The organism is Akkermansia massiliensis, from assembly GCF_023516715.1.
Lineage (GTDB): Bacteria > Verrucomicrobiota > Verrucomicrobiia > Verrucomicrobiales > Akkermansiaceae > Akkermansia > Akkermansia massiliensis.
Genome location: NZ_JAMGSI010000001.1, coordinates 1,257,532 through 1,486,768, shown reverse-complemented (window position 1 = coordinate 1,486,768; position 229,237 = coordinate 1,257,532). Strand labels below are relative to the sequence as shown.

The 229,237-nt window shown below is 58.7% G+C and carries 198 protein-coding genes, 2 tRNA genes, 1 CRISPR repeat array and 1 riboswitch (2 of these 202 running past the window's edge); of the genes, 83 read left to right on the top strand and 117 right to left on the bottom strand.

Annotated features, from left to right (window positions below; genetic code table 11):
• Both uvrA and M8N44_RS06385 read left to right on the top strand, forming a co-directional pair.
• Nucleotides 1-441, top strand: partial view of an excinuclease ABC subunit UvrA gene (uvrA, locus tag M8N44_RS06390; protein WP_102728050.1) — the end only. It extends 5,085 nt beyond the left edge of the window; the window shows 441 of its 5,526 coding nt (coding positions 5,086-5,526); the start codon falls outside the window, past its left edge; the stop codon is at nt 439-441.
• A gap of 336 nt (nt 442-777) precedes the next feature.
• The gene (locus M8N44_RS06385) at nt 778-1,287 is read left to right on the top strand and encodes a GNAT family N-acetyltransferase (RefSeq protein WP_205597338.1); all 510 of its coding nucleotides are present in this window, start codon (nt 778-780) and stop codon (nt 1,285-1,287) included.
• Nucleotides 1,288-1,717: 430 nt separating this feature from the next.
• On the opposite strand, the gene M8N44_RS06380 is transcribed toward M8N44_RS06385, so the two are convergent.
• The 9 genes from M8N44_RS06380 to M8N44_RS06340 form a co-directional block, all read right to left on the bottom strand.
• On the bottom strand, nt 1,718-2,746 hold the full coding sequence (locus M8N44_RS06380; RefSeq protein WP_102728051.1) for a formylglycine-generating enzyme family protein: 1,029 nt from the start codon (nt 2,744-2,746) through the stop codon (nt 1,718-1,720).
• A 20-nt stretch (nt 2,747-2,766) separates the two neighbouring features.
• A complete protein-coding gene (locus tag M8N44_RS06375) occupies nt 2,767-3,291 on the bottom strand; it encodes an ankyrin repeat domain-containing protein (RefSeq protein WP_022397102.1) in 525 nt (174 codons plus the stop codon).
• Between the two features lie 160 nt (nt 3,292-3,451).
• On the bottom strand, nt 3,452-4,090 hold the full coding sequence (locus tag M8N44_RS06370) for a hypothetical protein (RefSeq protein WP_102728052.1): 639 nt from the start codon (nt 4,088-4,090) through the stop codon (nt 3,452-3,454).
• 60 nt (nt 4,091-4,150) lie between these two features.
• Complete coding sequence (locus M8N44_RS06365; RefSeq protein WP_180975138.1) at nt 4,151-4,831, bottom strand: alpha/beta hydrolase; 681 nt, start codon at nt 4,829-4,831, stop codon at nt 4,151-4,153.
• Nucleotides 4,832-4,909: 78 nt separating this feature from the next.
• Nucleotides 4,910-5,500, bottom strand: a complete 591-nt coding sequence (locus tag M8N44_RS06360) for an RHS repeat domain-containing protein (RefSeq protein WP_215833339.1) — start codon at nt 5,498-5,500, stop codon at nt 4,910-4,912.
• Nucleotides 5,418-5,894 carry a hypothetical protein gene (locus tag M8N44_RS06355; protein WP_146020073.1) on the bottom strand — a complete coding sequence of 159 codons (477 nt, stop codon included), beginning with the start codon at nt 5,892-5,894 and terminating at the stop codon, nt 5,418-5,420. The genes M8N44_RS06360 and M8N44_RS06355 overlap by 83 nt, the downstream gene beginning before the upstream one ends.
• Nucleotides 5,875-6,939, bottom strand: a complete 1,065-nt coding sequence (locus tag M8N44_RS06350; RefSeq protein WP_215709519.1) for a hypothetical protein — start codon at nt 6,937-6,939, stop codon at nt 5,875-5,877. Before M8N44_RS06350 ends, M8N44_RS06355 begins: the two co-directional genes overlap by 20 nt.
• Nucleotides 6,936-7,202, bottom strand: coding sequence for a hypothetical protein (locus M8N44_RS06345; protein ID WP_180975140.1), 267 nt, complete (start codon nt 7,200-7,202; stop codon nt 6,936-6,938). Before M8N44_RS06345 ends, M8N44_RS06350 begins: the two co-directional genes overlap by 4 nt.
• A 242-nt stretch (nt 7,203-7,444) precedes the next feature.
• The gene (locus M8N44_RS06340; RefSeq protein WP_022397449.1) at nt 7,445-7,603 is read right to left on the bottom strand and encodes a hypothetical protein; all 159 of its coding nucleotides are present in this window, start codon (nt 7,601-7,603) and stop codon (nt 7,445-7,447) included.
• Between the two features lie 250 nt (nt 7,604-7,853).
• Between M8N44_RS06340 and M8N44_RS06335 the strand changes: the two genes are divergently transcribed.
• The 4 genes from M8N44_RS06335 (at nt 7,854) to M8N44_RS06320 (ending at nt 16,752) form a co-directional block, all read left to right on the top strand.
• Entirely contained in the window at nt 7,854-8,900 is a 1,047-nt protein-coding gene (locus M8N44_RS06335; protein ID WP_022397448.1) for a glycosyltransferase, read from the top strand.
• Nucleotides 8,901-8,902: 2 nt separating this feature from the next.
• Nucleotides 8,903-11,173, top strand: coding sequence for an alpha-1,2-fucosyltransferase (locus M8N44_RS06330; RefSeq protein ID WP_102728055.1), 2,271 nt, complete (start codon nt 8,903-8,905; stop codon nt 11,171-11,173).
• Nucleotides 11,174-11,596: 423 nt separating this feature from the next.
• Complete coding sequence (locus M8N44_RS06325; protein ID WP_215833338.1) at nt 11,597-13,546, top strand: glycosyltransferase family protein; 1,950 nt, start codon at nt 11,597-11,599, stop codon at nt 13,544-13,546.
• Complete coding sequence (locus tag M8N44_RS06320; protein WP_102728057.1) at nt 13,525-16,752, top strand: glycosyltransferase family 10 domain-containing protein; 3,228 nt, start codon at nt 13,525-13,527, stop codon at nt 16,750-16,752. Before M8N44_RS06325 ends, M8N44_RS06320 begins: the two co-directional genes overlap by 22 nt.
• 58 nt (nt 16,753-16,810) lie before the next feature.
• On the opposite strand, the gene M8N44_RS06315 is transcribed toward M8N44_RS06320, so the two are convergent.
• Nucleotides 16,811-17,221: a hypothetical protein gene (locus tag M8N44_RS06315; protein ID WP_146021079.1), complete on the bottom strand. Its 411-nt coding sequence runs from the start codon at nt 17,219-17,221 to the stop codon at nt 16,811-16,813.
• 124 nt (nt 17,222-17,345) lie between these two features.
• Between M8N44_RS06315 and M8N44_RS06310 the strand changes: the two genes are divergently transcribed.
• Together M8N44_RS06310 and M8N44_RS06305 are read left to right on the top strand one after the other, a co-directional pair.
• Nucleotides 17,346-17,606 carry a hypothetical protein gene (locus M8N44_RS06310; RefSeq protein ID WP_102749440.1) on the top strand — a complete coding sequence of 87 codons (261 nt, stop codon included), beginning with the start codon at nt 17,346-17,348 and terminating at the stop codon, nt 17,604-17,606.
• 70 nt (nt 17,607-17,676) lie between these two features.
• Nucleotides 17,677-20,556, top strand: a complete 2,880-nt coding sequence (locus tag M8N44_RS06305; protein ID WP_102728060.1) for a glycosyltransferase family 10 domain-containing protein — start codon at nt 17,677-17,679, stop codon at nt 20,554-20,556.
• 147 nt (nt 20,557-20,703) lie between these two features.
• Here M8N44_RS06305 and M8N44_RS06300 read toward each other — a convergent pair.
• Nucleotides 20,704-20,791: transfer RNA gene (locus M8N44_RS06300), tRNA-Ser, on the bottom strand.
• A gap of 241 nt (nt 20,792-21,032) precedes the next feature.
• Here M8N44_RS06300 and cobO point away from each other — a divergent pair.
• A complete protein-coding gene (gene cobO, locus M8N44_RS06295; protein ID WP_180971792.1) occupies nt 21,033-21,560 on the top strand; it encodes a cob(I)yrinic acid a,c-diamide adenosyltransferase in 528 nt (175 codons plus the stop codon).
• Nucleotides 21,561-21,620: 60 nt separating this feature from the next.
• On the opposite strand, the gene M8N44_RS06290 is transcribed toward cobO, so the two are convergent.
• From M8N44_RS06290 to M8N44_RS06255, 8 genes are read right to left on the bottom strand one after another with little or no spacing between them, the layout of a single operon-like run.
• A complete protein-coding gene (locus M8N44_RS06290) occupies nt 21,621-23,504 on the bottom strand; it encodes a cobyrinic acid a,c-diamide synthase CobB (RefSeq protein WP_102721484.1) in 1,884 nt (627 codons plus the stop codon).
• Nucleotides 23,505-23,547: 43 nt separating this feature from the next.
• Entirely contained in the window at nt 23,548-26,166 is a 2,619-nt protein-coding gene (gene cobM, locus M8N44_RS06285) for a precorrin-4 C(11)-methyltransferase (protein WP_102728061.1), read from the bottom strand.
• Nucleotides 26,163-27,380 carry a precorrin-6Y C5,15-methyltransferase (decarboxylating) subunit CbiT gene (gene cbiT, locus M8N44_RS06280; protein WP_102728062.1) on the bottom strand — a complete coding sequence of 406 codons (1,218 nt, stop codon included), beginning with the start codon at nt 27,378-27,380 and terminating at the stop codon, nt 26,163-26,165. Before cbiT ends, cobM begins: the two co-directional genes overlap by 4 nt.
• On the bottom strand, nt 27,368-28,486 hold the full coding sequence (cbiD, locus tag M8N44_RS06275; RefSeq protein WP_102728063.1) for a cobalt-precorrin-5B (C(1))-methyltransferase CbiD: 1,119 nt from the start codon (nt 28,484-28,486) through the stop codon (nt 27,368-27,370). Before cbiD ends, cbiT begins: the two co-directional genes overlap by 13 nt.
• A gap of 33 nt (nt 28,487-28,519) precedes the next feature.
• Entirely contained in the window at nt 28,520-29,182 is a 663-nt protein-coding gene (locus M8N44_RS06270) for a precorrin-8X methylmutase (protein WP_102728064.1), read from the bottom strand.
• 6 nt (nt 29,183-29,188) lie between these two features.
• On the bottom strand, nt 29,189-30,427 hold the full coding sequence (locus tag M8N44_RS06265) for a hypothetical protein (protein ID WP_102728065.1): 1,239 nt from the start codon (nt 30,425-30,427) through the stop codon (nt 29,189-29,191).
• Nucleotides 30,424-31,131 carry a precorrin-2 C(20)-methyltransferase gene (gene cobI, locus M8N44_RS06260; protein WP_102721490.1) on the bottom strand — a complete coding sequence of 236 codons (708 nt, stop codon included), beginning with the start codon at nt 31,129-31,131 and terminating at the stop codon, nt 30,424-30,426. Before cobI ends, M8N44_RS06265 begins: the two co-directional genes overlap by 4 nt.
• Before the next feature lies 1 nt (nt 31,132).
• Nucleotides 31,133-32,098, bottom strand: a complete 966-nt coding sequence (locus M8N44_RS06255) for a sirohydrochlorin cobaltochelatase (RefSeq protein ID WP_102727080.1) — start codon at nt 32,096-32,098, stop codon at nt 31,133-31,135.
• Between the two features lie 12 nt (nt 32,099-32,110).
• Nucleotides 32,111-32,337, bottom strand: a riboswitch (cobalamin riboswitch).
• A 253-nt stretch (nt 32,338-32,590) separates the two neighbouring features.
• Between M8N44_RS06255 and M8N44_RS06250 the strand changes: the two genes are divergently transcribed.
• Nucleotides 32,591-32,965 (top strand): TfoX/Sxy family protein, encoded by a 375-nt coding sequence (locus tag M8N44_RS06250; RefSeq protein ID WP_102728067.1) that lies wholly within the window; start codon nt 32,591-32,593, stop codon nt 32,963-32,965.
• 42 nt (nt 32,966-33,007) lie between these two features.
• Here M8N44_RS06250 and M8N44_RS06245 read toward each other — a convergent pair whose 3' ends face one another.
• Both M8N44_RS06245 and M8N44_RS06240 read right to left on the bottom strand, forming a co-directional pair.
• Nucleotides 33,008-34,021 (bottom strand): TlpA disulfide reductase family protein, encoded by a 1,014-nt coding sequence (locus M8N44_RS06245; protein WP_102728068.1) that lies wholly within the window; start codon nt 34,019-34,021, stop codon nt 33,008-33,010.
• 164 nt (nt 34,022-34,185) lie between these two features.
• Nucleotides 34,186-34,686, bottom strand: coding sequence for a GNAT family N-acetyltransferase (locus M8N44_RS06240; RefSeq protein ID WP_102721495.1), 501 nt, complete (start codon nt 34,684-34,686; stop codon nt 34,186-34,188).
• A 193-nt stretch (nt 34,687-34,879) separates the two neighbouring features.
• Here M8N44_RS06240 and M8N44_RS06235 point away from each other — a divergent pair, with 193 nt between their 5' ends.
• From M8N44_RS06235 to M8N44_RS06190, 10 genes are all read left to right on the top strand, one after another.
• Nucleotides 34,880-35,734, top strand: coding sequence for a hypothetical protein (locus tag M8N44_RS06235; protein WP_102728069.1), 855 nt, complete (start codon nt 34,880-34,882; stop codon nt 35,732-35,734).
• Nucleotides 35,735-35,844: 110 nt separating this feature from the next.
• Nucleotides 35,845-36,369: a hypothetical protein gene (locus M8N44_RS06230; RefSeq protein WP_102728070.1), complete on the top strand. Its 525-nt coding sequence runs from the start codon at nt 35,845-35,847 to the stop codon at nt 36,367-36,369.
• A gap of 602 nt (nt 36,370-36,971) precedes the next feature.
• Nucleotides 36,972-37,424, top strand: coding sequence for a four helix bundle suffix domain-containing protein (locus M8N44_RS06225; protein ID WP_215451215.1), 453 nt, complete (start codon nt 36,972-36,974; stop codon nt 37,422-37,424).
• Nucleotides 37,425-37,563: 139 nt separating this feature from the next.
• A complete protein-coding gene (argS, locus tag M8N44_RS06220) occupies nt 37,564-39,321 on the top strand; it encodes an arginine--tRNA ligase (RefSeq protein ID WP_102728238.1) in 1,758 nt (585 codons plus the stop codon).
• A gap of 13 nt (nt 39,322-39,334) precedes the next feature.
• Nucleotides 39,335-40,948, top strand: coding sequence for a tetratricopeptide repeat protein (locus tag M8N44_RS06215; protein ID WP_146021080.1), 1,614 nt, complete (start codon nt 39,335-39,337; stop codon nt 40,946-40,948).
• Between the two features lie 64 nt (nt 40,949-41,012).
• Nucleotides 41,013-41,588 (top strand): DapH/DapD/GlmU-related protein, encoded by a 576-nt coding sequence (locus tag M8N44_RS06210; RefSeq protein ID WP_102728072.1) that lies wholly within the window; start codon nt 41,013-41,015, stop codon nt 41,586-41,588.
• A gap of 148 nt (nt 41,589-41,736) precedes the next feature.
• The gene (locus tag M8N44_RS06205) at nt 41,737-43,839 is read left to right on the top strand and encodes a M3 family metallopeptidase (protein ID WP_102728073.1); all 2,103 of its coding nucleotides are present in this window, start codon (nt 41,737-41,739) and stop codon (nt 43,837-43,839) included.
• A gap of 22 nt (nt 43,840-43,861) precedes the next feature.
• The gene (locus M8N44_RS06200) at nt 43,862-45,184 is read left to right on the top strand and encodes a Gfo/Idh/MocA family protein (RefSeq protein WP_102721498.1); all 1,323 of its coding nucleotides are present in this window, start codon (nt 43,862-43,864) and stop codon (nt 45,182-45,184) included.
• A 545-nt stretch (nt 45,185-45,729) separates the two neighbouring features.
• Complete coding sequence (locus tag M8N44_RS06195) at nt 45,730-46,539, top strand: PEP-CTERM sorting domain-containing protein (RefSeq protein WP_022397394.1); 810 nt, start codon at nt 45,730-45,732, stop codon at nt 46,537-46,539.
• Between the two features lie 132 nt (nt 46,540-46,671).
• Nucleotides 46,672-47,529, top strand: a complete 858-nt coding sequence (locus tag M8N44_RS06190; protein ID WP_102728075.1) for a hypothetical protein — start codon at nt 46,672-46,674, stop codon at nt 47,527-47,529.
• Between the two features lie 222 nt (nt 47,530-47,751).
• Here M8N44_RS06190 and M8N44_RS06185 read toward each other — a convergent pair whose 3' ends face one another.
• The 13 genes from M8N44_RS06185 to M8N44_RS06125 form a co-directional block, all read right to left on the bottom strand.
• Nucleotides 47,752-48,471: a DNA-methyltransferase gene (locus tag M8N44_RS06185; RefSeq protein ID WP_102726918.1), complete on the bottom strand. Its 720-nt coding sequence runs from the start codon at nt 48,469-48,471 to the stop codon at nt 47,752-47,754.
• 66 nt (nt 48,472-48,537) lie between these two features.
• Nucleotides 48,538-48,903 (bottom strand): hypothetical protein, encoded by a 366-nt coding sequence (locus tag M8N44_RS06180; RefSeq protein ID WP_102726917.1) that lies wholly within the window; start codon nt 48,901-48,903, stop codon nt 48,538-48,540.
• Nucleotide 48,904: 1 nt separating this feature from the next.
• Nucleotides 48,905-49,204 (bottom strand): hypothetical protein, encoded by a 300-nt coding sequence (locus M8N44_RS06175; RefSeq protein WP_102728076.1) that lies wholly within the window; start codon nt 49,202-49,204, stop codon nt 48,905-48,907.
• Nucleotides 49,201-51,090: a hypothetical protein gene (locus M8N44_RS06170; protein ID WP_102726915.1), complete on the bottom strand. Its 1,890-nt coding sequence runs from the start codon at nt 51,088-51,090 to the stop codon at nt 49,201-49,203. The genes M8N44_RS06175 and M8N44_RS06170 overlap by 4 nt, the downstream gene beginning before the upstream one ends.
• A 1-nt stretch (nt 51,091) precedes the next feature.
• Nucleotides 51,092-51,322: a hypothetical protein gene (locus M8N44_RS06165; RefSeq protein ID WP_102726914.1), complete on the bottom strand. Its 231-nt coding sequence runs from the start codon at nt 51,320-51,322 to the stop codon at nt 51,092-51,094.
• Nucleotides 51,315-51,575, bottom strand: a complete 261-nt coding sequence (locus tag M8N44_RS06160) for a hypothetical protein (protein WP_102726913.1) — start codon at nt 51,573-51,575, stop codon at nt 51,315-51,317. Before M8N44_RS06160 ends, M8N44_RS06165 begins: the two co-directional genes overlap by 8 nt.
• A gap of 1 nt (nt 51,576) precedes the next feature.
• On the bottom strand, nt 51,577-52,524 hold the full coding sequence (locus M8N44_RS06155; RefSeq protein WP_102726912.1) for an AAA family ATPase: 948 nt from the start codon (nt 52,522-52,524) through the stop codon (nt 51,577-51,579).
• 6 nt (nt 52,525-52,530) lie between these two features.
• Nucleotides 52,531-54,168: a hypothetical protein gene (locus M8N44_RS06150; protein ID WP_249853049.1), complete on the bottom strand. Its 1,638-nt coding sequence runs from the start codon at nt 54,166-54,168 to the stop codon at nt 52,531-52,533.
• A gap of 18 nt (nt 54,169-54,186) precedes the next feature.
• Nucleotides 54,187-54,480 carry a hypothetical protein gene (locus tag M8N44_RS06145; RefSeq protein ID WP_102726910.1) on the bottom strand — a complete coding sequence of 98 codons (294 nt, stop codon included), beginning with the start codon at nt 54,478-54,480 and terminating at the stop codon, nt 54,187-54,189.
• On the bottom strand, nt 54,473-55,144 hold the full coding sequence (locus M8N44_RS06140; protein WP_102726909.1) for a DUF2786 domain-containing protein: 672 nt from the start codon (nt 55,142-55,144) through the stop codon (nt 54,473-54,475). Before M8N44_RS06140 ends, M8N44_RS06145 begins: the two co-directional genes overlap by 8 nt.
• A gap of 12 nt (nt 55,145-55,156) precedes the next feature.
• Nucleotides 55,157-55,879, bottom strand: coding sequence for a hypothetical protein (locus M8N44_RS06135; protein ID WP_102726908.1), 723 nt, complete (start codon nt 55,877-55,879; stop codon nt 55,157-55,159).
• A 5-nt stretch (nt 55,880-55,884) separates the two neighbouring features.
• Nucleotides 55,885-56,163, bottom strand: a complete 279-nt coding sequence (locus M8N44_RS06130; protein ID WP_102726907.1) for a helix-turn-helix domain-containing protein — start codon at nt 56,161-56,163, stop codon at nt 55,885-55,887.
• Between the two features lie 5 nt (nt 56,164-56,168).
• Nucleotides 56,169-56,366, bottom strand: coding sequence for a hypothetical protein (locus M8N44_RS06125; RefSeq protein ID WP_102726906.1), 198 nt, complete (start codon nt 56,364-56,366; stop codon nt 56,169-56,171).
• A 268-nt stretch (nt 56,367-56,634) separates the two neighbouring features.
• Between M8N44_RS06125 and M8N44_RS06120 the strand changes: the two genes are divergently transcribed.
• From M8N44_RS06120 to M8N44_RS05990, 27 genes are all read left to right on the top strand, one after another.
• The gene (locus tag M8N44_RS06120; protein ID WP_102726904.1) at nt 56,635-56,928 is read left to right on the top strand and encodes a helix-turn-helix domain-containing protein; all 294 of its coding nucleotides are present in this window, start codon (nt 56,635-56,637) and stop codon (nt 56,926-56,928) included.
• Nucleotides 56,929-57,074: 146 nt separating this feature from the next.
• Nucleotides 57,075-57,356, top strand: coding sequence for a helix-turn-helix domain-containing protein (locus tag M8N44_RS06115; RefSeq protein ID WP_102726903.1), 282 nt, complete (start codon nt 57,075-57,077; stop codon nt 57,354-57,356).
• Nucleotides 57,357-57,393: 37 nt separating this feature from the next.
• Nucleotides 57,394-57,786: a hypothetical protein gene (locus M8N44_RS06110; protein ID WP_146019236.1), complete on the top strand. Its 393-nt coding sequence runs from the start codon at nt 57,394-57,396 to the stop codon at nt 57,784-57,786.
• A gap of 106 nt (nt 57,787-57,892) precedes the next feature.
• Nucleotides 57,893-58,216, top strand: coding sequence for a hypothetical protein (locus tag M8N44_RS06105; RefSeq protein WP_102726901.1), 324 nt, complete (start codon nt 57,893-57,895; stop codon nt 58,214-58,216).
• Nucleotides 58,217-58,276: 60 nt separating this feature from the next.
• Nucleotides 58,277-58,816 carry an N-acetylmuramoyl-L-alanine amidase gene (locus M8N44_RS06100; protein ID WP_102726900.1) on the top strand — a complete coding sequence of 180 codons (540 nt, stop codon included), beginning with the start codon at nt 58,277-58,279 and terminating at the stop codon, nt 58,814-58,816.
• 7 nt (nt 58,817-58,823) lie between these two features.
• Nucleotides 58,824-59,180, top strand: a complete 357-nt coding sequence (locus M8N44_RS06095; protein ID WP_102726899.1) for a hypothetical protein — start codon at nt 58,824-58,826, stop codon at nt 59,178-59,180.
• 59 nt (nt 59,181-59,239) lie between these two features.
• Nucleotides 59,240-59,479 (top strand): hypothetical protein, encoded by a 240-nt coding sequence (locus M8N44_RS06090; protein WP_102726898.1) that lies wholly within the window; start codon nt 59,240-59,242, stop codon nt 59,477-59,479.
• A gap of 35 nt (nt 59,480-59,514) precedes the next feature.
• Entirely contained in the window at nt 59,515-60,030 is a 516-nt protein-coding gene (locus tag M8N44_RS06085; RefSeq protein WP_215709520.1) for a hypothetical protein, read from the top strand.
• A 4-nt stretch (nt 60,031-60,034) separates the two neighbouring features.
• Nucleotides 60,035-61,447: a phage terminase large subunit family protein gene (locus M8N44_RS06080; RefSeq protein ID WP_102726896.1), complete on the top strand. Its 1,413-nt coding sequence runs from the start codon at nt 60,035-60,037 to the stop codon at nt 61,445-61,447.
• Between the two features lie 2 nt (nt 61,448-61,449).
• Complete coding sequence (locus M8N44_RS06075; protein ID WP_102726895.1) at nt 61,450-63,054, top strand: phage portal protein family protein; 1,605 nt, start codon at nt 61,450-61,452, stop codon at nt 63,052-63,054.
• On the top strand, nt 63,051-63,335 hold the full coding sequence (locus M8N44_RS06070; protein ID WP_102726894.1) for a hypothetical protein: 285 nt from the start codon (nt 63,051-63,053) through the stop codon (nt 63,333-63,335). The genes M8N44_RS06075 and M8N44_RS06070 overlap by 4 nt, the downstream gene beginning before the upstream one ends.
• Nucleotides 63,332-63,877, top strand: coding sequence for a hypothetical protein (locus tag M8N44_RS06065; protein ID WP_102726893.1), 546 nt, complete (start codon nt 63,332-63,334; stop codon nt 63,875-63,877). The genes M8N44_RS06070 and M8N44_RS06065 overlap by 4 nt, the downstream gene beginning before the upstream one ends.
• A gap of 17 nt (nt 63,878-63,894) precedes the next feature.
• The gene (locus M8N44_RS06060; protein WP_102726892.1) at nt 63,895-64,863 is read left to right on the top strand and encodes a hypothetical protein; all 969 of its coding nucleotides are present in this window, start codon (nt 63,895-63,897) and stop codon (nt 64,861-64,863) included.
• A gap of 39 nt (nt 64,864-64,902) precedes the next feature.
• Entirely contained in the window at nt 64,903-65,808 is a 906-nt protein-coding gene (locus M8N44_RS06055) for a hypothetical protein (RefSeq protein ID WP_102726891.1), read from the top strand.
• 70 nt (nt 65,809-65,878) lie between these two features.
• A complete protein-coding gene (locus M8N44_RS06050; protein ID WP_102726890.1) occupies nt 65,879-66,247 on the top strand; it encodes a phage protein Gp36 family protein in 369 nt (122 codons plus the stop codon).
• Nucleotides 66,244-66,702 carry a hypothetical protein gene (locus M8N44_RS06045; RefSeq protein ID WP_102726889.1) on the top strand — a complete coding sequence of 153 codons (459 nt, stop codon included), beginning with the start codon at nt 66,244-66,246 and terminating at the stop codon, nt 66,700-66,702. The genes M8N44_RS06050 and M8N44_RS06045 overlap by 4 nt, the downstream gene beginning before the upstream one ends.
• A 20-nt stretch (nt 66,703-66,722) precedes the next feature.
• Complete coding sequence (locus tag M8N44_RS06040) at nt 66,723-67,148, top strand: hypothetical protein (RefSeq protein WP_102726888.1); 426 nt, start codon at nt 66,723-66,725, stop codon at nt 67,146-67,148.
• Nucleotides 67,149-67,156: 8 nt separating this feature from the next.
• Nucleotides 67,157-68,782, top strand: coding sequence for a collagen-like protein (locus M8N44_RS13920; protein ID WP_102728081.1), 1,626 nt, complete (start codon nt 67,157-67,159; stop codon nt 68,780-68,782).
• A 17-nt stretch (nt 68,783-68,799) separates the two neighbouring features.
• A complete protein-coding gene (locus M8N44_RS06030; RefSeq protein ID WP_102726886.1) occupies nt 68,800-69,174 on the top strand; it encodes a hypothetical protein in 375 nt (124 codons plus the stop codon).
• A 57-nt stretch (nt 69,175-69,231) separates the two neighbouring features.
• Nucleotides 69,232-69,615 carry a hypothetical protein gene (locus M8N44_RS06025; RefSeq protein WP_102726885.1) on the top strand — a complete coding sequence of 128 codons (384 nt, stop codon included), beginning with the start codon at nt 69,232-69,234 and terminating at the stop codon, nt 69,613-69,615.
• Nucleotides 69,612-69,809: a hypothetical protein gene (locus M8N44_RS06020; RefSeq protein ID WP_102728082.1), complete on the top strand. Its 198-nt coding sequence runs from the start codon at nt 69,612-69,614 to the stop codon at nt 69,807-69,809. The genes M8N44_RS06025 and M8N44_RS06020 overlap by 4 nt, the downstream gene beginning before the upstream one ends.
• Complete coding sequence (locus tag M8N44_RS06015) at nt 69,806-71,476, top strand: hypothetical protein (protein ID WP_102726883.1); 1,671 nt, start codon at nt 69,806-69,808, stop codon at nt 71,474-71,476. The genes M8N44_RS06020 and M8N44_RS06015 overlap by 4 nt, the downstream gene beginning before the upstream one ends.
• Before the next feature lies 1 nt (nt 71,477).
• On the top strand, nt 71,478-72,218 hold the full coding sequence (locus M8N44_RS06010) for a hypothetical protein (RefSeq protein ID WP_102726882.1): 741 nt from the start codon (nt 71,478-71,480) through the stop codon (nt 72,216-72,218).
• 4 nt (nt 72,219-72,222) lie between these two features.
• Entirely contained in the window at nt 72,223-73,620 is a 1,398-nt protein-coding gene (locus M8N44_RS06005) for a hypothetical protein (RefSeq protein ID WP_102726881.1), read from the top strand.
• Between the two features lie 5 nt (nt 73,621-73,625).
• Nucleotides 73,626-74,363 (top strand): glycosyltransferase family 2 protein, encoded by a 738-nt coding sequence (locus M8N44_RS06000; protein WP_146019235.1) that lies wholly within the window; start codon nt 73,626-73,628, stop codon nt 74,361-74,363.
• A 3-nt stretch (nt 74,364-74,366) separates the two neighbouring features.
• The gene (gene dnaB / locus M8N44_RS05995) at nt 74,367-75,779 is read left to right on the top strand and encodes a replicative DNA helicase (RefSeq protein ID WP_102726879.1); all 1,413 of its coding nucleotides are present in this window, start codon (nt 74,367-74,369) and stop codon (nt 75,777-75,779) included.
• Nucleotides 75,780-75,864: 85 nt separating this feature from the next.
• On the top strand, nt 75,865-78,903 hold the full coding sequence (locus tag M8N44_RS05990) for a LamG-like jellyroll fold domain-containing protein (protein ID WP_102728083.1): 3,039 nt from the start codon (nt 75,865-75,867) through the stop codon (nt 78,901-78,903).
• 148 nt (nt 78,904-79,051) lie between these two features.
• Here M8N44_RS05990 and M8N44_RS05985 read toward each other — a convergent pair whose 3' ends face one another.
• The 9 genes from M8N44_RS05985 to nadA all read right to left on the bottom strand — a co-directional run bounded on the left by M8N44_RS05985 (nt 79,052) and on the right by nadA (nt 88,850).
• Nucleotides 79,052-81,844: a tetratricopeptide repeat protein gene (locus M8N44_RS05985; RefSeq protein WP_102728084.1), complete on the bottom strand. Its 2,793-nt coding sequence runs from the start codon at nt 81,842-81,844 to the stop codon at nt 79,052-79,054.
• A gap of 301 nt (nt 81,845-82,145) precedes the next feature.
• On the bottom strand, nt 82,146-83,273 hold the full coding sequence (locus M8N44_RS05980; protein ID WP_102728085.1) for an AMP-binding protein: 1,128 nt from the start codon (nt 83,271-83,273) through the stop codon (nt 82,146-82,148).
• A 12-nt stretch (nt 83,274-83,285) separates the two neighbouring features.
• Nucleotides 83,286-83,585 (bottom strand): ribonuclease III domain-containing protein, encoded by a 300-nt coding sequence (locus M8N44_RS05975; protein WP_102727091.1) that lies wholly within the window; start codon nt 83,583-83,585, stop codon nt 83,286-83,288.
• Nucleotides 83,586-83,593: 8 nt separating this feature from the next.
• The gene (locus tag M8N44_RS05970) at nt 83,594-84,403 is read right to left on the bottom strand and encodes a hypothetical protein (protein WP_022397388.1); all 810 of its coding nucleotides are present in this window, start codon (nt 84,401-84,403) and stop codon (nt 83,594-83,596) included.
• A 35-nt stretch (nt 84,404-84,438) separates the two neighbouring features.
• On the bottom strand, nt 84,439-85,023 hold the full coding sequence (locus M8N44_RS05965) for an NADH-quinone oxidoreductase subunit C (protein ID WP_022397387.1): 585 nt from the start codon (nt 85,021-85,023) through the stop codon (nt 84,439-84,441).
• A 49-nt stretch (nt 85,024-85,072) separates the two neighbouring features.
• A complete protein-coding gene (nuoB, locus tag M8N44_RS05960) occupies nt 85,073-85,654 on the bottom strand; it encodes an NADH-quinone oxidoreductase subunit NuoB (RefSeq protein ID WP_022397386.1) in 582 nt (193 codons plus the stop codon).
• 447 nt (nt 85,655-86,101) lie between these two features.
• Complete coding sequence (locus M8N44_RS05955; RefSeq protein WP_102721505.1) at nt 86,102-86,356, bottom strand: hypothetical protein; 255 nt, start codon at nt 86,354-86,356, stop codon at nt 86,102-86,104.
• A 543-nt stretch (nt 86,357-86,899) separates the two neighbouring features.
• Nucleotides 86,900-87,898, bottom strand: coding sequence for an SAM-dependent methyltransferase (locus M8N44_RS05950; protein ID WP_102728086.1), 999 nt, complete (start codon nt 87,896-87,898; stop codon nt 86,900-86,902).
• A 16-nt stretch (nt 87,899-87,914) separates the two neighbouring features.
• Nucleotides 87,915-88,850, bottom strand: a complete 936-nt coding sequence (gene nadA / locus M8N44_RS05945) for a quinolinate synthase NadA (RefSeq protein WP_102721530.1) — start codon at nt 88,848-88,850, stop codon at nt 87,915-87,917.
• Nucleotides 88,851-88,961: 111 nt separating this feature from the next.
• On the opposite strand from nadA, the gene ffh reads away from it, so the two are divergent.
• The 3 genes from ffh to M8N44_RS05930 all read left to right on the top strand — a co-directional run bounded on the left by ffh (nt 88,962) and on the right by M8N44_RS05930 (nt 93,426).
• Nucleotides 88,962-90,401 carry a signal recognition particle protein gene (ffh, locus tag M8N44_RS05940; RefSeq protein ID WP_102728087.1) on the top strand — a complete coding sequence of 480 codons (1,440 nt, stop codon included), beginning with the start codon at nt 88,962-88,964 and terminating at the stop codon, nt 90,399-90,401.
• A gap of 232 nt (nt 90,402-90,633) precedes the next feature.
• A complete protein-coding gene (locus M8N44_RS05935; protein ID WP_102728088.1) occupies nt 90,634-92,283 on the top strand; it encodes a beta-N-acetylhexosaminidase in 1,650 nt (549 codons plus the stop codon).
• Between the two features lie 384 nt (nt 92,284-92,667).
• On the top strand, nt 92,668-93,426 hold the full coding sequence (locus tag M8N44_RS05930; RefSeq protein ID WP_180971737.1) for a DUF3313 domain-containing protein: 759 nt from the start codon (nt 92,668-92,670) through the stop codon (nt 93,424-93,426).
• Between the two features lie 133 nt (nt 93,427-93,559).
• Here M8N44_RS05930 and M8N44_RS05925 read toward each other — a convergent pair whose 3' ends face one another.
• Nucleotides 93,560-94,012 (bottom strand): 6-pyruvoyl trahydropterin synthase family protein, encoded by a 453-nt coding sequence (locus tag M8N44_RS05925; RefSeq protein WP_022397378.1) that lies wholly within the window; start codon nt 94,010-94,012, stop codon nt 93,560-93,562.
• Between the two features lie 173 nt (nt 94,013-94,185).
• On the opposite strand from M8N44_RS05925, the gene M8N44_RS05920 reads away from it, so the two are divergent.
• Complete coding sequence (locus M8N44_RS05920; RefSeq protein WP_102728089.1) at nt 94,186-94,722, top strand: hypothetical protein; 537 nt, start codon at nt 94,186-94,188, stop codon at nt 94,720-94,722.
• 772 nt (nt 94,723-95,494) lie between these two features.
• On the opposite strand, the gene M8N44_RS05915 is transcribed toward M8N44_RS05920, so the two are convergent.
• The 3 genes from M8N44_RS05915 to M8N44_RS05905 all read right to left on the bottom strand — a co-directional run bounded on the left by M8N44_RS05915 (nt 95,495) and on the right by M8N44_RS05905 (nt 99,569).
• On the bottom strand, nt 95,495-97,141 hold the full coding sequence (locus tag M8N44_RS05915; RefSeq protein WP_022397376.1) for a fumarate hydratase: 1,647 nt from the start codon (nt 97,139-97,141) through the stop codon (nt 95,495-95,497).
• Between the two features lie 48 nt (nt 97,142-97,189).
• Entirely contained in the window at nt 97,190-98,776 is a 1,587-nt protein-coding gene (locus M8N44_RS05910; protein ID WP_102727099.1) for a SecDF P1 head subdomain-containing protein, read from the bottom strand.
• Nucleotides 98,777-99,068: 292 nt separating this feature from the next.
• The gene (locus M8N44_RS05905) at nt 99,069-99,569 is read right to left on the bottom strand and encodes a helix-turn-helix domain-containing protein (protein ID WP_102721513.1); all 501 of its coding nucleotides are present in this window, start codon (nt 99,567-99,569) and stop codon (nt 99,069-99,071) included.
• A gap of 210 nt (nt 99,570-99,779) precedes the next feature.
• On the opposite strand from M8N44_RS05905, the gene M8N44_RS05900 reads away from it, so the two are divergent.
• From M8N44_RS05900 to M8N44_RS05870, 7 genes are all read left to right on the top strand, one after another.
• Complete coding sequence (locus M8N44_RS05900; protein ID WP_156340781.1) at nt 99,780-99,938, top strand: hypothetical protein; 159 nt, start codon at nt 99,780-99,782, stop codon at nt 99,936-99,938.
• Nucleotides 99,935-100,072 (top strand): hypothetical protein, encoded by a 138-nt coding sequence (locus tag M8N44_RS05895; protein ID WP_022397372.1) that lies wholly within the window; start codon nt 99,935-99,937, stop codon nt 100,070-100,072. The genes M8N44_RS05900 and M8N44_RS05895 overlap by 4 nt, the downstream gene beginning before the upstream one ends.
• Before the next feature lie 93 nt (nt 100,073-100,165).
• On the top strand, nt 100,166-100,765 hold the full coding sequence (locus tag M8N44_RS05890; RefSeq protein WP_102728091.1) for a GrpB family protein: 600 nt from the start codon (nt 100,166-100,168) through the stop codon (nt 100,763-100,765).
• A gap of 172 nt (nt 100,766-100,937) precedes the next feature.
• Nucleotides 100,938-101,234, top strand: a complete 297-nt coding sequence (locus tag M8N44_RS05885) for a hypothetical protein (protein WP_102749444.1) — start codon at nt 100,938-100,940, stop codon at nt 101,232-101,234.
• Nucleotides 101,231-102,322, top strand: a complete 1,092-nt coding sequence (gene hisC, locus M8N44_RS05880) for a histidinol-phosphate transaminase (RefSeq protein WP_102728093.1) — start codon at nt 101,231-101,233, stop codon at nt 102,320-102,322. Before M8N44_RS05885 ends, hisC begins: the two co-directional genes overlap by 4 nt.
• Before the next feature lie 32 nt (nt 102,323-102,354).
• Nucleotides 102,355-102,999 (top strand): NAD(P)H-dependent oxidoreductase, encoded by a 645-nt coding sequence (locus M8N44_RS05875; protein WP_102727101.1) that lies wholly within the window; start codon nt 102,355-102,357, stop codon nt 102,997-102,999.
• Nucleotides 103,000-103,372: 373 nt separating this feature from the next.
• Nucleotides 103,373-105,628: a beta-hexosaminidase gene (locus M8N44_RS05870; protein WP_102727102.1), complete on the top strand. Its 2,256-nt coding sequence runs from the start codon at nt 103,373-103,375 to the stop codon at nt 105,626-105,628.
• Between the two features lie 173 nt (nt 105,629-105,801).
• Here M8N44_RS05870 and M8N44_RS05865 read toward each other — a convergent pair whose 3' ends face one another.
• Nucleotides 105,802-106,533, bottom strand: a complete 732-nt coding sequence (locus M8N44_RS05865) for a hypothetical protein (RefSeq protein WP_146019270.1) — start codon at nt 106,531-106,533, stop codon at nt 105,802-105,804.
• Between the two features lie 190 nt (nt 106,534-106,723).
• Between M8N44_RS05865 and M8N44_RS05860 the strand changes: the two genes are divergently transcribed.
• Nucleotides 106,724-107,125, top strand: a complete 402-nt coding sequence (locus M8N44_RS05860) for a DUF4870 domain-containing protein (protein ID WP_022397366.1) — start codon at nt 106,724-106,726, stop codon at nt 107,123-107,125.
• A 90-nt stretch (nt 107,126-107,215) separates the two neighbouring features.
• Here M8N44_RS05860 and M8N44_RS05855 read toward each other — a convergent pair whose 3' ends face one another.
• From M8N44_RS05855 to M8N44_RS05790, 14 genes are all read right to left on the bottom strand, one after another.
• Nucleotides 107,216-108,106 carry a hypothetical protein gene (locus tag M8N44_RS05855; RefSeq protein WP_102749215.1) on the bottom strand — a complete coding sequence of 297 codons (891 nt, stop codon included), beginning with the start codon at nt 108,104-108,106 and terminating at the stop codon, nt 107,216-107,218.
• 186 nt (nt 108,107-108,292) lie between these two features.
• Nucleotides 108,293-108,634, bottom strand: coding sequence for a hydrogenase maturation nickel metallochaperone HypA/HybF (locus M8N44_RS05850; RefSeq protein ID WP_102728094.1), 342 nt, complete (start codon nt 108,632-108,634; stop codon nt 108,293-108,295).
• On the bottom strand, nt 108,627-109,172 hold the full coding sequence (locus M8N44_RS05845) for a HyaD/HybD family hydrogenase maturation endopeptidase (protein ID WP_180975143.1): 546 nt from the start codon (nt 109,170-109,172) through the stop codon (nt 108,627-108,629). The genes M8N44_RS05850 and M8N44_RS05845 overlap by 8 nt, the downstream gene beginning before the upstream one ends.
• A gap of 19 nt (nt 109,173-109,191) precedes the next feature.
• Entirely contained in the window at nt 109,192-110,364 is a 1,173-nt protein-coding gene (locus M8N44_RS14045) for a cytochrome b/b6 domain-containing protein (RefSeq protein WP_102721521.1), read from the bottom strand.
• On the bottom strand, nt 110,361-112,118 hold the full coding sequence (locus tag M8N44_RS05835; RefSeq protein ID WP_102728096.1) for a nickel-dependent hydrogenase large subunit: 1,758 nt from the start codon (nt 112,116-112,118) through the stop codon (nt 110,361-110,363). The genes M8N44_RS14045 and M8N44_RS05835 overlap by 4 nt, the downstream gene beginning before the upstream one ends.
• A gap of 27 nt (nt 112,119-112,145) precedes the next feature.
• Nucleotides 112,146-113,366 (bottom strand): hydrogenase small subunit, encoded by a 1,221-nt coding sequence (locus tag M8N44_RS05830; RefSeq protein WP_249853048.1) that lies wholly within the window; start codon nt 113,364-113,366, stop codon nt 112,146-112,148.
• An 85-nt stretch (nt 113,367-113,451) separates the two neighbouring features.
• Entirely contained in the window at nt 113,452-114,924 is a 1,473-nt protein-coding gene (locus M8N44_RS05825) for a carbohydrate porin (RefSeq protein ID WP_022397359.1), read from the bottom strand.
• A 620-nt stretch (nt 114,925-115,544) separates the two neighbouring features.
• A complete protein-coding gene (locus M8N44_RS05820; protein WP_022397358.1) occupies nt 115,545-116,816 on the bottom strand; it encodes an adenylosuccinate synthase in 1,272 nt (423 codons plus the stop codon).
• Nucleotides 116,817-117,410: 594 nt separating this feature from the next.
• Nucleotides 117,411-118,799: a P-loop NTPase family protein gene (locus M8N44_RS05815; RefSeq protein ID WP_022397357.1), complete on the bottom strand. Its 1,389-nt coding sequence runs from the start codon at nt 118,797-118,799 to the stop codon at nt 117,411-117,413.
• Nucleotides 118,800-118,825: 26 nt separating this feature from the next.
• On the bottom strand, nt 118,826-120,400 hold the full coding sequence (locus tag M8N44_RS05810) for a hypothetical protein (protein ID WP_102728098.1): 1,575 nt from the start codon (nt 120,398-120,400) through the stop codon (nt 118,826-118,828).
• Between the two features lie 14 nt (nt 120,401-120,414).
• Complete coding sequence (locus M8N44_RS05805; protein ID WP_180971473.1) at nt 120,415-122,940, bottom strand: transglycosylase domain-containing protein; 2,526 nt, start codon at nt 122,938-122,940, stop codon at nt 120,415-120,417.
• 252 nt (nt 122,941-123,192) lie between these two features.
• The gene (pth, locus tag M8N44_RS05800; protein ID WP_102722498.1) at nt 123,193-123,768 is read right to left on the bottom strand and encodes an aminoacyl-tRNA hydrolase; all 576 of its coding nucleotides are present in this window, start codon (nt 123,766-123,768) and stop codon (nt 123,193-123,195) included.
• Between the two features lie 117 nt (nt 123,769-123,885).
• Nucleotides 123,886-124,788 carry a DUF58 domain-containing protein gene (locus M8N44_RS05795; RefSeq protein ID WP_102722491.1) on the bottom strand — a complete coding sequence of 301 codons (903 nt, stop codon included), beginning with the start codon at nt 124,786-124,788 and terminating at the stop codon, nt 123,886-123,888.
• A 38-nt stretch (nt 124,789-124,826) separates the two neighbouring features.
• A complete protein-coding gene (locus M8N44_RS05790; RefSeq protein WP_022397351.1) occupies nt 124,827-125,831 on the bottom strand; it encodes an AAA family ATPase in 1,005 nt (334 codons plus the stop codon).
• Between the two features lie 103 nt (nt 125,832-125,934).
• On the opposite strand from M8N44_RS05790, the gene M8N44_RS05785 reads away from it, so the two are divergent.
• Together M8N44_RS05785 and M8N44_RS05780 are read left to right on the top strand one after the other, a co-directional pair.
• The gene (locus M8N44_RS05785; RefSeq protein ID WP_102722490.1) at nt 125,935-126,792 is read left to right on the top strand and encodes a carbon-nitrogen hydrolase; all 858 of its coding nucleotides are present in this window, start codon (nt 125,935-125,937) and stop codon (nt 126,790-126,792) included.
• A 38-nt stretch (nt 126,793-126,830) separates the two neighbouring features.
• A complete protein-coding gene (locus M8N44_RS05780; RefSeq protein WP_102749256.1) occupies nt 126,831-127,349 on the top strand; it encodes a hypothetical protein in 519 nt (172 codons plus the stop codon).
• 63 nt (nt 127,350-127,412) lie between these two features.
• Here M8N44_RS05780 and M8N44_RS05775 read toward each other — a convergent pair whose 3' ends face one another.
• A complete protein-coding gene (locus M8N44_RS05775) occupies nt 127,413-128,519 on the bottom strand; it encodes a zinc-dependent alcohol dehydrogenase (protein ID WP_102722488.1) in 1,107 nt (368 codons plus the stop codon).
• Between the two features lie 365 nt (nt 128,520-128,884).
• Between M8N44_RS05775 and serS the strand changes: the two genes are divergently transcribed.
• Both serS and M8N44_RS05765 read left to right on the top strand, forming a co-directional pair.
• Nucleotides 128,885-130,165 carry a serine--tRNA ligase gene (gene serS / locus M8N44_RS05770; protein WP_102728100.1) on the top strand — a complete coding sequence of 427 codons (1,281 nt, stop codon included), beginning with the start codon at nt 128,885-128,887 and terminating at the stop codon, nt 130,163-130,165.
• A 36-nt stretch (nt 130,166-130,201) separates the two neighbouring features.
• The gene (locus M8N44_RS05765; protein WP_022397344.1) at nt 130,202-130,981 is read left to right on the top strand and encodes a hypothetical protein; all 780 of its coding nucleotides are present in this window, start codon (nt 130,202-130,204) and stop codon (nt 130,979-130,981) included.
• Nucleotides 130,982-131,224: 243 nt separating this feature from the next.
• Here M8N44_RS05765 and M8N44_RS05760 read toward each other — a convergent pair whose 3' ends face one another.
• The 4 genes from M8N44_RS05760 to M8N44_RS05745 form a co-directional block, all read right to left on the bottom strand.
• Nucleotides 131,225-131,563, bottom strand: coding sequence for an RNA recognition motif domain-containing protein (locus tag M8N44_RS05760; RefSeq protein WP_102722486.1), 339 nt, complete (start codon nt 131,561-131,563; stop codon nt 131,225-131,227).
• Nucleotides 131,564-131,782: 219 nt separating this feature from the next.
• On the bottom strand, nt 131,783-132,892 hold the full coding sequence (gene hemW / locus M8N44_RS05755) for a radical SAM family heme chaperone HemW (protein ID WP_102728101.1): 1,110 nt from the start codon (nt 132,890-132,892) through the stop codon (nt 131,783-131,785).
• 15 nt (nt 132,893-132,907) lie between these two features.
• A complete protein-coding gene (locus tag M8N44_RS05750; protein ID WP_102728102.1) occupies nt 132,908-135,835 on the bottom strand; it encodes a hypothetical protein in 2,928 nt (975 codons plus the stop codon).
• A gap of 190 nt (nt 135,836-136,025) precedes the next feature.
• A complete protein-coding gene (locus M8N44_RS05745) occupies nt 136,026-136,673 on the bottom strand; it encodes a L,D-transpeptidase (RefSeq protein ID WP_022397340.1) in 648 nt (215 codons plus the stop codon).
• A 132-nt stretch (nt 136,674-136,805) separates the two neighbouring features.
• Between M8N44_RS05745 and pyrE the strand changes: the two genes are divergently transcribed.
• Entirely contained in the window at nt 136,806-137,375 is a 570-nt protein-coding gene (gene pyrE / locus M8N44_RS05740) for an orotate phosphoribosyltransferase (protein ID WP_022397339.1), read from the top strand.
• Nucleotides 137,376-137,388: 13 nt separating this feature from the next.
• Complete coding sequence (nagZ, locus tag M8N44_RS05735) at nt 137,389-138,453, top strand: beta-N-acetylhexosaminidase (RefSeq protein ID WP_102722483.1); 1,065 nt, start codon at nt 137,389-137,391, stop codon at nt 138,451-138,453.
• An 89-nt stretch (nt 138,454-138,542) separates the two neighbouring features.
• Here the strand turns inward: nagZ and M8N44_RS05730 are convergent, their stop codons facing one another.
• Entirely contained in the window at nt 138,543-139,508 is a 966-nt protein-coding gene (locus M8N44_RS05730) for a family 16 glycosylhydrolase (protein ID WP_102722482.1), read from the bottom strand.
• Nucleotides 139,509-139,705: 197 nt separating this feature from the next.
• The gene (locus tag M8N44_RS05725) at nt 139,706-144,088 is read right to left on the bottom strand and encodes a DUF6288 domain-containing protein (RefSeq protein ID WP_102728103.1); all 4,383 of its coding nucleotides are present in this window, start codon (nt 144,086-144,088) and stop codon (nt 139,706-139,708) included.
• Nucleotides 144,089-144,263: 175 nt separating this feature from the next.
• Between M8N44_RS05725 and M8N44_RS05720 the strand changes: the two genes are divergently transcribed.
• The gene (locus M8N44_RS05720; protein WP_102722480.1) at nt 144,264-145,574 is read left to right on the top strand and encodes a malic enzyme-like NAD(P)-binding protein; all 1,311 of its coding nucleotides are present in this window, start codon (nt 144,264-144,266) and stop codon (nt 145,572-145,574) included.
• A 314-nt stretch (nt 145,575-145,888) separates the two neighbouring features.
• Here M8N44_RS05720 and menD read toward each other — a convergent pair whose 3' ends face one another.
• The 32 genes from menD to M8N44_RS05560 form a co-directional block, all read right to left on the bottom strand.
• Complete coding sequence (menD, locus tag M8N44_RS05715) at nt 145,889-147,484, bottom strand: 2-succinyl-5-enolpyruvyl-6-hydroxy-3-cyclohexene-1-carboxylic-acid synthase (protein WP_180975145.1); 1,596 nt, start codon at nt 147,482-147,484, stop codon at nt 145,889-145,891.
• Between the two features lie 5 nt (nt 147,485-147,489).
• On the bottom strand, nt 147,490-149,097 hold the full coding sequence (locus tag M8N44_RS05710) for a class I tRNA ligase family protein (protein WP_249853047.1): 1,608 nt from the start codon (nt 149,095-149,097) through the stop codon (nt 147,490-147,492).
• A gap of 391 nt (nt 149,098-149,488) precedes the next feature.
• Entirely contained in the window at nt 149,489-150,613 is a 1,125-nt protein-coding gene (locus tag M8N44_RS05705; protein ID WP_146021084.1) for a hypothetical protein, read from the bottom strand.
• A gap of 479 nt (nt 150,614-151,092) precedes the next feature.
• On the bottom strand, nt 151,093-152,289 hold the full coding sequence (locus tag M8N44_RS05700; RefSeq protein ID WP_102728241.1) for a MalY/PatB family protein: 1,197 nt from the start codon (nt 152,287-152,289) through the stop codon (nt 151,093-151,095).
• 27 nt (nt 152,290-152,316) lie between these two features.
• Nucleotides 152,317-152,736, bottom strand: coding sequence for an L-fucose mutarotase (gene fucU, locus M8N44_RS05695; RefSeq protein WP_022397329.1), 420 nt, complete (start codon nt 152,734-152,736; stop codon nt 152,317-152,319).
• A gap of 71 nt (nt 152,737-152,807) precedes the next feature.
• Nucleotides 152,808-153,956, bottom strand: a complete 1,149-nt coding sequence (locus tag M8N44_RS05690) for a phosphotransferase enzyme family protein (RefSeq protein ID WP_102727219.1) — start codon at nt 153,954-153,956, stop codon at nt 152,808-152,810.
• 72 nt (nt 153,957-154,028) lie between these two features.
• Nucleotides 154,029-154,949: a hypothetical protein gene (locus tag M8N44_RS05685; RefSeq protein ID WP_022397327.1), complete on the bottom strand. Its 921-nt coding sequence runs from the start codon at nt 154,947-154,949 to the stop codon at nt 154,029-154,031.
• An 89-nt stretch (nt 154,950-155,038) separates the two neighbouring features.
• Nucleotides 155,039-156,145, bottom strand: a complete 1,107-nt coding sequence (locus M8N44_RS05680) for an acyltransferase (RefSeq protein ID WP_022397326.1) — start codon at nt 156,143-156,145, stop codon at nt 155,039-155,041.
• A 79-nt stretch (nt 156,146-156,224) separates the two neighbouring features.
• Nucleotides 156,225-156,590 carry a hypothetical protein gene (locus tag M8N44_RS05675; protein WP_022397325.1) on the bottom strand — a complete coding sequence of 122 codons (366 nt, stop codon included), beginning with the start codon at nt 156,588-156,590 and terminating at the stop codon, nt 156,225-156,227.
• A 605-nt stretch (nt 156,591-157,195) separates the two neighbouring features.
• Nucleotides 157,196-158,221 carry an acyltransferase family protein gene (locus tag M8N44_RS05670; protein WP_180976208.1) on the bottom strand — a complete coding sequence of 342 codons (1,026 nt, stop codon included), beginning with the start codon at nt 158,219-158,221 and terminating at the stop codon, nt 157,196-157,198.
• A 68-nt stretch (nt 158,222-158,289) separates the two neighbouring features.
• The gene (locus M8N44_RS05665) at nt 158,290-160,599 is read right to left on the bottom strand and encodes a polysaccharide pyruvyl transferase family protein (protein WP_102728109.1); all 2,310 of its coding nucleotides are present in this window, start codon (nt 160,597-160,599) and stop codon (nt 158,290-158,292) included.
• Nucleotides 160,586-162,121, bottom strand: coding sequence for an oligosaccharide flippase family protein (locus M8N44_RS05660; RefSeq protein ID WP_102727125.1), 1,536 nt, complete (start codon nt 162,119-162,121; stop codon nt 160,586-160,588). The genes M8N44_RS05665 and M8N44_RS05660 overlap by 14 nt, the downstream gene beginning before the upstream one ends.
• A 7-nt stretch (nt 162,122-162,128) precedes the next feature.
• Entirely contained in the window at nt 162,129-163,151 is a 1,023-nt protein-coding gene (locus M8N44_RS05655; protein ID WP_102728110.1) for a glycosyltransferase family 2 protein, read from the bottom strand.
• Nucleotides 163,148-164,185, bottom strand: a complete 1,038-nt coding sequence (locus M8N44_RS05650; RefSeq protein ID WP_102728111.1) for an acyltransferase family protein — start codon at nt 164,183-164,185, stop codon at nt 163,148-163,150. Before M8N44_RS05650 ends, M8N44_RS05655 begins: the two co-directional genes overlap by 4 nt.
• Before the next feature lie 49 nt (nt 164,186-164,234).
• Complete coding sequence (locus M8N44_RS05645; RefSeq protein ID WP_102727128.1) at nt 164,235-165,239, bottom strand: glycosyltransferase family 2 protein; 1,005 nt, start codon at nt 165,237-165,239, stop codon at nt 164,235-164,237.
• A gap of 23 nt (nt 165,240-165,262) precedes the next feature.
• On the bottom strand, nt 165,263-166,111 hold the full coding sequence (locus M8N44_RS05640; RefSeq protein ID WP_102728112.1) for a glycosyltransferase family 2 protein: 849 nt from the start codon (nt 166,109-166,111) through the stop codon (nt 165,263-165,265).
• Nucleotides 166,112-166,114: 3 nt separating this feature from the next.
• Complete coding sequence (locus tag M8N44_RS05635; protein WP_102728113.1) at nt 166,115-166,654, bottom strand: LbetaH domain-containing protein; 540 nt, start codon at nt 166,652-166,654, stop codon at nt 166,115-166,117.
• A 34-nt stretch (nt 166,655-166,688) separates the two neighbouring features.
• Entirely contained in the window at nt 166,689-168,269 is a 1,581-nt protein-coding gene (locus tag M8N44_RS05630; RefSeq protein WP_102728114.1) for a hypothetical protein, read from the bottom strand.
• A 22-nt stretch (nt 168,270-168,291) separates the two neighbouring features.
• Nucleotides 168,292-169,473 carry a glycosyltransferase gene (locus M8N44_RS05625; protein ID WP_102728115.1) on the bottom strand — a complete coding sequence of 394 codons (1,182 nt, stop codon included), beginning with the start codon at nt 169,471-169,473 and terminating at the stop codon, nt 168,292-168,294.
• Entirely contained in the window at nt 169,470-170,606 is a 1,137-nt protein-coding gene (locus M8N44_RS05620; protein WP_102728116.1) for a glycosyltransferase, read from the bottom strand. Before M8N44_RS05620 ends, M8N44_RS05625 begins: the two co-directional genes overlap by 4 nt.
• Entirely contained in the window at nt 170,603-171,754 is a 1,152-nt protein-coding gene (locus M8N44_RS05615; RefSeq protein WP_102749446.1) for a glycosyltransferase family 4 protein, read from the bottom strand. The genes M8N44_RS05620 and M8N44_RS05615 overlap by 4 nt, the downstream gene beginning before the upstream one ends.
• On the bottom strand, nt 171,741-172,952 hold the full coding sequence (locus M8N44_RS05610; protein ID WP_022397311.1) for an O-antigen ligase family protein: 1,212 nt from the start codon (nt 172,950-172,952) through the stop codon (nt 171,741-171,743). The genes M8N44_RS05615 and M8N44_RS05610 overlap by 14 nt, the downstream gene beginning before the upstream one ends.
• Before the next feature lie 16 nt (nt 172,953-172,968).
• The gene (locus M8N44_RS05605; RefSeq protein WP_102727135.1) at nt 172,969-173,952 is read right to left on the bottom strand and encodes a hypothetical protein; all 984 of its coding nucleotides are present in this window, start codon (nt 173,950-173,952) and stop codon (nt 172,969-172,971) included.
• A complete protein-coding gene (locus M8N44_RS05600; protein ID WP_102727136.1) occupies nt 173,949-175,121 on the bottom strand; it encodes a glycosyltransferase in 1,173 nt (390 codons plus the stop codon). The genes M8N44_RS05605 and M8N44_RS05600 overlap by 4 nt, the downstream gene beginning before the upstream one ends.
• Before the next feature lie 22 nt (nt 175,122-175,143).
• A complete protein-coding gene (locus M8N44_RS05595) occupies nt 175,144-176,283 on the bottom strand; it encodes a glycosyltransferase (RefSeq protein ID WP_022397308.1) in 1,140 nt (379 codons plus the stop codon).
• Nucleotides 176,284-176,297: 14 nt separating this feature from the next.
• Nucleotides 176,298-177,503 (bottom strand): glycosyltransferase, encoded by a 1,206-nt coding sequence (locus tag M8N44_RS05590; protein ID WP_102727137.1) that lies wholly within the window; start codon nt 177,501-177,503, stop codon nt 176,298-176,300.
• Complete coding sequence (locus M8N44_RS05585; RefSeq protein WP_146019277.1) at nt 177,482-178,636, bottom strand: glycosyltransferase; 1,155 nt, start codon at nt 178,634-178,636, stop codon at nt 177,482-177,484. The genes M8N44_RS05590 and M8N44_RS05585 overlap by 22 nt, the downstream gene beginning before the upstream one ends.
• 30 nt (nt 178,637-178,666) lie before the next feature.
• Nucleotides 178,667-179,443 (bottom strand): glycosyltransferase family 2 protein, encoded by a 777-nt coding sequence (locus M8N44_RS05580; RefSeq protein WP_102722459.1) that lies wholly within the window; start codon nt 179,441-179,443, stop codon nt 178,667-178,669.
• Nucleotides 179,444-179,497: 54 nt separating this feature from the next.
• Complete coding sequence (locus M8N44_RS05575) at nt 179,498-180,103, bottom strand: tyrosine-protein phosphatase (RefSeq protein WP_022397304.1); 606 nt, start codon at nt 180,101-180,103, stop codon at nt 179,498-179,500.
• A 66-nt stretch (nt 180,104-180,169) separates the two neighbouring features.
• Nucleotides 180,170-182,539 (bottom strand): GumC family protein, encoded by a 2,370-nt coding sequence (locus tag M8N44_RS05570; protein ID WP_022397303.1) that lies wholly within the window; start codon nt 182,537-182,539, stop codon nt 180,170-180,172.
• Between the two features lie 71 nt (nt 182,540-182,610).
• Nucleotides 182,611-183,393: a polysaccharide biosynthesis/export family protein gene (locus tag M8N44_RS05565; RefSeq protein ID WP_022397302.1), complete on the bottom strand. Its 783-nt coding sequence runs from the start codon at nt 183,391-183,393 to the stop codon at nt 182,611-182,613.
• A complete protein-coding gene (locus M8N44_RS05560) occupies nt 183,390-184,082 on the bottom strand; it encodes a sugar transferase (RefSeq protein ID WP_102727139.1) in 693 nt (230 codons plus the stop codon). Before M8N44_RS05560 ends, M8N44_RS05565 begins: the two co-directional genes overlap by 4 nt.
• A 537-nt stretch (nt 184,083-184,619) precedes the next feature.
• On the opposite strand from M8N44_RS05560, the gene M8N44_RS05555 reads away from it, so the two are divergent.
• From M8N44_RS05555 to M8N44_RS05535, 5 genes are all read left to right on the top strand, one after another.
• A complete protein-coding gene (locus tag M8N44_RS05555; RefSeq protein ID WP_102722446.1) occupies nt 184,620-187,145 on the top strand; it encodes an FtsK/SpoIIIE family DNA translocase in 2,526 nt (841 codons plus the stop codon).
• Nucleotides 187,146-187,168: 23 nt separating this feature from the next.
• A complete protein-coding gene (locus M8N44_RS05550) occupies nt 187,169-187,795 on the top strand; it encodes a hypothetical protein (protein WP_102722445.1) in 627 nt (208 codons plus the stop codon).
• A gap of 84 nt (nt 187,796-187,879) precedes the next feature.
• Complete coding sequence (rbr, locus tag M8N44_RS05545) at nt 187,880-188,455, top strand: rubrerythrin (RefSeq protein WP_022397298.1); 576 nt, start codon at nt 187,880-187,882, stop codon at nt 188,453-188,455.
• Nucleotides 188,456-188,505: 50 nt separating this feature from the next.
• Entirely contained in the window at nt 188,506-191,196 is a 2,691-nt protein-coding gene (locus M8N44_RS05540) for a cytochrome c biogenesis protein CcsA (RefSeq protein ID WP_102728118.1), read from the top strand.
• Between the two features lie 74 nt (nt 191,197-191,270).
• Nucleotides 191,271-191,345: transfer RNA gene (locus M8N44_RS05535), tRNA-Val, on the top strand.
• Nucleotides 191,346-191,438: 93 nt separating this feature from the next.
• Here M8N44_RS05535 and M8N44_RS05530 read toward each other — a convergent pair.
• From M8N44_RS05530 to katE, 4 genes are all read right to left on the bottom strand, one after another.
• Entirely contained in the window at nt 191,439-191,627 is a 189-nt protein-coding gene (locus tag M8N44_RS05530) for a hypothetical protein (RefSeq protein WP_022397296.1), read from the bottom strand.
• Nucleotides 191,628-191,897: 270 nt separating this feature from the next.
• Nucleotides 191,898-192,245, bottom strand: a complete 348-nt coding sequence (locus M8N44_RS05525) for a hypothetical protein (RefSeq protein WP_146021085.1) — start codon at nt 192,243-192,245, stop codon at nt 191,898-191,900.
• Between the two features lie 56 nt (nt 192,246-192,301).
• Nucleotides 192,302-193,444: a hypothetical protein gene (locus tag M8N44_RS05520; protein ID WP_102722441.1), complete on the bottom strand. Its 1,143-nt coding sequence runs from the start codon at nt 193,442-193,444 to the stop codon at nt 192,302-192,304.
• A gap of 450 nt (nt 193,445-193,894) precedes the next feature.
• Entirely contained in the window at nt 193,895-196,150 is a 2,256-nt protein-coding gene (gene katE / locus M8N44_RS05515; RefSeq protein WP_102727220.1) for a catalase HPII, read from the bottom strand.
• Between the two features lie 191 nt (nt 196,151-196,341).
• On the opposite strand from katE, the gene M8N44_RS05510 reads away from it, so the two are divergent.
• The 5 genes from M8N44_RS05510 (at nt 196,342) to M8N44_RS05490 (ending at nt 204,078) form a co-directional block, all read left to right on the top strand.
• Complete coding sequence (locus M8N44_RS05510) at nt 196,342-196,977, top strand: hypothetical protein (protein ID WP_102727145.1); 636 nt, start codon at nt 196,342-196,344, stop codon at nt 196,975-196,977.
• A gap of 240 nt (nt 196,978-197,217) precedes the next feature.
• Entirely contained in the window at nt 197,218-197,667 is a 450-nt protein-coding gene (locus M8N44_RS05505) for a Jag family protein (protein ID WP_022395960.1), read from the top strand.
• 14 nt (nt 197,668-197,681) lie between these two features.
• Nucleotides 197,682-198,671 (top strand): hypothetical protein, encoded by a 990-nt coding sequence (locus M8N44_RS05500; protein ID WP_102728121.1) that lies wholly within the window; start codon nt 197,682-197,684, stop codon nt 198,669-198,671.
• 159 nt (nt 198,672-198,830) lie between these two features.
• Complete coding sequence (locus M8N44_RS05495) at nt 198,831-202,412, top strand: bifunctional proline dehydrogenase/L-glutamate gamma-semialdehyde dehydrogenase (RefSeq protein ID WP_022395958.1); 3,582 nt, start codon at nt 198,831-198,833, stop codon at nt 202,410-202,412.
• Between the two features lie 511 nt (nt 202,413-202,923).
• Nucleotides 202,924-204,078 (top strand): acyltransferase, encoded by a 1,155-nt coding sequence (locus tag M8N44_RS05490; RefSeq protein WP_022395957.1) that lies wholly within the window; start codon nt 202,924-202,926, stop codon nt 204,076-204,078.
• 398 nt (nt 204,079-204,476) lie between these two features.
• A CRISPR array of direct repeats spans nt 204,477-207,688; the repeat unit is 31 nt; unit sequence GTCGCACTCTCACGAGTGCGTGGATTGAAAC.
• Between the two features lie 178 nt (nt 207,689-207,866).
• On the opposite strand, the gene M8N44_RS05485 is transcribed toward M8N44_RS05490, so the two are convergent.
• On the bottom strand, nt 207,867-208,817 hold the full coding sequence (locus M8N44_RS05485) for an AraC family transcriptional regulator (RefSeq protein ID WP_215451330.1): 951 nt from the start codon (nt 208,815-208,817) through the stop codon (nt 207,867-207,869).
• 170 nt (nt 208,818-208,987) lie between these two features.
• Between M8N44_RS05485 and M8N44_RS05480 the strand changes: the two genes are divergently transcribed.
• From M8N44_RS05480 to M8N44_RS05470, 3 genes are all read left to right on the top strand, one after another.
• On the top strand, nt 208,988-210,052 hold the full coding sequence (locus tag M8N44_RS05480; protein ID WP_022397216.1) for an alpha/beta hydrolase: 1,065 nt from the start codon (nt 208,988-208,990) through the stop codon (nt 210,050-210,052).
• 278 nt (nt 210,053-210,330) lie between these two features.
• Nucleotides 210,331-210,891 carry a sugar O-acetyltransferase gene (locus tag M8N44_RS05475; RefSeq protein WP_102727150.1) on the top strand — a complete coding sequence of 187 codons (561 nt, stop codon included), beginning with the start codon at nt 210,331-210,333 and terminating at the stop codon, nt 210,889-210,891.
• 707 nt (nt 210,892-211,598) lie between these two features.
• Entirely contained in the window at nt 211,599-212,429 is an 831-nt protein-coding gene (locus M8N44_RS05470; protein WP_022397218.1) for an aldo/keto reductase, read from the top strand.
• Between the two features lie 450 nt (nt 212,430-212,879).
• On the opposite strand, the gene M8N44_RS05465 is transcribed toward M8N44_RS05470, so the two are convergent.
• The 10 genes from M8N44_RS05465 to M8N44_RS05420 all read right to left on the bottom strand — a co-directional run bounded on the left by M8N44_RS05465 (nt 212,880) and on the right by M8N44_RS05420 (nt 223,909).
• Nucleotides 212,880-215,297, bottom strand: a complete 2,418-nt coding sequence (locus M8N44_RS05465; RefSeq protein WP_102728122.1) for a tetratricopeptide repeat protein — start codon at nt 215,295-215,297, stop codon at nt 212,880-212,882.
• Nucleotides 215,298-215,347: 50 nt separating this feature from the next.
• The gene (locus M8N44_RS05460) at nt 215,348-217,489 is read right to left on the bottom strand and encodes a vWA domain-containing protein (protein WP_249853044.1); all 2,142 of its coding nucleotides are present in this window, start codon (nt 217,487-217,489) and stop codon (nt 215,348-215,350) included.
• Nucleotides 217,490-217,507: 18 nt separating this feature from the next.
• On the bottom strand, nt 217,508-218,494 hold the full coding sequence (locus M8N44_RS05455) for a VWA domain-containing protein (RefSeq protein ID WP_022397163.1): 987 nt from the start codon (nt 218,492-218,494) through the stop codon (nt 217,508-217,510).
• Nucleotides 218,495-218,500: 6 nt separating this feature from the next.
• Complete coding sequence (locus M8N44_RS05450; RefSeq protein ID WP_022397162.1) at nt 218,501-219,115, bottom strand: MMPL family transporter; 615 nt, start codon at nt 219,113-219,115, stop codon at nt 218,501-218,503.
• A gap of 17 nt (nt 219,116-219,132) precedes the next feature.
• On the bottom strand, nt 219,133-220,023 hold the full coding sequence (locus M8N44_RS05445; RefSeq protein ID WP_022397161.1) for a DUF58 domain-containing protein: 891 nt from the start codon (nt 220,021-220,023) through the stop codon (nt 219,133-219,135).
• Between the two features lie 95 nt (nt 220,024-220,118).
• On the bottom strand, nt 220,119-221,102 hold the full coding sequence (locus M8N44_RS05440; RefSeq protein WP_012420813.1) for an AAA family ATPase: 984 nt from the start codon (nt 221,100-221,102) through the stop codon (nt 220,119-220,121).
• 55 nt (nt 221,103-221,157) lie between these two features.
• Nucleotides 221,158-222,570, bottom strand: a complete 1,413-nt coding sequence (gene gatA / locus M8N44_RS05435) for an Asp-tRNA(Asn)/Glu-tRNA(Gln) amidotransferase subunit GatA (protein ID WP_102728124.1) — start codon at nt 222,568-222,570, stop codon at nt 221,158-221,160.
• A 55-nt stretch (nt 222,571-222,625) separates the two neighbouring features.
• Nucleotides 222,626-222,919, bottom strand: a complete 294-nt coding sequence (gene gatC, locus M8N44_RS05430; RefSeq protein ID WP_022397159.1) for an Asp-tRNA(Asn)/Glu-tRNA(Gln) amidotransferase subunit GatC — start codon at nt 222,917-222,919, stop codon at nt 222,626-222,628.
• Between the two features lie 43 nt (nt 222,920-222,962).
• Nucleotides 222,963-223,295, bottom strand: coding sequence for a hypothetical protein (locus M8N44_RS05425; protein WP_022397158.1), 333 nt, complete (start codon nt 223,293-223,295; stop codon nt 222,963-222,965).
• Nucleotides 223,292-223,909, bottom strand: a complete 618-nt coding sequence (locus M8N44_RS05420) for a hypothetical protein (protein WP_102733284.1) — start codon at nt 223,907-223,909, stop codon at nt 223,292-223,294. The genes M8N44_RS05425 and M8N44_RS05420 overlap by 4 nt, the downstream gene beginning before the upstream one ends.
• Before the next feature lie 359 nt (nt 223,910-224,268).
• Here M8N44_RS05420 and M8N44_RS05415 point away from each other — a divergent pair, with 359 nt between their 5' ends.
• Genes M8N44_RS05415 through M8N44_RS05400 form a run of 4 tightly spaced genes read left to right on the top strand, consistent with a single transcriptional unit; the run spans nt 224,269 to nt 228,669 of the window.
• Nucleotides 224,269-225,042, top strand: a complete 774-nt coding sequence (locus tag M8N44_RS05415) for a hypothetical protein (protein ID WP_146021086.1) — start codon at nt 224,269-224,271, stop codon at nt 225,040-225,042.
• On the top strand, nt 225,039-226,253 hold the full coding sequence (locus M8N44_RS05410) for a tetratricopeptide repeat protein (protein ID WP_102728127.1): 1,215 nt from the start codon (nt 225,039-225,041) through the stop codon (nt 226,251-226,253). The genes M8N44_RS05415 and M8N44_RS05410 overlap by 4 nt, the downstream gene beginning before the upstream one ends.
• Before the next feature lie 14 nt (nt 226,254-226,267).
• Complete coding sequence (locus tag M8N44_RS05405) at nt 226,268-227,788, top strand: SUMF1/EgtB/PvdO family nonheme iron enzyme (protein WP_180975148.1); 1,521 nt, start codon at nt 226,268-226,270, stop codon at nt 227,786-227,788.
• A 35-nt stretch (nt 227,789-227,823) separates the two neighbouring features.
• The gene (locus tag M8N44_RS05400; RefSeq protein WP_022397153.1) at nt 227,824-228,669 is read left to right on the top strand and encodes a hypothetical protein; all 846 of its coding nucleotides are present in this window, start codon (nt 227,824-227,826) and stop codon (nt 228,667-228,669) included.
• 92 nt (nt 228,670-228,761) lie between these two features.
• On the opposite strand, the gene M8N44_RS05395 is transcribed toward M8N44_RS05400, so the two are convergent.
• Nucleotides 228,762-229,237 carry the 3' end of a S1C family serine protease gene (locus tag M8N44_RS05395; RefSeq protein ID WP_022397152.1) on the bottom strand. 568 nt of this gene lie beyond the right edge of the window, so the window shows 476 of its 1,044 coding nt (coding positions 569-1,044); the start codon falls outside the window, past its right edge; its stop codon occupies nt 228,762-228,764.

The window sequence follows — 229,237 nt, the reverse complement described above, 5'->3', positions numbered from 1 at the left end:
AAACTGCTGGCGGAAACCGGCCTGGGCTACCTGACCTTGGGGCAGGCTTCCAATACGCTCTCCGGCGGGGAAGCCCAGCGGCTCAAGCTGGTGACGGAGCTCATCAAGGGGCGGCGCGTCAGCCGGAACGCCCTGATGAAGGGCAAGGAACTGCCTGGCGACCTGTACCTCATTGAAGAACCTTCCATCGGCCTGCATCCGCGAGACGTGCGGCTGCTCATCGATGTGCTGCACCGTCTGGCGGACCAGGGAAACACGGTCATCGTCATCGAACACAACACGGAAATCATGGCGGAGGCGGACTACATCATCGACATGGGCCCCGGCCCCGGTGAAGCCGGAGGAACCATCGTGGCGGAAGGAACCCCGGAGCAGATAGCCAAAAAGAACTCCCCCACGGCGGAATACATCCGCCGGGAGCTGGAACCGGACAGCGTGTAACCCGTTAAAACAAAAACCTTGTCTTTCAGGACCGTTCCGGAATTACTGGAACGGTCCTTTTATATGGAGAAAAGGACCGGATGGAGGCTGACGGCGGGCGTTGGCCTGGTCACAGGGCGCCGAAATGCTTTTAAAGGAAAAATCAGCTATTCTGAAAATGGCGGAACGGAATTACTGCTGGAAATGTCTTAAAGGAAGTGCAAGGCTGTGTTCCGCATAAGCCCTTTTATTCCTGCGGCAGTGGTTGGCAAATACCGGAGAGGCAGGCGGGAACGGATGTAAAGGCATGAAAGCCATTCTTTAGAAAATCTTTGCACTGCGGTGAAACAATAAGCAATGAATATGGTGGAAAAAATAGTATTTGAACCGTTGGCAGACTCCCACCGGGAGGCCGTCATCCGTATCTTCAACCATTACGTGATGAACGGAACGGCTGCTTTCTCGGATGCGGAACTGCCGGAATCCTTTTATCCCCATATTCTGGAACGCGTGAAAGGTTATCCGGCGTATGCCGTGGTGGACTGCCGGACCGGGGAAGTAGTGGGCTTCTGCTTCCTGAGTGCGTATAAGCCTGTACCCACATTCCGGGAAACGGCCACCGTCACTTACTTCATTGCTCCCTCCCATCTTGGCCGGGGCATTGGCCGGATGTGCCTGGGCCGTCTGGAAGAGGATGCCGTGAAGCAGGGCATCCGCCACATCATTGCGGAAATATCCTCTGAAAACGAACAAAGCATGTCCTTTCACGCTAGCCAGGGCTTTATCCATGCCGGGCGCCTGAAAAACATCGGCTTTAAACTGGGCCGCACCTTTGACATTGTTTACATGCAGAAGGAAATCAAGTGATCAGCGCCGGTAATGCAGCGTGCAATAAGATGATGGGAATTTCCGAAAATCCTCTTCCTCACGCTATTCTGATGAGTCCTCTCTGAAAAGACAGGATGGCAGCGCCCTTCTCGTAGGCATCGTAAAGATTTCTCTAGTTTTGTAGGCGTCTTACCGCCCCAGATGACCGCAGGCTAACTTCCTTCCAGAGTGCTGCTGCTGTGAAAGACTGCGAGAAATTCGTTAACCAGTGCATTCACAGAGCGCAAGGGAAACAGATTTGCCGGAAATAGGAGCCGGCTCGTTCGCTGCTGTCAAACCGAACACTATCCGTGTTACAATGTACTGGCATTTCCTGCGTCTGAAAACGACAATCGCCAAGCTTGGCTGTTAAACTGGTACGGCATTTGGGAAATAGTCCAAAACAAAAACAGGAATATTTTTCAAATGATCATAAATTCGTTAAAGTCTTCCAATATGTTTTCATATACATGTAGATTAGTTCAAATGAGTACCTAATGTCCATCAACCAATCCGGAACAGGGTGTAAGTGTTTTAACCTTTTTTTCAGTAATTGATGTTGCTGAACCGGGACTAACGCTACTCTCAATCCGGTACTGGCTCTTCTTGAATCAGCATGATATCTTTCACGAGGTATCTCTTTCTCATTATCAGGTATGAAAGAAAACACTCCTCCCCCGAGGGAGGTGACTGATAAACCAGTATCGGTTGATAAATTGCCGGTATCCGTTTTCCAGTTGACGGGATTGCGGCCATGCAAACGATGAGAATGATAAAAATCCGCACATAACTCCCATACATTGCCCAACATGTCATGAAACCCCCATGCATTGGGTTCTTTTTGTCCCACAGGATAGGCCCCTGTATTGGCATCGTGAAAATCCATCCATGCTACTTTCTCAAGATTATCGGGAAGAACGATTTCCTTGCCGCAGGAATAGGCTAATTCCCACTGTGCCTCCGTAGGCAGGGAAAAGCAATATCCTTCCGGAAGAATCCCCTGTTGTCGTGCAATCTCGGTTAATCGATCACAAAAATCCAGGCATTCATCATAGGATACCTGGCACATGGGGTACCGTGCGCCCGTTGTGATGGTCCATCTGTCTTCCAATTCCGGAATCGGGATCCATCCCATCATCTTTTCCCATTCCTCCTGTGTGATTTCGTACTTCCCCAGCCAGTAGGGATAAGTAATTTCCGTACGATGGCCAGATTTTGTAATTGGGTAACTTCCTTTTGGAATGAAAATCAAGGTGAGCTTGTGTTCCGAATGGGGAATATCCATTTTTAACACATCTCCGGCCTGGGCAGATTGAACATTGGCTGTCGCAGGGGGTACTATGTCCAGGCATGTAATATCATTGCCAGGATAAAGGACAAAGATGAGCAAAGCCAATAATGCTATAATAGAGAAACTGATTTTCTTATTATTTTTTATCCATTTTATTATAAATTTCATTCCGAAGAGACAGGATAATTTTAATTATTTTTTAATTTAGCCTCCAGTAATTGCTTGGCTGTTTTTCTGTCAGTATTTTTCAAATTCTGGTTAGCTCCTTGTTTAATCAGAAAATTGTAGGCACTTATTTGTCCTGTACGAGCAGCATAATGTAAGGCAGTTTCTTTGTAGGGAAAGGTCATAGAGGGTAGCTTCATTTCATTTGAAGCAACATTAATATCAGCCCCTAATTCGAGTAATTTCTTCATGGTATCAATATCCCCGATAGCTGCCGCTAACATAAGGGCTGCTTCGCTTCCATTCCATTTTTTATCATACGGATTAAGATTTGGTTGTGGAGTCATGTTTGACGACAAATCCCAGTATGATTGTAATGAATTTCTAATCATATCTTTTCCTACAATGTAGGCAGGAGTATTGTAATGTAGATAATAAGGTGGAATATAGGGATTTCTTGTTTCTTCTTTTTTGGGGGTTATGGATGTACAAGATCCTAATAAGTTTAATGCTAAAAAAATCGAAAGGAATATAATATTAGTTTTCATGTTAAATAATTTATGATATACTTGTAGTTTTTAAAGTTCATGTGGATGATTTTTATGAAAAAAACAAGAATCATGCATAGATTTTTTGTTATATTTAAAATAGGTAAATAATATTTTATGATTTGTAAACAGCTTTTACAGAATGATATTTCTTTAATTTTCATTTAACACAACAAGCAAATTTGGATAACTCTTCTGCCTTCAATAAAGAATCATTGGGATTAAAAATATGTATCGGAATCATATAACTTGGATGCACTTTATAAATATCAGGCGTGGCTCTTCCCTCAAGATATTGGGAACCTAATATCATACATCCTATACTCCATCCTAGAATTTTCAATTCATCATCAAGAAAAAAGTAACCAACTGCATCATAATTACCCATTCCCTCTGCTTGAGACCATGTTGAGAAGAGGGGGATGTCGTATATATATTTTACTTTTTCTTTATCTTTTTCACTAAAAAACCAATTAATTTTATCAAATTTAACCTTATTCATTAGGTATGGCATTCCTTTCTTTAAGTCATCGCGGATTTCATCAATATTTTTCATTTTAGAAAGATATTGATTCATGGATGTGCTTTTCTTACGAAAAATGCTTAACAAGCTATGTAAATCTTTTGGTTTCTTATCAACTGTTTTTTCAAAAACTTCTGGGGTTATGTCGGATGGATTTACGCTATATTTGATATAAAGACAGGTATAAACCAACGGAAGAGGAAAAAATATGAATAATGTAATTATAAATATACTAACTCCAACCAGAAATTTTACTATTCCCAATTTATTGTTCATTTTTTTTATTTTCATAGAAAACTAGCATAATTAAATTATGAGAAATGCGTAATTTATTCATCATTTAAATAATCCGCTGGCTATATTCCAAAAATTCGAATTATTAGAAGGGATATAAACAGCGCCATGGTTGTCGCCAAAGTCATTCGTAAAATCATGAGTTATTACATTTGCTGGCACATTTTCGGGATGATCTGGGCCATTCTCTCCCAGAGCCACATTGAATTCAGAAAGTGGATAAACGAATTCTAAAATATCATCTTCTTTGCTGATTGCTAAATGAATAGAATCAGCATTAGCAGGAGCTTTTTCAAATTCTTCTCCTGGTTCCAGAGACTCATTGTCAACTGCAGGATTGGCCAAGAAAACATTGCCTATATTGCCGATATCTTCCCCATGAGCCAATGCTTCAAGAGCTACTCCAGCTCCTAAGCTATGAGTTCCGATATGTACTTTTATGTTAGGACATTTGGCTTTTAAATCTCTAAGAAAATGAGAAAATGCACCTGATCCTGTAAATCTAGAACCTTTTACCGCGTCTTTAAAGTTTGAAGCACCAGGATTCCCGTTCCACGCAAACCCATAAACATCGCATTTTCCTTCCGAACTCTTATAAGCTTTTTCAACCACTTCAAATCTTGTCATCGCTTCTGCTAGAGTAGTATTATAACCATGGATCCATACTAACACACATCCGCATTTTGGACAATGACCTATTGTTCCTTCATAGGCATCTGACAAATTTGAAGGAAAAACCAGTCCATCATGATATATGTATTTTACAGATTCAGTAGCATTAATTAATATATATAGACCAAGTTAATCAAGTTGTTTAAAAATTCTATTTTTGATAAATCCATATAAGTTTCGTCCTCCGTATTCCCGAATAAGATCCCTGTTAATCCACCTGCCATCTGTAGGATTCAGGTAGCGGTAATTGTAGTAGATCAGGCCAAGCTCGTCGTCCATGAACTCGCAGGAAAACCTGAACTTGTTTTCCTGAGCCCTGTCGCCCTGCGCCGTGATTAGGGCTCCAAGGGAGGCATATTCATAGCGCGCCCTTCGCGTCTGCTTACAGTCGAAGATGGAAGTGACGTTTTTGAGCATATCATGCATGAAGTAAAGATGCTCGTTGACACTTGTTCCATCCTCCTTCCAGTTGGTCATCATCAGGATGCGCGTAGCAGTCGATTCTGTAGGATCCCACAGATAGGTCTTCACAAGTCTGTAAGAAGGACGCATCAAATCCAGTTCAGCTATTTGCAAATAGCCCTGGTATAGATACCATGCATGGCTGACAGTTGAACCATTAACTGCTACTTTTTTCTCAAAGCGGCGTCCCTGGTAATCGTAGGAGCAAGTAATCACGGTTCTTCCGTCTTCTTGAGTAAAATAACACAGGGCGGTCATTGGCATCATAGCTCACTTTCCAAATGCCTGTCGAGGTCTTGATCCTGGTCTGATTACCGTCTGCATCGTAAGTGGGAATGAATGGTTCCGTATTTCTGGTAATGTCCGTGTACTGGTTGAGCCGGTTGGCATTGTAGGATACTTCTTCCTCCAGTTCCCGTGCAGTCTTGCGGTTGCCGATGTTGTCGTACCGGTAGCTGTAGCTGCCTCTCTCCCTGAGTTGATCTCCAGTCAATTCACTGCGGCTATTGTAGGTAAAATCTCTTAGCGTGGCAGGAGTGGTTCCATCCCAGGAGTCCCGGCGTTGAACTGGACGCGTCAGGGCATCATACTGGTATTCATGGCCGGCGGCCATGCCTCCATTTCCCTGCTTCTCATAGCCAATGGAAGCCACGAGGTTGAGCTTGGGATGGTAGATAGATGTTGCTGCGAACCATGCCGTTGGGGTAGGTGAGCCGGTTGAGGAAGCCGCTGGTTTCATCGTATTCCCAAGTGAAGGAAGAGGCCAAACCATCCAGATTCATCCCAATCATGCCACCTTTCCGATCGTAGTCAAGATGGGAGTGCTGCACCGTGCGGGTTCCGGTCATGAGGCGGTAGCCGGTGGAACGTCCGAACGTGTCGAAGTCTTCCTGAAGGCTGCTTTCTACCGTTCCAAAGGAAGTGTCCCGAACCATTCTGCCGTAACTGTCATGGGAAAGTTCCCGGAGGCCGGAGGCGTCCCGGATAAAAGTCATCTGCCCGAGATGATTGCAGGAGAACTCCCATCCCGGAGTATCGTCGCTGTGGGAGACGGAGACAAGTTCTCCTGTCAATGGAGCATAGGCGTACGTCGTGACAATGCCTCTGGCCTTGGTGACGGTTTCCGGACGGTTGAACTGGTCGTAGGTTCTGAGAACGCAGGAGCCGTCGGCATAGGTTTTCTTCAGTTCCATTCCCGTGGCCTCGTCGTAGAGCCAGGTGGTAGTGTCCCCGTCGGCGCGGCCGGAAGGATCAGTGATGATGTCCCCTTCGTCCACCCTGAAAGTAGTCAGTGAGACCATACGATCGGCTTCATCGTAGGCGAAACTGGCCGGCTGGAGGGACGTGCCGTATTCGGCTATCTTTCTTCCCTGGATGTCGTAGGAATAGCAAGTAGTACCTCCCATGGAATCGGTGATGGAAGCCACAGCATCGCAGCAGGGCAGGTAGCTGGTGGTGGTTACGTTGCCGGCTGCATCCGTGGATTTGACTGGTCGTCCGTCTAAGTCAGTTTCAATCGTTGTGGCATTGCCCCGGGCATCCGTCTGATGCAGAATCATGCCTGTAGAGGTATAGGAGCGTTCCTGCGAGGAATGAATGCCCGCATGGTTCGTCTGGCTCACTGTAAAACCATCAATGACCAGGGCCACCTTGGATTCCTCCGGCTTTTCCAGGTTAATCACGCCGGATTCTATCATTTCATTGTACAAGTCGTTCCCTGCACGGGTGCGTTCCCCCCCCCCCGCGCCGCCGAAGGCGCCGATTTTGCGAAAGGGCAGATGAGGTCGATTACTTTGATGCCCGTTTCCAGCACTTCCGTGCTGGTGGATTGCTCGTCCAGCGGCGGAGCGCTGCGGTGAATGCTTTTCATGCCGGAGCAGGAGAGCGCGCCGCGTTCGTCCACGGCTTCACCCAGCACATTGAAGATGCTATAATCATGAAAATAAGAGAAAGAGTGCAAGCTATAATATTTACTCAAATTTTGATTTTCTTCATCATATAATAAAATACTTATAAAAAATATAATATATTTAAAATAAATAATAAAATTAATATAAGCAATGATGTTCGGTTATACCATGCGTCTGAACCCGGCTCCGTGGAGAGTTCCAGATCCTTGGTGGGGATGGAAAGGGAGATGGAGGAGTGGGCGTGAAGGTGGAGAAAACAGGTGGCGGGAGCCATGACCTTGAGGTATCCGGACTATTCGTGCCGGGTGTTGTTGGAAGCAGTTCGTTTGGGGATAAGGACGGGAGCGGAGAGTCCGTTGACCAGGAAGTTGCCCTGGGGCTGTCCGTTGGGGTACATGGGAATGAAGGGATAGACGGTGTCCATGGCGCCGATATTGAAAGTGTTGTTCATGGTAATGAAATGATGTTTGTTCAATGGTTGCGACTACCATGAATCAAAAACCAGCAACGTAAACACGTCGGGAACGTTATGATATTTGGTGAGTTTTTGAGGCGGATGGCAACGTGGGAAAAGGGAGGGGATTCTTCTCCGGTGGCACGTATTTCTTTGCCATATTTTCAAAATTTACCCATTGCCAGCTTAAAAGGCAGCGTGCTAGCGTCCATCAATGAATTCGTTCAACATCTAACTCCATTATTTCATGAGCACCACATTGAAAAAGATCTATGTCAACGGGTTCCCCAGTCTCTACGGGGGCGCGGGAACCGAACTCCACCACCAGATTCTGGTCTGGCTCCACATGGGTATTGACGTGCATATCATCCCCACCAACGGCGGATTTGAAAATGAAGCCCTTTATTTGGAAATGATCCGTCTGGGCGTCCATATCCACGCTCCCAATGACTGGACAGTCCTGCAGGAAGGGGATGCCATCATCGGATTTTGCAACGGAGAATTTCTGGAAAACATGCCCGCCATTCGCCAGCGCACCAAACGCACCATCTTTGTCAACTGCATGACCTGGCTTTTCAACAAGGAAAAGGAACTCATGAAGCAGGGGCTCATTGCCATGTTCCTTTACCAGAACGAGGAAGTCAGGCAGAAGAACATGCCCCTGCTCAAGCGCTGCAACGACGACCCTACCATTGCTTTCATGACGTTCAAGCCTTACTTCCACAACGAATCCTTCCCTTTCATTGAGGAGAGGACGCAGGAATACTTCGGCTGCGGGCGCATCTCGCGCCAGGACGCGGACAAATTTGCGGCCAATACGCTCCATATTTATGAATATTTCGTGGCGCCTGTCTTCAAGCGTGGCCTTTTTCTGGGGTTTGACCAGAGGAGCCGGGAGAAAATCGGAGAGCCTTACAGTTGGATACGCACGGCCCGCGACCAGAGGGAGGTGAGCCAGCAGGACTTTTACAAGCACTGCCAAATCGTGCTCCAGCCGACGGACACGACGGAGAACTGGCCGCGTGTCGGTTTTGAATCCATGGCAAGCGGAAGCGTGCTTGTGGTGGACAACCGTGGAGGCTGGAGGCAGATGGTGGAGCATGGCAAGACCGGATGGCTGTGCGACCATGAAAGGGATTTTATCTACTACGCCAGCAAGATGGCCTACGAGCCCAACCTGAGGTCCGACATGGCCCACGCGGCGCGGGAGCGTGGACTGGAGCTTGGAGGGCTGGAAGCGTCTGTAGCCAGCTGGGAGGAAGTCTTTGACGCGGTGGAAAAACTGCCGGCTTAGAAATGGGAGGAAAAACCATGAAAAAGAAAACAAATATTGTCGTAGGCATTTGTTCATGCCATGGAACGGGAGATAAACGGAAAGCGGTAAGGTCTACCTGGCTGGCCCATCCCGCGCAGAACGTTGAATGCATGTTCTTTGTAGGAGGAAACCGGGTTCCGGAGGGGGAAGAAGAAGATACGGTGGGGCTTGATGCGCCCGATGGCTACAATGAGCTCCCCGCAAAAGTGAAATCCTTCTTTCGTTACGCGCTGGAGAATTACGAATTTGAATGGCTCTTTAAATGTGATGACGATACGTATTTGGAATTGAGCCGGTTGACCTCCTTGATAGATGAAGATTATGATCTGATTGGGGATGCGATGGTTGCGCTTCGCAATTCACCGAGCGGAGGGGCGGGCTACCTGCTGAAGCGCAGCATGGTGGAAAAGCTGGTGAATGCGCCGGGTTTTGCGGAATGCGGGGCAGAGGATGTGATCGTAGGTGAACTGGCAGGCAGGCTCGGAGGCCGCTTGAAATCCACGAAACGGCTTTACATGTCCAATGTTTATTACCCGGAACGGGATAATGACATGGTAACGGCCCACTGGTGTTCTCCCGACATCATGCAGGCCCTGTATTCGTTTAATTACAAAATTCCCTCCGCTGTGTGCGATGTTGTTCATCTTCATTGGAAAGGGGAAATGCTGTTTTATTCCAACGGGGCGTTCAGGAGGCGGGATACTTCCTGCTATGGCTGGTGGAGCATTGGCTCCAAGGGTGAACTGAAGCTGAAATGGCAGATGTGGCCTATGGAGCAGCTCCTTTTGGAGGGAGAACGGTTTATCGGGTCTGAAACGGAGATATTCCAGCGGTCGGACATGCCGTCCCTGGCCCGGTTATGGGCTGAACGCCGTCTTTCTTTCGGCAACGTGGAAATCATGGACCAATCTCCTCTGCTGTATATCCATTTGGGGTGCGGCACCCGGAGGTTGAATGGCTGGTTGAATCTGGACGCTCCCAATTATGATATTACCAGGCCACTCCCGTGGAAGGACGATTCCGTAGACGCTTTTTATCTGGAGCATGTCATTGGAACAGTAACGTCTGCAGAGGCCTGCCGATTTTTCACGGAAGCCTTCCGTGCTCTAAAACCCGGAGGAATCTTACGATTAAGTTTCCGGGACGTGCGCCTGATGCGCGGGGTGATGACGCCTGCGTTCAGGCAATACATGAAGAAACAGGGGAAAGGAAATCACACTCCGGAGAATGATTTGTGTGCATTTATGGAAGTCTACAAGCAACAATCCCTGTGGTCTGCCGATTTCCTGAGTTATGTTTTGGAAGAGCTGGGGTTCCAGGTTTCCCAGCATGCTCCGGGTAATTCCCGCCATTTGCACCTTCAGTGTCTTGAAAGGCGATCCGACAGGGATGAACATCCTTTTGACCTGCTGGGCACGGTTTGCCTGGATGCCCGGAAACCGCAGAAGACTGTTACCGGTAAATTTTTATCCTTGCGTCCCGCTTCTGTTCCGGCATCTCCCGGTTACGTCACGACGCAGTTTATGCCCGGCTCGCGTACGTGCAATCATCTGTTCCAGATAGCTGCTGCCTATGCGCATGCTCTCCGGCTGGGTGTGGGATGCCGTATTCCCTGGAGATACAGTTCCGAGACCTGGGAGCTGATGACTTATCTGGGTGAGGCCTGTTCGCTGTGCCCGGACGGCGGATATAACGATCCCGTGACATACAGGGAGCCCGGATTTTCCTACCATCCCATTCCTGAAACGGTTCGCTACGGCGCCTTGAGAGGGTATTTCCAGAGTGAGCGGTATTTCAAGGATGTTGCGGAAGAAATCCGTTCCCTGTTTGCTCCTCTTATTGCTCCCGTCCAGGAGGGCGTGGCCGGCGTTCATATAAGGATGGGGGACTATCTTGACCGTACAGACATGTACCATACGCCGGATGTTCCCTTTCTTAATGAAGCTTTACGGAGGCTTTCCGGCAACATCAGTAAGCTGGTCGTCTTTTCCGATTCTCCGGAATTGGCCCGGAAATTGATGGAGGGCGTTCCGGAAGCAACGCGTTTTGAAATAGTCATGGATGAGCATGAGACGCTGGACGCCCTCCGGGAATTGACGTCCATGCAGGAACTCGTCCTTTCCTGTTCCTCCTTTTCCTGGTGGGGGGCATGGCTTGGAGACCAGCAGAGGGTTTTTATTCAAAAACAGTGGTTTACCGGAAAGATTGAGGACGAGCAGGACATTTTCTGCCCGCAATGGATTAAACTTTAACAGGTACATTTTATGAAATGTGTTTTGATTGTGTCTCCTGGGGAAAAGTCGGAGGGAGCTTCGGAATTGCACCGGATGGGTTACGAGCTGGAGCTCTATCCCTCTACCGCGGATCTTTCCCCCCTCAGGGATGCGCGGGAAGAGGAAAGTGCATCCTACCTGGGACGGTCCCCGGCGTCTGCGGAACGTTCGCACGTCCGTTCTCTGAGGGCATCTTTCATACGTCTTCTGGAGGACAGAAATTATGCTGGGAGTGACCTGATTATTTTCGGAGAAAGCGATGCCGTGCCGATGGTGGCTTCTTCCCGCTTGGAAACGGCTCTCAGGAAGGAAATGAAGGAGCATCCGGAGACGGATATTTTCCGGCTGTTCCATCATGCAGTATGGTCTCCGCAAGGGGCTCCGGGGGAATCTGATGAAATCTTGTTTGAAGATTTCAAAACGGGAAAGACGGATGCCAATACCTCCTACGTATGGGGAACGCATGCTCTCGTCATCCCTGCTGCCCGACGCCCCAGGGTGGCCCGGGTTTTTGCCGATTACCGGTTGCCGACTGATATTGCCCTGGAGGCTGCCAACAGCCATGGAGACCTCAAGATCCGTGTGGCCCGCCACAATCTGTTTTACCAGCACGAACGGACTAAGCAGAGACCCGATTGCAAAATTGCTGTTTGTCTCTCATCCTATAAGCGTCTGACGGATTTGCAGAGGCAGATTTGGTGCATGATGGATCAGAGCTATCCGAATCTTCATGTGTTCGCAGCTGTCAAGGGGATACCGGAAGGCACGTACCGCAGAACAGTGCTCCCTCTCTTTGAACATTTTATTCACGAAGGCCGTTTGACGATGCGGCTTTTCCCCAACAAGAACCAGCTATCCAATTTCTTGGACACGATAAGGGATTTGAACGTTTCCGATTACGATCTTTTCGCCAAAATTGACGACGATGATTTGTACGGAAGGGATTATTTCAAGTCAGTCAATAAATTCCATCTGCATCTTCCGCCGGAATTCAGCAGCTTTTATTGCGGGCCGGGCGAATATCTAAGCGTGCGTGGAGGGTATCCCTTCTCCGGAAACGGATTTTTCGGCTGCTTTGGCCCCACCTTGGTATTGAGCCGGGATGTGCTGGAAAAATTAATAATTTGTGAGACCAATCCTCACATGATATCCCAGATCTCGCCCAGGCTCCGTCATGCCGGGTATGGATTTACGGAAGACAACTTCATGCACATGATGATGCTGGATACCGGAAGCAGCAACCGCACCCGGTATGTACAGGAAATGGCCCTGCCAATGCATCTGGCGATTCAGACCGGCAATGCTTCCGTGATGCGCGGAGGGCTGGTTCCGGGAGATTTCCGGGGCAGAAACTGGAACATTTCTACGAATCAGGTTAATGAGGAGCGTCTCATGGAAGTGCATCATCCGCAATGGCATGATATTGTCCGTGTCTTTGGGAACAGGGCGCGCCGTTTTGAACGGGACGACGAAGCGGACGTCCTCTCCGTCACTGATGAGAAAATAACTCTCAAGTGGGATTGCTGGGGCGTGGAGGCGTTTAAAAAGATGGAGGATGGAACCTTCTATTTGTCGAGCGGCGGCAGACAGGAGGAACCTTTTTCTCCCCGGAAAAAAGTGGCTGTCCTGTTTATAGCCACAGGGCGTTATATGACGTTCTGGGAGGAGTTTTATGCGGCCTCCAAACAATATTTCCTGACAGGGCATGATGTGCATTATTTTCTGTTCACGGATCATCCGGAAGTGGAAACCGGCGATGACGTGACTCTTGTCCGCAAGCCGTTTTATCCGTGGCCCATGGAAACCTTGAGAAGGTTTGAGACTTTTTTAACCGTTCGGGAGGAATTGCAGCAATATGACTACATTTATTTCATGAATGGAACTTTGCTTCCCGTAGGGCCTGTCGGTCAGGAAATTTTCCCGATGAACCGGCAGGGTCTCATGGTGACGCTTCATCCGGGGTACTACCAACGCCCCCGTTCCACTTACCCCTACGAAAAAAATGGAATGTCCCGGGCGCGGGTGCTCCATTCCGAAGGAGAATATTATGTCGCCGGAGGCTTTAACGGGGGAAGGGCTGAAGACTATCTCCGCATGTGCCGGGAGTTGGCGGATGCCGTCAGGCGGGATCTTGAGGACGGTGTCATTGCCGTTTGGCACGATGAAAGCCACCTCAATAAATATGTGATTGGCCGGCATCCCCTTGTTTTATCTCCTGAATATTTATTCCCTGAAACATTGGACTTTAATCAAAAAAATCTCATGGCGATCAAACCGAAAGTAAAAATGATCGTAAAGGATAAATCTCTTCAAAAACACGGGGGTCACGCATGGTTGAGGCAACAGATATAAATTCCCGGCAGGTCAAACGTGCCGCTTTTGCGGACTTCTGGCCGGGATTTGATCCACATGATAATATTCTGTCCGCGGTTTTGACGGAAAGACTGGGCATGACCGTTGTGGATGACCAGGATCAGGCGGATTTTTTAATCTACTCCGTTTTTGGAGAAAAACATCAGAACTTTAAGGGGATTCGAGTTTTTTATACGGGGGAATCCGTCAAACCGCGTTGGGATGAGTGCGATTATGCCATTTCATTCATGAAGGGAGATATTCCTTATCCCGAATGTCATTTGAGGATGCCCTGCTGGATGAACAATGGCCCTGTCAGAAGAACGGGAAAAATAGAACAATACTCCAAAGACAGAAAATCCCTTCTGTCCAGGCATACCCGATTTTGCAGCTTTGTGTATTCCAATGGGAATGCTCCGGAAAGAATTCATTTCCTGCGCCTGCTTTCCCGGTACAAGCATGTAGATTGCGGCGGGATGGTCATGAACAACATGGGCTCCTGCGTTCGGGATAAAATAGCTTTCTGCTCCTCCTGCAAATTCACGATTGCCTTTGAAAACTATCCGGCTGCTGGTTACGTGACTGAAAAACTGTTTGATTCTCTTGCCGCTCTTTCCCTTCCCATTTATTGGGGAGCCCCCGATGCAGGGATGGAGGCCAATCCATCCCGGTTCGTCAATGCCGCGGACTTTTCCACCCCGGAGGCCCTGGCTGAATATGTGATTCGTCTTGATCAGGATGAAGACCTTTACCTCAGTTATATGGACGGTCCCGTTTTTGTACCGGGCCAGCCGGACATCGGAGAATATATGAACCGTCTGGCAGAATTCTTTTCCATGATTTCATGCAGCGGGAATATATGCCGGACTGGCAGGCCGCGTACGGAGGCTTGCCGTCTGCATCACGGCTATCCCGTCATGTCCCGTCATGATGACGGAAAACAATGGACGGGAAAGGCGGAACTTCTGCTGCCCCAATCGCTGGCGGCAACTCCGTTTCCCGTGTTCTGTCCGGAAGGGAAGGACACGGCTTCCCAATTCATCCGCAAGCTGGCCATTATTCCGGCTAAAAAACATTCGGAGCGCTGTCCGGATAAAAACAGGCGCTTGTTGAATGGAAGGCCCCTGTTCCTGTATTCCGTTTCCTATGCCCTCCAGGAAGGATTTGTTCCGGTTGTCAGTACGGACAGTGAAGAAGTTCTGGAACGCTGCCGTCGGGAAGGCATCCGGTGCTTCCGGGAGACGGTGGACGACCGCCGAATGGAAAATTGCGTACGCCAGGTATTGACCCGTTTCTCCTGTGACATATTCGCCGTACTTCAGCCGACTTCTCCCTTCCGTCGTCGGGGCCTGTTGCGCCAAATGGCGGAAGACATGGAAAAAGGGAAAATTCAATCCGCCTACACGGCCCGCAAAACCAAAATGATTGGTCACATGGAGGGACATTTCCATCTGGCGCATCGGGAACAGGACGCCAAGAAATTTTTCTATTTTTTTGACGGAAATATTAATGTTGTTACCCGGAAAAAATTTCTGGAATCGGGTACGATGTTTGATGACGGCTCCTGCCCTTACCCGAATGATTTTCCCTGTTGTCTGCAAATTGATACGGAAGAAGAGTGGAAAGCCTTGTCACGGTTAGGTGAATTTAAAGACTGGCAATGTTTTCTGGCTTCAGAAGGGCATAAAAAACGCATTTGCATCGTCTCAAATAAACGTGATTTGAAACGCAACTATTCCTCTTTTGTCGACTCTTGCGACAAAGTAATGAGAATCAGCAAAATGGATAACTTGAATTCCGGTCTGGCGGGAAAAAGGACGGATATTGTTCTTGTTTCCTGCTTCGCCGGATACCTGGCTTTTTCCCCTGAGGAAAGGCATATGGAAATTTTACGCGGAGTCCCGGAAATTTACTTCAACAATGAAGAATTGGGCTATTCCAATGAATTTGCTTGTAGGGAAGGGCTGGAAAACTGGAAATTCATGCCGGGGGAAGTTCACCGCAGCACGGGCAATTTTACCACGTTGAGCAAGGCGCTTTGTCTGGCGGACTATTTATTCCCTGAAGCCCAGCTTTACTATTTGGGAGATACGGATATGAACCTGAGGGCTGCGGGTTCTTCAAAGCATCATGCGCCAACGGAAAATGCCTACATGCAGTCCCTCATTGACAGCGGAAGAGTCATTCCCATTCTGGAAGATGCCGCCGGTGAATTTCATTACTCCGCCCCGGCGCCGCCGGTTTCTTCCCAGGGGAATGTTCCCGCACCGGACTTGCTTCCCGTGGACACCATTCTCATCAGCCATCCTCAGTGGACAGACCAATTTCAGATGAATGAAAAACGGGGACGCCGGCTTCACCGCAATGACCACGCAACCATACTTCAACATGATGAAAACAAACTCGTTCTTAAATGGGATAACTGGGGGACTGAAGAATTTCTGAGGATGGAAGAGGGTAAATATCAGTACCTTGACTATCATTATTCTTCTACCATCAATGAAGTGAACAAATACGCGCGGGAATTGCTCATCAACCCGTATGACGGCTATAACTCCGTGTTCCGGCATTCCAGCCGTCCTTTTATCGGCATGAGGTATCATCAATGGGAGGGGTTGCTGCTGCTGGAACGCATGTATCGTGATGTTGAAAAAGGAATACGAAAGATGCCCCGGCTTCAATCCGTCCTGCTGATGGGGATTTGCAAGGATGCGTTTGCAGCCCTTATTCTGGCGCAGCGATTGAAAAAGGATTTCCCGCATCTTCATATTGGCGTGTGGGGATGCCCATGGCCGGTGGATTTAAGTGGACAGTCTCCTGTATACCGGGGAATAAAAGTTTCCCCATCTCATGAACAGATAAGGAAAAAAAGACCGTTTAAAAATCTTTTGGAGCGTTATGGAGATCCACTCAAACTGCTTCAGCAGCCGGAATCCTCCGGACTTTGTTTGTTTGCCTTTTACAGTACCAGTCAACATTGGACTCTTGATGAAGAAGCGACGAACAGATTGGCTCCTTACCTTCTGAAAACATATGCCTATCAGGCTGGCAGCAAGGAACATCATACTGTTGTTCACGGAAAAATCGTACATCTGGTAAAGGAAAAGCCGGCATTGGTTCAATCCTGGATTGAAGAAATGTTCCGGATGATGGAAACGGAAAGCGGGAACCATGGGGAGGTGAGAAATCTGCGTATATCCGCCTAGGCGTTTCGCAAAATCCCTCAATAATTAAAAATCCCTAATCAAAAAAATGGAATGCCAATCACAAAAAACAAAATTGGCCGAAAACATGAAACGGATAGGTTTTCTCCGTGTTCTCAATGAAGAAAACGCAGTTATCCCATGTTTGTTGAGCGTAGCTCCCGTTCTGGACCACGTTGTGGTGCTCTGGGCGGATATGGATGACCGCAGCATTGATCTGGTCAAGGAATGGGAACATCACCTTTGCCACGCTTGTCAATGCCGGGTCAGCTTTCTTCATTATCCGCATCATGTCGTTCCTCCTCATTCCGTGGATGACTTGAGGAGCCTTCCCCGGGAAAACAGAATTGACACCTACTTGAATTTCGGCATGGAATTCATTCGCCGTCTTTATGAAGGGCAGCTGTTTTGCGTTTCTAAAATAGACGCTGACCAAATTTATTTTACCCGGGAACTGGAAGCGGCCTTTCAAATGATATCCGGTCCGGAGGATTGCGTCTCCATCCGGGGGGCACAATACCCTGGTTCATCAGCAAAGATTGATGATTTATGGTCCTCGGCCGGTAAATGGCGGTGGCGACTCCCTCATCTGCGGCATGAACAACTTGCCCCGCTTTGGAATTGCGGCGCTTTACGAAGTGGATATAACCGCTCATCCGCAGGTGACCCCTTATCCTGATGCCTGCTGGATGCACTTCATGAAAGCGGCTAAATACAAAAATGTCATCCGGGAATTTCATGACGATGAAGTCATCCCTCTTTCTCAAAATCCGGCTCTGCAGGAGTGCTTTCTCTCTCGTATTCTGCCGTTATTGCAGGAGGCAAAAAGCCCGTATGCGCATCTCCGCCTGGACTAGTTCCGTTTGATGCCGGTTGGACAGGAAATCGCATGTTTTCTCGGAAAAACTCTTATCTCACGCCACTCGGATGGACTCTCCCGTTTGCGTAGCTTTTACCGACTTTGAATCCGGGTTCAAACCGCAAAACCACATTCTGGGCCTGATCTTGAAAGAACGTTTGGGCGCTGTTTTTGTGGATGACCTGGCCCGTGCCGACTTGCTGATTTATTCAATCTTTGGAAATGCCGCACGTTCCTTTAAAGGTCCTCGTCTGTTTTATACGGAAGAACCTGTTTTGCCGCGCTGGAAGGAAGGATGCTATTCCCTGACAAGCCTGAGAGATGGAACGCTTTCCGGGGACCGTCATTTTCGTTTTCCTGCGTGGTTAAACGCCGACTATATCCGCAGGACGGGTCACATTGAACAATACTCCTCCGTTCCAGGGGATATTCTCAATCGGCATGAAAAATTCTGTAATTTCGTCTATTCCGGGGGAGAATTCCGGGAGGCCGTCCGTTTTTTGGAAACTCTTTCCCAATACAAATACGTAGACAGTTCCGGCCAGCTTCTGAACAACACGGGCATGATCGTTAAAGACAAAGTCGAATTCTGCTCCCGGTACAAATTCACCATAGCGTTTGAAAACTATGCTTCCCCCGGTTACATAACGCAAAAACTGACGGATGCTTTTGCTGCCGGAAGCCTGCCCGTCTACTGGGGAGCACCGGATGCCTGCCGCGAATTCAACCCCGGGCGGTTCATCAATGCTCGTGATTTTCGCAATCATGCGGAACTGGTCCGGTATGTGGAGCACCTGGACAGGAATGTTGACGAATACCTCTCCTACTTCAAGGGCCCCTTGTTTGACGAGGGACAGATCGGCGTGGATGGCCTGCTGGATGAAGCTGCCTTGTTTTTCAAGAAAATTTTCAGGGAGGGAAAAGCCGGGCGGCAGCCTGCCTCCATGGAGGGAAAGGACGAACCGTTGCTTCACGGGGGAGTTTTTATGCCGCGGTATGACGATGGGAAACCATGGACGGTTTCGGAAACAGTTTCTCCTTCTCAAAAACGGCCACTTGGACGGCCATTCAATATGGCGGCATGCATTGCATCATACAAGCGGGTGGAAGACCTCCTTCGCCAGATTCTCTGCATGATGAACCAGAGCTATCCACATCTGCATGTATTTGCAGCAGTTAAGGGAGTTTCGGCTGAAACGGCCCGCAGGATTCTGCTTCCCCATGTGCAGCCGTTCATCGATGCCGGAAGAGTGACGCTGCGCCTCTGCCCTAACAGAAACCAGCTTACCAACTTTATGGATACCGTCCGTGGCCTGGATATTTCATCCTATGACCTTTTTGCCAAGATTGACGATGATGACTTCTATGACCCGGACTACTTCCGGCATGTTGCCGATTTTCATGCCCTGTTGCCCGATGGTTATTCAAGCTGCCACCGTGGGGAGGGCCTGTGGCTGAAACGGCATGAAGGATACCCTTATCTGGAAAAATCCTTCCTGCTGGCCCTGGGGCCGGCTCAAGTCATGTCGCGGCGGGTCATGGAGGATCTGCTGGCTTGGGAAACCGACCGCGCGGCTATGAAGGAAGCCATGTACCGTTGTTTAAGGCAAACGGGATTCTATCAATTTGGCTTTGCGGAAGATCAGCTATTCCAGACCGTCATGCTGGAACACGGGTGTGCTGACATAGCTCCCTATCTGAAAAAGCGGGGAATTCACAGCCATCTGATTATGCAAAAAAGCAATGCTTCCATCATGCGGGGAGGTACTGTTTCCGAGGAATTCCGGAAAATGCAGAACGGTGCTTCTACAGATGCCGGAAATGATGAACACCTCGTGGACATCATCCATTCTGACTGGAAAGGATGCATGAAAATCAGCAATGGACGGGCCATGCGCCTGGACGGCCCTCGGGATGAAGCCGACGTGCTGTCTCTGACCGGAGTGGAAATCACATTGAAATGGGATAAATGGGGCGTGGAAACCTTTACGAAAATGGAAGAAGGCGCCTACCGTTTACGGAAGAAGGAAGAAGCCGCCTTCCTTCAATCTCCTCCCCATGCCTCCTCCCTTATTCATTTGCGCCAGCAGGATTGGACGGATGGCTTGTGCATCACGGGAAACAGGGGAAAGCGTTTAAATTGCAACGATGGAGGCGAAATCCTTGAATACTCGGACAAAAAACTCGTCATAGGCTGGGATTACTGGGGAAAGGAAACCTTTCTTCGCAGAGAAGACGGTAATTACTGGTTCTCTTCCTATTCATTCATGGCGCCGGACTCTTCTATTGCGGATGAATATGTCATTGCTCTCTGCGGCGCCCCGGAAAAACCGTGGCTGCATTCAACGGGGCGTCCCGTCGTTCGTATCCGTTATTCTTCCTGGAACCTGGAAGACCATTTGGACAACATGAAACGGGATATCCTTGAATTTCTCGCCGCCACCCCGCATGCGAAGCGCATTCTCCTGGCAGGGAGGGCGGAAGAAGCCGTTGCCTGCCTTCTTCTCGCTTCATGCATTAAAAAACGCTATCCTTCCGTCCGGACGGGAATTCTTGGAATGCCGTGGAACGTCGGCCGGGAAAGCCGGCATACAGAGGAAAACTGTCCTCAAGAAAAACGTCTCCGGGTCAATCCGTCGTTGCTGCTTAAGGAAAACCGGGCGCAAGGAATCGATACTTGTGCGTACGCTTTCCATGTAAGCAACAGTAACCCGGAACAAGTGGAAAACAATCTCCGGAATCTCCTTGATTCTCTCCAGATCATTTACAATTTCTCGCCCCCCTGCGGTTGGGGGGAAAAAGATGAATGCAAGAGTGCAAAAAACTTCATTCAGCAATATCCGGAAATATTCAAGCGCATGGCGGATTGCTGTTTTGACGACTTGAAAGGAAAATCCGCCCCACCGGAATATATCGATCTGAACGCATGGATCATGGAAGATAGATAAAAATTAGAGTTATTTACTTGTTACTAAGTATATAGGTCCCTTTTGAAAAGATATACAGGAGATTCATGCCACAGCACAGAACACTACAGCCTGGAAACGAAAAACCTTGAGAAACCAAGGGTTTTACTCATCTTAAAATCTGAAAACTGGCGGAGAGAGTGGGATTCGAACCCACGGTGGGTTGCCCCACGGCGGTTTTCAAGACCGCTGCATTAAACCGCTCTGCCATCTCTCCATGCAACAAGCGCGGGCATAAGCTACCGTGAGGAGGGCGGTTCTGTAAAGTCCTATTCACGTCTGCCCGCAGGTTTGCGGAGATGGCATGAGTGCCTGTGCTTCATGAAATTTTGTGCTGCCGGTGGAGATGCTTTCTCCCTGACCAGCAGGGGAATGCGGAGCCCGGTAGTGCATTTTACGCCGGGAATCAAGGGGAATTTGGGTTGGGTATTACTCTCAGGGGCTGTATAATGCCGGGCATGAAAGGCTCCCGCATTCTTGTCCTGACCGGGCCCGGCAAGGGAAAGACGACTTCCGCCTTCGGCATGGCCCTGCGCGCGTTGGGGCATGGTGGGAAAGTGGCCGTAATTCAGTTTATCAAGCACGACGGTTCCTATGGGGAGGTGGTGGCTCTCCGGCAGTTTCCGAATGCGGAGGTGGTGTGTTCCGGGGCCGGATTTACGGGCCGCGCCAGGGATGAAGAGTCCCGTGAACGCCACGCTTCCGCCGCTCGGGACGGGTGGAGGGTGGCCCGGGAGAAGCTGGCGGATGAGTCCGTGGGAACCGTGATTCTGGACGAGATTTTTTACCCCCTGAATTACGGCTTCATTTCCGTTGCGGAAGTCGTGGATGCTTTGAAAAAAATTACCCCCGGAAAGGTCGTTGTCCTGACAGGCCGGGATGCTCCGGAGGAAATGATCGCCGTGGCCGATACCGTGAGCCGGATTGAATGCGTCAGGCATGCCTTTCAGCAGGGAATCAAGGCTCAGAGGAATGTTGAGTTTTAAGATATTCTCTTCTGAAAACTCTCAGGTAAACCTGTTCTCCGCCGTCGGCCATTCCTCTCTTCATTCCTGCGTCGCCCTGAATTCCGGTGGAAGTTGTTCCATGAGTTTCTGGGCGCATTCCCGGGGCGTCGCTTCCGATGTGTCTATGGAGAAGTCATGCGGGAAATTCTGGTGAATGCATCCGTATTGGCGCTCCGCATGGGCCGGGTCCGGAGTCCGGTCGGTACGGTTCCGCTCGCGTTCCAGCAGGATGTCCTCCCGGCAGTCCACTTTGATGAGGGCGCGGGGAATGCCGCTCAGGCGGTTCAGGAGGTCTTGAACCCAGGCGCGGGATTCGCCGATGACGTGGTCCACGATGACCAGGGCGCCTTTCCGCGCGGCCTCTGCAATGGCGGCGTGGAAGGACTCGATGAAGGGGAGCCCGGTTTCCCGGACGGCGTCCAGGGCGTTTTCATGCCTTCCCCGGCTCATGGCCAGATAATCGTCCATGGAAAAAATCATGGAGTCCTCCTCCATGAGGCGGTGCAGGGTCCGGGCCAGCGTGCTTTTCCCCGCGCTGGAGGCTCCGTTGAGCAGGATGACGCGCCCCAGCCCCGGCTGAGGCTCCTGCGGGTGGTCCGGGGTTTCCGTTCCCCAGTACAGGTGGATGTAGCCGGCCTTCACGTTCCCATCCGCCACTCCTTCCCGGCTCTTGTTTCCATTCTTGTCCGTCACTGTGTAAAGGGGCGGGTAGGGCCGGTTCAGTTCAATTCGGGACCAATGGAATTCATGGCCGCGGATGCGGGTGAAAGGCAGCCCGAACGGGGCTCCCGTTTCCATCACGGCTTCCCGGTATCCCAGGGAACGGAGCTTTTCCCCCATCCGGGCCGTTCCGTCAATGACTCCGCACATGTTCCTGCTTGTCCCGTCCGGAAGCGCCAGTTCCTTGCAAAGGTACATGTATCCCCCGCATTCGGCAAAGATTTCTCCGCCGTTCTTGGCAAATTCCAGGATGGCGTTCCGCATGGCCTCATTGCTTTCCAGACGGCCCGCGAAGGTTTCCGGATAGCCGCCCCCCAGGTAGAGGGCCTGGGTTCCTTCCGGAAGGGCGGTGTCTTCCAGCGGAGAAAAGCAGGTGATGTCCCAGCCCGTTTGCTTCAGCCGTTCCAGGTTGTCCCCGTAGTAAAAACAGAAGGCATTATCCCGGGCTACGGCCAGAATCCCGCGGGGAGGGGCGGGCGGCAGGGGAACTTTCAGCGGTTCCGGACGTCTGCGTTCCGTGATGTTCATCAGCAGTTCCCAGTTGACGCGCTTTTCTGCCTCTGCCGCCAGCCGGAGGAACCAGGATTGCTGCCGGGCTTCCTCTTCCGCGGGAACCAGGCCCAGCTGCCGTTCCGGGAGCGTCCATTCCGCGTTTTTGGGGAACGCCGCCACCAGCGGCGGCATCCTGTGGTGGTCCAGCGCCCGGCGCAGAAGGTCCGCGTGCGCGGCGCTTCCCACGCCGTTGGCAATAACTCCCGCTATGTTCAGGCCGGGATGGTGCTGGGAGAAGCCGCGGACGACGGCGGCAATGGACCCCGCCATGCCGCGCGCCTGAACCACCAGCAGGACGGGCAGGCCGAGCGTGAGGGCGCAGTCCGCCGTGCTTCCTTCCAGGCTTTCAGGCGTTCTGGCGTCAAAGAGGCCCATGACTCCCTCGCAGATGGCGATGTCCGCGCAGGAGGCGTGCCGTGCCCATTGGGAACGGACTCCGTTTTTCCCCATCATCCACGTATCCAGATTGAAGGAAGGCAATCCCGTCGCCTGCCGGTGGAAGGAGGGGTCAATGTAGTCCGGGCCGCACTTGAAGGCCTGCACGCGTAATCCCCGGGCGGAGAGCGCCGCCATCAGGGCGAGGGATACCGTGGTTTTGCCTCCCCCGGACTGGGTGGAGGCGATGCAGAAGGCGTGAAAAGGCTTATTCATGGGAAACAGGCAAATTCTGCGGATGCTGTCTTTCCGGATCAGGTCAGGATATTCCGTACTTGTCGGCGTAGCCTCTCCGTTCAAAAAGGACGTCTCCGTCCCTGATGGTCCGGGGGCCTCCCAGAAGCACCAGCGTGGACATGTCCACGTCCTCCAGCGGGAATTCGTCCAGCGTCCCCACCCATTTCCGTTGGGCCGGGCGCCCCGCGTGCTTCACGTAGGCGCAGAGGGTTTTCCCCCCGCGTTGGTTCCGGAAGATGCGCAGGGCCTCCTCCAGCAGATGGCGGCGTTTGCGTCCGGCGGGGTTGTAAAGGACCACGGGCAGCGCCGTTCCGGCGCTTTGCTCCAGGTTGGCACGGATTTCCTCCGCAGGGACCAGCAGGTCGGACAGGCTGAGCAGGCAGAAGCCGTTCTGGAGGGGCGCCCCCAGCGCGGAGGCGGAAATGCTGGCCGCCGTAATTCCCGGGAGCACTTCAATGCGGACCGGGGAAAAGCGTTCGTTTTCCTTCCTCATTTCGTAGAGCAGCCCGGCCATGGCCAGGATGCCCGGGTCACCGGAGCAGACCATGCAGACATTTTCCCCGTTCAGAGCCGCTTCCAGCGCGGCCGTGCACCGCGGCACTTCCCCCATCATCCCGGTCTGGATCATCTTTTTTCCGTGGATGCGTTCCCGGATGAAATCCAGGTATTTGGTGTAGCCGGCTATGCAGGTGCATTGCTCCATGGCTGCCGCCGCTTCCGGCGTAAGCTGGCCCGGAGACCCGGACCCCAGCCCGATGACGATGACATTTCCGGCTCCTTGACGGGCCTTGTTCCGGCTGCCGTGAGGGCACGTTGCCAGGGCCAGCGTGACGTTCCCGCCGCAAACGGTTTTAGGAGTGCTGATTTTACCCCCGGAGGCCAGAATGGCGGAAGCCTCGGAAACGGAATGAGTCCCCGTTTTTTCAAAGACGGCGTCTGACGGCGTGGGAATTTCCACCGCGTCCAGCTCGGCTGGCTCAAAGACATGGAAAGGCACATTCCATGTTGCGGCCAGGGCCAGGATGGCCGGTTCCTGCTCCTTGAGCGTGCAGGAGGCAAGGGCTTTGATACGGGACCGGGAGATTCCCTGCCGGGCAAGAAAGCCTTCCGCGTATTGCTGCAGCAGCCCGGGTTCCGTTCCTTTTTTGCAGCCTATTCCAAGCACGAAGGAGGATGACTGAATAAGCAGGGCGGCAGCTCCCCCCGCAGATTCCGGGGGCTCTTCATCCCAATAGACGGCGGGAACGTACGGTTTTTCCGCGGCTTCCGCTCCATCCGCCCGCGCCGGAATGACCTGGGGACAGTCCCGCCAGTACCGTTCGTGGATTTCCTGCGGACCGTGAAAAGATACGGTGTCTCCGGCAAGCAGGGCCGCATTCAGGGTTTTGATGGCGTCCGGGTTGAGAACGCAGGCCTTTTCCCTGGCTGCCGCTTCGTCAAAGGCGGTGATTCCCCGCGTGTCCGTGGCGGTGGTGATGACGGCCTCCCCGCCGCTGATGCGGGCCAGCCTGCGCGCCAGGCGGTTGCCGCCGCCCAGGTGGCCGGAAAGCAGGGGAATGAGGTGGGAGCCGGACTCCGAACAGCAAACTACCGCCGGGTCCGTGGCCTTGTCCCGGAGCAGGGGAGCCGTTTTCCTGACGGCAATTCCCGTGGCCCCGATGAAAACGTGCGCGTCAAACAGGTTCCACTGCCGGGCAAGCAACGGGTCGAAGTCCTCCGGGGGAACCCGCTTGACACCTTCCGTTTCCCCGGCCCTGCCTACGGAATGGATAACGGTTTTCCCCAGGGACTGGGAAATCTCCTGCGCCTTGCGGACTCCTTTTTCCGTGAAAGCGTAAAACGCGCAGCTTCCGTCGAACCGTTCGTCTTCCTTCTCATTCCGGTAGCCGTGGCTGAATTGGCCGTGATAGAGCAGGGACTGCCCGCAGTCGTGCGCGCCGATGGCGTCACCCACCAGGATGAGGGCCTGCCTGCCGATGCCCGCCCGCGCCGTTTCCGCCGCAATGGTGGACAGCGTGCCGCGGATGATTTTTTCATCCGGCCAGGTGGCGCGGTACACCACCGCCGCCGCCGTATCGGGGGATTTCCCGGCGGAGACCAGCCGTGCGGCCAGTTCGTCCAGCTTGCCCGCGCTGAGGAAGAACGCCAGCGTGGCGCCCGTCTTGGCAAAGGCCTCGCAGGCCTCCCCGGAGGGCATGGGCGTTCTTCCCGGGGTGCGCGTCAGCACCAGGCTCTGGGCGAGTCCCGGATAGGTCAGTTCCGTGCGCAGGGCCGCCGCCGCCGCAAAAACGCTGCTGACTCCCGGCACCACGATGGATTCAATGCCCTTCTTGTCAAGCAGGTCGAATTGCTCCGCGACGGCTCCGTACATGGAGGGGTCCCCCGTGTGGAGGCGCACCACTTTTTTCCCTTCCAGCACGCCCCGGGCCATCACTTCCACCTGTTCCTTCAGGTTCATTCTGGCGCTGTCATGAAGTTCCGCCTCCGGGCGGCAGCGCTTGAGGTGCGCCGGGTTGACCAGGGACCCGGCATACACGACTACGTCGGCCTCCTTCAGGAGGGCGGCGCCTCGTTCGGTAATCAGGTCTTCGGCTCCGGGGCCGGCTCCTATGAAATGGATGGGAAAACGGGCGGTATTCATGCGCGGGAATAGGTGAAAAGGGTGATGCGGTTGCCGTGCCGCAGATGGTGGTAGGTTCCGGCAATGGGAGATTCGGAGGCGATGTCCAGGGAGAACATCCCCGTGCGTGCGGCGGCGTTCCAGCCGTAAAGCAGGTGCTCGCTTTCCGTGGTTACGGCGGAGGCTACCAGAAGGCCGCCGGGGTTCAGGGCGTCAAAACAGGCCTGCATGATGGATTCCAGCCCGGCGCCCCCTCCTCCCGTGAAAATGCGGTCGGGCTTGGGCAACGCGTCCAGGGCCTCCGGCGCTTCTCCCTGCATGCAGGTGTAATTCACGCAGCCCAGGCGCCGGCAATTCCGGCGCATCAGTTCCAGGCGGCCAGCCTGCCGTTCCAGCCCGTACACGGAAAGTCCGGGGCGCAGGGCGGCGGCTTCCAGGCCGATGGAGCCGCTCCCGGCTCCCACGTCCCACAGCACCCCCCAGGCCGGAAGGCGCAGCTTGGACAGGATGACCGCCCTCACTTCCTCCGCCGTAATCAGGTTGTTCTCCTTTTCATAAAAATCCGCGGGCAGTCCCAGAGGCAGGACGGGCGCGGCTCCGGGGCGGTTGTCCGGCAGCAGCAGGAGCATGGAAGTAGGGGAGCATTCCTCCCTGGCCAGCTCCGCCAGGGTTCCTTGCAGAATGCGCTCGTCAGCCATTCCCAGGCATTGGGCCGCCACGGCGGAACGCCCCGCCGCTGACGGATGGAACTCCATGGCCGCCGCGGCCAGGCGGCAGGCGGTGAAGGGATGGCCTCCGTAGATGACGGCGAGCGGCTGGGCCAGAATTTCCCCCCACGGAATATATTCCGTGCTGTGCGCGCTGAAGCAGCGTGCGCGGTCCCACGCCATGCCCAGGCGGTGGAACAGGGCCTGGAAGGACGTGGGGGCGGGGATGAATTCCAGCCGGTCTCCGTCACAAGCCAGGGATTGGAGCGTGCCGCCCATGCCGTGGAACAGGGCGTCTCCGGAGGCCAGCACCACTACGTTGTTGCCGTGCCGTGCTTCTTCCAGGGCTTCCCGCGCCTGTTCCCGCGCGTTTTTGCCGATGGGGATGCGCCGGGCGTCGGAAGGGGGACAGGCTTCCAGCAGGGCGGAGGAGGCGTAAATGCTCTGTGCCTCTGCCAGTTTGCCAAGCAGGGCCGGGGACGGTTGAAGCGGGCCTGTGCCGCAGGAAAAAACAGTCAGGGGTGGCATGGAGGTATGTCGAGAAGGAGGTTGCCGGAAAAGCCGGAAATCAGGAAACGGACGGGAAGGCCGGGCACGTGGCGCTGGAACTGGCGCTGCGCTTCCGCGGCGAGGTCGCGGTAAATGGAAAGGTGGGCCTCTTCCGGCGTCAGGGAGAGCGCCTGGCGGACGGAAGAACAGGCCAGGATGCCCCGGCGCGCTTCCCCGGAAAGCGGCGCATGGCGTTCCGCCGTGCGGAGAAAGAGCGGCATGTCCTGGGCCACCTTGTGGGCGTGGGTGTTGGCAAATCCGGCGGCGTACTTGCAGAGCTTGCCCGGCATGCAGGCCACTACGGCTTCCGTCATGCCCTGTTCACCTGCGCTCTGGAGGCTTTCCGCAATGAAATCCCCAATGCAGATGAAGGAAATGGAGGGGTATTCCGGCAGGAGGGTCTTCGCCAGCGCGGCGGTGCGGCCCCCGGTGCAGAACACGGCCTTCCTGAAGCCGGAAAGCCGGGTAGAGCGCACGCAGATGCGGATGGTGGCGATGTAGGCTTCATGGCTGTACGGGCGAACGATGCCGCTGGTGCCCAGAATGGAGATGCCCCCCACCACGCCAAGCAGGGGATTGAGCGTTTTCCCGGCGAGCTTTTCCCCGTCCCGCACGGAAATTTCCGCCAGCCAGCACCCTTCCCGCATGCCGGCGCGTGCCAGATTGTCCGTAATCATGCGCCGCGGTCCGTGGTTGATGGCCCATTTGTGCTGCTCGCAGTCCAGGCCCGGCAGCGTGCACAGGCCTATGCCTCCGCCGGAGCGCAGGATGAGGAGGGCCCGGCCAATGGGCAGGAGATAATCTTCCCGGGCGGCCTGCTCCGGCACGGCTGCGCTTACGCGCGCTTCCAGCACGGCTCCATGGGTGCAGTCCGGGTCGTCCCCTCCGTCCTTGACGATGCGGGCGAACCCCGGCGCGCAGTCTGCCAGCGGAAGCGTTCTCGTCTCCCCGTCCGGGAAAAGCAGGGGAAGCGGTCCGTTGATTTCTTCCCCGTTCAGCGTTTTCCATGCGGCCGTGATGGCGGCGGCGGCATTGGCTCCTGTGGAAAATCCTTTCCGGAGCGGCTGGCGGAGGGGGGCGGACATGGATGGGGGACGGCTTTTTGGAATGCGGAAAACTTAGGAGGCGGGCAGGTTTTCCAGAATGGCGTGCAGGGTGGTCACGGCCAGGGCGCTCCCGCCGCGCCGCCCGTCCAGGACAATCTGCGGGACGGGGCACGTCCCGGTCAGCAGCTTGGATTCCACGACGTTGACGAAGCCCACCGGCATGCCTACGATCAGGGCGGGCCTGATGCCTTCCTCCAGCGCGTACCGGGCGATGCGGGCCAGGGAAAGGGGAGCGTTCCCGATGAGGACGATGGCTCCGTCCAGGATGGGGCGCGCTTTTTCCGCGGCGCAGATGGCGCGCGTCCTGCCTGTGGATTTGGCCTGTTCCGCAATGTCGGCATCGGAAATATGGCAGTGGATGTCCTCCCGTGCGTAGCCGGGATGGGCGCGCCTCAGCCGTTCCACGGAAAGTCCGGCGCGGATCATGTTGGAATCGCAAAAGATGGGGCAGTGCCTGCGGAGCGCCTCCAGGGCGGAGGGAATGGGATCATGGCGGAACGCCAGCCCCTCGCCGATGGAAAGGTCCGCCGTGGTGTGGATGAGCCGCCGCATGACCTTCCATTCGGCAGGCGGCAGCTCTTCCCAGCCGTGGAACTCTCGTTCAATGGCGGCAAAGCTTTCCGCCTCAATGGCGGCGGGGGGCATGTCCCAGCGGATGTTAAATTCAGAGGTCATGAGAAGTCAGTGGGTATAGTGGATGAAAAGTCCCGTCAGGGCAATAAGAAGGATGGCCCCGATCATGCGGGAAAGCTGCATGACCACCACGATGGTCAGGGCATCCCGCGTGGGGAAGATGCCCATGGCGGAGGGAAGGTTGCGCCGCAGGGCGCGGATGGGGTTGCCGATGGCGCTGGCTACCAGCATGGCCAGCAGAATCTGGGAGGAGGTGACCATGCCGTGGCTGCGGAGGTTGGCGGCCACCCCTGCGGCCTGGACCAGGCCGCCCATCTGCGCGGCGACGATGCTCATGAGCTCCGCGGGAAAAATGCGGTTCACCCAGTCTGGCACATGTTCCTCCCACCAGGAAAACAGGCCGTTTTTCATCAGCCATTCCACGCCGATCATCAGGGGGACCGTCAGGCAGAGCATCCGGAAAACAAGCGCCAGCACCCGCAGGCACGTCTGGCGCAGGGATGTGCGCCATTCCGGGGAGGCGTGCTCCGCGGCGGCCACGGCGCCGGCATTCCCGGAATCCGGCACGGCGGCGGGGCTCTTCCTGCGGTGGAGGAACAGCACGGCCGCTATGAACAGGAAGCCGAAGCCCATCTGCCACCCGAAGTAGCAGATGGCGGGCAGCCCCACCGCGCCGATGACCGGATACGCCACCCGCAGGGAGTGGGAGACGTAGGAAAGGTAGCTGTTCACCATGCCGCCCGCAATCAGGTTGGAATGAGTAATTTTGCCTTTTGCGTGGCTGCTCACCAGCATGCCGTTGGCGGCGGCATTGGAATAAAGCGCCGTGGGGATGGACAGGCTGATGATTTCCGGCAGGTGGGCCCAGCGGGCCAGTCCGCCGAACAGCTTGCCCAGGGCAAGATGCCAGCGGAAGATTTCAGCAATGCCGCCGATGAAGGCCGCCACGGCCACCAGGCCGATCAGGCTGCCAATCTGGGGAAGGCGCGCCAGAATTTTTCCCGCGCCTGTCTCCGGAACCTGGGTGTTCCGGGAATGATGGCTCTTTTTGGGCGGCGGGGCAGGGCTGGAAGCGGCGGCTTCCGTCTTTTCCCCTCCCGCCTGCGTTTCCCGGGTGGATTCCCCGGCAGGCTTCATGGCTGTGCGGGCTTTTCCCGATCCCCCGGCGCCCATGCCGGCGGGCATGTGGACCACCATGACTCCGGAGGCTGCCAGGGCCAGCGCCAGCCAGAGCCAGCGGAGGGGCCGGCGCCAGGGATAGGTGCGGGAGTGCCTGGTGCGGTTCATGCCTTCTTGACGAACATCAGGGAAAGGTATTCTTCCGGCCTTGCGTCAATGACGTCGATGTCGTCCGTAATAAACTCGTCGGGCATGCCGAGCCTTTCCCCGTAAATGACGCGGATGTCCTTTTCCCGCCGGATGCGCTCCATCAGGCGCGCGCGGCTGCGGTAGGTCTTCATGAGAACGGTGGTGGTTCCGGGCGGGAACTCCAGGGAATCCGCCATCTCCGGCTTGAAGGCGGGAATGACCCGGAGCCGTTCCCCGTTTTCCACCAGTATTTGGCGGCTGCGGGCCGCCAGGGTGCAGAAGGAGGTGACGCCCGGCACCACTTCCGCGTGCAGGCCGGGATTCCGGCTGAGCAGGAGGCTCAGAATATAGCCGAAGGTGCTGTAGGTCATGGCGTCTCCCAGCGTGGCAAAGGCGCAGTCCAGGCCGCGGGAAAGAACTCCCTCAATAATGGCCGTATTCTTTTCAATCTGCTCCTGCCTGGTTCTCGCGTCGCGGGACATGCTGAAAACCAGCTTGCGGAACTCCGCCTTCACGCCGCCCACGGAACGCACCACCGCTTCGGAAATGCTGAAATCGCTGTTGGGTCCGGTCACCGTAAACACCACGTCCACGGAGCGGAAGACGTTGACGGCCTTGAGCGTGAGGTATTCCGGATTTCCGGGGCCGATGCCCACCCCGTAGAACTTTCCAGGGCTGGCCATGTCAATGCGCTTGTTTGGGGGTCATGAGGTCGTCCTCCGTGGTCCGGGCATGGCGGGAGAAAACGGCGCGGATGCCCGGGTTTTCCCCCAGCCCACGCAGGTGGGTCTTGACGGTGAAGCCCTCCTTCCTGAGCATGGAAGCCCAGGAATCCTCCTCATCCCCGCCCAGGTCGTTCTTGGCGTGGTCTCCGGCCACCAGCATGAAGGGGGCCAGCCAGACGGTCTTGGCGCCGGACTTTTTAAGCTGTTCCAGAATGGGGGCCACCCCCCGCGTTCCTTCCACGGTGGCGAAAAACGCCAGGCTGTCGCGGTCGTTCAGCTCGCGGGCGAAGTCGGAAAGCACCATGTCGCAGCGTCCTTCCTGCTGGCCGTGCCCCATGAGCAGGATGGCTTCATCCTTCTTCCGTTCCGCGGGGAAATGCTCCAGAAGGGCCGTGATGGCCTCGTTCCTGTCCCGTTCGCTTTCCAGCAGGGGGCGGCCGATGAACACGTGGTCAAAGCTGTCCGGATGGCGCGCCAGGAAACTGACGATCTGCCTCTCCATCCGGGAAAACTCCTCGCCGGGGGCGATGTGAAGGGACTGGACGCGCAATGTGCGTATGCCTTTGCGGGCCATCTGTTCCAGATTTTCCTCCACGGAGGGAACGGGGGTTCCGCGTCCGGCAAGCTTCCTGCGGATAATGCTTGAAGTATAGCTCCACTTCAGGCGGTCCGGGGCATAATGGGCCAGCATGTCCTTCTCCAGCTCCTTGTAGGAGACGGTAGCGTCCTGGTGGCTGGTCCCGAAGGCCACGAGAAGAAGCCCTTCCTGCCGTGACGGCGCCGCCTGTTCCGCCGGGGCGGGGGACGCTTCCGCCCTGCATGGGGCGGCGGAAAGCACAGGCAGGGAAAACAGGGTGAGTCCTGCAAGAAAAACGGAGGAAAGGGGCAGGAATGCCCCCGGTACGTAAGAGGATGCTTCAATCATGCGTTGATAAGGTATGGTGAACCGGAGCAAGGATATTCGGACTCCGGGTCTCCAACCTCCCCCTCGCCTTCACCCTCCGGAATGGGAGGACTGGCTGACCGGAACGCTGGCGGAAAAGCGTTCCTTGAGGGTTTGTAACCCGATACCGCAGCGCGACTGTTTCCGGTTCTCACGGAATTCCCCGTTGCTTCGGCGTGTTTAATGGCGTTTTTAGCCGTCACTGTCAATGTTTATTAGAACGCCGCCGAATTTCCGGAGACTGGGAAAAAATGTGCGTGGACGGGTAAAAACCGCCTTTTGGCCGTTCCTGCGCCTGCTCTTGGAAAAAATGCAGGTTCCGGATGCGGAAGCGGTGGAAGACGGGGCATTCCGGGGTGCAGAAATCCCGGCGGAAAAGAGAGGGAGGAAGCGCCCCATTCCGTACCGTGCCGGGGCTTTCCAATCCGGTAGGCCGCAGGCCGGAGTTTGCTGCTTGCAGAAGGCGGGGCAGGTATGAGAACATGGAGCATGGCTTCTTCCCCGGATGTTGTAGAATATATCTGTTTCCAGCTCCGGCATGCCGGGGACATTTCCTTCAAAAAAATGTTTGGGGAATACGGCCTGTACTGTGACCGGAAATATTTCGGCCTGGTATGTGACAACCAATTATTTGTCAAAATCACGGAGCCGGGCCTGAAGCTGCTTCCGCAGCAGGAGCAGGGCAGTCCCTATCCCGGCGCCAGGCCGCATTTCCTGATGACGGAACTGGATGATGACCGGGCTCTCTCCTCCTTTGTCCGGGCAACCTGTTCCGTTCTCTCCGCTCCGGATGTCTTATCCGGGAAGAAGAAAAAAGCTTCCGGAGAAAAAAGAAACAGGCGTCCGTAAACGCCTGTTTGTTCCGGATGAAATGCCGTTCGGCTGAAAGGCTTATTTATCTTCCGGAGCCTCTGGCACAGCCAGGGAAGAAAGGCTCTTTTTCAGATTGCCCGCAACGGTCTGCGTGGCTTCATTATCGGACTCCGCGAATTTGTCCACGGCCTGCGTCAGGGATTTGAGGTCGGATTCAGAAACCTTTCTCCCTTTCGCCTTGCGCTGTTCCAGGGCGGAAATCTTCTTGTTGAGGTCGGCCAGCTTCGGCAGGTCCTTGTTCGCCTTCAGAGTCGCCAGCGGTTCGTCGAACTCCTTGACGGAGGGGACCGCCGTCTTGAGGCGCGTGATGGCCGTCACCGCTTCCAGCGGGTTGGACTGGATCTGGGCCTGCACCATGTCCTTGGCGTCTCCCAGCCATTCGTCAAAAGCGGCGCAGACGGCCTGGGCCTCCTCGTCGTCCGTTTTCTTCCGCAGGGGCGTGATCTTGGACTCGATGTTGCTGCCGTTGGAAACGACCGTCTTGGCCAGGGATTTGTACTTGTCCAGCTCCACGCCTTCCAGGATGGGAAGGCCGCGTTCCACCTTCATCACCTCCTTTTTCACCAGGTCGTAAAGCTGGGTGGGATGCCCCTTGGCCACCACCTTTCCGTTGGCCCCGATCAGCACCGCATGCGGCAGGCCGCCCGGGCAGGAGGCCGCCGGAATATCCAGCCCCTGATAGACGGGGAAGGTAATCTTCTTTTCCTCCAGGAACTGCTTCACCCTGGGGGTCAGCCCCTGGCGGTGACTGCCAACCACGGTGAAACCCTTGGATTGGAATTTGTCCTGTAATTCCTGCAAATGCGGCATGCTGGCGATGCAGGGAGGGCAGTTGATGCCCCAGTATTCAAAAAACACCACCTTCCCCTTCAGGTCGGAAGCCTTGATTCTCGGCCCGTGGAGGTGGCTGCCTTCGTCAAAGGATGGGTAGGTGACTTTGGCGCCGTTCCCGTTGTCCGCCGCGTGGAGGAAAGCCGGGGCCGTCATGGCGGCAATGGAGCCGGACAGAATGAGGGCAGTAAAGGTTTTCATAGGATGAATGATGCAGAATCCCGCATTGAGTGTCAAGAAGGAAGCTCGCGCCCCGCGCTGCCTTCTCCGGTTGTTTCCTCGGCTGTCCCGCCTGTTCTGTTTCGACGGGCTGCGCACTTCCGGTCCGGGGAAGCCCGGCGGCCCGTTCCCATGGGAAAAACGCTTCAGGCAATATCCAGCCCCATGATGTAATCCGTCATGTAATAACCGTGGCCGATGTGGAAATCCCCGCGTTCCAGTTCCCGCATCCCCATGCGCCGGTAAAACTCCACCGCCCGGGTATTATAGCGGTTCACGTTCAGGCGCATCAGGCACGGTTCCGGGTGGATGCTCCTGATGTAGCTGACGGCCTGGCGGAACAGGTAGCTGCCGATGTGCAGCCCCTGGAAGCCGGGCAGAACATAAATTTTCTGCAAGTGGAAGACGCCGGGGCCTTCCGGCTGGACGGACAGGTAGCCGCAGTCCTCCCCCTGATGGGAGGCGATGAAATACACGTGCCCTTCCTCCATCTGCTTCTCCAGATTGGCGGGGGAATACATCCAGTCCATCATGAAATCCATCTGCTCCTGGGAAAGGAGGTCCCGGTAAGTGGCCGGAAAAGCCTGGAGGGCCAGTTCATGAATCAGCATGATGTCGTCCTTGGCGGCTTGGCGGAGTGTTGGCATGGCGGGAATATTACACGGAAAAGCCCCGGATGAAAAGGGCCTCTTCCACGTTCCCGGCGGAATTTTCCGTCCATGGCCCACTTTCCCCTCCCTATTCCGCCGGGGACGCCGTATGCTGGATGACACAGGCTTTTTTGACGGAAACCGGGGGGAAATCCTGTCTGTATTGTGAACCCTGCATGCATGCCAAATCATGAGAGAACCCATTCCCATACAACAATGGCTCCCCGCGGGGCCGCTGAGGGACATGGGTGAAAAATACGTGAGCGGCCTTCCGGACGTGGCGCAGAACCCCATCGGCCCGGAATCCCTCATGCACCAGTCCGACCACTCCTGGACGGAATACCTGGTGGCCTACTCCCTGCTGTATCCGTGGGTGGTGATCGCGCTGGGCCTCCTGGGCGGGCTGGCCCTGGGGGCCTACTACCTTTTTTGCCGCCGCCGGGAATACGACCACCGCATTTTCTGCTCCAAATGCGGCACCATGATGTACCCGTGCGGCCTGCACTGCCCCAAGTGCGGCACGTCCAATCCCAAACCCCGCGCCCTGAACTGGATTGGTTATTCCAGGCTGCGCACCGTGATTCCGTCCACCGGATGGAAAAGGCATGAGGAAGTCCTCCGCAGCTACCGGCGGTGCTTCTACTGCGGCCAGCCGCTCCATGAGCCTACGCTGAACCAGCGCTGCCCCGCCTGCGGAAAGGCGGTGCTCCAGGGGGAACAATCCGTGGACCAGTATGATGCGTATGTTGGGCGCCGCAGGGGCTGGACCTTTGCGGCCGTGGTCGTGCTGGGCATCATTCCCATCCTGGGGCCGCTGCTGGCCTCCTCCCTGTACAAGAGGACGCTCATCAACCCGTATTCCCTGTACATGACCGTATTCAGGGAAAGCTTCCTGATGGTGGTGCTCTTCCTGTGCCGCCATCTGTTCCGCCTGCTGCCGTTCATCGGAATCATCGGCATGCCCGTCCTCTGCGTGACGGAATACCACCTGTACCGGCGCATGTTCCTGTGGAAGACGGAGAAATATGACTTCGGCGAGAAGTAGGGGGGGGCCTCCGGGCGGGAGCTTCTTCCCGGGGCGGCCTTTCCGGTGCATCCACGGGAAATGATGGGCTGCGGGATTGACTTGGAATCCGGGCCACGTACCTTTCCTCCATGCAGATGCGTTATGTCCTCTTGCCCTTCCTGGGAGCCCTTTGCCTGGCCCTGGCCGCCTGTTCCGTCACATACGGCAACAAATCCGTGGCGTCCCCGGAAGTATACGGCAGGCTGGCGCCGGGAAAATCCTCCAAGGCGGACGTTTACGACGCTCTGGGCCAGCCCTCCGACGTGGTGACCATGAAAAACGGCGTCTTGTGGACCTACCGCTACCACAAGGCTAAAAACGACTTCCTGGGCAATATTCCCCTCTTTGGCGTCGGCCTGATTGCCGGAGGGAAAAACGGGGACGTTTATACGGTGCTGGCCCTGTTTGACCGGCGGGGCGTGCTGGCCTCCCGTTCGGCGGCGCGGCAGAAGCTTTACACGTCCAACCTGGCTTCCCTGAAACGCTCCCTGGACGTCATGATGGAGGGCGAATCGTCACACCAGCGTGTGGAAATGGAGATGAAAAAGATAGGCCGCCCCTTTGACCCCTCTGCGGCCAAGGATGCGGACCTGCTGGAAAAGTCTCTTGATTAACGGCCTGCGGGCTTTCTCTTCCTTATTGTATCAAGTATGACAAGGAATCGTTTTTTTTCTAATGGACTAAACTTCCTGCATACAGTAAGTAGGCGGTGTTCCCCGAAGGGATACGGCAGGGATTCTTCCTGAATTCCTCCGCTCCCGGTGGAGCAAACCCTATAGAAAAATAGAATGAAAATGAAAAGAAAACTGGCATTGGTTCTGGCGAAGGCTTTCTCCGGAAAGTCCGTGCCGGAAAAGAAACGGGAAAAAGAGGTAAAGGCCTCCAGGAAACTGGAAGCATGGCTGAAGGCTTCCAGAATGCGGTCCTTCTAGAAAAGGCCTGCTGACGGAAAAGGCGGATTCGGGCGCTGGCCGCCCGGTTCGCGGGGAGGGACGGGGAGAAAAAAATTGAGTCTCCCTTTTTTTCATCGTACCATAAAACGATGAAGCGCGTGAATGGGACGATGGGGACGGCTGGGTCCTTTGGGACGGAGAGGGAAGGGAGGACAGATGGATGACGGGCGTTTACTGCCTAAGGGAGGCGGCTACAGACGGCTTCTTTCATTCCGCAACGCCCAAATCATTTACGATTTGACGGTAGCTTTCTGCGACGCTACTTGAGTCGTGATGCGCGTACTACTGACCAGATGGTGCAGGCGGCGCGTTCCGGCAAGCAGAATATTGCGGAGGGGAGCATGGCTTCCGCCACTTCCCGTGAAACGGAAATCAAGCTGACCAATGTAGCCCGGGCCAGCTTGGAAGAGCTTCTGCTGGACTATGAAGATTATTTGCGTATGCGCGGGTTGAGGCTATGGGATAAGGATTCTCCCGAATCTCTGTTGATGCGGAAGGCCTCCCTGCGGCATGACCATTCGGAATGGTTTTTAAATCTGGCTCATTCCAGAAACGATGAAGTGTTCGCGAATATGGCGGTTTGTCTGATTTATCAGGCCGCTTTTCTCTTGAAAAAACAATTGAATGTACTGGAAGAACGGTTTTTGCAGGAGGGAGGCTTAAGGGAGAGAATGACCCGGCTGCGGAAGCAGAGGAGAAAGTCGGGAAGCTCGTAAAAGCAATTGTCTCACCGGTCTCATTCGTCCCAATGGTCCTCCCGGGCAATTTCCGGGCTGGGTTGCAGGTCAAAAGATATGTCTTCATGACAGTTGCGCCTTGACTACGGCGTTGGAATGTCCGTTCATCTGGGCAGACATGACCATACCCGGAATTCTTGAAGAAAAGTTGTCCGCCGCATTGAAAGCGGTGTTGGGGGAGGAGCTTCCCGCTGATTTTTGCGCTTCGGTGACGCCCTCCGCGGATTTGCGGTTCGGGGACTACCAGAGCAACGCCGCCATGGTGCTTGCCAAGCGGTGCCGCACGAATCCCCGCGCTCTGGCCCAGCAGGTGGTGGACCGGATGGGGCAGGACGGCGTCTGTTCCCTGGAAATCGCCGGACCCGGGTTCATCAACTTCCGCATCAAGCCGGAATTTTACGCCGCGCGCCTGCTGGCCATGCTGGCGGACGACCGTCTGGGGGTGGAGAAGGTGCAGGACCCCAAAACCATCGTCATTGACTTTTCCGCGCCCAACGTCGCCAAGCCCATGCATGTGGGCCACATCCGTTCCACCATCATCGGGGACGCCCTCTCCCGCGTGGCCCGCTTTGTGGGGCACAACGTGATTACGGACAACCACATCGGGGACTGGGGCACCCAGTTCGGCATGATCCTGTGGGGCTGGAAGAACATTCTGGACGAGCAGGCCCTGGCCGCCAACCCCATTGACGAACTGCTGCGGGTGTACAAGGACGTGAACCTGATGTGCAAGGAAAAGCCGGAACTGCTGGACACCTGCAAGGCGGAGCTGGTGAAGCTCCAGGCCGGGGACGGGGAAAACCTGGCGATCTGGAAGCGCTGCGTGGAAGTCTCCAAATCCGGCCTTTCCAAAATCTACGACCAGCTTGACATCCACTTTGACTACTGGCTGGGGGAAAGCTTTTACAACGACGCCCTGGCTCCGCTGGTGGACGGCATGATCGCCGCCGGAATGGCCCGGGAGAGCGACGGCGCCATCTGCGTGTTTTCCGACGGCTCCGTGCCGCCCAATGAAGACCCCTTCCTCGTGCAGGACAAGGGGGAATGGCGCGCCAACCCCTGCATCATCCGGAAGGCGGACGGCGGCTTCCTGTACGCCACGACGGACCTCGCGACGCTGGACCACCGCATCAGGACGTGGGGGGCGGATTCCATCTGGTACGTGGTGGGCGCACCGCAGGCCCTGCATTTCCGCCAGATATTCTCCGCCCAGCGCCGCCGCGGCATGGATGGGGATTACCGCCACATCGCGTTCGGCTCCATCCTGGGAGACGACCGCAAGCCGTTCAAGACGCGTTCCGGGGACACCGTTTCCCTCCAGGACGTGCTGGATGAAGCCATTGAACGCGCCGCCCGCGTAGTGGAGGAAAAAAGCCCGGACATGCCGGAGGAGGAAAAAAAGCGCGTGGCGGAAGTCGTGGGCATAGGAGCCGTAAAATTTGCGGAGCTCTCCCAGAACCGAATGACGGATTACGTCTTCAACTGGGACAAAATGCTGGCCCTCCAGGGGGACACGGCCCCGTACCTCCAGAACTCCTATGTGCGCGTCCGTTCCATCTTCCGCAAGCTGGACGGCAGCCCGCTGGACTGGTCCGCCCCCATTCAGCTTTCAGAAGATGCGGAAATCCACCTGGCCCGCCTCCTGGCCCGCTACGGGGAAGTGGTGCCCCAGGTGCTGGACGACTGCCGCCCGAACGTGCTGGCCGCCTACCTGTTTGACCTGGCCCGCGCCTTCCACTCCTTCTATGAGGCGTGCCCGGTCCTGAAATCGGAAGGGGCGGTGCGGCACTCCCGCCTGGCCCTGTGCGAGCTGACGGCCCGCACCCTCAAGCACGGGCTGGGCCTGCTGGGCATCCAGCTTCCGGACAGAATGTAACCGTTTCTTCCTTATGAACACCTCTTTCCGCCATGTCCTGCTGGCCGCCGCCATGGCGGGATTCTGTTCCGCTGCTGGAGGCGGGGAACACGGGTACTGGATGAGCAGCCCGTCCCTGAACGGCTGGCGGGAGGCCGTCTTCCGCGCCGGCGTTCCGGCACAGCCTGCCGTGCTGCCGCCCGGCGTGGAGCCGATGATGGTGGGCTCCTCCTCTCCTGCCGCGCAAATGCTGGTGCTGGAAGGAATGACGCATCTGCTCACCTTCGGGGACATGCGTGCTTTCCGGAAATTTGACGCCGCGCTCCGGCTGGACCCGGACTGCCTCATGGCCCACTGGGGCAGGTGCATGAGCCTGATGGGCGCCGGACCCGCTTTTCAGGACCAGCGCGTCCATTCCATGAAGCGCATGAAGGAGCTGGCGCTGCGTCCGGACTGTCCGGAACAGGAACGCGCCTATGCGGACGCCCTGGCCGTGCTGCTGATGAACGGGCCCGTGAAGGCGCAGGAAGCGTGGAAAACCATCTGCTCCACCTGGAAGCGCGACCCTTACGCACCCCTCTTTTACGCCATGCTCCTGCGGGACGGCTTTGACGGGCAGGGCAACCCCGGAGAGGGGCAGAAAGAGGCCGTCCGCGTGGTGGACGCCGTCCTGAAAGAACGCCCTGGCTCCCAGGCCGCCCTGTTCATGCGCGCCCTGCTGGAGGAAGTGGCTCCCGTCATTTCCCCGGAAACGGTGGAAACCGCCCGCAAGGCCGTGGCCGCCAACCCCTTCTCCGCGTCCGCCCATCATCTGCTGGGCCATTGCCTGTTCCGCACGGGGGACTATGAAGGGGCATGCGCCGCCTTCAAGGACTCTGAAAACCTGTGCCTGGCCTGGGAAAAGGCGGAAAACGTTCCCCCCGCGCTGGATGACGCCTGGTTCCGCTCCATCCTTTACCGGGCCGTTTCCGAATTCTGCGCCGGACATTACAGGCAGGCGAACGCCGTCGCCGCCCGCGCCGCTTCCGTTCCCCTGGACAAAAAGCATCCGCTGGCCCCCGGCACCCTCCTGCAAATATGGGAGGCCAGGACACTGCCCGCGCGCCTGATGCTGGCCCGGCCTGACCTGCCCGCGCAGGCTCTTGTGCTCAAGGCTTCTCCGGGACCGCTGCCCAAGGGATTTCCGGACTTGAGCAACGGCATGGCGGCAGTGGTCACCCAATACATGGGCGCCTGTTATTCTGCCAGGCAGGGCAGGCCGGGCGCCGTGGCGTCCGCCTTTGACAAACTGTCCGGCGTTCTGCGCCTGCTCATGGACGGCGCGGACGCCGCCCGGCGGCAGATGAGCGTCTCCTACTGGGCTCGCTGCCTCCAGATGGGAAGCCTGTATTCCTCTGAAATCCGCTCCCTCATGTTCCCGGACTCCGCCAGCGTCTGGATGTCCGAGGCCATCGGGAGCCAGCGCTTCTCCTCCCTGCTGCTGCCCCCCGTGGTGCCGTACCCCGTGGAATGGAAGCTGGCCCGCGCCTATCTGAAGGCCGGGAAATACCGGGAATGCGCGGACATGTGCGAACAGGCGCTCAAACGCTTCCCGAACCATGCCGGAGTGCTGGACACGCTGAAACAAGCCCGCGCCGCCGGAAAATAATCCATCCTGCCATCCTGCCGTTTCTCATGGAACGGACTGGAGACTAGACGGGAAAGGGACTGGGATGAATAAAAACTTTGGAAAGGCGAACAACATGGATATTTACGAAAGACTGAAAAACGGAGAACCGATCAACACCAGGGAATTCAAGGAAATACTGTGGCCGGAAACGGTGAGAAGCCGCACGCTTTGCCAGAAAATCAATTCGCTCCCACCGTTTGACGGGGAAGTGCGGGCGCTCGTGAATGAACTCTTTGAGGGCAGGTTCCCCGAATCCTCCAACATCTCTCCCCCCTTCCAGATTGACCGCGGACACTGCGTCTCGGTGGGCGAGCGCGTATTCATCAATGAAGGCCTGGACGTGATGGCCGCGGGAAGCGTCACGATAGAAGATGACGTGCTGATCGGGCCGCAGGTCTCCATACTGACGTCCAATCATGATGCCGGCAACTTGTTCATCTTGAAAAATAAGCCTGTAGTGATAAAAAAAGGGGCGTGGATCTGTTCCAGGGCGGTTCTCTGTCCCGGCGTCACGGTGGGTGAAGGGGCTATCGTAGGCGCCGGCTCCGTCGTAACGAAGGATGTCGGTCCGCATACCCTGGTAGGCGGGAACCCCGCAGCATTCATTAAAAATATTTAACAGGCAAACGCCGCTCCTCCGGATTCTCCTAAAACATGGTAAACTTCATCTTTTCATGGCCGCCGCAGGGAAGGCCGGAGCTCCCATGAACTCCTGTATTCCCGGAATAAGGCCATCTTCATTTTCAATAACAAATACATCAAGCAACATGAACCATCCCTATCTGGACCCCTCCTTCCTCGTTTCCTGGTCACGGCTCACGCCGGACGCCATCAAGCCGGACGTTATGGAAGCCATCGCCCGCGCCAGGGCGAACATCCAGGCCATCTGCGACCAGCCGCTGGACTCCCTGACCTATGAAAGCACCTTCGGCGCTCTGGAAAAAGCCTCTGAGGAACTGCACCTCGGCTGGGGCCGCATCATGCATCTGGACTCCGTCAATGACGAACCTGCCCAGCGGGAAGCCATCGGGGAAATGCTGCCGGAAGTGGTCGCCTTCTCCTCCTCCGTTCCGCTGAACCCGTGCCTGTGGACGGTCCTGAAAGCAGCCGCGGCCTGTGACTGGGTGAAAAACCTCTCCCCCGTCAGGCAGCGCTTCATTCAGGAAACGCTGGCGGACTTCCGTGAAAGCGGGGCGGACCTGCCGGACGAGGTAAAGCCGGAATATGCGGAAATAGAAGCCCGGCTCTCCCTGAAGACCAAGAAATTCGCGGAAAACGTGCTGGACTCCACCAACGCCTGGGAACTCATCGTGGAAAATGAAGCGGAACTCTCCGGCCTGCCGGACTCCGCGAAGGAAGCCGCCCGGCTGGACGCCCTGGCCAACGGCCACGGCACGGAAGAAGCCCCCCGCTGGCGTTTCACGCAGAAATTTACCTCCCTCCAGCCCGTCATGCAATTTGCGGACTCGGACGGACTGCGCCGTAAAATGTGGGAAGGCTCCTGCTCCATAGGGAAGGACGGGGAATATGACAACGAGGCCCTCATTGCGGAAATCCTGGAACTGCGGGATAAAAAGGCCCATCTGCTGGGGTATGGCTGCTTTGCGGACTACGCCACCTCCCGCCGCATGGCCGGGAGCGGAGCCAACGCCTTGAATTTTATTAATGACCTCCATGACAAGGTGAAGCCCTCCTTCCTGAAAGACATGGAAGCCGTACGGCGGTACAAGGAGGAAAAAACCGGAAAACCCGTGGAAAAGCTCTCCCCGTGGGAAACCGCCTACTGGTCTGAAAAACGCCGCCGCGAGCTCTACTCCTTTGACGAGGAAGATTTGCGCCCGTACTACTCTGTGGAAAAGGTGATGGACGGCCTCTTCTCCATCTACTCCGGCCTGTACGGCATCACGGTAACGCCGCGCCCCACGGTGGCGTTCAAGCCCGGTGAATCCGGGGAAGTGCCGGAAGGCGCGGTGGAAGTATGGCACCCGGACGTCCTGTTCTATGAACTGCATGATGCGGAAAGCGGGGAACATCTCGGTTCCTTTTATGCGGACTGGCATCCGCGGGACTCCAAGCGCGCCGGAGCGTGGATGAACTACCTCAGCGTGGGGGAACCCCCGCGCGGCGGCAAGCCCCGCGTGCCCCATCTGGGCCTCATGGTCGGCAACATGACCAAGCCCGTTGGGGACAAGCCCGCGCTGCTGTCCCACCGGGAGGTGGAAACCATCTTCCATGAATTCGGCCACCTGCTGCACCAGCTCCTCTCTGATGTGGAGGTGAAATCCCTGGCTGGCACCAACGTGGCCTGGGACTTTGTGGAACTGCCCTCCCAGATCAATGAAAACTGGTGCTGGGAGCGGGAATCCGTGGACCTCTTCGCCGCGCACTATGAAACGGGTGCAACAATCCCGGACGAACTGTTCTCCAAAATGCGCGCCGCCCGCAACTACATGAGCGGCACGGACTTCATGCGCCAGCTCTGCTTCGGCAAGCTGGACCTGGAGCTTCACGTGAACTGGCCGCAGTACAAGGGCGCTCCGCTGGAGGAAACGGATGAACGCATCCTGGCGGACTACCGGGTGCCCATGACCCACCGCGGTCCCTCCGTGGCGCGCCGCCTGACCCACATCTTCGCGGACCCCACGGGTTATGCCTCCGGCTACTACTCCTACAAATGGGCGGAAGTGCTGGAAGCGGACGCCTTCAGCCGCTTCCTGAAGGAAGGGGTGCTCAACCCGCAGACCGGGCGCGACTTCCGCCGCTGCATCCTCAGCAAGGGCAACAGCAAGCCTGCCGCGGAACTCTACCGCGACTTCATGGGCCGTGATCCGGACGCGGAAGCTCTGCTTGTCAAATCCGGCGTCCTTTAAATCAATCTCTAATATAACCCTCATGCCTGAACAAAAAAGACTCTCTCTCGCCGGCATCGGGTGCGGCTCCCGCACGCGCACCTACATGAAGCTGGCCATGGAACAAAAAGACCGCTACCGCATCGCCGCCGCGGCGGACCCCGTGAAGCAGCGCACGGAAGCCGTGCGTGACTTTGCCCCGGAGGAGGAGCGGGACTCCATCCGCCTGTTCAAGGACGCCGCCTCCCTGCTGGAGGAACCGCGCCTGGCGGACGTAGCCATCATCGGCACGCAGGACGACTACCACTACGCCCCGTGCAAAAAGGCCATGGAGCTGGGCTACCACGTCCTGCTGGAAAAACCCATCGCCAAGACGCTGAAGGAAGCGCTGGAACTGCGCGACCTGGCGCGCCAGCTGAAACGCCGCGTGGCCGTGTGCCACGTGCTGCGCTACACCCAGTTCTACCGCACCCTGAAAAAAATCATCGCCAGCGGGGAAATAGGGGACGTCATCACCTTCAACGCCAATGAAGGCGTGGGGGCGTGGCACTTCGCCCACTCCTTCGTGCGCGGCCACTGGGGCAACAGCAAAACCTCCACCCCCATGATCGTGGCCAAATGCTGCCATGACATGGACATCCTCTACTGGCTCATGGGGCGGCGCAAGTGCCTCTCCGTAGCCAGCTTCGGGGAGCTCACCTTCTTCACGAAAAAAACGCTCTCCTCCCCCCGGCCGGAACGCTGCACGGACTGGACCACCCCGGTGGGGGAAGACCCCTGGGACGCCCGCAAATACGCCACGGACGACGAATGCAAGCGCTGGCTGGGCATGGTTTACGACCGCGCGCAGGAAGCCACCGCAGAGGAAATCTGCGAATGGCTTGAAACCTCCCCGTGGGGCAGGGACTACCTCCAGTGCGACAACGACCAGCCGGACCACCAGGTTTCCATCATGCGCTTTGAAGGCGGCCTGACCGGCACCTTCACGATGACGGCCTTTGAACAGGGCCGCCATATTGAAGTATACGGCACCAAAGGCAAAATCCGCGCCGGAGCCTTCTACAAGGAAAACGGCCCCGGTGAAATCACCGTCACGCCCCACTTTGGCGGAAAAACCCGCGTGGTGGAGCTGGAGGAACTGGCTGGCGGCTACCAGGGCCACGGCGGCGGTGACTGGGGGCTGGTGGAAGCCCTTTACGATGACATGCTGACGGTTCCCTCTCCGGCGGACATGACCACCTCCATTGAAGAATCCGCCCACTCCCATGTCATGGCCTTTGCCACGGAACACGCCCGGCTGACCGGCCAGGTGGTGGACGTGGCCGAATTCGAGCGCCGGGTCATGAGAGGTGAACTGGACTACTGATCCGGTAGTTCAACACTTCAATTTCCAGAAAACGGACGGGAAACCGTCCGTTTTTTATTGCTGGTTCCGGATGTGGAACCGTAGATGGCTGCAACCATCTTCCTCCATGAAAAACGGAATAATTAATGGAATTCGTGGAAATGCAGAAAAAGAATATTTGGTCAAGTCTGGAAATCATAAATATTCCGGTTTTAAATGATAAAAAATAACTTATTGGTCAGGACAGGGTTATAAAACGGACGGATTTGGAATCCGGAGTCAAGCCTACAAAATTGAAAGAAAAACGTTTTAAGGAAATTTGGCTTGGCAATATCCTGGAAATTGCCGTAGGGATTTCCTGATATAACAGGCTTTCTTTTTGTTCCGGCGATCATTACTGACCGTCTCTGCATGTTGGCGGCGGTAGCCGTCAGGGCCGGCGGTATAAGGCTGTGAAAAGGGGGATGGGGAAATGTTGCAGAGCATCAGGAAGAACAATTTTTCACGGCTGTAACATCCATACCGGATTCCAAATCCGGCATATATCTTGTGAATTGGCTAAAACCATGAAGAAATCATTCATTCTGCTATTATTGGCAGGTGCCGTCTCCGCGGCTTCTGCGGCTTCCCTGAAAATTAATCTGGGTTCTTCCTCTGCGGGGGATCCGGATTGGATCAGTGTGGCTACCCAGGCTTCCTCCATCACGGGAGGAAAAGCCGCCTCCTACGCCTCCATTGCTTCCTTGAGCAAAAACGGGGGAAATGTTTCCCCGTCCGTGGTTCTCGGCAATCTGGGCGGTCAGGACGTCACGCTCACCATGGCGTACAAAAGCACCGCCGCCATGAATGCGGGTTACCTGGACGCGACAGGCACGTCCCCCTCCATCAACTCCCTCTTCCCGGACAGCATGGCGCAATCTTCCATTTCCGGCAAGTGCAACGGGGTGAAGGGGCAGACCGTCGGCCTGCAATTCACGTTGAGCGGCCTGGCGGCCAATACCACCTATTATCTGTACGTTCTGGGCAACAACGGTTTCTCAACCAATAAAACCAGCATGGCCCTCTCGGGCGGTGTCAGCAATGTCACAGGCAGCCTGATGGACGGCTATGAAGGAGCGGGAACGGTGACCGGTTCAACCTTCCAGGGGACGACGGATTCTTCCGGCGTGGGGATGGAATGGGCATTCACCACAAACAATTCGGGCCAGGTGACGCTCACTTATGAACGCTCCGCCGGAGCGGCCGCGGATGTGGTAAATGCAGATGTCAGCTTGAACGGATTCATGCTGGCAACCGAACCCATTCCCGAACCGGCCACGGCATCCCTGGGGTTGCTCGGACTGGCGGCGCTGCTGTTGCGGCGGCGCAAAAACTAAGGAGCATTCAGCATTATCTTTGACGAGATGTCCGGAAAGAAGGGATGGACCGCCCATGTTGTTCATCCCTCCTTTCCGGCATTTTTTATTTGCAGAAGTCTATCTGTTAGATTATTTAATAACCTTATATCTATGAAAAAGAAATCTCTCTTCGGCGTCCTTGTGGCGGTGGCTCTCTCCGCTCTGGGGAATCCGGGGCAGGGTGCGGGAACGGTGGAATCCTTTGGCGTGGACTTCGGCAATGCGGCTTCTGCGGCACAGCCGGGCTGGACGAATATGGGGGTGGTGACCACCACGCCATCCTCCACGCTGAAAAGCGTGCCCCTGCGGAGGAATAACCTGGAAGCCTCTTCCTCCCCCGTGCTGGCTGGAACGCTGTTTGGCCGCTCCGTTTATCTGGCGGTAACGGCCAAATCGGAAGCGAGCGTGGGAAACATGTGCTATAACAACGCCAATTCAACGTGGCGGGAAAAGGGGGAAACCCGCGGAGGGCAGCCGGGCGGCGTGCTGCAGGCGGAAAGCGCCTTCTCCTTTCCGAATCATGGGGAAGCCCTGAATACGAGTCTGCAATTGTTTACCAACGGCATGGCGGTCCGGGCCGGGACGGTGCGCGTCTCCCTCTCCGGACTGGCGCCGGGCAAGGAATATGCCGTTTCTTTTTTCCTGGGCAACGGAAAGCCGGCGTACCAGTCCGTTTCCCTGGTGTCCGGAGAGCATGTGGACGTGAAGGCGCTTCAGACCTCCACCGGTTCCCGCACGGAAGACACGTGGAAAGGGGGCGTCAACACGGCGGACGCGGATACCTACATGGCGGTGGAATGGACCGCGGCAGCGGATGAGGCAGGGACGCTCGTTTTTGACGTGGTGAAGGAAGGCAGCTCCGCCGGAACCGGAACCCTGAATCTGAATGCGCTGACTGTCCGCACGGATGATACCCCGGCCCCTCCCGCTCCGGAGCCGAAGCCCGTCAGTGTGACCAAGCATAAATAGTTGAAAAGGGTGGAAATTGGTTGAAGAAGGTTGAAAAGCCTTGAAATTACTAGGTTGTTGAGGGGAGACGAAAGGGTCACGGGAGCATTTACACACATAATTCCCTGAAAGGGTGAAACCTGAAATTCTGAAAGGGTCATTTGTCCCATGTGGGACACCCTCTCCACGCTCTCTGGGTCGCTCTCCGCGCGGAGTGGCGAGGCGTCCGCGGAGTCTCCGCGGCTAGTTGGCGGGTGCTGCCAGCCTGTCTCTGGCGATACGGGCATAGTCAGGGGAAAGCTCAATGCCGTGGGCCGTGTGGCCCAGTTGCCGGGCAGCGAGAAGAGTAGTGCCAGACCCGGCAAAGGGGTCCAGAAGGCAGGAATCCGCAGGAAGAACGCTCATGAGATGGGTCATAAGATTGACGGGCTTGCCTGTGAGGTGCATCTTGTCCCCTGGGCGGAGGTATTCCCGCCAGACGCCAGCCGGAAAGACGCGCGGGCGGTCCTGCTCTTTGCCAATGCTCCCGCGTGTAGCAATCAAGATGAACTCCGATTGGTTGCGGAACATACCCTGATGCGGGCGGCAAGCCTCCGTCTTGTCCCACGTGACGAGGGCACGCCAAGTCCAGCCTGCCACCTGCAAGGCATCACTGGTTGTCGGCAATTGCCGCCAGTCTGTAAAGCACATGAACCAGCCGCTGTGGCGGGTGAGCCTGAAAGCCTCCTGCATCCACATGACAGACCAGAGGAAATGGGAACGCTGGTCCCGTGTATCCGACTCGAAAGAAAGATATTTGGCGGATGAAATGTATTTGCGTGCCGGGGAAGTCTTGCGCTCCGCGGTCGTCAATCCTCCGGAAGCATAAGGGGGGTCAGTGATGATAGCATCATAGGATTGGTCCGGAAGACCGCGCATGACCGGAAGAGAATCACCGCAGATAATAGGGGAGTTGGTGAACATGCGGCGGAGTATATAAAAAAAAACAGGGCGGCCTTGTACGGCTCGCCCTGGATAATCTCCGTGCCTCTAATGAATAATGGAAGCCTCTTCTGGATTTTCTCCGTTCAGATAAGCCTCCCGACGCGCTTCCGTCCAGAAATTGGGGTCTTGGCGCGTGCGTTCCAAAAAAGAAGCCACGTCGGCATAGTAGTACATGCTCATGAATGGAGTGGGACGAAGACGTTCGATGAATCCAGCATCAGCCAGACGTGCCAGAACACGGCGGCCAACGCGGAACTCACGGGATATTTCGTAGGAGGTGCCCAACTGGACAGGCTTGCCCATGCGGAGGGCATAGGTCCTTTCGTCTATTTTATATTGCCGGACCGGAACGAACCAGCGTCCGCTTTCAGGATAGGCAATAGGAAGTTCGAGTTGTTTTGCTTTTTTCATATTAATAAATTCGGTCGAGGATTTCCGGACTGGCAGGCTCAAAGTAGTAGTGGGTGGCGTAGATTTCTTCTCCGTTTTCCGGGTCCGTGAATCCCGTAGGTGCTGCGGGCTGGGTGTCACAGTTAATCCACCATTTCTTCCGCTCCTGCTCCGGCATGGCAAGATAACGTTCCAGGGTCATTTCCGGAGCGAGCAAGTCCATGAAGGCATATTCCATGTCTTCGGGAAACGTGTCCGGGAGTTCCTGGGCGTCAAAAAGAGCATCCATTTTATCCATCTGGGATTTCGTAAGATACATCATATGCGGCTTAATTGGGATTTAATGAAGTTAAAATAGTCCGGGTCCTGCTGGCGGAATCTGACGGGGTCTTCCAGTAGGCGTTGAATTCCCATGGACAGGATTTCAGAGCCTTGGACGTTTGCCACAAAGTCCTCCCTTTTCATTTCCGAATGATAGCCCCTTACGTAAACTTTGCCAATATAAGCCCGTCCTCCCCGTTCCTTCCATTTGTCTTCCAGGGCTTTTTCCACGGATTTGTATTTAACTCCCGGTTCAAGTTTGGATAAGGATTTTGCAGGCATCCCCTCCCCGCGGTCGTACAGGAAAGCTGCGGATTTACGGAGAACGTCAGGGTTGGAAAATTCGATGGCATGGGCCAGCTCGTGAGCGACGACAGACGGGGCGTGCTGGTCGGATATTTTAATATTTCCGTCCAGTTGGAAAGCGCGGAGACTGTTGTTTTTGACGATTTGCAGGCCCAGCCCGGAAGGGAGCTTGTCTGCCGGGACAATGGATGTAACGAGGTCCAGCCCCTTGCGGATGTTGGGGGAGAGTTTGCGCGGCTTGTCTGCCTTGATGCGTAGATGTGAGTCAATGATGACGGAGGACGGGGCAATCATGCCTCGCTTGTCTTTAGGCACAAGCATGCCTTCCGTGCCTAGGAAGCGGAGGGAGTCGCGATAGGTCTTGTCCCATAGTTTTGCTTGACGCTGGGCAATGTCCTTAATCATGGCTTTGTGAAGCATGCCTCCGGGATTCCAGGATTTCGCCGCTTTGATGTAAGCTTCATCCGCGGCTCTATAAGCCATCCAGGACTCAATAGATTTGTCTTGCGCCACTTGCTGGAGCAAGCTGTCCCTGTGTTCCCGGAGAGGTCCAAGGGCGGCGTCCCTGCGGGCGCGGAAGTCTTCCTTGGCTGTTTTTTCCACGGCGGCGCGCTGGTCTGCCTGCCGCTGCTGGCGAGCGGCAATGGTTTCTCCAATGCGCTTTTTCTGGGCGTCGATTTGCTCCGGAGTTTTGGCCGGACGCACGGGCGGGATCTGTGCCGGGTCAACGGGCAGCGGCTGGTCCTTGGGGTTGAAAAACGCGGAATCACCCAGGAAGCGGACCTGATTATCAAGCTGGGCTTGAATATAGCGGCGCGCCTGGTCATCCAGGCCACGGATGGATTCGTTCAGACCTTCCAAAAAGTCTTTGGCGATTGGCTGGACCTTGTCTGTCGGCTTGATGACGCCTTCCGCCTCTGCCTCGTCGCGGTCCACGTCCTCCACACCGCAGCCGGAGTTGAAGCCCCAAGGCCCCCATGGAACTTGAAAATCCCGATTGAGGGAAACCCAGAAGGCCAGGTCATCCTTGCGGCGGATGGTGCCAATAGCGGCATCATGGTAAGGGCGCGGCGTGTGAACCGGACGGACGCGGACGAATTTTTGACAGGGGAAGATGTCCAGAATGTCCGGGTCCTGTCCCTCCTGCCATTGGGCGTAGGAGGCGGCCTGCTCCGTCTGGGTGTCAAAGATGAGTTGAAGGCGGCGGCAGCCGCGCAGGTCCCGGAGGTCGTTGTCATGAATTTCCGGGTCCAACGTCCCGTCATGAAGAACTTTGCCGAAGCCCTCCTCGATCATGATGTCCCTCATTTGGGCCACGAATTCCGCCCGGCCTTGATACACTTGGTATTCTTGGCCGAGGTCATTGACGGCCTTGTCTCCGCGGACATAGCCCGTCAGGTAATCCGTGATGGCCTTGGCGGCTTTTACGGAAGTGAGCGTGGCGGAAAATTGAGATTTGAGCCGGACAGCCACGGGCATGCGCCGCCATTCCGCCGTGGTCATGGCGGAGGCGACGGCTTCTTTCCCTTCCAAGAGGGATAGGGCTTCCCAAAAGGGCATGGCTTCCGGCTCTCTGACCATATTATTTTTCTTCCTTTCCGTAGGCGGCATAGAGAGCCTGCAGAACTTTGTCCCGCCGTTTGATGGCGACGGCCTGGTCCTCCGTCCGGAGACTTTGACGGTGCCGCATCGTTTTGCGTGTTTCCTTATTATATAGGGAGATGACCAGCCACCATATGTTCCTGTTAAGCCAGAGATGGTGGGTGGGCTTCATCTCGTTCTTCCTGCGGACGGTTACGGTCCAGTTAGACATGACGACGGTTTAGTTTGATTTTTTTGTCGAGAGTGGCGCGGAGTTTGTCAAGGGATGGCCGTGTGGTGGACATCCAGGCCAGGAAAGCTTCCGCGTGGACGATACAGTATTGCTCTTCTGGGTGCAGACGGATGCCGATTTTGTCGGGGTAAGGAGTCGGAGAAAGTACCTGGAACGGCACTCCATAAGTGGAGAGAGCCATGCTGATGAATTGCGCGGCGGTTTCCGTTTCAATGGTGGCGGGAGCGGTCATGCTAGTTGAGGGATTGGGTTGGAGTGATGGCCTGAATTTGGCGGCGCACCGCCTTGACGGCGGCGTCCGGCGTTTGTCCGGCGTCGATTTCTTCCAGCACGCGACGGACGGTGTCCAGGTTGTAGAACTGGTTGGCAAGGGCGCAAATGGGGGAGGTGTTGCGGATATCCATTTGCGGGAATAGTCCGCGCTGAATGGCAGATACTTCCTCCCCAGTGATGCTGGGGATATGGATGATGGCGATGCTGCGTCGCAGGAGCTGGGGGAATTCTTCGCGGCTGTCCGCAGACATGCGGGCCATATGGTCCGGGAGGGTCAGCAGGACCAAGCCGCACCGCGTCAGGTTGAGGACGGTTTTCAGGAAGTTGAGAGTTGCCCTGTTGAAGTGGTTGGCCTCGTCAATGATGATGAGGCGCGGGGCTGTCTGGAGGGCTTGAATGATGGAGCGTTCCGCGTCGCCCGCAGACCGCCAGGAGTTGCCGATGCCCAGCCCCGCGCCGATGGAGGCCAGGGCGTGCAGGTAACTTTTTTCCCAAGCCGGGGCCGCGTTGATGATAGCTCCGTTGAATCTGGAGGCCAGATAGGCCGCCGTCTTGGATTTGCCGGAACCTGTTTTTCCGACGATGAAAACCAACCGATGCTCGTCTTTGGTGCAGGAGGCCGCTTCTACGGCGTCCACGGCCAGGGAGATATGAGGAAGAAGAACGGTGTCCCCATCCACGACGGGCGCGGCTGGCTGGTCGTCACCGGAGGCAAGGGCCTGCTGGACGGCCACCAGGGCATTGTCGCAATTGCCGGACCAGGTGCCGGCCTTGATTTTACCCCAGGAGGATGCGGCCAGTGAGAACCCTACACGGCGGCAGAAGTCCTGGTCATTGAGGTGGAGGCTGGCTTGCCTGTCCGCCAGGCTGCCAACGTCCGGATGTGTTGATAATTCGTATTTGTTCATGATTTTTTAGAAGTTGAGGGTGGTTGCTGTGTTTGCCTGCCGGGCGCGGCGGCGCATGGCGGCGAAGTCGTCCCGCGTGGCGGGGGTGATTGGTTGGGGAACAGTGGAGCGGCTGTCCTCTGCCGCGGCGCGGGAAAGAGGGTCTGCCAGCTTGGAAGCGCGCACCTTAGCGGGAACCTGGACAGCGTCCGGCGGAGTGTCCGCGGTGACGTCGCCGTCCTGTCCTTTGACGCCCTGGGCAATAGAGGTTTGACCGTTGAGGGCGCGGAGGGTGGATTCCCGGCCCGTTTTTCCTGTAGCAGTCAAAAGGCGATATTCCGTGCGAACAATCTGGCGGATTTGAAGGGAAATGTCTTCGCCACATCCACCCATGCTGACCGGATTGGTGCAGGAGACTTCTCCCAGGACTTTGACGCTTCCCGGAGCCGTCACGACGGCGGAAAGCGGCCATTCGCCCAAGGGGTCAAAGTGGAGCATGAGTTCCTTTCCTTCTTCGGTCCAGAGCCACGGCGCGCTGAAGGTCCAGCGTTGCGGCACCCCCAGAGGGCCGGGGACGGTAGCCCGGAGCATTCCCCTGACCACTTTGCGCTTCACGATGGCCGGAGCCTGCAACCAGGAGAAATCGGCATCCACTTGGCGCATGGGATGCGCCGCAAGGTCCGCCTCCCAACGGTCGCGGGGAATCCACTTGCCGTACTCGCGGGATTCCACCGGATGTGTATTGAGGTAGTTAATGGCCCAGTCAATGGCGGCCAGGGCGTCCGTGAGCATGGGAAAAAGGGTGCGCGGGTCCTGGCGTCCGTTGCGGCAGGCGACGTATTTTTCGCTGGTTGATTTGTTTTCCGCCTGGTAGCGGCCAACCTGGCCGGGCACCACCGAGAGGACGGACCAGAGACGATTGAAGAAGTTTTCTACTAATTTACATTGGGGTCTTCCTTTCGCGTCAATGTGGCGGATGCCTAAGCCGTCCAGCAACCGCTGGACACGGTCGCTTTTCCAGACGCCTCCTTCCAATACGAAGGAATCAAAAATGCCTACGTCCCGGCAGGTGCGTATCATGGATCCGGCCACGTCCTCCCCGCGGTAGGTTTGCTCGTATCTGATAATATAAGAGTAGGCGGGAATGAAGCTGGTGGCGTCGTCATGGCAGACCAAAAGTTGGAAGCGTCCCAGGCGCACGCCATATTTTTCAGCACACTTGTCGCCGCTTCCCCTCCAAGGCCATGGGACGCACACGCCAAAGTTAATGGTGGCGTCGTCCCAGGACGCGCGTTGTCCGGCTCGCAGCAGTCCTCCGTCCAGGTTGCGGCGGAGGAGTCCTGGGGAATAGGCTAATTCCCTTAATTTGCGTTCTCCTCCACGATGGTATCCAACCATGGGCCGGGCATGTTTCATAACATCCCGCGCCACTGCTGGAATGATGTGCTTGCTGGATTTGGCTGCGGCATCCCATCCAAGTTCCGGGTGTTGGCTGGCAAAAATGGACCACGCCAGCGTCATGCTGCCGCTTTTCCTGGTGGCGTTGGTCGCCAGGTAGAGGGCTGCCAGTTCTTTTTTCTGTTCCTCCGTCAGTTCCACTTTCCGAGGTCGCCCGGAACGGCCTGCGGAAAAGGCGTTGAAAGAATGGTCTGGAAGTATTGCCATGATAAATTGAATCAGGAATTATTTAGAAAAATGGCATTTGCCCTTGCCGAGGTTGATGGTGGCATCATCCCAAGATGCGTTTTGACTCCGCATGATGATGCGGTACGTCCCCCTGCTGATGCTACGTAGGAACCAGGCTGCTTTAATGTTCTCGTACATTCTTTGCCTGAAATAGCCGCGCAGGGGATAGCGGCAGCAATCACGCTCCCATTCCATACGGGACAATTCACGGTCACTGTAGATACTATGGCGTAGGGAACGATAGGCCGCCCTAAGACGGATTTGCCGTTCTATGATGGGTAAATCAATCATCGGATTGGTTATCGTTGCCCAGGCGTTGTGCCGGAAGTTGGTTGGGGTTGGTGTCCATTTGGACGCATGAAGCCATGGCGGACTGGATGGCGTCAGAACCGTCGGAGGTGGCGTTTTTCCACCCAGCATAATCAACCAGGTTGTTGAGGTTGACATACGCGCACACGGCCATTTGAAGGGCCTTCTCCTGGGTCTTTTTGAGGTTGCCGGAGATGGCTTTCAGGTCTCTTATTTTGGAGGTCAGACGGCCTATTTCCTCATGGATTAAGGCTGCCTGCCTGGATTGGTCTGAGGCCAGTTTTTCAATGGACCTTCCCAGCCCAACACGGTGATGTTGGAATAAAGCGGCAGTCAATCCATGTTGTTCCACCGTCATTTTCAGGTCCATCCCAAAATCATCTGTGCGGACGATGATGTCTGCTTCCACCTGGACCGTTGGAATTTGCAGGGCAAAACTGATGACAACAATCAGAAGTTCCTTTTCTGCGTCGGAGTCTGTGGCACATCTCAAGGTGCGGATGTCGGTCAGGCTGGCCTCGTCGATGCCGTATTTGGCCATCATCTTGTCCAGCAATTCGCGGGCATTGACGGCTTCCCCGCCCTCGCCACGCTGGGCGAGGGCGAGCAGCTTTTGAAGTTTGGCTATCAAATCGTCGTGATTCATAGTCGCGTAAAGTTAGAGGTACTTTTTAAGCTCTTCCGGCAGGTCACTAAGAACTTCCTTCAACAGTTGGGCAAAGACGCGTTTTGCTTCACCGTCAAAGACGTTCCAGTTTTGGAGGCCCGTTTTAAGACTGGTGATGGCTTTCGGGAGGATTCCGACGGGCTTCTTGCTTTCCTCGTCGATTTCGATATACACGGGGTCTTTACGGCGTTCGATGGCTATGTCTTGGGCAGCCTTTCCCCCGACTGCCCGCATGGCCTGAATAAGAGTCCATTTCCCGGACTCTACGTTTTCCACGGCTTGCTTATAGAGTTCTTCCTCCTGTTCCGTTTCTGCGGTTTCCGCCCCTGTTTGGAGGATGTCCAAGCGAGCAATGTCGGAGCTAGGAGCCGGAGCCCCCAGTGCCAGACGGGACAGGCTCATGCCCTTGGCAATGTCGTCCAGAGCGGCCAAATGGCCCGCGAAATCCGCATCCAGAACGGAGGGGGTAGCCTGTAGTTCGAGGATTTTGCAAGCGGTATTGTGCGCGTCCATCCAGCGATAGGCGGTGGCACGGCTCAATCCAATCCGGGACAGGGCGTCCGTCATGGGGATATTGTTCGTCGTGCGGATATGGTTGAGGTAGGCCCCAGCTTTCAGCGCATTGGCGCAAGCGGATGTTAAATCACGTCGCACGTTATTGGCGTATTCCGCCAGGCAATTCAGCATGTTTTGAGTAATGTCTTTTTTGCTCATATTTTTTAGTGTTTGTATTGTGAAATTTCTTGTGTGAGGCCACATCGTCTGGCGGCTCCACGCATTTTAATGATGGCGTCCCGTTCCCATCGGCTGATAGTGGATTCATCCACGCCGCACCAGGCGGCCAGTTGCCGCTGGGTGAGGGAACCGGATGGAGGGAAACCGAATTCACGCGCCGCCCATTTCCTTACAGCGGGACGGCGCAGCAGACGCAGCAGGCACAGGACCTTTAACTCCGGGCTTACGGCATCCCAGTCCTTGTCAGTAAGTGGCGCGGTCATGATTATTAGCGGTAAATAATACAGTCGATGACGGCCAAGGCGACAATCCAGAGGAACACACCCAGGCAGGCGACCAGGATGACGGCTCCCCAGCGGATAGCGTGTTTTTCTTCTTCTGGCGCGAAAACCAGAGGGCAGCCATATAGGGCTTTCTGTTTGTCCTCCCGGTCACGGCGGGCATATTTGCGTTGATGTTCGTTCATTTTCGTATTTGGGGTTGAAGTTGTTATTTCCCTCTCCGATATGGGAGGGCATGAATGCGACGAAGAAGGGATATGCTTTGCCTATGTCCATTGAGGACAAAGCTTATTTGCTGGTAGGTAACACCAAGGAAAGGGGCCGCAGTCCTATAAGACCACCCTTTCCTCTTCAAAATTTCCCGCGCGGCCAAAACCTCCGGGGAGAGTTGGCGATTGCTTTTAATGTGTACACGCGTTAACATACACTTTTCGTATTACATATTTCGTAAACATGCAAGAGAAAAATACAAATCTCGTAAATTTCAAGAGCCTCCGTGAACAATCTGGAATGACTCTCTCCCAGCTTTCAGAGTTGTCTGGCTATAGCATTGCATCCATAAATGGATTAGAATTAAATGACATAGGAAGTAAACGACTGAGAGATAGAATCCTGTCTATCCTGTTACAAAAAACAGAAGAAGGTGACAAAACAGAAATTCAGCATTGGCGAGATAGAGCGTTACGCGCAGAGGAAAAGCTCAATCAACTCAAATCAGCCATGCAGGGATGGCTTAAAAAAATTTAGCTCACTTGTTCACGGGTGAACAGTTGCCTTTAAAGTATAAGTACTTATTGTTAATCGTTAACGCCGAAAAAACGTGTCTCACGTGAGACACATTGAAGAATTGATACATTGCCGGGACAAGTCATCCTTTGTAAGGTGTTAGTCCTATGTGTAAACAGATTGACTTTAAGACGTTGAGAGAAAAGACAAGATTGACTTTGTCGAACCTTGCAGAGTTGTCCGGATATAGCGTTTTGCATATCGTCCGCTTGGAAAATGGCGGGGATGTATCATCCTGCATGCGGGACAAAATCCTCTCCATCTTGCTGCAAACTCAAGAAGAAGGAATGGCGTCAGAAGTTAAAATATGGAGGGATAGGGCATTGCAGGCGGAGGAAAAATTATGCCTGCTGAAAGACGCTATGGTGGGATGGATTAAGAAGATTTAGGCTTGTAGGTGTTGGGCGATTATCCTATATGGTTGGCATGCGTTACGTTATTTTGTTTTTAGCTTTGGCATTTTCCTGGACGGGGCAGGCAGAGGAAAAAGAATACACCTTTGAGCCGTTGCCTAAAGAAGAATTAGCTAAGGAAAAACCTGTAAAGATACGAATGTACTTTAATCAAAAAGTGCCTCAAGGCATGCTCATGTACATGGGGAGCGCAAGCTGGACTGCCTTTGCTGGCCGTACCATTGTCACTTGGGAGCCTGATTATGGCAGGGTTGTGCTGCTGCACAAATACAAGGGAAAACCATTAGCGGAAGGTGATTCTGTGGACATAGAAGCACGCATCATTGGTGTTTATACCTATAGAGAAAGGTCATACAAGGTTTACAAGTTTGTCAAGGAATTAACTGAAAAAGAGCTTAACAACTAAAAACTCCACAACATTTTACCATGCAGGCCGCGCCGTACAAGGTGCGGCCTTTTTTGTGCCAAAATGGCGCCCTCCTATAAATAGGGTAATTAACAAATGAAGAACCATGAATAACATTAACAAGGAAGAAGCTGCCGGAATCATCACGCGCATCCTGATGGCGTGTAGAATCCCCTCCAACTGGGCCAAGGTCCTTGCCGGGGCCATCATTGGAGCCGTCGTCGCCTGGATGTCCTTGACCCAGTCGTCTTGCGCTTCCAAGACGCAGGCCGACCCTCCGGGCCATACCGGAATCAGCATCCAGAACGGTCAATACACCCTCACCCGTGATGGCCGGACACTGACCTGGGACGATAAGACGCATGCCCTGGTTTGGACGCAGGCCGCCCCGGAAACGTCCGTCCCTCCCGTTGTCCAGCAAGTCAAGTAACCCCAACCTTTCCGGGCGGGGTCATCCCGCCCGGAACCTGTATAGAAAGGAAAAACTATCATGAAAGTATGTATCGACATCGGACATTGCCCGTCCGCGCCTGGCGCGGAAAATAGCCATTACGGAATGAGCGAGTACCGTTTTTGGAAGTCGTATGCCCAGTTGTTGGTTAACTATCTCAACGGTTACGGCCACGGGGCCGTTATCGTCAACCGGGAAACGGAAGGGGGAGGCACGGGCATGACTGCCTGCGTGCGGGCTTGTAATGAGGCCAACGCCGACGTGATTGTGGCCCTGCATGCCAATGCTTTCAACAAGACGGCCAGCGGCACGGAAACCCTGTACTGGCATGCGTCCCCCCGCGGGAAGCGTCTGGCCCAGTGCATCCAGACGCAGATGGTCAAGGCCCTGGGATTGCCGGACCGGGGCATCAAGCCCATTACCGGGACAGAGCGCGGCGGCGCACAGCTACGCGGAACCGTGGCTCCCTGCGTCATTGTAGAGCCGTTTTTCATCGACAACGATGCCGACTATGAAACGGCCCTTGAAAACGCCTCTAATCTGTGCGGAGCCATTGCCGTAGGCATTGCCAACTACTAGCCCCAACATGGAAAACAGTGAATTCCTGTGGCAGGCCGTCACCGTCGCGTCTGTTGTCGGTAACGCCTTGCAAGCGTGGGTGCGGCTAAAGTCCCAGGGGAAACCACAATCCGTCGAGATTGAAAAGCAGCCTGTATCCATCTTGAAAAGCCGTCAAGCCGCCACAATGGACAATGTGAAAGTGCTGCACAAGCGTATCAATGGCATTGATGGCCGCATTGACAGGCTGGAACAAACGCAGGCCCAGGACAAAAAAGACATCATCACGGAAATCATCAAGATACGAAACGACACCAACGAATATTTACAGGGCCTCCAACGGTCAATAGGCCGCCTGGAAGGGGGCCGCCTTACGGAGAAGTAACTGCCATTCAGGCCGCGGTGTGCAAGCCGCGGCCTGAATTGTTTTAAAATCCCACCATCATGACCGAAGCGCAGAAAGTAAGACAGCTTATCCTTGAACTGCTGAACATCAGCGGTGGCCTCTCCATGTCCACGGAAAAACTGGTTACAGAAGTGAGGCTTGCCGGATTTGACCACCGCCAGGTAGAGGCGGAACTGGAAACCCTGTCTGCCCTGGGATATGTCCTCCGCCTGCCTCCCTCTCCGTTTGGCGTCCGCTGGAAAATTCTCACCGCGGGAAAGGAGGCCCTGCTGTCATGACCACCGTCCGGACAGCCGCGGCGGCAATCAGCCGCATGCCTGCCAGGGTCCAGGATGCCGTCAGCCGATGTCTGGCCGACGGTGGAACCTGGCGTGATGTGGCATCCTTGTGTGCCGCGGAGGGATACCCCAATGTTAATGCCCAGAACGTCACCAATTACCGCAAGGGCGCACACAAGGACTGGTTAGCCCGCCAGGAACGTTTGGTTGCCGCCCGTGACCGCTATGCCTGGAAAGTGGACCTGCTCAAAAAATACACGGAAGAGGGAGGCCCTGCGGAAGCCGGACTGGCGGCTGCCATGGACATGCTGGAAGGCGCACTTGACGGCCTGGACGTGTCCGACATCCAAACCATGATTGCCGACAAGCCCGGCAAGATGCTGGATATTATCAAACTCATGATGTCCCTTCGCCGGGAAATGGCGGACATCCGCCGGGAAAACCGCGAAGCCGCCGCGGCGGAAGCGGCCAGCCAGAAAAAGGCCCAATCCGGCAATGGCCTCACGGAAGAACAAATTGCCGCCATTGAAAATGCCATGAACCTGATTTAACGCCATGAGCAAGGTCCATGTTATCAAGAAGGCGGAACGGATGCCGCGGAGCATGTCTTACCAGGCGAGTTACCTGGAAGACGAAAGCGACAATATTCTGGTGGAAAAAGGCCGCCAGGAGGGCTTTTCGGAATACACCGCCCTCAAGGCGGTGCGTGCCTGCGTCAAAAAAGGCGCATTATATGATTGGTGGATATGCTCGCGGGACAAGACTGCGGCAAAACTGTTTGTCGATGACTGCAAAAAATGGGCGGAAATCTATAATCTTGGGGCCGTTGAACTCGGAGAAGAAATCATTGAAGACGAAACGGTCTTCAGCATTACTTTTTCCACAGGCCGGACCATTTTTGCCCTGTCCAGCAACCCGGATGTATTGGCAGGCAAGCGTGGTTGTGTGGTACTGGATGAATATGCGGTTCATAAACAGCAGCAGAAACTGTTGAAGGTATCCTCCGCCGTGACGCAGTGGGGCGGCCAGCGCATCGTCATCTCGACTCACCGCGGCAAACAATCCGTCTTTAACCAGCTCATTAACGATTGTGTCAATAACGGCAATCCGATGGGATGGAGCTTCCATAAAGTCACCATTGTGGACGCGGTGAATGCAGGCATTGTCGAACGCATCAACGCCAAGACGGGCAAGTCAATGACCCATGAGGAATTCCTCAAATCCTGCCGGGCAAAATGTCTTACAGAAGCCGATTATCTGGAAGAATACATGTGCGTACCGCAGGATACGGCGGGGCAGCTTATCCCCTGGGACACGATCATTGCATGTACCAATGAACGTTATGCTTCCGCCGCGGGGAATATTGCGGAGGAAGAAGGAGAATTTGGGATTGGCGTGGACGTGGCGCGCATGTCGGACCTGCACTGTTACATTGCGCTCAAGCCCTGGCACGACCGCTTTATCGTCCGCTTGGTGTACTATCACAAAGACCATTCCTGGAAAAGCCGGGACAAAAAACTCGACGAGATGACCGGAACGGAGGGCGTGAAGCTGGTAGTCATCGACCAGACAAGTATAGGCGACAAGTATGTTATGGACGCCAAGGAACGGAAGAACGGGCACAAAGTGCGCGGCGTCATTTTCAATAATGCTACAAAGGAAGAACTAGCATCCAATCTGGCGCGGGCTATGGAAGCCGGAAAAATCATCATCCCCAACCACGACCTCCTGCGAGCTCATATTGCCGCTATTGAAAAAGGCTACACCAAGACGGGACTGGTCTGTTACAACGCGGACCGGACCGACAGCGGCCACGCCGACCTCTTCTGGGCCCTGGCTCTCGCCTATCATTCCCTGACAATGAAAGCGCAAGAAGGCACCTGGACACGTGAAACGGTGGACGGCGTCATCATGGGCCGTGGCCGGGGTAAATACCACCACAAGAGAAGAACTTTAAACCGTAAATAAACATGACCATCACCCTCAAAAAGAATATTGCCTCCGCGGCGCACCGCGGACCCTCTAGCGCGAGCTTGCCACCCGCAGCCGGGTCAATGACCGTCAAGCAGATTTTAGCGGCTAAAAACGCCCGTCAGGCATCCGACCTACAACGCATCCTCATACCCCCTGCGCGTCCGCGCTGGATGATGCCGGACCTAGCCTGGGTAACTCCGGATTACATTGCCCGCGTACTTGACGCATCCCTGAACGGAGATTGCCCTGAAGAAGAACATGCCCTGTATGACCTCATGTGCCGGACCTGGCCGCGGTTGGTGAAGAATGTAACCGAACTGAAAAATGCGGTGTGCGGCCTGCAGTGGAATGTCCAGGATGAGGAAGGACGGGAAGAGATGAAACATCTGGCCGAACGTACCAGGGACGGGATGAAAGGTAACTACCGCGAGAACGGCCAAGGTTGGCGTGGGACAGTCAACGGACTGCTTGACGGCTGGTTCTGCGGGGTCACAGTATGGGAAATTGACTGGGAAGTTCGTGGCTGTGTCCACATGCCGCAAGCGTGGCTTCCTCGCCAAACGCGGAAAGTCCATCCCCGCTGGTATGGATGGGACGTGGAAAGCGGATTGTTCGGAATGCGGTCCCCTGGGTCTGATACCCTAGGGGATTTCCTCCCGAGCAAATTCTTAGTGGCTGTCAATAACGTCTCTTTCGGCCATCCGTCCGGCGGGGCATTGTTGCGCTCTCTTGCTTGGTATTGGTGCGCGGCCAATTTTAGCGCGGACTGGCTGCTAAATTTCGCTCAAATTTTTGGGCAACCGATCCGCTGGGCTACTTATGACAAGAGTGACCCGGAGTTAAAGGATATTATGGAGTCCATGCTTGAAAACATGGGTGCCGCCGCTTGGGCTGCCGCACCTACTGGCAGCACTCTTGAACTCAAGGAGCCGTCCAACAAGGGCAGCGATAACCCGCAAAACCAGATGATTGATATGGCGGATACCGCCTGCGACCTGCTGATATTGGGGCAGACCTTGACCTCCTCGCCGGGCGAAGCCGGGAGCCGTGCCTTGGGAGAAGTCCACTACAATGTCCGGAGCGACATCATTGACGCCGCCGCGGACTGGGTCGCGGAAGTCATGAATGAACAGTTATTGACTGCCGTTTTCGATTTTAACGGACCAGCTGGAAATGAAGATTCGTCTTTGCCTTATTTCGCCCCCACTAGTAAGGAAGTCAAAGACCGCAATGCCGCCGTGGACCGTATCGGCAAAATACTCGACAAGGGGATACCCTTGTCCAAGAGCTACGTCTACGAGACAATTGAAGCTCCTATGCCCGGTGATGATGAAGAATTGTTTGAAAGCCAGGGAGACGACAAAGTATATCCCAAAGCCCTGGCGTTAACGTCCATGGTCAGCAACGGCCTCCCCGTGTCCCAGGCATGGGCCTACAGCTATATGGGCTTCCCAGCCCCCGCGGCAGGGGAAGCCGTTATCACGCCTCCCGCCTCCGGGATTGGCAATCCGGCCCTGATGGCAAAAGCCCTGGATGGCATGCCCTCCGCGGCCAGGGAATACTATCTGGGGGAACTCAACAAAGCGGCTGCCTCTCTATGACCAGGGACGACCAACTGGCAGCCTTGAACAAGTCCATCCTCCGGGACCTGCCGGACATCCTGGACGCCTGGCTGGGGGATGCCCGGCCAGGGTTGGAAAAACTGACCCGCGCCGCCTGTGACGACACCCTCACGGACGACGAATTCCGGCGCATGGTGGCCGACTACCTGGCATCCGGCAAGTTGCTCAAAAGCCTGCATCCTGCCGCCCTGGCGGAAGCCATGGAACACGCCATGGGCACGGCGGCAGTTATCGGCAAAACCTCCGTCCCCCGCGTATGAGCATTGACCTGAAATTGACTAGGGACACGGTGACGCCGGAACTGGAACGACTGGCCTCACGCCAGCCTGCCCTAAAAAAAATCATGGGGATTTCCATGAGGAACACGCTCATCAGCCATTTCCGGGCCAAGAACGCCAGGCCGAACCGGCTGGGGGGCACGCGGACCAATTTCTGGCTGGCTGTCGCTAATTCCTGCACGGCTCCCATGGTAGGAGGTAGCGGCATCATGGTCCGCATTAACCATCCCCATGTGGCTATCCACATTTACGGGGGGAACATTACCCCCAAGAAAGCCAAAATGTTGGCTATCCCGGTCACAGCAGAAGCCCACGGAAAAAGTCCCCGCGTCATTAAAGACCTACGGTCTGTCTGGTCCGGAGGCCGCCCGGTGGGGTTGGCTCTCGGACAAAAAATGTACTATGTATTCAAGCGAGGGCAACGCATCCCCAAAGACCCGCGGGCTTTGCCTCCCGACGACAAAGTACTGAAGGCAGTCAACAGTGCCGCCCGCATCTTTCTTCGCCGCCAGGGACGCCCCTGATTACCATTCAGGCCTCGGTGTCCAAGCTGACCCTCCGTCTGTGGCATAGTCAGGGCATGATGTTTTACGCCAACTTCTCCGCGTCCGGCCTGACGGATGACGATACGGACGACATTCAGTGGATGCCCCCCGGCGTCCAGACGGTTTCCCCACACACTCCGGAGGGCAAGGTCGTAACCGTGACCATCCTGGTTGACGAGGCCGCGGCAGCACGCGTGGAAGAATGCCGCGCCAGGTACCAGGCTGAATTTGACGCCGGGACGGGAGATGCACCTTATATTGATTTCCTGCATGCCGATGGCGAGGCATCCGCCTGGGTTAACCGCGTGTACTGGGGAGGGGATGACCCCAAGACGGGAGGCATCCGCCTGGTAGTCTCCTGGACCGATGAGGGGCGGGCCAAGAAGGGCAAGTCCCTCAAGCGTTTTTCTCCTTCTTTCGACCTCTCCGAGCCGGACGGCGACGGCATTTGCACCGTGACAGGTACTTCCGCCAACATGGGCGGTTTGGTCAACCGGGCCGCATTCAGAGCCATTCAATCCCTTTCTGCCTCCGCCCCTGCGGGCGGTGGTCCTGAAAACACAAAAACAGAAACGACAACCATGACCGACGAAGAAATCAAAGCTTTACAGGACGAAAACGCCACCCTGAAAAAGCAACTGGAAGAAACGCAGAAGATTGTTTCCGACATGCAGGCCAAGGCCGCGGAAGATTCCGTGGAAGCCGCCTGCGCGGAGGGGAAAATCTCGCCTGATATGAAAGCATCCTGGAAGGAAACCCTCCTGAAAAATCCGGATGCAAAAAAACTGCTGGCCTCCCTGCCTGTCAATCCTGTGTTCCAGGCGGCTTACAAGCCGGAGGACAACAAGGACGGCAATCCCCAGGGGCAAGCCCTGCTGGCCTCTTATGATGCCATTAAAGACCCTGCTGCACGAACAGCGTTTTTCGCGAAGCACCGGAAAGAATTGCTTTCTTCGAAGCACTAACAGCCCTGAAAATTCACTCACACACTATATATAATAGCTATGTCTACTACTATTGATATTAAACTGAACGATGACATCATCGTTACTGACGGCCTGGAAGCGTTCAAAGAATCCCTTGCGGCTCTCAACATGTTTTCCCGGAATTACTCCAAGGACGCGGCCAATCGCGGTGACACGTTGAAGGTGCCCTTGATTGGGTCTATTGAAGCGTCCGACAAAGAAAACGACTATGAAACCGACACGGGGACACTTGGGGCGGTATCGGTCTCGCTGGATGGCTATGCCAAAGCCACAGTTGGCTTGACGGACCGACAATTCCTGGAAAGCTCTGCTGCCGACCTGAAAATATGGGCCGGACAAATGGGGAATGCTGTGGCAGCCAAGGTCATCACGGATACGTTCGCGAAAATGACCAAAGCCAATTATCCCACGACATTAACGCCGACGGCGGGAATGTCGGTTGCCGACCTGCTCGTGCTGGCGCGGGAAAAGATGGGGACCCTGAAAGTGCCGAAGACCAACCGCACTTATTTCCCCTCTCCCTCCGCTTATACGGCCCTGTCTAAGGATTCTTCCGTTCAGGTTGCATCTGCGCTGGCTTACGGCGGCACGGAATACATTCGCGACGGGGTCATTCCCCGCCTGTTGGGTTTTGACCTTTTCGAATCTACTATTCTGCCGCCTTCGGCTGCTGCCCCTAACGGATTTGTGGTGCATCCTGCCGCCATGGCGGTTGCCACCCGTGCCGTGACTCCCAGCGAACCCAAAGCCTACCTCGAAACCAGAACGATCACGGACCCCGACACCGGAATTACCCTGTCCTATCGCCGCCATTACGCCGAGGGCAAGGGCAAGCACTTCTTGACCTTTGAATGTTTCTTCGGGTCTGCTGTCGGACTCAATGATGCTTTGATTCTGATGCCTGCTATCCCGGCTGGAGCATAAGAAAATTAACCCCGCATGAATTGCCCGGCGTGTCTGCCGATTTGCCAGCGCGCCGGGCCTATATCCTCCCATGAAAACACTCCTGACAGAATCCAACCTCCTGGCCTCCCTGACGGCCAGCCAGCTCGCCGACATCCGCAAGCAGGCCCCGGCAGGGGAAGACCCCGTGGCAGACAACATGCTCAGTGCGGCGGCCCTGGTGGATGGATATTGCCAGGGCCGCGAGGTTCCGGCCAATCTCATGACCAGATGGGCAAGGGATATCGCCGTGTTCGATCTGGTCAAGCTGCTGCACAAGACGACGGACGACCAGCGGACCGCCTATGATGCAGCACTTAAAGCCTTGCAGGAGGTTAGGGACGGCACGTTCCCTTTCCCCTCTTCCTGCGGCAAAAAATCCGGAGCCATTGCTTATGGCTCCAACCGTAAAATCATATGATTACAGACACACAATGGTTGCTCCGCGCCGTAACTGCGGAACTCGAACAAGCCGGAATCGCCCAATGCGTCACGGCTCCCAATGTCCTGACCTACGAGGCCGCCCTGGCGGACCTCAACCAATATCCGGCCAGCGTCATTTTCGTTCTTCCCGGTGCCCTCAACGTTTCCCACGATATTGAGGGAGGGATGCCCATCAAGGCGGACATTTCCCGCGAAGTGACCTTGTTCATCTCCGCCGCCGCTACTGGCGTTCCCGGCGGAGACATGGACACCGCCAACCACATGACTGACCGCGTGCTGCAGAAGCTCATGTGGAATTCCTTGGGTCAGGATGGCCTGGTCATCTGCAAGCCCCGAACCGCGGCCCCCCTGTCCATCGTCTGGGAAGACGCGCCGGGCCGGGCGGTCTGGACCATGACCGTGGAAGTCACGTCTTTTGAAACCGAATTCTAACCTCATACACTATATAATATATGGCTGAACAAAATTCCTACATCGTGCGCGGTAATGACATCTGCTTCGGGCTTGACGGCGTGACCGTCCCCTGGGGCGTTGTCACATCCGTCAAACGCAAGCCGTCCCGTTCCAGTGAAAAATTCGTTGGGGAATCCGGAAACACGGAATCCGTGGTCTACTGGGACCCGCAAGAGACCGTGACGCTGGATGTCATCCGCGGAGGCAAACAGGGTCAAAAAGCATCCTCCCTGCCTGTGCCCCAGATTGGGGACAAGGTAGAATTTGAAAGTAAAAACTATTACGTGGAAAATCTGGACGATTCCAGGGAGCGCACAGGCGCGCAGAAATACACGGTGGAACTGCTGCATCTGCCCTTCGTTAAGGACCCTGTCGAACCAGCCCAGGAACCAGCCCAGGCGGAGAATTCGGAAGAGACAGTCTAATTGCCGCCATGATTGCCGCCGTTGCCAATCTGTCCCTTGCCAGGGGGACTGCCTATGACGTCTCCCTCCTTATCCAGGACGCAGCAGGCGTTCCCCTGGACCTGTCCGCCGCCGACCTCGCCGCCACGCTCAAGACAGGGGAAACCGTAACCAGCCTGGATATGACCATTGCCGCTGATGGGGTCGTTCTGGTGCATATCCCCCCTCAAGGTCTGGGGATGTTGTCCTGGGAAGTCTGGTTGCAGGCTGCACCGGAAACGCCCAGGGAACGCATCCTATCCGGATTGGTGACGGTGGCGGAACGGATTGACCCTAGGGATGGCGGCAACCCGTCCACACACCGTATGATTGTGCGCCTTAGCGACGCCGTGACCGTGTCCGTTGACTCCGTTGATCTGGCGTGGTGGGCCTATGAGCAAGCAAGGTACATGGTTGAACAGGATTTGACCGGGCCACAAGGCCCCCAGGGGCCGAAGGGGGACGCCGGGGAACCGGGACCGCAAGGACTCCAAGGGCCGAAGGGAGAAACCGGGGAACCGGGGCCGCAAGGCCCCCAGGGGCCGAAGGGGGAAACCGGGGAACCGGGGCCGCAAGGCCCCCAGGGGCCGAAGGGGGACGCCGGGGAACCGGGGAAAGACGGATTGACCGAAGAACAGCTTAATGCGCGGTATGGCAGACTGGGAGCAAGTAATACATGGTCTGGTGCTCAATCCTTCCTGGGGGGGGTTACGGCAACAGGCGAAACAACTACTCTTGGTAATGTCATCACGGCTAATATCTCTGTCCAGCGTATTGACGTTGCTGGTCCGGCGTCTTTTTCTTGGGGCGTCACTCTGGCGCAGTCTTTGACGGTGGAGGGGCTGGCAACCCTAAAGGGTGGTCTGGGGGTTGGCGGGTCCATTGTCTGCTATGATGATTATGGCATTCAAGCGTCGACAATAACCGGGTTGTACATTAGTCCGGACGAGAGCGGGGTGGAATTAGGTCATAGCGGTGGGTCAGGATTTTGCCGTATCAAATATAATACTGCGGACAAGTATGTAGATATTTTACTCCCTATTCCCGGCTCTGCTCTTCGCCTTCCACGGCTGGCTCCCATTGATATAGATGGGGCATGTGCGGCTAGTACTTTTCAATTTGGTCCTAATAGCATCGGTTTTGACCCGGACAATCCAACCAGGGCGACGACAAGTGGGACATGGAATTTTGGCGGGGCTACTTTTTCCGGAGGGGTGACGATGGAGCAATCGCTAAATGTGGAGGGCGATATTTTTTGCAAGAGGCTTGTTCTAAACGATGGGCTTCTAATATTGTCGTCCATGGGCAGTGAGGCTCGTGTGTATGCAAATTCTGGCAAAATGGTCATTAGCAAAGCTAACGGCGTTAGGAACATTTGTATTGAATTTAAAGATGGCATTCCCCTTTCGACGTCTATCACTAAGACAAATGCCGGAAGTCTTGGCCTTACTGACAAATCACTGCTTAACAGGGCAGAGGGAGATGCCCGCTGGGCTCAAGTCCGAACGGACTTGACAGAGGAACAATATGCCGCCCTCCCCGAAAAAGGCGCGACTACTTTTTATATCACGTCCGATACAGGGAAAGTCTATATCGGCACTAGAGCACTTAACTAATTTAACGCTACACTATCATGTTAATACACATTATTTATGACCGTTCCCAAACGGAAGGCACCGCATTTGACCCCCTGAAAGGCACCATCAGATTTTTAGGCCCCAAGCCTGACGGTTGGAGTTATGGTGATGAAATGCCCCTTGTGGAGTTGCCAGAAGAACAGGCCCCTATCTATTTAGCCCTTGCCGGAGCTATCCAGGGCAAGGGAGAAAACTGGGCTGCAACGCAGGTATGGGCACGCAAGGCTGGCCCGGACAAGGTGTCTCTCCAGGTGGAGGCCCGGCAGGACGGCACCGGGGCAATCCGCACTTTTACACCTGATGATGACCCCTCCCTGCTGATTGAGGACTCTGCCGCTGTGGCGTTCTTCAATCACTTCATGACGGTATGATTTGCCATCCAGGCCGCAGTGGACAAGCTGAGGCCTGTTTTGTGCCATAGTCAATGCATGTCTAAGACCTCTACCAATATTGCCGCGGCCACTGCCGCCTTGTTCCCGGATGTTGTTAAGGATGCTTTTGCTAAGAGGCAATCCCTGACCATGCGGGATTTGCTGCTCCTTGAATCTGCTGGCGTGAATTTTGTCGCACTTGGCGGCCAGCCCTCCGCTTACGAAATAACCGCGTTCATGTGGTTGTTCGCGGACCGTGACGCCTTTGCCGCTGCCCTTGATGCCGGGACGTTTAAAGAGGACTTGCACGTATGGGCGGATAGCATTTCCCCTTCCATGCTACCTGCTGCTGGGCGCAGGATTGCGGATGTCATTAAGGCGTCCTTTGCCCCAGCGGAGGACGGGGAAAAAAAGAAGAAGGCGACGGGCCGCAAACCGTGAATTGTTCGGGTGTGGGCTGGTGGCTGACCCTGGTGGATTTGCTCTGCTCCGAGTATGGATGGAGCCTTGACGCCGTCCTGGATATCGCCGTGGCCCGCGCCCTGTGTCTAAGGGCTGCCATTGCCCAGCGCAATGGCGCGGATTCCGGAGGCCTTTCCTTTTTAGAGCTTCAACTTCTGAAAAACCTATCGTGAGCAACGGCGTAGAATATAATCTCCGGCTGAACAACTCCGGTTTTAACGGACCTTTGACCGAGGCCCGGTCGTCTCTTGGCGGGTTTAAGACGTTCAGCGTCGGGTCCATGGCTGTTGTCGGCGCGGCTGTGGCCGGGGCCGCGCTGGCCGTCAAAGGGCTTCATGCCGCCTGGACGGAGGCCAAGGCTGCCGTTGGTGAAGCCGCGGACCGGGAGACGATGCAGACTGCATTCATCCCGCTTCTTGGTTCGGCCAAGGCCGCCAAGGATCGCATGATGGAACTGGCGGATTTTGCCGCACACACACCCTTCCAGTTACCGGAGATTGCCGCAGCCTCGCGCACCCTGGAAACCCTGACAGATGGCGCGCTGTCCACGGGCCAGGGGCTAACGATGGTTGGCGACGTAGCCTCCGGTACTAACACGCCCTTTGAAGAGCTCGCCGTGACCATTGGCCGCCTGTATTCCGGATTGGATTCAGGCCGTCCCGTAGGGGAAGCTATGCAGCGTCTCCAGGAGGTTGGAGCCATCACTCCGGAGGTTCGGACCAAGCTGGAGAAGCTCCAGGCGGAGGGCAAGAAGGGGTCGGAGGTTTGGAGGGTGGCCGCGGAGGATTTGGCCCGCTTTTCCGGAGGGATGGAATTGCAGTCTCAAACGTGGAACGGCAAGCTTTCAACCCTGGGAGACGCCTGGTCCGAGGTCCGTGCCCAATTTGGAGAACCCATCATGGACGCACTCAAGCCTCTGCTGGACGACGGTATCAGCACTATCGAAAATATGGCGGTCAAGGCTCGTGAAATAGGGGAAACTATTGCTTATGCCATGCGATTCATGATCGAAGCGTTCAAACAGGGTGAGGCTTGGAATCTCGCCAAGCTGGGCTTGACTCTCGCTTTTCAGGAGAGCGTGAATTTTTTATGGCGCACCCTGATGGGAGCTTTCCAAGCTATCCCTCAATTTCTCATCCAAGCCTTCAAGACTGGCGTCATGGTCTTTGACATTTTGACGGATGCTGCTTTTTGGGGCATGGTAGGTAACGCTTTTGTCGGCGTCATGCGGACAGCCGTCAATGGTATCCTGGCGTTATTGTCGGAGGGTATCGCCAACTTGATTGAGTACATCCCCGGCATGGGGAAGCAAGCCGCCTGGATGCACGGTCTTTCCCGCGAGTTTGAAAAGGACGCTGACCAGGGTGCCGCTCAGGCGGGAGGGGCCGCCAAGTCATTTATTGATTCCTACGGCGACCGCATTCTTGGACAGGTTGTTGATAACTTTTCCGCCTTACAACACGCCTTTTCCGAAGGTTTTTCCAGCGCGGCGGATGTCATGGACACCTCCGGCATTAAAGCCGAGATGGCATCTATCAGCGACCGCATCACGGGAGCACTTGAAAAACAGGATGCGGCACGGACTGCCAAAGAAAAGGAAGATGCCGCCAAGGGTAAACCCCAGCGTCAAAAAACCGTAGATGATACCCCCAAAATTAAAGTCAGTTGGGAAACCGTGCTGGCTGGGTCTCTCGCCAAAGTTGGCGGTGGTGGATATGGCCGGATGATGCTCTCTGCTGAAAACGTGCCGCAAAAGCAACTCGCCGAGCAGAAAAAGACCAACGAACTACTCGACAAGCTGCTGCAGAAACAGGGCGGTGCCCTAGCTGTTTTAGGTTAATATGAACAATGACATTTTAGGTATCCCGTCAGGCGTGCTGACATGGTGGAAGCCGTCCCAATACAATGAGACTTATGACACCCAATCTCTCAAGGAGTATTTTAAGTGTCCTAAGGGTGAGGCTCGTTCATTAGTTCCACGCATCCATTCCATCAAGCAAGGATTACCCCTGACAGACATCAGCATCGAAACCCACGAAAGCAACAAGATTGATTTTGTTACTTTGACTTATTCAGCCACGCGGGAAGAGCCGCCTGACCCGGACAATCCGGATAATCCTGATGACCCCACTTTTGAATTTGACGGCCGGGAAAGTGAAATCACCGTGGCCCTGGTCGACGAACCGATCACGCAATGCAAACTTTACAAGGGGGAAGTGGATGCCCTGGACAACACCACCCTGAAAGACCTGTGCGCCCTGATGGGAGGTCAGTTGTCTGATGAAAAAGGCGTCAGCTTGACAGATAAGCTTAACGGCAAAGTGCCTCCCTCCCTACTTTCTAAAATTTTGCGCGGGCAGACCCACTACAAGGCTGCCTATACCCAGTGTCGTCTGACCATCCCCAGCAAGGTGGATATTTCCGATTCCGGGAAAATTAGTTCCCGTGCTGGATTGCCCAACTTGCCGGAGGGTCAGGTCTGGCTTTGCGCGGGTGGGGGTGTTACTCGCCGCAACGGCAAGACGGTCACGCAAATTACCTACATTGGCGGCAATTGGGATTCAGAAATCTACGGAAAATAGCCTTATGTATCAACTCCCCCACAAGGTTAAGGGCACTGTTCTGACGGCGGCCAATTGGAATAACAGTGTCGATGCCATCCAGGACGCGCTAAACAGGTCGTCCGATTTTCAGACGATGCTTCCTTCTGTCCCTAATTCTGGACGCTGGACAGGCGGGCGGTATGCAGACAACAAGGGCGGCTTTTCCTTACGCTCCATGACCAAGGAGGGGCAAACCTGGACGGCCTATTTCAATCCTGGTAGGATTCTGGAGGTCCACGCGGGTGGTACACGGATCATCATTCCCAGGATAAACAGCGTCAAGATGGACGTTGTCCCTTATCCTTCCTTAAAAGCTGAAAAAAACAAAAAGGTCTATCTTGATTTGGTGTGGGGAGACAGTAGCCACGACTGTATCACATCCGCCACTATTTCCACGAGAGATTCACAGCCCGGAGGACGGTTTGTGCGGTTGGTCTTGGGTAAGTTCGTTGGTGCCAATTCCGGGTCTGGGGCGTCTATTGATGACATCACGTATGAGTCTTACTTGACCGGGTGCATTACTTACGCCAATGGCTCCCGTAACGAGGGGTGGCGTGTGCTGGCCGTGGCTAATAAGGACGGTGGCCCGTCCGCCGCATACTTGCGGCGCGGCAACATTTATGCGTTCGGCAAGCTTGTTTCGGAGGCCTCGGCAAATTGGGAAATTGCTCCTGCCAAGGAGGGGGACATCTGGCTCAATGTCAAATGTGATGGGGACGGTAATTATAAAAGTTTTTCCTTGGCAACTTCCAAGGGCGAGGAAACCCCGCTTAGAGCGGACGGCTTGGACAAGGACGGGGAAAAACAAAAAAGCGTTTCCTATAGCTTCAAGTTGGCGACGATCAGCACGTGCGCGGAGCCTTTCCAGGATGACGGCAACCCCGCCTCGTTCGTCAATGTGCGCCAGTTCATCCTGGGTTCCGTGTTCTGTGAGCTTGCCAAGAGCGACGTGCAGGAGGCCAAGCCGGAAGACGGCAACGAAGGATTCCGCGTCAAAGTCGAAAAAGACGACACTGGCAAAATTACGGCGGTAAAAGTCCGGCCCGGCCACGTTTACTTCCAGGGGCGTTTCTGCACGTCCGCATTGGAGGGAGACGCTGACGGCTGGGTTACTCATTCCGCCACTTCCGGGGCCGTTTGGCTTGTCGTGCAATTTGACGTGTGGGGCGTTTTCGAGGGTGCGTGGCTGGCCCCGGAACAACCGAGCACGGCCACACTGACGCCGTTTATCCTGTCCACGGAGGCAACGGGCATCCGCGGGCAATACGCCTTTCATCTGGCTGATGTGGCGGCTGACGGTTCCGTTAAGCAGTATGCGCTGGGGGCCGTCTACTGCATTTTTGACGCCGCCACGTTTTTCGCTCCTGGCCCCGCCGAGTAAGATTTATGACTACTATATATATACCTACCTATGCGGGCAACGGCCCGGAGGCCGTGGAGTGTGTAGCGTGTGCCAGTCGGACGTTCCCGGAGGCGCGCGTCATTGTCGCTGATGATTCCAACTCACCCATGCCGGAGCAGTACCGGGACGCCTGTTCTTATGGTGCGGACATTGTCACGACGGATTTTGACCGCGGGCGCAACCTCAACGGCCCGGAGGCCGTCAGGGGGATTCTTGCGCTTTTGTCCAATGAGGCGGCGGATGATGATATTGTCCTCAAGGTTGACCCGGATACGGCCCTTATTGGCCGCTCCTGGCTTCAGCCCATGCTGACCAATCCGGAGATTCCTTTTTCCGCATGCGGGGACGAGCGGCAAGCCGCCTACGGTTGTTGCTACGCCCTCCGGGGCCATATCGCCAGGGAGCTTTCCGCCATCATGCAGGACGCCCCGCTTTCTCCTATTTGTCCGGAGGATATTACGATAGGCCGCTACATCCTGGACCACTACGACGGTAGCAAGATGTACTACCCGTGGACGCCGGAGCGGTGGGACGGCCTGTTTACCGCATGGCGGTGGGGATGCGGGGGCAAGGCCCAAGCAACCACCTACGCCCGACGCTATGACGTGGTCACGACGGGCAACCCCTGTTATTCCCCGTTTCCTTCCCTTGCCCGCGCGACGGTCATGTCCAACCTCCGCCGGGCCGCCGCGGACCTTCCGCCAACCCTTCGCCGCTACTGATTCATGACTTCCTTTCACGATCCTTCCTCCGCGGTTCTTGCCGGGTGCAGGGACATTCCCCAGGCCCCCGGCCCGGAAAAGGGCGTCCTGGCCTTGCTGGTCATGGACCCGGCGACTTACATGCCCCAGGCCGTCACGTTCGGCGTGACGGAGGATTTTTTCTACATCCCGGCCCACCAGTTACTGTGGCGGTTGTTCCTCGCCCGGTACAACGCCAATTTGCCCCTGGATATTATTTCCATAACGCAAGCTCTTGCGGACATGCGCCAGTTGGACGCCGTGGGGGGGAGCGCAGGCTTGGCGGACATTTACACGTTCACCACCACCGGGGCCTATTTTGAGCATTATCTCCGCGCCCTGCGCGATAAGTCCCTCTTGCGGTCCATTATTGACGCTTCCACCAAGTCCATGACGCAGGCCTTCGACAATCCGGAGGACGTGGCGGCCCTCCTGGATGCCGTGGAGACTCATATCTTTCAAATCCGGGAGCGGGCCAAGAATCACGCGGACGGCCAAAGTCTGGCTTCCATCGTCAAGGAGGCCGTCACCAACTTTGAACAGTTCATTGCCAGCAAGGGGCAGATTCAGGGGCTTTCCACTGGGTTTGACCAACTGGACCGCAAGAGCAACGGCCTCAAGCCTGGGGACATGTTCGTCATTGCGGCCCGGCCTTCCATGGGGAAGACTTCTTTTCTTCTTAATATCGTAGAGCATATCGCCCTGAACAAGAAGAAGCCAACCTTGCTTTTCTCGTGCGAAATGCCCGCCGTGCAGATTGCGGAGCGTCTTCTTTTCGCCCGTTCCGGCGTCCGCCGCGGGGAGATTGTCCGGCGCGGTACTCTCACCCAGTTGGAAATGCAGCATTTCAAGCGGGCCGTATCGGACCTTGGGGCGGCCCAGCTGGTCATTGACGATACAGCGGCCATTTCCATCAACGAGCTACGGGCCAAGGCCCGCCGCGTCATGCGGGACCTGGGGGGCCTTGCCGCGATTGGCGTAGACTACTTGCAACTGATGCGGTCCACGTCTAAGCAAGCCGCCAACAGCCGGGAACGCGAAGTCGCGGAAATCTCCGCGGGACTGAAAGCCCTGGCGAAGGAACTCAAGGTTCCGGTCATCGTCCTGGCCCAGCTTAACCGGGGACCGGAAACGCGCACCGGAAATAGCGTGGGGATTCCCCGCATGTCTGACCTGCGCGAGTCCGGTTCCATTGAGCAGGACGCGGACATGATAGGCTTGCTTTACCGTTCTGACTACTACGCGGACGACGAGGCCCAGCGGCAACAACTGGCAGGACAGGCCAGCCTTCACCTCGCCAAAAACCGCAACGGCCCCACCGGGGACATACCGCTCCACTTTGAAGCGGAACTCATGCGCTTCTCCACCCGTGAGCCGTCCCCTTCCACCAAGCAGTGACACGTGTCACAACACGCTCCTGACCCTTTCAAATTTTCCGGGTTGACCCTTTCGGATAATTACCGTTTCACCCTTTCGCCTATTTATGCTTGGTCACATCAGCGTGCTCCACAACAGGGCGCTGACCGTTCTTTCCTCCCCGGTGGCGCTTCCCGTGCCTGCGGATGCCTGGACCGGAACGGGGGAAATGACTTGCGAACTTTGGGTCAGGCCGGATGGGGACGCCGCCTCCGGCGCTATTCTTTCCCTGGGGGCTTCCACGCTCTCCCTGAACGGAGGCCGTCTGCATCTGGAATCCGGGAATGCGGAAACTCCCGCCTCCGTGGAGGCTTCCGGCCAGCCCTTCGCCGCCGGAACCTGGCACCATGTGGCCGTGGCCCTGGGAACGGAAAACGTCAGCCTGTATGTGGACGGAACATTGGCGGGAACCGCTCCTGCCGCGCCTTACCTGGCCTCCATGAAAAACGGCTGGACAGGCCTGGTGCTGGCTGCGCAGTTCAAGGGCGCCCGGGACGAACTGCGGTTCTGGAATGCGGAGCTGGGGACCGGAGCGGACGACTTTTTCCTGACGGGGCCGCTGCCCATGGCCCACCCCAGGTATGGCCGCCTGGTGGGGCTGTGGCGGCTGGACGGAGACTTCCGGGACGCCAAGTGGACGGAATTCGCGGATAAAACGGGCAGCTCCTTCACCCGCCCGTACCAGGCGGTGACGCCGTCCGGCACGGAATTCTCCATCGTCACGGACAACGCCGCCTTCCGCTACATGTTGGTGACCGGATACGTCCGCGAAAGCCATATCATGTGGAACTGGCCGTCCCGGCCCCACATGATCAATAACTCGGATATCATTTACATCGGCGCCGCTTCCGCCGCCGCCAATGGGGACATCAGCTTTTCCTACCCGGACAACGACGTGACGGAAAGCCGGGGCGTGCAGCTTCTCCCCGCTGACGGCGCGCGGACGAACGTTCTGGAATTCACCGGAGAAGACGCTTATATGAACGTGGGCAACGGACTGCTGGCGGGCAGCAATGCCAACGCGTTCACGATTGAAGTGAACCTGGCTCTATCCGCCGGGGAGCAGAACGTCACCCTGTTTGAAAACGACAGCGTGTCCATGACGCTGGCGTGGGCGGACGGCCATTACAAGGCGCGCCTGCAGGCGGGCTCCACGGCTGCCTGGGAGGCGGACCTGCCCGCCGTAGCCCTTCATGAATACTTCTGGCTGGCCTTCATCCGCAATTCCACGGCGGGGACGGGCATCTTTTACGTCAACGGTTCCCCCCTGCAGACGGCAGCGGTCGCCGCCGGGGAAATGAACGGCACGCCGAATGCCGTCGTGGGCCGGAACCTGAAGGGGAAAATAGACGACATGCGCGTGTGGCATCTGGCCCGGCCCGTCAACCGTTTGGGCACGGAAGTACAGCCCAACTGGAATGACCGTCTCATCGTGGCTCACTGGGGGAACAGCGACGTCTTCGGCCGTGATACCGCCTCCTGGGCGGAACATGTCCGCACGCTGCGCAGCATGACGGAAGGGGTGGGAGGCATGCGCATCCGCCTGGGCATTGCCGGAGGCGCGTGGAGCGCCATGCTGCCGGCTGCCGCCGCCCGCCAGAGGTTTGCGGACGGCATCAGGGACCTGTTGAAAAAATATCCGCTGGACGGCGTGGACCTGGACTTTGAATGGCTGTACCAGGGGGATGGAAAGTGGACCAACTACGGGCAACTGGCCCAGGCCATCCGGGAGACGAATCCGGACATGTTCTTTTCCATCTCCCTGCATACCGTCGCCTACTGGTTCCCCGCCGCGTACATGCAGTATGTGGACTACTTCACCTTCCAGAACTACGGGCCGGCCATTGACGTGAATACTTATAACAGCATGGTTTCCGCCTGCGGAAAATTCCGGAATCAGGGCTTTCCGGACAACAAAATCATCCTGAGCGCCCCATTCCAGGGAACGCCCGGAACCGCCGGGCTGCCTGACGGCAAAAAGCCGGGGGACTACATCAAGGGCTACAGGGACATAGCCGCCAACTGTCCGGAAGCGGACAACCCCGATCATGACACGGCCGTTTATTCCTATTCCGGCCTCAATCTGACGCTCCATTACAACGGCGTCACCACCGTCAAAAAGAAAGCCAAATACATCAGCGACCAGAAGCTGGCCGGCTTCATGTACTGGGACATGGGGCTGGACGTGGCGGACGCTTCCGGAAGCAATAACTACTTTGACCGCCATTCCCTCCTGCGCGCCGCCAACCGCTACGTGTCTTCCACGTCGTTTCCCGTCACGGCTTCACCGTTCGGCTTGTCCCGGGTGGGGGCGTCCGTTCCCGCCGCAGGAGGGGCGGTGGATGTGGAAATTCAAATGGAAGAGGAAGCCCTGGGCTGGGTGGTGGCGGACTCCCCGGAATGGATTTCCGTTTCCGCCGCTTCCGGCATCGGCCGGACCACGGTCATCCTGACGGCGTCGGAAAACAAATCTGCCGCCGGACGGTCCGGAACGGTGGTGTTCCGCGCTTCCGACAAGCAGGAATGCGCCGTCACCGTCACGCAGGCCGGGGCTGACCTGGCGGGCTATGACAAGTGGGTGCAGGACTCCTTCCCGCCGGACGCCACGGCGGACCGGACGGCTGCGGATGCCGCTCCCGCCGGGGACGGCGTCACCAACCTGATGAAATACGCCACGGGCCTGGACCCGCTGAAACCCTGCGGAAGCGTGACGAAGGTATCCGTGGAAGAAGGCGTTGAAGGAAGCAGGCATCTGGTGTTGCGGTGGCCGGTAAATCCTCAGGCGGCGGAGGTAAAGCATGAAGTGGAAGTCTCCCCGGACCTGGTTAACTGGACTTCCCTGGGGGAAGTGGAAACCGCCGGAAAAACGTCTGCCGAATTCCGGGATGCGGAGCCCGTGCAGGACAGCGCCATGAAGCGGCGCTTCCTGCGCCTGAAAGTGACACGGGAAAACTTCAGCAGCCCTCCTTGTGGAGGTGCCTTTCCGCCCCTGCTTACGCCTTGGAAAGCAAAATCCGTCCCGGCACGGCATGGCCGGAACAGGGAGCGCCATATACCCATGCGGGCGGCCCGAACAGCCACGCATGGCAGAATGCACGAACCTTGAATGGGCCTCCTCATCTTAAAAACAGGGAATGTCCCGTTGAAGAATCGCGCTCGCTTTCCTCACCTCATTCCCAGCCGGCCGCAGAGGCCTGCGGCGCTCCCTGCTCCCGCAAACCCATTCCGGGGCATTCACCGGGCAAAGGCGCAGCCTATTTCCCCGCCTTCTTCTTAATCTTTTCCTTCACCCGCTCCACATTGGCGCGGGCGTCTTCATTCCCCAGCTCCGCCGCCTGTTCATACCACTTCCTGGCTTCCGCCAGGTCCTTGGCCACGCCCGTTCCGCGTTCGTACATGGAGCCCAGGTTGTTCATGGACTTGGCGTCGTCCTGTTCCGCTCCCTTAATGTAAAACTGGTAGGCCAGAGCCATATCCTGCGGAGTGCCGAGCCCTTCCTCATGCAGGTAGCCGAGCAGGAAATACATGCCGGGCACGGCATGCGTCTGGTTCTGTTCCAGCTTGGTCAGGATGTCCATCGCCGTTTTCGGGTCCGGCTCCATATCCTCTCCCTTGATGAGCAGGCGCGCCTTTTCCACCAGGGCTTCCGGGTCTTTGGTTGCGGCGGCTTTCAGCACATAATCCTTGTGAAGCTCCTTGTTCGGCTGCACGCCGATCCCCTGCTCGTAATACCGGGCCAGCCTCTTGAGGCCGCGCACGTCCTCCTTCTTCACCAGCGCGGTGGCCGCCGTCATGGCGGAGGCCAGCAGCTGCTGCCGTTCCGCAGGGTCCTGCACGTTCCCGGCCACGGTTTCATAATAATTGGCCAATTCGTCCAGGGCGGTCAGGCTGCCGAGTTCCACGGCCTGTTCCCAGAACTTCACGGCTTCCGGATTGATGGTTTTCGGGGCAGGGGCCTGGCGTTCCCTGCCGGACGGCGTCATCCAGGGGGGGACGGCTCCGGCGTCCGTCAGCGTATCTTCCGCGTTATCCTTCTGCCCCGGCTTGCGGAGCCACGGCGGGGTGTTTCCTTCCTCGCTATTCAAGCTCAGCTTGACCTGCTGGTAGGCGGAATGGGAGGTATTCCGGCTGGCGTTCTGCGCCGCCGTTTCCGCCGTATCCTGGGGATAGGCCGCCTGGTTGGCGAGGAAGAGCAGGGAGGGAATGTGGCCCCGTGCCGCCAGGCCGTGCATCATGGCGCTGTAAGGCTGAAGGTTTTCATTATTGGAGCTCCACATGTCCGCCGCGTCCACATGGCCCTTCAGGGCCCCCCGGAACATCCAGGAATCCCCTTCCGCCATGCGTTTTTCCAAGCCGAATTCGTAAATAAGGGCGCGGCCCAGCACGTACATGCCGCAGGGATCCCCCTGTCCGGCGGAAAGCCGGGCCCAGGCCAGGGCTTCCGGATAGCCGGATTCCTCGCTCCTGTAGCTGAACAGCATCAGGTAGGCCAGGTCCGCCTGGCTGCGGGCGTCCCCTTCCTGAGCTTTTTTGCGGAGGCTGGCGGTCAGCTCCTCCCACTGTTCCGGCGTGACGTATTCGGAAATGCCTCTCAGCGTAATGAAGTCCCCGGAGGCGGCTTTCGCCAGGCAGTCGTTCAGCAGCGTTCTGGCGGGTTCCGCGGCCGGCTTGTCCATCAAATCCGGGTTTTCCATCTGGGCCAGGCGCAGCTTGGCCAGGGGATGTCCTTCTTCCGCCGCCTGCTTGTACCACGTGCGCATGTTCTCCTGCGCTTCATGGGCTTTGCCTATGGAATCCATGGTATTGGCCAGTTCCTCCTTCCACAGCTCGCCCAGCTGGACGCTGGAATCCGCGTCTCCAAGCTGGGAGGCCAGCTCCAGCTCCTTGTGCGTTTTGGCATAGGGGGGAAGCTGGTTGAGCTTTTTCTGGGGAAGGGAAAGCGGTTCCTTCAGGAAGGGCATGCCCCGTTCGTCATGAAGGGCCAGCAGGTCCAGGGCGGCCTTGCGCAGCTCCTGCTCCTGCGGTGGCTTCGCTTCGGAAACCAACTGGGCGTACCAGGCATAGGCATTATTGCTGCCCAGCTTGCGGGCCTGGTCAAACAGGGTCTGGAGCAGGTAGCCGTCCACGGTTCCCCTTTTCTCCTTCATGCAGCCGGAGAGGTCGCCCAGCAGGGTTTCCAAATCTCCCCTGGAGCGCAATTCCGCCAGAAGCTTTCCGGACTGCTCCGCGGCAGTACCCTTCGTCATCTCCGCCAGCAGGCGCATGGCTGCCGCGTGTCCCTTCTCCGCGGCCTGGGAAAGGGGCTGGACGGCCATGTTCCGCCACTCCCTGCCGTCCGGATCGTTGCCGGAGGGTCCCCCGCCCAGGGAAAGGGCCAGTTCCCCCATCCGGGCCAGAAGAACCGGTTTGGCGTTTTTCCGGTGCTTCTCCAGGGACTCAAGCACCTTGCCGGGGTCTTCCTTCAGCCAGTCCACCCTGATAAAGGCGAGCTGGGCAAGCGCGTCCTGGTCGCCGGAGGCGGCTTTCTTTTCCAGAGGGGCGAGGTAGCGCTTCAACTCGGCTTCCGGCAGGTCCGTAACGGTGTACAGCGCCGTGACGGCGTCCAGGTCTCCCTTCTCGGCCAGCTTGCGGCAGGCGTCCAGCCATTCCGCGTGCTCCGGCTGCATGGACTGCGCCTTGAAAATCCCGAAAATCCCGTAGGGGTCCGTCATCATGAGCTTGGGAGCCGGATGACCGGATTTGGCGGCCGCTTCACGGAAGAAATGCTGCATGTGCTCCAGGCAGGCCAGCGGCAGGTCCCCCCGGTTCAGGTAATAAAGCCCCATCCAGTACTCCCCGGCCAGCATGTTGGCCCGGAAGTCTCCCGCGGCAGCCTTGCCGAGCAATTCCCCGTACGTCCAGCCGCCGTCCATGGGCAGCTGGGAAAGGTCCCGGACCGGGACTTGCTCCACCTGCACGGGTGGATTTGCCCCTGCCTGGGACGGAACGTCCTGGGCATGAACCGGAACGGAAAAAATAAAGGGAATAAGCAGAAGACGGGCACGCATGGATCAACTCTTTTCTAACAGGAAAAACCTCTGCCCTACAAGCGTTTTTCACGTGCCTGAATGTTTAATTATTGATGATGTCACGTTCTTTTTTTAAAGAAGACAAATGAAGCTGTGACGGGAGGCTCCGGGCACGTGTGCGGCAGCTCCCAAGGCAAAGGATAATGATAGCCGGGAAAGGCGGAATGGACAAAGTAAACAAGGGATATTAAGCCTCCCCTGTGCCCCTTCCGTCCATCCGGTCCATCCAGTCCATCCAGTCCGGATTATTTAAAAAAGAGCCCCGGGAGGATGCGCCTCACTAAACCTCCCGCAGTTTTTCCGGGTATTCCTCCAGCAGCGCGCGCAGCTGGCGGCGGTCCAGTTTTCCCATCACCGTCAGGGGAATGGGCGTTTCCATGACGGCCCGGATGCGCTGGGGGCCGGGAGCAGCTGCATTCCATTCGCGGCACGCTCGTTCCAGCGGCACAGCGGCGGGACCGCAGGCGACCAGCTCCATTCCGGCCCGCGGGTGCGGAACGGCCTCCACTACCGCCTCCGGAACACGGCGGCGCAGCGCGTCCTGGACGGCGTCCGGGTCCACTAGTTCCCCCAGGACTTTGACGAGCCTGTCCGCCCGGCGCAGGAAGGTCAGCAGACGCCCCTCCAGGCGCACCAGGTCGCGGGTACTCCACCACTCCTGCGGCTCCACCCGTTCCAGCAGAAAACCTCCATGAGGCTGCGTCATCAGGCGGCCGCACAGCTTGCCTTCCCCCTGGAAGCGCAGGAGGCCGTCCTCATCCGTCTTTGCCTCCCAGTGGGGCAGCAGGGAAAGGCAGTCCGTGTGGTACGGATCGCCGGGGAAAGCCGTGGCAAGCTGGGAGCCGGACTCCGTCATGCCGTAGCTCTGCACCACGGGCCAGCCGAGGGCGCGGGCTTTCCTGCCCGTCTCCATGTCCAGCGCCCCCCCTCCTACGATGATGCATCCGGCGGTGGAAGGCGCGCGGAGGCGCAGATTGACCAGGTCCACCACCTGCGTGGGAACCAGGGAGGACCAGCAGGCCCCGGAGCTTTTCATCAGGTCCGCATAGGCCTGGGGATTCCACCTGCCGTGAAGCGCATGGACGGCGGTCCCGGCCAGGGCCGCGCGCAGGTAAATCATGGCGCCCCCCACGTGCCAGACGGGCAGGGGGCAGCACCAGTCCCCGCATTCCGCGTGCAGGTGTTCCAGGGCTCCGCGCGCGCAGACGTCCAGGGCGCGCCGGGTGAATAAAATGGCTTTGGGCGGCGAACCGGAAGAACCGGACGTGGCAAAGGCCGTGACCCCATCCATGCCCCGGCGGGAAAGGAAGGCGGCGGCCTCTTCCGCCCAATCCCTCAAATGGGGGGGCGCCATCACGCAGGGGCCGTTGTCCCGGTCCCAGGGCAGGGGTGTTCCGGAGGCGGACATGGCGGCGGCAGGCTACCGGAGGGCTTTTCTGCGCAGGGTGTGCCAGCGTTCCTCCATGCGGGGCTTCAAATGATGCTCAATCCAGGCATAGGCCGCTTCCAGGCCTCCTGCCTTGAAGGTGCGGCCTATTTCCGCTTCCACGCCTGTGGCGTTGCCGGTGCGGCGCAGGAAATCATTGCTGGTGAATTCGATGAAAAGCTTTCCGTTGATCGCTCCTTCCTCCGCCAGAATCCATTCCCTGACGTACAGCGCCAGAATGGCGTCCCCTACCCATGCCTCCACGCGGAGGCGTTCTTCTGTGGCCTTGTCCATATGATGGTTCATGAAAATCTGGCAATGGCGGTTTTCCCTCCCAGCGGATCCTTGATGGGCGGCGGGGGCACACCGGGAGCCTGGTTCCCGGCGGGGGAGGCCGGCTGGCGGTTTTCCCGCGGAAGCTCCGGCAGGTTGTCCGTGGGGGTGGATGCGGGCGCGCCGGGCGCCGGGGGATTCTCCTTGCGGTCCTGCGGCGCAGGGGCGGCTCCCGGCGTAAGGGGCACGTCCAGCACCCTGTCCTGGGCCGCGCGGCGGTTGACCGCATCCTTGGCCTCCAGGGATTTGCGGAGCGCCGTCTCCGATTCCGAATTCCAGTACCCGGAATCCAGTTCAATGTAAATGTTGGAATAGGGGAGGGATGTCTTGGTCTTGATGACCAGCACGTTGAACTGCTTGGCGGCGTCTTCGATCAGGGAATTGATCGTGCGGCTCATCAATTCAAAATGCTGGCGTCCCGGAAGCATTTTATTGATATTATTGCGGTAGCGCTTGATGCCGGGGGCGTAATCCTCCGTAACGCTGCGCAATTCCGAGCTGATCATGATGCGGGGCACCACGTGGGCTTCCTCCTCCAGCATGTTCAGCACGTCCAGAAGCACTTCATCGGACGTCTTGTCGGAGACCATGGTCTTGATGCCGGCTCCCGTATAGGCCGGGAAGGAGGACTCCGCAATGACAATCCAGTTTCTGGCTCCCACGATCGCCAGGTTTTTATATAACTGGTCCTTCCATTCCCGCTCTGCCGGGTTGGCGTCCTGGCAGCCGCTGAGCAGGCTGATGATACATACGGGCAGGATGAGGGGGAGTCGGGTCATGGGAGGGACCCCGCCTTGCGGGGCTGGAAAATGGGCTAGAATTTATGGGACCGGGGTTCGCGGCAGGCGCTGGGGCAGCGGCCCTGTTCCGTGGCGAACGGCGCTCCCTGGGTGGGGGCCGCCTCCGTAAAGGCGACGCCCGGCAGTTCAGTAGGTACGCCCTGAACGGGGAAATCCTTTCGCAGGGGGAAATAAGGATAGCCTTCCCACATCAAAATGCGGCGCAAATCCGGGTGGCCGGAGAACTTGATGCCCATCAGGTCCCATACTTCACGCTCGTGCCAGTTGGCGGACTGGAAGATTTCCGTGACGCTGGGCACTTCCTCTCCGTCGTCCACCTTCGTCTTGAGGCTCAGGTTCACGCCCGTTTCCGCCTGCGTCAGCGTATAATTGACTTCAAAGCGGGGGCTTTCCCCCATGTTGTCCACGGAGCAGAGGTTCACCATCATGTCAAATCCGGCGGAATCCCGCAGCCAGCGGACTACGTCCGCCACGGCATGGCGCGCGACGGTCAGCGTGATGTCGCCCCGGAACTCGTAGCGGTCCGTGATGACGTCTTTCCCAAAGCGGTTCTGGGCGTTGTCTGCGGCGGTCTTGATCTGTGATTCTAGAGAAGGCATGGAGAAGAAATGGTAAAAGATGGAACGGAGTAAAACGGTCGGAAAAGGTTTATTCGAGAGGCATTTCCGTCTCGACCGGCACGGGGGCGTTGGCTTCGCGCGGTTCCTCCTTCTTGAAGAACGTGCGTGCGGGCTGCTGGGTATCCAGCTTCTTGCGGAGGGTAAGCAGGGCTTCCAGGATGGCCTCCGGGCGGGGAGGGCAGCCGGAAATGTAAACGTCCACGGGAATAATCTTGTCCACGCCCTGGAGCACGGAATAGGAGCGGAACATGCCGCCGGTGGAGGCGCACGCGCCCATGGCGATGCACCACTTGGGCTCCGGCATCTGGTCCCAGATGCGGCGGACGGCCAGGGCCATCTTGTAGGTGACGGTGCCGGCCACGATCATCACGTCCGCCTGGCGGGGGGAAAAGCGCGTTACTTCCGAACCGAAGCGGGAAAGGTCATACCGGGAGCAGGCCACGGCCATGAACTCGATGGCGCAGCAGGAAAGTCCCATCGGCATGGGCCAGAGGGAATTTTTACGAATCCAGTTGATGGCGGCGTCCAGGGTGGTGTAGACAAAATTGCCTTCCGCGTTGGAGTCCAGTACTCCTGTTTCGTAAACATTCGGTTCGTTCGTGGTGACCATGATAACAGATGATTCTTGCTGAAGCCAGATTAGCGAGATGCCTTCAACTCTCAAGCCTTAATTTGGTTCAGCCATGATTTTCTGCGGCCTGTTCCGGCCCTGTTTTCCGGGTGCCCCGGAGCGGGGATGAATAAACCCGCACAGGGTTTCCCCCGTGCGGGTTTTTATCCAACTATATTACCTATGAAACTCAGAACTCCCCATAATGGGTGGCGGTCTCTCTACCTCCCGCCGCCCGGTTTGTTACTGATGCAGGTTAGAGTCCCGGGTGGGGGCTTGCGTTCAAAAAGGAGAAAATTTTTATGACAGGCCCATGGAAGGAAATACAGGATGCTTTGAGAATGAATGCATCATGTTTTTACTGCCCTGAAAGTGGAAATAGAGGGTAGACCCGGTTTCCCTGCAATGTTGGCGTGAAGGGTGCTTTTGGGAAGGAGGGAGGATGCTTTATCCTCGGTTATCCCTGTGCCGGGAGGAGCGGATGACAAGGTGCGCGACTAGCCAGAGGCTGAGGGCAATAGTGGCTAAAAGAGCCGGCATGCTTTCCGTGATGTCTCCTAACAACAGCACGGCCAGGTCCGCTCCCAGAAGAAGGATGCCCATGAAACGCCAGTACGGGGATTCCCCGTCATGTCTGGCGCGCGGGGAAAACTCTGCTCGAAGGGACGGGATATCCAGCAGAAAGGAAAGAAGGTCAAACATGGTTTTGTGAAAGGAGTTGGAAGGAGGAAGTTGGTGGATGAGCTTTGTTATCGGAAGGCCGGGATGTTATGGACTAACTTATTTACAAGGGCCGGGAGGCCCTTGTTCCCAAAAGCGCGGTCATGATAGGAAATCCGGGATGGGACAATTCCAATGACATGCATGAGAAGCGGTCGCCTGGGAACGAAGGCCTCCCGGCCTTCGTATCTAAACTTCCCCTAGGCATAACCACGGCAATTTTATTTATAGTCATGATTCCGGAGGGATTGGACAATAATATAAGCGATCAGCCAAAAGGCAAAGACCATGCCGAGAACAAGAGCCGCCATGCTGTTCATATGTATCCATAAGAGCAGAGATTCCATGACGATTGCCAGGAGAATAATACCCGTCCATTGACGCCTCCGGGATTGTTCGTCATCCCTGCCACTCCCGGGAGGTCCAATCAATGAGGATAAAATATCTTTCAAAAAATCGGAAAGATCGAACATAGGGGCACACAGGAAGTTTAACGATGCAAATTCGGGAAAGGAATGACGAACATTACAGCCGTTCCTGGATCAGCACGTGGAAATGGCCTCCTGCGCCGTGTTCGTCCGTCAGGAAGGCGTCCTGCGGCGTGTTCTCCGCGTAGGGGAGCAGGTAATCCCGCTGGGTCATCAGGGTGACCGTATCCCCCAGGCAGTTGCGGGAAAGCTCCAGAAGGTCCGTAAAATTCACGTCGCAGGTCAGGTCCGTGAGGCCGGGGTGCCGGTACAGTTCCTCCCCGGTCAGCACCTGGTGGCTTTTATACCCGCGCAGGGAACCCTGGGGGCGGCGGTAGTAAAGCCGCTCCATTTCGTCCCCGTAGTCGATGACCGTCATGACGCCCATGTTCCAGAGGGGCAGCCACCCGGTGAACCAGCGCGCGTAGGAATCGTGAATCTCCAGACGCTGCCCCGGCTGGGAATCATATTCCAGCATGTGGGAAAAAAGCGGCTGTTGACGGACGGGGCGCAGTTCCTCCCGCACGGCTCCGTCCTTTACGGTAAGCCCCACTTCCCGCCAGCCCTCTTCCGTGTACTCAAACACGCGGGCCGGGAAGGCGTCCACCAGCTCGTTGGAGAAAATGAAGGCTTTTCCGCCGCAGTGCTTCAGCGCCTTTTCCATGGTGGAGTAAATCTTGGCCTGGCTCCCCAGCAGAAGGTGCTGGAATTCGCGCAGCCGGGGGGAGGACTCCACAATCACGTAATCCGTATTCAGGCGGTTCCAGAAGCCCAGCTGTTCCAGGACCTTGACGGCCAGGGCTCCGGAACCGGCGCCTATCTCCAGCAGGGGCAGCCGCCTGCCGCAGCGGGCGCAGGCCTCCTTCCAGCGTGCGGCGACGGCCTTTGCCAGAATGGGGGACAGCGTGGGGGTGGTGGAAAAATCCCCGCGGCTCCCGATGTTCTCAATGGCGGTGGAGTAATACCCCTCCTGCGGGTGGTGCAGGGCCAGCTGCATGAAGGCTTCCAGGGAAAGCCAGCCGCCGGCGGCCGCGATGTGGTCGGAAAGGCGTATCATGCGGGGGGGAAACAGGTCAGGATTTGGACTGCTCCAGCATGCGCAGCAGCGGGGCTTCCGCCCTCTTGCGCAGGTCTTCCGGCAGTTCCACGGCGGGGGAAAGGTCCCGGAGAGCCAGGTACAGTTTTTCCAGCGTGTTCATCTTCATGTACGGGCAGGTGCTGCAGGAGCACTGCTCCGTGGGGGCGGGAATGAACTCCTTGCCCGGCACCAGCTTGCGCAGGCGGTGCAGGATGCCGGATTCCGTGACGATGATGAAGGATGAAGCCGGGCTTTCCGTGCAGTAGGGAATCATCTTCTCCGTGGAGCAGATGTGGTCAGCCAGCAGGCGCACGGCCTCCGTGCATTCCGGGTGGGCCACCACCAGCGCGCCGGGGTGCTTCTCCTTCAGGGCCAGAATCTGGTCCCGCGTAAACTCCATGTGCACGTGGCAGGCCCCGTTCCACAACTCCATGGGGCGTCCCAGCTGGCGGCCTACCCAGGCGCCCAGGTTCTGGTCCGGCACGAACAGGATGGGACGGTCCTCCGGAGCCTGGGAGACAATCTTCACGGCGTTCCCGGAGGTGACGATCACGTCCGCCAGAGCCTTCACGCCGATGGAGCAGTTCACATACGCCACCACGTAATAATTCCTGTCGGCGTTCTCTTTCAGGAAGGCTTCCAGTTCCCCGGCGTCGCAGGAGGCTTCCAGGGAGCAGCCGGCGTCCGCGTCCGGCAGGATGACGGTTTTGTCCGGATTGAGGATCTTGGCGGTCTCCGCCATGAAATGGACGCCGCAGAAGGCGATCACGTCGCAATCCGTATGCTGCGCCTTGTAGGCCAGCCCCAGGGAATCGCCCACGTAGTCGGCCATGTCCTGGATGTCCCCGGTCTGGTAGCTGTGCGCCAGAATGATGGCGTTGCGTTCTTTTTTCAGGCGTAAAATTTCCTCTTTCAGGTCAAAAGGTGCCATGCGGGAAAAGATGGGGGGAAGCCCCCGGCAAGTCAAGCATCATGTCCCATGCAGGGCGCACTTGTTGACGGGGGGCGGGAAATGTGGCACAGTCTGGCGCATCATACGATTATGTTTTCACTTTTAGCTGATAAACTGGATAACACGTTCCGGAAGCTGCGGGGCCTGGGCAAGATTTCTGAAAAGAACATTGCGGACGCCCTGCGGGACATCCGGCTGGCCTTGCTGGAAGCGGACGTGGAATTTGGCGTGGCCCGGGAATTCATCGGCCGCGTGAAGGAGCGGGCCATGGGGCAGGAAGTGCTCAAATCCATCAAGCCCGGGGAACAGATCGTCAAAATCTTCCGTGATGAAATCGCCGCCCTGCTGGGCGGAGACGCCGTGGGACTGGACCTGACGGACCCCGCCAGAATCATGGTAGTGGGCCTGAACGGCGCGGGCAAAACCACCACCAGCGCGAAGCTGGCCCTGCGCCTGAAAAACGAGGGGCGCCGCCCCCTGCTGGTGGCCTGCGACCTGGTGCGCCCCGCCGCCGTGGACCAGCTGGCTACGCTGGCGGAACAGATAGAAGTGCCCGTGTACAAGCCCGCTCCCGGCAGCCGGGACGTGGTGGCCGTGGCGCGTGAGGCCCTGGAATGGGCCCGGACCCAGAACGGGACCGTCATGATCTTTGACACGGCGGGCCGCCAGGAAGTGGATGAAGCCCTGATTGACGAGCTGCGCCACCTGCACGCCTTCCTCTCCCCGCGGGAAACCCTTCTGGTGGTGGACGCCGCCACGGGCCAGCAGGCCGTGAACGTGGCCCAGACCTTTGACCGGGCCGTGAACGTCACGGGCATCGTCCTGACCAAGCTGGACGGGGACGCCCGCGGGGGCGCTGCCCTCTCCATGCGTTCCGTGACGGGCAAGCCCATCAAATTCTCCGGCGAGGGGGAAAAGCTGGACCAGTTCGGCCCCTTCGTCCCCGGCCGCATGGCGGACCGCATCCTGGGCATGGGTGACATCGTGGGGCTGGTGGAGCATGCCGCCGCCCGCATTGACGAGGAACAGGCGGCCAAATCCATGGACCGCATGATGTCCGGCAAATTTGACTTTAACGACTTCCTGGACCAGATGAAGATGATGCAGAACCTGGGGCCGCTGGAAGGCCTGCTGAGCCTGCTCCCCGGCTTCGGCAAAATCAAGAAGCAGCTTCCGGACGGCGCGCTAGATCCCAAGAGGATGAAGCACATGGAAGCCATCGTGCTCTCCATGACGGCCAAGGAAAGGAGCAATCCCAACCTGCTGAACCCGTCCCGCCGCCGCCGCATTGCCGCCGGCTGCGGCCGCTCCCTGATGGAGGTGAACAAGCTCATCAAGAACTTTTCCGAAATGCGCAAGATGATGTCCGGCAAGGGCAAGATGGGCGCCATGATGAAACAGATGGGCGCCATGAAGGGGAAAGGGGGCAAGATGCCCGGCCTTCCCGGCATGGGCGGCGGTCTTGGCGGCCTGAAAGGCCTTGGTGGGCTTGGAGGAGGCCTGGGCGGTCTCTTTGGCGGTCGCAAATAGGCGCAAAAACGGATTTAACCCGGGGCGCGGCGAACATGGCCGCGCCTTTTTTAAAGAAAGGGCGGGGAGCGCCGCAAACCCTTGCGCCGGCTGAAATGAATACATCCGTCAGGACGTCCTGTTCTTGGGAAAAAGAATTCACCGCCGCCCGCCTTTATCTTCCGTTCCCGCAGGGGCCTGCGGCGCTCCTCTTTTATTGAAAGAACGGAATGCTGCTTCCCGTACTCCCGGAATGATGAATAAGGGGCGTTTTTACCGGATGGCGGCGTGGCTGGCTCTGGCCGGGTTCCTGAACGCCGGCATGGCGGAAATGCTCCCGGCGGAGGATGTGTTGCTCCCCGCTCCTTCCGCATGCACGTCCGACCGGTCCGCCGTGGCGCATCTTCCGCTGCGGCTGGCGGTCTATGCTCCTGAAAAGGATGCTCCCGCAGTGGAAGCCATCCTGAATGTGCTTAACGCCCAGGGCGTCCTGTCCGGCCTCTCCATGACCCGTGACAGGGATTCGGCGGACGTGGTTTGTTCGGTGGAAGGAAACCCCGCGGGAACCGGGGAAGGGTATGAGGCGCGCCTGGACGCCGGGCAGGGGGGCCGGGGCGTGCTGCATCTGAAAGCGGGGGCGTCCGCAGGCCTCTTCTACGCGTGGCAGAGCATGGTGCAGGTACTGAATGCCAACCGGACGGAGGACGGTTTCTCCGTGCCCGTCTTCTCCATCAGGGACGTCCCCCGTTTTGAATGGCGGGGCATCATGCTGGACGTATCCCGCCACTTTTTCACCATGGCGGAGGTCAAGCGCATGATTGACACCATGTCCCTCTTCAAGCTCAACCGGCTTCACCTGCACCTGACGGACGGCCCCGGCTGGCGGATGGAAATCAGGAAATACCCCCTTCTCACCTCCATGAGCGCGTGGCGCGTGCCGCTGGCCAATGGAGAATGGAACTGGCAGGAAGTGAAGCTGGCCATTCAGGAGCATGACCCGGAGGCCACCTACGGAGGTTTTTACACCCGGGAGCAGATGAGGGAAATCATTGCCTATGCCCGCAGCCGCCAGGTCACCATTGTGCCGGAAATAGACCTTCCCGGCCATTCCTATGCGGCCATGCATGCCTACGGGGACTTGATCTGCGACGGGGTGGACTTTCCCGTGGAAGGGAAAAAAGGCCGGGACGCCGTCTGCATGGGGCGTCCGGAAACGCTCCGCTTCGTAAAAGACGTGGTGGATGAACTCAAGGCCGTCTTCCCGCCCGGCTCCCCCATTCATCTGGGCCATGACGAGGTATCCGCGGAAGCATGGAAAAAATGCAGGTACTGCCAGAACCGTTTGAAAGACCTGAACGAGACGGATCTCAAGGCCCTGAGCCGGGACTTCCTGCAGCAAATTGCGGACTACGTGCGGAAAGACGGTTATGACGCCATCGTCTGGGATGAGGCAGGGGAACTGGAGGCGGACAAACACATCTTCGTCATGGCATGGCGCGGCAATGACTTTGCCGCGGCGGCGGCCAGAAAGGGGCATCCCGTCATCCTGGCCCCGTGCTCCCACTTCTACTTTGACTACTACCAGTCTTCTGCTCCCACGGAACCGAAGGCCATCGGGGGCCTCATACCGCTCAGGCAGGTGTACGGCTATGAACTGCCGGAGCTGTCCCCGGAGGAAGCCTCCAAGGTGCGCGGCCTCCAGGCCAATATCTGGACGGAATACCTGTACGACATGGGGCTGGTGGAATACATGGCGTGGCCCCGCGCCCTGGCGCTGGCCGAACGGGCCTGGAGCGACTGCGACCCGCGGGACTATAAATCCTTCCGCAGCCGTGCCGCCCTGGCCCTGAAGCTTCTGGAAAAACTGGCCGTGAAATACCGTCCCATGGATGAAGAGGATTAAGGCCCCTCCCGGGTGGCCGTTCCTTTAAAAGGGTTTTCATGGACCTGCCGCGCCTTTTCCTTTTAGCATTCCCGGACGGCTCCGTTCTCGCGAACGGTAACAGGGAAAACAGGCCGGAGGCCCCTGTCTCCTCCCGTGCGCTTCTGATAAAAAGTTTCCACCCTTGTCAACATCCCTGCCGGGATATTTCCGGATGCAGGGAGGGGGGAATTTCCTTCCGTTTCCCTTCTTCCTGACCGGGGGGATGCCGGAAATCTGCGTTCCCTCTCCTGCCGCCTCAACGAGGAAGGCTCCGGTTTCCGGTCTTGAGCGGTTTGTTTCCTGGGTTTTATTGACAGCGGATGCCGGGTCATGTATGAAATGACTCTAGCTGATTGCCTGTTTATGAAGAAACACCGGTTCCTGTTCCTCGCTTCCCTGATGGCGCTCGTGCTGCTTGGCGGCATGGCGGTAGTGGCTTGCTCCAATAACTTCAAGCATGTGCCCCGGACGGGCTTCGTGACTCATCAGGTAAAAAATTGCGACTCCCATATCCCGTTTGATGCCTACTGGAATGCTGATGATAAAAAAATCTGGAATGACAAGGTAAACGGCGTGGACGGCAAAAAAGTCCTGATGGCCGTCGTTCCGGTGGATACGGTGCACATGGATGTGAGGCCGGATACCGCGGAAGGATTTGATGCCCTGCACCGTCTGGCGGAATACTTCCGGAAGAGCGTCACGGCCAGCATGGAAAAGGAAGTTGCGGAAAATCCGCACTTTGAGATGGTGCCTCCGGGAACCAGGGGGGCCTATACGCTGGAGCTCGCCATCATCTCCATCACGCCCACGAACGCCAAAGCCGGCATTTTTGTCACGGCGTTGAGCGGCATCAAGGGGGGCGGCCTGGTCAAGCGGTTCATCAAAAAGGGCCACATCGCCATGGCGGGACGCCTGCGGGATGAGGACGGACGCATCGTTTCCGAATTTGCGGACTACGAGGAAGACCACAGCGCCCTGCTGGGCGTGGATACCAAGGATTTTAAAAAATACGCCCACCACCAGCGCACCATTGACGAATGGGCCCGTGAAATTACGGATGTGTATTCCTCTACGTACGGGCACTGGACGCAGAAGCGCATGATCTCATTCAACCCCTTTTAAGGGATAAGCCTCCGCAGACCGTATGCGGGGGAATTGCCCGGCAACCGGGTAACCGTCCTGAAAGGAGAACCGTGAAATGCGGTTGAAACGGCATTCCCGGCGGAACGCGTGGCGGAAGGAATAGCCCGCGCTTCTATTCTCCGTATTCCGCCCAGGAACTGCTGGTCTCCCACACGCGCACGCGTTCCAGGGTGACGCAGTCCCGCACGGGGTATTCGCCGGAACCTTCCCTGGCCTTTTCCAGCGCATGCCGGGCGAAGTTGAAAATGGTGCGGGCCATTACCTCGCTGGTGGGGTCCTCCCGGTCAAACGGAATGATGCGCTCCCCGTACGCGGCCACGAAGGCGGCGTAATTGGGGTCATCCGTATTCACGCACAGGGAATGGTCAAACTGCTGTAGAAAATCCCCCATCATCTGCTTGATGGCCTTGAAATCCACCACCATGTCGTTGGCGTCCAGCGTATCCGCCCGGAACACCATCTCCACGGAACGCGTATGGCCATGGGGGAATTTGCAGTTGCCGGGGTGCTTGGACAGAAGGTGCCCGCTTTCCAGTTCAATGGATTTGCAGATTCGGTAGGCCATGAAGGCAGGATAGCGTGGGAAGGGGCGGGGGGCAATCCCAATCAGAGTCTGCCTGCGGTCCGGTTCTCTGTGTGCGGAACGGGGTTCGTAACGGATTCTGCCGGCCGTGGGCGGCTTTTCCTTGCGGGCGGCTGTGATTTCTGGCAACCTTCGGAAAACCAGACTCTTGCCCTATGGCCTACCTCTCATGGTCCTTCCTGAAAATGGGAGAAAAATCGGATCGCAGGACAAGCCTCCTTTTCCTGCTCATGGCGGGCATTCCCATCATTTTTACCGCCTTCTTCGTCTTCATGCTGGGGGCGGCCACGGTCTGGTACGCCTGGCCTGTTCTGCTGCCGATGCTTCTCCTCCTCTATCTCCCCTTCGCCCTGCGGAAGGAAAAGGTGCAGAGCGTCCATTCCAGGAATATCCTCTTTGGCCGGGACCCGCTGACAGTCGTCTTCAGGCCGGTGGTGAGGAACTGGGTATATGCCGTTTATGCCGTGCTTCCGGTGTTGCCCCTCCTGTTTTCCGGTTGGAAAATGCCCTTGGACAGTCTCGGGAACGGAAGGAATCTGGCGGAATTCTTCCTGATGTGGATATCCCTGTATGCCGTCTTTACGGTGCTGACGGTTTTCCTGGGAAAGGCACGGTATTTGAAGCCGGGCAGGCTGTTGCTGGCCGCTGGCGCCAATCTGGCGCTGATGCTGCTTTATTCCCTGCTTGCGTGAAGCGGGCGCACTGTGTATCCGGCGTGTTCCCCGGCCTTCCCGTGGACGGGGGCTTTTCCGTGGCGCTTGCTGCAATGGGGGAACCGCGTTGCCCTGCCAGCCTGGCGGCCATCTCCGGAGTTGTTGGAATGGACGTGCTCTATTGCCGTTCTTTCCCTGAAACGCCCGCCCCGGGCATGGGAGAATGGCGCGGAAAGACAGGAATACTCTCCGGGACGGGGAAATTTGCTGAAATTGAAAATCTTGAAATAATATTGTTTTTCTGTAAAATCTCCGCGCCGGGTTGATCCCGGATTAAGAAAAGGAGGTGTACCATGTGAATGACTGTATCATACTAACCAGGCTGATTGAGTTACTCATTGTAATGTTCAGCTAACGAAAAGCCCCGTCCTGTAGCAGCAGGACGGGGCGATTTATTAGAGGTAAATGTGATTTGTATGATACTAACCGGAACTACTATGAAAAATTTCCATAAATAGTCAAGCGGGAAAAACTTCCGGCAATGTCTTACAAACGGTTTTTTAAAGGCTGGAGATTCTCCCTGTAACGGGTGGCGGATTCCACCTGTTTATATCTGCGCTTCTTCCTCCTTCCGGATTTAATGAATGCTTGAAACGGCAGGCCGGGGATATTCGGAAGAATCTACCCAAAAGCTCAAGGGAAAAAGGAGGGGAGATGAAACGAGTTTTCCCGTAAAGGGGCCATAAAAAATCCCTGTTCCGCGCGGCATGGCGGAACAGGGAGAAAAAATCCGGCGCTCTGTCCGGGCGGCTTAATGGGCGCAGCCGGCGCAGGCCCAGCCTTCGCGGATCTTTGCGAAGAAATCGTTGCCCTTGTCGTCCACCAGAATGAAGGCGGGGAAGTCCTCCACCTCAATCTTCCAGATGGCTTCCATGCCCAGTTCCGGGTATTCCAGCAGTTCCACCTTCCTGATGTTATTCTTGGCCAGGATGGCGGCGGGACCGCCGATGGAACCCAGGTAAAAGCCGCCGTGCTTCTGGCAGGCGTCCGTCACCTGCTGGCTGCGGTTGCCCTTGGCGATCATGATCATGGAGCCGCCGTTTTCCTGGAACAGGTCCACGTAGGAATCCATGCGCCCCGCGGTGGTGGGGCCGAAGGAGCCGGAGGGATACCCTTCCGGGGTCTTGGCCGGACCCGCGTAGTACACGGGATGGTCCTTCATGTACTGGGGCATGCCTTCACCCTTTTCCAGGCGTTCCTTCAGCTTGGCGTGGGCGATGTCGCGCGCCACGATGATGGTGCCGTTCAGGCTCAGGCGCGTGGTGACGGGGTACTTGCTCAGTTCCGCCAGCACTTCCTTCATCGGGCGGTTCAGGTCAATGGAGACGGCCTCGCTGGAGGTCATGCGCAGCGCTTCCGGAATGTACTGTCCGGGATTGGTTTCCAGCTGTTCAATGAAGATGCCTTCCGGCGTGATCTTGGCCTTCGCGTTGCGGTCCGCGGAGCAGGAGACGCCCAGGCCCACCGGGCAGGAGGCTCCGTGGCGGGGCAGGCGGATGACGCGCACGTCCAGCGCGTACCACTTGCCGCCGAACTGGGCGCCCAGGCCCAGCTTGCAGGCTTCCTCATGCAGTTCCTTTTCCAGCTCCAGGTCGCGGAAGGCGCGTCCGTACTCGTTGCCCGTGGTCGGAAGGTTGTCGTAATACTTGGTGGAAGCCATCTTCACGGTTTTCAGGCACTTTTCCGCGGATGTGCCGCCGATGACGAAGGCGATGTGGTAGGGCGGGCAGGCCGCCGTGCCCAGCGTGCTCATCTTCTCCACCAGGAACTTCTTCAGCGTGGCCGGATTCAGCAGGGCCTTCGTTTCCTGGTAAAGGTAGGTCTTGTTGGCGGAGCCGCCGCCCTTGGCGACGAAGAGGAAGGAGTACTTCATGCCTTCCACGGCTTCAATGTCAATCTGGGCGGGCAGGTTGGTGCCGGTGTTCTTTTCCGTATACATGTCCAGCGCCACGGTCTGGGAATAGCGCAGGTTGTTCTGGGTGTAGGCGTCGTAAACGCCGTGGGAAAGCTGTTCGCAGTCATCGCAGCCGGTCCAGACCTGCTGGCCCTTCTTGCCCACGATGGTGGCGGTGCCCGTGTCCTGGCAGAAGGGCAGGATTCCGGCGGAAGCCACTTCCGCGTTGCGGAGCATCGTCAGGGCCACGCTCTTGTCATTGGCGCTGGCTTCCGGGTCGTCCAGAATGGCGGCCACCTGCTTCAGGTGGGCGGGGCGCAGGAAAAAGGCCACGTCATGGAAGGCTTCCGCGGCCAGCAGGCGCAGGCCCTCTGGTTCCACCTTCAGCATGGGGTGTCCTTCAAAGTCACCCACGCTCACGTAGTCGGACGTGATGAGGCGGTACTGGGTGTCGTCCTTTTCAATGGGAAAAGGATCCTGGTAATGAAAATCCGGTGTTGCCATAACGGGAGGCAATATAGCGGAGCGCCGCCCCCGGTTCGAGCAAAAAAATCAGGGGCGGTTCAGGCCCGAATCAATCATTAAAAAAGGCTTCTGTTCGCCCAGCGTACGGAAAGGAACGCAGTTTTTAAAGAACCACGGGCTGACGGGAAACAGCATATCCCTGAAGACGTGATACAGGAATTCCCGGTGCATGCGCCGTTCCTCTTCCGGAGTGAGGATGTAAATGACGGAAATGGGCTGAATGAATGTGATCACGGGGATTCCCCACATCTGCAGCAAGCTGTCTCTGATCTTGAACATCTGGTGAACCTTCCCCTGAAAGACAATCGCCACGGCCACGGTTCCCGCAGGGCTTGCGTCCATGAAGGCATGCATTTTTTCCCATGCACGGGGCAGCAGTTGGCAGGTAATCGTGCCGTCCTGCTCCCGTGCCGCGTACCGGATATCCTCCGGGCCGATCAGGGATTCCGGCCGGATAAAGGCCCAGGATGGAACAGGCTCCGGGAAATCAGGGCGGGTGTAGGGGATGGAGCGGAACCCGCTTTTCAGATGAATGGTTTTCCCTTGCCGGAGTTCCGGGAGGAACCGCTGTTCCAGCTCCGTGCTGCGGGGATGCACGGGATAAACGGCCAGCTTCTTTTTCACCTTCCTCTGCTGTTGTTCCGTGAGCGGCGGAAACTGGGTATTGATGGCCGCGCAGAGGGCATCCAGCTGGCGGTCATCTCCCGGCACGGGAATGAGGGTGGCGTGGGAAGGCATTTTATGGAATACGGGCGTAGACAGGATGGCGCCGCGCAGGACCACGGCCATTCTGTCCTTGCCGGGCCGGAGGGCGGCGCAGGCCTGTTCCAGGTTCCTGTACGCTTCTTCATTCCAAACGATGTCCAGATGCCCTGGATAATCCAGATTGGGGCGTGCGGACTGGGCGTAATCCCCGGTGACGATGGGGGCGTTCCCCAGAAACAGGTATTCCTTCTCCGCGTCTTTTTCTTCCTCCGCGCCCGGGCGGCTCCAGAGCCGGTAGCCCGGTACGGAAAGCGTCCCTTCTTCCACCAGCCGGGCGTTCTCCGGATGGATGACGTACAGGGCCAGATCCCGCGGAATGAAAGGGGTGGTTTTCCCCGTGGCGGCCCGGTGGTTGAGCAGTTCCGCCAAGTTGGCGGCTTCATTCTCCCCGTCCAGTCCGGAAATTTCAAAAGCACGGGAAATAATGGCCTGAACCACCGGGGCCGAATTGACTTTTCCCTGAACGACGACAGCCAGCCTGTCATGTCCCAGCCTCATGGCGGATGTAGCCGTTTTCATGGCCCTCCCTCCCGGCGTGTTCAGGGTGATGTTGAGATGCTCCGGTCTGCTCGGATCGACGCCTGCCCGTTCCACCTCCGCCTCCGTAATGACCGGTTCATCTTTCAGGAACAGACGTTCCCGCTGCATCTTTCCGTGGCGGTCGCGGAATTCATACACATAAGGCGTGTATCCTTCCGGAACCGGTTTTCCTTCCCGGTCCAGCTCCAGGCTGTCCGGATGCACCATCCTGACGGCAATGGAGGGAACGGCCGGCGGAGCCGCCTCCGCACGGGCGGAAAGCGGAAGCCAGAAGGCGGAAATGAACAGCAGGCAGAGTAGTTGTCTCATGGTCAATATGATAGAACCCCTCTAACACGTCAGGCAAGAAAAAAGAGCGGACGGGAGCGGCGCAAGCCCCTGCGGTAATTAATATCCCCATCGTGCCCTGCGGATACGCGTATTTTAAATCGTTTGCGGAACCCCATCCCGGTTTCAGTTGCCGCAAGTGTTTGAGCCGTTCCCGGGGCCTTGACAGGAAAATCCCCCGGAACCGCAGGGAGCCGGGGGATTTCAGCCGAAGAGGGGCTCAGCGGGAGGGCGGTGTCCCTGCACGGGGCGCGCCTGCCATATCCGCCATGGGTTATTGCCGAGGCTTGCGGCGGGGAGAAGAAGGTTCGGAGAATGAGGAACTGGAAGAGGAGGAAGGCCTGGGAGCGCCGTACTCCTCCGGAATTTCCGCTGCCAGAGGGATGTCGTTCGGGAGGCTGCTTTCGTCGTCGTAATAATTCTTCATCCTCTTCTGGGCGTCCTTGATCAGGGTGGCTTCCGCCCATTCCTCCACCGTCATGTTGTCTCTTCTGGCGGCTTCTTCGATGAGTTTGTAATCCTCGGCGCTCAGCATGACGGCGAAGGGTTTCCAATGGGCTCTTGCCGCCTCCTTCAGTTTTTTCTCCCTTTCCGTCTTTTCCATCATGAGCCGGATGAGAGCTTCCTTGTCTTTGGGAATGGCTACCTTGGCAAGCCAGTTGCGGACCGTGTTGGGAGACACGAAGCATTCCTCCGCAAAATCATTGCGGGAGATGTTCTGCTGTTTCAGCCAAGCCTTGATCTGCACTTTGAGTTCATCCTGATTCTCACTCATGCATATCTTTGTAACGAAAATGGTGCGATTTTTCAACCTTTTTTGCATAATATCATTTTAACGGTATATTTTCGTTGACTAAAATACCGTTTCAGGTGCATTATTGCATCGTAAGCGGGTTATTGAAGCCCTTATTGCACCAAAAGAAGGATTTTTATGAAGACGGGAAATAAGAAAAAGAGTCAGAAAAAAATTCAAATCAAGGGAAAAATGCCGTTATCCGTCCATTTTTTCCGGGATGCGGAAGCGGACGCCCTGAACGTGGAGCGCTGCCAGCTTGATAAGGCTACCCTCATTGCCTGTGCCGTCAAACGTCTCCGGGAAGATCTGGGCAACGTCCCGGATTCCGGTAAAAAACCTTCCGCATGACTCAGGAGATTTACTGGGAACTTCTGGCGTGGCTGTTCCGCTCTTTTCTGGCGGTGACTACCTTCGCCTTTGTCGTGGCCGGGTACCAGGCCCTGCGCTGCCGTCCGCGGGACGGCAGCAAGCGGAGAAAGTAGGGAATGGCAAAAAGGTCCGCGGTTCCCCGGCGTCAGGGCGGGGAGGACGCCGGGGAGGTTGACTCACGGCTTCGTCTCCCTTATCTTCCGGGAATGTCCCGCCGTGTTTCGGATGAAGCCGCCCTGTCCGCCATGAGCCTTGAAGAACTCTGGCGCTTGTTTCCCGTCATCCTGAGCGAATCCAGGCCGGAGTGGGCGGAAATCTACCGGAGGGAGAAAGAGATGCTGGAATCGGTGGTGCCCCTCTCGCGCATCAGCCGCCTTTCCCACTTCGGGAGCACGTCCGTTCCGGGCCTGGCGGCCAAACCCACCATTGACATTCTGCTGGAAGTGCGGCCCGATTCATTTGTTTTTGAAGCGCTTCCCCTGCTGGAAAAGTGCGGCTACCGGGAAATGCACCGGGACGAAGCGCAGATGCGCCTGGTTCTGGTGAAGGGCTATGCCGCGGACGGCTTCCGGGGGCAGGCGTTCCATCTGCATGTGCGGCCCTGCCGGGATTGGGATGAATTGTACTTCCGGGATTACCTGGCCGCGCATCCGGATGAGGCGGAAAGGTACGCCGCCCTCAAGCGTTCCCTGAAAGAGAAGTTCGAATTCAACCGGGATGCCTATACGGAGGGAAAAACGGAGCTGATCGCCGCCATGACCCGCCGGGCGAGGGAAGAAATGCCCGGCAGGCACGTCCCGGAATAAGGCCGTTAAACCGGGTTGCTTTTTATAGGGCAGGGGATGCGCGGAAAGACGGAAGGAAAGGGCAGGCGGACATTCCAAACTTGCTTGATGGTGAAACTTCCATTGTCGTCCACAAGGGCATGGATTTGGCACGACCTTTCCGGAGGGACATCTGCTTTGAACCACCCTTTCCATGTTTGGGAAACTGTCCAAAGAGCGGAAGTCTAATTTTTATCCTTCCGGGCAATACTTGCCCGCCGCGGCATTAAAAAGCCTGCTTCCGGCTGTTCGCGCCATGGATACGTTTATTTTGGCGGCGGGAAGAGGATTAAGCCGGTTGGAAAGGAAGGCCTTTCCGGGGGTGAAAGAAATTCCGCCGCTTCCCGCAGCGTGGATGAGGCTGAATGACAGGCATGTTTTTAAGGTCCGCTCCGGATGGAAATCCGTATTGCCAGAAGTGGGGAATGGCGGTAACATTCCGCCGCTATGAGTATTGAGAGTTTCGCAAACCGGCATGTGCTGGAATTGGTGGCTTACCAGCCGGGCAAGCCCATTGAGGAGACGGCCCGGGAACTGGGCCTGGATCCCCATGATATTGTGAAACTGGCGTCCAATGAGAACCCGCTGGGGCCGTCCCCCAAGGCGGTGGAGGCCATTGCCCGCGCGGCGGCAGGCGTGAACATTTATCCGGACGGCGCGGCCTTCCGCCTGCGCTCCGCCATTGCGGAGTTCTGCGGCGTGGAGTTTGGCCAGACGGTGGTGGGCACGGGCAGCAGCGAGGTGATTGAGCTGATGTGCCATGCCCTGCTGAATCCCCGGGCGGAGGTAGTGGCCGCCAGGCACGCCTTTTCCATGTACCCCATCATGTCCAAGCTGTTCGGCGCCACGTACGTGGAAGTGCCCAACAAGCCGGACTGGACGCACGATCTGAACGGCTTCCTGGATGCCATTACGGACAACACGCGCATCGTGTTCATTACGAATCCCACCAATCCCGTGGGCACCGTCGTGACCCAGCAGGAGATTGACGATTTCATGGCGAAGGTGCCGGAACACGTGCTGGTATGCTTTGACGAGGCGTACCGGGAGTTTTCCGACAATCCGCCGGATACCCTCAAGTTCGTGCGGGAAGGCCGCAACGTGATTGTTCTCCGCACCTTCTCCAAGGCTTACGGCCTGGCGGGCCTGCGCGTGGGCTACGGCATTGCCCCGGAACACGTGTGCAGCATGCTGCACAAGGCGCGCGCGCCGTTCAACCTGCACGTGCTGGCGCAGGAGGCGGCCCTGGCCGCCCTGGAAGACCGGGAGCACGTGCGCCGCACCGTGGAGAACAATGCCGAGGGCATGCGTTTTTACGAACAGGCTTTCCGGGACATGGGGCTGGAATGGATTCCCAGCCAGGGCAATTTCATCCTGGTGAAGGTGGGGCAGGGCAGGAAGGTGTTCCAGGACATGCTGGCCAGGGGCGTGATCGTCCGCGCGCAGGACGGCTACGGGCTGCCGGAGTGGATCCGCATCAGCATAGGCACCCCCGCGGAAAATGCCCGCTGCATTGAAGTTTTGAAGGAAGTACTTTAAACAGTTTCGCCGTTTTTCCTGTCTCACCTTTTATGATCTCTCCGGAACAGTACATTGACGGTCTTGAATGGCGTTACGCCTGCAAGAAGTTTGACCCCGAAGCCCGCATTGAGAAACCCACCTGGCATGCGCTGGCGGAAAGCCTGCGCCTCAGCCCGTCTTCCCTGGGTCTTCAGCTCTGGAAGTTTGTGGTGGTGACGAACAAGGAATTAAAGGCGCGCCTGCGGGAAGTCTCCTGGAACCAGTCCCAGGTGGAGGACTGCTCCCATTACGTGGTGCTTTGCGCCCGCAGGACGGCCACCCAGCGGGACGTGGACCGCTACCTGGCCCAGATTGAGTTCACGCGCCACCCGTCCGCGGAAAAGCTGGCTTCCTCCGCTGATTTCTATACTGGCTATGTAAAATCCCTGACTCCGGAAAAAATGCACACCTGGCTGGATTGCCAGGTGTACATTGCCGCAGGCTTCCTGCTCAGCGCGGCCGCCGCCCTGCGGGTGGATTCCTGCACCATCGGCGGCATGGACCGCGATAAGTATGATGAGATTCTGGGCCTGGACGGCACGCCGTACCGCTCCGTGGTGAGCGTGGCGCTGGGCTACCGCGCGAAGGACGACGATTACGCCCGCGAGGCCAAGGTGCGCTTCCCCGCCGGGGAGGTGATCGACATCCGCGCCTGATTTCTCCTTCCCTTTTCCCCCTGTCCGGGGCCGGATTTCCTGATTGGAGGTCCGGCCCCTTTTTTTGTCCGGCAGGGCGTTTACCTTCCGGGCGCATTCCCGCGTCCGGAGCGTGCCTGTTTTTTAATCTCGCCAAGAACGGGATGTTTGAGATAATAACTTGCCTGAACAAGATTGGCCGGTCCTCCCGGGCCCGGCGGTTTTCCTTCATGAAACCTGACGCGCGGCAATCCGCCCGGCGGAATGCCTGCCCGGACGGCGGAACGAAGGAGAATTCACCCGCTTTTTCCCCTTTCCCTGCAAGAAAAGGACGGCGGGCGCGTAGTTCTTGGCACGAATCAGATCCTCCTTTTCCCTGAAACGACACGATAACATGAAGAAGAACCTATTCCTGATGATCGCCGCTTTTGCCGCATCTCCCTTGATGGGGCAGGACGCCAAGCAGATTGCGGATTCCCTCACCATCCCTCCGGTGAAAGCGGGCGCGAAACAACTGCCGATGCCAAGCGCCTCCGGAGCCCAGATCAAATTCCTGGGGGCCGACTATGAGCAGCTTGTTAACAGCAAGGGAAAGATAGCCCCCGTTATTTCAGACACCCCCGTCAACGTCAGCTTCAAGGTGACCAAGGACGGCAAGGAAGCCATCAGCAAGGATTATGAAATCATGCTGCAGGCCCCGGACGCCGCCCAGGGCAATCCCAAGCCGCGTATCATTCCGGAAATCCTGCAATGGAAGGGCGGCCAGGGCGAGTACAAGCTGGGGAACACGGTTTCCGTAGCCTGCCCGGAAAAAGAGCTGGCGCAGATATTCACGGCTGATCTGGAAGACGTGGCGGGGAAGAAGGTCAAGCTTGTCCCGCCCGGCGCGAAGGCGGATATTTCCTTTTCCCTGCTGAAAGGCGGCAACCTGGGCAAGGAGGGGTACAGGCTCCAGGTGACCAGGGACGGCGTCCGCATTGGCGCGGCTACGCCCACCGGGCTGTTCTGGGGCACGCGCACGCTGCTGCAGATGCTGCGCCAGACCCCCGGCAGCGTTCCCTGCGGCACGGCAGTGGATTTCCCGCGCTATGAGCTGCGCGGCTTCATGCTTGATATTGCGCGTACGCCCTATCCCCTCAGCTACCTCAGGGACGTGATCCGCACCATGGCCTGGTACAAGATGAATGATCTGCACCTGGTCATCAACAATAACTTCATTTTCCATGAAATGTATGTGGACAAGGGCCGCGATCCGTTCAAGGAGCTCTATGCCGCCTTCCGCCTGGAATCCAACATGAAGGGCAAGGACGGCGTTCCTCTTACGGCGAAGGACCTTTTCTACACCAAGAAGGAGTTTGCGGATCTGGTGGATTACGCCGAACGCCGCGGCATCAGCATCGTTCCGGAGATTGACACTCCCGGTCACGCGCTTTCCTTCACCCGCCTGCGCCCGGACCTCATTTACAAGGGCCCCATGAACCATGAAAAGCGCCGCAGCGAGATGCTGGACGCCGCCAACCCGGAGACGATCAGCCTGGTGGGCAAGGTATTTGACGAGTATTTGCTGAAAGACCCCAAACTGGGCCGCCCGGTGTTCGGCAGCAAGGTGGTGCATGTGGGCGCGGACGAGTTTTACGGCAACAAGGAGGATTACCGCCATTTTGCGGACGCCGTGCTGAAGCACGCCCTGAAGCGCGGTTATACGCCCCGCATCTGGGGCAGCCTGAGCACCAAGCCCGGCAAAACCCCCGTGGTGAGCAAGGGCGTTCAAATGAACCTCTGGAGTACCGGATGGATGAGGGCCTGGGAGGCCGTGAACCTGGGTTACGACGTCATCAATACCAATGACGGCGCCCTGTACGTGGTGCCCTACGCCAACTATTACCGCATGGACAGGAACCACAAGGGGCTTTATAATAACTGGATTCCCAACCGCATCGGGAATGAAACCCTGCCTTCCGGCCATCCCCAGCTCATCGGCGCGGCTTTTGCCGTCTGGAATGATGAGACGGACCTCAAGCACTCCGGCTATGCCCCCTATGACATTTGGGGCGTTATTTCCGGCTCCATGGACGTGCTGGCCCAGAAGATGTGGGGGAAGGCCAAGGCTCCGGATTCTTTTGAAGAGCACCGGGAGCTGGTCAAGGCCATCGGGGAAGCCCCCCGTACCAACCCCCTCCACAAGTGGAAGGATTCCAAGCCCTTCTCCGTGGTTCCGGGCAAGCTGCCCCAGCAGTTGAACCAGCCCGCCCTGGGGCCCGGCTACCGCCTCACCATGGAGCTTGAGCTTTCCGCCGCTCCGGAAGGGAAGGAGCAGGTTCTGCTTTCCGGCCCGGAAGGGGAGCTGTTCGCCGTCATGAAGGACGGCACCATGGGCTTCCGGCGGGATGACTCTCTGGAATTCTCCTTCGGCGCCAAGCTGCCCGTCGGCAAGAAGGTGAAGGTGGAAATTGTGGGAGAGCCGGAAAAAACCACCCTCCTCATTGACGGCAAGCCTGCGGGCACCATGGTGCTCAAGAGCTTCCGCAATCCGGACGAAAACTTTGAACCCCGCACGAAGGGCGTGCGCTCCACCTTCGTTCTCCCGCTGAAGGTGCTCGGCTCCTCCTTCCAGGGGAAGGTGTTTGATCTGAACGTCCAGCCGTTGTAACGGCCCGTGCCGGAAGCGGCGCGGCCCGGATAATCCCGGGCGGCTTCTTCCGGAGCCGGGCGGCCGCATGCGCCGCACTCTTTCCAGCGCCCCGCAGTCTCCGGACTTGCGGGGCGTTCCTGTTCCCGGTGCCATTCTGGAGCGCCGGAGATGGGGGAGTTCCGCGCAGCGGTTCAGTCCCGCATGCCCCTGTACCTCATGGGGCGGTAGCCGCTGTTCTCCAGCATGGGGCGGCTGAAAACGCGCTCCGCGCACTTCCAGACCGGCAGGGGGCCGGCTTCACTGCCCAGGAACCTGTCTTTTTCCGCTCCCTCCCAGCGGATGAACAGGAGCACATGGCGTCCCGGAGCAATCAGGATGTCCCCCGTTTTCAGCTCATCCCAGGAGGGGAGGGAAATGGAAAGAGCGGGGAGCTCCCGTGTGGAAAATGGCCTGGACAGGCGCCAGCAGCGGGAGACGAAGCCGGAGCAGTCCACCCCGGCGGCAAAGCGGCTGACGGCGGCATCCCCCGCGGCCTGCTTTTCCGGGGTGCCCATGTCCCCGGCCGCGGCGGGGGCGCCCCCGTTGGCGGCATCCGCCTTCAGGCGTTCGGCGAACTGCCGCGGGGTGTCGAACCCGCCCCATTTGTACGGCATGCCGGTGGAACGCGCGCCGGGCCGCCACCACGCGCCGGCATGGCCTCCGGCTGCGGAGGCGTCCGGCGTGTCTATCCGGATGCCGTCCTCGTCCGTCCCGTGGCGGACGTTCCGGGGAGAGCCCCGCCAGGCCATGGAAGTATAGGCCCGGCTGGTTTCCAGAGCTTCACGGCGGGTGACGGAAGAAGCGGGAGGCAGGATTTCCGGCGCGCCGGGAACACAGGCCCCCAGGCAGGCGGAGAGGGTGAGCAGCGTCAGGGTGTTGGTCATGGACTGCATGTGTAGCCACTTCCCGCCGCGGAGGCAAGGATGATTGCAGGAGAACGCTTTTTATTCGGAAAACGAACGGTCTGGAAGCTTGACTACCGGGTGGAATATGTGAAAAAGGGGTTAACTGAGGCGGAAAGGAATGGAAGAGGTTTCCGTTCGCCCTCCCGCTTCCCATCGCCTTGCATTTTTTATGGACGAAGAACAACAAATTATCCAGGAGCCGGTTCAGGAACCCGCCCCTGAAAAACAGCCCGACAAGACCCAGGCCACTCTTACGGCGGTTTCTCCGCTGGTATCCGTCTTTTTCGGTTTCTCCACCGGCGTGAACATCATTCCGCCCCTGATCTGCTGGCTGGTCTGGAAGGATGCCAACCCCCTGGTGGACAAGGTAGGAAAGAATGTTCTGAATGCCCAGATTTCCTGGGCGATTTATTCGATTGCGGCCTTCCTGTTATGTTTTGTCCTGATCGGCTTCGTGCTGGCTCCCGCGGTCGTCATCGCGTGGATTGTTTTCGCCATTATCACTGCCGTCAAGGTGGCGAACGGGGATTACGATTACGTGGCGCCCCTCACGATTACGTTCCTGAAGTAACGTTTTTTCCACTTGCCCATTTATGAAAAAGCCGCCGGCATTCTGCGCCGGCGGCTTTTTTGCGGAATGGGATCCGTTTTCCGGAGAGGTTCAGATGGGCATGTCCTTTTCACTGCCGCCGTACATGAACGTATGGAGCAGGCGCGTGACCTGGTTCTGTTCCGCGCGCAGCTGGGCGGAGGGGCGCAGCGCGGCGTACGTCAGGCTGTCATGCCCGGTGAATTCCCTCATGTGGAAGCCCTGGAAGCTGGTCATGGGTTTGCTGTCATGGAAGAGCTTGCCCCTCCGGAGCAGTTCGTCAAAGACGTGTTCCGCCTCCCGCGTGCGCGTCAGCGCGTTTTCCGGATGGGGCACGCGGATGACCAGCGCGCCGCCGTCCCCGCGGAAGTTGATGCCCGCTCCGGCCATGACGTCCGCGGAAGGCTGGCTGGTGACGCTGCCCAGAAGCAGCACGCCGTCATCTATCAAATGGATGCGGCTGGCGTGGGCTTCCTCCTTCACGTGAAGCACGCCGCCGTAAATGTGGGTGGATACGCTGCCGGAAAGTTTTTTGATGCGCATCAGGCCGTGCTTGATGACGAGTTCCGAGCCCTCGGCGGGCAGGTCCACTTCCGAGGCGAAGAGCCAGCCGTCCGTCATGGCGATTCTGCCTTCATGCTCTCTGGAGCCCTGAATGCGGCCCTGGCCCATCAGAAGGCGGCCGCCGTTGATCTCCAGGCTGCCGTTGGCCTTGTTTCCCAGGAAAACGGTCATGTGGTCCGGCAGGTTGCCCAGGAGCGTCATGGTGCCTCCGTTACGGATGACCAGGTGGGCGGTGCGGTGCCCGTGGTCCGGCTGGTTGGGGCCTCCCACGTAAACGGGGGCGTTGATGATGTAAAGATTGCCGCCGGAATCAACGGTGAGGGAATCCTGAATGTCCGTCTGGCCCTGCACCACGTCATTGCTGATGGTGACCGGGCACATGTAGGAGACGCGGTTCATGGATGAGGCTGAAAGCGGCATCATCCCTGTTAGAATGAATGGGTTGATATTGCTCATGACGCTGGTTACATAGTTGGTTTGACGTTTGAGGCGCGGTGGATGCGCGCCAATGGTATTAGACCGTCCGGGCGGGTAAAATGTTCGGGTAAATTCACCTTATTTTCTTCCGGACGGGAAAAGCGCGGTTCACTCCCATTCCACCCGGGTCAGTTCCAGTTCCCGTCCCCGGAGGATGGCCAGGGCGGGGTCTCCGCAGCCGGGGCAGATATAGCCGTGCTCCGTGAAGGAAAAATCCGCGCTGCAAGCGTCGCAGCGGCACAGGGCCTCCACCCACGTGACGTCCAGGGCGGCGTCCTGCGCGACATACGCGTCCTTCAGGGCCAGGAAGGCGGATTGCAGGGCTTCCGGCACCACGCCGCTCAGGCTGCCGATGGTCATGTGCACGCGCATCAGCCGGGTTCCCCCGTTCTTTTCCATGAGCCGCCGGGCCATGTCCAGCGCCCCCTCCATGATGCCTACTTCATGCATGCGCGTCTTTCCGGGCCTGGTATTCCTCCAGGGCGCGGGCGATGAGGGTTTCCACCAGGTCCAGTGCCTGCGGCACGGCCTCCCGCACTTCCGCGGACATGGGCTGGCAGAAGTCCGTATGCCCGGCCTCCACCCCCACCAGCGTGATGATGCGCGGCAGGGTTCCGCACAGCTGGGCCGCGCCCAGCACTTCCTTCATGCCGATCTGGTGCGGGGAAATGACGAGGGAGAAATGGCGGGGGAGTTCGTCCCGGCTGCGCGTGACGACGGTTCCGGGCGGGGCCCCCGTCTTGACGGCGTCCAGCAGGATGACCGTATCCGCGTCTTCCAGCAGGGGCAGCAGGGTCATTCCCAGCGTGCCTCCCTCCTCCACATGGACCAGCGGGCCGTAGTCCCGTTCCTGAAGACGGTGGGCAAGCTCCACGCCTATGCCGTCATCCCCCATGAGCGGGTTGCCCACGCCCAGCACGAGCACGGGATAGGCGTTCCCCTTCACGGGGCAGCCCCGGAGTTCTTCCGTGTATGGCTCCAATTCCATGGCAGATGCGGGGGAAGGGTTATTCATCCCGGAATTTGACGCCCTTACGCAGCCAGCGCCCTCCGCTGAACATGGAGGAGATGGTGCCGTCCCGATCCACGTTTCCGGAGAGGATGGAAAGGTACACGTGAACCATGGCGAAGATGATGAAGCACCACATGCCGATCAGGTGCACCAGGCGCACGTACGGAACCCCTATCAGGTCGTTCAGGGGCATGAACCAGTGGTAGAACCAGTGGCGCGGCTCATACAGGGCGTACAGGGCCAGCCCGGTCACCACCATGGTGGTGAACAGGACGTAGACGCCCGTGTACGTCCACTGCTGTAAAGGATTGTGGCCGATGTAGCGGGGGCCGTCATAACTGCGGGCGAACACGTAGTCCACCGCCGTGGTGAAGAGGTCCTTCCACTGCTGCCTGGAGATGGGGAAGAGGGCCCGGAAGCTCTGGTACTTGTTGGAGGCCATGAAGAAGCAGGAGAAGCGCAGCATCATCACCACCACCAGGGTCCACCCCAGCGCGTAGTGCACGAAGCGGAGCGTGCCGAACTGGAAGGCCCCGTGCAGGTCCCCCATTTTCAGGAACCACCCTTCCGCAATGCAGATGCCGGTGGAAGCCAGCCCGATGATGCAGAACACCCAGGTCCAGTGCAGCACGCGCAGCGGCCAGTCCCAGACGTGGAAGTAGCGGAAATTGGCCTTGGCCATGGAAAGGCGGCGCACGTCTCTCATGGCATGCATGGGCACCACGCCCAGCAGGCGCCACGGCGCGCCGGGCCGGTGGACGGCCACGGCCACGGGTTCAAAGCCGGAGGGGGAGTATTCCTCAAAAGCCTTGTTCATGCGCTCTTTTTCCAGATGGCTGACTTCACACAGCTTTTCCAGGGCCTTCAGGCTGCCGCGGGCCACCATGAAGGGGGCGGCGTCCTCCTTGTCCGCGGCTTTCAGCATGGCCGTGCTGTACGGCCTTTCCCGGGAGGGAGCCTCCCAGGAATTCTCCTGCTGGGCGTAGGGCAGGGCCACGCCCCGTTCCCGCGCGGCGTGGAGCAGGGCCAGGTCCCCCGGGTCCGTGCTGCCGTTGGGGGAGGCGCACACGGCCAGGGCCAGGATTTCCTCCGGCGTGTAAACCGGGCTGGCCGGAATGGCGTCCTCCACCGCCAGGGTGAGGTCTTTGTCGATAAGAGTCGTTTTCACGGGTCCTGTCTGGTCAGAATGGCCTCCCCTTCTTCGTCAAACAAGTGGACGGCGCAGGATTGGCACGGGTCATAGCTGTGAACGGTGCGCAGGGGTTCCACCGGGCGGGTGGGGTCCACCAGCGGGTGTTTTCCGGTATGGGCCAGGGAATATTCGTACGGCCCCATCTGCCCCTCCGCGTCGCGGCCGGAGCTGTTCCAGGTGCTGGGCACCACGGCCTGGTAATTCACCGTCTGGCCGTTTTCAATCCGTACCCAGTGGCTCAGGCTGCCGCGGGGCGCTTCCACCCAGCCCACGCCCTTGCAGGAGGAGGGCCAGGTTTCCGGCTCCCATTTTTCCGGGTTGAAGGTGGCGGTTTCCCCGTTCTTGATGCGGTCCGTCATCTCCTGGAGCTGGTTCACCATCATGTCCACGTTGATCAGGGCGTCCAGGGAGCGGCCGTACACGCGGCCCAGCGTGGAGTTCATGAAGGCGTTGTCGCGCGGCAGCCCCAGCTTGTCGCAGGCGGCGTCCACCCGCTCCACGATGGCGGGCACCCCCTGGGCGTAGCCGATCATCATGCGGGCGTTCGGGCCCACGGCCATCGCGTGGCCGTCGTAGCGCGGGGCTTTCACCCAGGTGTACTGCGGATGGTCGGAGAGCCACTTGTAGGGCGGCCTGGGGCCGTTGTAATCCGCGTTCGTCTCCCCGTCGTACGGGGCCAGGCCCGCGTCCCGGCCTTCCGTGTACTTGTACCAGGAGCTGGTGACGAATTCCCTGATCTTGTCCTGGTCAAAGGGGAGCACGTTCCTGTAGTCCCCGTTCAGCAGCACGCCGGGCTTGATCATGCCTTTGCCGGCGGGAGCGCCCGCGTTGATTTCAGACGGAGCCCCGGTGCAGAAAAAGTTGGGGTTGGACGCGCCGATATGGGCGTAGTCCTTATAAAATCCGGCGATGGCGACAATGTCCGGATAATATACTTTGTGGATGAAATCGTGGCAGGTTTGCACCAGCTGCTTCAGGTAGCTCAGGGAGAACTGGTTGATGGCCTGGTCATTGTTCATGTTGATGGCGCAGGCCATGCCGCCGACCAGGAAGTTCGGGTGCGGGTTCTTGCCGCCCAGAATGGTGTGGATCTTGATCATGTCCCGCTGCCAGACCAGGGCCTGGAGGTAATGCGCCACGCCCAGCAGATTCACTTCCGGCGGCAGCTTGTAGGCCGGATGGCCCCAGTAGCCGTTCGTGAAGATGGAATACTGCCCGTAGGCGATGGAGTCCTTCAGCTTTTTCTGCACTCCGGCGAAATACGCGGCGGAGGACAGGGGCCAGTCGGAAAGGGATTTGGCGATGGCGGCGGTTTCCGCGGGGTCCGCCTTCAGGGCGGACATCACGTCCACCCAGTCCATGGCCTGGAGCTGGTAAAAATGGATGACGTGGTCCTGGATGCCCAGGGCCCCGCTGACCAGGTCGCGCATGAGGCGGGCCTGGACGGGCACCGGGTACTGGAGCGCGTCTTCCACCGCGGCCAGGGCCGCGATGGCGTGCGTGCCCGTGCAGACGCCGCAGATGCGTTCCACGAAAGCCCAGACGTCACGGGGATCCCGCTTGCAGGCGATCACCTCAATGCCGCGGTACTGCGTGGTGGACGTCCAGGCGTTTTTGATGACGCCGTCCCCGGCCTCCATTTCCACCCGCAGGTGGCCTTCAATGCGCGTCACCGGGTCAATGACCACCCGGCTGGATTCCGGAACGTCCGCTGATGTGTAATTGCTCATGGTAATCTGGTGGTAAGGGGCTTCTGGCTATTCTTCAGTTTCCTTGTCGGGCGAGCCGGGAGCGTCCCCGAAGGCGGGCAGGGAGACGTTCGCTTCCTCCTTCATGTGCTGCTTCTTGTAATGGATGACGGAGCCTACGGCATGGGCGGCGATGGCCGCGCCGGCGCCGGCTACGCCCACAGCCCCGATGACGTTGGCGGAGGCTTCCACGCCGAAGCCGTTCACGTTCGGCAGCGTCTTGTAGAACGGAGTCATGCGGTCAAAGAAGTGCAGCTCCGTACAGCCGATGCACGGGTGGCCGGACTGGATGGGGAAGCTGACGCCGCCGTTCCATTTGACGATGGGGCAGGGGGAGAACGTGTCCGGGCCCTTGCAGCCCACCTTGTACAGGCAGAAGCATTCCCGCGCGTTCTCGTCGTCAAACACGTTGACGAACTGTCCGGCGTCGAAATGGGCGCGGCGCGGGCAATTATTGTGGATGCGGGTGCCGTACGCCATCAGCGGGCGAGACTCCTGGTCGCATTCCGGGGCGCGGTCAAACGTAAGGATGTACATGATGACGGCCGTAATCACGTCCCCGATGGGCGGGCAGCCGGGCACGTTGATGACCGTGCGGTCCGTCAGGATGTCCCGGATGCCCACGGCCCCGGTAGGGTTGGGGCGCGCGGCCTGGATGGAGCCGAAGTACGCGCACGAGCCCACGGCCAGGATATAGGAGGCGTTTTCCGCGCAATGGCGCAGCATGTTTTCCACGGTATCCCCGGCTATAGTGCAGTACACTCCGCCGTCATGGACCGGGACGGACCCGTTGATGACGAGGATATGGGGTTCCTTGATGGCTTCTTCCAGGGCGGCGTTGGCTGCGTCCCCGGAGGGGGCCATCAGCAGCTCCACGTAAGGCATGGAGACGGCGGAAAGCACCATGTCCCCGATCTCCTCGTTATAGCTGCGGATGGTGCTTTCCAGGCACCCGGTGCATTCCTGGAGCTGGAGCCAGATGACCACCGGGCGTTTCAGGGCGGCCATCTTGTCCGCAATCTCCTGGGCGTTGGAAACGCCTCCCGTCACGGTGGCGACGCCCATCAGGGCGATCATTTTCAGGCACCATTTATTGAATTCGCGCCGGCTGACGCCGCGGCGCTCCATGTGTTCCCCCAGGGTTTCCCCGGGACGCCATGTGGTTAAAATCTCATGATTCAGGGAGGCCTGCTCCGCCTCCTGCATGGAAGGTTGCTGCGTGCGCTTCATGTGCGTGGTCCAAATAAATCGTTTCCATTTAGACACGATTTCCGGGAAATGCGATCAATATTTTCCAATTTTTCAGGGGCTGCCCCTACCAGGACCAGACGTTCTGGATTTGGAAAACCACGGCCGTCTGGCCCCTGCGGCCGTTGACGGGATTCTTGACGAGCTGAATGTCAGGCTGGAGCGTCATGGTGGGCGTCACCTGGGCCACATAGGTTAGTTCAATGCCGTATTCATTCTTGTTCACGTACGGGCCGTTCTTTTTGGCGCCCTGCTGCCAGAGGAAGCCCAGGCCCAGGTAGCCGTCATTGGAGGCGCCTTTTCCGCGGAAGGGGGAGAGGAGCACCAGCCCCGTGGTGGCCGCGCAGCGCACGCCGGTCAGCGTGGCGGCGTCATCGCTGGCCCAGCCGCCGCGGAAGAACCAGCCCAGGTGGCTGCTGCGGCCAAGCTGCTGCTGGAAGTTCACGGCCACGCCGCCGCCGTTTTCACTGTTGCTGGTGGTGAAGAAGGGCTGGAGGCGGTACACGCCGGAACCCATGCCGCAGAAGTCCTCCGCCACGTAGCCGAATTCAAGCACGTTCGTCCAGTTGTCCGAGTTCAGGTTCCTGAACGGGTTGTGGTTCTGGGTCATGTTGTTGGCGGCGGTGGCTCCCATCACGTAAAAGGAGGTGGTGGGCTGCCATGCGAAATGGAAGCCCAGGGAGTTGTCCGTCAGGGGCAGCATGGGGTTGTTGCCGAAGACGCTGTTGGTCAGGTTATTGTTGTGTGAGTTGGCGTAGGCGTTGTGGTCCATGTAATTGGTGGTGTCCAGCTGGCCCGCCATCAGCAGGAGCTTGCCGCCCGCTCCCACCCATGCCAGGCTCAGGTTGCTGAGGTGGGGGTCCGGCCCCTGGAAGGAACTGGTGGGATTCTGGAGGGAGCCCAGCGTGGTGGCGGGGCCCTTGCTCCCTTCATTGAAGTCAAAGCCGTTGCCGAAGTCGAACTCGGAGGCCAGGTACAGGCCGCTCCCCGTGGAGTTGTTGCGGAAAATGGTGATATTGGTCAGCAGGGAGCCGTTATAGGAGGGGAAATCCGTCTTTCCGTTCAGGCCGCCGCCCGTCAGGCCCGTGTAGTTGAAGCCGAACTGGGCGGAATAGGTGATGCCGTATCTGGACAGGGCGGTCTTGATCTTCTGCGCCCCGGTGGAAATCATGTCTTCACGGATCCAGGCGTTCGGTTCCGCGCAGGTGTTGCCGAAGACGTAGGAACTGTCCAGATACGGCATCATCTTGAGAGGCTTGGCCGCAAACCATTCAATGCCGGGGGCGGAGGGCCTGGCCTCATGCTGGAGAAGAACGCTGGGCCTGGTGGGAACGCCGGGCGTCCTCTTGGTGATTTGTTCTTCCGGACGCATGCCCTTCAGCAGGCTGGGGCTTATTTCCCTGCCTTCCAGGGTTTTCACGCGCAGGCCGCGTTCCGTGTTCAGGTAGGGAGGCGTGGTCGTCACTACGGGTGCGGGCTGCTGGGCCAGGACGGGATCGCAGGAGGCCACGACGGCGACGGCGCACAAGGAGGGAAGCATGACATGTTTCATATAGACAATCAGACAAGACAGCAGACGGAAGTGTCATAACTCAACTGAAATGCTGACACGAATACCTGTTTTTTCCCGCCTTTCCGCAAAAAGGGAAGACTGCCCCTCCCGCCGCCTCATTCAACCGGGCATGAGCAAGCAGATGCGGTTCTCCGTTTCCTGGCGTCCGTGCCGCCGTATTCCAAACAGCGTGGAGGGGGAGGAAGGAGGAAAGGCAGGCCCCCTGTTCCGTCCCGGATTCCCTTGGTTGGCAGTTGGCCGTGGAAACGCTTCCATAGAAGAACGGGAATGGGAATATGAGAGAAGGAAGGGCGGGCTTTGAAGGCAAAAAGGCTGGTTATAACTGGGGCTCCTGTACGGATTTCAATAGAGAGTGGAGAGTGGAGAGTGGAGAGTGGAGAGTGGAGAGTGGAGAGTGGAGAGTGGAGAGTGGAGAGTGGAGAGTGGAGAGTGGAGAGTGGAGAGTGGAGAGTGGAGAGTGGAGAGTGGAGAGTGGGGGCGCAAAGAAAAAGGCGGAGAAGGCAGAAAAAAAGAGGGCCCTTCCGCGCTGGGGAAGCGGAACGGCCCTTGAAGGTAAAGGGAGGCTTGGGAAAGCCGGAATAGGGGGGTTATTTCACGGCGATCGTCTGTTCGCGGTCGGGGCCCACGCCCACGGTCGTGACGGGGCAGCCGATGAGCTCGCTCATGCGCTTGACGAATTTCCTGGCGTTTTCCGGAATCTCTTCCCAGGAACGGCAGGCGGAGATGTCCTGCATCCAGCCGGGCACCGTTTCATACACGGGCTTGCAGCGTTCCCATTCGTCCACCGTGGCGGGCGGATAGGCCAGGATTTCACCGTCCAGGTCATAGCCTGTGCAGATTTTGATTTCCGGGCACTTGTCGTAGCCGTCCAGGTTGGTCATGGCCATTTCGTCAAAGCCGTTGAACATGGCGGAGAAGCGGAGCAGCACGCCGTCCGCCCAGCCGCAGCGGCGGGGACGGCCCGTAGTGGCGCCGAATTCGCGGCCCATGCTGTGCAGGTGGTTGGAGATTTCTTCATCTTCCGTGACGAAGGGGCCGGAACCCACGCGGGTGGTATAGGCCTTGCACACGCCGATGATGCGGTCAATCTTGTGCGGCGGAACGCCCGTGCCGGTGCAGGCGCCGGCGGAAGAGGTGTTGGAGGAGGTGACGAACGGGTAGGTGCCGAAGTCCACGTCCAGGTAAGCGCCCTGGGCTCCTTCAAAGAGGATGCTCTTTCCGGAGGCCACGGCTTCATGCATGACCGGGATGGTATTGGTGATGTGGGGGCGCAGCACGTCCGCGGCGGCAGTCACTTCCGCCACCATTTTTTCTTCATCCATGGAGGGAAGGCCCATGCGTTCCATTTCCGCGTTCGCCATCTTGATGCGGCGGCGCAGCACTTCGTCAAAAATCCTGGGATCCCTCATGTCCGCCATGCGCACGCCTATGCGGCGGGCCTTGTCCGCGTACGTGGGGCCAATGCCGCGCTTGGTGGTGCCGATGGCTTTTTTGCCGAGGGCGGATTCCTGGGCGGCGTCCATTTCCTTGTGGAAGGGGAGGACCACGTGGGCGCGGTCGGAGATGAGAAGGTTGTCCTTCGTGATGGAGACGCCCTGGCCGCGGAGCTCATTGATTTCCTCCACCAGGCCGATGGGGTCCAGCACCACACCATTACCGATGACGCAAAGCTTGCCCGGCCACAGGATGCCGGAGGGGACAAGGTGAAGGATGTACTTCTTCCCGTTGGCGATTACGGTATGGCCCGCGTTGTTGCCGCCCTGGCCGCGTGCCACCACGTCGGCGGATTCCGTCAGGAAATCGATCATTTTGCCCTTGCCTTCGTCGCCCCATTGGGAGCCGATAATAATGGTATTCATGATAAAAATGGAACTCGGAGACCTTAATGAGATTCCCGCCTTATGGCAAGACAATCTTACAAAGTTGTTAAGTTTTCCTGATAAGATGAGTTTGAAGAAGGGAAACGTTCCGGGGAGCGGAGCGGGGAGGATGAGCGTGGCTGTGCCGGATTCTCCGGGTTCAGGACAGGGAATGAGGCAGGGAAGGCAATGCCGGAGGAGGAAACCGAAAGAATATGCAATCGTAAAAGGAAACGGTGGAAATGCTGATTCACGGTGGTTTTGCGCCTCCGGCGTCCTGGGAGCCGGAAGATTCCCTCCTCTCGCAGGTAAAAGCTTTTCCGGAGCGCAGAGGCGGCTTTTCTTTCAAATACCCGTCGCTCCGCTCCGGCGGAGGCTGCGATGAGGGACGGAGGCCCTCATTTCCAGGGGCGGCCGGACGTGAAAAGAACGATGGAAGTATTTGTTAACCGCATATTTGCGGTTTCCACCCAATACCCAGGGCATCCGTAGGGGGAAACTTTTCCTTCCTGTAAAACCTCCCCGGCAGGTAGCAGGTAAGCCGCCGTTGGAAAAGCACTGGAGAGTGGCCGCACAGACTTTTTAAAGAGGAGGTCAGCGGAAATGCAGGGCGGAGCGGTGCGCTTCCGCGGGGACCAGCGTTTTCCAGATGTCTTCATCCGCGGCGATCATGCGCTGGATGTCCCGCGGCGTGTGGCGCAGCAGGAATTCATTGAAGAAGGGGACGTCAACCACCAGGCCGTTCGCCAGGAAGTGCTGGTACAGGTGCACGTATTGTTCCGGGGCGCGGAAGGTGCGCGCCGTGACGAATTCCCCGGATTTGCGGTTGAGCCAGGGGGAGACGTACAGTCGCGTCTTGTTCTGGAAGGTGCGGCCGAAGGATTCCAGGATGCCGCCGGGGATGTCCTCCGTCCATTTTTCCTTGAACAGTTCGTTCAACAGGCCGATGGAGAGGGCGATGGCGATGGGCTCGTTCGTGTAGCGCGCCAGCAGCTCGGACAGGTTGTCAAAACGGGCCATCTTGGTAATCAGCACGTTCTTGCCCAGGGCTTTCAGGCTGTCCGCGCGGTCCAGGAATTCCAGATGGTCCACGTCCCCGCCGCGGAGCAGGTTGTTCATGGATATTTCACAGATTTCCAGGCAGCGGTCCGCCTGCGTCTCATTGATGTGCGAGAGGAAGCATTTTTTCACCTGCGCCATGACTTCCAGATGCAGGTTGCAGACGGGGTTGAAGCTGCCCCTCATCAGCACGATGGGGCGTTTGTACAGCACGTCCGCCGCCTGGGCCACCTGGCCGTTTGCCAGGAACAGGGTGGCCGGCGTCAGACCGGATTTGACGAGCTGGAGCGCAAAAAGGCGGTTGTCCACCATGGAGAAGCCGTGGCCCTCAAAGCGGACGACGTCTATCTCCACCAGGCGGGGATCCAGATTGTCCACCAGGGATTCAATGAATTCCTCCAGCCGGTCCCTTTTGAAAAAGACGGCGTGCAGGATGTTGACGCCCAGGATGCCCAGGTCCTTCATCTGGCTGTCGTGGTCCGGGTCATTCAGGCGCACGTGGATGATCAGGTCGGACGGTTCCGCCTCCGGCTTCAATTGGAAGCGCACGCCTATCCAGCCGTTCCACGGGCCGTTGTCCCGGTAGCCTTTCACCTTCACCGTATTGCAGAAGGCGAAGAAGCGGGTGTCCTTGCCGCGCTTGGGCCCCAGGCGGTTGACGAGCTGGGTGAATTCGTAATCCAGCATGCCTTTCAGGCGTTCTTCCGAGACGTAGCGCTTGACGGGGCCGTACAGCGTGTCGCTGACGGTCATGTCATAGGCGGAGATGGTCTTGGCCACCGTGCCGGCGGCCCCGGAGGCACGGAAGAACCAGTTGGCCGTTTCCTGGCCGGCGCCTATTTCCGCAAAGGTGCCGTAAATGGTGGTGGCCAGATTGAGTTGGAGGGCTTTGTCCTGTGTTTGCGCTAATGCTTTGGAACTCATGGAAAACGGGAACCGGTTCTGGATTGTCAGTTGGTGGGAAGGAGGTTGCGGGTGGCGTCGCTCATCCATCCGGAATACAGCAGCTTGTCAATAATGACGGACTGGTTGCCGGGCAGGTCCGCCGGGTAGTGAATGAGCACGCAGGCGCGCACGGGGCCGTTGTAAAGGAGCTTGGTCAGTTCCAGCGCCAGCGGGGAATACCTGTCCACGTACGCGTTCAGGCGCTCCCCGTTGGGGAATTCCAGGGAGAAGTTGATGTAGGCGGTATTGCGGTAGCTTTCCGCGGAGGATTCCTCCAGGAAGGGCGGCTGGTAGATGCCGGGCATGCTGAGGGCTATTCTGACGGGGACGGGTTTGGAGGGCTTTTTGGCTTCCAGCTCCGCCGGGAGCATGGGGGAGTAACCCTCCCAGGCTTCCCAGTCCAGCTTCCATTTGCCGGAGTTCCGGTCATACAGGAAGACGGCCGGGCGGACGGTGTTGTCATCCATCAGCACGGATATCTGGAGCAGGTCCCCGTTCTTGGAGCTTTTCCCCGCTTCCTGCGGCAGGTAGTCCTTGTACCGCCCGTAGGAGGCCCAGTGAGCCATTTTGGGGCGCACGGCCTCGGGCTCCATCACGTAGTTGAGCCTTTCTTCGTCTGATTCCGCCATGCAGTAGAGGGCCAGTTCATTCATGGCTGCCGTGATGTGGGCGGAGACGGATTCCACTTCCCGGTCTTCCTCCCTGCGGGGATGGGTCATGAGCCGGTATTGCTGCTCCCTCTGCTCCAGTTCCGCCAGCAGGTCCTTGTTCACGTCCAGGGAGAAGACCGCTTCATGGTCCACAAACCGGTCTGAAATGTTCAGAATCTTGGAGCCTTCCGCTTCCATGTCCTTTCCGCGCAGGAACATGAACACGCCCAGCGAGGCCAGCACCAGGCCGGAGACAAAGAGCCAGATGTGCCAGGTGGGGCGGCGCTCGCTGCGGGCGGCTTCCTGGGCGGTGGGCTGGTATTCCGGCTCTTCATGCGCCAGGGAGGCGCTGCGGGCGGCTGTGATGGCAGGGGCGGCGTCCCCCTTTTCCTTCCGCTTGCGGATTTTGGTAGTGGGTTCCGCAGGGATGGGGATGGAAGGCCTGGTAACGGCAATGCTCCGTTTATCCGTCTTTTTCTGAGGCGTAAGAGATTTGTGGGAAGATGCGGACGGGGAAGCGGAGGGGCTTTCCTCCTGCGCGCCGCCGTGCCGGACGGAGGCTGCTGGTTCAGGCGTCCCTTCCGGGATTTCAGGAGCTTTTTCCGGAGCTTCAGGCATCCGTTCCGGGGCCGTTGCTGGCTCTTCCTCCTGCCGGGTGGCCGTGACGGTGGAATGGCAGACGGGGCATTTCACCTTGTTCCCTATGCAGGAGGGATTGACGGCAAAGGAATTGTTGCATACGTTGCAGCGGCAGGGGACGGCGGCCTGTTCTTCCGTTTCATCCTTGACTTTCTCTTCCTGCCGGGCGGTGACCGGAGCGGCGCAGATGGGGCATTGCACCTGGCTTCCCAGAAAAGACGTTTTCACGGCAAAGGGGTTTCCGCATGACGGGCATGTGCAGGCTACCGTATCCTGGGAGGGGGAGGGCATGGAAGAAAAGGGAGTTACAGGTGGATGAATTCCGGAACGGGGATGGTGATGGGCTTGGGAGCGGGCAGCGTGATGCTCGTGTCCGTATGGTCCGGAGAAACGGGGTCTGCGGAAAGGGCCTGGGCTTCCGGCACGTTTTCACCCGCGCCCAGCAGTTCATAGTTGCGGTTGGCGGGGCCCTGGTTCAGCTCCGTGTGGTAGGGGTCGTCCCCCTGGAGGATGGCCTTGGTGGGCAGGATGGGCGGCAGGGGCAGGATGCGGTTCTGCGCCGTGAAGGGTGAGACGGGGGCGGAGATGTCCTCCCCGTGGAGGTCGCAGAAGGGAAGGCTGGAATCCCCCTTGCGGAGGTATTCAAACATGGTGTGGCGGCGGTATTTCTTGTCCACCGGGTCAATGTCATAGCAACTGTGCGTGGCTCTCTTCCCGGTGGTCAGGCAGATTTCCACCCGTTCCACGCTGGGGGGCGGGGCCAGTTCCCCGGCGGGGAAGAGGCGTTCCGCCTCCGTGACGGCGGCGCCCAGGACGGAGGCGCAGGTGTCCGACGAGAAGGCCCCGTTGTAAATGGGTTTTTTCCCTTCCAGGAAGCCTACCCATATGCCGCAGGTGATGCGGCTGTCATAGCCGAACAGCCAGTTGTCCGCAAAGTCATACGTAGTCCCCGTTTTCACGCCCCCCTTGAAGTCTTTCGGCAGATGCGGGGCCACGCGCTGGGCGGAGCCGTTTTTCAGGGAGGAATTCAGGATGTTGTGGAGCTGGAAGGCCGTGGCGGTGGAGGTGGCCCCCTTCCGCACCTGGGCGTTGTTCCGGGTTTCAATGGCCTGGTTGGATTCCCAGATCAACTGGCCGTCCTCATCCTCTATCCTGTCCAGGTAATAAATATCCTGCGGGCGGGAGCCGCCGTTCGGGATGGCGGTGTAGGCCAGCGTCATTTCCTTCAGGGAGGCGGGTTCCGTGCCCACGAAAATCTTGGGGCGGTAAACGGGGTTTACCTCCGTGCTGCCCGCTTCACGCACGGGCTTGCGGATGCCGAAGTCCGTGAGCTTTTTCACGAAGGGGGATGTGCCCATGTCCATCCCCATGCGCAGGGAGGCGGCAATCTTGGAGGCGGACAGGCCGCGGTGGGCGGTAATCATGCCTTCATAGCGGTTTTTGGAGCTTTCCGCGCCCCATTCCCCCAGGATGCCTTCCGAGCCGCCGATGCCCGTCAGGCGGTTGTCAATGGCGTCGTCCAGAATGCGGGTGACGGGGCTTTTGCCCGTGTCAAAGGCCGTAGCGTACAGGAAGGGCAGGATGGCGGTGCCGGTGGGGCGGGCGCCGTCCTTGATGGCGTCATACTGGCGCTTGGTGTAGTCCCTGCCTCCGTGGTAGGCCAGGACGGCGCCGGACTGGTTGTCCACCACCAGCAGGGCTCCTTCCAGGTAGCGCGGCTTGTCCCCGGAGGCGCCGTGGTAGTCCGCGGCCTTCTGGTGGCGGTAGCCGGGGCGTTTTTCAATGTTTTCCAGGGCCTGTTCCAGGGATTTCCCGGTGGCCTCCTGAAGCTTCCTGTCAAGGGTGGTGTAAATCTTGAGGCCGGCGGCATTCACGCGGTCCTCCCCCAGATAGGCGGTAATCTCTGCGGAAATGCGGTCGTAAATGTGGGAGACGCCGCGTTTCAGCGGCCTGGGGTTGAGCCCCAGGTCCATGGCGGAGAGGCGTTCCGCTTCATCCGGCGTAATGTACTTTTCCCGTGCCATGCGGTTGAGCACATGGTTGCGCCATTTCAGGTTGCTTTCCGGATTATTGAGGGGGGAAAGGCCGTTCGGGTTTTTAATCAGGGCGGCGATGGAGGCGGCCTCCCGCGTAGTGAGGTCCGCAGGTTCCTTGCCGAAGTAGCCCAGAGAGGCGGCGCGGATGCCGTAGAACCCGCTGCCGAAGTAAACGCGGTTCAGGTAAAACTCCAGCACCTGGTCCTTGCTGTACCGTTCCGTAATGCGGCGCGCCAGCGCTATTTCCACGAATTTGCGGCCAAAGCTGCCTTCATTCCTGGCCTTGGCCCGGTTCTTCAGGTCGTACGCGTTTCTGGCAAGCTGCTGGGTGATGGAAGAGGCTCCCTGGTTGGCGTCCCCGCTGTTGTGGATGTATTCCCTGCCTGCCCGCAAAATCCCCAGGAAGTCATAGCCCGGATGCTCCCGGAAGCGGGAGTCCTCCTGGGCGATCAGCGCGTTGACCATGGCGGGCGAAATCTTGTCCAGCGTGACGTAGCTGCGGTTTTCCACATAAATGCGGCCTATTTCCTCCCCGTTCCGGTCGTAAATGATGCTGGGCTTTTCCAGGTCGTTGATGCGTTCCAGGTCAAACTCCGCCGCCCAGTTGTCATAGCGTTTCCAGGCCATCATGAAGCCAAAGTAGCCCACGGCCCCCCCGATGGCGGCCAGAACCAGGCACCACAGCGCCAGCTTCCGGATGAAGCTCCAGAATCGCTTCCTGGGCTTGGCCTTGGGTTGGCGCCTTTTGTTGGCCTGCATGTGCCTGCGCGGAGCTTGTGAACTTAATTCAGCCATGAAGATGAAGCAGGATTTGTCCTGGGAGGAGAAAAAACGTGCAAAAATCCTAGCGGATTCCCGTTTGTTTAGCAATACCGTACACTGTTGGCGAGCGAAAAAAGAAGGCATGCGTCCCGGGAATCTCCCGGAACCCCGCAGGCTACTGAATCATCCTGCGTCCGCAGGACGCGCCGGCTTTAAGGAAAAAGCGCGTCCGTTCCCCGCGCGTTTATATTTTAATGCCGCAAGGGCTTGCGGCGGTCCCGACGGCTAATGGTCCTGCACGGCGTTGAAAATGTTGCCTGCCTTCGTGATGCCGTGTTCCATGGTGTACAGCACGGCGTCCGCCGCCTTTCCCAGCATCACGTCCAGGAGCTCGCGTTCCTCCGGGCGGAATTTGCCCAGCACGTGGCCGATCATCTCCCCTTTGCCGCGTGGCAGGCCGATGCCGAAGCGGAGGCGCGGGAACTCCTGCGTGCCCATGTGGGCGATGAGCGACTTGATGCCGTTGTGGCCGCCTGCGGAGCCTTTTTCCCGCAGTTTCATGACGCCCAGCGGAAAATCCACCTCGTCATGGATGACGAACACGCTGCGCGGGTCCAGCTTGAAGAAGCGCATCATGGGCCCCACGCACAGGCCGGATTCATTCATGAAGGTGGCGGGCTTCACCAGCAGCACGCCGGGGCCGGCCGCCAGCTCGCACTTGCGCTGCCTGTCCGTCTTGAACACGGCGCCCCACCCGGCAGCCAGGCGGTCCACCACCATGAAACCCGCGTTGTGGCGGGTATCTTCATAAGTCCTGCCCGGATTGCCCAGGCCCACGATCATTTTAACGGGTGCGTCCACGATGGAAGAGAAGGAGAAAAAAATGAAAACTGCCGCTTACGGTGGCACGGAAGGCGCGCGGGAAATCCTGCACCCGTTCCGCGGCGCAATCAACCGTTCCGTGAGACAGCCGGGCGCTTATCTGCCCGCTTTCTTCTTCTGCCGCCCCATCAGGAACCCGGTCAGCACGTCTTCCAAGGCGTCCCCGGTCCTGACCAGGCGGTAGTCCGCGTTAATGTCCGTGCAGATGCGGCGCGTTTCCTCCAGGTAGCCGGCCACGATGGCGCGGTACTCGTCCGCGATGAGATCCGGTTCCGTAATCAGGGAGCCGCCGCCCTCCATGTCCACAAAGCGGATGGGGCGGTCAAAGTCAAAATCAATTTCCAGCTGGTCCACCAGATGGAACACGGCCACGTCATGCTTGCGGAAGTGGAGGTGCCGGAGGGCGTTTTTAAGTTCCTCCGTATCCGTGAACAGGTCGGAAAAAATCAGCACCAGGGCACGGCGGCTGACGCGTTCCGCCAGTTCATGCAGGGTCTCCGCCAGCACGGTTTCCCCCTTGGGGTACTGCGTATCCATCTGGCTGATGAGAACGTTCAGGTGGGCAGGGCGGCGGGAGGCGGGGATATGCAGCGTGGCTCCGTCCTTCGTCTGCCGGGAAAAGCTCAGCCCCACGGCGTCCCCCTGCCGGATGGCGATGTAAGCCAGGTTGGCCGCCAGCCTGCACGCGCGCAGGTACTTGGACTCCACCTGCTCCGGGTGGTAATTCATGGAGCCGGAAAGGTCCAGGACGATGTAGGCGCGCAGGTTGGTATCCGCCTCAAACTCCTTGATGTAATACCTGTCAGACCGGGCATACGCCTTCCAGTCCAGCCGGCGCGTATCATCCCCGGAAACGTACTTGCGGTACTCCGCGAACTCCACGGAGGAGCCGCGGTTGGCGCTCCTGTGGCGGCCGGATACGTTCCCCGTCATGCTGTGGCGCGCTTCCAGGGGAAGATTCCCCAGGCGGCTGAGCAGGTCGTGGTTCAGGTACTTCATGGGAGGGCAGGAAAAGGGGATGGATTACGCCGGAACGGTCACACTTCCGCCGCCAGGCGCGCCACGGCCTTGCGGGGCGTGATGCCCTGGGACTCCGCGGCGAAGTTCGTGACCACGCGGTGCATCAGCACGGGCTCCACAATGGCGTCTATGTCCTCCTTGCGGACGATGTAGCTGCCCTGGAGGGCGGCGCGGGTCTTGGCCCCCAGAATGAGGAACTGGACGGCGCGGGGGCCCGCGCCCCAGGCCACGTACTGCTTCACCCATTCCGGAGAAGTCTCCAGGGAGGGGCGGGTGGCGCGCACCAGCTTCACGGCGTACTCGTAAATATGTTCCGGGACGGGCACGCGGCGCACCAGGTCCTGGTAAAAAATGATTTCCTCCCCGGAGAGGACGTGCTTGAGCTCCTCGCTGCGGTTTCCGGTGGTCTCACGGGCGATGCGCATTTCCTCCTCCTCCGTGGGGTAATCCACTTCAATCAGGAACATGAAGCGGTCAAGCTGGGCTTCCGGCAGGGGATAGGTGCCTTCCTGCTCAATGGGGTTCTGGGTGGCGAGCACGAAGAAGGGAGGCAGAAGGGTGAAGGTGCGGCCCATGACGGTGACGCGGCGCTCCTGCATGGCTTCCAGCAGGGCGGACTGGGTCTTGGCGGGGGCGCGGTTGATTTCGTCCGCCAGCACGATGTTGGCGAAGACCGGGCCCTTGATGAACTCAAACTGCCGCTTGCCGCCGGCGGAATCATCCTGGATGATATCCGTGCCGGTGATGTCCGCGGGCATCAGGTCCGGCGTGAACTGGATGCGGTTGAAACTGAGGTCCAGCGTCTTTGCCACGGAGCTGATCAGCAGCGTCTTCGCCAGGCCGGGAACGCCCATCAGGAGCGCGTGCCCGCGGGAGAACAGGGCGATGCTCAGCAGCTCCACGACGCGCTGCTGGCCGATGATGATCTTGCTCAATTCCGCGGAAAGCTCCTTGTAAATGGCGCCGAGCCGGTCAATGGCGGCTACGTCGTCGTCAGGCAGAGATGGGGTGGTGGGTTCCATATTGCATGTACATAACACTTTTCATGCCCTTTTCCATCAAATAATCGCGCCGCATTCATTTTCCCTGCTTGGAATGGGAGGGGAAACGGGGTAAGGAAGGGGCATGCCGAAAATCGCACTCATTCAACTGTCCGCAGACGCCCGGCCCTCCGTGAACAAGGAAAAGACGGAAGCCGCCATCCGGGAGGCCGCCGCCCATGGGGCGCAGATCATCTGCACGCAGGAACTCTTCACCACGGAATACTTTTGCAGGACAGAGGAATGCGACCTTTTCAACCTGGCGGAACCCATTCCCGGAGAACTGACGGAAGCCCACTGCAAGCTGGCCGCTGAACTGGGCGTGGTGATCGTGGCCTCCGGCTTTGAAAAGCGCGCCACCGGGCTGTACCACAACACCGCCTGGGTGGTGGACGCGGACGGAACGTTCCTGGGCATGTACCGCAAGATGCACATTCCGCAGGACCCCGGCTTTGAGGAAAAATTCTACTTCACCCCCGGCGACCTGGGCTACAAGGCGTTTGAGACCAAATTCGGGCGCATCGGCGTGCTCATCTGCTGGGACCAGTGGTACCCGGAAGCCGCGCGCCTGACGGCCATGCAGGGGGCGGAAATCATCTTTTACCCCACGGCCATCGGCTGGCTGCCGGAGGAAAAACCCCTGCTGGGGGAACAGCAGCACTGCGCGTGGGAAACCGTGCAGCGCGGCCACGCCGTGGCGAACGGGTGCTACGTCTGCGCCGTCAACCGCGTGGGGACGGAAGGGGAAAGCGAATTCTGGGGGCAGTCCTTCGTGGCGGACTACTACGGCCAAATCGTCGCCAAGGCCCCCGTCAGCGATGAAGCCATCCTGTACGCGGAGCTGGACCTGGACGCGCTGGAAGACCACCGCCGCATCTGGCCCTTCTTCCGCGACCGCCGCATAGACTCCTACGGCGGCATCACGGAACGGTGGGGAAAGTGAATCTGTAGAAGACCCAGCTCATGTATTCGCGGGAACCCATGGACCGGCAACGGGAGCAGGCCGTGGAAGTGCTTCTTGCCATGGAAGGACAGTGCCGTGAATTAGTCATCGATTGTCGGCAGGGAATGCTGGGAAAGCAGGGGTGCCAGGTAACCGTGTTGAGACGTGAACACATCCTGTCCCTCTTGCAGGAACTGAACCGTCTGTATGATTCCGGAATCCCCAGAAGGGAGCTGAATGATGATAAGGAGGAAGACGACGAGAATTGCTGTTTTTCCTGGATTTATGAATTTGATTTTTTCCTTCAGGAGTCCGGCTTCCTGCTGCATTTCGTCATTGATGCCGCCCTGGATTCCGACGGCGTCATCAAGAAATATTTGACGCTGGAGAGACAGGTGCATCGGGAAGGGGCGTACCTTAAAGTGAGCGAACCCATGGTTCTTGACCCTGACGCATTGGTGCAATTGAAAAGAAAAGTCGCGGCTATCATGACTGTTCCTCCCAATACGGAGCGTTTTTTGGACTGGAAGGATATCTACCCTGGATTGGATGAGTGACGTTCCCCTCTGGAAACGCCGCTCCCGGAGGAACGGCGTTGAGGTAAGAAAAAGAGTTTCCGCTTAGTCGCAGATGACGGCAATCTTGATGCCCTTCATCTGGACGTTCGTTTCCAGGGCTTCCGTGATTTCATCCAGCTTGAAGCGGTGGGAAATCAGCTTGGTCAGCGGCAGTCCGATGCCGTAGGCGCGCTTCAGGAAGTCGAACGTGGTCGGGTAATCCTGCGGGGAATACACCCAGGAGCCCACGGCGGTCACTTCCTTGTTGCAGAGGTCGTAATGGTGGTTGATGACGCTTTCCCCGCCGTCCATGAAAAAGCCCACTTCACACAGGCCGCCGCCGCGCTTCACGAACTTCCAGGCGTTTGCCCCGGCCTTGCCTACGCCCGTGCACTGGAAGACGAAATCCGCCAGGCGGCCGCCGTTATCTTTCTTCACCGCGTCAAGGAGGCCGTCCAGGTCCGCGTAATGCGTGAAATTATACGTGCGCGCGGCGCCCATTTCCTTAGCCAGTTCCAGGCGGGAATCATTGCCGTCCACGGCGATGATGGTTTCAATGCCCAGCGTGCGCAGCGCGGCGATCTGGAGCAGGCCGATAGGGCCGCAGCCCTGCACGAGCACCACGGAATTGAACTTGAGCAGTCCGGTGGACTTGGCGCGTTCCAGGGAATGGACCACCACGGCGGCGGGCTCCACCAGAATGCGCTGGTCCAGCGTCATGCCGGAAACGTTGAAAAACGTGGAACCCTTGCGGATGACCAGGTACTCCCCGAAGTAGCCGTTCAAATGCACGTCGTCGTCAGGCATCAGGCCGTACACGCCCACGTTCTCGCACAGGTTGGTGCGGGCCGGGGTATTCAGGCAGGCGTCACAGGTGCCGCAGGGGATGATGCAGGTGACGATCTTGTCCCCCAGGGCCAGGGGATTGCCCGCCGTGTCCTTCGTGATATTCCTGCCCATGGCGACGATTTCCCCGGTGCCTTCATGGCCCAGCACCACGGGGCAGAGGCCGAAGGGGTCCCGGTTGTACTCGTGGCCGTCCGTGCCGCAAACGCCGCAGGCTTCCACCTTGATCAGCATTTCATCATCCCCGATGGCGGGAATGGGGTATTCACGGATTTCAAATGTCTTGGGAGCTGTCAGGACAGCGGCGCGTGCGGTTTGTTGCATAGTGCTCCTACACTACCCTTTGCCGTTTGAACTCTTCAAGAACAAATAAAAATGAAAGGGAATTAACTTGCTGAAAACGGAGAAAAATTCCCCTTTTGCCCCTTCTTGCAATACTCCCGCATCCAGGGAAAACGCATAAAAACAGTGGTTTCCGGAAACTGTTCAGCAAATCTTCCGCTGTCTCTCCAGCTATCATCAAAAAGCCTCCGGGAGCGCTTCATGGCATGCGGCGCTCCCGGCGTGTTTTTCCGCAGTAACCGCGCCGCGCCGGAGTAAAAGGCACGTTATTGCAGGTGCAGTTTTTCCATGAAAGTCCGTTCATTTGGCTTGCGTGGCGGAGGGATGGAGTGCAAGCTGTGCGCGTTATGCTCGACATCCGTGTAATACGAGAAAATCCGGAAGAAGTGAAAGCGCGTTTGAAGCCCCGCAGCGGAGACGCGTGGAAGCTTGTTGATGACGTTCTGGCGTGCGATGAAGCGCGCCGCAATGCCGAGACGGAAAAGCAGGCCTTGCAGTCCGAGCGCAATGCCACCTCCAAGCAGATCGGCATGCTCAAGAAGAAGGGGGAGGACACCTCCTCCATTGAAGCGCGCGTGCGCGAAATCGGGGACCGCATCCGGGAGCTGGACCGCCTGGCGGAAGAGAATTCCGCCCAGCTCACCTCCCTGCTGATGAACATTCCCAACCTGCCGCATCCGGAATGCCCCGTGGGCGCGGATGAAACGGCCAACCCGGAGGTCAAGCTGTGGGGAGAGAAACCCGCCATTGAGAACCCGAAGGACCATGTGGAGCTGGCCGCGAACCTGGGCATGATTTCCTTTGAAGACGGCGCGCGGATCACGGGCTCCGGCTTTGTGGTATACCGTGGGGCGGGCGCGCGCCTGGAACGCGCCCTGATCAACTTCCTGCTGGACACGCAGACCGGGGAGAACGGCTATCAGGAAGTGGGCGTTCCCTTTGTGGTCAAGCGGGAGTGCATGGAAGGCACTGGGCAGCTCCCCAAATTTGAGGAAGACATGTACGGCACGGAAGACCAGCAGATGTTCCTGATTCCCACGGCGGAAGTGCCCGTGACCAACCTGTACCGGGACACCATTTTACAGGAAAGCGAGCTGCCCATCAAGATGGCCGCGTACACGCCCTGCTTCCGCCGGGAAGCCGGGAGCGCCGGACGCATCAACCGCGGCATGATCCGCGTCCACCAATTTGACAAGGTGGAGCTGGTCCAGATTCTGAAGCCGGAAGACTCCTTCCGGGAGCTGGAAGTGCTCCGCAGCCATGCGGAATCCATTCTTCAGAAGCTGGAGCTTCACTACCGCGTGATTGAACTTTGCACGGGCGACCTCGGCTTTTCCTCCGCCAAGACGTATGACATTGAAGTATGGGCTCCGGGCCAGGGGCAGTATCTGGAGGTTTCCTCCTGCTCCTGCTTTACGGACTACCAGGCGCGCCGCATGCGCCTGCGCTACAAGGACGCGGACGGCAAGAACCAGTTCTGCCACACCCTGAACGGTTCCGGCACGGCTCTGCCGCGCCTGTACGTAGCCCTGCTGGAAACCTGCCAGCAGCCGGACGGCTCCATCCGCATTCCGGAAGCGCTCGTGCCGTACTTCGGCGCGGACAGCATCCGCCCGGAACAGGGCTGAACCGGCATTTTCACGTCCCAACCCTGAATCAAGCCCATGCCTGACGAGGGCCCGCTGGAACACTACCTGACTGTTTCCCATGAGCCGGAGCCGGACGTTCCGGAACCGGCTCCGGAACGCAGTCCCGGACCGTGGCGGGAGAGGGGAATCATGCTGGGCCTGGGCTTTCTGCTGGGGTGCATCGGGGCGTATGCGCTGATTTATTCGGAAATGTCCGGCGGCATGCGGACGCTGAAAGAGTCGCTTTCAGAAGAACGCGATGCGAATGCTTCCCTGCAAAAGGAGCGTGCCCATTTGCTGGAAACGCTGGAGCAGATGCGCATGGACAGCCTGCTGACGGAACGTTCCCCCCTTTCCATGACGGGCAATGGCATTCCCGGGACGAGCCGTCGCCCCGTTCCCCAGCCTCCGCCGCTTACGCCGCTGCCTTCCCGCGGACAGGCTCCCCCGGCTCCCGCGCCGGAACCCGGCTCCGTGGAGGACCGCCTGGTCAATCCCGGTCCGGAGGACTGGAAGGAACGCTACCAGTACGCCGCTTTGAAATACAACCGGGTGGTGGAGGATTACAACAGGCTGAGGAAGCTTTACATGAACCTGGTGGGCCAGGGGGGAGCCGCCAGCGGGCTGGTAACGGGAGCCCAGTTTTACAAGGCCCTGCGGAAGGATACGCGGGTGGAGGCGCGCAAGCTGGATGAACGGTACATGAAGGGAGGGCTGCGCGGCAGCGAGCTCCGGGAACTGGAACGCAGCAGGGATGAAATGCGGCACCGGGACTGGTGGCTGAAAAAAATGGCGCGCCAGTTCCAGATAGATTGAACGGGGGGGAGGACATTCCCGTTGTGAGGAATAGTCCGGTGAAGCGGCTGGCTTGATGAAAGGCCGCACGGGGCAGGCAGCGCTCCGGGATTCCATGCAGCCATAAAAAGAGGCTTCCCGGAGAATGGCCTTTCCCGGGAAGCCTTGTATAAATAATAAGGCCAGGAGCATGAAAGCGCCGGGCCTTACTGGAAGTGTGGTGATCAGGAAGAAGCGAATGTTCTTCCCGCAATTTTACCGCTGTTAGCGGCGGTTGCGGCCATAGCCGTTGTTGTCGCGTCTGCCGCCGCCGCCATTGCCACGGTAACCGCCTCCACCGCCGCCGCCTGTGTTGGCCTGCGGTTTGGCTTCATTGACAACCAGGGGGCGACCCTGAAACTCATTTCCGTTCAGGGCGGAAATGGCATCGTTCATGGAATCGGTGGAATCCATGGTGACGAATGCGAAACCTCTGGGCCTTCCGGATTCACGGTCGGTTGGAATGAATACTTCAGTCACTTCGCCATGGGAACCAAACAAATCCCTCAGGTCCTGTTCGGTGGAATTGAAGGACAAATTCCCTACGTACATTTTTGTGTTCATATGATCAAAAGACAAGTGATCTGATTATTCTTAAATGCATTCCCGAAGAGCCGGGATTAGAAGTTAAAATCCGAATACGCAGACACCATTGTCTATAGGACAGAATATCCTCTGGATATTGAAATGCCAAGAATAATATGGCTCATGCCTGATTATTTCAACATCCGGCTTCCATGGATGCCGGGAACCGCAGCCTTTTGAGAAGAAAAATCCCCTCCGTCAGCACAGTTCCGCCGCAATGGCGTCCACGAGCAGTCGGCCGCGGCCTTTCAGGATGAGCCTTTGTTCCGGGGAAATGTCCGCCAGGCCCAGTTCCCGGTATTGTTCCAGCAGGGGGCGGGATTCCGGAAGGATATATTTCAATGGCAGCCCTTCATCCGTCCGGAGCATCAGGGCAATGCGTTCCAGGCGGTAGTCTTCCGCGGTGACGGGTTCCTGTTCGGAGAGGGGGAGGCCGTTTTCCAGCGTGCTGCGTATGTAGGCGTCCGTGTCCCGCGTGTTGGAGTACCGTATGCCGTTGATGGTGCTGACTGCGCCGGGGCCTATGCCCACGTAGTCCTCACCCTTCCAGTACGCCATGTTGTGGGGGGAGCGGCAGCCCTCCCGGGCGTAGTTGGAGGTTTCATAGTGTTGCATGCCTGCCGCTTCCAGCATGTGTTCCGCCAGTTCAAAGTAGGCTGCGTCTTCGTCCGGATCCTGCCTTTTTTCCCCCCGCAGCAGGCTCCGGAAGAATTCCGTGTCTTCCTCATAGGTGAGGTTGTAGGCGGAGACATGGTCCGTTCCGGCACGGACGGCTTCCCTGAGGGTGGCTTCCCAGGTGGAGAGGGTTTGCCCCGGAATGGCGAACATGAGGTCCATGTTGATATGGGGCATTCCCGCGTTTTTCAGCATTTCCACGGAGTGCAGGGCCTGTTCCGGGGTGTGTTCGCGTCCCAGCAGATGCAGAATGCCGGGGTCCAGGGATTGCACGCCCAGGGAGACGCGGTTCATGCCCAGGCTACGCCAGAAGCGCACTTTTTTTTCCGTAAAGGTGGCGGGGTTGGCCTCAAAGGAGAATTCGTCCAGCCTGTCTACGGGCACGAGCCGGTCCAGGGTTTCCATGAGGCGTCCCAGGTGCGTGTCCGAGAGCATGGAAGGCGTTCCCCCCCCAAAGTAGAGCGTGGCCGTTTCCCCCCCGCGGTCCGTGGACAGGGCGGCGGCGCGGGATTCCACCTCCCGCCCCAGCGCACGGATGAAGAGCTTCATGTCCGTGGAGGCCGGCGTGTGCTTGAAGAAGGCGCAGTACGGGCAGATGCGGTGGCAGAAGGGGATGTGGACGTAAAGATGCACGGGGTGCGGCGGGAATCAGCGTCTCCGGCGGCGTCCGGAGGTTCCTTCCCCGTCGCCCTTCTTGTTCTGGGAGAGTTCCAGAATCCTGGCGGAAGAGTCCTTCATCTCCTTCTTGACGCGGGATTTTTCCGTACCGTCGGCCAGGGACATGTAGTTCTTCGTCAGGGCACTGTAGAAGGGGTGAATTTTCGTTTCCTTCTTGTTCTTGGGCTTGTACCTGAACCCGTCCGGGCAGGTGTCCACCATGTTTTTCATCCAGGGGATCAGTTCCTCCTTGGGCAGGGCCAGGCACAGGGCGTCCAGGGAGAAGGACATTTCCTCCTGATCCACGTCCTTGGGAGCGTTCAGGGCATTGTTTTCATCCCGGTAGAAGTTGAGGGCTTTCTTGAAGCCCCTGTCCACGGTCCTCTTGAGCCTGTCCGTGCCCTGGGCCTTGGCATAGGCTATCTGGTAGGCGGCCTGGGGTTCCGGGTAGGAGTTGCGCTTGGACTCGGACTTGAGCCAGGACATGAGGTCCGCCCACTGGAAGGTCTTGTAGTCATGTTCCTGCTTCAGGGCGTTTTCCAGAATCACGGAGCAGAGCACATTGACGTATTCCTTGGCGTGGTTGGCCAGCATTTCCTTGCCGTTTTTGTCCCCGCGGCCTACGGAAGAGACGTATTTGCGCGTTTTCCAGAGCTTTCTGATGCCCATGCCGTCCGGAAGGGCCTCACGTACTTCATCCACCATCTTGGTGGCCCCCATGAGGTCCTGGGGAGCCTGCTTGAAGAGCGTGTACCAGGCTTCCGTGTAGAACGGGTTGGCCTTGAGAACGGTTCTCATGGCGGTCTGCGTGAATTCCCTGGGCAGCGTGCCGGAGGGGTCTTGAGCCTCTTCCGTGGAAGAGTTCGCGCCCGCGAGCTTGTAGATGTTCATGGCGAAGCGGCTGTCGATGAATTTCTCGTAGTCGATGTTCATGGACAGGGCCAGTCCGGACTGGTATTCCGCATTCCCGGTGCGCGGCGCCTTGGAGTCCCGGAAGTACCAGAATCCCGTGGTGGCTTTCAGGGTGTCTACGCTCTGGCCCACGCTCAGCCAGCAGCCGTTGCCGTTGAAGTTGGTGGTCATCAGGTTGCCGTGGCCGGGCTGTCCGGCAGGGGCGGCGGGGATGCCGCGGGCAATCTGGGAGTTGCGGGAGATGAGGGACATGGTGCCGCAAACGCCGCCTTCATGAAGCTTGCGTTCATTGGATTCCCGGGACCATTCCGGATCAGGGTCAAAGCTGAACAGGATGGGCGGCTCCTTGTCGTCATCCATGCGGTAGGGGCCGTACAGCCACAGGCGCGTCGGGCCGCGCTGGCCCATGTAGCGTTCCCACACGCTGTCGCATTCCCGCAGGGGGCGCGTTTCCGAGAGGGCCATCATGGCCGGCCAGGGCGTTCCTTCCAGGGACACGCCGGTCCATTCCACGCGCTTGTGGTCCACGTCCCGCAGCTTGCTGCAGTTTTCATATTTGTCCACCAGGTAGGTGAAGAATTCCACCGGGGTGGGGAACGGGTCCCTCTTGCGCCTCAGCTGGCCGTGGCGGTACAGGTATTCGTGCAGGAAGCCGGCCAGGTTGCCTTCCGTAATGGCGGTGTCCCCTATTTCCGAGACCGTGGGGTATTTGTTGATCCATGCCTGCTTGGGCGTGATTTTCTTGCGGTCCAGGTAGGCTTCCACCTTTTTGTAGCATTCTTCATCCACCGTGCGCGGAGCGTTTCCGTACCAGTTCACAGGGGGCTTGCCGGCGCAGTACAGGTCCGCGGGCGGAGGCATGACGCCGGAGGACCTCAAGCCGTTCAGTTTGCCCAGGGCGTCAATGTAGCGGCCCTGCTGGGTGAGGTCGAAGGCGCCCATGCCGAATTCGCGGCGTCCCACCGCAAAGGCCAGGACGAGCTGGTTGTATTTTTCCGTCATTTCCAGGCCCAGTTCATCAATCATGAAGGCCACATTGGTGGCGACGCTGGGGTCCGGCGGGAAGAACATGGCGAAGACTTCACGGTTGTTCTTAGTGTTTTTCAGCCATTTTTCAAAGTCCGGGGAGAAGGTGCCGCCGCGCTTTTTCACGTAGTCGCGCACGTAGGCTTCCGCGTAAAGGGGGTATTTAGCCAGAAGCTTTTCAGAAAATTTGCCCTTGGAGGCCATGGCTTCCTCCCGCAGCGCCTTTTCCATGGCGATGACTTGCGGGGAGGGGGAAAGATCGGGCGCGACCGGTTCTGGCTCAGGCTCAGGTTCCGGTTCAGGCGCCACGACGATGGGTTCCGGTTCCGGGGCAACCACCACAGGTTCCGGCTTGGGCGGAGCGGGCTTGGGTTTGGGCTTGGGCGGAACCACTACCGGGGGCGCCACGGTTTTGGCGACGGGTTCCTTTTTGTCCTTGAGGATCTGGTAGCCCAGGAAGCCGAAGAGGGCGAGCATTCCGGTAACGATGACCGTGATGACGGGGAAGCCGCCGGAACGCTTTACCTTGGGCAGCGGCGCGCCGGGCGTGACGGCGCCGATTACCGGCTTCCGGAGCTGGGGCTGCTGCGGCTTTTTGGCCGGGCGCAGGGCCTGGGCGTGGGCAACGGCCGGCTGGGGCTGTGCCGGAGCTTGAGCCTGCGGCTGTGCCAGCGGGTAAAGGAAGAGCACGGTACCGAAGCCCCTCAGCTTGCCTTCCGCATTGGCGGAGTACTGGGTTTCAAAGGCTTCCTGCGCCTGGGAGAATTGAGCCCGGTTTTCCGGGGCCGCGGACAATTCCCCGGTAGCCAGGTCACGGGTGACGAGGCCCTGGGGGCAGAATTCACGTATCAGGACGGCCTGGCCTTCCGGGGAGATGGCCTGGTACAGGTTATAATCCGGACCGCTTTCTACAAGCGCCGTGATTCTATAGCCGCCTATGTTGAAATGGGACGGAAGGGCAGGGGTTTGAGGTACTGTCATGACGAATCAAAAGATCAAAGACTCATTTATTTAAGGAGGTCCGGAGCCTTTTGTCAATTCCGGAGTGCGGAAGCTGTGCCATGGCGTCCGCATAGCGCGGGCACCCGTCTGGAAGAAGGGGAAAACCTCGTTTCAAGGAAGCCGGAAGAGGGCCTTTTTCTCCCTGCGAGCAGGGAGCCGCCGGGAAGGGCTAGCGGATGGTGACCTTGGTTCCGAGAGGTGTGTGTTCAAAGAACGTCTTGGCCATGTCTGCCGGGAGACGCACGCAACCGTGGCTGACCGGGTATCCGGTGACAAAGCCCACGTGCATGCCGTAGCCGCCCGTAATCCGCATCCAGTAGGGCATGGGGGCGGGGTCGAAGTAGGTTCCTGCGGGCGCGCCGCCGGCCCTGGCGTTATAGTCCCCGTTGACGACGGCACCGGTGGATTTGCTGCGCAGAACGCCGTACGTGCCGGATTTGTAGTTGGCGTCCTTCTGGATAATCTTGTAGGTTCCCCTGGGCGTGCCGAAGCCTTCCTTGCCGGAGGACATGGGAGAGACGCCCACCAGCGTGGCCCCTACGTAGTAGAAGACTTTCTGCTGCTTGAGGTCAATAATGATGTGCTTTTCCCCCTGAATGCCCGAAGGCAGGTCCCAGTATCCCTGGCCCAGGCGGGCTTCCGGCGGCAGGTCCGTGTTCACGCCGGAGGTGGCGCCCACGCCGGACAGGTAGCTGTCCTGGCTGGACGCGCCCTGGATTTTCCCGGCGATTTTATCAAACAGGGGGGGCCTTCCATATGGATTGCAGGAAACGAGAATGGAACTGATAGAAGCTAATGCCAGTATGCCGGGTTTCATGGGAACGGGAGAATGACAGGCAGGTTATGGAGCCTGTCCGCCCTTTTGTCAAGATTTGCATGCTGTTATCCGTTGCTTATTCCGGGGGTATCTGTTATACACGGCGCAACCACCTCATCCATCCATATCTCCATGAGTGAACAATACGACCTTCTGAAAAGCATTCTTCTGGAAAAATCCGTGCGCACGGGAACCTTTACGCTGGCTTCCGGCAAGGTGTCAGACCTGTATGTGGACTGCCGCATGACCGCCCTGGACCCCGTGGGGGCCACGCTGGTGGGCGCGCTGGGCTGGAAGCTGGTGCAGGAGGAGATTCTGCCCCGTTTCCCGGAGGTGGCGGCCATTGGCGGAATGACCATGGGCGCAGACCCCATTTCCCTGGCCGTCGGCATGACCAGCGCTCTGGAAGGGGCTGAAAAGAAGCTCCAGGTGTTTACCGTGCGCAAGGAGCCGAAGGACCATGGCCGGGGACGCCGCATTGAGGGCAATTTCCAGGCCGGGGATACCGTGGTGGTGGTGGATGACGTCATTACGACGGGCGGCTCCACCCTGAAGGCGATTGACGCCATTGAGGCGGAAGGGGGCAAGGTAGCCGCCGCCCTGGTGCTGCTGGACCGCGAGGAAGGCGGCCGCCAGGCGATTGAGGAACGCGGCATTCCCGTTTATCCCCTGTACACCAGGACGTCCCTGCTGGGCAAATAATTTTTTTCCGTTCATGCTCCCCGCCCTGATCGGCATAAGCGGCCATGAAGTGGGCGCGGAAGAGGAGGCGGCCATCCTGCGTTTGCAGCCGGCCGGCTTCATCCTGTTTTCCCGGAATGTGGATTCCGTGGAGCAGGTGCGCAGCCTGACGGAAACGTTGCGGAAGCTCTGCCGCCACCATCCCGTCATTGCCGTGGACCAGGAGGGGGGCAGGGTTGTGCGCACCGCTTCCCTGGGCCTGAATTTGCCTTCTCCCGCTTCTCTGGCGCGGAGCGGCGGTTTTAACGGCATTGTGGAACTGGGCGCGGTGACGGCGATGGCGCTCCGGTACCTGGGGGTGAACCTGAATTTTGCCCCGGTACTGGATATTTGCCATGACCCGTCCGCGGCCAATGCGCTGCCCGGCCGCTGCTGGGGAGACAATCCCCAGGACGTGATTTCGCGCGGAGGCGTTTATTCCTCCAACCTGCGCCGGGGCGGCGTGCAAAGCTGCGGCAAGCATTTTCCCGGCATGGGGCGCGCCCAGGCGGACCCCCATTTCAGCCTTCCCGTGGTTGACCTGGATGAACGTGAGTTGTTCAAGACGGACCTGCTGCCCTTTCTGGCCCTGTGTCCGGAGCTTTCCTCCATCATGTCCGCCCATATCATGCTGCCGCAGATTGATCCCGATTATCCCGCCACCCTGTCCGAACGGGTGATCAGGGGGCTTCTGCGGGACAGGCTCGGCTTCCGGGGAGTGGTGTTTACGGATGATTTGTGCATGGGGGCGATTGCGGCGCGGCATGCTCCGGATGAAGCCGCCCTGCTTTCCCTGAAGGCCGGGTGCGATCTTCCCCTGATTTGCCATGACCCCCTCTCCTGGCTGGACGGCGTGGCTTCCCGCCTGGAAGGCCTGGACGCCTATGACCGGGATGATTCCTTCAAGCGGGTGGAGAAGCTGAGCGATTCCCTGTGCTTCCCGTTCCCGGAAAAGGCAGGACTGTGGGATTCCTGCCTGCGCCGCGCGGAGGCCTTGTGCCGCCTGGCGGAAGGGGAGGCGGATGAAGAGTCGCCTTCCTCTCCGGTTCAGAAGTATTGACGCGAATGCCGATGACGGCCTTATGCCGAAAGTGCGCCGGGAATGAAGCCGGGAGCTTTATCCCCGTGACAGGGGGAGGAAGGGAGTGTTTAAAGTCTGCTCCTTTTGCGGCGAGTCAACAGGATGGCCGTTCCAACCAGGCTCAGCGCGGCTGTAGCCGGTTCCGGCACGAGGTGGTTGTATTTGCTTGATGAATAGACTTTGACGTAGTCGATGTCGAACGCGGCTCCGGAGTTGGCCAGCGTATTCTGGTCAATTCCTTTATTAACCCCTGCATTTTCTACCCAGTTGCCTCCGATCTGCTGGTCGATGATCAGGTAAAATTCGTTTCCGTCTTTGTCAAAAGGCCAGTTTGCATTATTGGGCTTTTTAAAGGAGCCGGTTTCCTTTCCGTCCACATAAAAGGTGATGCCTTCTTCCGTCCATTCCATTCCGTAGGTGTGCCAGTTTGTTTTTTCAGCGCCGTCGCTCCAGCCGGGGGTGACCCCCTGGGATTTGTCTTGGTTTGGAACGCCGTTTTCAGACCAGTGGATCGTCTGGTAGACACGTCCTTCGTAATTCAAATGTTCCATGATGTCAATTTCCCCTCCTGCCGGCCATCCGATGCTGTCGGATTTGGGCATCATCCAGATAGCAGGCCAGACGCCCTGCACGCAATCGAATCTGGCGCGAACTTCTACGTAGCCGTATTGGAATTGGAAGGTTTTCAGAGAGTACACTCCTCCGCAGGCATAGGTCTGGGCTGGGGCGGTCTGATTGGTCTGGGTGGTGTAGTCTCCGTATTTTCCCCACAGGGTCATGGCGGAATTGCCGTCCTGTTCCCGGAATTCCACAAGGCTTTCGTCCTGGGATTGGTATTTGCGCCAATCCGGGGCGTTATGGTTTACGTAATCGATACGGCTCCAGTTGCGGGCATTCAGGGAGGGGCCGTCAAAGTCGTCTTCAAAAACAAGTTCCCAGTCTTTGCCGGAGACCCACGGGGTTGCCGCCAGGGCAGGCGGCCCGGCAAGGGAAACGATGGGGAAAAGAAGAAGGAGCGTTGTTCTGATGGACATAACAGGGAGGGGTGGGACAGGAGGAAGAGGCGTCAATGGCCAAGAACCGGGCCTGCAGCCCGAATATCGTGTAAGGGGGCTTTTCCTCGCTGGAGAGGTAGAGCCCCTTTTCTTCACAGGGGCATGCCCCTGTGAAGATTTCTTTATGGCAAGGATTGGTTTGTCATTGCAAGTTGGTTGTGGAAGGCTGCCCAATGTTAACGCGCAACGTTTCTGGCGGAATCCGCCTTGTACACGTGCAGTTCCGCCAGGCGGACCTTGCCCCCCTTCTGGAAGAGCTTGACGCGCAGCCTGTTGGTGGTGATAGGCTCAAACGTCCTCATGCACTTGATAAAGCCGTTGCCGGGGAGCTGGAGCATGCGCAGCACCTCTGGCTCATTGGCGTACATGGCTTTCTGCGCATCGCTGACGCCGGCGGTAGCGGCTCCCAGGGAACCCCAGTGGATGGGAATCCACTTGCCGCCCTTGTTGGCTTCAATGACGAGGCGGTTGTACCCCTTTTCAATCTTGATGTCCACGGCGCGCAGGGAGGCGGCGTTTTTCAGGGAGAGTTCCAGCACCAGGGGATCGTCTTCCGTGGGGGAGGCGTCCAGTTCCTCGATGGTGGTGGCGTCCCGGTCCAGCAGCTTGGCGGTGTCCACATGGCCTCCGGTGGAGGCTTTCAGCTTGTAGTCCGTGACTTCCTCCGTGGCGCTGCCCAGCAGCTTCAGTTCTCGCACGCGGCATTCCAGGCCGTGCCAGTCCGTGGAAACGCGGAACAGGCAGCGGGAGCCTTGCGTCAGGCAAGAGTCGTTCGGGGAGACCCAGGTTTTCTCCTTCTTCTTGTCGGTTTCATCGTACACCTCTATCTGGTTGCCCTGGGAGGCTGCGGAGATGTAGGTGCCGTCCGGCAGGTGGAAGGAGCAGCCCCAGTTGCCGTGGTCGCGGATCAGGATGCCCGGCACCCACAGGTGGTTGCAGTTGGTGACCGGGTGGGCTTTTTCCCCGCAGCCCACTTCAAAGCCGCCTACGGCGATGGGGCGGTCATATTCCACGTCCAGGTCGTTCACGCGCCATTTGATTTTGGCGCTCATTTTCTGCACGCCCGGCTGGGTGGGGCCGCTGAGCTCCTTCTTGTAGGAGTACACGTTCCACTGGCCGCCGAATTTGGAGTCGGGGGTCCAGGAAATGGTTTCCATGGGGGAGAAGGTGGTGGCGTCACTGAATTGGACGGTGCCGGCAAAGTCGTACTTGTAGGCGGAATTGGCCTTTCCTTCCAGTTCCTTGTCGCGGTGAAGGCCCAGGGCGCGGCCCCCCAGCGGCTGCTGGACGTCCACGTTCAGGGAGTATTCCCCGGGCTGGGGCTTGTCGTCCTTCCGCTTGGGTTCAAAGAAGATGCGCACGTCCATGCCCAGGATCATTTCCGCACAGGTGGCCTTGGTGAGCTGGTCCAGGCCGGGAATGGCCATGATGGCCTTGGCGACGGGAAGGGCCCGGGCATTGACGACGCTCATGAGCTTGAAGCGGCAGCCCTGTTCCACGGGGATGTTTTTCAGTTCCCGGATGGCGGATTTCAGGGAGCCGGGAGCCTTGGCGCCCAGCGCGGCGCTGACCATGGACCAGTTGCGCACATAGGTGTTCAGGAAGCGGGATTCCGTGTCAATGATGGGGGGAACCTTCCGGAAGGATTTGGCCTGGAATTCCGGCTTGCCCGTGATCGCCAGGTTCTGGCGTTCCGCGCACAGCGCCGTGATCCAGACGCTGGTGCGGATGTAGGTGCCGATGACCGGGTCTGCCGTCATCAGTTCCAGGCGGTTGGGGTTTTGCATCATGCCGCCGTCAAACGGGCGCAGGAGCGTCAGCTTCCAGCGGAACGCCTCCATGTTCTTGTAGTAGACTTCCGGGTTCGTCCGCCAGTAGGCGGGAAGGGCCCACATGATGGAGAGCGTCTCGGAGGAGTGGCCCTGGTCGCAGCCGCCGATGGGGCCTTCCCCGTACATGATGCGGCTGTTTTTAGTGTAGAGTTCCGGTCCCCCGCAGATGAGGGAGGCGATGTAGTACGGGCCGTGGCGGCCGGAGTAGGTGCCCCCGCATTCGCGGTTGGGTTCAAAGGTGAAGGCCTCCGTCATGCGGCCGTACGGGCCCATGCCGGTGGGGCAGATGGACTGGGCGTGGTCCATCATCTTGTCCAGCACGTCGTCTTCCGTGCGCGCCGGGGTCTTGCTGGCCAGCGCCAGGAACAGGCACATGTGGGAGCCGCCGATGCTGACGCCCGTGCCCGCATAGCCGGGGTGGATGCCGTGGCCGGTGACGAAGTCCCCGTAAAGAACCTCGTTTTTCATGCGCTGCACGCCGTTGCGGATGGCCGGCAGAACGGAGTTGTCCCGGTAGCGCAGCCAGTATTCGCACAGGAAGATGCCCGCGGAGGCCTGGGGGACGGCCCACCAGCACTGGGAGCCGGAGAAGGCGATGTACTGAGCCGCCTTTTTAATGACGGGATCATATTTCGGGTTGCCCGTGGCCATCAGGGCCAGCCCGGCCCAGCCCGTGTCGTAGTGGTTGCCGCAGTAGCCGCCCGGGCGTTCCCAGGAGCCGTCCTCGCGCTGCTGGGCCGCCAGCCATTCGCTCATCATGTGGACCACGGCCTTGCTCTTGGCGCAGTTTTTCGGGAAGCCGAGAGCGTAGCTTCCCAGCTGGGGAATCTTGAACGTGACGTTTTTCACGTATTTCTTCACGGAGTCCGGCAGGGTGGCGGAACCGCCCACATGGACAGCCACACCTACGGAGGCCGCCCCTCCGGGCGTTCCGGTGCCTTTCAGCTTCCAGTCTCCCTTGGGAATGTCAAAGACCAGGGAGGAGACGGCGTGAGCCAGCCACACCTTGCGCTCGGGGTCATATTTGGCCGCGCCGTAGCCCACGCTGTATTGCAGGGGCTTGAGCTTGGTCAGCGGAACGGGGCCGCCGGGGCCTTCCAGCCTCAGGTCCGACCATTCGAAGCCGTCGCTGCCGATGCCGTTGCCGCCGTCATCCACATGAAGGCGCACCTGCTGGCCTCCCTTCACCGGAATGGAGAGGGAGACGGGCTTTTTGGCCCGTTCCTCCCGGAAGACTTCCTTCCAGAGCGGCTGGATGCCCTGGATTTTCTCCACATTTTCCGCAGGAATGAGGTTCAGGGTGATTTTTCCGGCGCCTTCCGCCTTGTCCACCAGCAGGCCCGCGTGCATGTCCAGGCCGCGCCTGTCCTGGTGCTGGTAGGGACCGTAAAGCACATCCAGGCTTTGGGCCGTCTTGAAGGGCTGGCCGTCAATGCCCAGGATCAGGTCGCCCTCCTTCACGTATTTTTCAGCAGGGGAGCCTTCAATCACCTGGGTGACCATGTAGAGGTTCGCCACGGGTTCCCCATTGGGGTCCAGCAGGGTTTTTGGGAAAAAGCCCCGGAAGTTCGTGTCCGGCCAGGAGGCGTCCAGGCCGCGGGCGCGGAAGCCCAGAGGGCCGAAGGTGGTGATCCAGCCCTTGGCCACTTCCTCGGAGTTGCCGAACCAGCTCGTGTACAGGTTGGCGTACTGCTTCCTCCACTGGTTCAGCGTCATGGCCTTGGCGAATTTTTTCACGTAGGCGTTGACGTCCCCCATGTTGGTGGTCTGCCTGGCGGCTTTTCCGCGCGGACGGCCGGGGGAGGCGGGTTTGACGGCAGCTTGTGCCGCCAGGGCCGGAGCATCCTTCTGTTTGGTGGGAGTTTCCGGTTCCGGCTGTTCCGCAGACGTGGCGTCGTCTGCCGGAGCGTCCGCCTCTCCGGCAGGCTGTTCAGGTTCGGGAGCAGGTTCTTCCGCGGGAGTGGCGGAGCCGTCTTCGTCCTGTTCCTCAGGGGCACTGGCGGACGGCGTTTCTTCCGGCTGTTCCGCTGCTCCACCCGGGGGGGCCTCCGCGGCGGCGCTTTCCTGTTCAAAGGGGTCTTCCACTTCCGCAGCAGGCAGGGCGGCTTTCTTTTCCGGTTTGGGTGCTTCCTTCTTCTCTTTTTTGGGCTGCGTACTGGACGGTTCCTGCGGGGCGGCGGAGTCCTCCGCAGGCTTCTGCGTGTAGTAATAAGCGGCGCAGGCGCCTCCCAGCAGAATCAGGATAAGGATCCAGATGCCGGCGGAGCTTTTCTTTTTCCGGGGCTGGGAAAGGGGTACCGCATGGACGGGGGGCGCTCCTGCTGCGGGAGTGGCCAGGGTTCTCTGGTCGCGCTGGAGGGGCTCCACGGGAGTAGCCGGAAGCGGGGACTGCTCCGCGGCGGGATGAACGCCGGGCAGGGCATAAACCAGGTACATGGTGCCCAGGGCGGGAATTTCCCCCAGGGAGCCGGTGCGGAACTGGGCTTCAAAATCGTTTTTCAGCGGAAGGACTTCCTGTTCGATGTCCGTAGTTTCCGGATAACGCAGTTTTCCGCTTTCCGGATCGCGCACGGCAAGGCCCTGCGGACAGAATTCACGGACCAGGTATTGCACGTGGTTGGCGTCCGACGCGTAATAGACATGGCAGAGGGCATCCGTCTGCTTCAGTGACTGGATAAGGTAGCCGTTGATATTAAATCCGGAAGGCAGTGGGGGAGTGGTTTCCATGGTCAGGAGGCAATTGATAATCCAGCTACTTATTACCACATCCGGAGAGCTCTTTCAATGTAAAAGGGCGCTTTCCGGCTGCGGCGTGTGACGCGATTAATTGATTATTTACTTGAATACATGGCTATTATGTGGTGCAAGCAAGGCTCGATTTTTTGTTTTTTTCATTACGATCATGAGTTCCGACATTAGATTAGATGCCTTGCAGTACCATTCCCAGCCCCGCCCCGGCAAGGTGGAAACGCTGCCCTGCAAGCCCTGCTTTTCGCAACGGGATTTGACGCTTGCCTATTCTCCGGGCGTAGCCGAACCCTGCCTCCGCATCAAGGAGGATCCTTCCCAGAGCGCCCTGTACACAGGACGCTCCAACCTGGTGGGCGTGGTGACCAACGGCACCGCCGTTCTGGGCCTGGGCAACATCGGTCCGGATGCGGCCAAGCCGGTGATGGAAGGCAAGGGCGTTCTGTTCAAGGTGTTCGCGGACATTGACGTTTTTGACATTGAATTGAACGTCAAGGAGCCGGAAAAACTGATCGAGGTTATCAAGACCATGGAGCCCACCTTCGGCGCCATCAACCTGGAAGACATCAAGGCCCCGGAATGCTTCATGGTGGAGGAACGCCTCCGCGAGGAAATGAACATCCCCGTGTTCCATGACGACCAGCACGGAACGGCCGTCATCTCCGGCGCCGCCCTGCTGAACGCCGCAGAACTGACGGGCCGCAAGCTGGAAGACATGAAGGTGGTCGTCGTAGGGGCCGGGGCCGCGGGCATTTCCTGCGCCAAGTTTTACATGACGCTGGGCGTCCGCCGCGAACATATCTACATGTTTGACTCCAAGGGGCTGATTCATACCGGGCGCATCGACCTGCACGCCACGAAGGCCCAGTTCTCCCAGTCGGAGGACTGCTCACTGGATGAAGCCCTCACCGGGGCGGACGTGTTCCTGGGGCTTTCCACCAAGGGGCTGCTCACGCAGGACATGGTGAAGCTCATGGCTCCTTCCCCCATCATCTTCGCCTGCGCTAATCCGGATCCGGAAATTACGTACCAGGACGCCAAGAAGGCGCGCCCGGACTGCATCATGGGTTCCGGCCGTTCCGACTGGCCCAACCAGGTGAACAACGTCTCCTGCTTCCCCTTCATTTTCCGCGCCGCCCTGGACGTGCACGCTTCCGTCATCAATGAACAGATGAAGATTGCCGCCGCCCGGGCGTTGGCGGATCTGGCGAAGGAACCCGTTCCGCAGGAGGTGGTTGACCTGTACGGGGGCGCTCCCCTCAGCTTCGGCATCGATTACGTGATTCCCAAGCCCATCGATCCCCGCATCATTGAATGGGAATGCCCGGCAGTGGCCCAGGCGGCCATGATTTCCGGCGTGGCCCAGTCCCCCATCCGAGACATGGAGGCTTACACGCTTGAACTGCGCAAGCGCATTGCCGCCGCCCGGGAGCGCGTTTCCGGCGTAGTGCGCAGTTATTTGTAAACGGCTCCGGCGTAAAGCCGGAAAATCCATGCCGCCGTGGTACGCGCCCGGCGGCTGCATTTGGCCGGGGGAGGTCCGTTCCCCCGGTTTTTTATGCCGGGTAGCGGTGAGGCGGTGTTGAGCCCTTCATTTGGAAAGATGCCTTCAGGGGGGGAATGCCTCCGGCCTCTGCCGCTTCCGGATGAATAGGCGGTTGAAGGACGCACTGGCTTTTCCAATGTTCATTCGTCCGCGCTCCGTTTTTTCAGTTGCCGCAAGGGGTTGCGGCTCTCCATCCGGCTGATGGGAGGGAGGGGGGCGTTGGGCGGAACGGTTCAGTGCTTAGCCAGCGCGTTTCTGACCTGTTCCGTCTGTTCCCGGTCCGGGATGAGTTCCGCGAGAACCTGGCTGTTTTCCTCCAGGGCGTCAAGCTGGTCGAAATCTTCCGCCGTGCGGATGGCTAGGTAGCGCATGCCCCATTGTTCCGCAATGGCCTTGAAGGAGTAGGCGTGGGGCTGCACAAGCAGGTTACGCATGGCTTCCGAATGGCTGGCCGCTCCGGGCAGGGCGCGGAAGATGCCGCCCCCGCCGTTGTTGATGACGCCGAGCACGCGGGTTCCCGTGTCCAGCTGGGGAAGGAGGGCCAGGGCGTTGGAATCGTACATGGCGGTCAGGTCCCCCACGAGGGCCCAGGAACGGGAACACCGGGCGGAGACCCCCAGAAAGCCGGAGATTTGCCCGTCAATGCCGTTGGCCCCGCGGTTGGCGCGGACGTTTTCCGTGGGGACGGCCATCTGGGCGAAGCTGTTCCAGTACCGCACGGGCATGGAGTTGCCCAGGTAAATGCAGTCGCCGTCCGCGGCAAAGCAGGAGAAGGCGCGCACCATGGCCTGCTCGCTGTCCGGGCAGGTGATGAGCAGTTCCTCCATCAGGGCCTTTCTGCGCTTGTTCATGGCGCGCAGGCCGTTGACGTCCCCCACGGGGTCCACGTCGCCCAGAGCGTGCAGAATGGCTTCTAGGTCTCCGGTGACGACGGCGGAGGGCCGGGCCAGCCCGGAGAATCCGGTGCGGGTGACGGAGAAGACTTCCGTGGAAGGGATGTCCTCCAGGTCGCGCCAGAAGCGGGCCACGGGCACGTCCCCTATTCTGAGCAGGATGGCGGGCGGGTTTTCCCTCAGCAGGGCGTCCGCATCCGTCAGGGCCAGATGGGCCAGTTCCTCCCGGAGGCCGGAGGTGGCGTCCGCCACCACGGGGGCTTTCAGTTCATTCGCGAGCCACAGGGCAGGGGCCTGCTCCGTGGGGTCCAGTCCGCCGAGCATGACCACCAGCCCGCCGCGCGATTTGAAGCGCAGGGCTTGGGCCAGTTCCGCCAGGGAACCGCGGAATTCGCTGTCTTCCGGCGGTTCCGCCGGGTAAAGGTCGCAGTTGCCGGGATTCCAGGCGGGGTCCGGGTCCGGCAGGCAGACGTTGATGTGCAGGGGAGAGGCGTAATCCCAGTCTTCCAGAATGTCTTCCGGCAGGCTGTCCGGCGTTTCCAGATCAATCGTGGGCGCGTAAATGCCGAACAGGTCCGCCTGTTCGATGGCCTGCGGAGCGGCGGAGCCGCGGTAGTCCGCCGGGCGGTCCGCGGTGAGCAGGAGCAGGGGCCGGCGCTGGTAGTAAGCCTCCACCACGGCGGGGAGCAGTTCCGCCGCCGCCGTGCCGGACGTGGTGACCACGGCTACGGGAAGCCCCATGTCCTGAATGCGTCCCAGGGCAAAGAACGCGGCGGACCGTTCGTCAAAGTGGGTCCATTTCACCAGGTCCTCCGCGGCGGCCAGCACCTGGAGCAGCGCCATGTTGCGCGCGCCGGGGCAGACCACCCATTCACAGATGCCGCCCAGGCAGCACTGGGCCAGCAGGGATTTGACGAAGGATGCGGAGGCACTCACGGGAATCAGCCTTGTTTTTTGGCCGTCCTGGCCGCTTTTTCAGCCAGTTTGGCCTTTTCCTCTTCCGAGAGAATGCGGGGGAAGACGGGGGCCGGGTTATTGATGCGGTGCCCGGAGGGGAGGATTCCCCAGGCCAGCGTATCCGGCGTGCGGCCCCGGAACAGGTCCGCGGCGTTGAGCTGGTCCAGGATGCGGGCGGAAGCGTCCGGCAGGACGCAGCCGATGAGGTAGCCCGTCTGGGCGCAGCATTCCAGCAGGTGGCGCAGCACGCAGCGGAGGCGCGGCGCGGCGGCCTCATCCTTGGCAAGCTGCCAGGGCTGCTGCTGTTCAATGTACGCGTTGCAGGCGGAAACCTGGGCGTTCAGGGCCGCCAGGGCGTCGGAGACCATGTTGTCGTCCATGTATTTGGAGAACAGGGTGACGGCCTGGTCCATGGTGACGCGCAGGGCCTTGGAGGCTTCGTCATCGTATTCCTCCGCATCGGAGATGACGGAATCGCAGTAGCGGCGCGTCATGTTGATGGAACGGTTGCACAGGTTGCCGAGGTCATTGGCCAGCTCCGTGTTGTACAGCATGACCAGGCGGTCCGCGTCAAAGTTGGCGTCCTTTCCGGTGGTGATGTCTCGCACCAGGTAATAGCGCACGGGTTCCGGGCCGAACTGTTCCGCCAGCAGGTTGGGGTCCACCACGTTGCCGATGGATTTGGACATTTTTTCCCCGTTGATGTTCCACCAGCCGTGGACGAGCAGGGTGGGCATTTCCTCGTCGGAGAAGCCCATGGCATGCAGCATGGCGGGCCAGTACACGCCGTGGGCGGGCACCAGGATGTCCTTGCCGATCACTTCGCAGTCCGCGGGCCAGAGCTTGGAGAATTCCGGCAGCCCGCTGTCCGGTTCCGCCAGGTAACCGGCGAAGGAGACGTAGTTGATGAGAGCGTCAAACCAGACGTAAGTCACGAATTCCGGGTCAAACGGAAGTTCTATTCCCCAGGAAAGGCGGCTCTTGGGGCGGGAAATGCAGAGGTCCGAGTCAAAGTCAATGGCATTGAGCACCTCCGCCTTGCGGAAGGCCGGAAGAACGAAGCCGCTGCTCTTTTCCACGAACTTCTTCATCCACTCCACATGGTCGGTCAGGCGGAAGTACCAGTTTTCTTCCTCCAGTTCCACCACTTCCCCCCATTCCGGGCCGAAGCTGCCTTCCGCGTCCCTCTCCTTGTCCGTCAGGAATTGTTCCTGGCGCACGGAGTAGAATCCCTTGTAGGATTTTTTGTAAAGCTGTCCCCTGTCCTTCAGGTTCGTCAGGATTTTCTGCACGCAGGCCTTGTGGCGCGGGTCCGTGGTGGAGGCCCACCCGTCATTGCTGATGCCCAGGCGTTCCCACAGGGCCAGGAATTTGGCTGTGATGTTGTCCACATGCTCCTGCGGCGTAATGCCCAGTTTTTCCGCCGTCTGCTGTACTTTTTGCCCATGCTGGTCCACCCCGGTCAGGAAATAGACTTCCTCCCCCTTCATCCGGTGCCAGCGCGCGAGAACGTCCGCAAGGACTTTTTCATAGGCGTGCCCGATGTGGGGCGGTCCGTTGGTGTAGTCAATGGCCGTGGTGATATAGTACATGCGGGGAACGATACTCCTTTCCTTCCGTTTTGCAAGCAAAGTCATGGCGGCGTCCAGCGAGTATTTTTAAAAGCATGGAATGGTAGAATAAGGAGTTGCAATGAAGGAAGAAGGCGCACGGAAGTTCCTTTCCATGGAGTCCGGCGGCCTCTTTCTTTCTTGACATCCTGCATTCCGGACAGCGTGGAACGCGTCCCATGAAGATTCTGCGTCTTGGCGCTTTTCCCGGCGACGCATTCATGAGCGCTTGAATGGCATTGACCAGATGCAGCTGGAGGTCTGGATGAAGCGGATGACGATTCTTCCGCACTAGTTGGCCACCCAGGGAATGGCTGCATTTTCCCCATGGAACGTAGCCGGAAGCCCAATGAGCCTGAATGTCCGTGGTGTTTTACAGGGTAAGCGCCTCCTTCTCACATTTTTCTGGAAGGTCAGTCTTGTTGATTATAGAAAACATGTCGTTGATCATGTGATGATAGAGGGCTGCATTTTGGCGTATGATAGGGATAATGATCGTATGCAGCCCTTGGCAGGATTCCGGAGATGACGGTTCATAGATGTAGTGTTTGCAAAGATATGAATTAAGTCTTTCCGTACATTCCCTGTCGTGGTTCCAGTTCGGCGAACTTCCATAAAATGCAAATCCGCGAACTTTCAATGACAAGCGGCTGATTTCCTCGAAAATATCCGCAGGATCGCCCCATCGCAACAGAACGCTGCTATAAGGCGGCAGGTTGCACGTTTCTATGTTTTCCCAGGACCATAACGGCCCTTTTCTAAGGTCGGCTGTTTTGCGATTCGCCACCCAAGGGCATCCCCATACTCCAAATGATAGCTCAGGGAATTTTTTAGATAAGCGAAAGGCCAAATACACGGCTGCCAGGCAATCTTTACACAATCCCGCAAGAAGGACTGATTTCAGGCATGGCATCTGCCTGATACGCTCAGACACATCCTGATACATTTCCTGAAAATGAAGAAGCATGTCCCATTGCAGGTAACGGATGTTTATGGTCGGTCTGTGGTCATCCGTTAAGAGAAAGTGTTTTCCCGGACGGTCGAATGGGTTGATAATAAGTTCTTCTGCATTTACGTTTTCTGGGGTGATGGAATCCGTGCACTCGTAGAAGGTAAAATGATAAATATCGGCGGAACGCCGGATAAACCGTTCCTTTCCCCAATCATCCCATTTCAGTACCAGTTTTTCTCCATCGTGGTAGAGTACGGTCGCGTGGTCCTTGCGGTGAAGCCGGCATCCGCGGCTATGGGTGATCCGGAATTCGTCGTTCCATTGGGGATGGCTGATCGTGATGGTCCTCCCCGGTTGGGAAAGGACTGGGACGTTATTGTAGATAATGTTTCCGGAACCGGGAGGGCGTCCCTCATTGCACATGTTCTTGCAGGATGGAATTCGGAGAGGCGTTCCCGTTCCCGGCCCTTCTTGCAACACGGAACATGCTGCGGCAGGTGTTTGATGGGGTGATGCGTTCATCATAAAATGAATAGGTAATTTCATTATGAAGAAATAATCAATAACACCCCCTTTCTTCATTCAGCAACAGATAATTTTGGAAGTAAAACCCATGCAATACATGCCACCTGAAAAGGATAGCGCAGCGTTTTGCTCCTCAAATTATTTTTAAAAGAGATAATACCGGCTTTCAATAGAGTTCCAGGCACGGTGATTCCTGTTTTTCCCTTTTATTTCTTAGCGCACGGAAGAACCGTTTTTTATCATCCCGGCGTTTATTCCTCCACAGGGTATCCATGGATTCCCTCCCCCTTTCTTTTTAACAGGGCGGCTCCGGGGTGAGGGTCCATTCCTCCTGTGGTGGAAAATGATCTTGCTGCTTTCCGGGAAGACTTCAGGAGGAAATATTTCAAGGAGAGAGGAACGCTCCGGGGCAGGAGAACCGGCGAGCTACGGCAAAGTTCATCAGTACCTGTTTCCAGGCAGGAAACATGCACCGCAGGAAAACAAAAAATGTTTTGATCCTATGCCTGATGCTGATGGAAGCCACGGTTCTTATAAGCCGCTTCCAGCTGGTTGAGCGCCCGTTCCAGGATGGAGCGCGGGCAGCCCGCGTTCAGGCGCATGAAGCCTTCCCCTTCCTTGCCGAAGATGGATCCGTCATTCAGGGCCAGGCGCGCTCCGTCCACAAAGAATTCCGCCAGTTCCTTCTGAGGCAGGTTCAGTTCCCGGCAGTCCAGGAAAACCAGGTAGGAGGCGTCCGGAAGCATGGCCTTGATTTTAGGCATGCGGCGGCGCAGTTCCCGGTCAATGTAGCGGATGTTTTCCTGGATGTAGTCCAGTGCCTGCTTGAGCCATTCCTCCCCTTCCGGGCCGGAGTAGGCGCTGATGAACCCTTCGTAGGCAAAGACATGGCCTTCCGCCAGTTCCCTGCCGCTGACGAAGCTCTGGTATTTCCCGAAGAGGGCCGGATTCTGGCAGATCAGGTAGGAGCTTCCCAGTCCGGGCACGTTGAAGGCCTTGCTGGGCGCCATGTACGTGACGGAGTTCATGCGCGCCTGTTCGGAGACGGTGGCGAATACGGTGTGCCTGTGGCCAGGAAGGGCCAGGTCCGCATGGATTTCGTCAGAGACGACCAGCGTGCCGCTTTCCGCGCAGATTTCCGCCACGCGGCGCAGTTCCTCCGGGCTCCACACGCGGCCGCCGGGGTTGTGGGGGTTGCACAGGATGAACATGCGGCAGCCGCGCACGGCCTCCCGCATGTGGTCAACGTCCATGCGGTAGCGCCCATTTTCCAGAAGGAGGGGGTTGTTCACGATTTCCCGTCCGTTTTCCCGGATAATCATGGCAAAGGGATGGTACACCGGAGGCTGGATCATGATTTTATCCCCCGGTTCCGTGAAGCACTGGATGGCGCTGGAAATGCCGGGAACAATGCCCGGGGCAAAGCCGATTTCCGAGGCGCGCACCTCCCAGCCGTGGCGGCGGCCCACCCAGTTCCGGATGGCGTCAAAGAAGGCGCGGGGCTTGACGGTATAGCCCAGTATTTCATGTTCGCAGCGGCGGCGGATGGCCTCCATGATGAAGGGGGGCGTTTTGAAGTCCATGTCCGCCACCCACAGGGGGATCAGGTCATCCCGGCCCCAGCGGGGCAGCAGGGCTTCATATTTCAGGGCGCCGGTGCCGCGGCGGTCGATTATTTCGTCAAAGTCGTACTGCATGGAATGGTCTGTCTGCGCGGGCAAAGGTCAGGAAAGCGGGGTAACGCCCTTTTTCAGGATGATGTTGCCGTATTTGGCGGTTTCACCGGTAATGACGACGGCATAGGCCTTTTTGGCGCGTTCATAGAAGGCGTAGCGCTCCATTTGTTCAATGTCCCCGTCATAGTTCAGCGCCTTGCGGTATTTGGCCTCCACCGCCGGGTCCAGGGAGTCTCCCGGCACCGGGGCCATCATGATGACGGGCGTGGCGTAGGCGTCCAGTTCAAAGAGGGGGATGACGGCGCCCAGCAGGGCGTCCGCCCCCAGTCCGTCCGCCCTCAGCACCGTGGGGTTGAAGGTGTGGCCGGGAAAGTGGGCGTCGGAAAAGACGATTTCATCGCCATGCCCCATTTCCGCAAGAATTTTCAGCAGGGAAGGGCTGATGAGGGGAGAGATGTTTTTTAACATGGTCCGCAGTATAGCACCTTCCCGCGTTCCGGTACTACCATAAAAGTTGAAGGAGCGCGGATGATTCTCCCTCAGCCGTTAACGGCATGAAAGCATTTACGGATGCATTCTTCCATTTCAGGCATCTGCTGTTCCATGCTTTCCACCAGCTTGAGCTGGGTGCGCGCCCGGTGCAGGTTGTGGCGCTCCCTTTCCGTTTTAAAGTAGACGTCCCCTTCCAGGTAGTCCGTCAGGAAGCGGATGCCGGTTTCCAGCGTGATGAGCAGCCCGGAAAAGGCGAGTTTGGAGATTTCCTGCGGTGTGATGAAGTCTTTGACGGCGTCCAGGTAGCCCTTGACGACGGCTTCAAACATGGGCATGCGCAGGTAGGTTTTGTCCAGGTCTTCCTCATCTTCCGCCGCAGGAGAGGTCATGGTGCGCACCATGTCCCCGAAGTCGTACAGGATGCTGCCGGGCATGACGGTGTCCAGGTCAATGACGCAGACGGCCTTGTCCGTTTCCCTGTCCAGCATCACGTTGTTGATCTTGGTGTCGTTGTGGACGATTCTGACGGGGAGTTCCCCCCGTTCCTGAAGGTCCAGCAGCACGTCCACGTACCGTTCGCGGCGGCGGATGAAGTCCAGCTCCTTCCGGCAGGAGTCCAAACGCCCGCGGGAGTCCCTGGCGGCCGCTTTCTGCAACCGGTCAAAGCGCTTGCGGGTGTGGTGGAAGAACGGGATGGTTTCATGGATGTCCTCCGGGTTCATGTCGCACAGGAGCTGCTGGAAGGCGCCGAAGGCGCGGGCGGCCTCATACGCCTGGCGCGGATGTTCCGCCACGTCAAACGTGTGGGTGCTTTCAATGCAGTTGTAGCAGCGCCAGAAGCCGGAACCGGGGATTTCCAGGTACTTGCGGCCTCCACGGGCGGAGTACAGGTTCAGCGTCTGGCGGAAGGGCGTTTTCAGCACCCGGAGCATCTTCCAGCGGATGTGGTTGGTTACCTTTTCCACGTTGTGCATGACGTCCCTGGGGCACGGGAAAACGGCGTCATTCACGCGCTGGAAGATGTAGCGGTCCGTGGTGCCGTCCATTTTCCGGTAGGTGGCCCGGAAGGTCATGTTGATATGGCCGCTGTTGATGGTGTCGCAATGGAGGAATTCTCCGGCGATGGCGAAGGCGTCGCCCAGGGCGGCAACCTGTTCCTGGAGGGAATCAGTATGGAAAACGGCGGACAGAGGCATGAGCGGGGAAGGAAGAGGCTCCCGGCGCATGCGGGGAAGTGCCGGGAGCCGCGGGAGTAGGGATTGAAGGGCTTAGAAGGAGTAGGTGAGCCCCAGCCCCGCCACGAACGTGAAGTTGCGGTAAATTCTGGCGGGGATTCTGGAGGGGAAGCGGTCGGAAGGACCGCGGTAGTTGCCCGCCATGCCTCCGTTGCCCAGCCAGACGGTACTGACGAAGGGGGTGAGGACCAGGCGGTCCACCGCCTTGAAGGGCACGGCCACGGTCACGGAAATGCCCTGGGTTCCGTTGGCGTTGAGGGAGTCCCTGTCAAAGTAGCCGGCGGAGGCGTTCCAGGTTCCCGCTACAATCAGGGAGGAAGACGGGTTGAAGTCATATTTGTAGCCCAGCGTGTTGGTGAACCACCAGCCGGACATCCAGCGGAAGGTGTATTGCACGCGGCAGTCCCAGAAGAAGTTTTCCAGTCCTTTCCCGAAGTCGTGGTGGATGTCCAGTACAAAGCTGTGTTCTTCGGAACGGCTGTGTTCAAACGCCGGGAAGTCGCTGGAGGTCTGGCCCAGATGGACGTTCATCAGGCCCGGCAGGCCGCCGTTGACGAACTGGTAGCCCAGGGAGGCCATCGTATAGTCGCTGAATTTGCGGCTGACGCCCAGCAGGGCCGTTGCCTCGTCGGAAATGCCCGTGCTGTTGTGCGTCAGGTCATTCTGGGTCAGCCACTGATATTTCACGCCGGCCAGGATGGAGTATTTTTTGTTGAGGTCGTAAGCGCCTATGGCTTCCACGGGAACCACATGGTCGCTGCCGGACTGCTGGAAAGCCAGTCCGCGGCTGACGTACTTGGTAGCGTAGCCCGTTCCCAGCAGGGCGGAAAACGGACGGGACGCGTCATAAGTGGAATTCAGCACCCGGAGGGGAACTTGAATATCGGCGGAAGCCATTCCTGAGAGAGCGAAGGCCGCCGTGCATGCCGCAGCGGTAATAGTTGTATATTGCATGGTTTGCCGACATAGTAATGGCGCCGTTCAATTCCGCAAGACAATCTTTATAAATTCGAAAGAATTTTCAGTTAAATTACAGGGGGAAGTTATAATGGAATGAGCCGGAGAATCCATTCCTTCAATTTTAACAGGGTTCCTTCCAATTTAAGGGACAGTTCGCGGATGTGCAGCAGCCGGAACAGGCCGCTCCGCACGTAGTCGATCAGGGAGCAGGCGAGGTAGATGCCCAGGCTGGCTCCCAGCGCCCCGGCGGCCGTGAAGTACCAGGGGCAGGCCTGCAATTCCGCAAACCGCGCCTTGATGATGTTTTGCCAGATGAGGGGATTGTTATGGATGAGGTAAACGGCAAAGGAAAGCGGGGCGAAGAAGGAAATGAGGCGGATGGCGGTTCCGCTGCTGATGCGCATGCGCGCGCAGGCCATGAGCAGGAAGAAGGAGGACAGGCAGCAGAACGGCGCCGTATAAGAGACAAAGAGTTTTTCCGCAATGCCCGGATTGAGGGGAAGATACCCCAACGCGATTACTCCGGCGGTGGGGAGGATGCAGCACAGGACGTAGTAAAGCGCGGGCCGCTTTAACGTGCTCCAGAGCTGGAAGTGCCCCAGGCAGCCGCCGACGACGTACAGGCAGACCAGCCAGATGGCGCTGTAGCCGCCCTGGCTGAGCCAGTTCCCGTAGCCGGATATGGTGGAAAAGAGGGAGAAGACAATCAGGACCAGCAGGCAGAGCCACCTGGCGGATTCCCTGCTGAGGGAACGGATGGCCGGATTAAGGAAGGGAATAAAGCAGAACAGGACGGCATAAGCCGTAAAGTACCAGTAGGCCAGGCGCAGCACGGGAAAGAATGCCTGGATCATTCCCTTAAAGCTTACACTGCCCGGCACGAGCCATTTAAATAAAAAGGTTATTCCAGCGGTGTAAAAGAAGACCTGAAACCATAAGTTGATAAAACGGGAAATCCGGTACGGCACATTGACGCCCACGTAGCCTGTGATAAGGGCAAAGCAGTTGACGGCGCAGTAGGCGCTGAGTTCAAGATACCAGGAGACGGCGTAATTGGGCGTTCCGAGGAAGCTGTTGTCCAGGTTGCCGCCCTCCCCCCATTTGAGCACATGAAGAAGGACGACGAAGAACATGGACAGGCACCGGAGAAGGTCAATGCCGTGATTTCTGGAATGGGCCGGGGCTGCCATGAGAAATGCCAAGGAAAAGGTGATGCTGCTGGGATCTTACGCCGGGACTGCCGCCATTGCCTGCAAACGCTTCATGATTTTATTTTTCTTCCTCAACGTTCTTCGCGGCTCCCTCCACGGCCCGCGCCATGAATTCCTCCAGCGTGAGGTTTTTCCGGACGGCGGCTTTCATGGCAAGATTGATGATCCGGTTTTTCAGGGGAACCGTGATGAGGGAAGATACCTCATTGGAGGCGGCCAGGGCTTCCTGGCCGTCCATGAACCGCTTGATGAGGATTTGGGCATGCCGGGAGAGCTTTTTTCTGACAAAGTAGTTGTCGATGGCGCTTCTGTTCATGCCAATGGCCGAAGCCAGCGTGGAGCGGCTGATATGATTTTCAGCCATCCAACGCCCCAGCTCCAGAATATCCACAAGAGGTTCTTCCATGTGGGGTACTTTGCTCATTGTAATGATGAATCAAAGATTTTGAGCGGAGTATGATTGATAATCGCTCAATGAATGTCCTTGTTGAACACAATAAAGGGTGGTTGCCATCAATGAGTGTTGTGGATTCCCCGGAGAGCCGGGTAATTTTTGGAGGGAGGCATATGCCTTCCTTTCTTTTCTGGATACTTCATCCATTGGTCAGAAATGAATAAAAAATCATCGGCGGCGTTCTTGCCGCGGCCCGTAATCCTTGTTGATTCCGTTAGGGACATTCTCCATTCTCCGGAATCTTATTGTTTGAATTAAAGTTTCCTTGCCCTTTCTTAAATTCTGCCCTGCCGCATTTGCAGGGGCCGGAACTTGGCGAATGCATCCGGGACAGGCGGCCATGGAAGATAACAAGGCGGTCCCGGAGGGACATGGACGGACAGCTCATCAATTCATGGAGATGCATGCAGCCGAAGGGATGAGGGCACATTCTTTTTCTGCGTAAGGAATGTGTTTTATCCCAGGCAGAAACTGGCGGAAGCTTCCCCCATGTGGCTTGGGCGGCATTTCTCCGGCTGTGACCGGGTATCCTTTCCCGGTGGACGGGGCGGATGTCTTTAATGGGTCTTTGCCCTTTAAGCCGACGGCTTTCCTGACGGCCGTTTAACATGGGCCAGATACGGCAGCAGGAAAGGGGTGAAACGTTTCAAGGCAAAATAGAACAGCACAATAGCCGTGAATGCCAGCAGCGGGGTGAACAGGGAGAAGGCACCAAATTTCATGGAGTAAGGAAGGCATTCGTAAATGGGCAGGTGCAGCATGAAGGTCAGAAAACAGGCGGGAGCCAGCAGGGCTATTCTGGCGGCAACGCCGGGCAGACGCTTTTCCATCCAGATGCCTGCGTACATAATCAGCATGACTCCCAGCAGCATGCCCGCGACCGTTTCCGTCCACAGGGAAAGGATTCCGGCGGAGTGCAGCAGAACCATCGCGGAGGAAACGAGAATGCTCACGCAGAAGACGACGCCGAATTTTTTGTTCAGCACCAGATGGATGTCGTCAATCCGGCGGGAACTGAGCACGACGCCCAGCAGGTAGAAGGCGCAGGACCCCACGGAGAGCGTCACCAGGGGATCGGGAGCCATGTTGCAGAAGGAGAAAAAGAGGAGCAGCGCGGGCAGCAGCAGTATTTTAATGCGGGCCAGCAGCGGCGTCAGCAGGGTAAGAATGATGATGTCCCGCAGAAACCAGGAGGGGCCGATGGGGGGAACGTCGGGGGACTCGCTCCCAAAGGAGAAGAGGTCCATGCCCGGCAGGAAGACGTCCCGGATGCCGGCCAGGTCCGCAAGCTGGAAGGAGCTGCCGGCAGGGAAGGAGAGAAGGAACAGGTACAGCACGTTCCAGATCATGTACGGGATGAACAGCCATAAAGCCCGGTCAACTGCCTTGTTCCAGGTGATGTTTCTTGCCAGAAAGTAGCCGGCCAGCACCAGGAAGAAGGGAACCCTGCCGTTGTAGAAGAGGTGGATGCCCGTTGTCTTGAGCAAGGGGGAGGACAGGTGCACGTACATGATCAGGAGCGCTGCAAGCACCCGCGACACGTCAATCCATGCGACACGTTTTTTAGGGATTTCCATGGGAAGGGAGTTTTTCTGCGGCATGAGCCGGATATTGAGTTGGCAGAGGGTTGAAGTTAATGAAGGGCGGAAGGTAGGGAACCGTCCGGGCGTCATGATCTGCGGATGCGGTGGTACGCCCGTGCCAGGAGTTTTCTTCCTTTTTTCCTGAGCCGCCCCCACCGGGACGGCGGTCTCCTGGTCAGTTTTTTCTCCGTCAGGCGGCTGTATTCTTCCAGGGTGGCATCCCTTTCCCCGGAGAACGCCTGCTGAAGCCATTCCCGGGATTGCGAGATTTTCTGTTCCAGCAGTTCATTGACGGGAGCGTAGTCCATCGTGAGCGGGACGTTCTCCGGCAGGGCTTCCGCGTCTTCGGGCAGCATGCGGTCCTGAAGCCGGAGAAGGTTCAGCAGGGAGTGGAAGCGCCCGGAGCCGCGCATGGGATTGTTGATGCACAAGAACGGCTTGTTGAAGATCAGGGCGAAGCAGACGCCGTGGAAGGAGTCCGTAATGAAAAACTCGCAGTGGAGGATGTTGCCGAGCCATTCATATAACGTGGCTTCCTTCATGGTATTGGGCAGGTTCAGCCTGCCGAGGTTGTCCACCTCCTTTTTCTGGATGTCCACCATGTTCAGCAGGGGGAGCCCGAGTTTGGAGGAGGCGTCCAGCAGGAGCTTCCTTTTTTCCGCCGCCGGGTCCAGGATGTAGGAGACGATGCGGCCTTTGGCCGCCGGAGGCGCCTGCCGTGCCAGCTCCTCCCAGCGTTCCCTACCCAGCAGGAAGACGGGGTCCATCACCCAGGCGCTTTCACGCCCATAGTGCCGCTTGAGGTGCTCCACCATCGGTTTTTCCCGGACGGAAACGGCATCGAACCGTTTGAGCAGCATGGCCGTTTTTTTAAGATATTTCCCGGAAGGTTCCGTCAACTGCCCCATGGACGGCCCGTAGGCGATTTTCCGTTTCTCCCCCCTGGCGAAGTCCAGGAAGAAGAAGTGCCCCATGAAACCCTGGTTCCACACCTGGTCGGAGCCTACCATGAACGTGTCAAACTGGTCGTTTAAGTGGTAGGCGTAGTCCAGGGAGTGCAGCGGCGTTGTGGAAATGCGCTCCCGGACCAGGAATTTTCTGAATACCGTCGCAGGGTCTTTCTGCCGCTCCGTGAAGGAAAAATCAATCAGGGAAACGCTTTTTCCCATTTGCTCCAGCAGCCGGTAAAGGGCGAAGGAGGTGAGCACGGCTCCATAGTTGCACGTCATCCAGACGCCCAGCAGGCCCACCTCCGCCCGGGGTTTGAAGCGGGCCGTGTGCTGCGCCACCGCTTCCGTGAAGGGTTTCTGCCGGAGGTCCCGGAGGAAGTTCCGGCGCGCCAGCCGGGAGGGGAAGGCAGGCTGCCGCCGGATGCCCCTGTTGGTGTGTTTGACGGCCTGCCAGTTCTCCCGGTGCAGAAAGAGCTCCTTCCCGCATTGGTTTAAAAGTTCTTCCCCGCGGGAGGTGTTTGCCAGAACCAGGGAGATTCCCCTGGAGTCATCCCACTTGGGATGGAAGTATCCCGCGCCCCAGAAGTCGGCCAGGGTCAGGTCACTGGTGCGGGGGCCGGAAGCATGCGGGCAGTTGTAGCATGCTTCCCCCAGGCAGATGTCTGACAGGTACGCCTGCATGAAAAGGTCTTCCGTATAAATGCGCGCGCCGGAACCGGAGCCGTCCCGGTGGAATTTCATCACGGAGTAGTGGTTCCATCCGTGGGTTTTGTCCCGGAAGTTGATGCAGCTTATCTGCCGGTCCGTGCTCCGTTCGTAATCCTGTCGGTACGCGTCAAAAAGGTTTTTGGAGGGTACGCCGTGGCAGGCGATGTCAATGATGAAGAGGCTGTCCCAGGGCTTTTTCAGATAGGCTCTCAGGGCCGCCGCCTGGCAGGGCGTGCCGGAAAACAGGACCGTTTTTCCCTCTTTCAGGTCCTTCTTGATGTCCCGGTAGGCGTGGCCGGGGTCCGCCTGAAGGTATTTGCTGCCGTTCAGGAGCTTGAGCTCCGGCAGGGAGTCCAGGCGCACATGGCGGACGGAAAGTTCCCCGTCCGTGTTCCACGCCACGCCGTAGACCACGCCTCCCTGTGCAAGAATATGCCGGGCCAGGATGGTGAATACGCCTCCGCTGGAGGAGTTCAGGCGCACGGCCTCGTCCAGCGCCCAGGCCGCGTATGCCCTGGGCTCGTCAAACGCCTGGGGGGGCCGTGCGGGCGGATTCAGGTCCGGGCAGGTTTTGGTGCAGAGGCCGCAGTGGACGCACGCTTCCAGATTAACCGCGGGCGTTAAGAAGCCGGAGGGGCTCCAGTTCATGGAAATAGCGTCCCTGGGGCAGATGTTGGCGCAGGCGGAGCAGCCCGTGCACAGGGTGGAGAGCTCAGGCGGGGCGTCAGTTTTTATCATGGCGGGAAGGAATCAGTTTTTGCAGGGGGCCGAGAAACATGTCCCGTTCATCCCGGTTGAGGTAGAAGAACCAGATGGTTCCCACGGCCAGGAGGCCGTAGCAGAAGGCGAAGGCCAGGAAGGAGAACCAGTTGTCCAGCGTTAGCAGGGCAACCGCTCCCAGCCCCGCCAGGATCATGACGGCGGAGGGCAGCAGCAGGGGCCCGTAGGTGCGGCGGAAGAAGCGCCTCATGTCCAGACCGGCGGTGCGGGCGTAGTAGCGGTTGATCATCAGCACCTGGCCGATGAACAGGGAAATGGCGGTGCCGATGAACATTCCGATGGTGCCGTAGTACAGGGAGATGAAGTAGCCCAGGATGACGCAGAGCAGGGAGGAGTAAAAGAGGATGATGGCCCTCCCCTTGTGGATGTTGAGGGCCTGGAGGATGGCGAGGCCCGTGTTTTGAGTCAGCGGAACCAGCAGGGGGAGCAGCACGATGACGGCCCCCACCCAGACCGTGCCTGTCTGGTCCCCGATGGTTTTCCCCACCCACAGGTGCAGGAAGTCGTGGCCGCAGCTGATGAAGGAAACCAGGATGACGCTCAGCAGGGCCAGTTGAAGGCGCCCCACCCGTATCATCATGCGGGTGAGCTGCTCCTTGGTGGAATCCAGGGCCACCATCTGCATGATTTTGGGGGCAATGACTCCGGAAATGGCGGTGGAAGCCGTCATGAAGTACTGGGAGAACGAGATTCCCAGCGTGAACAGGGTGACCGCCTGGGCCCCCGCCGTCCTTGCCAGGATGGGAGTGCCCGCCCGCCAGTAGAACAGGTCCATGAGCTGGTTCAGCAGAATCCAGAAGGAAAAGGTGAACATCTCCCGGTACAGCTTCCAGTCAGGCTTGCGGAAAATGATGCGCACGCCCAGGCAGCGGATGGTGTAATACGTTCCCCACGCCAGGCTGGCTACGCCGATGCCCACGCCCAGGACGGTGAGGGCGATCGCCTTGTACCCCCACACCAGAAGCAGAACAGTAAGAAGCGTATTGAAGAGGGAGAGGCCCAGGCTGACCAGCCCGGGAACGATGAATTTCATGTAGGACCCAGGCACGCAGGACAGCGGCCGCAGGGGAAAGGCCAGGATGATGTTGCCCAGCGTCAGCAGGTACAGGATTTTCAGGGTGTCAAGCTCCGGCCCGGACAGATTGGGGAACAGGGCGCCCAGGTTTACATAGCAGATCATGCCCGCCGCGAAGGTGAGCAGCCCCAGGAAGGAGAACAGCATCATGGCCTGTCCCAGGAAATGGGCCTCCCGGTCGTTCTCCTTTTTCGCGTGATAGGTGGCGATGTATTTGTTGACGGTCACCCCCAGGCCGAAGTCCGTCAGGGACAGCCACGCAATCACGGAATTGCTGAGCATGAAAATGCCGTATTCATTTTCTCCCAGACTGGACAGGGTAAACGGGGTCAGAAAGAACTGCGTCGCCAGCCTGACGATGATGGATATGTAATTAATGCAGGCCCCCGTCTTGATTTCATTCATGTGGAATTTATTTCTTGTTGGCCAGCAGGTTCCCGAGCAGGTGCCCGTAATTTGATTTGAGGGAAAAGTAAAGTATCCGCGGCAGGTTGGCAAGCGTCACATATTTTTTTAAGGCGGAAAAAGCTTCTTTCCGTATGGCCTTTTCCCGGTCGGGGTAAAGGCTTTTTATTCTATCCGCAAGAAGTTTATAGTTGGCATAGCAAAGCCTGAACAGGACCAGGAGGCTCCGGCTCCGCTGGAAATAGTTGCTGCTGTACGGGGAACGCCCGTCAATGCAGTTGCTCAAGTCCAGGATGGCGCGAAGGGCGTTCATGTAATCCTCCAGAGGCCTTTTCCGGTTGAAGAAATTGCTGGTAACCCCTGTTTCCCCGTCGGCGGAATATTGATAAAAAGGCTTGTTGATGACGGTTACGGAGCTGCAATGGCAGAAACATTGAGCCGTGAAATAAAGATCTTCCGCAAATTTGACGTTTTCCGGGAATTTAATTTTATTTTTAACCAGAATTTCCTTTTTATATATCTTGGCCCAGCAGGCCGGAATGTTGTTGTTTTCCACAAACGGTGTTCCCGCGTGGAAAACAGCCGTGGAATCCGGAGGCAGGGAGCGGATGGAAGGGGACATGAAGCCCGTCCATTCCGCCGCGCAGGAAACGAGGCTTGCGCCGAAGACGACCATGTCCGCTGCGGTCTCCCGCATCGTTTCATGGCAGGCCTGGAGCGTTTCCGGGAGGAGCCGGTCGTCCGCGTCCACAAACGCCAGATGCGGGGCATGCGCCAGGCTTATCCCCAGGTTGCGCGCCGCGGACACCCCTTCATTCCGCTTGTGGATGACGCGGAAGCGCGCGTCCTTCCGGGCGTATTCATCCAGAATCGCGCCGCTGCCGTCCGTAGAGCCGTCGTCAATGCAGAGGCATTCCCAGTCCGCCAGGGTCTGGTTCCTGACGGAGTCCAGGCAGGCCGCAAGCTGCTTTTCATTCCGGTACACCGGGATGATGATGCTGAACAGGGGGGTGTACGCGTCCGGGGTCATGAAGGGAAAGTCAGGGGGGCGGCGGGTTCAACGGAAAGGGCGAGGGGGGAGTACATCTTCTTTTTGAGGAACAGGAACCTGCTCCAGCCCAGGGCATCGCATAATCTGGTGACTCCCAGGCAGGCCGCCAGCACCAGCGCCACGGACAGGGCGGCAAAGCAGATTCTGCTGGAATCAAAGGCCAGCACCGGGACCAGCGGCTTGCACAGGAGCGTGAAGGCGGGGGAAAAGATGACGATGGACAGGGAATTCCTGCCCAGGTAGGCGAACAGTTCCCGGATGGCCCTGCCTGCGGAATCGCAGGTTTTTACCAGAAAGCTGAGCGTGAGCATGCAGAGGCAGAGCCCCAGCATGCTGTCCCGGGAGGGGAGGGGGAAAAGGAGGCAGAGCGCGGCGGCGGGGACAGCCGCCCACAGGGTGGGGAAGAAGCATTTCAGGATGGGGAGCCCGGTCATCCGGAAGAAAGCCCCCAGGAGAAAGTAAGCGGCGTGAATCATTTGGAACGCCGGATTGAACCAGGAGACGGCGGCCAGGAGGGCGGCGCATACGGCCAGCCGGGCCGGAGGGGACAGGCGCGGAATGCGGGAGACGGCATAGTAAACGGGCAGGCATACGGCCAGCAGGTAGAGGTACCAGTACGTTCCGGCGGGGGCCAGCAGCAGCGCCTTCCAGAAGGCGGGGAACGCCGGGTCCAGCCGGTTGCTGGCGGGAACGGAGGCGGGCAGATGGGACAGGGCCAGGTAGTACAGCGATTCAAAGACCAGGTACGGCGCCAGAATGCCCAGCCACGTTTTCAGGAACTGGCCCGGAGTCTTGCCGGTATTGGCGAAGAAGCCGGAAAGGATGATGAAGCCGGACATGTGGAAGACGTACACGTACCGCGTGACGTCCAGGTAGTGCGTGGAGAACCAGGACAGGTGGAAAAGGACCATCAGGGTGATGAGAATTCCCTTGAGGTAGTCCACTTGCGGAATCCGGCCCCTGCCGAGCGCGGCTGCGGGCGGGGGAATGGCGCTGTCAATGGCTGCTTGCATGGCTGGAAAATGGGCGGCGGAAAAAAACGGTTGAGTGGCGCATGAGGCGTTAAAGATGCCTTGTTTTCAGCAGGAGATGGGCCATGCGGTACCTGCGTGCGGCCAGCAGGCGGCAGACCAGGTGGAAGTAGGGGCCGCACAGGCGCAGGTCAGCTCCGCGCGCGGCCAGTCCGCTGGAGAGGAAGTCCCGGAACACCGCCTTGCGGGCGGCGTAGGGCTGCTGCTGGAGGGCGTGGAAGATCACGTTGATTTTTTGCAGGATGTAGCCTTTGACCACGGGAACGTCTTCCTGCGGGAGGGCCAGCGTGTCCGTCCACGCCAGGAATTTGGCTGCCAGCATGTCTATGTCCTGCACGAGGTTGAAGCGGCTGCGCTTGGCCGCGCCGTTTTCCTCCTCCCGCACCCGGTAGTGGTAGAAGGCCCTTTTCACCAGGCTGATGCCCGGAGCGCAGGCGGAGAGGTAGTCCAGGACGAACTGGAAGTCCTCAAACACCACCGCGGAGGCGTTGAAGCGGATGCCGTTTTTTTCCAGAAGCTCCGTGCGGAACAGTTTGTTGCAGGAGGATTCCATGTCCAAGCTGGTCAGCAGGTAGCGCAGGAAGGCGCCCGTTTCTTCCGCGGGAATGTACTGGTCCCGGCTGGGCAGCGCGGTTTCCGTGCGGGTAAGGCGGCAGCCCGTGTGGAAGTCCTTGCTGATTCCGTAGCAGTGGAGCGCGGCTTCCGGCGTGCGGAGGGCGGCGTCATGAAGGCAGGCCAGCATGTCCGGCTCCACGGAGTCGTCCCCGTCCACGAAGGCGGTCCAGGTTCCCCGCGCCCGGGAAAGGCCCGCGTTGCGGGCGGCGCTCACGCCGCGGTTTTCCTGGTGGATGGCAGTGAAGCGCGCGTCCTTCCGGGCGTATTCGTCCAGAATGGCGCCGCTCCCGTCCGGAGAGCCGTCATTGATGCAGATGCATTCCCAGTCCGTCATGGCCTGGTTCCTGACGGAATCCAGGCAATCCCGGAGAAAGGGGCCGGAACGGTAAACGGGAATGATGATGGAAAAGAAGGGATTCATGGAAAAGCGGGAAGAAATGGGGGTCAGCGCGCCGTCTTGCCGGAGCCTTTTTTCTGTTTCTCAAATTGCCGGGCGTCCACGAGGGTTCTGTACCACCAGCCCTGCATGAAATGCCACAAAAATCCTTCCCGTCCGTCCAGAAAACCCAGCTTGAGGAAGTAGCGGTAGCAGAAGTAGGCGAAGGAGCGCCAGAAGAGAGGCTGCCGGGCGTAGCGTTCCTTCATGGCGCGCTTCCTTTCCGCCTGCCCGTTGATGCCGGAGTCCGCCGCAGCGGAGGAAAGAATGTCTTCCAGGTCAGCCAGCTCCCGGGCGGAGTAGTCCACGTGCTTGTGCGCCCACCAGCCCAGTCCGTTCAGGTTCTCGTCCACGAAGTCGTGCTCGAATTCCACGGCGCGCCCGCGGCTGAGCTCCATGTGCTCGTCCATATGGCGCTGTTCGCATCTGGCCGCTCCGTGCCGGAACAGGCGCAGCAGCTTGACCGGGTAAACGCCGTGCTTCATCCACCGGCCCAGGAAGATGTGCCTGCGCTTGTGGATGACTCCGGTGACGTCCGGGGGAAGGGCGGGCAATTTTTCCTTCAGCTCCTCCAGGGCTTCCGGCATGAACCACTCGTCCGCGTCCAGGCGCAGAACCCAGGCGGTGGTGATGGGGCAGTGGTCCAGCGCCCAGTTGAATTGCGGGGCGTAGAGGCCGGGCCATTCGTGCTGGAGGACCTGCACGCGGGGGTATTCCCGGCAGATGGCGGCGGTGTTGTCCGTGGAAAAGCAGTCGATGACGAAAACTTCTTTGGCCGCCGGAAGGATGTTCTCCAGGCAGCGGCGGATGTGAAGTTCCTCATTCTTGGCAAGGATGATGACGGAAAGGTCGAGCATGGTTCAGCGGAGCGTGCGTTGTTTGATGAACTTGGCCGGATTCCCTCCCACTACCGTCCAGGGGGCCACGTCCCTGAAGACGGTGCTGCGGGCTCCTACCACGGCTCCCGTGCCTATTGTCACCCCCATGCCCACGAAGGCCTGCGCCGCCACCCAGGCCCGGTCTTCCACGGTGATGGGGGCGGTGACGAGGGCGTGGCCGGGGTCTGAAATGTCATGAGAGGCCGTGCAGAGGAAGGTTCCCTGGGAGATGACGGCGTGGCTGCCGATGGAGATGGGGGCCTTGTTGTAGATTTCCGTATCCGGGCCGATGCAGGCGTATTCCCCCATGGAGAGGTTCCACGGCGCCCATATCCTGCTGCTGGGGTACACGAGGGAGACGAGCGGTATTTTTGCCCCGAACAGGCGCAGCAGCAGATTCCGGGGCACCTTCATGGCGTTGGTGGCCATCATCCGGAAGAGGGTCCGGTTGATGACGTACCAGCCGTACCGTTTGAGGCGGTGGCTGAGGGAGTAGTGTTCCTGGTAACGGGACAGGTTCATGGCGGGAGGATGTCGTTTGAATGGTGAAAGGCGTTCAGGGCCGGGAGGCCGGAGCGGCGGAAGGTTCCGCGTCTGTTCTCATTCCGGTGGAGAAGGGGCGCAGGGGGCCGTCCGCGGATTCCCCTGCTTTCTGGAAATAGGCGGCCCGGAAGGCGGCTCCCTCTCCGCTGCCCCATAGCGGGGCGTTCCAGGGATGCTCCGGGTGGTGGAGGTGGCCCTCCCACAGACGCTGCATGTTGGCAAGTCGCGCGGATTCCGTGAAGGCGAGCGTGGGCGCGGCCTTGGCGAAGACGGAGAGGCTGGGCAGGGCCGCCAGCGCCAGATAGCAGACGCACCATGCGCGCCACGGGCGGGTGCCCACCGGCTCCGCAAAGATGCGGGTGAAAAGGAGGGCCAGGCAGAAGAAGCTGACGCTTGAGGCCTTGTAGCAGAACTCATTGTAGCCGCCCACGGAACCTATGTAAATGAAGTAGGTGAGGGTCAGAACGGCCAGCGCGGTCCAGAAGAGGTCGTCTTTTTTAAACCGGCGGAACAGGAGGACCGCCGGAGCGCCGACCGTCAGCAGCCAGGACCCGGCCAGCGCGCCCCAGAATTTCCAGCCGCCGTGCCGGAGCAGGTCAAAGGGGGAGTCCTCCCAGGTCAGGCGGATGCGGTTGTTCCCGTTGCTGCTCGTGAAGTAGATTCCGGCCAGCAGGACGAGCGCGCCGCCCGCCAGCACCGTCCAGGAGGAGAAGTACTGCCTGGCGGGAATGCGGCGGACCAGCGCGCGGACGGCAATGAAGACCAGCAGGCCCAGCGAACCGATGGGGGAGGCCAGCAGGCACAGGGAGGCCAGGAAGAGCTGGTGCCGGGGCGGTATGTCCCAGGCAACCGCCATGGCGAGGAACAGCCACAGCAGCGTGGTGTGGTGAAAGGTGTAATGGAGCTGCATGGTGGGGGCCACGCCGCCGAAGAAGGCCAGCACCGTCAGGTAAAGTTCATGGGCCGTCTGCCCCTGCGGGTTGAATAAATGAACGCTCCATCTGACCACGCCGTCCAGCGGGCCCTGGAAGATGAGCAGGACCAGGAAGAGCAGGGTGGCCATGCGGAATTTGCCCCAGAGGACCGTGAGCGCCAGCGCCAGGCCCAGTTCAATCCAGGCGGTCAGGACATAGTTGACGATGAAGACGTCCGACCAGGAGAAGCATTTGCATATCAGGGCCGGAGGCAGCCAGAAGGCGAGGTAGTAGATGAAGTGCCTGCCGTCCGCTTCCGCCAGCGGCCAGTCGCACCGGATGAGTGTTTCGTAAATGGGGTTGCGGACCACGAAGTCCGCGTGCTGGAGGGCCACCCCCGTTATTCCTCCCGCCAGCAGCCACAGGAGGGAAAGAAGAAGGGCGCAGAGGTAAACGGCCAGCTGCCGCCTGGTGAAGTGAAGCGTGGGGACCGGGAGCTTCACGCACAGCAGGACGGAAGCCGCCGCCACGGCCATGGCCGCCGGAACGGAGAACAGGGGCCTGACCCAGCCCAGCAGGAAGAGGATGGTGGGCAGAGCCATATAGGCCACGGCGCAGGAAGCCAGGAGCCTGCCGCTGATGGTGAACGCTGTGTCCGTGTTTTTCCGTGTCTGTTCCATGAGGTGGCTGAATGAAGTTCTGCTAGGGGGTGGGCGTATTATTGCGGAAGACTTCCTCCCACTGGCGGACGACGTGTTCCCGCGTGAATTTCCGGCTTTTGGCGGCGGCTTCCCGCGCCATGGCGTGCAGGGCGGCGGGGGACTGCATCAGCCCGGCGGCCATGTCAGCCATCTGCCGCGCCTGGAACCCGCCGGACGCCGGCAGGATGCAGCCGTTCTGCCCGTGGTCCACCAGGTCATACGCGGAAGAGAAGCTTCCATAGAGAAGAGGCACGGCGCCGAAGGACATGCCCTCCACCACGACGAGCGGCAGTCCCTCGTATTCCGAGGCCAGAAGGAGCAGGGAGGCCTGTTCGTAATACGGGGCCGGGTTCCGGAAGCCCTCAAAGGAGACACGTTCCAGGCGGCGCTCCGCGCAGAATGCCTGAAGGGCCTCCTTTTCCGGGCCGTCCCCCACCAGGCGGAGGGTCCAGTCCGGGAAGCGGGGTTCCAGCAGGGCCCACGTTTCCAGCACGCGGGAGACTCTCTTCTGGTTGGGTTCCAGCCGCCCCACAAAAAGAAGCTCCTTCTTCTTGAAGGCCGGATCATAGCGGAATTCCCGGTTTTCCACGGTGACGGGGTTGGGAATCGTCAGGAGTTTCCCGGTATTCTTCAGTCCGGTGATGTTCCGGAAGGCCCGGTGGAAGCTGTCGGAAAGGAGGATGTAACGGTCGCTATGGGCATAAACGTAGCGCAGGCTGGCCCCGGTAGCCATGGCGCAGCCTTTCAGCAGGAGGCGCAGGAAGGCCCTGTTTACCGGATTCCCCGCCCGGGCCATGCGCATTCTGAGGCCTTCCAGCCGCGCGTTGCAGTCCGGGGCGTTGTGGTGCACGGCCAGCAGGCGGCAGGAGAGGCCCCGCATGGCCTTCCGGCACAGCCGGGTGACGTGGAAGGGCAGGCACCACTGGTTGATGACGATGTCAATGCGGCGGGAGGAGAGGAGGTCCCGGAGGGCGGCGAGATTGGCCTGGCTGGAGACAGGATAGCCCAGCCGGTGCAGGGTGACGCGGCTGTCCAGCGCGGGGGAGGGCGTCTCCGTCACTTGTTCAAAGGAGACCACATGCACCTCATGGCCCCGTGCGGAGAATTCATTCGCCAGAATGGCGGTGACGGTTTCCACGCCGCCTATGGAGGGGAATTTCCCAAGCAGAAAGAGGAGGTTCATGAAAGGTCGACGAATTCCGGTTTGGGTTCCTGCCCCAGCAGGTAACGGTACAGGCGTTTCATGCTGGCGGCCACCTGGGGCGAGGCGTAGGTTTCCATGATGAGGCTGCGCCCGCGGTCCCCCATGGCGCGGCTTTCCTCCGGCGTGAGGTTGAAGGCTTCTTCCAGCGCGGCGGCCAGGGCGGCGGGGCTGTTGTCCCGCCACCAGCCGCATCGGCGGGTATCCAGCTCCTCCCACGGCGTTCCTTTACTGGCGATGACGGGCGTTCCCGCCAGCAGCCCTTCCGCAATGCTCATGCCGAAGTTTTCCTGATGGCTGGGAGCGCAGAGGACGTTGAGCGAGGCGAGCAGTTCGTATTTCTCCCTCCCCGCGGCGAAGCCCGTAAAGCGGATGCCGGGGCCGCCCACTTCCGCCGCCAGCCGTTTCAACTGCGCTGCGTAGTCCTCCGGGCCGTCCCCGATGAGAAGGAGCTCCGCGTCCCGGAGGTTGAGGCTGCCCCAGGCCCGGATGAGGCTTTCCAGATTTTTAATGGGGTGGAAACGGCCCAGGAACCCGGCGCGGAAACGCTCTCCCTCTCTCCGCCGGATCTGGTCAATCCATGAAGGCACGGCCACCGGATTGGGGATGACCGCCACGGGGTTGGCAAAGCCCAGTTCGCGCAGGTGCCGCGCTTCCTCCCGGCAGGTGGCGTGAAGGCAGTCCGCCTGCGCCAGGTCCCGGCGGTGGCCCAGCGCCAGCATGAGCTTTTTCCTCCACGGCTTGATGGCCAGCGCCTGCGGGTAAAGCATGCCGTGGGGGGAGGCCACGCAGGGCTTGCGCGTTTTCCGGGCTTGCGCGCAGGTGGCGTGGTTGACGTCCAGCCACAGGCCGTTGGTGTGGTAAAGGTCGTAGTCCCGCCAGGCCCCGAGCCGGCGGCGCAGATTCATGGAAATGCCCAGAGGGGTGCGGAGGTCGTTGGGGACGGCGTGGATGAAGGAGCTTTCCTCTTCCGCGGGATTCCCGGCCTTGTCCTCCACAGTGAGGATGTCCGTAGCGCAGCCGAGGTCGTTCAGGGTCTGCACCAGTTCGCGGGTGCAGGCCGTGGTTCCCCCGGACTGGGAGGCCATGGAGGCGATGGTGTGCAGGATCTTCATGATGCCGTTTCCTTGAGTGGAGCCCAGGGAGCTGCGGGGCGGTTTTCTTCCCGGCCTTCCGTATAATGAACGATATGGACCAGATAGCGGGCCGCCGCGGCTCCGCTGATGGTTTGTTCCGCCCACGCGGCGATGGCGTTCCGTTCCGCGGGGGAGAGGCGGCCCTTGTCCAGCCATTCCCGCAGGGCGCGGCGCAGGCTTTCCGGACGGTCCGGGTCAAAGGAGCCGCCGCGCTGGCGGCCGTCAAGCAGGCTGGCGGCTCCGCACGCCGTGGAGCACAGCACCCTCATGCCGGCCTGGAGGGCCTCATTCACCACGGCTCCCCACCCGTCAAACAGGCTGGGCAGGACGAGCAGGTCGCACTGCCGCATCAGGCGGCGCGTTTCTTCATTCCCCTGCGTGCCCAGCAGGGAAATCTGCGCGCAGCCCTGCGCCTCCAGGGCGGCCTGTTCCCGCAGCGGGCCGTCCCCCACCACGAGGCAGCGGCGGAAGGCGCCGCGGCATTGCCGGGCCGCGCGGAGGAAGGGCAGGAGGTTCTTCCGGGGGATGAGCTGGCCCACGAACAGGAGATCGGGCTTTTCCCCGGGAGCGGGGGGAGACATGGCGGGAGTTTCCGCGCCAGCCGCGGATGCGGCTGATTCCGTGAAATAGCCCCATTCAAAGACGGAGTCCGCCGGGAATCCGGCGCGGCGGTAGCATTCCACGCCCAGCCGCCCCGTCGCCAGCAGGGCCGCGATCTTTTTCCCGTACCGCAGGCGGAGAAAGCGGTACTTGACGCTCCTGAGCAAGCCGCGCCAGCCCTGGCGGCGGTAGGGTTCCGCGTACACCATGGTTTTCAGGCCGCGGCGGACGGCCTGCTTGAACGCCGCGTAAACCATCGGGTAGGTGCTGATGCCGGAAAAGACGTGGACGGCCGCGGGATGGGCGCGCAGGGTTTCCTCCACCGTCCGGGCGTCCGGGGAGATGAGGATGCGGGCGTTCCCCATGTCCGGCACCGTCCAGCCGCTGGATTCCCTCTCCCCTTCAAAGTCCGTCTGGACCGCCAGCAGGACGCCGTGCTCCCGGGCCAGCGCCTTGATGAGGGCTGACTGGTGGATGCTGATCATGTTTTGCCAGAAGACGAATTGCATGGTGTTATTTTCCTCCATTGGGCAGGTTGCGGTACGCATGGGCCCCCCCGATGACGGCCCAGAAGACGGCGGAAAGTCCGGAACCGGCTGCAAAGACGTACCCTTCCGCAATCATGTGGACGGCGAAGAGGGCCAGGGCCGCCTGCGCCGGGGAAACGGGCGGAGAGCCCGGCGCGCGGAACGGGCGTTTGAGCAGGTTGCCGAACAGGATGAAGAGGAAGGGAATTCCCCCCAGCAGTCCTGTCATGGCGAACACGGCCCCGTAGGACGTGCCCGGTTCAATGATGCCGGTCACCAGGGATTGCTTGAATGAAATGATTTTCTGTGAGGCGAACCCCACGCCGTACAGGGGGGAGGAAAGGAACTCCGTTGCGCGGTCTTCCCACAACTGGGTGCGGGAGGACATGGCGCTCCCCATGCTCAGGTTGGCCTGCTGCTTGGCAAGCGTGTTGGCGCCGAAGTGCTGGACAAAGGGCACCAGCAGAATGCCCAGGAAGAACAGGGCGAGCAGCGCCCGGAAAAGCTTTTTGGGGGCATGCCTGAAGTACATGAAGAAGACGTACCCCACCCCCATCAGGGTGGCTACCAGGGCGGAGCGGGAGGCGGAAAGCAGGATGGAGCCCAGGCACGCGACCATCAGGCCCAGGCGGAGTTTGGTCTCCTTCCTGCCGGAATCCCGGTTTTCCAGATGGAGGACGGTCAGATAAACCAGCCCCAGCCCGGCGAGCAGGCCCAGCGTGATGGATTGCCAGACCAGCCCCCCGAAGAGGCCCGCCACATTGATCATCTCACTGGTATTGTAGCGCATGTAGTTGATGCCCAGGAAGTAGCCGATGAAGGAGCCGGCCCCGATGAAGACGCAGAAGCGCATGAGCCAGAGGAACAGGTTCAGGCGGAACGCGTTCAACAGGCGGGAGGAAGTCAGCGGGGTAAGCGCCAGCAGGAGGAGAAGGAAATAGGCCAGGCGGTACCAGGGCTTGAAAATGGCGGGCGGATGGTTGAACGCCAGGCTGAGGACGCATGCCGCCGCCATGATGACCAGGGGCATGCTGGTCTTCTTCATTTTCGTCACGCACACCGCAGCGGCCACCGCCAGCATCACCGGATACAGGGGGGCAAGAAAGGAGATGGCGCCCGTCATGGTGGAGGCGATCGCCGCCATTACCAGGAATGACCAGGTTCCGTGTTTCTTGATGTATTGCAGAAGGGATGCCATGCTGTTCAGGGGAAATTCATGCGGACGGGGAAGGCGTTCCTATCCGGTAGCCCAGGCGTTCCAGCTGCGGGAGCAGGGAGGCTATCCGCGCTTCCCAGGGAGCGTGCTCGCAGGCCGCCCGGTAGTTTTTATCCACCAGGTCCTGATAGGAGGAAATGTTCGTTAAAAGGTTCGTGATTTGTTCATGGGCGTTCCGTTCGCTTATTTCAACGACGGGATTGTACCCCAGCAGGTTGACCAGTTCCTGCGGGGCCCTGCCTGCCGGGAGCGTGCGGGACAGCATGCATTCCCAGTAGCGCTGGGTCAGGGTTTCCACCTCTCCGGCCATGGCCGGGTGCGTATCGCAGCGGGGGTAGGAGACGGTGATTTTTGCGGAGGCCAGCCCCTCGCAGAGGGAGCGGAAGTCCGGGAACAGGAGGGGACCCTCCGCGGCGGGGAACAGATGAACCCATTCGGGATGTTCCCGGCAGGCCCGGACGGCGGCGCGGTGGAAGAAGGGCATCTGCCTGCCGAGCTCCAGAATATCGGCGGGCCTTTCCCGGAGGTCCTTTCCGGGCAGGTAGCCCGCCGGGTCAATGCCTTCCGGAACGTGGACGGTCCGGATACGGGGCAGTTCCTTCCGGACGTGTTCGCAGACCTGGGAGGAGGTGCACAGGAAGGTGCGGACGCGGTGGCGCTTCAGGGAGGAGATGAGGCGCGGCCAGTACCGCGGCCAGACGTCCCACAGCATGGGGATGATTTCATGCGTGTAGGCATGCGGCCATGCGAAGGAGTCCGGATAGCCCGCGCCGGGGACCAGCAGGGCGTTCCGGCGGGAGGAAAGCGGAGGCAGGTTGGCGGACAGCTTCAGCCGGGCCACGGCCAGCAGCGCGGGCCAGGGAAGGGGGCGCCTGCGCTTGATGCCGCCCCCACAGGCCTGCCACGCCCGGGCAAACCAGTCCATGAAGAACTGGTGGTTCCCCTTTTTGCGGACAGGTTCCAGCAGAAGAAGCTTTTTCATGGGTTCACCTCCTTGAGCATGCCGTTCCATTCGCGGATAATCCGTTCCAGCGTGAAAAATTGTTCCTGCGCGCGCGCCTTCCGCGCGTACAGTGCCAGGTCTTCCCCGGCCATGGAGTGCATGGCTCCGCACAGGGCGCGGCTGTCCCCGGCGGGGAACAGGCGCCCCGCTCCGCTGTCCCGTATGAGTTCCCGGCAGATGGGGATGTCTGCGGCGATGACGGGGAGGCCGCAGCTCATGGCCTCAATCTGCACGAGGCCGAAGCCCTCGCACCGGGAGGGGAAGAGCAGAATGGCGTGTTTGGGGTATTCCCGCTCCATGGCTGTGTGGCTGCCGTGCAGGCGAACGCGGGATTGCAGGCCGTGTTCCCGGATGAATTCCTCCATCCACGGGCGCAGGGGGCCGTCTCCGTACACGTGCAGGTTCCATTCCCCGTTATTCCTGCTGAATTCCCCGAATGCCACCAGGGCCAGGTCCGCCCCCTTGTGGGAGGACAGGGAGCCCGCGAAGACGAACGTTTTTGACGTCAGCGCGGAATGCCGTTCCGCCGTGAAGCTGGCCGGGTTGTAGATGCGCCGCGTTGCCAGGTGCTGGCGCGTTTCAAAGTTCCGCCTGTCGTGGTCCGACAGGACGACGATTTGGTCGAAGCGGTGGTAGAACCGCTTGAGCGCATGGCGGAAGTAACGGGAGAAATGGGGGCCCTTGAACCCGAAGTAGTCTTCATAGGCCGCGTGGGACCAGGAGATGATTCTGGTGCGGGGGGAAAGCCGCGGCCGGAGCAGGGCGAGCAGCAGGGAGTCCTCAAAGCCGGACCCGAAGACGACGGCGTCATATTGGTGGCGGTTGATGTGGCTGGTGAGGCGCTTTTTAAAGGAATGCGTGTACCGCAGGAAAGCGTACGCGCGGGCGCCTGCGGAGGAGGAGAACAGGGGAGTCCGGGTGACGAGCCTGTCCATCACGGAACGCCTCATTTTCTCGTAAACGTTCATTTCATGGTGGAAAAAGCGGATGTTCTCCAGGTCCAGCCCGTACGCGTTTTCCAGCGGTGGGCGCCGCAGGCAGTACACGCTGATTTCATGCTCCCGGCACAGCGCATTCATGATGCGCGTCAGGACGCGGGAGACTCCCCCCACGCCGAAATGTTCCCAGGCGATGAAACAGATATTCATGAGTAAACGGAAAGGGTTCGGTTCATCTGGGCTTTTCCGCCAGCTTGGAGAGCAGGTTTTCCCACAGTCCGGCGATGCGGGATTTGCCGAATTTCCCGCTGCTCCGGAAGCAGGCCGCGGACATGGCTTCCCTCTTCCCTCCGTCCCTCATCAGGTCCAGGAGCCGGGCGGCGTACTGCTCCAGGTCAAAGGGAGGGACCAGGATTCCGGTCCGGTCCGGTTCAATGATGTCCCGCACGGCGGTAAAGGATTCAAAGGCCATCGGGATGCAGCCGTGCTGCATGCCTTCAATCAGGACCATGCCGAAGCCCTCAAAGGTGGACGTCATGCACAGGATTCCGGCTTTGCGGTAGTATTCTTCCGGATGGTCCGTGGCTCCTTCAAAGGAATAGTTGGTGCAGCCGCATTCCTCCGCCAGCGCGGCCAGGTATTCCCGGTCCGGTCCGTCCCCCACGATGCGCAGGAACCAGCCGGGTTCCCGGCGGCAGACCATGCTCCATATCTTCAGCAGGCGGTCCACCCCCTTCACTGGATTGTCCAGCCTCCCCACGAACAGGACTTCCCTGGCCTTTCCGGAAGGGATGCTCCCGTTCTCAAAGGAATTCATGTTGGGGATGGCGGTGATTTTTTCCTTCCGGACTCCCGGCAGAAAGTCGTAAAAGTCCTGTTTGAAGGACTCTGACAGGACGACGAAGGCGTCCGCCTGCGAGATGCGGAGATAGAAATTCCTGCGCCACGTGACGTTGTAATACATCCTTTTCAGGAAAGGCGCGCGGAGGCGGCCGCGGATGTCCGAGTGGTGCATGTCGACAATGGCGGGAGTTTTCCCGGAAAAGGCTTCCAGAAGGCGCTTCCTGCCTGCCGGACCGGGGAACAGGGCTCCCGCCCCCAGCAGTTCCCCGTCATGAATGATGATATCCGGCTGCCGTTCCTCCAGGGCCTGCCTGAAAGCCGCCTGCCGCTCCTCCCTTATCCGGGAGGAAGGAGTGGGCAGGATTTTCTGAATCCCGGAAAAGGGCTCGTAGGGGGTGTTCCGGTACCAGCTCACGATGGCGCATTCATGCCCATGGGCCTGCAATTCATGAATCAGATTGCACATGGTGCGCTCCACCCCGCCGCAGGATGGATTGAGCGTGCCCATGAAACAAAAGAGAATCTTCATTGAAAGGTGGACGGTTAGTGCTGAAGCAGGGAGTTCCATTCCCGCACGACGTTCGCCGGGGAGAAAAGGGCGGCATGCTGCGGGCCTGCCTGCGCCATGGCGGAGCGGAGGGGGTCGTCCTGCATCAGGCGGAGGAGCTGGCGCGCGTATTCCTCCTCGTCAAAGGGGGGGGCCAGGATGCCGGTTTCACCGGGGATGACGAGGTCGCGCACGGCGGCGTAGCTGTTGAAGGCCATGGGAACGCAGCCGTGCTGCATGGCTTCCGGCAGAACCAGCCCGAAGCCCTCAAACGTGGAGGTCATGCAGAAGATGGAGGCCCGCCGGTAATAGGGGGCCGGGTTCCGGAAGCCTTCAAAGGAAACGTTGGAAAGTCGCAGGCGTTCCGCTAGTTCTTTCAGGGCGGCGGCGTCCGGGCCGTCTCCCACAATGTCCAGGTGCCAGTCCGGCAGGGATTTTCCGGCGCGCGCCCATATCCTCAGCAGTCTGTCCACGCCCTTGACGGAGTTGTCCAGCCTGCCGACGAAGAGGACGCGTTGTTCCTTTTCCTGCGGCAGGGGCGGCGCTTCAATCGGCGGGACGGGGTTGGGAATGGCCGCCAGTTTTTCCGCAGGCGTGCCGGGAGCCAGCAGCCGGAATTCCTCCATGCCGCCGCGGGAAAGAGTGACGATGCGGTCATAATTGGCCGCCAGTTCCCGGAACAGGCTTTTTTGCAGCCGCCGCGCCCGGAGCCGCTTCACGGGGAGCGCCAGTGCGTTGAACAGGAAGTCCCTGCATTTTCCGGAGAAGGAGGCGGCGCCCCGGCGCTTGTGGACAAGATGGTAATAACGCAGGGCGGAGTATTGGGAGCTGTGCTGCACGGCGACCAGCTTCACGGGAGCCTCCTCCATCTGGGTGCGCGTGCGGAAGATGCCCCAGCGGCCCGTGACGCCCCCCTCCGTCTGGTCAATAAGCACGTCCGTCTTTTCCTCCCGCAGCAGTTTCAGCAGGTAGTCCCTCTCTCCGCTGCGGGAAAGGCCGGAAGGAAGGAAGGCGAGGGGAACGGGCGCAAAGTACGTTTCCCCCAGCCTGTTTTTCTCACGGCAGAGCAGCAGAACCCTGTGTCCGGCGTCCCGCAGCATTTCAGCCAGGCCATGGGTGGCGCGCTCCATGCCGCCCTGCTTGCCCAGAGGCTCGTAAGGGAGATAGATGACGATGTTGCTCATGGTTGTTCTTGCAGGCATTCCATCCAGAGGGGAATCACTTTTTCCGGTTGATAATTGGTTAATACCCTGGTGCTGGGCGGCACGTAGGGGCCGCTCATCAGCTCATCCAGCTCCCGGGCGAAGAGGCGCAGGCTGAAGGGCGGAATGAGCCGCCCCGTCTCCCGGTCCGGCAGCATATCTTCAGCAGCGTGGAAGCTGTTGAAGGCGATGGGGGTGCAGCCGTAGGAAAGGGCCTCGTTAATCACCATGGGCATGCCTTCGTGCGTGGAGGTGAGGCAGAGTATCCGGGCCTTCCGGTAGTAGGGCGCGGGGTCCTGCACTCCTTCAAAATGGACGTTTTCCAGGTTCAGCCGTGCCGCCAGCCGTTCCAGGTTGCCGCGTTCCGGGCCGTCCCCGACCAGGTACAGGCGCCAGTCCGGATGCAGGGGCTGCACCCTTTTCCAGACCTTCAGCAGGCGGTCCGCCTTCTTGGGGGAATCCACCAGCCTCCCCACGTAAAGAACGGCGTTTTCCTTCCCGGAAAGGCCGGGCTGCACGGGATCATAGGTCAGCAGGTTGGGGATGGCGTACAGGCGCGCCCTTTCCGGTTCGCCCGCCAGTTGAAGGGCGTCTTCCGTGTAGCGGGGGGAAAGGAACACCACCTTGTCCGAGCCGCGGAACATGTCCCTGTATTTCCTCCTCTTGTTGCTGACGGCCACATGCTTTTTGTACGGCAGGAGCGCCCGGCGCAGCAGCGTTTTCACGGTGTTGCCCCAGGTGCTGAAATCCTTCCGGAGCAGGGCGGAAAAGTAATCCAGCCCGGTATGGACGTCAAAGGAGATCCAGGAGACGATGGACGCCTGGACGGAAAGGCGCTCATGGCTGAAAAAGAAGGAGTCGTCCTGGTTGGCTCCGCAGTTGATGATGCAGTCCGTCTGCTGCCCGGCGCACAGGGTTTCCACGTACTCCCTGTTTTCCGCGCAGGAGAGCGTGCCTGTGCGGGGAAGGAGGAAATAAGGCGGTTCCGCAGGCAGTGAATCCGCGCCCCGGAGGGACAGGAAGGAAACCCGGTGGCCGTGCCGTGACAGGGCCTGCGCCAGAAGATACGCCGCCCGTTCCGTTCCGCCCGCATGGGGCAGGATGGGATGGTCAAAATAGAAGAGCAGGTTCATGGAAGGCAAATGGGACAGTGAAAGGGGATATTACCGGGTTTGGAAAAAGTAGCGGACGGGATTGCCCGTGGTGCCCGCCTTGGACAGCAGCCGGGTGACGCCGTAGTGCCACGGGCACGGAAGGCTGTTTTTCCTGAAGGCCTGCCTGTTCTGGCGCGTATTGCGCAGGATGGCCCGCAATCCCGCCGTGCTGGAACCGCCGGTGCGCATGAAGACCATGTTGCGGTCGATATAGGCTGTGGAGACGCGGTTCTTTTCAATAAAGCGGAGCATCAGCTCAAAATCCGCCGCGCTGCCGATGGAGGGGTCAAAGCCGCCATAGCGGGTGAAGCAGTCCTTTTTGCAGTAGAACGTGGGGTGCGCCGGGCACCATCCGCGCTGGAAGGAGCCGGGCTTGTAGTCCGTTCCGCGCCATGTCCGGACGACTTTCCGGGCCGCATTGATGTAATGCAGGTTGCCGTGAACGGCGTCCGTCCCGTGCTGCGCGAAGGCTCCGGCAATGGTTTCCAGAACGCCGTTGTCCTGGTAATAGTCGTCCGCGTTCAGAAAGCCGACGACGTCTCCGGAACTCATGCGGACACCCTTGTTCATGGCGTCGTAAATGCCGTTGTCCGGTTCGGAAATCCATTTCAGCCGCCCGTGGAAGCGCTCTTCAACGTCCTGAAGCATTTCCAGGGTGCCGTCCGTGCTGCCGCCGTCCACGACCAGGTATTCATAGCCGGTCCAGGACTGCGCCAGCACGCTTTCCAGGGTGTCCTGGAGAGTGGCGGCGCTGTTGCGGCAAACGGTGATGACGGTGATTTTCATGGCGGCGGATGCAGGGAAAAAGCGGGCGTCCCGCCCTTCCCGGCGGGGAAGGTGTTACAGGCGGAGTTTGGTGAGCATGTTGGCATTGTGGGCGTCTGTTCCCCACCACAGGTACAGGTTTTCCTTCTGGAATTTCCGGGCGGCCGCCTGGCAGGATTTCCCGTAAAGCCCGAACAGGGAGCCTATGTTCCCCTGGAAGCTGATTCCCTGTGAGGCCAGGGCAGCCAGTTCCTCCGGAGGCATGATCTTCCCGTAGCGTTCCGGATGGGCCAGGACGGGAACGAAGCCTTTCTCCTGGACCAGTTGGAGCCTGTCCCTCCAGGCGCTGGGAAGGCGGAACTGGGGAAGCTCCACGAGCAGGTGGCTGCCGTCGTGGCTGAGCGGCTCTTCCTCCTCAAGCGCCTGTTCAAAATGGTGGTCCAGCATGTATTCCGCCGCCAGGCGCAGGTCGAAATCCCGGTCCGGCAGTGCATCCAGAAGCTGCTGGAAGCGGGCCTTCAGGCGGGCGGGCGTGTTGGAGGGATAGCGGCTGCTGATGTGGGGGGTGCAATAGGCTCCCCTGAATCCTTTTTCTTTCAATCGGGAAATGATTTCCAGACTGTCCCGGAGGATGTGCGCTCCGTCGTCCACGCCCCACAGCAAATGGCAGTGCATATCCATTCCGTCCGGACAGAGCGCAGCGGTTTTAAACCTGGGTTGAAAGAGGGAGGAAAACAAGGCCGGGAATCAGGAGGGGTTGTTCTTGGAGGTGTTGCCGTAGTGGTAGCCGTAGCCGTAATAGCTGTAGCTGCTGGATTTGAAATCCACGGCGTTGATGACGAAGCCCATGTTGGGAAGCTGGCCGGATTCCGCAAGCTGCTGGACGGTGGCGATGTGCCGCTTGTCTATCCTGTTGCTGCGGATGACGTACAGGGAAATATCCGCGTGGCTGGCGAGGATGGCCGTGTCTGCCAGGATGCCGTACGGCGGGGAGTCAATGATGACGGCGTCATAGCGTTCCTTGAAGAGGCGGATGAGCTCCTCCATTTCCGGCAGGGAAAGGAGGGTGACCGGGTTGGGAACCTGGGGCCCGGCGTACAGGATGTCCACTCCGGGATGTTCCGGCAGGGTGCGGATGACGGAGAACGGGTCTTCCACCTTGCGGAGAAGGATGGTGCTCAGCCCCTTGCGGCCCTTGCCGTCAAGCTGCTTGGACAGGGAGGCCTTGCGCAGGTCCCCGTCAATGACCAGGACGCGCTTGCCGATGTTGGCAAAGGACATGGCGAGGTTGGCGGAGATGAACGTTTTCCCTTCCCCCTGCATGGTGGAGGTGAGGAGGATGACGTGCCCCTGGTTCCGGGTGACGGGGAGCATGGAGTCCGCATTGTGGCACAGGATCTGGAAATACTCAGAAATGACGGAGTGTTCATCCGTGAACATGCGGGCCACCTGCCGCTGCTCCTTCTTGGTCATGGCCGGAAGCTCCGCGACCACGGGAAGGTGCGTGACGGCGTTCAGGTCCTTCCTGTTCTTTATCTTGTTGTTGAGCAGGGCCAGCCCCAGGAAGCCGAGGATGCAGACGATGGCGCCCCCCGCCGCCGCGGTCAGCACGGATTTTCTGGTGTTGGGAGAGATGGGGTAATCCGTGCCGTGGGCGGATTCCAGCACGCGCGCGGAGGATTCCGTCAGGGCCAGCGTCAGGTCGTTTTCCAGCTCCTTGCTTAAAAGCGTCAGGTAAAGTTCCTCCTTCACCCGGTGTTCACGGTCCAGGGGGGTCAGCTCCCGGGCCTTTCCGGAGGTGGCCGTCAGCCGCTTGGCGATGTCCTGCCTCTTCCTGGTGAGTTCCTGGAGTTTCAGCTCCAGATTGTTGCGGAGATTGTCCAGGGACCTGGACGCCGCGCTGCGGGTGGCGTCCATCCTCTTCGTGAGGGTGACGACAATGGGGTTCTGCCCCCCGGCGCTTCCGGCGACCTTCTGGTATTCCAGATAGGCGGCGTTGTAGGCTTCAATCTGGCGGGAAACCCCGGAATCCGCAATGCCGGTATCCAGGGAAATGAGACCCGCCTTGTGGCCCAGGGCGTCCAGGTTTTCCTTCAGGCCGTCCGCCAGCTTCATCTGCGTCTGGAGCTCAAAGATGGAATTGTCCAGGGTTTGGGCCGCGTTGAAGTCTGCGGAGATGGACGCTTCCGTGTCTGCGATGATGTCGTTTTTGATTTTGATATCATCCATTTTCTGGTCCACTTCCTTCAGGTCCGCGCCGATCTGGCCGCGCTGCCGCCGGATGAAATCCTTCGTCTTCACCGCCTTCGTGCGGCGTTCCTCCGTGGAGTGGTCATTGTAAACCGCGATCAGCTTGTTCAGCGTGTCCGCGGCCTTGTCCGGATTGGTGGAGGTCAGCGTCATTTGCAGGATGCTGGATTCCTTGGCGTCCGGACGCGTGACCGTAAAATTGGCAAGGAGCTGGTCCGCAGCGGCGTTCACGGGAATGCGGCGCACGGTGATGGTGGTCCCGGAAACGGTTTCCGGCATGTTGGAGGTGGGGTAAACCGTGACGGTGGCGAAGGGGAGGGAAATGGGGGCGTGGAGCTTCCCTTTCTCCTGGATGGGGTTGCCGGCGGCGTCATGGTACGTCAGCGTCACGGCGTTTTCCGGCTCCAGCGTAACGTCAAAGGTGCAGAAGCGGTTCTCCGCGATGTCGTCAAACGTCACGGTGATGGGGCTGTCCTTGTACAGGTCTATTTGGCGCAGGTCCTGCTGCTTCCAGTAGGAGACGTTCAGCGTCAGGTCCTCCACCGTGTTCCGCATCACTGTGCTTGAGCGGAGGATGAAGCTTTCATTGGCCAGGTTGGCGGCTCCGGAATCCATGCCCAGTTCCACCTTGATGCGGTCCGAGGAGGAGGAATCCTTGTTGGATTCCCGCATGATGACGCTGGCCGTTTTTTCAAAAATGTAATTCTGCTTGCCGGTCACGTAATAGGCTCCGGCGCCTCCGAGAAGGGCGAAGAGCAAAATCCAGTACCAGCGTCTCAGAAGGATGCTGGTGATGACATCCAGTGACAGGGAAGATTCCGGTTCCTCGGCGGGAGGGGCTGCGGGGGGAGCAGGAGTATCTGGCATAAAAAGGAATCAATCAAAGAAGGCTCCGCCTTTCCGGAGGACGGAAAGGCGGGAAATGGGGGGATGTGCGCTTACAGGGCGCACAGGGCAACGATGCCGATAATCAGGCCGAGGCCGGAAGCCGTCCAGCCGATGTATTGGACGGTATCGCTGCGGGTGTTGATCTTGCGTTCGGCAGGCGTCACGTAAATGGTGTCGTTCTGCTGAATGTAATAATAGGGGGACTGGAAGAGGTCCTTGCTGCGGAGGTCCACGGTGGCGATCTGGCGGCGTCCGTTGGTTTCACGGATCAGGGTGATGTCCCGGTTGCCGTCGATGTTCAGGTCTCCGGCGCGGCTGAGGGCTTCCAGAATCGTCAGGCGCTGGCCGTCCACGTTGTAGGTGCCCGGGGAGGCCACTTCACCCAGGACGGAGAACTTGAAGTTGGTGATCTGGACGTTGACGGAGGCGTCGCTGATGTAGTCCCTGTTCCGCAGGGTGGCGGCAATTTCATCCCCCAGCCGGGAGCAGGTCTTGCCGGCCGCCTTGATCTTTCCGATGACCGGCAGGACGATGTAGCCGTTGGCGTCCACCAGGTAACCCTTTCGTGAGCTGGTGCCCTGGCTGCTGGACCCTATTTCGGAGACGGCAAAGGGGGCGGCCAGTTCAGGCTGCTTGCTGCTGACGGTGATGGATAACTGGTCGTCCTTCTGGATGACGGTCTGGTAATTCCCCTTGATCTTTTCATTGGTCTGTCCGGAGACGTCCTGGATATACAGGACTTCCTTGGGGCTGACGCAGGAGGGCAGGAGGGAGGAAGCGGCCAGCGCTGCGGAGCAGAGGGCGGCTTTGCTGATTAGGTTGTTGATGTTCATTGGTTGGAGAGAGGTTGGATGGAGGTATTCAGAATGATCTTCTGGGAAGGGGGGGAGGAGGGCAGGGAAAGGTCGTTATGAACGAGGGTCTGCCCCAGCTTGCTCTGGAACGCCTCGTTGCACTGCTGGATTCCTTCACGGATGACGACCGTGCGGGCCGTCTGGAAAAGGAGGGAGAGATCCATTCTCAGATTGACGTTCTGGACGTAGATCAGGTCATAGCAAAGGCGGCGGCAGAAGGGGATGCCATTGCGGCCGTGGATCTGGGCCATGCCGGTGATGCCGGGACGCACGGAGCAGCGCTTCCGGCAGTAGTTGGGCGGGAACGCGGCCATTTGGGACGGAATCCAGGGACGGGGGCCCACAAAAGCCATGTCACCCTTCAGGATGTTGATGAGCTGGGGAAGTTCGTCCAGGGAGGAGCTGCGGAGGAAGCGCCCCAGCGGGAACAGCCTCTGCTCATCGGGCAGGAGCTGCCCGTTTTCATCCTTCCGGTCGTTCATCGTTTTGAATTTGATGATCTTGAACAGTCTTCCCCTGTACCCTACGCGCGTTTGAAGAAAAAACGGGGATTTCCCTGTAGAAAGTACAAGAAGTACCGAAACGGTCAGCAGCAGCGGAATGAGGATGATGAGAGCTATTCCGGCAAGGAGGCTTCCAAGAAACGGTTTGCAGATATGTATGTACATAAGCGGCGCGGCAGAGTTACCGGATTGCAAATCCGATGTCAATAGTAATCATTAAAGAAAAAATACTTATTTATCATTCCCGCGCCTTAAAAAACTAAAAAAATTTAACTCAAACTATTGTTTTCTGTATATAAATATATGTAATTAAGTGTGTTATGATGGAATTTATCGTACCCTATTATTTTGATAGGATTTGCAATCCGCTGGATATTTTATTACAGGTGCCCAAGTATTGAATAACATGTCTTTTTATAATAGAAATATGGTTGAATTAGTGTAATCAATAAGATAGGAAGGTTGAATTGGTTATTGCTGTATTTGTGTTGGTTTGAAGGGGAATGAAGCCGTTTGCGCAGGTAAGGGAAGGACTATGCATGACGCTGTTCGGTGGAGTCCGGAAAGGAGGCTCTTCCGGGTTTTTCCTTCCTGAAATCTGTCATTTCCACCGTAATCGGGAGAAACCTGCGGCCTTCCGGACCCCCTCCTTTTGTTTAGCCTTGAGTTGGGGGCGCGGAGTTGTTAGGATAGAAGGCAGGTATGGCATTGGATGTGCAGGAGCATCATGCATTTGAGCGTGAAGAGGGGCGTCCCCCTGTTTGGATAGGAATGGCGTGGGGCGTCGTGTCCCTGCTGGGCGGGGCTGCGCTGCTTGCGGCCATGCTGACGTTTGACGTGCGGGAAATAGGCTGGAGTTATTTAAATGATTCCGGTCAGGTGATTCCGGGCACCTCCAATGTGCTGGGCGTGGCGGGATTGTACGGCGCGGGGATTCTTTATTGGGCGCTGGGCGGCATGGCCTGGATGCTGGTCATTCTGTTGGAATGGTGGGGGCTTTACCGTCTGCTGCACCGTGGAAGTCTGCCCCGCAGCGTGGTGTACGGCGGCCTTTTCCTGCTGTTGTTCGGCTGCCTGTTCCTGACGGCCGGGCATGTGCCGGGTGACGCATGGGTGGCGCGCCACCAGATTCAGGGCGCCGGCGGCCTGGCGGGACATCTGCTGGGAACGGGGCTGCTTCTTCCGTTGACCGGCACGTCCGCCGTGCTGGTTCTTTCCGGGCTGGGCTATCTGCTGGCCCTGGTTTATGCCGCGGGAATGCATCCCCGCCCGCTGTTCCGCGCCATGCTGCGGGAGTGGCGCGCCTGGCGCATGAACAGGAAGGAGAAAAGAATGGCGCGCCAGTCCGCGCAGCTTGCCAGGGAGGCGGCGCGCGTGAGGGCCAGCATGGAAGATGCGGCCCTGTCCGCCCCCAGGCCGGCCGGAAAGGGCAGGGCATCCTCTCCCCGCCTGCAGCGCACCGGGGACGACCTGGAAGGCTTATATAATGAAGTGGCCGCGGCTTCCCCTGCCAGGTCCGCAGACCCCGCTCCCGCCCCCCGCGCACCGCGTACGCAGGGGCATCTTCCGCTGACGCCGCGCCCCAGGATTACCGTGGCGAAGCCGGCGGAAATCAAGCCCGCTCCCAGGGAGCAGCCTTTCTCCAAACTGTCCACGCCGCCTACGGAGGAATTCCGGGATTACGAGCTTCCTCCGTTTGAGCTGCTGCATTATGAAGAAAAGCCGGAAGGCCCTACGGAAGAGGACAAGGATGAAATGCTGGAAATCCAGCAGAAGATCATTGATACCCTGACGACGTTCCGCGTGGACGTGACGCCGGGGGACATTACCCGCGGCCCGACCATCACCCGCTATGAAGTTTACCCCGCGCGCGGCGTGCGCGTGAACACCTTTGACCAGTATGCGAAGGACATCGCGCTGGCGACGAAGGCGGAGAGCGTGAACATCGTGGCGCCCATTCCGGGCAAGGACACGGTGGGCATTGAAATCGTCAACCGCAACAAGGTGGCCGTGCCATTGCGGGAACTCTTGCAGGACCCCGGCTTCTGCTCCCCCAAGAAGAAAATACCGCTGGCCCTGGGGAAGGACGTGTATGGCCGCACCGTGATCGGGGACCTGGCATCCATGCCGCACCTGCTGGTGGCCGGGGCCACCGGGTCCGGCAAATCCGTGTGCATCAACAGCATTATCTCCTCCATGCTCCTGAAATTCCGGCCGGATGAGCTCAGGCTCATCCTGGTGGACCCGAAGGTGGTGGAAATGCAGCCTTATTCCAAGCTGCCGCACCTGATTGTGCCGGTGGTGACGGACCCCAAGAAAGTGCCCAATGCCCTGCGCTGGTGCGTGAATGAAATGGAGCACCGCTACCACTGCTTTGCCAAGGTGGGCGTGCGCAACTTTGAAGCCTTCAACAAGCGGCCGCCGGACGCGCCTGCGGAAGAGGCGGAGGAACCGGAAGACGGGGAGGTGGATGAAGCCCTGGCGGAATCCATTGCCCGTGACCTGGAATCCCAGGGGGAATGGCCCGCGGAAGAGGATGATGAACTGGACCTGGAGGACGACGGCGTCATCCCTGAACGCTTCCCCTACATCGTCATCATCATTGACGAACTTGCGGACCTGATGCAGACGGTGGGCGCGGACATTGAAACGAACATCGGCCGCCTGACCCAGAAAGCCCGCGCCGCGGGCATCCACCTCATTGTGGCGACGCAGACGCCCAGAAGGCAGGTGGTGACGGGGACGATCAAGGCCAATATTCCCACGCGCATCGCCTTCCAGGTGGCCAGCGGCACGGACAGCCGCGTGATTCTGGACAGGCAGGGCGCGGAAAAACTGGTGGGCAAGGGCGATCTGCTGTACCTGCCGCCGGGTTCCGCCCAGGTGGAGCGGGCGCAGGGCGCCTTTATTTCCGATGACGAAGTGGAAGCCCTGGTAGCCCACTGCGCCTCCCAGGCCAGGCAGAAATTCCATGAAGAGGTTCAGAAATCCCTGGACGAACCCTCCCGCGGAGGGGCGGACAGCCCGCTGGACGACGCGGAGGAGGAATGCTACGCCAAATGCCTGGAAGTGGCTGTCATTGAGCGCAAGGTGAGCACGTCCCTGCTGCAGCGGCGTTTGAGCATCGGGTACGGACGCGCGGCGCGCATGATGGATTTGCTGGAATCCCGCGGCATCATTGCCCCGGCGGACAATACCAACCGTCCGCGCAAGGTGCTGGTGGAATGAAACGACGAGAAAAGCCCCTCCCCATGAAACGAATCCTTTCCCTGCCTGCTCTGGCGGCGTTCGCGCTGCTGGGCGCCTCCTGCTCCCAGCAGGTGCGGCCCGTCAAAAAGACCGCCCGGCCTCCCGTGTACGTGGGGAAGGTGGAGCAGGTGTACCCCAGCCACAACTATGTGCTCATTGCGCTGGCCGGGAACGTTTACGAGCCGGGAACCGTGCTCATTTCCCAGTCTCCGGGCAGGGAGGAAAACCGCAGGGTCGCGAACCTGATCGTGACGGAGGAACGTATGGGCCGGGCGCGCATTCCGGCGGACATACGCAGCGGAGCCGTGGAGGCAGGGGACCTGGTGTTCCTGTACCGGAACCTGGCCGCTCCGGAAAGCTCCGGAAAAAAGGATAACCCGGACCCGGACAATCCGGAACCGGGGACGGATGAAGACGGCAAGGAGGTCACCCCGCCGATTTCCCCGGACGGCGGCAAAACGCCGGACGGGCTGCTGCCGGTGCCCGGGGAGGCCCCCGCGCCGGACCCCGCGGACCAGGAGCGCATTTCCCGTGAGCGGGAGAAAATCCTCCGGGAGCTGGAAAGCGTTCCGGGCAAGCTGGATGACCCGTGGCGCGAGGCTTTTTCCGGAAAATCGGCAGGAAAATGATTTTTTAGATTCATTCAATAAAAGCTTGTTTTTCGGCAAGCCCGGATTAGGATAATCCCGCTTACGCAACCAGATGACTAATTTATGAAATCCATCAAAGGAACAGAAACAGAAAAGAACCTTCTCAAGGCTTTTGCCGGAGAATCCGAAGCGCGCAACCGCTACACCTACTTTGCCGGCGTGGCCAAGAAAGCCGGTTATGAGCAGATTGCCGCCATCTTCCTGGAAACCGCCGACAATGAAAAGGAACATGCCAAGGTGTTCTTCAAGCTGTTGAAGGACGCCTGCGTTGAAGTAACGCACACCGTTTGCACGGCCCCCCTGGAATCTACGGAGGAATGCCTGCTGGCCGCCGCTGCCGGCGAGCGCGACGAATGGTCCGAAATGTACCCCACGTTTGCCGAGGTGGCTGACCGTGAAGGCTTCCCCGCCATTGCGGAAACCTTCCGCCAGATTGCCACTGTGGAACAGCACCATGAGGCGCGCTACCTCAAGCTGGCTGAAAACGTGCGCGAAGGCAAGGTATTTGCCAAGGAAAAGGAAATCCAGTGGAAGTGCCGCAACTGCGGTTACGTGCACACCGGCTCCACCGCCCCCAAGGTGTGCCCGGCCTGCGTGCATCCCCAGGCGTTCTTTGAAGAACTGGCGGACAACTTCTAATCGTCCTTTCTCCAGAAACATGATTGGGGCCGGTTTCACGAGCTGATCGTGTGATCGGCCCTCTTTTTACTTACGGACGCCTTACGCTGATGGACTGGAAACGCACGGATGCGGTGTGGATGAAATATGGGCGCAGCCTCTGGAAATTCGCCGGAAGCTACGGGCTGGGCATCGCTCTGATGCTGATCCTGCTGGTGCTGACGTTTGCCGGAACGCTGCATCAGGTGCGGCTGTCTTCCTCCATGGGGCCGGAGGCGGCCATAGAATCCTTCTTCGGCGCGCCGTATGTGCTGATGCCGCTGGGCGGGGAAAACTCCCTGGTTTCCCTGCCGCTGCCCGGCATGGGCATTACCTGCGCCCTGCTGTTTGCCAACCTGCTCATAGGCGGGATGTTCCGCGTCCGGTGGACCTGGAGGCACGCGGGCGTGCTGGTGGCCCACGGCGGCATTCTGCTGCTGCTGGCCGGCATCATGCTGGGCAATAAAATGACGGTGGCCGTGGACCAGGTGGAACTGCCCCAGGGCGACCGGGTGCACGAGCAGTCCCTGCCGTTTGACCTCCGCCTGAACCGTTTCGTGCCGGAATTTTATCCCGGCACCTCCAAGCCCAAATCCTATGAATCCCAGGTAACCGTCTTTCCGGAATCCGGCGGCCAGTATGATGCCGTCATCCGCATGAACGAGCCTCTCCGCCTTTCCGGCTGGACGCTGTACCAGATGAGCTGGGGGCAGGACTCCCTGCATCCGGGCAGGCTCATCTCCGTCCTCCGCGCTTCCCACAATCCCCTGGAGCAAATGCCCAAATGGTCTTCCTACATCATTGCCGCGGGACTGCTGTGGCACTTTGCCTGCGTCTTCGGAAGGTACCTGCGCCGCAAACCCGGCCAGGCTCCCGCCGGAGCGGAGGCGGCGGACGACCATCTGGAGCCGCCCGCTCCCGGCGGCAAGCGCCGCCTGCGACTGATAGGCATTTGCGTGCTGGTGGCGGCAATCTTCGGCGTCGGCATGCTGGCGGCCCGGCCTGCCTCTCATCCGGTCCGGGTGGAGCATTACGTGCCCTGGTCCTCCTTCCTGGTGGAACGGGCCGGGGCAATGGCCGTCCAGGACGGCGGCCGCCTGAAGCCCGTCTCCACGTACGCGGGCTTCCATCTGCTCCGGACCCTGGGCAAAAGAAGCTTTGCCATGGAGACGCCGGAGGGGAAAAGGAAACTCTCTCCGGTGGAATGGATGCTGGACTGCATGTTCCGCCCGGAATTCGCGGAACAATACCCCGTTTTCCTGGTTAACCGGGAGGAAGTGGTCAGGCGTCTGCACCTGCCGGACCAGGCGGACAAGCGGAAAAAATACTCCTACGCGCAGATTGCGGAACACTGGGAGGAAATGACCCGCGCCGTCCGGGAAATCCGGCTGCTGGGAGAAACGGATTTGACGGAAGCCCAGAAGGAAATCCTGGCCCTTTCCCGCAACTTTGACGTGGTGCGCGGCTGGATGCTCGGCTCCCGTATCATGCTGGAAGACCCCTCCGCCATGGAACGGATGGAATTCCCCCGCTGGTTCCCCTCTGCGGGCCAGAATGGGGAGCGTCTCTGGACGGCTGCCCCGGACAAAGCCACCGGAGCCTTTCTGGCAATGGCCTCCCTGCTGGAACGCAAGGCCATCGGCATGGAAGGCGCGGAAGCCTCCGGACTGCGGATGAAGGCGGAAGGACTGCTGCTGGAAAAACTGGCGCAGCCCAATGAAGCCGCCTCCGCCGGGGAACGGCACAGCCTGGAAAGGGAAATCTTCTACTACCGCCTGGACCCGCTCTATGCCTCCCTGGCCGTCTTTGTGGCGGCGTTCGTGTGCCTGCTGCTCTGCGCCCTCTTCCGTCCTGCCGCCAACGCTCCCCTCTGGCGCCGTTTTCTGCGGCCCGGCGGGTTCAGCCCTGCGTGGCTGCTGGGTGCGGCGGGGACCGGCGTGCTGGCGGCGGCCCTGGTCATCCGCGTGCTCATCACCATGAGGTCCCCGGTGGGCAACACGTATGAAACCATCGCCTTCATCGCGTGCATGGGCGTGCTCTGCGCGCTGGTGGCGGAGCTGTTCAGCAAAAAGGGCATCGTGCTGGCGGCGGGGCTTCTGCTGGGGGCCTTCTCCTGCCAGATGGGCATTCTGTACGAATCCTCCCAGGCCGTGGACCACATGGACCCCCTGGTAGCCATCCTGCGCTCCAACTTCCTGCTCTCCACCCATGTCATCACCATTGTGCTGGGGTACGCGGCCGGGTTGCTGGCGGCGGTGCTCTCCCATGTGTACCTGCTGGCCTCCCCCCTGCGCCTGATCGGCAGGAAAACGGAACAATCCCTGGACCGCATGGCTTACGGCATCCTGTGCTTCTCCCTGGTATTCACGCTGGTGGGAACGGTCTTCGGCGGCATCTGGGGCAATGAATCCTGGGGGCGCTTCTGGGGCTGGGATCCCAAGGAAAACGGGGCCCTGATGATTGTGCTGTGGCAATTGACCGTGCTGCACGCGCGGAAAGCCGGGTGGCTGTCCCCCTGGCTGCTCCACTTCAGCAACGTGGTGGGCGGCGTCATCATCGCCTTTGCCTGGTGGGGCGTCAACATGCTGGGCGTGGGCCTGCACTCTTACGGCTTCACCTCCGGCCGTGACGCCCTGGACATTTTCTACTGGTCTGAAGCCGTCCTGTGCGTCCTCTTCGTCATTCTGCATTACCGCGCGCTCCGGCGCGTGGACATCAGGTAGGGGGAGAAGGACGCATTTTTCTCATTTTCTCCTTGCCGGTCCGGGTTCTCCGGTATATATTCCCGCCACCTCATGCACGGATAGCTCAGTGGTAGAGCGGCTGTCTTACACACAGTTGGTCGGGGGTTCGAATCCCTCTCCGTGTACCATTAATAACCCCCGCAAGCTTAATGGCTTGCGGGGTTTTCTTTTATAGGTGGTTTACCAGGCGGATACACTCTGGCCTTGGTCGGGTGCGATATTTATTTTTGAGTTTGGTGTTCGAGATTGGAAAGGCGTAAATTAATTTCGGTAAGGGTGCGGGTTTGTTCATTGATGAACGTCCGCATGTCGGCATACATGATTGCAGCGGCAGCAAAGCCTACAATCATGACAATCTCGGCCTTGTACTCTCTCAGGAGCGTCAGGTAAGCGCGGGTTCTGGTGCACATGATTACTTGCTTGCATGTTGCTGCATAACGGACGGCATGTCCGTTCCCGGCTGTGCCCGGGAATAGGGAATATGCCTTGATTCCCGGAGCAGGGCGGCGGCATGGCAGCTTGCCGTGTATTCCGCCCCCGCATCCCCGGAATGTCTAACGTATCCACTGGCGCCCGATGCTGCCATGGTTGCCGCCATCAGGTATTTGACCCGCCTCCCCCAGCGGCCAGACTCCGCCTGTTTATCTTTTTTAGTATCTTGTTTGTTGATGTTCAATCTATTATTTAGTAAAATGCTTGAAAAAATCTACAGCGGCGGAGTTCATGAGCACAAAATCCGGATAATGGACGGAGGTGAATCTCCGGTGTCCTCCGCTTTCATTGACGGCGTCAACCGTCAGGACCACACCCTCCGTCATCTCAATAGGACTTTCCTGCTCTCCTTCCGGAACCTTGGAAATGAACTGCTCCACTCTCGCCCACACCTGTTGGACCTGCCAGGGCGCGCCCATGGAGACAAGGGCTTCCACCACAGCTTCCAGGGCCGGAGCATGAGAAGGAGGAATGTCGTTCTCCGTGTAAATGCGGGACTCTATAAAACCTCCGGAAGAGGGAAAAACGGCAGTCATGTTCAATTTGTCCCATTCTCCCAACAATGGGAATTGTATTTGTATTTGTGCTTTCATCATGATTTAACTTCCATCATTTCACACCATTCCGCCACTACGGATTTTTCCCCGTAAAGGCCTGTGTAAGTTTTTAACGGCTCCACTCCGACCTCCAGCGCTTCTCTATCACATAATAGCCTTATATTTTGCATGTTGACACAATTGTGATAGGATGAGGTGAGCCATGTGTTTTCACAAATGCGGTAGGCCTCCAGCCGGCCTGCCGTCTTTTCGTTGGTTCCCACAACCCATATACCCCCATTACCGTCATTTCCCCATCCTATCGCAATCCCCCGCAGCCTGAAATTGTCAGGCAGCAGCGCCGTCTTGCTCAACAGCTCTACCTGTTTGGTGTTGTGATTAAATCTGCAAAGCCTCCCGCGCGCGGGAATTTTGTTGTCCTGGTCCGCGAGCTGGTCTCCAAAATAAACATCCCACCACATGGATACACCTTCCGTAGGGCTGGAAAACGGATAATCGTCAGGTCCGGACCACTCCTCATTAAGCGTGACATTCAACAATCCGCCAGCGACAACCTGGAACATGCGCTGATATCCCAAACCGGTAGTCAGTGGTAAAAAAACTCCGGTCACAGCGGTATAAGACCCCCCACGATCGCTTTCCTGCCCAAAAGGCGCGCATCGGAAATTAAAATCCACCCAGCCATTTTCCGTTGCCGGTTTAGGCCAATAGGTAGCCAGCCAGGAAAACGGCGAGAGCAATTTACCAAACGGAGGCGTGGAAAAATTGAAATAATTCCGAGCGGCTCCATTGGAAATCTCGTTAAGTACCCTGACCTCATGTTTTCGCGCCGCGTCCGTTTCCGTGACAGGATCAACCGGAATATTGATGCCGCCGTTGGCGTTGTAGGTCCCTGCCGTCGTCAGGCTTCCTGCAAGCGTCATATTGCCACTCTCATCCAAGTGGGGAGCGGTATTCCATCGGTTGCGCTCCTCTTCCGTGATATGGACTGACGCGTCCGCTTTGTGGGCATCGAATGTTTCCGTGCTTACTTTGGAATTAACTTCAGATGCTTCAGCCTTGGAGTTCCAGGCCGTTCGTTCATCCTCTGTGATGTGAACGGAATTATTTTTTTCATGCTCATAAAAATCATTATGGGCCGTCAGTAAAATTCCGTTGATGGAGGTAATTTTATCCATGATTTTTGTTTATTATTGGTTGTAGTGAGGTAGTTGAACAACTTTGGCGCCTCCTTATCCATGATGAACTCCGGCTCATCCGGCATGGAAGGCCTGCACATTCCATGCGGGCTGGCTTCTTCAACGGTCAGGGCAACTCTGGACGGGATTCATGAGAATCTACCCTTCCTTCGGTTGCGGATGGGCTGAAATTTGATCCAGCGGCGCCCTGGCTTGAAGTGCCTTACATTCCCCGGATAAAATGGAAACGGTTGAAACCCACTTCGGAAAAAATCTACGGCTGTCCCGGAGAAAGGTCATCCCGCATGGAACGTTAAGACTGCATGAATGCTGCTTTTGCCTGGAGCATCATTTGGACGTCTGCCGTTATGGATAAAAAAGCTGCCGCACCTTTCGGTGCGGCAGCCCCTGTTTAATGATGTATTGAATCGGTTTCTGAATGGGAATGAATCAGGCGCCGAAATCCAGCGCCTTGGGTTCGCGGGCCCAGACGCGGTGTTGTTTCATGGCCGTGATGAAAGGTTTCATCAGGGCCTTGGTGTCTTTCGGCGTGAGCAGCCCGGCGTCGTCCATATCCCGGGGCAGGTCCGTTGCTTCCAGCATTTCACTGGCGTCGCCGGGCAGGCCGATGGCTTTCAGGTGCCGGTATGCCTGGCGCAGGTGGTACTTGGCGTCTCCGTTCATCAGGAGCGTTTTAATGCTCTGCTCTCCTTCCGGCACGATGACGGCGTCAAACACGACGGAGGGGTTGCCGGACAGGGTGCCGTCCACAAGCAGGTCTTTCCCTTCCTCCGTATTCACGCTTCCCATGTGCGGGGCAAGAATCTGGGGGTGCACGCCTTCCTTGTGCAGGGCGCTGCAGATTTCCTCCACGGATTTCAGGCTGACGCCGTCCGCCGCCAGCAGGGAGACGCGCATGCCCTTGAGGTTGCCGTCCGGGTTGGCGTACAGGCTCAGCGCCGGGTCTTTTTCCAGGCCGCAGACCGGTTTGGGCAGTTCCCGGTTAAGCTGTTCCTCCGTGAGTTCAATGCCCAGGTTTTTAGCTACTCCGGCTGCCAGGTTTGGGTCAATGCGCGTCAGCAGGTCCACTACCCGTTCCCGGATGTACGGGCGCGTCACCTTACCTACTTCAAAGCTGAAGGCGTCAATGATGTGCCTTTGCTCCACGGGAGTCTGGCTCATCCAGAACAGGCGGGGCTGGGCATAGTATTCCGCGAAGGAGGGGCTCCTGAGACGTTCCTTGACGCCGCTCACCGGCTGGGGGGCGGTGGAGAAACCGCCTTCTTCCGGGGGCGTTTCACGCGGCCAGTTGTCCCCGATGGAGTTGGGATCGTAGTTGGCCGGAGCGGTGTCTATCTGCATGCGGTGGAAGCCGTCCCTCTGGTTATTGTGGAAGGGGCAGACGGGCCGGTTGATGGGGATTTCCGTAAAGTTGGCTCCGCCCAGGCGGTGCCGCTGGGTGTCGCTGTAGGAGAAGATGCGGCCCTGAAGTAGCGGGTCGTCGGAAAAATCGATGCCCGGCACGATGTTGGCGGGGCAGAAGGCGACCTGTTCCGTTTCCGTAAAGAAGTTGTCCGGGTTGCGGTCCAGCACCATCTTGCCGACGATTTCCACGGGAACCAGCGCTTCCGGAATGAGCTTGGTGGCGTCCAGAATATCGAAGTCGAATTTGTCTGCGTCCTCTTCCGGAATGAGCTGCAAACCGAGTTCGAATTCCGGATAATCCCCGGCTTCAATAGATTGCCAGAGATCCTTGCGGTGGAAGTCCGGATCGCGTCCTGTCAACGCCTGGGACTCATCCCAGATCAGGGATTTTTTACCATACGCCGGTTTCCAGTGGAAGCGGACGAAGGTGCTTTTCCCTTCTTCATTGACCAGCTTGTACGTGTGAATGCCGAAGCCTTCAATGGTCCGGTAACTCCGGGGAATGCCGCGGTCGGACATGAGCCACATGACGTTGTGCAGGGTTTCAGGCTGAAGGGAAACATAATCCCAGAAGGAGTCGTGGGCCGTCTGCCCCTGAGGCATTTCATTGTGGGGCTCCGGCTTGACGGCATGGACGAAATCCGGGAATTTGATGGCGTCCTGAATGAAAAAGACGGGCGTGTCGTTGCCCACCAGGTCATAGTTGCCTTCCTTGGTATAGAACTTGGTGGCGAAGCCGCGGATGTCCCTCACCGTATCCGGAGATCCTCGGAAGCCCTGCACGTTGGAAAAACGCACAAAGACCGGGGTCTTTTCTCCCGGATCCTGCAGAAAGCCCGCCTTGGTGTACTTGGAAAGGGACTTGTATACCTGAAAATAGCCATGTGCCCCGGAACCTCTTGCGTGAACCACGCGTTCCGGTATCCGCTCCTGGTCAAAATGAGCCATTTTTTCCAGAAAGTGGAAGTCTTCAAGCAGAGAGGGGCCTCTGCTTCCGGCTTTAAGTGTATTTTGGTCATTGGCTATTTTAACTCCCAGGTTGCTTGTGAGCGGCTGGTCCATGCCGTTGGAGCGCATGGTGTCCAGATCCTTGATTTTTTCCGTGGTATTGTCCGGCATTTTCATGGAGCCGGGAGCGGAGGGTTCCGCATTGGGCGGCGTAGGCTTCGGAGTGGGCTTGATCAGCTCCGGATCAATCGTATCCGTGTAATGGGGTTCCGCTTCCTTTCCGTCGGTGAAAGGAGCGAGGCTGTCTTCCATGGGCGGCGTCTTTTTTTTCATTTGCTTGTTCATGATGGGACCGAATTTCTTCTATACGGGTAAGGGTTCGACTTCTCTTTTTCCGGTGATGTTCTGTCATGTTTTGTCAGCAGCCTCCGTTCAGGGATGATGGAGATTCGTTGAAAAGAACTCGACTTGAAACGTTTATATGATAGAGAATGGCATCTATGGAAAAGGCTTGTTTGATTGGCATGGCTTTTCTGCCTGTGGTCCATGCTTCATTCGCAGCAGGGCAGCAGGCGGAAGACCGCGGGGATGTAGCCGTGGACACGCGGACGGCGTTCGGGAAGCCTCCGCGTTCCCTGCATCTGGAACCGGTGGAGAGCCTCTCAGTGCCGAAAAATCCGGATATTCCCTACGGCATGATTAGCCGCGTGCATCTCTATGCCGACCGCTCCCATGGCTCGGGTGAAGATTCAATTTATCTGGTGGCGGAAATGAATTTCTGCGGGGAAGACGGGGACCAGCCCCATATTGTGGGAATCTTTGCCGGTTCTCCCGCAGGGGAACCGTGCATGAGGCTGGTGGACCTGGACAGGGACGGCATTCCTGAACTGGTTCTGGTTCATGAAGCGGGAGCAGGAGCTTCATATATGCGCATTTTCCGCATTTCCCAAGAACCGAATGTCTCCGACGATAAGAGCTGCATCTCCGCCTCTGCCATGCTGAAGCAGGTGGGCTGCTGCCGCACGGGAATGGGAACCGTCAGGCTGGAGGATGACGGAACGGTGGTGGTAAAGACTTATCCGGAAGGAGGAAAAATTCCGGCATCCGTGAAAAAATACCGTCTGGAACAGGGGGCGGACGGAATGAAGGAGGTGGAATAAACAGGAGCGGAGCAGGGGAAGCCGGAATAGGAGGGAGCAGCGCAGCGGCGTTTCCGGCGCAGCGGGACGGGGGTACGCTGCGTACATGAAATGGGACGGAACTTCCACAAATTTTCATAGACGCGGGGAATAAATAGGTTATGATTTTTATGTCAATCGGGTATTGGAAAAAAGGCTCATGCCGTTATGGCGCGGGGCGGCTTTTCCGGTATGGAACCATTTTCCTATTGAATTAAAGTGATGACGGTGCAAGAAATAGCTGAACAGAGTTTGAAGAGCCTTCTGGCCTCCCTGGGTTTTTCCGCGGATATTGAAGTAACGGAGGCGGACGGCATCGTGTGCCTGAATATTTCCTCCCCGGATTCCCAGTACATCATCGGGGGAGACGGGGACAGACTGGACGACCTCCAGTACCTGGTCAACCGCATGATCCAGCGCAAGATGGAGGATGCACCCCGCGTGAAGGTGGATTGCGATCACTACCGGGAACGCAACGAGGCCCGCCTGCTGGAAAAGGCCCGTTCCCTGGCCGAACGCGTGCAGGAGAGCGGCAAGCCGATGAAGATGCAGCCGCTGAACGCCTACCACCGCCGCCTGGTGCACAATGCCCTTCAATCCATGGAAGGCATTGCGACGGAATCCGAGGAAGGCGACGGCCGTTACAAGCGCATTACCATCCGGCGCGCCTGAAGCCGGCAGTTTTCATGAAGGTTGCAGCGGTTATTGCGTCTGTTTGCCTGGCGCTGGTGACGGCGGTTCCGGGCCGTGCGGAAGCGGAGGATTCCCCCGCTTCCTGCGCCCCGCCTCCTTCTCCGCCGCCTCCCGTGCTGGTGGTGTACGGTTCTGCGGAGCCCGGCGCGGCGGAAGCCCGCTGGCTGAAGGCGCTCCGTCCAGGAACGGAAGAACGCCGTGCGCTGGATGAACATGTCCGTGACGTGCAGTTTGTCACAGTGCCCAAACGTCCCTCCGTGAAGGATTGGGAAGAAGGCGGCAGCCTGTCCCGTGCGGCGGAGCATGGCGTGCGCGTGCTGCCTGCGGTGGTTTTGCTTGATTCCAGGGGGCGTGTATTTGACTTGGTGGAAGGGGGAGCGCATGCCGCATCCCTGCGGGAAAAGGCGGCCCTGCTGGCGGACAAGGCCCGGCGCGTGCGCCCGGTGACTTTGGTGAATGACGTTCCGAAGGGTGGAGACCCTGCGGAGGAGGCCGCCGCCATTTGCCGGGCGTTGGAACCGGTGCCGGCGGAAGCCTGGTTCCGGGATTATCCGGGAACGATGAAACGCCTGGAAAAACTGAATTGCACGGTTCCGGCCTTTCTGAACGCCCGCGCGGCAGCCCGCCGCCTGGAGAAAAACCGGGAAACGGCGGCGCTCCTCTGCGAATCCTTCCAGGCCTGTGATGCCCCTTCCATCCGGAAATGCCTGGAAGCGTGGCGGAAAAGGGCGGATGATCCCTCCCTTCCCCTGGAAGAACGCCAGTTGATCCTGCTCTCCATGGTGCATCCCCTCTGGGTCCGGCTGGAAGAAGCGCTGTACCGGGACGCCCACACGGCGGAGAGTGAGGAGGCTTTCAACCGGGCGGTTGCCGTTCTGGAGGAAGTGCGGGACATGGACCGCGCCAGCGTTTGCGGCAGGCGCGCGCACCAGCTCCGGGAAGAGCTGAGGAGGGCTCGCCTGGCTGCCGCGCGGTATGATTGATGCGGTTTTCCGGAGCTTCCGGAAACGGACAGGAAGGGTTCCCGGTTGCCGTCACGGAATCAAGGGACGCGTTTTTTCTTCGTGATTCCCTTCTCCACAGGAAGGGCCCGGCAAATTGGCTTGATTTTGCCCCTGTCCGGGGCTAGTCTTCGGACCGTTATGACAGACTCATCCATCCCGGACATGATGGCGGCGGCGCGCCGTGACAAATGGACTGACCAGCAACTGGCCGCCAAGGCTGTGGAACTGGCGGAATCCATTCTGAAACAGTCGAATGCCGGGATGCGCAGGAAGGAGAAAAAGCAGGCGGAGCAGATGGAGCGCATGATGAACGACCCTGCGGGCAAGGCCTTTACGCTGGCGTTGGCGGACCGCGTGTTCCGCCCTTCCTCGCCGGCGCGGGGCGCGGAGCTGTTCCGCTACCTGCTGGACGGCTACGGTATTCCCCGTTATTTGTCCGCCGCGGACCGGTTCGCCATGAAGCTGGGGGACAAATTCTCCGTACAATTTCCCGGCGTAGTGATGCCCATGATTACCAGCCAGTTGCGGAAGGAGAGCTCCAACGTGATTCTTCCGGCGGAGGATGGAAAACTGCGCTCCCACCTGCGCCGCAGGCGCAAGGCCGGCATCCGGATGAACATCAACCAGCTGGGAGAGGCCATTCTGGGTGAAAGCGAGGCCCACCACCGCCTCCAGCAGGTCGTGGACCGCCTGGCGGACAAGGACTGCGACTATATTTCCGTCAAGATTTCAGCCATTTTCAGCCAGATTCATCTGGTGGCCTTTGAAGAAACCGTGCAGCTGATTCAGGAGCGCCTGCGCATCCTGTACCGGGCGGCCATCACGAATGCGGTGACACTGCCGGACGGCTCCAAAAGACCCAAATTCGTGAATCTGGACATGGAGGAATACCGTGACCTCCACCTGACGGCGGAAGCGTTCAAGCGCACGCTGATGGAGGATGAATTCATGCAGATGGAAGCCGGGATTGTGCTCCAGGCTTATTTGCCGGACTCCTGGGAGGAACAAATGAAGCTGTGCGCCTGGGCGAAGGAGCGGGTGGAGAAGGGCGGCGCGCGCATCAAGATACGCCTGGTGAAAGGCGCCAACCTGGCGATGGAGAAAGTGGAGGCCTCCATGCATGACTGGGCGCAGGCCCCATACGGCACGAAGGCCCAGGTGGACGCCAACTACAAGAGAATGCTCCATTACGGCTGCATGCCGGAGAACGCTAGATATGTGCAGTTCGGCGTTGCCTCCCACAACCTGTTTGACTTGTGTTATGCCATGCTGCTGCGTGAGCGGGAAGGCGTCCGGGACCATGTGGAATTTGAAATGCTGGAGGGGATGGCGAACCATCAGGCGCGCGTCATCCGCCAGGCGGCGGACGGCCTGCTGCTGTATGCCCCTGTGGTGCTGAAGGAAGACTTCCACAGCGCGATTGCCTACCTGGTGCGGCGGCTGGATGAAAACACCAGTGAGGAAAACTTCCTGCATGACCTCTTCGGCATGACGCCGGGCTCCCGGAGCTGGGAGGCGCAAAAAAAGCGGTTCTTAAAAGCCTGCCAGGAGAAGGACGACGTGAAATACGGCCCCAACCGTACGCAGAACCGCGCTACGGACCCCGTGCAGCCCACGCATTACCGGGACGCCTTTGCCAATGAGCGTGATACGGACTGGTCCCTGCGGCAGAATGCGGAATGGATCAACGGCCTGATTGCCGCGGAAAAGGAAAAATCCGGCGAGGAAATTCCCCTGGTCATCAACGGTGAGGAAATCACGACCAACCTGTGGGGCGTGGGGCGCGACCCGTCCCGCCACAATGAAGTCTCCTACAAATTCGCGTATGCGGACTTTGACCAGATTGAACACGCGCTGGACACGGCGGACAAGGCCCGCGCCTCCTGGGCGTCCAAGAGCGTTGGCGAACGCGCTGAAATCCTGCACCAGGCGGCGCAGGAGCTGTCCAGAATCCGGGGGGAGGCCATTGCAGCCATGGTGAGGGACGCCGGAAAGGTGCCCACGGAGGCGGACGTGGAAGTGAGTGAGGCCATAGACTTCTGCCGCTATTATGCGGAAGGGCTGGACCGCGATGGCATGAACGACGGCGTGGAAATGACACCGCTGGGTACCGTTTGCGTGATGTCTCCCTGGAACTTTCCCTTCGCCATTCCCACGGGCGGGGTGGCCGCCGCGCTGATGGCGGGGAACACGGTGGTGTTCAAGCCGTCCGAGCTGGCCGTTTATACGGCCTGGCAGATCGTCCAGGCGTTCTGGCGCGCCGGGGTACCTAAGAGCGTGCTTCAATTCGTGCCGATGCCGCGCAATGAAATTTCCCACAAATTCCTGATGGATCCGCGCCTGAACGGCATCATCATGACGGGCTCCTACCGCACCGGGAAAATGCTGCGTGAACTGCGGCCGGACCTGCATGTGCTGGCTGAAACCAGCGGGAAGGACGCCATGGTCATCACCGCCACGGCGGACCCGGACCAGGCCGTGAAAGATTTGGTAAAAAGCGCCTTCGGCCATTCCGGGCAGAAATGCTCCGCCGCCAGCGTGGCTATTGTGGAGGCCTCCGTCTATGACAACCCGGCCTTCTTGCGCCAGTTGAAGGATGCCGCAGCCAGCCTGAAGGTGGGGGGCTCCTGGGAGGTCAGCTCCGTGGTGACGCCGCTCATCAAGGAACCGGAAGGCGACCTGCTCCGGGCGCTCACGCAACTGGAACCCGGGGAGGAATGGCTGCTCAAGCCGGAACCCTCGGAAGACAACCCGTGCCTCTGGTCGCCCGGCATCCGGTTGGGCGTGAAGCCTGGAAGCTGGTTCCATCAGACGGAATGCTTCGGCCCGGTGCTGGGCATCATCCGTGCGGAAAACCTGGAGGAAGCCATTGACATCCAGAACGACTCCGAATTCGGCCTCACCGGGGGACTTCAGTCCCTGGATGAACGGGAAATCGCCCTGTGGAAAAGCAAGGTGCAGGTGGGCAATGCGTACATCAACCGCGTCATCACCGGCGCCATCGTGCGCCGCCAGCCGTTCGGCGGGTGGAACCACTCCTCCATGGGGCCCGGCTCCAAGGCCGGCGGCCCCAACTACCTCACCATGCTGGGAAGCTGGGAGGAAAAGGCGCTCCCGCAGAAACTGCGCACGCCGGGGGAACGCATCACCGGGCTGGTGGAAAAGCTGTGCTCCGAACTGCCGGACTGCGCCAAGCGCATCCGTTCCGCGGCCGGTTCCCAGGCCAAGTGGTGGATGGAGGAATTCGGCGTGGAGCATGACCCTTCCCATATCTACGGGGAAAACAACACATTCCGTTACGTACCCGTGAAGGGGATACTGGCCCGTGTGGAAAACATGTCTGACGCTGACGCCGCCATCCTGCTGCTGGGCGCGAAACTGTGCGGAGCAGCCCTGCACCTGAGCGTGGAGGAAGGCCATCCCTGGATTCAGAAAATGAACGGTTACTATGCGTCCCTGACGGTGGAGACGGAAGCCGAACTCATCGACCGGATGCCGGAGGCAGCCCAGGGCGTGAAATTCCTGCGTGGAACGGGCATCTCCGAGGCTCTGGCGAATGCCGCACGCGCCCGGGATGTGGAAGTGCTGGACCGGCCCGTGCTTGCCAACGGACGCCTGGAACTGCTGGGCTATTTCCGGGAACAAGCCGTTTCCGAAACCGTTCACCGCTACGGCAACATCATCCCGCCTCCGGGCAGTTTCAAGACGGCCGGGGCGTGAGGGGAGCCTTGAACCCTGGCTCCCAGGCGGCGTGATTATGAGTATAAAGACAGCGCAGGAAAATGCCCCCGCAGTCCAAACGGAAAACGCCCTCCTGGGAATGAAGGCCGGGCGGCCTTCATTGGATGAACTGCCGCCGAAGCCCTGCGGAGGGATTTTTCTTGCAAGGGCGGGAAAACCGGGCTTACCCGGTTGGGTAAAAGATAAACTCTGCCGGATACAAGAAATTCCCTCCGGCAAACGGTGAAAAGTTAAAGTAGCACGGAAGAGGGCCTGCGGCGTTTATTGCGCCCTTCGGGCGGCAAAAAAGTTGAAATCCACAGGAAACACGGCCTCTTCTGACTGGCTTGCCGCTGTTTTTAGCTTCTTCCCGGGCTTTCTTCCGCTCTCGTAGGCCTGTTCCTGGGCGCTTTTGTTTCTTTTCCCCATTTTGTGATAGAACGTTTCCGGGAAACGGGTATATTTCCTGGAACGTCCGCGACGATGCGGCAATTTTCCCTACCACACATCCATGAGCACCAACCAACCACTGACCTCCCACGGCACCCACATCGCCTGGGTTGACTTCCTGCGCATCCTGGCCTGTTTTCTCGTTGTAGTGGCCCATTGCTGCGATCCGTTCGTAGGCAGTTTTGACGGCACCTTCAACTTTAAATCCGCCGTCTTCTGGGGCAGTCTGGTGCGGCCGTGCGTGCCGCTGTTCGCCATGATCTCCGGCGTGCTGCTCTTTCCCGTCACCATGGAAATGGGCGCTTTTTACTCCAAGCGCCTCAAAAGGGTGCTGATTCCGCTCGTCGTCTGGTCCCTGGTGCTTCCCTTGCTCTACTTCGGCTACTTTGCCGCGGGCGTGCATACGGCCAGCCCCAACATCGTGATGGACAACTACACCTGGAGCGCCACCGTCGGCAAGCTTTACACCTTTCTCTTCAACTTCAACTATGACACCACGCCCCTGTGGTACGTATACATGCTGGTGGGTCTCTACCTCTTCATGCCCATCATGAGCGCGTGGCTGACGCAGGCCAAAAGGAAGGATGTGAAAATCTTCCTGGGCATCTGGGTATTCAGCATGACTCTCCCCTACCTCCAGATGCTTGCCCCGGCGCTGGGCTATGAAGGCAATTACGGCAACATGGGCATTCTGGGCGTTTGCGACTGGAACCCGTACGGCATGTTCTATAACTTTGCCGGCTTCCTGGGGTACATGGTGCTGGCCCATTACCTGGCCAAATACCCGCTGGCCTGGAGCTGGAAAAAGATGCTCGCCATCACTGTTCCCCTCTTCCTGGTCGGCTTTGCCGTCACGTTCTTCGGCTTCCTGGAAACGCAGAAGCACTTCCCCGGCCAATATTCCAAGCTTGAGGTACTCTGGTACTTCTCCGGCATCAACGTCTTCCTGATGACCTTTGCCATCTTTGCCATCGTCAGCAGGCTCAGGATCAAGCCCAGCCCGGTGCTGGGCAAGGTGGCGGCGCTCACCTTCGGCGTGTACCTGTGCCACTTCTTCTTTGTCCAGTGTTCCTATGACTTCGTGAACTTCATTGGAATGGGGGGGCTCCCCGCCGCCGTGAAAATACCGTTGCTGGCCTGCCTGGCCTCCGCCGTCTCCCTGGCGCTGGTATGGCTGTTGAGCCTGAACAGGTGGACGCGCAAAAGCATTATGTAAACCGCGGATATTTTCCGCAGGGCGCTTCGGGACCACGGCAGTCCCGGGGCGCCTTTTCTTTTGTGGAAAAGAGAATAAGGCGGTTTCCGGGGAGGGGCCTGCAAAATTCTGGACGGGAAAGAGGGAACAGGCTAGGATATTCCTGCATCGTGCACAGGCCCTGGTTGCCGGAGATGTGGGCTTTTTAACGCATGAAAAGCGCGTCTCCCGGTCTCCCTTCCGCCAACCCCAAGCTCACAGAAAATTCCCGGGACACCGGCGATTTACGTAATCCGTTGGGGTTCTAATCTTGACAACTATCATCTCTTTTTTACGGCCTGGAATATGTGTGCCTCCATGGGAGGTTGGCGCAAAACACCCGTTGCGCTGTTGATACTCAAGCCATAGGCGTCCAGGCCGTCGCACTCTCACGAGTGCGTGGATTGAAACCAGCAGGAGTACCGGAACCGGATACGCCAGGAGTGTCGCACTCTCACGAGTGCGTGGATTGAAACATGTAGTCCTCTTCAAAGGGGATGCGTTCTTCGTGGTCGCACTCTCACGAGTGCGTGGATTGAAACATGCCTTACGATAAACACACGTTAGAACTTACGCGTCGCACTCTCACGAGTGCGTGGATTGAAACCCCGGAATTGATATTGACCCGATAAATCTCCTGAGTCGCACTCTCACGAGTGCGTGGATTGAAACAAATGCTTCGGAATACCTACGTCGGAAAGCCGCGGTCGCACTCTCACGAGTGCGTGGATTGAAACGGTCAGCACGAAGTCATAGGAGGTACTAGCCGTGGTCGCACTCTCACGAGTGCGTGGATTGAAACTCATAGGGATCACGAATGTCAATGTGGCTCCGGGGTCGCACTCTCACGAGTGCGTGGATTGAAACTTGTTATGCCTGAATCGTGCTTCCGATTTTGCAGTCGCACTCTCACGAGTGCGTGGATTGAAACGCATTCTTCAGTCCTCATCGTTATCCTTCATAGTGTCGCACTCTCACGAGTGCGTGGATTGAAACACCAAGAATAGATTCCAAATGGAGCTTGGGAATCGTCGCACTCTCACGAGTGCGTGGATTGAAACTCCATCTTTTGTGAGGGAATATTTCCTGGGACGCGTCGCACTCTCACGAGTGCGTGGATTGAAACCAAATCCTACCCAAGCTGTAAAAAGGGCCGCGCGTCGCACTCTCACGAGTGCGTGGATTGAAACAGGTTGGTCCTCCAAACATCAACAAGCTCAATGGTCGCACTCTCACGAGTGCGTGGATTGAAACAATAATGGGTCGGCTGACGTAGAAGGACCAGTCTTGTCGCACTCTCACGAGTGCGTGGATTGAAACTTTATGGTGCACAACGCATTGCAAAAGTACCCGAGTCGCACTCTCACGAGTGCGTGGATTGAAACTTGTCAACAGCCGCGATCTCTTCATCGCTCATTCGTCGCACTCTCACGAGTGCGTGGATTGAAACCTGTTCTGTCAGTTTATTTGAATGGTAAAGCATGGTCGCACTCTCACGAGTGCGTGGATTGAAACATGATGATTTATGTTGAGGTTCTAACAAGTTCTAGTCGCACTCTCACGAGTGCGTGGATTGAAACGATGACTTGTAAACGTGTATGACAAAAATCTTTAGTCGCACTCTCACGAGTGCGTGGATTGAAACTGTTCCCCTTCCTCCGTGATTCAAAGTCTTATGGTCGCACTCTCACGAGTGCGTGGATTGAAACTATTTTAGGGACCACTATGAGCCCCTGTAAATTAGTCGCACTCTCACGAGTGCGTGGATTGAAACAAATCAGGAACCTTGACCGGAGTAACATCAATCCCGTCGCACTCTCACGAGTGCGTGGATTGAAACTTTTTCCTGCAGGTCTACTCTAGAGGACAAGTAGGTCGCACTCTCACGAGTGCGTGGATTGAAACGTTTATGTATCTGTAAGCCATCTTCTTTTATCAGGTCGCACTCTCACGAGTGCGTGGATTGAAACCTTCCACCTCCCGGGAATTTCCCCGGCCAATGGGGTCGCACTCTCACGAGTGCGTGGATTGAAACTGGTAGATGGTCCCGGCAGGATGGTAAATCCCCTGTCGCACTCTCACGAGTGCGTGGATTGAAACGACAGCGTGGGGCTGAGCAACGACTTGCTGAACGGTCGCACTCTCACGAGTGCGTGGATTGAAACCGTGGATACGTGCAGGAGATGTCTGACATTTACGTCGCACTCTCACGAGTGCGTGGATTGAAACGTGCAAGGCGACTACATAGCCGTTCCATTTCAGCGTCGCACTCTCACGAGTGCGTGGATTGAAACGGAGCAGAGGACAAGGCTCCCGTAGCCCTTGATGTCGCACTCTCACGAGTGCGTGGATTGAAACTGTATTACATTTGAGGGATGATGATTCTGGAGCGGGTCGCACTCTCACGAGTGCGTGGATTGAAACCCGTGAAGGGGTTGATGGTACTCAGAAACTTGTCGTCGCACTCTCACGAGTGCGTGGATTGAAACCGCCTGCTGTTGAGCCTGCCAGGACTGACGCATGGTCGCACTCTCACGAGTGCGTGGATTGAAACATCAGGGTCAGGGAGTCGGTTGTCATGCCACAGGGTCGCACTCTCACGAGTGCGTGGATTGAAACCTCTTCTACGTCACTCTCGAAATAGTCCTCCCCAGTCGCACTCTCACGAGTGCGTGGATTGAAACAATATATGTTTGAACAACTTGCAATTTCTTCTATTGGTCGCACTCTCACGAGTGCGTGGATTGAAACCTTTCTGATTCTGGCTTCTTCCATTGCCTGAATGTCGCACTCTCACGAGTGCGTGGATTGAAACCGTCCAATCAGCATCAAGGCGCACTTGCAACCCTGTCGCACTCTCACGAGTGCGTGGATTGAAACTTTGTAACCCCTGTTATTATGCTTTTTTTATTAAGTCGCACTCTCACGAGTGCGTGGATTGAAACCGCTTCAATTTCGCTGGGAATCATACCGGGGACGTCGCACTCTCACGAGTGCGTGGATTGAAACCTCTGCACTGATAGCCCGGTAAAGCACCCTCATGTCGCACTCTCACGAGTGCGTGGATTGAAACCCCCGAACGCCTTTCTTCTTTAACGGTATTTTTGGTCGCACTCTCACGAGTGCGTGGATTGAAACTCAAGACCTGCAACATTATCGACGAAACATATATGTCGCACTCTCACGAGTGCGTGGATTGAAACGAGGTTATCAATGCAGGATTTTACATCTTGCGGAAGTCGCACTCTCACGAGTGCGTGGATTGAAACCTGATAAATTGTGAAGTGCAGGCCCCCGGCGTTGGTCGCACTCTCACGAGTGCGTGGATTGAAACGATAAGCTTGTATTCCGCCAGGGTGATAGCCTGGTCGCACTCTCACGAGTGCGTGGATTGAAACCGAAAATGAAAGTCCCCTGGCTTATATGGCCTGGTCGCACTCTCACGAGTGCGTGGATTGAAACTTTTCATCACTTCCGCGTCGCCGGAATTGGTGATGTCGCACTCTCACGAGTGCGTGGATTGAAACGGTTCCGGCGGCCCTATCCGTGAAAGCATCTTTAGTCGCACTCTCACGAGTGCGTTAATTGAAAGTCCACATGTCTGCGCGGGGCGCAAGCCGCTCATGCACTGCTTCTTGAAAGAGGAGCAGATCAAAGCTTTATTTTCCGCAACCGTATCGTTTGGTGTTTGGTCTGTTCCCCTGTTATTTTAAGAAAGGACGGTAAGAATCCGTAGTGGAACGGGATGACGGCTCTCTTCCGTTTACCTCTCAGATTGGCATGGTTTGCAGCCTTTTAATGTCCGTCCGCGGCGGGTTGCCGAACATGCGCTTGTATTCCCGGTTGAATTGGGTAGGGCTTTCGTACCCAACGCGGAAGGAGGCGTTTCCTGCGTCCATGTTTTCCACAAGCATCAGGCGGCGGGCCTCATTGAGGCGGATGCGTTTCTGGAATTGAAGCGGGCTGATGGCCGTGAGGGTACGGAAGTGCTGGTGGAAGCTGGACGGGCTCATGCCGGCGCGGCTTGCCAGTTCCCCGATGCTCAACGGCTGGTCGAAGTGCTTTTTTATCCAGTCAATGGCTTTTGCTATCTGGCTGCTATGGCTTTCAGCCACGACGATCTGTCTCAGGCGCCCTCCCTGTTCGTCCATCAGGAGACGGTAATAGATTTCCTGCCGCACCAGGGGAAGGAAGACGGGGATGTCCGCGGGAGTTTCCAGCAGTTCCATCAGGCGTTCCACTGCATTGAGCAGGGCGGGAGTCATTTTGCTGATGCCGATGCCCCGGTCTGTGGGGCGTTCCGGACGCGTGGCCACGCTGTCGTGAAGCATCAGTTGGGAGATTTCCTGTAAATCCAGTTCCAGCGTCAATCCCAGGTAAGGTTTTTCCGGGCTGGCCTCCATGATTTTAGAGACGAGGGGAAGCTCCACGGAGGAAACAACAAAACTTTGCGCATCATATAGGTAGGCTTCGTCCCCCAGCAGGATCTGCTTGGTTCCTTGTGCGATCAGGCAAAGATGGGGGGAAAACATATAGCTGTGCGGTTCCGTGGGGGATTCCCAGCGGTGGAGCTCCAGCCCGGGAATGGCCGTGCTCACCTGGTGTTTCCCATACGTCCAGCCTGCAATCATTCCGGCAAGGCGCAGCGGTTTCCGTTGACGGCAAGCAGGAGTTGGCAGGGAGGCGGACGTTTCCCCCTGTTCCTTTTCTTTTTCCTTCATGAAGGCTTCATGTTATTCAAGGCAGGGTGCGGGAGCAACTTCATTTTGTTTCATTTTGCAGGATCAGGCAATAATGCAGGAGGACCGGGCTACCTGTTTTTTCCTCTGCCTGTTAATATTGGCAGGGTCCGGTGGGAACGCCGGAACAATAAAACAGGAAAGAACAACCAATGAATACGAAATTTATCATCACCCGTAACGCCGGAATTCTGGCGGCAACCGCGCTGGGCGCTTTTGCCGTGTCCGGCAGCATGGCTTCTCCGGCGGACAAGCCCTCGGACGCGGACAATTTTTACAAGAGCGGCCGGGTCTCCCAGCAGGAGGTTAAGTTCAATAACCAGTATCGCATGAAGGTGGCCGGGAACCTGTTCCTGCCCAAGGACATGGATAAGGAGGCCAGGTGCCCCGCCATTATCGTGGGCCATCCCATGGGAGCGGTGAAGGAGCAGAGCGCGAACCTGTACGCCGCGAAGATGGCGGAACGGGGATTTGTGACACTGGCCCTGGATTTACCGTTCTGGGGCGGGAGCGACGGAGAACCCAGGAATTCCGTTTCTCCGGATATGTATGCGGAGGCGTTCAGCGCGGCCGCGGATTATTTGGGCACGCGGCCTTTTGTGGACCGGGACCGCATCGGCGTGATCGGGATATGCGGTAGCGGCAGTTTTGCCATCAGCGCCGCCAAGATTGATCCCCGCCTGAAGGCCATTGCGACCGTCAGCATGTACGACATGGGAGCTGCCAGCCGGAACGGTCTCCGGAATTCGCAGACACCCGGTCAGAGAAAGAAGATTCTGGCGGAAGCGGCGGAGCAGCGGTATGTGGAGTTTTCCGGCGGACCCGTCAAGTATACCGGCGGGACTGTGCATGAACTTCGCGAAGATTCCAGTCCCATTGAGCGGGAGTTTTTTGAGTTCTACCGCACTCCCCGCGGCGAGTTTACTCCGGAGGGACAGTCGCCGGAGCTTACCACGCATCCGACGCTTGCCAGCAACGTGAAGTTCATGAATTTCTATCCGTTTTCCGATATTGAGACGATTTCTCCCCGCGCCCTGCTTTTCATCACCGGGGAGGAAGCTCATTCCAGGGAGTTCAGCGAAGACGCCTACAAGCGCGCCGCCGAGCCGAAGGAGCTTTACCGGGTGCCCAGGGCCGGGCATGTGGACCTGTACGACCGGGTGAATATGATCCCTTTTGACAAATTGACGGATTTTTTCAGTAAAAACCTGAAGTGAGGCCTGGTGCTGCCCGGGAGTATCCCATGGAAGCTTTTTCCCGGTAATGTTCCCGGAGCACACGATTAGAGAACGGAAGGAAAGGTTTTATTGGGACCGTGTGAACGGGAGAGCCTCTTTTATTGCATCATTGGCAGAAGGCCATGGCGTACAAGAAGAGTAAGTGGATGGATTTTATTCAGGGTTCTCCGCTTTCCCGTTGCCGGGGCGCCCGGTAGTTCCATGGGCGCGGAATGGTCCATGGATATTGTCACTTGAAGAATTGAAAAGAAAAACAGATGGATATATTGGAAAGAATGCGCCGGGGAGAGTTGATACGGCTGGACGATCCCGAGTACCCGGTCATAGAAGAGTTGATCACGAGGGCCTTCCGCATCACCGGAGAGTTGAATGCGGGCTACCATGATGCCGCAGAGACGCGGGCTGTCATGAGCGAATTGACGGGGGAGTTGATCGATGAAACGACTTGGATCGTGCCGCCTTTTTATACCGATTTCGGCCGTTTTACACGATTCGGCAGGAACGCGTTCGTGAATTGCGGCTGCACGTTCATGGACCGTGGCGGAATCACGATTGGTGACGGCGTGCTGATCGGTCCGGGAGTGAAGCTGATTACGGAGAATCACGCGGAGGAACCGGAATTGCGCCGTCATGTTTATGGGCGCCCCATCGTGATAGGACGGAAGGCGTGGATAGGGGCCGGGGCTACCGTTTTGCCCGGCGTGACGGTGGGGGAAAATGCCATCGTGGCCGCCGGGGCCGTCGTCACCGGGGATGTTCCGGCCAACGCGATTGTAGGCGGCGTTCCGGCCCGGGTTATCAGGAATATCAGGCAATGACGATTCAGGGCGAGCAACGGAAAGGAGCCGCAGATCCCGGGAAATAACGGCGTTGAAATGCCCGTGGAGGGATTAAGGCGTTGACGGATGCCGGCGCCGCGATAAGAAATGGCGTGGACTCCGGTTGATTGATTTTACCTTTGCAGGGCTGAACGGAGAGGGGGCGGCTGCGGTTGTCCGCAGAGGCGGATTTTCCCGGAAGGTACTGTCGCCACACGGAAGGAGGACGGTTATGGCCTGGGCTATCGGCACCGGCAATTTTCAGCCTGAATGGTTCGGAGTACCTCTCCCGCCGTGCGGCTGCCGTTCCTGTGAAGAGCCGGGAGAAATTCTTTTCCGGAAGGAGCGGAGGGATAAAGTTCACGGGAAAGAGGGGAAGTGCCGGAGGGGCGGCCTCCTGCCGAAGAGGGACGGAGAAGATTTTTTCAGGCAGGAGGCGGGGTGCCCCCGCAGCACGTATGACAGGACGGTTGCGCGGGTTTTTTGATGCCGGCATGCCCGGATGGGAGGTTGTTTTAAAATGCGTTCACCAGTAGCATGTTGAGTAATGTTTTAATGAGGGGTGTTTTGCGCCGCGCCGGGAGAAGGGGAGAAGAAGTTGGATGAGGCGGCCATGGGAAACGTCCTGATTCTTGAGCTTTTTTTCTCGCATGCTGTCAAAGGTTTATACAGCATGGAATTGTACGATCAGGTAGAAAGAATAGTTGATGATGGAACACTCAGTAATTTTTCCGGACCATCGGAAGGTTTGCGCCCTGGGGCAGGGAACTTGGAAGATGGGAAAATCCGCCTTGAGGGAAGCCGAAGAAGTAGAGGCGCTGCGTGCGGGCATTGAGCTTGGCATGAGCGTGGTTGACACGGCGGAGATGTATGGCAACGAGGAGTTGGTGGGAACGGCAATCCGCGGATTGCGCGACCGTGTTTTCCTGGTTACCAAGGTTCTGCCCGGCAACGCCAGCAGGACCGGAACCAAGGCCGCCTGCGAACGGAGCCTGAACAAGCTGCGGACGGATTACGTGGATTTGTTCCTGCTTCACTGGAGCGGTCCCCATCCCATTGAAGATACGGTTGCCTCCATGATTGAGCTGCAGCAGGAGGGTAAGATAAAGGCCTGGGGCGTCAGCAATATGGATGTTCCGGAAATGGAGCGTTTTTATGCCGTCCCGGGGGGAGTCTCCTGCGCCGCCAACCAGATTCTTTATAATCTGGCCCATCGCGGCGTGGAGTACGACCTGCTGCCGTGGTGCCGGGAGCGCCACATTCCCGTGATGGCCTATTCGCCTGCGGATGAAGGGCGGCTGTCCCGCAATCCGGTTCTGATGGAGATTGCGCAGAAGCATGAGGCCACCCCGGTGCAGATCGCGCTGGCCTGGATTCTGCGCCGCCCCGGAATGATTGCTATCCCCAAGGCCGGTTCCGTCATGCATGTTCAGCAGAATTACCGGAGCTTGTCCATTAAGCTGACTGCGGAGGATGTGGATTTGCTGGACGAGGCTTTTCCGCCTCCGGGCAGGAAGGTGCATCTGGATTCCTGGTGAGCCATGGTGCGGGCCGGCCCGCGGGCGAAACGGGGCGCACGGATTTTTTCCGCATCATCAGGAGCGCCGCAAGCCCTTGCGTCAACTGGGGCGGAAGGGCGCCAGCGAACGGTTTTTAACACACGCGTGCCCTGTGGATATGATGGGGCATTGGCTTTTTTTGTTCATGGAGACCGGGGAATCGCCTGTGCGTCTCCGGAAGGGGACCTTCCGGAGATTTTTTCTACTTGAAATGGAAAAGGAAGCAGGGAAAGGCGGCAAATCTCCGTGCCACATAGTGGAAAAGGGAGGAAAACGCTCATGAACGGTGCATCAGAGGTGCTGCCATTTTCTGGTTCCAGCCTCTTCCGGTTGCGAAGAGGGTTTTAACGCAGCCGTAAAAAAGGCCGCCCTTCCGGAAATACGGTGTTCCGGGAAGGGCGGCCCATGGTGAGGGCGGGATAAAAAGCGTTACAGCGGCTGCGCGTCCGTCCTGGGTATCCAGACAGGCGTGTTCTGGAAGGTGCTGGCGTAGTACCAGGAGCCGCGTTCCGCGCGCAGGATGAGCGGGGTGGATTCCGGCAGGGTGATGACCGCCGGGCTGTTCATGTCCGCCGCGTGCCTGCCGGGCGTTTTCTGGGTGACGACCAGCAGCCGGTCCGCCGGGATGGATTCCGGGGTTTCCGGGTACATGATGTAGTTCATGATGGCCGCCACGGTGACCAGTCCGCTGAGGGTGGCCAGGATGGTCAGCAGCGCCCCGTGCCTGCGGGTGACGGTCAGGAGCACCAGGAAGGTGAGCATGACGGCGCCGGACAGGATGGAGATGGGGCCGAGCGCATCATGGCTAATGTAAGTGAGCCACTGGTTTTCCGTGGTGTTGGCGGGGAGGATGGCCCCCTCCTTGCGTTCGACGAATTGCAGGTTGTATCTGGCTTCCGTGAAGTACGGGGAGAGTTCCAGCGCGCGGCGGTAGTTGAGGGCGGCCAGACCGGGCTTGTTCATGCGGTAGTAGGAGTTGCCGATGCCGAAGCTGGCATAGGCGCGTTCCGACTTGGAGAGGTCCGTATCGTTGCTTTCCCTGCTGAAGTAGTCAATGGCCTTGGCGTATTCTCCCTGTTCATAGGCCTGCACGCCCAGGTTGTCCGTTTCCGCGGCGTTTCCGGCTGCTCCGGCCACGGACAGGGTCAGGACGGCGGCCATGATGAGCACGGGAAGCTTGGCGATGGCTTTTTTAATGGCCTGGAGCATGTGCTGGCGTTCCGCGTGCGGCAGTTCGTCTGAAGAGCCGGAGGGCTTGAACGCCCTGTCATCCCGGAGCTGAAGGATGGTTTTCATTTCTTCATTCTGCTTGGAAGGAGGAATGTAGGATTCAATGAAGTTGCCGGCGGCTCGCAGGAATTCCGTGGAGCTGGCCTGGCGCGGCGTGGAGGAGAGCCTCCGGAAGGAACGCATGCGTTCCCGGGCCGTGAAGCTTTCCTTCTGGACTCTCCGGATGTAGCGGATCAGGGCCATGCCCAGCAGGACGACGGCGGGGATGTAGGCCAGGAAGTACCATCCCCAGTGGGCCGGAGCGGTGAGGGCGTTCATGACGGCGGCGGGCATGATCCCGTAAATGTCCGTCATTTCCGCTACCGGAATGGTGCCTGCCGGAGGCGGCGTGGCGGGAGCGGCTCCGCCGGCCGCCGTTCCGGTGATGGCGGAGGCCTTCCATTCCAGGGGAATGGGGGAGGTGGTTACGGTTTTGTACTGTTGCGTGCTGGGGTCAAAGAAGGTGAGTTCAAAGGGCGGGATGGCGTCCGTCTGGGCAATCGGGCGCATCATTTGCTGGAATTCCACGGTTCCCTGGATGGAGCGCGTGTTCTGGCCCGGGTCCAGCTTGTTGGGCGGGTAAAGCTTCCAGTTGGAAGCGTCCGTGAGGGCCGGGCAGGCAATGCTGTGGATGTTGCCCGTGCCCGTCACCTTGATTTTAACGGTGATGGGTTCATTGGCGCTGAGGTCCCGGGCATCCGTGCTGGCGGAGATGCGGAAGTCCCCCACAGCGTTGGTGAAAGAGGCGGGCGCTCCCTCCGGGAGTTCCTGGGCCGTGATTTTCACTTCCGGAATGGACATTTCCACCAGCACCTCCGAGCGGATGAAGTTGGCGATGAGGGGGTCCGCTTCCGGCAGGGCGGCTCGTGCCGTGACAGTGCCCGCCGCCGTGACTTCCCCGGCGCGCAGCGGGAACAGAGTGCTCTGGAAGGTCATGACGTTCCAGTTGACGCCTTTATAGAGCACGGAGCCGCGGGGCTGGCCGCGGAGCAATTCCACCAGCGTGGGTTCAAAGCGCCATGTAGCCAGGTTGGAGGTGGTGATGGTGGGCGCCGTGTATTCCAGAATGTATTCCGGAGCATAAATTTTCAGTTCGCAACGGTCCGGCTGGTGGACATAGGGCTTCTGGTTGTCCACATGCCACAGCATGCCGTACGGAACCGTAGTGCCGTTCAGGTTCAGCGTGTTCCACTTGATGGCGCTGTACGGGTAGACGGTCAGCGTCTGGGGAAGCGTGGTATAGGAGCGGCCGTTGTTGGCTTGCAGGGTCAGGGACGGGATTTCCACGGTGCCCACTTCGTCCGGAGTTACTTCAATGGCCATCAGGAAGGCGGACTGGTTGGGGGACCCCGGCCAGCGGATATAGTTGCCCTGGCTGACCCAGCGCAGGCTGGCGCCCTTCACCCTGGGAAGCGGGTCCTGGCGGGCGATGCTGCCGTCCGTCAGGATGATGAACAGGCGGGTTTGTTCTCCCGGCACAACGGCGTCGGACAGCCAGGTGGTGACCACCTGCTGAGCCATGAGCGTGACAGTCATGCAGAAGAAGAGCGAAAGAATGGCGAGCAGTTTTTTCATCATGTTGCGGGATATGTTTGAAGGGTTGGCATCGTGGATGCGGGCGGAACGGGTTAATAATCCTTGTCCGGAGGAATTTCCGGCGAACGCTGGGGAACGGGGCAGCCGGGTTCAATGTCCCTGCGTTCCATCAGGATGGCTCTTGCCTCCCGGCGTTCCTTTTCCTCCTTGCTTTCCTTTTGCGTGGCTACCGGTACGGGCTTGTCCTCTTCCGGCTGCGGCTTGGGCTGCGGTTTTTCCATGCCGGGCGTTTCAGGCAGCTTGTCTTTTTCCGGGGAGGAGGGGAGCTGGGCGTTTTTCATTTCATTTTCGTCCCTCTTGTTTTCCTTGCCCGCGGCGTTATCCTTGTCTTGGTCCTTGTTCTGGTCCTTGTTCTGGTCCTTGTTCTGGTCCTTGTTCTGGTCCTTGTTCTGGTCCTTGTTCTGGTCCTTGTTCTGGTCCTTGTTCTGGTCCTTGTTCTGGTCCTTGTTCTGGTCCTTGTTCTGGTCCTTGTTCTGGTCCTTGTTCTGGTCCTTGTTCTGGTCCTTGTTCTGGTCCTTGTTCTGCTGCTCTTGTTGTTTTTTCTTTTCCTCTTCCAATTTCTTCTTTAATTCCTCCAACTGCTTGCGGTATTCGTCCAGAGATTTGTCGTAACGGAGCATTTCCTCCTTGTTGGCGGCCGCTCCTTCATGGGAGCCGTAGGCGGAGAGAGCGTCGTCAAAGCGCTTGACGGCTTCCTTGACGTGTTCTTTCGCCACGGGTATTTTTGCCAGGCGGGCGTCAATTTCCTTGATCTGGTCATCAATGGAAGAGGGCTGCGCCTGCGGTTGTTCCCCTTCCGGCCGGGAGAAGATCATGGTTTTACGGGCCTGGGCGGCTTCCAGGTTGCCAAGGTTGAAGTGGGAATCCGCCTGGAGGGAGGCTTTGGGAGAAAGGAGCGCCTGGGAGAATGCTTCCGCGGCTTCCTTGGGGTTGTCCGCTTTTTGTTCCAGGCAGCCTTTGGCGAATTCCAGGGCCTGGCGCGTTTCTTCCGCCAGGTCCGGAACGGCGAGCATTTCATCAATGGCCTTGACGGCTTCCTCTGTCTTTCCCGTCCGGATCAGGTCCGTGACGTTGTCCAGGGCGCTCGTGTCCGCGCGCGCTTCCGTGCCCAGCAGTCCGGCGCAGAGCAGGGTTGCGGCGGCCAGGGCGGTCATGCCGCGGCGTCCGGAACGGCGGAAGGAGCGCCAGCGGGTACCCGCCAGAAGAGTGAGGAGCAGGCAGATGAGGGCCGGAACGGCAAAGATGACGTAGCGGTCGTTCGGCACGCGGCGCACTTCCTCCCGGCCTTCCGTGATGTCCAGGCGGTCCGCGATGTCCCTGACGAAGCGGTTCAGCGCCGCTCCGTCGGAGAGCTGCACATACTGGCCGTCCGTCTGCCGGGCCAGGTATTGCAGGCTTTCCGGATTGAGCTTGGAGACGACATGCTGGCCGCGGCGGTCCCGGTACAGGCCGGAGGGGGATTGCTCATCCGGAATGGTGGTGCCGATGGTGGTGCCGATGCCCGCCGTTACGATGATGAGCTGGTGCTGCCTGGCGGCTTCCGCCGTCTTGTAAGTGATGTTGACGGTGTCTTCCCCGTCGCTGAGGATGACCAGGGCGTTTTTGGCGTCCGCCTCCTTGTCCCGCTTGAAGGTCTGGAGGGCCAGCCGGACGACGTTTTCCAGATTGGTGCCTCCCTGGGAGACCCAGCCGAATTGAAGCTGTTCGATGGTTTCCTTCAGCGCGTTGTGGTCATGGGTAAGGGGCATGAGCAGGACGGCGTCCCCGGAGAAGATGATGATGCCGAAGTTGTCCCCCGGCAGGGCGTCCAGCAGGTCGTAGGCGGCGGTTTTAGCCCTTCCCAGGCGGGTGGGGGAGGCGTCCTTGCTGAGCATGGAGCGGGAGCAGTCAATGGCGATGAGGATATTGCGCGATTTGGGAATCTCCTTTACCTCCGTGTAGCCGTCCACCGGACGCGCGATGGAGAGGATGGCGAAGATGGAAGCCAGCACGGCAAAGATGACGGGGAGCACCCGGTGCCAGGTGGCCGGAGCGTGAACCAGCTCCTGCCGGTATTCCGGGGAGACGAGCACTTCCCATTTTCTGGAACGGCGGCGCCACAGCCACCAGGCCGCCGCCGCGAGCAGGGCCGGGAGGATGAGCGCGTACAGAACGTTGGGATAAAGGAAGGTCATGGCGGGAAAGGGATGGTGTTACGGGGCGGGGGCCGGTTTGAGCACTTGCAGGGAGAGGCCCAGAAGCGTCAGCGCGGCGCCCGTTACGAGGAAGTACATGAAGTATTCTTCAATGTGGCGGACGGTCTGCACCTTGGCCTCGCTTTTTTCCAGCTTGCCGATGGAGGCGAACGCCTTGTTGAAGGAGGCCATGTTCGTGGCCCGGAAGTGCTCCCCGCCCGTGAGCTGGGCTATTTTCCGCAGGGTGGGTTCGTCAAATTCGCTTTGCACCACCATTCCGTTCGCCAGGGTGCCTTCTTCCGTGCCCACGGCGATGGTATAAATCTTGATGCCCAGCTTGGCCGCGTTTTCCGCCGCCACCAGCGGGGATATCTGGCCGGAGTTGGAGGCGCCGTCCGTCACCAGGATGATGATTTTGGATTTGGTGTCCTTGCGGTCATCCAGCCGGGTGGCCGCCGCCGCAATGGCGGAGCCGATGGCCGTGCCGTCCGCCTGGATCATGCGAGGATGGAAGTCCCGGATGATGCCGTTGACCAGGGCGTGGTCCAGCGTGAGCGGACAGAAGGATTTGGTTTTCCCGGCAAAGCCCACGATGCCGATGCGGTCGTCCGGACGGCTGTCGACGAATTGGGTGATGACATGCTTGGCGGCCACCAGGCGGTTGATGGGCATGCGGTTGAGGACCATGTCCGGCGTCTCCATGGAGTAGGAGAGGTCAAAGGCGATCATGATGTCAATGCCGTTGACGGTGCGGAAGGTTTTATCCTCCACTTTTTGGGGGCGCGCCAGCGCGATGGCGAGGGCCGCCGCCGCCAGCACGAAGCAAATGGCCCCTATTTTTCCGGCCAGGGATTGGGGATTGCGCGCCAGGGAGGAGATGAAGCGAACGGTCGGGTAGGTGATGGAGCCTTCCGCCCCCCGCCTGCGGCGGAGGATAATGAGGCACAAGATGAAGGGAAGGACATAGAGCCATTCAGGTTGTGCGAATTGGAAGTGTTCCGTCATGGTGTGCTAGCGTTGGTTGGGGCGTGGGGAAGGTTTTTTGACGACGAGGTCCGTTTCCTCCTTCGTGCGGTGTGCGTCCGCTTCTATGTCGTTGATGAGTTGGACCGTGTCGTCCGCCAGTTCGTTGACCAGGGAGTCGTTTTCCGGAGTGTCCGGCTCATATTTCAGGGAGGCCATGCGGTCCAGCAGGTCGCGCGTGGGACCCTGGAGTTCCGAGGGGAGCGCGGTGAGCGCGTCCGCCCGGCGGTTGAATTCCTGCTGGGTTTCATACAGCGCCGGGTCTTTGGTTTCCCCCACCAGGTATTTCCGGAGGAGCAGGGAGAATTCCACGGCGGCCTGCCTGAGGGAGGGGTGGGTTTCCCGGAGCATCGTGATGTCCCGGATAGCGGTTTCCGCCGGGCTGAGCGGCGCGGCGGGGGTGCGCCCTTTCCTGCGGATGAGCACGATGACGGCTATGGCGACGGCCAGCAGGATGGAGGCGAGCATGATCCAGATGCCCCACGTATCCCAGAAGCCCGCTTGAAGGTAGGCGTCCGGGGACTGCGTTTCCATCAGCGTGGGGAAGGCCGGCGGTTCCGGAATGGCCGTGGGGGGAGTCTGGAAGGTGGCGGGTGCTGGCATGGCTGGCGGAGAAGGGTTTAGCGTGAGAATTTGCGGGACCTCCTGGTGAAGAGGGCCTGGAGGGGCGGCATGAAGTTGTCCGTGGTCTGGAGGTCCAGGAAATCGATGCCCAGGCGGCGGAAGTCCTGCGTCCATTTTTCACGGTGCAGGTGCACGACGTTGGCGTGGGCTTCCCGGACGTCCTGGCGGGCGAGGTTCAGGAACATGCTTTTGCCGGTTTCCGGGTCTTTCAGGATGACGCGCCCGGCGTCCGGAAGGTGCAGCTCCATCGGGTCCGCGATGCGGATGGGGATGAAGTCGTGCTTGAAGTTGAGCTGTCCCAGGGCGGCCTTGTTGTGCTCGCTCCAGAAGTCGCTGAGCATGATGACCATGGCTGCCTTTTTCTGGGAAAGGACGAGCTGCCGGGCTACCTCCGCGATGCTTTGATCCGCCCCGTCGTTTTTACTGGCTACGATTTCACGGACGATGCGCAGGGTCTGCTTGATGCCCTTGGCCGGGGGAATGTAATGGGAGTGGCTGTTCCCGTAAATGAGAAGGCCGCACTTGTCCCCGCTCTGGGCCGCGCTGAAGGCGAGCACCGCGGCCACTTCCGCCGCATAGTCCAGCTTGGAAGCCCGGGCCGCGGAGGAGGCGTAGTGCATGGAGCCGCTGACGTCCACCGCCAGAATGACGGCCTGCTCCCGTTCCTCCCGGAAGCGACGCACGAAGGGGGAGTTCATCCTGGCCGTCACCTTCCAGTCAATGAAGCGGGGATCGTCTCCCGGCGTGTATTCCCGGAAGTCGTCAAAGTCCAGCCCCTGGCCGCGGAAGCCGGACTGGTATTGCCCGGCGAAGTTTTCCGTGGCCAGATGCCTGGCGCGCAGTTCAATGCGGCGCACGCGCTTGAGAATGTCTGAGGCTTTATCCATGAAGTGATCCTCCCTGTTTGAATTCAATCAGGTTCCGGTGAGGCGCCCCGCGGGGGCTGAAGGATAAGGGCGGACGGGGGAGCCGCCTCCTGCCGTCACGGCACGGGAACCTTCGTCAGGATGTGGTCGATGACGTCGTCCGTGGAGATGTTTTCCGCTTCCGCCTCATAGGAGAGAAGGATGCGGTGGCGCAGGATGTCATGGGCCAGGTCCTTGATGTCCTGCGGGGTGACGAAGGAGCGGTGGTGCATGAAGGCGTTGGCGCGGGCCGCCAGGGCCAGGTTGATGGTGGCGCGCGGGGATGCGCCCGCGCGGATGAGGCCGCGCAGTTTCACGTCCACCGTTTCCGGGAAGCGGGTGGCGCGCACCAGGTCCACGATGTAGCCGCGCACGGCGTCGTCAATGTAAATCTGGTTCACCAGGTCGCGGGAGGCCGCCACCTGTTCCGGCGTGGTGACCGGGGAGGTTTCCGGCGGCTTGGCGGAGCTGGCCATGAGGTCCAGCACCTGGAGTTCTTCTTCGCGCGTGGGGTAGGTGACCAGAACCTTGAAGAGGAAGCGGTCAAGCTGGGCTTCCGGAAGCTGGTAGGTGCCTTCCTGGTCAATGGGGTTCTGCGTGGCAAGCACCAGGAAGGGGTCCGGCAGGCGGTAGGTGGTTTCCCCCAGGGTTACCTGACGTTCCTGCATGGCTTCCAGCAGGGCGGACTGGACCTTGGCCGGGGCGCGGTTGATTTCGTCCGCCAGGATGAGATTGGCGAAGATCGGGCCTTTCTTGGCAGTGAACTGCCTTTCCTCCGGATTATAGATCATGGTGCCCAGCAAGTCCGCCGGCAGAAGGTCCGGCGTGAACTGGATGCGGGCGAACTGCGCGTGCAGCGTGCCCGCCATGGCTTTTACGGAGAGCGTCTTGGCGAGGCCGGGCACGCCTTCCAGCAGGACGTGTCCCTTGCAGAGGAGGCTGAGGATCAACCTGTCCACCAGCGCCTGCTGGCCGATGACCACCTTGCCTACCTCCGTTCTGAGAGCAGAAATCCACGATGAGTTCGCGGCGATAATTTCGTTGAATTCTCGGGTGTCCATGATTCTTAATAGCGGGTGAGACAGTCTGCCGGGCGCTTGCGTTGAAAAATTCCGATTATTTCCCAAGGGCAAATCCGGTTTTCAAGAGAAGGTCTTCCCGGAAATGGGGGGCCGTCATCTGGAAGCCCACGGGGAGCTCCATGCCGCCTTCCTTCACGGTTCCGCAGGGGATGGACATGGCGGGCAGCCCGGCCAGGTTGGCGGGGATGGTGTAGATGTCCGCCAGGTAGGTCTGGAGGTGGTCCAGCGCGGAGTCCCCGATTTTGGGGGCGGGGGCGGGAGAGGTGGGGCCTACGATGATGTCCGCCCTGGAAAAGGCTTCCGCGAAGTCCCTGGCGACCAGGGAGCGGACCTTCTGCGCGCGGGAGTAGTAGGCGTCATAGTAGCCGGAGCTGAGGACGTAGGTTCCCAGGATGATGCGGCGCTTGACTTCAGGTCCGAAGCCTTCTTCACGGGTGCGTGAGAAAAGTTCCACCAGGCCGGCGGCGTCTTCCGCCCGCTTGCCGTAGCGCACGCCGTCAAACCGGGAGAGGTTGGAGGAGGCCTCCGCGCAGGCGATGATATAATAGGCGGCCACCACGGCGTCCGCGTGGGGAAGGCTGATTTCCACCAGTTCCGCGCCCAGGCTTTCCAGTTGCTTCACGGTGTTCTGCACGGCCTCGGAAATGCCCGGATGGTTGCCGGAGGTGAAATATTCCGCGGGGATGCCCACTTTCAGGCCCTTGACGTCACGGCCCAGCGCGTCCTCAAAGTCCGGCACGGGCTCGTCTGCGGACGTGGAATCCTTCGGGTCGTGACCAGAGATGGCCTGGAGCAGGATGGCGGCGTCTTCCACCGTCCGGGTCATGGGGCCGATCTGGTCCAGGGAAGAGGCGAAGGCCACCAGCCCGTAGCGGGAAACGCGCCCGTAGGTGGGCTTGAGGCCCACGATGCCACAGTGCCCGGCGGGCTGCCGGATGGAGCCGCCCGTATCCGAACCGAGCGCGGCGATGGCTGTGGCGGACGCGACGGCGGCGGCGGAGCCGCTGGAAGAACCGCCGGGGATGTGGTCCGGAGCGTTCGGGTTGCGCGTGACGCCGTAGGCGGAGTTTTCACCGCTGGCGCCCATGGCGAATTCATCCATGTTCGTGCGGCCCAGGGGAATGCCGCCCGCCGCCTTCAGCAGGCGGATGGAGGTGGCGTCATAGGGAGAAGCATAGGGAGCCAGAAGGCGGGAGGCGCAGCGTGTCGGCTGGCCCAGGACGTTGATGTTGTCCTTCACGGCGATGGGGATGCCGGCCAGGGGGCTGGACGTATCGGCCGCGGCCGCGGCCTTGAGGGCGGCCTCGCGGTCAAAGGAGATATAGGCGTTGGTGGTCCGGTCCGCCTCAATGGCGTCCGCCGTCAGGTTGACCAGTTCGGCGGGGGAAAGTTCCTTGCGGCGCAGGCGGTCGCGCCACTGGGCCAGGGTGCCTTGAATGCTTGACATGGAAAGAAAGGGATAAGAACGGTTGAAACGTGAAAAGGGAGGGACCGGGAGGATGTCAGGCGGATTCCACCACCTTGGGCGTGCGGAACTGCCCCTGGGACTGCTGGGGGGCGTTGGAAAGGGCTTCCTCCTGGGAAAGGCCGGGTTCCGGAACGTCCTTGCGCATTACGTCCATCGTGGGCAGGGGATGGTTCATGGGGGCGATGCCCGTGACGTCGTAGGATTCCAGCTTGGTGATGTAGGCCAGGACTTTGTCCAGGTCCTTGGAAAAGAGGGCGGCTTCTTCCTCCGTCAGGTCGATGCGCGCCAGTTTGGCAATGTAGGCTACGTCGATTTGGGGCGTGCTCATGATGGGAACGTGCGTAATATATAAGAGAAAGGGAGGGTGAGGCCTATTGCTGTTCCAGCAGGCGGACGATCCAGCAGAAGGAGGCGGCGATGGCGCAGACCAGCAGGCCCAGCAGCATGAAGTTTTCACGCAGCTCCCGCCTCATGTTGGTGGCGCGGCCGTCGCGGGCCACCACGGCGCGCAGGGCGCGGTTCTGGGTGCCTTCCCGCACGCGGTCCGGCGGGGGCATGGTATTGCGGTCCAGGCGCATGCGCGTTTGCTGGGCCGGACGTTTGAGAGAGGCTTCCAATTCCTGGATGCGGTTCTCAATTTCCCGTGAGGCGCGGTCCAGTTCTGCCAGTTCGGAGGAACGGCGTTTGGTCTTTCTTTTAATCATGATGCGGAGGGGCTGAAAATCCAGATGAAGAAGAGGATGATAAGGGCAATCAGGAGCAGGGGAAGGTGGAAGGAAAGGCCCTGGAGGAACTGGGTCATGAATTCACGGGAGCTGATGCGCACCTTGCTGGAACGGCGCACGCCCGTAAGCACCTTGGTGTGCTGCATGCGGGCGCACTGCTGGACGGCGTCCGCGAATTCCTCCTCGCAGCGGTCGATGACCTGCTGGCCCTGGTTGATGAGGTTGTCCGTGTTTTCAATGGGCCATTCGTCCGGGCGCACGGTGCTGAGCATTTTCAGGCTCCGCGTCAGGGCCATGTGAATCTGCTCCAGCTCATTGCTTTCCTGGCGAAGGCTTTCCACCTCCCTGCCGATGAGGTCCGCGGCGTTGACCATGCGGTCGCCCAGTTCGTTCTGCTGGTCCATGAAGCGGGCCTTGCGCAGGTGGGTTTCCTCCAGGCGGCGGCGGGAGCTTTCCACCTCCTCCTTTTCCTTCCGCAGTTGTTCCAGTCGGAGCTGGGCCTGTTCCATGTCGGCATCCACCTGGTCGTCTTCCTGGGGATGGTAGCCGGGATCGGCATCCATGCGGCGGTATTGGGGATTGCTTGGTTTCATACGCGGTAAAAATGATGCGGCCGGTGTGCGGGATTGCAGCATTCCCGGCCGGTATGGCCGTGCCGGGGAATCCCTGCGCGTGTTATTATTTAACTTTCACAAAATAAATCAAGCCAAGAAGAAGGTAAAAAGTGATTTTTCAAGTATGTTTCCGGCGGGGAATGCCGAGGCTTTTTTTCTTCCGGAGCCGTGCGTCCGGACTGTCCTCCGGGCGGCATGGCGCCCCGCTTTCCCGCAAAGGTGGATGCCGTGCACTTTTTTTATGGTCAAGGGCATGGAATTGCTGGTATGTAAGAAACATGCAGTCTGACACGGTAGAATGTAAGCCGACCATGTGGTTTACCGGCAGGGCGGTTATCATGGCTCTCATGTTCCTGGGGTTCGGAGTGTATTTTTATTACGATGCTTCCACCGGGTATCCCCAGAAGAACCTGGAGTTTTTCATGCACAAGGCGTTTGTGGACGCGGGAGCCCTCTTTGACCGTGAGGTGAGCGGGAACGGGGCCTCCCCGCAGGACTGGGAGCGCACCGTTCTGGAGCGCACGGTTGAATTCCCGGAAGAGTACCAGGTCCCGTCCGGCGTGGACCGGGACGCGACGCCGTGGCCTGACGTTCTGGCGGATTACAGGCTGATGTCCGCCCCCGGCAAGGGCTGGAGCGCCGCGTGGCAATCCTATTCCGGAGAAAAACGCTACCCCATCAAGCCGGTGGACCACCCGTATGACGCCTCCAAGATTTTTGAACAATGGGTGGCCGGAAGCATCTGCATGGTGCTGGCCCTGGTGGCGCTGTTTTTCCTGGTGAGGACGCGCGGCAGGAAAATGGCCCTGAAGGAAGGGCAGGTAACGGCTGCCGGCAGGGTCTTCCACGTGGATGACATCGCCCGGCTGGACTTGCGCAGATGGAAGATGAAGGGGCTGGCTATTGCGACGCTGAACCCGGAATGCGGAGGGGACCGGATCAGGCTGGACGGCCTGACCTACGGCGGCTTCCGGAAGGAGGATTCCCCCAATAACGCGGAAGATTTCATGAAGGCCCTTCTTTCCCTTTACCGGGGTGAGGTAGTTGACTATGAAGAAGCTCCGGAGTCCGGCGGCACGCCTGCCCGGAAGGATGACGAGGATGCCGTATGAGCGAATCCCTTCCACCGGAAAAGAACGCCCGTGACCGCGCGTTCGGCATCGCCTGCTGGACGCTGGGCGCGCTGGCGTTCGTCCTGCTGCTGATGGTGGGCGTCTCCTTCAGCCTGACCGCCCGCACCGTGGTGGTGGAAAAAGTGGTGGAAACGCCCGTACCCGTTCCGGTGCAGCAAAATCCGGAAGGGCCGGCGGCTGTTGAAGAAGGGGACGAACCGGATACGGCAGGCATTGCGGCCGTTCCGGCGGGTTCTTCTGAAAAACCCCGTTCCGTGGAGGAAATGCTCCGGGCCGCCGATTTGTCGGATCCGGCGGGCGACCCGGTCCCTGCGGCAGTGGCAGCCCCAGTCCCGGGAGGGGAAGGCGTCTCCGGCCAGTCACCCCTGCCGGCTGAGAACCCGGCGGAAGCCATGCCGCCCATGACGGAGGAGGTGGCGGAGCTGGTCAAGGCGGCGCGGTATGCCCAGATTGACGGAGACCTTAAAGTAGCGGTGGTGAAGCTGGAGCAGGCCATGAGGCTGGAGCCGGACAACCCGGTGGTGCTTTATTACTACGGCCTCACCTATGAATGGCTGAGGAATGCGGATAAATCCCGGGAATTTTTTCTGAAAGTATACACCCAGCGGGAAAAGGCGGGGAAATACTTTGCGCGCGCGGCCCAGCACCTCCAGGCCGGTTTTTCCAGCCCTGCGGACCTGCGGGGCGATATGTCCTTCGGCACCATTCTGGAATACCGGGACCCGGAATGCCCCGCCGGGGAGCGCGTCAAGCTGATCGTACCCATCCTGATGAAGGATGGCCTGAACGTCAGGCCGGAGGACCTGCGCGTCATCGTCCAGTTCTTTGACAAGGTCAACGGCAAAAAGGTGGAAAAAACGCACGCTCCGGAACCCTCCTCGCGGTGCGTCACGGAACCTGCGGACTGGGCGGACGGAGAGGAAATCATGGAGGTGACCTACTATATGCCCCCCCTGACGGAGGAGGAGACGATCGCTTACGGAAGCCTCAAGTACTACGGCTACACCGCCAAATTGTACTACAAGGGTGAACCGATGGATTGCCATGCCTCCCCGCCTGTGCTATTTTTGCTGGAACAGATGAACCAGAGTTCCCCTTCCGGCATGCCTGAAATTTATGACGGCGGCCTGCTTCCCCCGGTGGAGGCGTCTCCGGTTTCCGACTCCTATGACTCCCTGCTGCCTCCCTGATGCCTGAATCGTCCATGTTCGACCTCCCCCACAACTTCGGCGACTATACGCTGGTGGCGTTCATTGGCCGCACGCGGGGGGGGATGCTCTACCAGGCCATCCAGCAGGGCATGGACCGCTCCGTGTTCCTGGAGCTGCTGGAGCCGGACAACCCGGAAGGCGTGGGCGTGGAGGATTTTCTGATGAAGGCCCGCACGCGCGCCGCCGTCAGCGCGCCGGTGCTGGGAACCGTCTATGAGGCATCCCAGGCCCAGGGGTACTGGTTCGTCACCAGCGAGCAACTGGGGGGGGCCTCCCTCCAGTCCATGCTGGACCGCGGGCAGACCCTGTCCATGAAGGACCTGCTGAAAGTGATTGAAACGGTCGGCGGCATGTGCGGCAGGTATGAACGCCTGCAAACCGCCTTCAACGTCATGGAGCCGCGCCACATCTTCCTGGATGACAAATCCGCCGTGCGGCTGATGAATACGGCCATGCCCGGCGACTTTCATGAAGAAATATCCCGTGCGCAGATGAAACGCCTGGGGGCCGACCTGCTGCCCCTGGTGACGCCGGACGTGCCCGGAACCACCCGCATGCGCACCCTGCTGGAATGGATGCGGGAGGGCCAGAACGGCAAGCCGATGCAGTGGGACCAGGTCATGGAGCTGATTGCCGCGGTCCGCGAACAGCTGGGGCTTTCCCCTCGCGCCACCACGCACCGCTATACCGTTCCCGTGGAACCCCGCAGAAACTCCGGAAAATGGATGCTCTGGACCGGAACGGGCCTGCTGGGCGCAGGAATAGCCGCGGCTGCCGTTTTTCTTTTATTCCCCCGGGAGGAAACCTCCACGCCTGCTCCGCCCCCGGCGCCGAAACACTATCCGGATTTCTGCGCCAGCGACCATACGGAAGTCCGCGTGAACCTTCCCGGCGGCGGGGAACTGATCGTGGGGGCCCATGAAATTACCCTGGAATCCTACCGCCTGTTTCTGGACCAGTGGGCGCGCCTTACCCCGGAACTGAGGGAGGAATACTCCCATCCGGACCAGCCGGACAAGCAGACCGCCACCCATATCCCCGAGGACTGGGAAGCCATGTGGAAGGCGGCCTCCACTTCAGGAGGCAAATGGAAGGGCAGGAAAATAACGCCCCGCTCCCCCGTCGTCAACGTCACCTTCTGGGATGCCTGGGCATACGCGAGCTGGAAGCCCGTGGCCCCCGGAGAGCCGCGTTACCGCCTGCCCGCGCGCGGGGAATGGATGGCCCTGGGGAACATGCTGGAAACGGGTGAAAAGGGAGACAAGACCCTGGTGATTGACAGATACAGCAATGATTACGACTTAAAGACGGGCATTTGCGGCATGGCTTCCGGCGTGATGGAATGGACCTCTTCCATGGAAAAGGACCCCGCGCGCGTGAAGGAGCCGCCGGGCCCGGTGGCCTGCGGCGGGGACTGGAGGCAGCCCGGCATCACCAACCGGGTGGAATACCTGCGCTCCCGCGGTGAAAGCCGGGACAACCTGGGCTTCAGAATCGTGCGGGACGTCCGCTGACCTGTTTAAAAACACATACTCGACAAACCAATACCATGAAACACATCCTTGCAATGCTGCTGCTGGCCCTGATGGGGGCGTCCGGGGCCCTGGCCCAGATCTATGTGAAAGTAGTTCCGGAAAAGAAAACCTTCCTCAGCGGGGAGGCCATGTACATGAGGCTGACCATCACCAACAACTCCGGCGTGCCCGTGGAACTGAAAAGCCAGGAATATTCCTCCTGGCTGGACATCCATGTGGAGCACTCCACCGCGGGCGCGGAACTCCCCCAGTCCAAATTCGCCATGTTCCCTCCGCTCAAGGTGCCGGCCGGCATGAGCGTCTCCCGTAAAATTGACCTGCGGCACTTCTATGACCTGTCACGTGAGGGGAACTACCATGTGCAGGCCGTCGTGAAAATGCCCAACCAGAAGGACATGTTCGCCTCCCAGAAATCCCTGTTCGCCGTCCGGACGGGCACGCCCATGTGGTCCCAGACCGTAGCCATTCCCTCCAGCGCCAAGCGGTGCACCTTCTCCATCTGCACTATTGCCGTGCGCGGAATCCAGAAACTGTACGTGCAGACGAAGGACCCGGATACGGGCGTGGCCTACAATGCCGTATGCATCGGGGACTGGCTGGGCACCACCCGCCCGCAGTGCATGGTGGACGGCAAGGCGAACGTGCACGTCTTCTTCCCCACCACGCCCATGCTGGGCGCGTATTCCCGCATCAACTACCGCGGAACCATGGAAAAGCTCCAATACTACAAAAAGGTGATGGGCACCCCCTCCATGGTCTTTCTCCCGGACGGCAGCGTGCGCGTGACGGGAGCCGTCCATTATGACCCCACCGTGCAGCCCAAGACGGTGCCGGACGCCGCGGACGTTCCGGGCATGTAATCCGCCCGGTGTTGCCGGTTGTTGCGCGGGAGGAAAAACAAGAAAAATGGACGCCGGGCCGTTCCCTGCGCCGGAAAGGAGTGGAAGACGGTTCAGGAATCCCCCTGCGGCTTCCTTTCCGGCTGCGGCGCGTTTTTCAGGATGCGCTGCACGCTCTCCTGCACCACGCTGATGGGCAGGGCGTAATTTTCCGCCCGGTTCACTCTGGCGATGTTCATGCCGATGAGCTCCCCTTTCAGGTTGAGCAGCGGGCCGCCCATCAGCGTATGCCGGGAAGGGGTGTCATGCTGGAGGACCATCGGAAAATCATCCCTGCGTTTGCTGAAGCCCCCGCTGATCAGGTCGTTGGAATCCTCGGGAGCGTCTTCCCCCAGGGCCTGCCGCCGGGAGCCCAGCGTGATGGCGTAGGAAAGCTTTTTGCCCTTGCGCCTGACCTTCAGCGTCACTTTTTCCCCGATCTCCTTCTTGGACAGGATGGGGGAAACGGCTTCCAGCGTGGTGATGGGCGTGCCGTCCACCTCCAGAATCTCGTCTCCGGCCATGGCTCCCGCCTTGGCGGCGGGACCGT

What these genes read in the sequence shown, in the direction of transcription:
- M8N44_RS06385 (WP_205597338.1), top strand. Translation starts at nt 778, where the DNA reads ATGAATATGGTGGAAAAAATAGTATTTGAACCGTTGGCAGACTCCCAC.
- M8N44_RS06380 (WP_102728051.1), bottom strand. Translation starts at nt 2,746, where the DNA reads ATGAAATTTATAATAAAATGGATAAAAAATAATAAGAAAATCAGTTTC.
- M8N44_RS06375 (WP_022397102.1), bottom strand. Translation starts at nt 3,291, where the DNA reads ATGAAAACTAATATTATATTCCTTTCGATTTTTTTAGCATTAAACTTA.
- M8N44_RS06370 (WP_102728052.1), bottom strand. Translation starts at nt 4,090, where the DNA reads ATGAACAATAAATTGGGAATAGTAAAATTTCTGGTTGGAGTTAGTATA.
- M8N44_RS06360 (WP_215833339.1), bottom strand. Translation starts at nt 5,500, where the DNA reads ATGACCGCCCTGTGTTATTTTACTCAAGAAGACGGAAGAACCGTGATT.
- M8N44_RS06350 (WP_215709519.1), bottom strand. Translation starts at nt 6,939, where the DNA reads ATGATAGAATCCGGCGTGATTAACCTGGAAAAGCCGGAGGAATCCAAG.
- M8N44_RS06340 (WP_022397449.1), bottom strand. Translation starts at nt 7,603, where the DNA reads ATGAACAACACTTTCAATATCGGCGCCATGGACACCGTCTATCCCTTC.
- M8N44_RS06335 (WP_022397448.1), top strand. Translation starts at nt 7,854, where the DNA reads ATGAGCACCACATTGAAAAAGATCTATGTCAACGGGTTCCCCAGTCTC.
- M8N44_RS06330 (WP_102728055.1), top strand. Translation starts at nt 8,903, where the DNA reads ATGGGAGGAAAAACCATGAAAAAGAAAACAAATATTGTCGTAGGCATT.
- M8N44_RS06320 (WP_102728057.1), top strand. Translation starts at nt 13,525, where the DNA reads ATGGTTGAGGCAACAGATATAAATTCCCGGCAGGTCAAACGTGCCGCT.
- M8N44_RS06310 (WP_102749440.1), top strand. Translation starts at nt 17,346, where the DNA reads ATGAACAACTTGCCCCGCTTTGGAATTGCGGCGCTTTACGAAGTGGAT.
- M8N44_RS06305 (WP_102728060.1), top strand. Translation starts at nt 17,677, where the DNA reads ATGGACTCTCCCGTTTGCGTAGCTTTTACCGACTTTGAATCCGGGTTC.
- cobO (WP_180971792.1), top strand. Translation starts at nt 21,033, where the DNA reads ATGAAAGGCTCCCGCATTCTTGTCCTGACCGGGCCCGGCAAGGGAAAG.
- M8N44_RS06290 (WP_102721484.1), bottom strand. Translation starts at nt 23,504, where the DNA reads ATGAATAAGCCTTTTCACGCCTTCTGCATCGCCTCCACCCAGTCCGGG.
- cobM (WP_102728061.1), bottom strand. Translation starts at nt 26,166, where the DNA reads ATGAATACCGCCCGTTTTCCCATCCATTTCATAGGAGCCGGCCCCGGA.
- cbiT (WP_102728062.1), bottom strand. Translation starts at nt 27,380, where the DNA reads ATGCCACCCCTGACTGTTTTTTCCTGCGGCACAGGCCCGCTTCAACCG.
- cbiD (WP_102728063.1), bottom strand. Translation starts at nt 28,486, where the DNA reads ATGTCCGCCCCCCTCCGCCAGCCGCTCCGGAAAGGATTTTCCACAGGA.
- M8N44_RS06270 (WP_102728064.1), bottom strand. Translation starts at nt 29,182, where the DNA reads ATGACCTCTGAATTTAACATCCGCTGGGACATGCCCCCCGCCGCCATT.
- M8N44_RS06265 (WP_102728065.1), bottom strand. Translation starts at nt 30,427, where the DNA reads ATGAACCGCACCAGGCACTCCCGCACCTATCCCTGGCGCCGGCCCCTC.
- cobI (WP_102721490.1), bottom strand. Translation starts at nt 31,131, where the DNA reads ATGGCCAGCCCTGGAAAGTTCTACGGGGTGGGCATCGGCCCCGGAAAT.
- M8N44_RS06255 (WP_102727080.1), bottom strand. Translation starts at nt 32,098, where the DNA reads ATGATTGAAGCATCCTCTTACGTACCGGGGGCATTCCTGCCCCTTTCC.
- M8N44_RS06250 (WP_102728067.1), top strand. Translation starts at nt 32,591, where the DNA reads ATGAGAACATGGAGCATGGCTTCTTCCCCGGATGTTGTAGAATATATC.
- M8N44_RS06245 (WP_102728068.1), bottom strand. Translation starts at nt 34,021, where the DNA reads ATGAAAACCTTTACTGCCCTCATTCTGTCCGGCTCCATTGCCGCCATG.
- M8N44_RS06240 (WP_102721495.1), bottom strand. Translation starts at nt 34,686, where the DNA reads ATGCCAACACTCCGCCAAGCCGCCAAGGACGACATCATGCTGATTCAT.
- M8N44_RS06235 (WP_102728069.1), top strand. Translation starts at nt 34,880, where the DNA reads ATGAGAGAACCCATTCCCATACAACAATGGCTCCCCGCGGGGCCGCTG.
- M8N44_RS06230 (WP_102728070.1), top strand. Translation starts at nt 35,845, where the DNA reads ATGCAGATGCGTTATGTCCTCTTGCCCTTCCTGGGAGCCCTTTGCCTG.
- argS (WP_102728238.1), top strand. Translation starts at nt 37,564, where the DNA reads ATGACCATACCCGGAATTCTTGAAGAAAAGTTGTCCGCCGCATTGAAA.
- M8N44_RS06215 (WP_146021080.1), top strand. Translation starts at nt 39,335, where the DNA reads ATGAACACCTCTTTCCGCCATGTCCTGCTGGCCGCCGCCATGGCGGGA.
- M8N44_RS06210 (WP_102728072.1), top strand. Translation starts at nt 41,013, where the DNA reads ATGAATAAAAACTTTGGAAAGGCGAACAACATGGATATTTACGAAAGA.
- M8N44_RS06205 (WP_102728073.1), top strand. Translation starts at nt 41,737, where the DNA reads ATGAACCATCCCTATCTGGACCCCTCCTTCCTCGTTTCCTGGTCACGG.
- M8N44_RS06200 (WP_102721498.1), top strand. Translation starts at nt 43,862, where the DNA reads ATGCCTGAACAAAAAAGACTCTCTCTCGCCGGCATCGGGTGCGGCTCC.
- M8N44_RS06195 (WP_022397394.1), top strand. Translation starts at nt 45,730, where the DNA reads ATGAAGAAATCATTCATTCTGCTATTATTGGCAGGTGCCGTCTCCGCG.
- M8N44_RS06190 (WP_102728075.1), top strand. Translation starts at nt 46,672, where the DNA reads ATGAAAAAGAAATCTCTCTTCGGCGTCCTTGTGGCGGTGGCTCTCTCC.
- M8N44_RS06185 (WP_102726918.1), bottom strand. Translation starts at nt 48,471, where the DNA reads ATGTTCACCAACTCCCCTATTATCTGCGGTGATTCTCTTCCGGTCATG.
- M8N44_RS06180 (WP_102726917.1), bottom strand. Translation starts at nt 48,903, where the DNA reads ATGAAAAAAGCAAAACAACTCGAACTTCCTATTGCCTATCCTGAAAGC.
- M8N44_RS06175 (WP_102728076.1), bottom strand. Translation starts at nt 49,204, where the DNA reads ATGATGTATCTTACGAAATCCCAGATGGATAAAATGGATGCTCTTTTT.
- M8N44_RS06170 (WP_102726915.1), bottom strand. Translation starts at nt 51,090, where the DNA reads ATGGTCAGAGAGCCGGAAGCCATGCCCTTTTGGGAAGCCCTATCCCTC.
- M8N44_RS06165 (WP_102726914.1), bottom strand. Translation starts at nt 51,322, where the DNA reads ATGTCTAACTGGACCGTAACCGTCCGCAGGAAGAACGAGATGAAGCCC.
- M8N44_RS06160 (WP_102726913.1), bottom strand. Translation starts at nt 51,575, where the DNA reads ATGACCGCTCCCGCCACCATTGAAACGGAAACCGCCGCGCAATTCATC.
- M8N44_RS06155 (WP_102726912.1), bottom strand. Translation starts at nt 52,524, where the DNA reads ATGAACAAATACGAATTATCAACACATCCGGACGTTGGCAGCCTGGCG.
- M8N44_RS06150 (WP_249853049.1), bottom strand. Translation starts at nt 54,168, where the DNA reads ATGGCAATACTTCCAGACCATTCTTTCAACGCCTTTTCCGCAGGCCGT.
- M8N44_RS06145 (WP_102726910.1), bottom strand. Translation starts at nt 54,480, where the DNA reads ATGATTGATTTACCCATCATAGAACGGCAAATCCGTCTTAGGGCGGCC.
- M8N44_RS06140 (WP_102726909.1), bottom strand. Translation starts at nt 55,144, where the DNA reads ATGAATCACGACGATTTGATAGCCAAACTTCAAAAGCTGCTCGCCCTC.
- M8N44_RS06135 (WP_102726908.1), bottom strand. Translation starts at nt 55,879, where the DNA reads ATGAGCAAAAAAGACATTACTCAAAACATGCTGAATTGCCTGGCGGAA.
- M8N44_RS06130 (WP_102726907.1), bottom strand. Translation starts at nt 56,163, where the DNA reads ATGACCGCGCCACTTACTGACAAGGACTGGGATGCCGTAAGCCCGGAG.
- M8N44_RS06125 (WP_102726906.1), bottom strand. Translation starts at nt 56,366, where the DNA reads ATGAACGAACATCAACGCAAATATGCCCGCCGTGACCGGGAGGACAAA.
- M8N44_RS06120 (WP_102726904.1), top strand. Translation starts at nt 56,635, where the DNA reads ATGCAAGAGAAAAATACAAATCTCGTAAATTTCAAGAGCCTCCGTGAA.
- M8N44_RS06115 (WP_102726903.1), top strand. Translation starts at nt 57,075, where the DNA reads ATGTGTAAACAGATTGACTTTAAGACGTTGAGAGAAAAGACAAGATTG.
- M8N44_RS06110 (WP_146019236.1), top strand. Translation starts at nt 57,394, where the DNA reads ATGCGTTACGTTATTTTGTTTTTAGCTTTGGCATTTTCCTGGACGGGG.
- M8N44_RS06105 (WP_102726901.1), top strand. Translation starts at nt 57,893, where the DNA reads ATGAATAACATTAACAAGGAAGAAGCTGCCGGAATCATCACGCGCATC.
- M8N44_RS06100 (WP_102726900.1), top strand. Translation starts at nt 58,277, where the DNA reads ATGAAAGTATGTATCGACATCGGACATTGCCCGTCCGCGCCTGGCGCG.
- M8N44_RS06095 (WP_102726899.1), top strand. Translation starts at nt 58,824, where the DNA reads ATGGAAAACAGTGAATTCCTGTGGCAGGCCGTCACCGTCGCGTCTGTT.
- M8N44_RS06090 (WP_102726898.1), top strand. Translation starts at nt 59,240, where the DNA reads ATGACCGAAGCGCAGAAAGTAAGACAGCTTATCCTTGAACTGCTGAAC.
- M8N44_RS06085 (WP_215709520.1), top strand. Translation starts at nt 59,515, where the DNA reads ATGCCTGCCAGGGTCCAGGATGCCGTCAGCCGATGTCTGGCCGACGGT.
- M8N44_RS06080 (WP_102726896.1), top strand. Translation starts at nt 60,035, where the DNA reads ATGAGCAAGGTCCATGTTATCAAGAAGGCGGAACGGATGCCGCGGAGC.
- M8N44_RS06075 (WP_102726895.1), top strand. Translation starts at nt 61,450, where the DNA reads ATGACCATCACCCTCAAAAAGAATATTGCCTCCGCGGCGCACCGCGGA.
- M8N44_RS06070 (WP_102726894.1), top strand. Translation starts at nt 63,051, where the DNA reads ATGACCAGGGACGACCAACTGGCAGCCTTGAACAAGTCCATCCTCCGG.
- M8N44_RS06065 (WP_102726893.1), top strand. Translation starts at nt 63,332, where the DNA reads ATGAGCATTGACCTGAAATTGACTAGGGACACGGTGACGCCGGAACTG.
- M8N44_RS06055 (WP_102726891.1), top strand. Translation starts at nt 64,903, where the DNA reads ATGTCTACTACTATTGATATTAAACTGAACGATGACATCATCGTTACT.
- M8N44_RS06050 (WP_102726890.1), top strand. Translation starts at nt 65,879, where the DNA reads ATGAAAACACTCCTGACAGAATCCAACCTCCTGGCCTCCCTGACGGCC.
- M8N44_RS06045 (WP_102726889.1), top strand. Translation starts at nt 66,244, where the DNA reads ATGATTACAGACACACAATGGTTGCTCCGCGCCGTAACTGCGGAACTC.
- M8N44_RS06040 (WP_102726888.1), top strand. Translation starts at nt 66,723, where the DNA reads ATGGCTGAACAAAATTCCTACATCGTGCGCGGTAATGACATCTGCTTC.
- M8N44_RS13920 (WP_102728081.1), top strand. Translation starts at nt 67,157, where the DNA reads ATGATTGCCGCCGTTGCCAATCTGTCCCTTGCCAGGGGGACTGCCTAT.
- M8N44_RS06030 (WP_102726886.1), top strand. Translation starts at nt 68,800, where the DNA reads ATGTTAATACACATTATTTATGACCGTTCCCAAACGGAAGGCACCGCA.
- M8N44_RS06025 (WP_102726885.1), top strand. Translation starts at nt 69,232, where the DNA reads ATGTCTAAGACCTCTACCAATATTGCCGCGGCCACTGCCGCCTTGTTC.
- M8N44_RS06010 (WP_102726882.1), top strand. Translation starts at nt 71,478, where the DNA reads ATGAACAATGACATTTTAGGTATCCCGTCAGGCGTGCTGACATGGTGG.
- M8N44_RS06005 (WP_102726881.1), top strand. Translation starts at nt 72,223, where the DNA reads ATGTATCAACTCCCCCACAAGGTTAAGGGCACTGTTCTGACGGCGGCC.
- M8N44_RS06000 (WP_146019235.1), top strand. Translation starts at nt 73,626, where the DNA reads ATGACTACTATATATATACCTACCTATGCGGGCAACGGCCCGGAGGCC.
- dnaB (WP_102726879.1), top strand. Translation starts at nt 74,367, where the DNA reads ATGACTTCCTTTCACGATCCTTCCTCCGCGGTTCTTGCCGGGTGCAGG.
- M8N44_RS05990 (WP_102728083.1), top strand. Translation starts at nt 75,865, where the DNA reads ATGCTTGGTCACATCAGCGTGCTCCACAACAGGGCGCTGACCGTTCTT.
- M8N44_RS05985 (WP_102728084.1), bottom strand. Translation starts at nt 81,844, where the DNA reads ATGCGTGCCCGTCTTCTGCTTATTCCCTTTATTTTTTCCGTTCCGGTT.
- M8N44_RS05980 (WP_102728085.1), bottom strand. Translation starts at nt 83,273, where the DNA reads ATGTCCGCCTCCGGAACACCCCTGCCCTGGGACCGGGACAACGGCCCC.
- M8N44_RS05975 (WP_102727091.1), bottom strand. Translation starts at nt 83,585, where the DNA reads ATGGACAAGGCCACAGAAGAACGCCTCCGCGTGGAGGCATGGGTAGGG.
- M8N44_RS05970 (WP_022397388.1), bottom strand. Translation starts at nt 84,403, where the DNA reads ATGACCCGACTCCCCCTCATCCTGCCCGTATGTATCATCAGCCTGCTC.
- M8N44_RS05965 (WP_022397387.1), bottom strand. Translation starts at nt 85,023, where the DNA reads ATGCCTTCTCTAGAATCACAGATCAAGACCGCCGCAGACAACGCCCAG.
- nuoB (WP_022397386.1), bottom strand. Translation starts at nt 85,654, where the DNA reads ATGGTCACCACGAACGAACCGAATGTTTACGAAACAGGAGTACTGGAC.
- M8N44_RS05955 (WP_102721505.1), bottom strand. Translation starts at nt 86,356, where the DNA reads ATGTTTGACCTTCTTTCCTTTCTGCTGGATATCCCGTCCCTTCGAGCA.
- M8N44_RS05950 (WP_102728086.1), bottom strand. Translation starts at nt 87,898, where the DNA reads ATGATACGCCTTTCCGACCACATCGCGGCCGCCGGCGGCTGGCTTTCC.
- nadA (WP_102721530.1), bottom strand. Translation starts at nt 88,850, where the DNA reads ATGGCACCTTTTGACCTGAAAGAGGAAATTTTACGCCTGAAAAAAGAA.
- ffh (WP_102728087.1), top strand. Translation starts at nt 88,962, where the DNA reads ATGTTTTCACTTTTAGCTGATAAACTGGATAACACGTTCCGGAAGCTG.
- M8N44_RS05935 (WP_102728088.1), top strand. Translation starts at nt 90,634, where the DNA reads ATGATGAATAAGGGGCGTTTTTACCGGATGGCGGCGTGGCTGGCTCTG.
- M8N44_RS05930 (WP_180971737.1), top strand. Translation starts at nt 92,668, where the DNA reads ATGAAGAAACACCGGTTCCTGTTCCTCGCTTCCCTGATGGCGCTCGTG.
- M8N44_RS05925 (WP_022397378.1), bottom strand. Translation starts at nt 94,012, where the DNA reads ATGGCCTACCGAATCTGCAAATCCATTGAACTGGAAAGCGGGCACCTT.
- M8N44_RS05920 (WP_102728089.1), top strand. Translation starts at nt 94,186, where the DNA reads ATGGCCTACCTCTCATGGTCCTTCCTGAAAATGGGAGAAAAATCGGAT.
- M8N44_RS05915 (WP_022397376.1), bottom strand. Translation starts at nt 97,141, where the DNA reads ATGGCAACACCGGATTTTCATTACCAGGATCCTTTTCCCATTGAAAAG.
- M8N44_RS05910 (WP_102727099.1), bottom strand. Translation starts at nt 98,776, where the DNA reads ATGAGACAACTACTCTGCCTGCTGTTCATTTCCGCCTTCTGGCTTCCG.
- M8N44_RS05905 (WP_102721513.1), bottom strand. Translation starts at nt 99,569, where the DNA reads ATGAGTGAGAATCAGGATGAACTCAAAGTGCAGATCAAGGCTTGGCTG.
- M8N44_RS05900 (WP_156340781.1), top strand. Translation starts at nt 99,780, where the DNA reads ATGCCGTTATCCGTCCATTTTTTCCGGGATGCGGAAGCGGACGCCCTG.
- M8N44_RS05895 (WP_022397372.1), top strand. Translation starts at nt 99,935, where the DNA reads ATGACTCAGGAGATTTACTGGGAACTTCTGGCGTGGCTGTTCCGCTCT.
- M8N44_RS05890 (WP_102728091.1), top strand. Translation starts at nt 100,166, where the DNA reads ATGTCCCGCCGTGTTTCGGATGAAGCCGCCCTGTCCGCCATGAGCCTT.
- M8N44_RS05885 (WP_102749444.1), top strand. Translation starts at nt 100,938, where the DNA reads ATGTTTGGGAAACTGTCCAAAGAGCGGAAGTCTAATTTTTATCCTTCC.
- hisC (WP_102728093.1), top strand. Translation starts at nt 101,231, where the DNA reads ATGAGTATTGAGAGTTTCGCAAACCGGCATGTGCTGGAATTGGTGGCT.
- M8N44_RS05875 (WP_102727101.1), top strand. Translation starts at nt 102,355, where the DNA reads ATGATCTCTCCGGAACAGTACATTGACGGTCTTGAATGGCGTTACGCC.
- M8N44_RS05870 (WP_102727102.1), top strand. Translation starts at nt 103,373, where the DNA reads ATGAAGAAGAACCTATTCCTGATGATCGCCGCTTTTGCCGCATCTCCC.
- M8N44_RS05865 (WP_146019270.1), bottom strand. Translation starts at nt 106,533, where the DNA reads ATGACCAACACCCTGACGCTGCTCACCCTCTCCGCCTGCCTGGGGGCC.
- M8N44_RS05860 (WP_022397366.1), top strand. Translation starts at nt 106,724, where the DNA reads ATGGACGAAGAACAACAAATTATCCAGGAGCCGGTTCAGGAACCCGCC.
- M8N44_RS05855 (WP_102749215.1), bottom strand. Translation starts at nt 108,106, where the DNA reads ATGAACCGCGTCTCCTACATGTGCCCGGTCACCATCAGCAATGACGTG.
- M8N44_RS05850 (WP_102728094.1), bottom strand. Translation starts at nt 108,634, where the DNA reads ATGCATGAAGTAGGCATCATGGAGGGGGCGCTGGACATGGCCCGGCGG.
- M8N44_RS05845 (WP_180975143.1), bottom strand. Translation starts at nt 109,172, where the DNA reads ATGGAATTGGAGCCATACACGGAAGAACTCCGGGGCTGCCCCGTGAAG.
- M8N44_RS05835 (WP_102728096.1), bottom strand. Translation starts at nt 112,118, where the DNA reads ATGAGCAATTACACATCAGCGGACGTTCCGGAATCCAGCCGGGTGGTC.
- M8N44_RS05830 (WP_249853048.1), bottom strand. Translation starts at nt 113,366, where the DNA reads ATGAAGCGCACGCAGCAACCTTCCATGCAGGAGGCGGAGCAGGCCTCC.
- M8N44_RS05825 (WP_022397359.1), bottom strand. Translation starts at nt 114,924, where the DNA reads ATGCTTCCCTCCTTGTGCGCCGTCGCCGTCGTGGCCTCCTGCGATCCC.
- M8N44_RS05820 (WP_022397358.1), bottom strand. Translation starts at nt 116,816, where the DNA reads ATGAATACCATTATTATCGGCTCCCAATGGGGCGACGAAGGCAAGGGC.
- M8N44_RS05815 (WP_022397357.1), bottom strand. Translation starts at nt 118,799, where the DNA reads ATGAGTTCCAAAGCATTAGCGCAAACACAGGACAAAGCCCTCCAACTC.
- M8N44_RS05810 (WP_102728098.1), bottom strand. Translation starts at nt 120,400, where the DNA reads ATGCCCTCCCCCTCCCAGGATACGGTAGCCTGCACATGCCCGTCATGC.
- M8N44_RS05805 (WP_180971473.1), bottom strand. Translation starts at nt 122,940, where the DNA reads ATGGCTGAATTAAGTTCACAAGCTCCGCGCAGGCACATGCAGGCCAAC.
- M8N44_RS05795 (WP_102722491.1), bottom strand. Translation starts at nt 124,788, where the DNA reads ATGAAGTACCTGAACCACGACCTGCTCAGCCGCCTGGGGAATCTTCCC.
- M8N44_RS05790 (WP_022397351.1), bottom strand. Translation starts at nt 125,831, where the DNA reads ATGGAACCCACCACCCCATCTCTGCCTGACGACGACGTAGCCGCCATT.
- M8N44_RS05785 (WP_102722490.1), top strand. Translation starts at nt 125,935, where the DNA reads ATGCCGAAAATCGCACTCATTCAACTGTCCGCAGACGCCCGGCCCTCC.
- M8N44_RS05780 (WP_102749256.1), top strand. Translation starts at nt 126,831, where the DNA reads ATGGACCGGCAACGGGAGCAGGCCGTGGAAGTGCTTCTTGCCATGGAA.
- M8N44_RS05775 (WP_102722488.1), bottom strand. Translation starts at nt 128,519, where the DNA reads ATGCAACAAACCGCACGCGCCGCTGTCCTGACAGCTCCCAAGACATTT.
- serS (WP_102728100.1), top strand. Translation starts at nt 128,885, where the DNA reads ATGCTCGACATCCGTGTAATACGAGAAAATCCGGAAGAAGTGAAAGCG.
- M8N44_RS05765 (WP_022397344.1), top strand. Translation starts at nt 130,202, where the DNA reads ATGCCTGACGAGGGCCCGCTGGAACACTACCTGACTGTTTCCCATGAG.
- M8N44_RS05760 (WP_102722486.1), bottom strand. Translation starts at nt 131,563, where the DNA reads ATGAACACAAAAATGTACGTAGGGAATTTGTCCTTCAATTCCACCGAA.
- M8N44_RS05750 (WP_102728102.1), bottom strand. Translation starts at nt 135,835, where the DNA reads ATGACAGTACCTCAAACCCCTGCCCTTCCGTCCCATTTCAACATAGGC.
- M8N44_RS05745 (WP_022397340.1), bottom strand. Translation starts at nt 136,673, where the DNA reads ATGAAACCCGGCATACTGGCATTAGCTTCTATCAGTTCCATTCTCGTT.
- pyrE (WP_022397339.1), top strand. Translation starts at nt 136,806, where the DNA reads ATGAGTGAACAATACGACCTTCTGAAAAGCATTCTTCTGGAAAAATCC.
- nagZ (WP_102722483.1), top strand. Translation starts at nt 137,389, where the DNA reads ATGCTCCCCGCCCTGATCGGCATAAGCGGCCATGAAGTGGGCGCGGAA.
- M8N44_RS05730 (WP_102722482.1), bottom strand. Translation starts at nt 139,508, where the DNA reads ATGTCCATCAGAACAACGCTCCTTCTTCTTTTCCCCATCGTTTCCCTT.
- M8N44_RS05725 (WP_102728103.1), bottom strand. Translation starts at nt 144,088, where the DNA reads ATGGAAACCACTCCCCCACTGCCTTCCGGATTTAATATCAACGGCTAC.
- M8N44_RS05720 (WP_102722480.1), top strand. Translation starts at nt 144,264, where the DNA reads ATGAGTTCCGACATTAGATTAGATGCCTTGCAGTACCATTCCCAGCCC.
- M8N44_RS05710 (WP_249853047.1), bottom strand. Translation starts at nt 149,097, where the DNA reads ATGTACTATATCACCACGGCCATTGACTACACCAACGGACCGCCCCAC.
- M8N44_RS05705 (WP_146021084.1), bottom strand. Translation starts at nt 150,613, where the DNA reads ATGAAATTACCTATTCATTTTATGATGAACGCATCACCCCATCAAACA.
- M8N44_RS05700 (WP_102728241.1), bottom strand. Translation starts at nt 152,289, where the DNA reads ATGCAGTACGACTTTGACGAAATAATCGACCGCCGCGGCACCGGCGCC.
- fucU (WP_022397329.1), bottom strand. Translation starts at nt 152,736, where the DNA reads ATGTTAAAAAACATCTCTCCCCTCATCAGCCCTTCCCTGCTGAAAATT.
- M8N44_RS05690 (WP_102727219.1), bottom strand. Translation starts at nt 153,956, where the DNA reads ATGCCTCTGTCCGCCGTTTTCCATACTGATTCCCTCCAGGAACAGGTT.
- M8N44_RS05685 (WP_022397327.1), bottom strand. Translation starts at nt 154,949, where the DNA reads ATGCAATATACAACTATTACCGCTGCGGCATGCACGGCGGCCTTCGCT.
- M8N44_RS05680 (WP_022397326.1), bottom strand. Translation starts at nt 156,145, where the DNA reads ATGGCAGCCCCGGCCCATTCCAGAAATCACGGCATTGACCTTCTCCGG.
- M8N44_RS05675 (WP_022397325.1), bottom strand. Translation starts at nt 156,590, where the DNA reads ATGAGCAAAGTACCCCACATGGAAGAACCTCTTGTGGATATTCTGGAG.
- M8N44_RS05670 (WP_180976208.1), bottom strand. Translation starts at nt 158,221, where the DNA reads ATGCCGCAGAAAAACTCCCTTCCCATGGAAATCCCTAAAAAACGTGTC.
- M8N44_RS05665 (WP_102728109.1), bottom strand. Translation starts at nt 160,599, where the DNA reads ATGATAAAAACTGACGCCCCGCCTGAGCTCTCCACCCTGTGCACGGGC.
- M8N44_RS05660 (WP_102727125.1), bottom strand. Translation starts at nt 162,121, where the DNA reads ATGAATGAAATCAAGACGGGGGCCTGCATTAATTACATATCCATCATC.
- M8N44_RS05655 (WP_102728110.1), bottom strand. Translation starts at nt 163,151, where the DNA reads ATGACCCCGGACGCGTACACCCCCCTGTTCAGCATCATCATCCCGGTG.
- M8N44_RS05650 (WP_102728111.1), bottom strand. Translation starts at nt 164,185, where the DNA reads ATGCAAGCAGCCATTGACAGCGCCATTCCCCCGCCCGCAGCCGCGCTC.
- M8N44_RS05645 (WP_102727128.1), bottom strand. Translation starts at nt 165,239, where the DNA reads ATGAATCCCTTCTTTTCCATCATCATTCCCGTTTACCGTTCCGGCCCC.
- M8N44_RS05640 (WP_102728112.1), bottom strand. Translation starts at nt 166,111, where the DNA reads ATGCTCGACCTTTCCGTCATCATCCTTGCCAAGAATGAGGAACTTCAC.
- M8N44_RS05635 (WP_102728113.1), bottom strand. Translation starts at nt 166,654, where the DNA reads ATGAACCTGTCCCGTTACCAGGAACACTACTCCCTCAGCCACCGCCTC.
- M8N44_RS05630 (WP_102728114.1), bottom strand. Translation starts at nt 168,269, where the DNA reads ATGGAACAGACACGGAAAAACACGGACACAGCGTTCACCATCAGCGGC.
- M8N44_RS05625 (WP_102728115.1), bottom strand. Translation starts at nt 169,473, where the DNA reads ATGAACCTCCTCTTTCTGCTTGGGAAATTCCCCTCCATAGGCGGCGTG.
- M8N44_RS05620 (WP_102728116.1), bottom strand. Translation starts at nt 170,606, where the DNA reads ATGAAGATCCTGCACACCATCGCCTCCATGGCCTCCCAGTCCGGGGGA.
- M8N44_RS05615 (WP_102749446.1), bottom strand. Translation starts at nt 171,754, where the DNA reads ATGGAGGAAAATAACACCATGCAATTCGTCTTCTGGCAAAACATGATC.
- M8N44_RS05610 (WP_022397311.1), bottom strand. Translation starts at nt 172,952, where the DNA reads ATGGCATCCCTTCTGCAATACATCAAGAAACACGGAACCTGGTCATTC.
- M8N44_RS05605 (WP_102727135.1), bottom strand. Translation starts at nt 173,952, where the DNA reads ATGAAAAAGCTTCTTCTGCTGGAACCTGTCCGCAAAAAGGGGAACCAC.
- M8N44_RS05600 (WP_102727136.1), bottom strand. Translation starts at nt 175,121, where the DNA reads ATGAATATCTGTTTCATCGCCTGGGAACATTTCGGCGTGGGGGGAGTC.
- M8N44_RS05595 (WP_022397308.1), bottom strand. Translation starts at nt 176,283, where the DNA reads ATGAAGATTCTCTTTTGTTTCATGGGCACGCTCAATCCATCCTGCGGC.
- M8N44_RS05590 (WP_102727137.1), bottom strand. Translation starts at nt 177,503, where the DNA reads ATGCCTGCAAGAACAACCATGAGCAACATCGTCATCTATCTCCCTTAC.
- M8N44_RS05585 (WP_146019277.1), bottom strand. Translation starts at nt 178,636, where the DNA reads ATGAACCTGCTCTTCTATTTTGACCATCCCATCCTGCCCCATGCGGGC.
- M8N44_RS05580 (WP_102722459.1), bottom strand. Translation starts at nt 179,443, where the DNA reads ATGAAAATCACCGTCATCACCGTTTGCCGCAACAGCGCCGCCACTCTC.
- M8N44_RS05575 (WP_022397304.1), bottom strand. Translation starts at nt 180,103, where the DNA reads ATGGATATGCACTGCCATTTGCTGTGGGGCGTGGACGACGGAGCGCAC.
- M8N44_RS05570 (WP_022397303.1), bottom strand. Translation starts at nt 182,539, where the DNA reads ATGCCAGATACTCCTGCTCCCCCCGCAGCCCCTCCCGCCGAGGAACCG.
- M8N44_RS05565 (WP_022397302.1), bottom strand. Translation starts at nt 183,393, where the DNA reads ATGAACATCAACAACCTAATCAGCAAAGCCGCCCTCTGCTCCGCAGCG.
- M8N44_RS05560 (WP_102727139.1), bottom strand. Translation starts at nt 184,082, where the DNA reads ATGTACATACATATCTGCAAACCGTTTCTTGGAAGCCTCCTTGCCGGA.
- M8N44_RS05555 (WP_102722446.1), top strand. Translation starts at nt 184,620, where the DNA reads ATGGCATTGGATGTGCAGGAGCATCATGCATTTGAGCGTGAAGAGGGG.
- M8N44_RS05550 (WP_102722445.1), top strand. Translation starts at nt 187,169, where the DNA reads ATGAAACGAATCCTTTCCCTGCCTGCTCTGGCGGCGTTCGCGCTGCTG.
- rbr (WP_022397298.1), top strand. Translation starts at nt 187,880, where the DNA reads ATGAAATCCATCAAAGGAACAGAAACAGAAAAGAACCTTCTCAAGGCT.
- M8N44_RS05530 (WP_022397296.1), bottom strand. Translation starts at nt 191,627, where the DNA reads ATGTGCACCAGAACCCGCGCTTACCTGACGCTCCTGAGAGAGTACAAG.
- M8N44_RS05525 (WP_146021085.1), bottom strand. Translation starts at nt 192,245, where the DNA reads ATGACTGCCGTTTTTCCCTCTTCCGGAGGTTTTATAGAGTCCCGCATT.
- M8N44_RS05520 (WP_102722441.1), bottom strand. Translation starts at nt 193,444, where the DNA reads ATGGATAAAATTACCTCCATCAACGGAATTTTACTGACGGCCCATAAT.
- katE (WP_102727220.1), bottom strand. Translation starts at nt 196,150, where the DNA reads ATGAAAAAAAAGACGCCGCCCATGGAAGACAGCCTCGCTCCTTTCACC.
- M8N44_RS05510 (WP_102727145.1), top strand. Translation starts at nt 196,342, where the DNA reads ATGGCTTTTCTGCCTGTGGTCCATGCTTCATTCGCAGCAGGGCAGCAG.
- M8N44_RS05505 (WP_022395960.1), top strand. Translation starts at nt 197,218, where the DNA reads ATGACGGTGCAAGAAATAGCTGAACAGAGTTTGAAGAGCCTTCTGGCC.
- M8N44_RS05500 (WP_102728121.1), top strand. Translation starts at nt 197,682, where the DNA reads ATGAAGGTTGCAGCGGTTATTGCGTCTGTTTGCCTGGCGCTGGTGACG.
- M8N44_RS05495 (WP_022395958.1), top strand. Translation starts at nt 198,831, where the DNA reads ATGACAGACTCATCCATCCCGGACATGATGGCGGCGGCGCGCCGTGAC.
- M8N44_RS05490 (WP_022395957.1), top strand. Translation starts at nt 202,924, where the DNA reads ATGAGCACCAACCAACCACTGACCTCCCACGGCACCCACATCGCCTGG.
- M8N44_RS05485 (WP_215451330.1), bottom strand. Translation starts at nt 208,817, where the DNA reads ATGAAGGAAAAAGAAAAGGAACAGGGGGAAACGTCCGCCTCCCTGCCA.
- M8N44_RS05480 (WP_022397216.1), top strand. Translation starts at nt 208,988, where the DNA reads ATGAATACGAAATTTATCATCACCCGTAACGCCGGAATTCTGGCGGCA.
- M8N44_RS05475 (WP_102727150.1), top strand. Translation starts at nt 210,331, where the DNA reads ATGGATATATTGGAAAGAATGCGCCGGGGAGAGTTGATACGGCTGGAC.
- M8N44_RS05470 (WP_022397218.1), top strand. Translation starts at nt 211,599, where the DNA reads ATGATGGAACACTCAGTAATTTTTCCGGACCATCGGAAGGTTTGCGCC.
- M8N44_RS05465 (WP_102728122.1), bottom strand. Translation starts at nt 215,297, where the DNA reads ATGATGAAAAAACTGCTCGCCATTCTTTCGCTCTTCTTCTGCATGACT.
- M8N44_RS05460 (WP_249853044.1), bottom strand. Translation starts at nt 217,489, where the DNA reads ATGACCTTCCTTTATCCCAACGTTCTGTACGCGCTCATCCTCCCGGCC.
- M8N44_RS05455 (WP_022397163.1), bottom strand. Translation starts at nt 218,494, where the DNA reads ATGACGGAACACTTCCAATTCGCACAACCTGAATGGCTCTATGTCCTT.
- M8N44_RS05450 (WP_022397162.1), bottom strand. Translation starts at nt 219,115, where the DNA reads ATGCCAGCACCCGCCACCTTCCAGACTCCCCCCACGGCCATTCCGGAA.
- M8N44_RS05445 (WP_022397161.1), bottom strand. Translation starts at nt 220,023, where the DNA reads ATGGATAAAGCCTCAGACATTCTCAAGCGCGTGCGCCGCATTGAACTG.
- M8N44_RS05440 (WP_012420813.1), bottom strand. Translation starts at nt 221,102, where the DNA reads ATGGACACCCGAGAATTCAACGAAATTATCGCCGCGAACTCATCGTGG.
- gatA (WP_102728124.1), bottom strand. Translation starts at nt 222,570, where the DNA reads ATGTCAAGCATTCAAGGCACCCTGGCCCAGTGGCGCGACCGCCTGCGC.
- gatC (WP_022397159.1), bottom strand. Translation starts at nt 222,919, where the DNA reads ATGAGCACGCCCCAAATCGACGTAGCCTACATTGCCAAACTGGCGCGC.
- M8N44_RS05425 (WP_022397158.1), bottom strand. Translation starts at nt 223,295, where the DNA reads ATGATTAAAAGAAAGACCAAACGCCGTTCCTCCGAACTGGCAGAACTG.
- M8N44_RS05420 (WP_102733284.1), bottom strand. Translation starts at nt 223,909, where the DNA reads ATGAAACCAAGCAATCCCCAATACCGCCGCATGGATGCCGATCCCGGC.
- M8N44_RS05415 (WP_146021086.1), top strand. Translation starts at nt 224,269, where the DNA reads ATGGCTCTCATGTTCCTGGGGTTCGGAGTGTATTTTTATTACGATGCT.
- M8N44_RS05410 (WP_102728127.1), top strand. Translation starts at nt 225,039, where the DNA reads ATGAGCGAATCCCTTCCACCGGAAAAGAACGCCCGTGACCGCGCGTTC.
- M8N44_RS05405 (WP_180975148.1), top strand. Translation starts at nt 226,268, where the DNA reads ATGTTCGACCTCCCCCACAACTTCGGCGACTATACGCTGGTGGCGTTC.
- M8N44_RS05400 (WP_022397153.1), top strand. Translation starts at nt 227,824, where the DNA reads ATGAAACACATCCTTGCAATGCTGCTGCTGGCCCTGATGGGGGCGTCC.